Here is a 230,686-nt window from a genome sequence, read left to right as displayed (position 1 = left end):
TTCGATGCTGTCAGCGATCAGTATCTTATCGTCGATCTCTTCATGGAAAACATAGTAGACCTGTTGTGTTTTGCTGCTCCAGAAGAAATGATCGCCGCCTTCATCCTCTGCCAAAGGATACCAGTCAGCAGGAATATACCTGTTCATCGGTTCGGCACGATATATGTTGTCAACAAGCCATTCAAAACCGCCGTCTTCATCTTCCAGTGTGACCAGATCATAGACTTCATAGCCGTAATCATCTATTTCAAGATAACAGGTTCTCATTCCTGAACCATCTGTTCTGGAATAAAGATCCTTTAATATGTCAGGGAAAACTATTCCGTATTTCTGTTCGAGATAAGCTATCCGCGCTTCACTTTTCTCCCTGTTGTCTGTCTCTCTCTCCAGGAACCTGTACTTTGAAGCCCCTTCGGATTTTCCGGTTTCAAGGGACTTATTTACTGTATTTCCAAAATAGTAAAAATCATCATGCATTGCATACCAACTGGTCAGCACTTCATGGCGGATCCCCAGTTCGTCAGTGTATATCAGCTGCATCTGTCCTACATCGCCCTGGGCATTCCATGTGCGGTAGAGCCGGTGTTTATCTTCATATTCTGTCCAGACTTCCTGACCGTCGCCGAATTCTTCATAGAACCGATCATCTGTTACTGTTTCGGGTATTACTTTATAAAGCTGATCGAGGGGGATAGTTTTTAACACTGTTGCGTATATAATAGCAGAAAAATCATCCGAACACAGAACCTCTTCAAAACGGCAAAGTACAGCACAGGCCTTGCCGATATCGTCCGGACTTTCAGCACTTTCCCAACCGTTCAGGAACATTTGCCACGGCTCAAAGATCGTAGTGAATGTATCACCTATTTCCTCGTCAAAAGGTGCTGTGACCTTGAGTATACGCTTTTCTCCGACGACCGGGACCTGATTCGTGTGCAGCCATTGCCTTTTATCGAGCGGCAGAGACAATTCTTCCTTTGAGCATTCCATCCATGCCAGATGATATCCTATATTATGGATACCTGCACCTTCGATCAGATGACGTTTCTGATCATCATTCGTGATACGGCTTTTACAGCAAGAGCATAAAAAGTTCACAATATCATCTCCCCTTCAGTTATAGTATGGTTATAAGCTAATATTAAAGTTATGATCAGCTCCCTATTATTTCTTATAGATTTTGTCACAAATATACTTCACCGGTACTTCCTCGGTACACCAGACTTTATTTTCGGTAACTCCGAACCTGTATCCTTCCCTGTACATCTCAGATGCTGCTATTTTCAGCACTACAGGAGTCTTATGCCAACGCTCGGCAGACTGCCATGCCTTGCTTATATCAGCCTGCATATGTACAGCGTGTCGCTTCATCTTCTTTATTGCTTTGCTCTCCACAATGGCTTCAAGAGCCTTTGTAGTCGTTCCGTGATACAGGAACTCGGGAGGTTCGCAGTAATCAAGCTCAGGTTCGACCCATGGAACCGAGTGACCCTGACAGCACTTGATCTTTTCATGGTTTTCATCAAATCTGTAACGTCCCTTGTTGTCTTCGGCTACTATCCGTTCCAGCAGTTCACGATCAAGCTTATAATTGCTGTAACGGTCAACGCCCTCAATAAGCTGTTCTACTGATACCCAACCGTGTCCGTCCATATCAAGCTCTGCTTTCTCAGGATGATGACGAAGGAGCAAACACAGATATTTCGACAATTCGTTCATTTTCTCACCTCATTACTTGTTATTTCATTTATTCTAACCTTAGTATACCATAATAGTGCCTTAAAATCAATAGAGATCTCGTATTAAAGCTCACTCCCTGTGCGTAAACACAGGGAGTTCCGTCATTTTTAAACTTACTGCGGCATTCTGAGCTTATGCCTTTTATCTGGACGTAAAAGTGCAAAGCCATACCTATCCCTGATCTTTTCAAAGCGGTCTGTTATATATACCATAGCCTAATTGAAGTTCTCAAGCATGGTATCGAAATATCGGGGCATAAGATTGAACTTATGTACACTAAGCCTGCGACTACTTTCAATAAAGACCTCTTGGCAAAATATAAAAAGAACCGATTTACGGTTATGGAGGAAGTAAGGAATTTACAGCTGCATAAAAAATAAGCCTTATCGAACACGCGGTCCAATAAGACTCAGTCAGTTCACTATTAAATTATGGGAACAATTATCTTAGTTTCATATTTTTCGGGATTGCCTTTGAAAAGCAGACCAGGTCCCTTCTGATATACTAATCTGATAGGATACTCTACTTGCAATCCGTTTTTCCTGACATAGCCTGTAATAAAGGTGAATGCATTGCCAAGTTCCTCATATCTGCCTATATGCAGCACACATAAAGCACGCTGCGCTGGAAGCACTTTAAACTTGAACTTATCATCAGATTCAAATTCTTCAATGACAGGCACACAGCACTCGGTTTCTTTTACGTCAGAATAGTCAGCCGAAAAATACATACTGCAGAATGGCCCGGAAATGATCTTTTTAAACTTCATATAAAGCTCTTTCATATGATCTATACCTTCGTCATTATCACCGGTATATTTTATTGAGGCAACTTTTATCTCTTCAATATCCTCAAATTCAGCCTCATAATTCATACTATTCCTCCTTATTCATATCTGCTCAGGTCAGTCAGCGAGATCTTTGAGATTTTGATATTCGCAATGGCTCCTATGATAATAGCATACGCAGCACTGATGGCGCAGCTTATGCAGCAGGCTCTGAGATTAGGAATATGCTCATATGCGACAACATCATTTTCAATTATCATAACTATTTTCAGACCTAAGAGAATACCAACAGCAAGACCGATTATCAGGCCGATTATTATCAGAACAGTATTTCCGATATTAATAAAGGATTTTGTCTTTCTTAATGAATAGCCGTTGATTCGCATAACCGCCAATGTACTTGTTTTTTCATTGATATACATTATCATCAGGTTCATTACAACGATCAATGCCATTATAGCTGAAAGGCAGATCATGATTTGGATAACCGAATTGAGCGAATCAGCTATATTTTTAAATATACTTTTTCCGGATTCCTTGCCCGATAATGATATAAATCCTTCATTATCCTCTAAGGCAGCTTTTAAGGTATCCTTTTCAGTACCGTTCAGTTTTATAAAGTAGGCATTTTTATTGATGTCATCAGCAAATAACGATTTATATGTTTCAGGAGAAATAATCAGGAAGTGGCAGACATAATTCTCAGATATGCCTGTTATCTCAACTTCGATTTTATCACCATTTCTGTTTTTTACAGTTATTTTATCGCCAATATTCAATTTGTAAAAATCAGCAGTATTAGAACTGATGATCGCACCCTTGTAAATGTCGTTTTCACTCTGCTGTTTAATGTTCACAGCGAAGTATTCTTTCAGATCGTCAATATTTGCACACATGAGATCTGCGACAATGTTATTGCTTTTCTCCAATTCCACCTCGACCATCTTATCTGAAATGGAAAGATATTCAACATTGCCGACAGACTGCAGATTGTTTTCAAATACCGTGTGATCCGAATCTTCCTCGACCTGTAAAAACAGATCAAACTTCTGTATTTCATCAAACTGCTTATAATTTACATCTGAGATGGCATACTTCATCGTAAAGCCGATTATCAGCAGGGCTGTACAGCCCGAAACGCCGATAATAGTAGAAATAAAATGTCTTCTTTCATTGAGGAGATTTTTTATTACTGTTCTTTTGAAGAGGGATATTTTCTTCCAGATAAACAGCTTTTCAAAGAAGAACGTCTTTGCCTTATCAATTGATCTTTCCTTAAGGAGTTCAATTGCATTCTTCTTAATATACTTGTTGCAGGCGATTATTGTTGCCAATGTTGTGAGGAAATATGCCGCACCGACCACAATAGCGATCTGTTTGATATTATACGCCAGAACATAGTCCTTAAAATAATAGATCTGTACGTAGCCCTTCAGCGACAGCTTTTCAACAAAGAATATAGCCCATAGTATTCCCCATACGCAGCCCCAGAAGGTACATACCCATGAATATGAAAGATACTGTGACAATATTTCACTGTATTTGAAGCCCAATGCCTTTTGAGTACCTATGAGGTTTTTCTGCTTTGTTACCATTCGTCCTATAGAGGAATAGCAAACCATAAGTGCAACTACAATATACACAAAGGCAAAGCTGAATCCGAGCTTTCCAAGGCCTTCAGCGTTATTCTTGTACATGGCAAAGCTGACATTGTCGAATCTGTCCAGCACGCTCCATTCGCTGTTTGTCATGCCGTCAATATCGCTCTGATAATCTGCCAGCTCTCCGCGCTTCTCATCCGCTTCCTTTTCAGCTGACTCAAGCTCAGTCTTGTAGCCGTCAATTTCCTCCTGAGCCTTGACAATTTCGGAATCATATTTTGAATAATCTTCATTAGGAGCGACTTTTTTCAGCTCTTCCAGATCAGATTTCAAGCTCTCAAGCTCTTTTTCTGATTCTTCGATCTTTGAGCTGTTGCTCTTTATTTCTTCTTCAGCGTCGCTTATCTGCTTTTCCGCATCATCTATCTTCTGCTGATACTTGCCTTTTATATCAGAGTATCTCTCGTCACTTTCAGCCTTTGCCACAGAAGAGATGCTTTCGCCGATCTGATCGCTTTTCTTTTCATAATCATCGCTGAAGGAATCCAGCTTATCCAATGAATCGCTCCATAGCAATACACTCGGCCAGCCATTTTCATATTTTTCTGTATTGAAAGCACTCTCAGCTACGAGGAAGAAATTATGACAGTTTCCGTTTCCTTTCTCGCTCATTCCGCGCCTGCTATATACATAATTGCAGGAATATGCAGGATGGCATACCACTCCGACGACCTTGAATCTGGTATTGAGCAGATAGCTTTCTCCATCCTCTTCAGTACTGTCGATCTCCAGTTCATCGTCAAGCTTTATGCCGTCATCTTCTGCCATGACCTTCTCAATAGCAATTTCGTCGGGTGCTTCAGGCAGTCTGCCTTCAACGACTTTAGCTGTATCGACCTGCTTAGTAAATGCCTGAACAGTCACAAGTCTGTCCTGCTCCCCGAGCTTCAGAAATCCGGTCGTTTTATACAGTCCCTCAGCAGAATCAATATCAGGCAAACTCAGGAGCTTATCGATACTATCCTGAGTTATGCCATATTTATTCGAAACTTCAAAATGATGAAATGCCTGATCGGAAAAAACATTATTGCCTGTTTGTCTCATCGATCTCTCAGCAAAAAGGATTCCAAGATATGTAGCAATCCCCAGCGAGATGATAAGGATGATACAGCATACAGTTATCATCGATTTCTTCATACGGCGCCAAGTATCGATCATGTAGATTTTCTTCAATTTTTATTCAGTCCTTTCGTAAGTTAAAAACAAGATAGCTGAAAACATCATCTGTATGTTTTTACCAATGGAGTTCATCGGCACTGCAAGGAGATTCATTGTCAGTAACACTTACGATTTTTCCATCCTTCATTCTGATAACACTGTCTGCCATTTTTGCAATTTCTTCATTATGTGTTACCATTACGAGTGTAGCACCTTTTTTTACTATTTCTCTTATAACGCCTAAAACCTCCACACTTGTTGCATAGTCCAGTGCAGCAGTAGGCTCATCTGCAAGAATGATCTTAGGATTCTTTACCAGCGCACGTGCGATAGCAACTCTTTGTGCCTGACCGCCTGAAAGCTGTGAAGGATACTTTTTGGAAAGGTCATCAATACCCACCGATTTAAGCATATCCTTGGTATTTAAAGGTTCCTTGCAAATTCCTGCAATAAAATCCACATTCTCTTTAACAGTTAATTCGGGCATCAGGTTGTAGCTCTGAAAAATAAAACCGACCTTGTCTCTTCTGTATGCGGTCATTCCCTTTTCATTCAGCTCAGACTGGTCTTCGCCTTCAAAAACAAAAGTTCCTGATGTAGCACTGTCCAGACCGCCGATAATATTAAGCAAGGTGGTCTTGCCGCATCCGCTTTGTCCCAATATAACATGCATTACACCTTTATAAATTGTAAGATCCACGCCATTGAGCGCTTTGACCTTTACACTGCCGGAATCATATTCTTTTGTTATATCTTTCAAAGTTGCAAGGATCTCTTTTGAATCTGTTTTCTTATTCTCAATCACTTTCTCGCTCTTTTTGTTCTTTAGGCTCATAATTATCCTCCTTAAACCGGTGATCCTTTGATTATGGTTATTTTTTCTGAGATCTGAAATATGTCAAAAATACTCAGTGATTCTGCCACAAATTATTCTGCTATAATTGAAGATATGTTTTTCTCCTCTATTATCAATACGCCATCACAGTATACCAATCCATCAGAATTGATAAGCAAACCATTTTCTCTTTTCTCCACCATTTTAATATCAAGCTGATATTTTATAGTGTGACGGGCTTTTTTCACTTCACCCCTGAATTTGGTCTCTATCTGCAAACCTGTTTTCATTTTGGGTATAAGTCTTTTTTCTGAATTAAACAATCCGACATACATCTGGAAGAAGGTGAACATCTGAACAAGTCCATCCAGCATTATTGTACCGGGAAGTACAGGATCATTTTTGAAATGACATTTGAATGCCCAGAAATCAGGGTCTATTTCCTTCTCTGCGATCAGGTATCCAAGACCGAATCTTCCTCCGCTTTCGCTTATTTCCAGGATCCTGTCAGCGAATCTTACTTCGGGTTTTATATTCAGTGAGAAACGGATGCTATCCGCTTTATTGCCGAAGCACCTGATAAAATCTCCCTTGTAATAGTTCTCTAATTCGGATCTTGAAAAAGTAGTTTTTGAACAGATTTTAAAATATAAATTCTCCTGACCCTTAACCTGTATCAGCTTAGGTGCCTTGACGGAATTGATTATTCCAACGCTGTTATCAAGTATATCCTGAGTGAAGAATCCGCCTGTTTCCACCGCATCGATTATGAGCTCATCCTCAAGATAAACCTTATAATCCGAAACAGTGATAACATTATAACCATTCTTTATGACTTTCTTTATACAGAACTTTAATCTGATAGTATCACCTATGACAGGCCATTTATCAGACGGATATTTTGTAATGACATCAGTAATACGGAATTTTGTTTTTCCTGAATAAATATCATCCAGACCCATGTATCCCATAAGGAAAATGCCAACATGAGCAGCTTCGCTGAACACAACAGAAGATACACAGTAATCATTCATTTTTAAAATGCAATCATCTGTAATATCAAATTCAGCTTCAACATAGCTTCCCGCATTTAATTTGCCATATTCGGCATTGATGTCGGTTATTCTCGAAACAAACATAAACGGCGGAAGCGGCATTCTTGCTCTGACAGGATATTTGTCCTCATTCCTGTATTTTTCACCAAGAACATTTGACATAGAATTATCCGTCATTTCAAGTATCTGTGAATAATTATACAGACATTCCTTTTCTGCAGGAAATACCAGAGCATCCTCAGTTGCCACATTTCTGCTCTTATGGCCACGGATATTGCGGCTTTTATTCAGGTAATAATCATACAGAGCTTCGTTACGCTTTATCTGATTTTTCAGGAGCTTATTCCAGAAATCAGTTTTCCAGTCCGAATGACTTACAGCAGTATCTGCTGCTTCTTCGGGAACAAATGTGGAATAATCTCCCGAATACCATAAAATGAGCTTTTTACTGTCAAAACTGATCCTGTTTGCCCATAAATTAGCAGCTATTGACAGGATCGAGCTGTAGGGCGTGATCTTTTCATATGGTGAAAACACGTATACATCGCAGTCCTTCAGTGATTCCTTTGCCCATTTATTGCAAAATGCACTTGAGCCGAGATCTATAAATATTCTGTTTCCTTCTTCATAGGCTTTTCTGAATATCGTAGGAAGATCGACCTGCTTAATAAGGCATCCCGAATAGTTTTCCGCGAATTCCTCTATTGAGTATCCCAGCTTATGACCTACATAGGTTCCATAGACATCAAAATCGTTGGATCTTCTTATATGCATTCCAAGAGCGGAGATCTTATCCTTCATTCTTTCAAATTCAGGGTCAAGTATAGGTGTATGCGCATATACGGGGTCTTTGAATTCCATGCTGTAGCATTTCAATTCATTTATCAGTTTCTTGCATATCTGTTCTTCGCCGCAGATAACAATATCATTCGGACTGCCGATAATAATTATAAAAATCGGTGATCCTGCAGGAAGAGAATCTATATATTCCTTCACCTTTTCATAGGGACACAGAACATACCATTTCTGAAGATCGCTTATCTCTCTTTTAAAGTACGATCGGCTCAATTCAGGCTGATTTTCTATTATATCTTCTAATAATCCGATAACATTTATCATTATATCAGGAGAACTTTTTTCAAGCTCCAGCGGAGTATCATAGGATTCAACAGAATCCAGGACCAGAGGAATGGATATTTCGCCAAGGCTTCCTCCGATAATTGAATCCAGTTTAATTCCTATGTGCAGTAAAGCCTTGATGGTCAGGAAGATGGAAACGATCTCAAAATAGTACCTGTTTATTAAATCCACCCTGCTTTTACAAGTGATCCTGTTGTTCTTTATTTCGTTTTTCAGCATGGGAAACAGACTGAAAAATCTATAGAACGGAACTTTTGAAAACATTCCGCCGGGCGGATTTATAAAGCATATTTTTCCATCACTGCCGATAGGCGACGCAAAGAAGCAGCTTCCATATACTGTATTCCATTTAAATCCCGGCTTATTCCAGTTTTCTTTCTCTTTGAGAAAAAGCTCCAGTTCACTTTTCAGCTGCTCTCTGCTTTCGACTACAAACGAAACGATCTTATAAGCTGCGGATGAGTTCATGCTTTCCTTCATACACTCGACCGACAGTTCCTTAAGAGACCGCACGGAATCAATGATCCTGCTGCATCTGTTCACAAGGTCGCTCTCATTTCTGAAAAGTAAGGGCAGAAGATATATATCAGGCAGTTTAACACTTTCTGTTTTAGAGAGTATACGTCTTATCCGGACTTTCTCAAAAAAAAATGACCGTACATATTCTGTTGTATCATTATAGGATGTATCAATGAATACATTTCCGCCCCATGGATTGTCAAAGCTTAAAGCGTGCTTAACAGCGATACAGGCTTCAATGATGCCAAGCGCCTCTTTTACTGTTTCATTTGCAGCATACAGTTCTCCGATCCTTGAACGGCTCACAGATAAGCCTTCATCAGAGACCTCTATACAGGCATAGGCTTCATCGTGTTTATTCTCACGACCAACAACTATAACAGCTGCATCACCATACTGGTTTTCACCTTCGCCTGAAAAAACAATAGCCGTCTTGCCTTCTATCATTTTTAAAGCATCATTCAGAACGGAGAAATATCTCATTCCATCAATCTTATTGCCGACTGAAACCATGGGCAGACCCTCAGCACCAGCCTGCTTTATCGCTTCTGCGATCGGGTCATGCTGCTTACTGTTAGTTCTGGTTTTATAGATCTCTTTCTCAATAAGTATATCATAAAACTGGTTTTTGTCAATAATATGGAATGTTGATATACCAAATGATGTTACAAACAACATTAAAAATCTCCTCCTAATTCGTTCTCGTCATTAATGATCAGCTGGCAATCAGACTTATTCCATTTCTTGGCGAAAGCATCAACAAAAAACATTTTGCCTTCATCCAGTTCAATAAGATTCTTTCCTCGTCTTATCATTGCATTCTTCAGAACGTGATCGACCATTCCGCCATTCCACGGGCCCCAGTTCATTGACATGACCTTACAGGCCGGAAGGGTATTATTATAATAACGAGCCAGATGATTGAGATATTCATTTCCGCATGAATAGTCAGACTGTCCGAAGTTACCGAAGAAACCTGCTATGGAAGAATACAGGAGCATATACTTCAGCCGTGAAATATCAATTAATTCCAGCATATTTCTGATTCCGGAGTATTTGACTCCAAAGACCTTGTCAAAGCCCTTTTCCTCTTTTTTATTCAATAAACAATCATGAAGAACACCTGCACCATGAACGATACCTGTAACAGGTCCCATCCTTTTTTCAGATCGTTCTATTATCTTCTTAAGATCAGACTTTTCCGTAACATCACACTGATAATAATCCACCTGACATCCATATTTCTTCAGTGTCGAAACAGTTTTTCTCAGCTGTCTCTGCGAAACGATCGCACGGGAAGCTCTGTCCGCCTCAGAGGGAGTGATACGCTTTCCCTTAGCAGCAGATTCGGCAGCGATCTTTACAGCCATTTCTTCGTGATTGATCCCCGGATACGGATCAATGAATCCATCATCTATTTTATTCATTCCAAAAATAATGAATTTTGAATGGAATCGTTTGCCCAATTCCATTATGCACTCTGATGTAACACCTTCTCCGCCGCCTGCACACAGAAAGACATCATTCTCATCAGGAAGATTTTCATCATCTATACGTTTTTCATATCTTTCATTGAGCGCAAGTATCCTTCTCTGCTTATCCTCAGCATATCCTGTTTCCACAATATCGCCGTATTCGACCTCTTTCCAGATAAGGTCGAACAGGTCGCTGTAGCTGATCTCAGGATAGACATCTATATAATGAACAGACACCCTGTCTGCCCATTCTCTTTTGGCACTTTTACAGATACCGCTTACACTTCCTGTTACATATTCAGGAGCTGTTCCATCTATGCCAAATGTTCCGCCGAGCTTTGTGACAGCAACGAAAAACGGTACTACCTTCTTTTCAAACCATGTATTGGCAGTATGCTTCGCTGCAAAGAAGACTCTTTTTACAAAATCAAGTCCCTCATCTTCATTGCAGGAGCTATCGGCAATGCTGATAACTCCCGCAAATGATTTGTCGAAAAAGCGCTTCATTTCCTCATAGTCCTCTTCAGGACCTATGGTTACAGGGATATAGCCCTTAGCCCTGACAGCGCTGATAACCGCCTCGGAACGGTCTCCTACTATTATCACAGTTCCGTGAGACGGCATACTGAACATTCTGTTCTCACCGACAGGAGCCCTCCTGAGTTCAACTTCATATCTGTTGATACCCATGCTCTCCAGAGAATAGTCTTCAACAAAACGGTTCTTCAGGCGAGGCATTTCCACCAGCATTTTCTGCAGTTTTTCCTGTTGAGCTTTATATATCCTCGTCACTTCCTCACTGCAGCTTTTCCATTTTTCAATGCACTGTTCAAGAGAAGTTTCTTTTTTATAATTTTCAGTTTCAAACATTTTCAAAACATCACCATTATTCAAGTGTCATTGCTTTTGCAGCTTCCAGATCTGCCTCAGACCATACTTCGTGATCAGGATCATCCATTATTTCCTTGATTACTTCTGCAGAATCCTCAATTGAAGTTACCGCAGCAAGAACTGCCATGTCATCCTTACCGAAAATATTGCCCAGCTCTTCGTTGATGCTTGAGAAGAGCTCAAGACGCTTGATGGAATCGATTCCCAGATCGCTCTCCAATGTCATATCGCACTCGAGCATCTCCATGGGGTAACCTGTAATATCTGAGATAGTTTTCAGCACGAGGTCGGTTATCTTTTCAAGAGAAGCCCCCTCCTTCTTCTCCTGCTTTTTGCTCTCAGCCTTCTCTTCCACAGGCTTTTCAGCAGCCTTTACAGCTGCGGGCTTTTCTACAGCAGGAGCCTTTTCCTCCTCGATCCCTATCTCATCCTCAGTGTCATCAGAAGCATAAACAGCTTCCTCTGCATAATCTTCCTTTGCCGAAACCATGTCGTTGCTGCCGAGATACGACTTTAAAACATTAACACAGTTGTCCTGGAAACAATTGATATATTCAAATAATCCGTTTCTTAATCCCTCATCGCTCAGTCTGTCATTCTTAAGCAGTTCCTTCAGCTGCTCAAACTGATTATCCTGAGCCTTTAAGTAATCACTTACTACACTTGCGTTTAACTTCTGGATCTCATACATTGCATCATACTTATTCATATCAATAACCATCCTTTTTTCATCGTTATTTTCTTCTACTTTAATATTAATATTATTTGTTTCTTCCTTCTTTTCAAAAAGATAACTCATATCAATTTTTCTGTTCTTAGCAGCTTTCATTTTTTCAAGCACATCAGGCATGATAAACTGTATGGGAGACACACTATATGTATTCTTTCCTTTTTTTACAAGAAGCTCGGGATCCGGCTTAACAGCATATTTATCAGCTTTTATGTCAAAGCCCCATACAGCCAGTGCTGTAAGAACACTTTCCATCTGAAGAACTTCATTTTCTGCTGAATCGATATTCAAAACCAGAATGTCCTTTTTATCAGAGAGGCATTTTTCTACTAATCCCTTAAGTACAGCACCCGGGCCTATTTCAACAAAGACCCTTCCTCCGTTTTCGTAGGTATTCCTGACGTTCTCAACGAATCTGACGGGATTGAAGATCTGCATTGTCAGGTTTTCCTTTATTTCGGCATCGCCACTATACACATCACCGGTATAATTTGACATCACCTGTTTTCTGAGTCTTCCCGTTGTTATTTTATCAAGGACCTCAGAAAAATTCTTTCCTGCATTCTTTAAATATGTGCTGTGGAATGCACCTGCAACCTTTAACCGCTTAGCCTTGATATTCAGCGCTTCTGCTTTTTTCGCCACAATTCCCAGAGCGCTGTCCTCTCCGGAAATAATTATCTGGCTCGGGCCGTTAATATTGGCAATATAAGCATCAGCCACATTATCAATGAGCTTTTCAGCCTGTTCCTTGTTGCACATCAGAGCCATCATTCCTGTGCCGCTGCATTCACTCAGGCATTTCTCCATGCAGCGTCCTCTTGAATATGCAAGGCTGTGAAGTGTTTTTTCATCATAGGCTCCGCTCGCATATAAAGCAGGGAGCTCACCGAAACTATGTCCGAGGATATGTTCAGCATCAAACCCTCTTGCCTTCAATACATTATAGGCACCTGCTTCGACTGCTGCCAAAGCAGACTGAGCTGTCTGAGTTTTAACTATAAGAGAGTTGAAACACTCCTGTTCTTCAGGCAGGCAGGTTTTGGAATAAATAACATCCGAAACAGGCTTTTCGCCTTTGTCAAACAAAACGTTGTCCGCTAAGGTCATGCTGTTGCGCATTTCGGGATATGCGCATGTAAGTCCTGAAAACATTCCGCAGTACTGCGCGCCCTGTCCCGGGAACATTGCAACTGCGCACTTACTATCCAGAGGCTTGCGTGCAGAATAGAAAACGTTCTTGAATTCCCATGATTCGGAATTATTGTTCTTCAGCATTTTTTCGGCAAATTCCGCCTTACTTACCGCATCACTTACATCCGCTGCAGCAAAGCCTATTCTGAAGGAGTCCGCAGATATTTTTCTATAGGTGTATTTATCGAAATACAGCGCCTCTGCGTTCTGAGTTATCTCATCCCTGAAATCACTGATAAGCTGGATCAGTTCATTTTTGCCGGAGGCTTCAAGTATTATTCCCACAGGCATTTTTGTCTTTCTGTACGGAGCACTGTGATCTGCAGAGTACTCCTTGATCGTAACATTGAAATTCGTTCCGCCGAATCCGAAGGCATTTATTGTTGCATATCTTTCAGGTCTCTTTTTGTTGACTATCCAGGGCATGGGCTTCTGGCAGACATAGAATATCGAATCCTTCAGTCCGTCATTGACCTCTCTGCATCCCACCGACGGCAGGAACTGCTTGTGATATACAGCCAAGGATGCTCTTATGAGACTGGCAATACCTGCTGCAAGTCTCATATGTCCTGTCTGTCCCTTGCAGCCGCCCATGACTACGCTGCGTTCTCCTTTGGGAACATCCTTAAACAGCTCTGACATGGATGATACTTCGCACATATCACCCACAAGAGTTCCTGTTCCATGGGCTTCTATCATTCCGATCTGCTCAGCCTTTACCTCTGCCTTGTTCATTGAGCGGGTAACTGCAAGCATCTGGCCTTCCTTGCTGGGGGAGAAAATACTCTTCTCCTTGCCGTCACTTGAACTGCCGATGCCTTCGATCAGCGCATATATTCTATCGCCATCCCTCTCAGCCGTGGACAAGCGCTTCAGAACAACTGCACCTGCGCCGTCACCTAAAAGCATTCCGTCCGCATCGGAAGAAAAAGGACTTATCCTGTCGCTCTTGGAAAGGGCAGGGGTTTTACAGAATGATACAAATGTCGTATTGGAAAGGTCAAGCGAAATACCTCCCGCCAGCATTATATCACAGTCACCCATCATCAGCTCCTGACACGCGAACTTAACTGCGCCCAGACTGCTTGCACATGCAGCATCCACATTACAGGTAGTGCCCTTCAGGTTGAAGCGATTTGCTATTCTTCCCGCAACAACATTGGCAAGGTATCCGGGATTACTTGATTCATCCCACTCTATGATACCCTCCTTGTAGTTTTTGATAGCTGCCTCTATTATTTCTTCCGGGACATTCATATTCCTGAAAAATTCCGAAATAAGTCCCGCATTTACTCTCGCATTGAGCTGATACGAATTCTTACCTACAGATGCAGAAATAATTACACCTGCTCTGTTATTGTCAAACTTCCTGGCATTTTTTCCATATAATCCTGCGTCGATAAGAGCTTGTCTTGCCAGAATGAGTCCATAGAGCTGCTCCACGCAAATTGACTGCATTACCTTAGGAGGGATTCCGAATTCCATGGGATTAAACTCGACCGGATCAACTATACCGGCCATTTTGGAATACGTCTTATCAGGAGCTGACGGGTCAGAATCATAAAAATCCTTGATGCTCCAGAATTCCTCAGGAACCTCCCTTATAAAGCATTTTGCATTCAGCGAATTGTTCCAGAATTCCTCAGGTGTCTGTGAGCCCGGGAACAATGTACCCATTCCGACAATTGCTATTGGTTCATTCTTCATATAATTCTCCATTCATGTAATGAATTTATAATAAAACAAATACTAATAATAGATTCTGCGTATCAAACAGTATATCTGCAATCAAGCTTCATGCCGTTCATCTTCATAAAATTGATATTGAAGCAATAGGCGGCACCCTTCATTATAAAATCTGCAATATCGGCAACTTTTCTGTTTTCGACCTTTTCCAGCTTGGTTCCCTTTACGCAATTATTGAAAGCTCCCATGCTTTGTCCGCACCATATCTGCATATCCATCAAGCGGCTTTTATCGCCCGTGATAGCCCATCTTGAAGAATTACCAAGATACCATCTGAATATAAGCGCCATTTTCTGCTTTTCATTTTTTTCTGCTCTCACGACAACTGATGGATCTCTCTTTGCAAAGAACTCCTTGGTACTATTCCACACATCATCCACTGAGGAATGGAACATTCTCTTTTCGATGCTCTCGAGCTGTTTTTCGGGTATTTCCGAAATACTGTTATAGCTGCAATACATATTGTACAGCCTCTGTGCATTCATGGGATACATCGTTCCCTTTTTTATGACCTGAACACATGTGCCCATCTCAAACATATCTGCACACGGCGCCATGACAACATCCTGCATCTCTGTTTCTGACAGCATTTTTTTGACATAATCAGATGTGCCTGCTTCCAGACAGCTCTGATTTACCGAGCCTGTGACTACATATGCAGCTCCCATGGAAAATGCCGCCAATGCAGACTCAGGAGTGCTTATTCCGCCTCCTGCACCTATCCTTATTTTTGGGCTATAATGCTTTTCTTTCTGTATTCGCTTTGCCAGAGCTATAATATCAGGCAGCAGGGATACCAGCGGTCTGTTATCTGTATGTCCGCCCGAATCAGCTTCAACGGTAATATCATCAGCCATAGGGATGCTCTGTGAAAGGCTTGCCTGTTCTTCAGTTATCAGTCCGCTTCCCAGGAGTTCCTTTACGATCCTCACGGGCGGCGGGCTCATAAACTTCTGAGCGACTTCATTACGGGAGATCTTGGCGATTATGTGATTTTCACAGATAACACTATTGCCCTTGCCTTTTTTCAGACCTGCAAGTCTGTAATACACAAGTGCAGATGTCATCTCAATAAATGCAGACGCCTCTATGGCATGGATATTCTTTTTCAGGAACAGCTTAACGGTGTTCAATTCATGGTCAGACATTCCCGGCGAAGACAGGAAATTTACGAGATAGCCCTTGTCGACCTCCGCCTGTATTTTGTCGATCCAGCCTTCAACAACATCGAGGGATATTCCTCCTGTTCCCAAAGAACCCATAAAGCCTCTTTTTGCAAGTTCTATGACCATCTCGGGAGAAGAGATACCATTTGCCATCGCGCCGCCATAATAAGCATACTTTGTGCCGTAGGTCTCCATAAACGACTTATCACCGAGATCAGCTGCTTTCAGAGGCTCAAAACAGCACTTGAGTTCGGCATTGCTTTTTTCACTGTTGCCTGTGACTTCCGCATCCACAGATGCTTTTATCCCATCACCTGATTCTGTGATGTAAATCGTTTTTTCAGTTGATTCCATCACGTTTTGCAGCTGTAAAGGTTCGATATAACTATGCACTTTTAAATATTGCTTTCTCACTATCTATCACTGCCTTTCCACTCTTATTGTTTCTTAAAGACCATAGAAACATTATCTTCTCTTATAATATTGACATCATTCAAGAATACATTGACCTGAGCAAGAACAGCATACGGCACACCTTCACCATATATCTTTTTAATATCAATTCTGTATTTGATCCTTGATTCAGTGCATTTTACCTGACCTCTGAAGGCTACATCCACAGTCACGCCTGTCATTACCGTGGGCTTATTCTCGATGTTTGCATCATAGAAGCCGTAATATACCGACCAGAACGTAAACAACTGGTTTGCACCATTAAGCACCAATGTACCAGGCATAACAGGATCATTCTTGAAATGCGCCTTGAATACCCAATGTGACTCATCAACATCCTTGAAGCCCTCAATATATCCAAGTCCGAATTTTCCTCCGCTGGTGTTTATATCAGTCACTTCATCAAGCATCCAGACTTCCCTCTTAACTCCGCGCTGAGGCTGATAAGCTCCGAACGAATCATCATTGAAGCATTTCCTCATGTCACCCATAAGATAGTATTCAATATGCTCCTTATCGTAATGCTTGGCAGCTCTCTTTACGGGAACTTCATACCCTTTATCAGCCGTCAATACATTGACCTTGAGCCTTGGATTTATAATGCCCTTGTTGTTGCAGAGATCCTCTTCTGTAAAATAACCGCCTATAGCAATGGTCTCAAGTATTTTTTCATCACCGCAGTAGCAAGAATAAGTACAATTTGCAAAAACGGTGTCACCGCGTCGGGTAAACTTATCAATTGAATAGACCAGCCTGAGGGTCTCGCCTTTTTTCAATTCTCTTTCGCTTGCAAAGGTTATCTTACTGTCTACAACTCTGAATCTTAATGCCTTATCCTTGACAATATCCACTCCGATATATGAGCCGAGGAATATACCGACCTGTGAAGCCTCAGTATAGACCACATTGGAGATCGTATTGTCTCCCTGAAGGTATACGCAGTCATCATCAATATCATATTCCATCTCAAGTGAAGACGGGACTACCTTGCCATATTCCGCATTCAGCTTAGTGATCCTTGTTACAAACATATAAGGAGGCAGAGGCATTCTTGAACGCACACTGTGCTTATCAGTCTGAATATAGTTATCACCAAGGATCTTAGACATACTGCCGCCTGTCATTTCGATAAGCTGCTGTCTGTTCCATATGCAGGGCTTTTCTTTTTTTATTGTTTTGCCGCTGAAGATCTGAGCAAGCCTGTCGTCATTTTTTCTCAGCACTTCCATAAAAGCCTCATAGGGACCGACTAATTCGACCGCATATTTATTCTTTGACGGTTCGAAATAATCAACATCACTGATTATTCTCTTTTCAGGGCCGACCTTATGCTTATACTCCTGACAAGCTTCTCTTTCAGAGAATTTGAAAAGATTTGTGGGAATACTCTTTATGAATGACTTCTTATTTTCATTGCCGCTGCCTGTGCTGTTTGCCTTTTCGTTCAGAAGCTTTTCACGCTCAGCAGCTGTTTGAGTGGAATAATACTTGTCCATCGCCTTGAAAATATAATCCGCATATGCCTCGAGGCTGACAGAGTAACCCGAAAAATTTCTCACTCTTTCTATTGAATCAGTATCGCAGGCATCAATATCATCGAGCATACAATACTTCATGCTGTCTGATCCGTTTTCTTCTCTTTTGAGAACAATTACCGCCGCACCTTCGCCAATGCCGTATTTTTCAGCTTTAGGAAGGTCTCCGTTCATTTTCAGCGCGTACAGGAATTCAGTTTCAGCGATCAATTCAACGGTTCCTATTATGACATATTTGACCTTGCAGAACTTGAACAGCATTCTGGCTATGGAAAGAGAATACTTGAACGCCCTCTCCTGTTCTGTCAATACAAACGAAGGACCTTTGATCTTCCACAAATGCGAGATCCTGCTTCCTCTGATACTCGGAATAACTCCCGTAATGCTTTCGCCGCTCTCAAGAGTTTTTTCCTCATTTCTCATTTTTGAAAGGATAAGCTCCTGCTCCTCCGATGTCAGCGCAGTCGATTTACTCATACTTTCGAGGATCTGCTCTTTCATTTCCTCACACACATGGAAATTCAAAACAGAGAAGTCCTGACCTGTATTAATGATAACTGCGGTATTATCCCTGTCCTCAGCAGAGAGGTCTGCTTCCTTAAGTGCTGATTCCGAAGCATTAATGAGCAGCATATCTCTCTTGCAGAATGACATATCAAATCTAACGGGGAATTTATACTTCATAAAGTCAAAATCCACATTATGAATATATGCGCCCTTTGGGAAATCACTGATTCCAAGGACATCCTTTATCCTTTGATTTTCATCATCATTCTTATAGCGTTTACGGAAATCTCTGTTGGTAATGCTCTCGCCCTTTTTATAGAGCTTAAAGAGTTCTTCTTTGGTTTTTATTTCGCCAAGCTGCAGCGACATACCGATCACAGAGATATTGCACTCTTCATCATCAGGGATATGATCGTCCTTATCCTGAGCGCGGTATTCCTTTAAAACCAAATGAGCATTTATGCCGCCGAATCCGAAGGCATTTATGGCAGCTTTTTTCTCGCGCTTTTTCACAGGCCATTTGAGATTTTCTGTTACGACCTCATCGCATATAGGATGCTTAACGCGGACTGTTTTAGGTATGATCCCGTTTTTCATAGAAAGAATGACCTTAACGATCGAGCCCATTGCGGAGGCTGTCAGGAAATGTCCTGTGCTGCCTTTTAAAGTACCTATCAGCGGAGTCCTGCCCCTCTGGTGAAAATACTTTACAATTGAGTTGTACTCCTCAATATCTCCTGCAGCTGTTCCTGTGGAATGGCACTCAATATAGTCAATATCATCACTTACACCACCTGTGTACGCATCTGAGAAGCTGTTTATCTGTCCTGAACTGCAGGGAGAAAGAATGCTTTTTTCTCCTCCGTCATTCGACCATCCGATGCTGTCAATAACGGCTAATATATTATCATTCGCCTTTACTGCATCATTCAGTCTTTTAAGGACAACTGCTCCTGCACCTGAGCTGATCACAAGTCCCTGGCTCTCCTTATTAAGCGGATTACACTGCCCCTGCTCTGTATGTATTCCCAGAAGGTCAAAAATACTGCAAACATCAGTTTTAGACTCATTGACACAGTTCGAGCAGACTATCATCATGTCCTGTTTTCCCGATTCCAATGCCATACAGCCAAGCTTAATGGCATATAACGGTGTAGCACAAGCCGCACTCATTGAAACAGCGTCACAGCCCAGGCCAAACATCTCGGAAATAGTTTTGGCATTATCAGTATCAATATAACACTTATCAGCCTTGACTCTTTTATTGAAAAACTTGTTTTCAAATTTAAAGCACTGGTCCTTTAAAAAGAAATTGACATTTTCTTCGAGCTTGATCTTTATAACAGGGTCAAACATCGTCTCATATTCAGGAACGAACATTCCCAGAGTACCAAGGACCATGCCTGTTTTCCTGAGCATCTCCTTATTGTTCAGATAGCCGCTCTCTTTCAGTGCCTCCTGTACAACAAAGGCGCACCATTTATAGACCTCACCTTTTTCGTTTAACAGCTGCATATTCTCCGCAGAGAACTTGTCCTTAAAGAAGCCGTCTGCCTCACTTGACAGCAATCGTCCTCTTTCAATTATCCTGCCATCATATTCTTCGGTTGTTAAGAGGGATTCTCCGTTAATAAGCTTAGACCATAGTTTATCTTTTGAAGTATATCCCGGTAACAGACATTCCATACCGATTATTGCGATTTTTTCCATTAATAGCTCCTTAAAAATACATCTTGTCAAATACAACTATCTGGGATTGTGAATACTGCTGATCGTATAAAAATTGTTCCATAAATATTTCAACGCCTCTATCGACAGGAAGAATGGATATATTTCTGGCTTTGAATGCCTCCTTCAGCGAATCATTTATCATTCCGTGATCCCATGGTCCCCAGTTAATTGCTGAAACCACACATTTCGGGTGCTTTCTCTTTATCATAAATGCCATTTTGTTCATTATCTCATTAGCCAGAGCATAATTTGACTGTCCCTTATTTCCGAAGAAAGCAGCAACAGAGCTGAACATTATGAGGTATTTAAGATTGCTCAGATCTATATTTTTCAGGCATGAATCCAGACCGAAGATCTTGGTCTTAACTACTATATCAAAATCTCTTTCCGTCATATCGGAAATAAGCTTATCCGCCAATACACCTGCACCATGAATGAAGCCTGTGATCTTTCCGAACTTGCTCTCTGCATCGGAAATGATCCTGCCCACCTGCTCATCATTGTTAATGTCGCAGGAATAGTATAATACCGATGCCCCTGATGCTTTAAGCTCTCTCAGGGTTCTGCGGATAGTTGTCTGTGAATATATCCTGTTCACCATAACGGACAGCTCTGCAGGCTTCATCATTTTCTTCTCAACGCTCATTTTACTGATAAGCATATCCTGTATCTCACGCTTTGTATCTGCTTCTGCATAAGCATCTACATTATCCGAAAGCTCTGTTCTGCCGAGCAGCACAAACCTGCATTTATACTTCTTAGCCATTGATAAAATACACTTGGCGGTAATACCCTTACCTCCTCCTGTAACAAGGATCACATCATCCTTTTTCGGCTCACAGCTGCCATAAAATACAGTGTCATGTTCCTTTAAGCTTATATATCTTTTGGTTCCGTCGGAATCTATTCCCAACTCGGGATAGTTTTTCTGAGCAGCATTCAATTCTCCCATCAACAGGTCTGACATTTCGCTTTCACTGATCTCAGGATGAACATCAATTCCCTTAACAATGGTATCCTCATACCACTCATAGAACAGTGACTTTGAAAGGCCCATAAGTCCGCCTAAAGCAGTTTGCTGGCCTTTTCCGTCAAAGCCCAGTTTTCCGTCCATTCTTACCACATTGAAGAAGAATCTTCTCTGCCCTGCAGCCAGCTCATTACACGGCATCGTTCTGAAGAATTTTGCAAAGAAAAATACTGTTTTTACAATATCTATGCTTGCTCTCAGATCATTGTTTTTCCCCGCATCCGAGATGAACATAAAGCCTGTTATATCCATGCTCTTTTTACGACTGATCTCCTGGTATATTGATTCGATCCTTTCAATATCACAGGGTCTGACAGAACAGATACTGTCATCATCTCCCAATAATATCCTATATGGCTCAAAGCCGTTTTCTTTGAGTTTACGGCAGACATCCTCGCCCACCTTCGCACTCTCAACTAATACCAGGACCGCACCTTTTTTTATTTTCAGATCACTTTTCTCATATTCGGCAGCCTTTAATTCTACCTGAAGTCTTCTCATGTCAGAATTATGGAGCGGAACGATCTGAGATACGGTATTATCGTTCTTTTTTTGCTTATTCATCAACGAAATAAAAGCATCAGCCGAACTGTTTAATATTTCCTTCAGCTCTTTTATCATATCAGGCAGCTCGGGGTGCATATCGCCGCTGCTGACATAATCGACCAGCATATTAAACGCGTTGCTCTGCTGCTTGAGATAGTTCTTTACCCCTATGGAATTGATCTCAGTCTGTGAACGCAGCTTTTTGAGATCAACAGCTTTCTTAACAGGAACTGGCTTTTTTGCGGGTGCAGCCTTTATTGCTTTTTTCCTTTCAGGTGCTGCCGCCTTAGTGATTTTGACAGTGTCTCTATTGTTGTTTTCGACAGCTTCTGCGGCAGTTTTCACAGCAACTGAAGGAACTTCCTTTACAGCAGTTGTCTCCTCTGAGAGAGCTGTTTTTTTCTCGATTTTTGCATCATCATTGAAAGAGGGCTTCAATATTTCTTCAATGATCCTCTCTTTTCTCTCACTCCTGTAAATTCTCGGATTGATGTCTATTACGTGCTTTTTCACTGATTTGCGATCAAATCTGCTGACATCAGAATACAAGTCCTTATCCAGTGCTGCACCTGACATTCTCAGCTGAAGAACCGCATCTTCCAGAGCATAAAGATCATTCTTCGGCTCAGAATCAAACAATCTGATAATGTTTGCCTTTTCAGCCTTATCCGATACGGCAAAGCCGCTTCCGATCACTAAAACTGTATTGACCTTTTCATCAAGTGCCTTATCGATACACTTTTCGATTTTTCCGCCCTTAAGGATCTGCTTTTGCTTATGATACAAGCAATATTCATTCTTATCCGGATCATTCTTTTTCTTGGATTCCTTATAGCAAAAAGCTTCCTTTTCTATTCCGCATATGTACTTTGCATTTTTAAGATATGTATTCCTGCAAATTACAGTATCTGCTTTCAAGCCTCTGTTTTTCAGTATTTTATACACACCATTGAGCAGGGCTGAAGAAACCGTATCTGATAATTCCGCACCATCGCTGCAATTGCCAAACGGATACAGTAACTCTGATGCTTTACTTTCACCGCGGTGTGCACACGCATCATCCACCTTCTTCAATGAATTACGCAGCTCAGGGAAGTTCATTGAAATATCCTTCAGATTTCCGACCTTCGCCTTAATGCCTTCATCGATCAGAACAGCGATCTTTTTATTGCGCTTTCCGCTTTTTATGTAATAATAATCATTGATCTTTCTGAGTTTATTATTGAAATCCAGATCATCTATTATTTCAGAAACAGCTTCCAGCTTAGCAATTGCGTCTGATTTATCATAAGCCACAAAGCCTACACAAAGCTCATCAGACGGCATATCGGTCTTTCCGTATAACTGCTCAACTGAAGCTTTTGGATCGCTCAGAAGCTCATCACGCATATCATTTATCTTTTGTCTCAGTGCTTCCTTTGACTCTGCATTGATAACAACGCTTGCAGGAATACTGTTTATACGGTACTTTCCGCGCTTTTCGCTGTCCTTTCCATATTCTTCAAGTACAACATGATAATTTGTACCGCCGAAGCCAAAAGCACTTACTCCGACACAGCGTACAGGATTTTCTTTTGAGATGATCCAGGGACGTGACTCCTGCAGCACATTTATTATTGAGCCGTTCAATAATTCCGTGGGCTCATCTACATTGATCGTCGCAGGCATTACCTTGTGATGAAGCGCCAGCAGAACCTTTATCATGCTTGCAGCACCTGCTGCCAACCTCGTGTGACCTATCTGGCTCTTGACACTTCCGATACCAACCTTATGTGAAACGCCGTTCTTTTTTATGAACCTGTCCAAAGCCTCTATCTCATAATTGTCACCGACTCTCGTACCTGTTCCATGGGCTTCAAACAGGGTGACATCAGCCACATTGACACCTGCATTCTCGTATGCATTCTCCAGGGTTCTTATCTGACCTTCAACATTGGGAGAAAAGATACCCTTGGATTTACCGTCTCCGCCTGCTCCGACGCCTTTTATAACGCCATATATTCTGTCGCCGTCCTTTTCAGCTGTACTTAAACGCTTCAGGACCATCATTCCAACGCCGTCACCCAGCAACATTCCATCCGATTTTTTATCAAAGGGTCTGATATTTCCGCTTGGTGAAATTGCAGGTGTTTTACAGAAGGAAACAAATGAAAACTCGGAACAATCAAGATTCACTCCGCCTGTGAGCATAATATCACAGTTCCCCGACTGGAGTTCACTGACTGCACATTTTACAGCTGCCAAGCTGCTTGCACAGGCTGCATCAACTGAAAAATTCACACCATACAGGTCAAATCTGCTTGCTATTCTGCCTGCAACAACATTTGCAAGATAACCCGGATTAGACTGATCGGTCCATTCCAGCTCAGTGTCACTCATTTTTTTGATTATCAGATCAGCAAGCTTTTCAGATACACCGCTGTTCATCAGTATTCTTTTATACTTTGGCATCTGAAGCCTCGAATATAAGGAAAAAGCATTCTTTCCGATGCTCGAAGCAACAATAACACCTGCTCTTCTGTGATCAAAATCCTTTGCGTTTTCACCATAAAGCCCCGCATCCTGCAGTGCCTGCTTTGCCACAACAAGTGCAAATATCTGATCCACAGAAATTGACTCAAGATCTACAGGAGTAATTCCGAATTCAAGAGCATCAAATCCGATATTGCCTACGACTCCCGCAGTTTTACTATAAGATTTATCAGGAGCAGATTTATCAGGATCATAATAATCCTCTTTCAGCCAGTATTGGTCAGGCAATTCTCTTAATGAATTACGCGACGCAAGAATATTGCTCCAATACTCACACAAGTTCATTGAATCTGGGAAAATCGCACCCATTCCTACTACAGCAATTGGTTCCATACTTCTTTCAAATCCTCCTACGGTATATTATATAGTGTCTACTCAACAACCAACCATTTCGAAAAGGCACTTATTTTCAATATCAAAAACAAAAAATGACAGGATAAATTTGATAAAGCGCAAAAGCATCGCCGCAAGGCGGTCGATGTTCATTGCAATTATGCTGAGAACTATCGATGCTTTTGTTGTATCTTCTCTTTTCGTGAGCAGCAGACCAAGACCGAATTTGCGCTTTGCGAGACTAAACTTTCGCTCCACTTCTATTCGGTCGGTGTTATCCTGATAGTGCTTGAGGAGAGACTATATATCATTATCAAAACGTTGTACTGTTTATCTTCAAAGACTAATATTATTGAATATTAAATTGTTCCTTAAACCTCTCAAAAAACTAATAGACCCTATACACCTTCTATCCGAAATCGATACATCAAGATCATCGCCCTGAGAGCTTATGCCGAGTTCAGCAAACGAGCTTCAGCTCCAAACTCGCCAATACAGATAATCAGACACCTATTCAGGTGCCTGGATAACAAGTCTCTCCTTGCAGATGTTATGAATAGATCACGCTATGTGAACCACCGCACCAAAGTTTTTGTGCCAAGGTGATGTGCCTCGCCACTTTTTTATGGATAGGTACAACACTGAGCTTCCAATGGCCGGGTTTCAGACCCTGCAAGCATATTTCAATGTTTTTTCTCATTGAATAAATGCTTCACTTTTTACGCTTTTTTCTGCTCTGAAGCGGTTCCTTCGTATCATTATCAGGATTTTGTTCCATGATCTTACCGTCATCGATCACAAATACATGATCGTTTTCATTTATTAGCGATGTATCATGTGTTGCGATGATAACGATCTTATCCTTGGAGTTCTTCCTCAGAATATTAAATACATTTTTAGCATTTTCCTTATCAAGCGATGCAGTCGGTTCATCAGCAAAAATGACAGAGGGCTCCTTTACCAATGCCCTTGCTATTGCAACTCTCTGCTTTTCTCCGCCTGACAACTGATATATCTTCTTTTTGGCAAGATCCTGGATTTTCAGCTTTTTAAGCAGCTCCTCCGCCTTGCTTTTCAGATCCATATCTTTTCTTGCCATACATATATTTTCGGTTACATTCAGATAAGGGATCAGGAAAGAATGCTGAAAAATGAATCCAAAGTTTTCATATCTTATCTTCTCGGTTCCCGTTGTATCAGAGATCAATATATCATTAAACTTTATTACTCCGCTCGTAGCCTTTCTCAATCCCGAAAGCAGATACAGGAGCGAGCTTTTTCCCGATCCTGAAGGACCGATAAGTACATTCACCGCACCCGGCTTAAATGTGACATTAAGCTCGTTAAGGATGGTCAGATCGTTTCTTCCGTCTTTATATTTAAGAACGATTTCTTCAGCCGTTAATTCCATTAATTTCTCCTTTCGATAATACTAATAAGATCAGTCTTACATATTTTTCTGGTAGTAGGAATAAGTGTAAATAATACAGAACAGATCAAAGGTACAAACGAATATTTCAGAGCCACGATATTGAATATATTCATTGTCTGTCCGGTATTTCTGTAGACGTTGATGTATACAAGCCAGATGCCGAGAAGGGCTAATCCGTAACCTATTGCCCATCCGACAATCGAAATGATCAGTATTTCCTTTATGATAAGAGCAATTATGCTTTTCTTTTTATAGCCGATCGTATTGAGTATCGCAAACTCATCATATCTCGAAGCATACTGTGAAAATACCAATGCAGCTATCGCAATGGAAATAGAGATTGTCAACATGATGATACTTATAGCAAGTATCAGATTAAGATCACTGAAGCTATTATCAAGATCCTGATTTGCATCATCAATTGTATAGACCTTCCAATCATCAGCGGACAGTTCCTTAAGTCTGCTTCTCACGTCATTGTCTGCAAAAACTATGTATGTCCTTGGCTGCTTGAACTCCTCTTCAGCGGCTGTACTGTCCATATATCCGAGTCCAAAGACCGGCTTGCCTGAAAATGCGCCTGTGATCTTATAAGAATTCAGCTCATCACCCAGCTTAAGCTTCTTATTCTTAAGAATGTTTTCATGGACAATGATCTCGTTTTTGCCCTTTTCGGGTAATACGCCCTCAGTAAGCTGAACAGCGCACTTGTCCATTATAACTCCTATATCTGTTTTATCCTCAAAATTCATGATCATGCTGCTTGATGAGACTGTTATGAGCTTAAAGTCAAAAACAGACACTTTCATTGGAATACAATCCGATAATGCTGCCTTTTCGGATAATTCACTCTCAGCATCAGGCTTATCATCATTCAGCAGCCTGACCGCAGTAAAGTTCTCATAGGGATAGACCATCAGCGGCTTACAAGTATCCGAAATAGATAAAATGATGGTTGAGACAAACACAACACCAAGTACACATACTACTATCGCAAACAGCAAAAGAAGTCCTTTTCCTTTATTTTTTATATAGTATAAAAGTGGGTTAAGCATATTCTACTCCTAATCATATATTGAATTATAGGTTTATTGCAAACAAAACTGTAAGTTATTAATATCTTTCAAGCATGTTTTTTACAAATTCAACAAGATCTCCGACAGTTTCAGCATCTTTCGGAATGTCGATCTCGCTTTCTGCTTTAAACTCTTCTTCAAACTCATACGCAAGAGAAACAAGATCAAATGATGTTATTCCCAGATCATTTCCAAGTGTCATTGAAACATCGATGTCTTTTTCTTCAACATCCGTATATTCTGATATATGCCGTATTACAATTTGCTGAACATTTCTTGTTTTCTCATTCATTTTCTTCAATAAGCCTTCCTCTTTCAGTTACATAATTATATCGCAGTATTTTACCCACCTTATTGCGGATAAAGGGCTCCTTCACGCACCTTATCACTGCAATATTCTTATATTTCGGCTGTTCATTATTGATCTTCCTCTTTATATTTTCAACGGCTTCTTCCTGCTGCTTTCCGGACAGCTCCTCATAAAACCGTTCATTCATCACCACATCACATCCGAGCATTTCCGATTGGTGTGATGCATGGATATAAACCAGGGCTTCAATGACATATTCCGATTTTTCCGCTTCTTTTTCCAGCTCCTCAGGAACGACGTTATTTCCGCTTTCAAGCACAAGAACGTTCTTTTTTCTGCCTGATATGAACAGCTTTCCGTTCTCATCCAGATAACCTATATCTCCTGTATGATACCAGCCATCAGGAGAATTATAATTTGCAAGCTCAGTTTTGTTCCAGTAGCCTTTGAATACGCCCTGTCCCTTAACAAGTATCTCGTTATCCTCCGAGATCGACACAGTACAATACTCACTGTCAGGGATACCGACACTTCCGTCTATTTCCTGAGTCGGAAGTGAGCAGGATATTACAGGCGAACACTCAGTGATGCCATAGCCGTAATGAACATTTATGCCAATTGAATCATACCACTTAAGCACATCAACGGGACAAAATGCTCCGCCGCAAACAATGCTCTTCAGTTTAGCGCCCAATAATAAGACAGGATTTCCCTTTAAACCTCCGGCGATGAGCTTCCTGAAGCTCTTTAAGACCTCAGGCACAGCGATCAGTACTTTCGGCTGAAAGAGCCTGAAGCATTTAAGCAGCTCTGCTTCCTTGGAAGCAAAGCAATTAGCTACTCCGAAAGCAAGAGGTGTCAGGAATCCTGTTACAAGCTGAAACATATGAAACGCAGGAAGCACCGAAACGATATGATCTTCAGTTGAAAAATTATCCAGTCCTACTATTTTCATACTGTAAAAAATATTTGAGAGGATATTCTCATGTGAAAGAGCAACCGCCTTAGGATCGCCTTCTGTTCCTGATGTAAAAATGATGATCGCAGTACTGTCGGGGGTAATTTCTTTTTCCATGTCATTCTCTGCTGAATGCTCGTGCGCCGATCCGTTTAAGCATATTTTTTCTGCTGAATCGGCCAGAGCATTGTCATCGTTCAAATCGGACAGATAGTAATGAATATCCGCATTTACTATGCTTTTCCTTATAATATCATCCGATTGCTGTATATCTAATGAAACAACTATATTCTCTGAAAAAATGATTTGAAAGAAGGACAGCATGAAGGAATAGTCAAATTTGCCGCACAGCGCTATATTATTGCCTTTTCCTATAGTTGAAACGATCTCTGCAGCTCCTCTTACAACTTCGCCATAAAACTCGTTATAAGAGATCTGTCTTACTCCATCGTCCTCTTTGATCAAAGCGACCGGAGAATCGCCATACAGCTCAACAGCCTTTTTCAGAAAGCTTACAAGATTAATATAGTTGCAGTTTTTATACACATTTAATGCCATACGCTTCTCCTAATGCTTCGTATATTTCTTTTTCTTTTATATATATATCCTGGTATATTTCTATTAAGGAGGCGAATCCGTTCTCAAAATCCGTTTTATTTCTCGCAAGCTTTCCCATGAAAGCCAGCATTTCCTGCCATCTTTTTGCGGAAGCTGCCATCTCATTCCCCGCTGAGAGCAGAGCTTCGTTATCAGTCTTTCTGCCAAAGCTGTTCAGTGCATTTGCAAATTCAATACGATAGGCAGTCTTGCTTCCATTGAGCAGAGTATTTCGCAGCAGCAAAACCGATAACACAAGAAATTTCCTGTATTCTTCATTATTTTTCAGTTTCTCATAATAAACCTTCAGATCATCTGCGAAGCACTTCATTGCGCGGATTCCTGACATCACTTCAGACGAATCCATTGTTCCGATCACGCTGCTTTTACATTCGCCGCTCAGCATATTGGTAACTATTTTTTTGATGGATTCATTGATTATATCGTCAGTATTCTCATCACAAGCACCGTCAAAGCCTTCATCAACGTAACAGCATCTGTATTCCGGAGAATTGGGCAAACATATCGTATTGCGGTATTTGTTGAAACGATCCAACGGAAAATCAATAAGCAGATTTTCGGAATTTGTCGCCCATGACCAGAAAAGATGCACATTATCCTCATCATATCCGTACATCACAGGAATAGACAAAAACCTTATTTTTATGTGTTCATTCAAGGCTGCCTCATTATTTCTCAGAATTCTTTCATCAAGCTTGAAAATAATAGGCCTGTCATCATCAATGATCTCCTTTATGCGTCTCCAGCTTTCAGGGCTTTCATCCATTTTATCCGTGTGATATGGAATTTTAAGCGAATCAAATATTGAGTATTCTATATCGTCATCGGAAACTGTCACTAAAGGAAGACCATATATACCTTCATTTTTCAGATTTATCTTTGCATACTTGAAAGTAAAAGCACGGCCTAATAAGAATATTTCAAAAACATTCAGGTCATACTTATAATAATCAAGCAAAGCCTTCATAGAATTATATCTGCAATCAACCAGCACCGACTTACAATCTTTTACTTTCCAATCAAGTATCACAGCTAATCGTCCTTCTTTTTAAACATTTATTTGCAACATTTTTTATCAGTTTATAAATCCTCTTTATCAGGAAGATCACAAAAAGCATCAGAGTAAATCTGCTTACTATATATTTCAAAACAGAATAAATACTTATCGATTTAAAAATATCTGCGCCATTGTTTACAAGATGTCTTATATCACCATAAAAGCACACAAACGCATACTTAAGCGTTGACGCAAAAAAGAGACCGTAATATACTGCATAGCAGCATGAAAACAGAATAAAACAGCCAAAAATCAACTTCTTAGTTCCACCGAGACGGCTTACCTCCGATTGTTTTGCTGTTTTCTTAATTCTATACTTAATGTGGTCAGCAACGGCTTTACGCATATTTGTCACGCCCAGATAATCGCACACTACCCAATATCCGTCCAGTTTAAAAAAAGGGACCAGATTTGAAAAAAATGTTGCTGCTGATATAAGGAGCGCATATTTTATTATCAGGCTCTTAACAAATATATTGATAAAATTCAATACGGCGATTATCATTGCCTGAAAATACAGTCCGCCAAGATCAACCATTATTCGCTGCTGGCGCTTTAACTGCCACGCCGCAGTTACATCCGAAAAGAATACCGGCATAAAAAGATATACTGCCGCACCTATTCGTTTCGGCTCACCTCCATAGCGCATCAAAGCCGCGGAATGGCCCAGCTCATGAAAAACTCCTATACAAAAAGCTAAACATACACATAGAATCAGTCTATCCAAACGCAGAGAAAAAAGCAGTTTCCCCATGTTGACCGGAGGGTTGTTAACTAACAAGAAAACCACTGAGGCTACACCAAGTATAGCCATTATTATAAAGAAAACCAGATTATATGCATGTGACAGAAATCTTAGTTTTTTTATCATATTCGGACTGAGCAGAGTTATCCTGCCCCAGATATTTCTTTGTCCTAAATTTTTTGACATCTGCGGGATGTCCTCTGTTCCTTCGATCAAGCGGTTATCTTTAAGGAACAGTTCTATTTTTTCTACACCGGCTTCTGTAATTGAGCCATTATTACTCACGTTCAGCTCATCAACTATGGTCTCTCTGTTTTTACCCAGACCAAGCCCCTGAATCACCTCATATACATTGCTCGATACCTTCCACTGACGATCGTGGTAAACGATAAGGTATTCGTCATTGCTGACTCCGCTGAACTCACTTATCAAAACGTTTTCTTTAAGCTTATATACACTGTTATCCATTATAATTCCTTCTGATTCACAAAAACTGTACCGGCCAGACCGGTATCAGTGTCATGTCATCAAAGTTCAAATAAAACTCTTATCCATATAATATATTTTAATACTATTTATTGCAGTATACCCTTGTACTAAAATTGTTTTGGTTATTGTTTAGACTTCCTTCATCAATTGCACTTCAGACGATATAAATAAAACTGCTTTATAACAAACTACTTATTATTTTGGGTTTGATACGCTTATACTTGGTAATCAGAAGCTAAAGTTATTGCACTTGCAATTAGTGTCTAATTCCTCGCGTGTTTCAAGCTCCTCAATCAGAAGATCTATGTTATCAACGTCAAAATTCTGGTTTAATTCCTGCATCATTATCACCTCGATTGGCTTATTTGAAAAGTATAATAATCAGTAATAATTTGTCGTTATTATGTAATCTATGTTTCGTGAAGTTCTTATCGAAAAACAGAGCTTCTTTCATAAAAAACCTAAACATGAGAACTACAGCAGATCTGTTATCGATCGCTTATCTGCTGCGATTCAAATAGTGTTTAATATATTATTGCATAGGTTACATACAGCTTTATCATAATGCACTAAAGCATTATGCCTGATTAGTGTTATCATTAACTCCGCATCCACTCTGGCATCCGCACTTTAACTCTTCACGTGCTTCGAGTTCTTCGATAAGAAGATCCATGTTCTCTGCATCGTAATTCTTATTAAGCTCCTGCATTTTTTCACCCCCTTTTTTCATCAATACCGCAGAAATGCAATTGATGAAAAAAGCCTAAAACCGGTTAATAAAAATGGATATAACAAGCTTTATTTAAACTATACGCTCTTCTTTTCAGTCAACAAACTCGCTGCAAACATCAACTGCAACCTTGTTGAAGATCTCCTGAAATTCGTCGCATAATCCGGTGAAAATGCTTCCGTTGACGATATTTGCATGTGCGGCACATCCGCCGCCGCAGAAAAATGCATATGTACATCTGCTGCATTTTTCAATATTGCCTACGTTTCTCTCGGACCACCTTTTATAATTGTCGTTAAAAACAAATTCAGCATTTTCTGTATCAATAGTTCCTATGATCTTATGTTCTTCTCCTGCAGAATCCCAGCAAGCATAAATATTCTTAAATGGATCAACAACAAACATATTGAATCCCGCCCGGCAGTATACGTTGTTGATAGCCGCAAATGTATGCTCTTTGATCATATTTCTGATGGAATCCGATATAAGGAAATACTGGCTGTTCAGGTGCTTTCGGTCAAATTCAATATTATTCTCTGCACAGGCAGAAATAATCTCGCCCATCAGTTCCAGATCCGAATACTGATTTTCAAGGAGCTCATAACACTTGTGCGTAGCCTTGAAATAATAATTGAAATTACTGTAATTGATCCAGCCCTTTTCGCAGTAATACGCTATCAGCTTTTTTATTTCGGATACATTTTTCTTATTGACATTAGTTCTTAAAAAGATATTTATCCCGTTCTTTAATGCCAGTTCAACGTTCTCTGTTATCTTATCAAATGAGCCTTTTCCTCCTGCAAGGAATCTTCTCTGGTCATGTGCCTCACCAACACCGTCAAGTGTGATCTGGACAGAAGAGAAATTATTGTTTTTTATCAGCTCGATATAGTGCTCCAGATCATATCCGTTGGTAATGCACGATAAACGAATATCACGTTCTGCAGCTTTTTCACAGACGTATTCTACGATTTTGTAGTTGTTCTTCAAGAAAGGCTCTCCGCCAAAAAAACAGATATCATGAAGATTTCTGCCCTCAGCTTTAATTTTGTCGACATAGCGGAATACCGCGTCAACAATTTCGGGTGTCATGGTACTTCCGAGTACCTTGGCCCCCATATCCTGTATTTTCTTCTCAAAACAGTATTCACAGCGGAAATTACAATTATAAGTAGGTATAATTGTCAGGGAGAGATCATTATTCTTTTTTGTAGAAATAATATCAGAGATCTTTTTGAACTTTGTATGTTCCTCTTCCTGATCCAGGCATGTAATATAGCCTCTCTTTTTCAAGGAGACTAACACATTTTCATCAAATCTTTCTTCGATAATTGCACCATTATTTTCATCACGGCAAAAAATAATCGAATCATAGATCGCTTTATCAACAACATCAAACGATCCATACATTCCCTGAACAAGTAAAAATTTACCTTTTTTCATTGCCAGATAGATATTATAGCTGCTTAATCTGTACATAACACTTCATCACCTAACTTGTTAAAATTCATAATGCAATTAAATCCATATTTCTTAGTAATACTTATAAGCACGCATAAACAGCATTTACCATAAGAATATCTTCCGAAAAGGATATTCTTAAGCGCTGTTTTTCATGCATTGATATGGTAGCAGATCAATTTGTAAAACTATGATTGATTTGTATTATTCAGAATATAGACTAATTTGTTCCTTATTATTGCATGGAGTAAACTTAAATATAAAACTGTATGTTTTCAACTTCTGTTTAAAAGTTAAATAGTGTCTACTCAACAACCAACCATTTCGAAAAGGCACTTATTTTCAATATCAAAAACAAAAAATGACAGGATAAATTTGATAAAGCACAAAAGCATCGCCGCAAGGCGGTCAATGTTCATTGCAATTATGCTGAGAACTATCGATGCTTTTGTTGTATCTTCTCTTTTCGTGAGCAGCAGACCAAGACCGAATTTGCGCTTTGCGAGACTAAACTTTCGCTCCACTTCTATTCGGTCGGTGTTATCCTGATAGGGCTTGAGGAGAGACTATATATAAAACCAATAATTAGAATCTGTTTTAAGTGACGCAAAAAAATTCATATACAATAATACACTATTTTAATAAAAAAGTCAAGAGAATTATAGTAAACCCACCATATTATTTATATTACAACATATTTAGACTTGTATATATAGACAATTTATAAATCATTTATATAAAGCAATTTTCAGTTTGGGATACCATTTACAATCGGGTTGGGGGCAAACCACATTTAATCAATAAAAATCCCGAAACGGCTACGTTTCGGGGTTTATGTAAGTTCATCTCTAAAAAGATGGCACCCGAAAAACAGCTGTTTTTCGGACTTTGTCAAAACAATCATATCATTAAATAAATGCAACTGTTTTTTCGCTTTGTAGATTTAGTTCCATTTGTGAATGGCACATGGAACTTTTTGTTTTATTCAGAACAGATTAAGTATACCGTCAAGAAAGATATCTTCACGGACAGTAAGTGAATATGTATCATCTACTAGTCTCCTTATAGCTTTCTTTCTGCCCATAAAGCAGCTCATACTGTCTCGTTAATCGTTCTTTCGCCTGCTCACGCAGCTTCTCGGGACCGAGTATCTCTATAACAGGAACGAAGCTGAGCAGCATTATAAGCACTTCTGTCTCGTCCTGTTCATCGTACCAAAGCTCAACGGTATACTGACCTGTTTCAAGATCCCGTACAGTATGCTTCTCATAGGGAGCAAATTCCAGCATAAAACGCTCTACGCCGTTTCTCTCGTTGGTCACTCTTATGACAGCAGGCTCTTTTCACTTACGGCTGCTGAAATAATCGTCCATAGCCACAGTTGTACGGAATACGCGCCCCGTGTCGGTTATCTCATCTATTCTGCCAATATTGATAAGACCGCTGTTCTTTATTTTATCATTGCTGAGCCGATATACAAAACGAAAGGCAGCCCACATGGGCTGCTAATTAATCGTTTTATTCTAAATTACCTAAACGAAAATTTATATATTTCTACTTCAATATGCTCTGAATCTAAGATCAAATAATGCTCAAAATCAGCAAAAATATAGCGATTCAATATTGAAAAAAATAATCCAATATGATATACTATTTTAAAAGGGGGATATTGACGTGGTTTTATCTGATAATCCTATGATAATTTGTTAAAGATGTGGTAAACAATTTCAAATTGATAAGAATATTATCGAATGCAACTCGTTTTCTAATGGCGAATTTGGAATGGGAGTAAGCATTGAACATGATTTTATTTATGAATCAGAATGCATACGATGCGGTAATCAATTTGGCTTTACTATAAGAGGTTATGAATATCCGTTAGGTGCGATTGATTTTGATGATTGCAATGCTTGGGGATGTGATGTTAGGTATTCACTTTCAATAGATCCAGATTACTTTGATTTTGATATTCCTGAAGAATGTGAAGAGTGGATAGCTGATGACATTACGCGACTAATTGAACAAATAAGAATAAACCCTTCTACTATTTATAGAATCTCAGATAGACGATTTGAAGAATTAGTTGCTGAAGTGTTTTCCAGAAATGGATATATTGTTGAGTTAACTCCTCCTCAGAAAGATGGAGGAAAAGATGTCATTGCAACAAAAAATATTTCTGGCGTTCCAATTTGTTTATATATTGAGTGTAAGCACTATAATCCTGATCATTCAGTCGGTGTAAATATAGTAAGATCTGCAGCAGGTGTAAGGCAACATGATAGAGTTAATAAAGCAATTATTATTACCACATCGCGTTTCACAAGAGGTGCTCATAGATTTGCCGCAGAAGAGGAACACCTAATTCAACTGATGGATTTAGAAGATTTTCTTAATCTATTAAAATATACGTAAATCTACTTTATAAAAAAAGGAGAATAAGATGTCTTCGTTAGCAATATATAGAATCACTCCACCTAACGATTTTGCCGAATTTGAAAAAAACGTGTAAGGATTTCCTTCAAAAAAGTATTCTGCTGATACTCAACTTTGGGGTAGAAAAGGGCAATCACAAAACGGTGTTGACATACTAGTTCAATTACAAAACCACACATACATTTTTTGCGCAATGTAAGAATGTTAAAAGCGTATCTACATCAAAGTTGAATGATTGGATTGCCGATGCTGAAGAATGCACAATAAAAATGAATGAGTTTATAATTATGGTGGCAATTGAAAATGATGTTACATTACAAGAACATATTTGCAATATATCTTTAAAACGTATTGAACAAGGGAAATGGCCTGTTAAGATTTTGTTCTGGGATGATATTGTTCATTCAATCAAAAGCGATCAAACTATGCTGCGTTTGTATTATCCTGAATTATATCAGGGACACATAGAAGTACTAGCAGAAGCTTCTATGGATGCTTGTCAGAAATACCCTACAATAATTCAAAATGCACACGAATTACGAAAACTCTTTTTTACAGAAGCTGTAGCTCAAAGAATAGAGGAATTCCTTGAGTGCGATCCAACTTATGGAATACCACTTGATTTAACGAATAGTGCGAATGTCTGTGTTTATGCTATTCGAAAACTTTTTCAAAGATCACCTATGCTTATCGATTCCAATTCATATGCTCTTATTAACGCTTTTCTCAATAGTCTTAATAAATATCATACCGCAAATAAAGAAAGTGATATAAAAGAGGTTGAAAAACTTCGAAAAGAAGTTATTGAAAAGTATGAAGAAATAAAAGAGGAATCTTTAATATAGTAGTATTCTCCAAATAAAACTTTATTCCCATATGTTTTTGATAGTTAATAATAGGATACGATGAACGTTGATCAGCTATGGACAAGAAATAACTAATACATATCAAATACCGTAGCCATAAAGCTGCGGCATTTTTATACTTACTATTAGAATCTGATATTTCAATATCTTAAAAAATTCTTGTTTTTTATATTGACTATTTTCTTCGATCTATGTTATAATTACAATATATATTATGTTTTATATACGAACACTCATTCAAAATTCGTATAATTTTTTATTGAATCCAACCGAATAATGCGTTTTAATTCAAGTACGATGTATTTGATATAAATGTCAGTAAAATTAATGTATCATCACCAAATGTCAAAATATTAGTGATATCTCATTATGTTCAACGTAATTAGTTGAATATTATAATTGGCGTAATTTACAAAATCGCTGAAAGAATGATATCAATTTCTTCAGTTAGATATTCTGCTAGAAGATAATTATTCAGAAGCAAATGTTCGCAAGAAAATACATATACAGGATTCTATAGATGAAATAAATAATGCTTTGAAAGAAATGCATGAAACACGTAAAACAATTCATGATTTATCTGAGGAATATAGAATACTACTTGCAAAACGTGAAATGATGGAGAACCAAAACAATGATGATTCTGTTCGAGCAACACTAAAAGAAATGAAATCTCAATTTGTAGATTATCTATATCTTTTTGGTTATGGCAGTATAAATGATAAGGACAGAATAGATATTTCTCCGGTCACGCTTTTACCCAGTATAAATGATTTTGATATGAAATTCGGGTCTTCTGCAAGTGATAATGTCAGGATGATATGGGCGTTTACTCTTTCTATTTTAAAACAATCTCAAACGACTAATTACTGCTTGAATTTTGCAGTCTTTGATGAACCTAAACAGCAAAGCATCGTTAATAAAGACTTTTCCGAATTCATAGCACAGGCTTTTCAGACGTGCAATAGTACTAACTGCCAGATTATTCTCGGCGTTACTGCCAAAGACGAAACTGAGCAATCTGTTGTGGCTAATGCTAAAAAAAATGGTGCTCACATTATTAGTATAATCGGAAAAGCCTTTAAACCGTTAGTTTGATTATCTTCAGATGAATTAAAGTCATAACTCGAGCGTGTTAACCGTGGTTAACTACGAATTCTATAATACTAAAAAACACCTGCTGATACAGGGCGGTAAATAGAGAAATAAAAACACAATTGATGTATAATTGATGTATAAATCGCATTTTTGGCATATAATCAAAAAATATAACTGCTCGCAAGATGGTACATAATCGATCCTGTGAGCAGTTTTATATTACCGATATAAGGCTATATTTAGACAAAAATTAAAGGCACTATATTCTGCAATATAGTGCCAAAATTCTGTAAGTTCATCTCTAAAAAGATGACGCCAGAAAAGCAGCTATTTTTCGAGCTTTGTCAAAGCAATCATATCATAAAAATATATGTAACATTTTTTTCACTTTGTATATTCAGCTCCATGTGTGAATGGCACATGGAGCTTTTGTTTTATTCTGAAACGATCTGGCTTGCTGTCAATATTGATTTTTTAACGGACAATACAGCTGCGTTACATAGCCTTGATCTGAAACTTTGAGCCTTCGCTCTTTTTCAGTTTTTCAATACCACGAAGAATACTGTCAATTTGAGCCTGAATAGTCATAACCTGCCGTTCCTTTGAAACAGGTATCATATAGAGTACTTTGAATCCAGTAGATGCAAAATTGAATTCACATAAATCAATGATTGTTTCTTCGTCTCCCTGAGAGATAATACTGGATTCTTTGCTTAATTTGAGGAATAACAACTTCTTCTATGTTTTTAATCTTTTCCTCTCGTATTAGTTTCCATACATCCTCGATAGCCATTAAGAGAGTGTACCCATAGTATGTTATCATTCTTGCTGCGCGGGTAGATTCCTTAAATTCTCTTGTTTCAAGCTCTAATCCATCAGCACCCTTTTTTTCAATTTCACTCATAAGACGTTCGAGTTTATCTTTGTTCTTATTAAAGGCAGCAGGAACAATACACCAACTAAACAATCCCTTTGTCCATGATTTACTCAAATCAAAAATAATATCATCATATGCCTTCTCAGAAAGAATCTGATTATAGACGGCGAAGATGTCCTTAACCATTTTCTTGAATCTATTATCAACTACGCCCATATTGATGAAAGGAACTTTATCCCAAAAACCAGTTTCTGCCATTTTTTCGTATTTTGTAATAATAGATTCGCACTCTTCGCGCTTCAGAACAACTTTTATTTGCTGTCCTGCGATGAAACTGCCTTTAACAAAATCAGGAAGCATTTTCATAGTTTCATCTACAAGCAAATCCAAACCAAAGCTTGGAATTAATCCACCGCCACGAAAAGTCTTATCCTGAGCGAGTACTTCTATAACAGGAATGTCTGTTATTCCATTTTTGAAGTTAAGATTATTGATTTCGTTGACAAATTCATCATCTTCTTCGATACATTGAGTAATAACAATAATAAAAGGAACACCTATTGAATGAAGTTCTCTAACAAACTCCGCTTCCGTTGGTTGATATCTACTGCCTCCTTGATTTATGCAATACCAAATAGCATGAATATGATCAACTTGATCTTTAGATGCCTGTTCTTCAATGGTTTTTTTGATTTTTGTAATAGAAGCTTTAGTTTTTGATACACCACTGTTATCATTTCCTATTTCAAATCCTATAGAATCCCAAATCCTAACAGGAACATTTGGATTACGATATTCTTTGATTTCTTGAGTTACGGGTTTTCCTTTTCCTGTTGCTGCAAAATCCTTACCGAAAACTGCATTGATCAGCGTACTTTTACCTGCGCCAGTGATGCCAGCGATAATAATATTGGCTGTATCAAAAACATCATTAGTCTGAGTAATTTGATTTTCATTTGTACTCATAATATGTTACCTTCCTTTTCTTAGATTGAGTTGTTTTCTAATTCTTTCCGTCATTATTTTCTGATTACTAAGTTCGCTATATTTTGAATGTTTTACTGCATTTGAAAGTGCCTCAGCATATTGTTCTCCTGCAGCTTCAACATAGCCTCTTGCTACCGCTGAACTCAAAATTGGTACAACCATAAATGGTGTTGCTAATAAACCAACTATGATATGAGAGAAAATATTTGCAGCAAAATCTTCACTTGATGATAAACCATATAAGCCATGTAATTCCGCAACCATTTTTATACACAATCCATGTACAAAAGGAATGCATCCTCCCGGAAGCCATCCGATTTTCCCAGCTCTATCAACGTAGTCTTCAATACACGCTTTTGCCTTATCTTCATAATTCTTTATATACCATTCGCTTACTTCTAATTTTTGCTGTAAATCATTCAGCTTTGATTCAAGTACACGCACTTTCATTTTGTTGTATTCCGTTAATGAACGTCTAAGTAAGTCGTTTAAGCCATAAGCTGGAATGATTGTTCCGCCTCTTAATTGATAATCTTTTGCCAAGATGCGAGCCGTAACAACTTCGGGCATTTCTGTTTGAATGCTCTTTTCCAACTCTCCGATTTGATTATCAAGGCATTGTGTCATGACAATTACGAACGGAATTTCATACTCATACGATAACTTGCGTATCAAGTCAATCTCATAATCTTGAAAACGTGAACTTCTGTTGTTGATGCAAAACCATACAACATTTACATCAAATGTAGAAGATTGCATTTGTGATTTTCTCAAATGCTCTTCAATATCAATAAGAGTTGCTTGTGTAATCTTATCTGATAATTCAATTCCTACAGTATCATAAAGATTTAATGACCAAAAGTCGTTACCTAATCGGTAAGAGGTGGAATAGATTTGATTTTTTGTTGTTACTGCGGTTCCTTTTCCGGTTGGAGCAACTTCTTTTCTCATTATTGCATTAACTATAGTGCTTTTTCCATTACCGGATTGCCCCATAATAACTATGTTTGCATTCATAACATCACCACTAATCAAAATACAATTTTAATAGTTTGGTCTATAAGAGCTTCAAGCCCAAAAGCGGGAACAACGATCTCCTTCCTTATATAATCCTTTGCTAATACTGAAATTACAGGAATATCGCCTAATCCCTTGGCACTATTAGATTTGATTATTTCACTATCCAGTTTATCATCTTCTTCGACAGAATTTGTGAGAACAATTATCATAGGAACACCGAGCGAATGCAGTTTAATGAGTACATCATCCTCATACCTACTGGAGAGCGAATTGATGCAATACCATATAACACTTGGCTGATTACTTTTTATGATAGAGCCTATCTCAGAAACTATATTATCATTTTTTGCTGATTTAAGCTGAAGTCCGACTGTATCATAAATAACAATATTATCCGAATCATTGCTATATCTATCAGTTTTTGTGGTTACAGCCCGTCCACGCCCAGTTGCTGCGATATTCCATCCAAATATTGCATTGATAAGAGTACTTTTACCCGAACCAGTCATACCAGCAACAATAACACTTAATGGTTGTGATGTTTTAGTACTGTAATAAGAAGCAGGTGATAAAGGTGTTTCTTCAATAGGTGAAATTTCAATCAAATCAAAAGGTTCGTGAATGGCACCTTTTAAATCACTGAACATTTCGCCTACTACGCAGTTTGCATCAGGATTTAGATTAGCACAGTATAAAGCGGATTTGACAGCTTCGCCATTTTCTCTAACAATGCGCCTTTCTGAATCCCAAAGATAGAAATAGTTTTCCATTAAAGCACAAGTGTATGCAAGGAATCTACTTCTATTGGAAAAGCTTTGACAGAATAGCAAGATTCTTCCGACACTATCCTCTGGAAGTGCAAAGATCTCATCGGAATAAGTCTGAATATCAATTGTTTTTGAGAAATCAAATCCCATTTGTTCCATTGTCTCTTTAAGTTGAATCAGCTTTTTGGTATCTTTTGCTGTTCTGCTATCTATCAAAGACATGATATCGATAAGGCTAATTAATGGAGAATTAATATCAAACTTATTATTTCTTATCTCATTCAATAAAAAATAATAATTATCAACACTGATGATTTTTTCATTTAGTTTGTATGCAAGTTCATTTACCTCATCGACTACTACATCAAGGTCACGACGCACAACAGCAAGTGCTCTATAGAGATCATAAATGCACTCACTATGTTCGTTCATCATATTGTTCATTTTTATAAGTATTTGAACTGTATATTTAGTTAGCTGATCACGCTTAGCTTGCATTTCTTTGACAGTAGCTTTATTTTTTAGCGTCAGTCCGTACCAAATTCGCTCAAACCATCTCTGGTTTTTCATGTTTTCGTATGATGCTTCATTTCCTTCAATAATCGCTGTCATTCCTGCAACGATTTTACTGATTTCCTCATCAGAAGCATTCCTATAAGCGCTTACAAACTCATCAGCATTATTTTCAAGTTGCTTTGAAGTCAATACATCCATAGCTTTAAATCCCTTCTATGTAATTGTGTAAATCTTCAGTTTTTTTACCAAAAGCAATTTCACTTTGATTGATATAAGGGCGGAGCTTGTTTGAAATATCGTAATCAATACGTTTCCATTCAGATGTCGCACGCTCAAAAGCAAGCAGAAGCGGCTTATACTCATCTGAAAACTGTTTCTCGGCGTGTGCTTGCTTAACAAGCTCATAAAAGCCACCACCGAATATAAGCTTTTTAACTATATTAAGAATTGATGTGGCTATAATCGAACCAACAATAGCTCCTAATCCCGGAATAGGTATAAATATCTGTCCAGCAAATGCACCGACTGCACTTACAGCTGCTTCCGTAGCCACGCCAAGAATATTATACATGAAATCGTCTAATGTTATTTCATTACGATACAACTTAATAGCTTGCGTCGCTACACCTAATGTTGCGGAAACAATGGCGGCAGCGAGAGGCGCTGACATTTCGGCAACGTTAGTTAATGTATAAATTGCACCGCCAGAAACTCCACCTTTAATCGCTCCGATTCCTGTTTCCTTAAAAATCTGTTGCCAATCTTCCTTAGAGAGTTCTGACAGTTTTTTCTTTCTTCCTTTAAGTATGCCAATTAAAGTTGTTGTAAATGAGAGTACTGCTGATATAGCTGCTGCAATTCCTGCAGCTCGCAAACCTTCTTCGATGGAGGCTCTCGACATTCTCCAATATTCCTCTCTTTTCTGTCCGTCAACATCAATGATTTCTTGTTCTTTACCGTCAATTGTCTCGCCAGCATGGTTAAGCTGTACTTGATCATAATTAACTTGAGAAGGTGATATTAGTTCTGAAAAGCTTTTGCCTGTTTTTGCTTCAAGCTCATGAATTCTTGCTACAACATTTCTGGCAAGTCTACCACCTTCCGATGCAGGAAGGTTTGATAACTCTTTCGGTGATAGCTTCATCCAAACTTCAATCTGTTCGTAAAAATCTTTAGGTATACTGTATGTTCCTCCATTTTGTACGAAATCAGGATATTTTCCTAAATGTTCGAGCACAGCATCCATTGAAAGATTGCTTTGAACAAATTTTGATTGAACTGGCAAATTGTTTTTTAGATAATCTTCTGCTGCGGTTCTTCCTACCCCATCGAAAGAATAATTAGGATCTTCGCCTCTGATAAGTCTATCAGCATTGCCAAATCTTACATCGAATACTTCAGCTACTTCACCGTGTTTTGTTGCTGGTGATCCGAGAATATGATCTGGACTACCAAGGAACTCGCGTGCCAAATTAAGTTCGTTCATGGCGTTTTCAAAGTTAATATCCTGAATACGAATATTCTCTATATACTTTTCAATACGCATTTGATTAATGACATCCACTGCTCCGCCAATTCCTTGAACAGTGATATTATCAGTAGTATTAGACATAATGAACCTCCTTATTCTGATGTAACGTCTATCTAAGATTGCTTTTTCTCCTTTATTTGTTTTTGAGCAGTATCTATTTCATTATATTATATCACAATTTGTTCAAGATGTCAATATGCCACAAATTAATTCATAAACTTTTAGATACTTCGCATAGTATTATTTGATGTAATCTATACTTATGGTTTAAAGTTTATTCATATCTCAATTGCTCTTTAATGATAATTTGTATTGATGTGAAGAAAAAAGTGTATTCTCTATCGGAACAAAAAAGAAGGTCACGTAGGATTAAATATCCTTGTGACCTTCTTTTAATAATAGTCATCGGTATTTTGCAATGTCTTCAGATTGTATGCAATTGCTAAGCAAAGAACTTAAGAGACGGCATACAATAAGTGGCTATTTTTCGGACTTTGTCAAAACAATCATATCATAAAAATGTATGTAACGGTTTTCAATTTGTAAATCCTGCTCCATGTGTGAATTACACATGGAGCTTTTTTATTTTATCACTGTTTTTACTGAGCTGTTCAAAGGTAATTCCATATTTATATGCGATCTCGTGAGCATAGCTCTTTCCGTCTGGTTTTTTATAGCTTATCTTGAATGAGCGCTTTCCGTTGTTGTTTTCCATCACTACGCTGACTGCACCGTATCCAGAATCAGCTGCTTCGCTTATCTTATCAGCATTTTCAGCGAGTTCGTGCATGTGGGTATGTATCTGCCACAGGAGGCTCAAAAATCGTTAACAGCGGCTGTAGTTGCTCTCGGTGGTGTAGTTTCCCGAACTGCAACCAATGCCGTCAAAAACGGCTCACAAATCGCTGATAGTATTTCTATCACTTGGTTTTCTGGGAAACAAAAAAGGACTCGATTCCAGTTTTTTCACATTTCGTGAAAACCACTAAAACCGAGTCCGAAACTTTGTGTACTATTTTTTGCCGAAAAAATCGAGATTTGCCTGTATTTTGACCTATATTCACTCCAAAATTTTTCCTTGTGAGGGTTCAAATCCAGCCAGAGGCCTAAAATACCCCAATGTCATCCCTCATTTTTTCAAGAATTTTTTCGGAATTTGGATAGCAAAAAAGCCCGATATTTCGGGCTTTTTCCTGCATGTCATACTTTTAGTCATGCTAATATGGTTGCGGCGGCTGGATTTGAACCAACGACCTTCGGGTTATGAGCCCGACGAGCTACCTAGCTGCTCCACACCGCGATATATAGTGCAGTATCATCTGCGACTATATTAGTATACCACATTTGCAGTACGATGTCAACAGCAGAAAAGATATTTTTTTATTTTAACAATCCTTACAGTAGCCTTTCCATTTCGATACAGCTCCATAGCTCGCCGAATACTGGGAACTCCTCTGACGTTCCACACTCGGTGAAGCCTGCTGACCGATAGCAGTCCACAGCTGCGGTATTTTCGGAAAAAACGCCCAATGAAAGCCTTTTCGCATGAAGCACATTCTTCGCATAGTCTTTTGCCAGCTCCAGCATTTTCCTGCCAAGTCCCTGTCTGCGGCGGGAGCTGTCAACGATGACAAAGCCAAATCGAACCGCTGTTTTCCGGCTGTCAGCGAACCTCAGTATCAGGTGTCCCACTGGAATGCCGTTATCATCTTCGGCAGTCATGGGGAAGAAGTCACCATTTGCTGTGCAGGCACGATAATTCTCGATCAAATCAGCAGGAGCTATTGGGTATTTATCATACCTGTCGGCGCACCACATTCTGAACTCTCTTTCACTGCCGGTCCAACCAATGATATAATCCGCGTCGGTTTCTATGAACTCTCTGAGTACCATACATTCACCTCAAAGCCACTGTATAAACGCAGTCTTATCGCTGCTGTTATAGCCTGCATTCTCGTAAAAACGGAGAGTTCCTGCCTCTTTTGAGCCTGTCAGGAGCATCATCTTGTAGCAATTCTCCTTTACAGCGATGTCCCTTGCAAAGTCAAGGCAGGCGGAAGCAAGACCGCGGCGGCGATAGGGAGCGGAGGTGACCACATTCTCTATAAAAGCGTAGGGACGCTGTCCGCGGGTCAGGTTCGGTATGATGACGCAGACGCATGAAGCGGCGATAATTCCGTCCACATCGGCAACTATTATATGGTGGTCGGGGTCGCTGATTATTCTGTTCCATATTTTCATGAACCGCTGATCCTTTTCGGGAAACGGATTATCGTGAAGCTCCATATAAAGGGTCATGAGTCCGTCAAGGTCATTGTCCTCAAGCTCTCTGATGACAGCTTTTCCGCTGAGTTTCTTCATCATAAAAACATCTGCCCTTTCGTTTGAATTATATCTATCTGTGGGCATAAAGCCCATTTTTGTATAGAGCCGCATTGCTCTTTGGTAATCGGATACGGTATCCAGGAGCATCTGCGAAAAGCCGCTGTACTGCGCAAAGCTTATAGCAGTCTGTATAAGGCGGTACCCCAGCTTCTGACCGTGATACCTCTTATAAAGGTAAAGCCCCTTCAGCTCACACTGACTGTCATTAAGTCTTTTCACAGCCACGGTGCCGATGACTTCAACGCCGTCCATAAGGCACCAGAATCCCACAAAATTATTCTCAATATCTGCAAAAACAGCGTGTCTGCCCTGAGGCTCAAACGCCTTTCCCGACTCAGGGAACACTTTGCTGAAAAAGTCCATAACTCCGCTCAGCATACTGTCATTATATTTTATGATCCCGAAACCCATTGTTTACTCGTCTCCAAAATCTCTTTTTATTTTCGTCAGCTCATCTTCTCCTTTTTTGCGGAGCTTCTTCGCTAACCTGACATCTCCCATTATCTCTGCCGCAGCCGCAAGAGGAGCATAATCAACAGGAGCGAATTTACGGAACTTCTTTTTTATAAGGGGGCGGATCATCTCCCATATCTCAGCTCTTTCCTCTGCGCTGTCCCGTATGAGGCGGGCTCCGACTTTACTGCATGGTATTTCTTCGGAACTTAAAAGATTTATATGCTCCATAAAAACCTCCGCAGCCCTGTCGACTTCGCCCTTATCAGCCAGCATGAGGATATAGTGCTCCACAGCGCTGCAAAGATCCCACTCGTACTTGGGCGGCTCTGCAAGATAGGTCTCATATATGCCCGTAACAGCCTGTTCCCTGTCGCACATTCTTTTTGTAGCGTATTTGGCATAACTTTCAAGTTGTTTCAGTCCCTCAAGACCGAGGGGCTGCTCCTTGAAAATATCCACGAATTTGCAGGCGTAATCCTGTCTGCCCAGATCATCTGCCAGCCATATACAGTTCTCGAGAGTCAGCTCCTCAAGAGGCTTGAACCGCTTCATACTGTGATCCTTGTCATAGCCCAGCTCACAGTCAAAATTGGCATTCTTTGCCCTTTCAAAGAGAGCATCGTCCTCGGAACGCTGATATCTTCCGAGAAGACAGGTCAGCAGCTCCAGATTTACACCTACGCCCTGAAAGGACTCGTTCTCACGGGAAATGACCTCCGTCTCAAACAGTTCCCTGACAGCGTCTTCTATTTTCTCCGCCTGATAGCCCCCGTACATCAGCTCGTAGCACAGCCTTGTACGGTTGCTGTAATTCTTATCGGTGTCGCCGTATTCCTCGTCAGTCTCCTTACAGTAAAGATAATCCTCCTTGTCCCCCGAAAGGTATCTTTCAGCATCTTCCCGGCATTCGTTCATCATTTTGTGCAGTAATTCCTTGTAGTCCATTGCAGCTTCTCCAACAATCTTTCTGTGTTATTTTACTCTCTTTCCGCCGAAGGCGTGGATAGTCCTGGTGCCTGCCTTACAGCTTCCGCCCTGGAGGGTCCCACTTGGGATAAAGAGCTCGTCCCCTGCATGGAGGACTGTGGCTTCCCCGTTTATGGTGACGGTGTACTCCCCTTCCACGCAGATCATATACTCATCGTAGTCATGTACGTGCTCCTTTGACACCCTGTCGCAGGGATAGCTCCAGAAAGCCATCTGACTGCCGTCAGGAGCGGTATAGTAATATCCCTCAATATCGGGAGTATTCTGCTGCTCAGCGGGTATTCTGTTGGCAGCACGCTTCATAAAACCGGGAAATTCCTTCATAGTACCTCCTTGTCAGTCAAGCCTCAGCTCGCAGCCGCCCACGGGACGGACTGTCAGCACATAGCAGCAGCCTGCTCCGAATATACGCTCCATTTCCGTGGCGTAGTCAGTGGTGAGGTAATTCGGCACGAAAGCCTGTATAGTCCCTGCGAAGCCGCCGCCGTGGACTCTCACCGCTCCTGCCCCTCTGAGGAAGCGCTTGCTGAGCATAATTGCCAGAGTCACGGGCTGCACCTGCGGATCACCTGCTGAATAGAGATTTTGCAGCAGCTCAGCGGAGGAGGTGCCCGACTGCCCGACCAGCTCAAAGAAACGCTCTGTATCGCCGTCGGTGAGGGCTTCTGATTCCTGAGCTGCACGACTGTTCTCGGCGAAGAAGTGAGCAGCACGAAGCAGCGCCCTGTCGGTGCACTGCTGACGAAGAGCGGGAAGCTCCGCATAAAATCGCTCCTCATCGCATTCGCGGAGATACTCACCGCCCATAGCCTCAGCCACGGACTTCATTTCCGCTGCCACGGCGTCGTAATCCGCGGACAGGTCAGCGTGGCTGCCCCTTGTATCAGTGATGCAGACGGAATAGCCTGCCTTGTCAAAGTCGAAATGCAGCGAGGACATCTTCGGGGCGTCGGGCTCGGCAAAGTCGATGAATACCGCTCCTCCTTCGGCACAGACGGTCTGGTCCATGAGACCGCACGCCTTTCCGAAGTAGGCGTTCTCCGCGAACCTGCCTATCCTTGCAAGCTCCGCCGCAGATGCCTTTCCCTGGTTGTACTGCTCATTGATAATGGTCGCCGTCAGTATCTCGAAAGCTGCCGATGAGGAAAGTCCGCTGCCGCTGACTACCTCCGAGGTCATATAGGCGTCAAAACCGCCTATCTTCACGCCCATCTCCGCGAATTTTGCAGCTATGCCGCGGATAAGCGCCGCAGATGTCCCCTTCTCCGCAGCGTTGACCTCAAGGCTGCTCAGGTCTATCTCGTCCGCCATGTAGCCCTCTGAGCGGACGCGGACAACTCCCTCGTCGTGAAAGCTGACAACAGCGATAATGTCAAGGCTGACTGCCGCCGCCAGAACGCAGCCGTGCTGGTGGTCGGTGTGATTTCCGCCTATCTCTGTCCGCCCGGGAGCTGAGTAAACGTGTATCTCATCACACTCGGGGCACATCACCGAAAACTTCTCCGCAGCGCTGAGATAACGGGCTCTCGCCTTCAGCACCGCTCTTTCGGAGGCTCCGTAAAGCCTTCGGAACTGGTCATCAAATCTTCCGTCGGATATGCCGCTGATAAGCTCATGAATATTCATAGTCTCATCTCCTTTTAAGCTATCATTTAAGTATCCCCTGTCTGCACATAAGCAGATACCTTCGTATTATCGGTCTTGCTTCCTTCATTTTCACAGGCAGTCCGTGGCCTGTCGCCAGCCATTCGGGAGAGATCTCCAGTATCCTCTCCAGAGACCTTGCCATGGCGGTCAGAGATGTGGCATGAGGCGTAATGTCGGGCTTGCCCCACATTGCTGTAAAGGAATCTCCGCAGTAGAGCACGCCCTCTGACAGCACTCCCACAGAGCCGAGAGTGTGTCCCGGAAGAGGAACAGTCACGGCGTCGAAGCCCAGCTCCCTGAGAATATTTCTGTCGCCGCTGCCGATGAGTATATCCGGGGTATATGGGCGGGTGCTGAAAAGCTTCATCCTGCCGCAGACATTCTGCTGTATATTGCGGAGCCTGTAACGGCGCAGGGAAGCCTTCACGGGCTGTCTGCCGTAATGACCGATAAGCTCCCTGTCACGCTCGCCGAGAATGATCTCCGCGCCTGTTTCGCGGCGGAGCCTTTCCGCGCTGCCGTCGTGGTCGACGTGGGCATGAGTGAGGAAGATATAGCGTATATCAAGGTCAGCAATGTACTCCGAGAGCCTTTTGTATATAAAGGGCATTCCCGTATCTATGAGCATATCCCCGTCCCTGCCCCTGAGGACATAGCAGGTCATGGGACTGTTTGCCACAGAGGCGCAGAAGTAACGGATATTGCCGAATTGCATTGTACGTTCAGTAATTATTTTCATGGTCTGCCTCCTTTTTTACTTAATTATACACCCGAAAAGCCGCCTATTCTATAACTTTATGTAAACTTTGCCATGTAGAAAAAACAGGGCAGAAATAGTGCATTTTCACGAAAATCCCGTTTTTTTCATTTTGCACTTGACGGCGGCATACTTTTACTGTATAATTTAATTAACACATCACCATCAGCTTAAATTTAAGGAGATCATTATGGCGGATATTAAGATGATCGGCAGTGACCTGCCCTCTATCCCCTGGCAGGAAAAGCCTGCCGGCTGTACCGCTCCCGTGTGGAGATACAGCGAAAATCCCATAATCGGCAGAAATCCCCTGCCCGATGTTGCAAGGATATTCAACAGCGCAGTCATGCCCTATGAAGACGGCTTTATTGGAGTCTTCCGCGGCGAACAGCGCAACGGTATCCCGCACATCTACCTCGGCAGGAGCAAGGACGCGATCCACTGGGAGTTTGCCCCCGAGAAGATACCCTTCACCGACGAGACGGGCGAACCATTCATGCCCAGATACGCCTACGATCCCCGTCTTGTAAAGGTAGAGGACACATACTACATCATGTGGTGTCAGGACGCTTACGGTCCCACCATCGGCATCGCAGAGACAAAGGATTTCAGGACCTTCAGACGCCTTGAAAATCCCTATCTCCCCTACAACCGCAACGCTGTGCTCTTCCCCAGAAAGATAAACGGCAACTTCGTTATGCTGTCCCGTCCCTGTGACAACGGACACACAGCCTTTGGCGATATATTCATCTCCGAAAGCCCCGATATGGAGTTCTGGGGACGTCACCGCCATGTCATGGGGCGCTCCGAAAACTGGTGGGAGAACCTGAAAATCGGCGGAGGAGCCGCTCCCATCGAGACCGACAAGGGCTGGCTCATGTTCTACCACGGAGTAGTCAACACCTGCAACGGCTATGTTTACAGCATAGGTGCTGCCATACTTGACATAAACGAGCCCTCAAAGGTACTCCACCGCTGTGAGAACTATATCCTCACCCCCGAGGAGTGGTATGAGGAGCGGGGCTTTGTTCCCAATGTGTGCTTCCCCTGTGCAACTCTCACCGACGCCGCAACAGGACGCATCGCCATTTACTACGGCTGCGCGGACAGCTATGTGGGAGTAGCCTTCACTACCGCAGAGACCATATATGACTACATTCTCGCCCACGATAAACTCTGGGAGGGAGACGACACCATCGGCAGAAGATAACATCATTCCATCACTCATAACGAATATAGCAAAGCCCCGAAACGCAGCGTTTCGGGGCTTCTACTTTCCGCAGCCTTGTCAGCGGCGGTAGTTATTGTAATTATAGTTGTTGCGATAGCCGTAATTACCGGAATAGCCATAGTCGGCTCTCGCCTGCTTTTTGTCCTTATGACGGCAGATAAGCACCATTATCAGAGTCATTATCGCTCCAAGGACACCGGTGTCAAGGAACACGCACCTGAGAAATCTGAACCGCAGAACAGTCACCATAGCCTGATCTCCGCTTGTCTCAACTCTCTTTGCGGCTATAACGCCGATACCGTAATTCTTGTCAAGATCATTCTGCTCACCTGTGAACTCAGCCTTGCTCACAAGCTCCTTTGCAAACCTGTCAGACTTGCGCTCACCTTCCTTTGCCACCTTCATCTTAAGGTAAAGGCTGCTCTGTGAGTGGAACTTGTCACTGTTGTCATGGTAGATATAGGTCTTATCGCTGTTTATCACTTCTCCGCTCACCGGGAAGTCAAAAGCTGCGATCTCCTGACCGCCCTCGTGGAGCAGTGTTATCCTTGCAGGATATACCACGAAATCCTCGTCGACTGTATAGGAATCCAGCCTTAACAGTATATCGTCGCCTGTTTCGAGTATTTTCAGTATTTCCCCCGAGCCGTCGAGCTTTACCAGCTCTTTGATGTCAACAACTCCCACAGAGCTTTTGAAATGATCCAGTCCCTGGTCATTGTCCTCGAAGGCGACTGCGTAAATGCCCTCGGAAAGCCTGCTCAGACCGCTGTCGTTGAACATTATCACAGACTGATCCATCTGTATGTTCATGAAATAAAATGTGGAAGTGAAGCCGCTCTTGAGGTCAAGGCAGGTATTATCCAGCATTTCGCGCAGAAAAAGTCCCGAAAGGCCGTTGGTCTTGTTGGCCTCATCCGGCTCCTTTGGCTCGGGATGTATCATTCTGTTGACCTTTACCGAGTAGCCCGTCATCGCGTCCGTCATCCTATTCACAATGACCTTGTCCACAATCAGTGAACCGACCGCATTGACGACAAAGAATATGCCTGTCAGAAGCACAAACCAGATGATAGTTCTCTTCAGCAATTTCATAGGAAAAATCCCCCTTTCATGATGCCCCGACATCATTGACATGATTATATACCATTACGTAAAAAAAGTCAATACTTCTTACTTCAGCCCATTATCTTCGTCAATTTTACTAAGGGGTATTCCGTCAAATTGATGAAAACGGGAATTTTTTATTGTAATTGTGCACAAATATCGGCGTTGAAAATTGTCCGTTATGTGCTATCCTTGCGAATTTCACTGTGCTATTCTGCATTTTCGCAAAAAATACTTGCAGTTTTTTGTGAATTGTGATAAAATAGAGTGATACTGGAAAATGACAATAGATTTTTCAAGGATACTATTTAAAAGGAGAACAATATGGCAAAGATAAAAGCTGCCGTTATTTTCGGCGGCACAGCACGAGAGCATGACCTTTCCCTGGCGTCTGCCGCAGAGGTCATAAGCAGTATCCCGAGAGATAAATATGAGGTGATCTGCATCGGCATCACCCGTAAGGGACGCTGGCTCTATTTCCCCGGCGACGCCGAAAGCATTGCTGACGGCACCTGGGATCAGGATCCCGACTGCACCTCCGCATTCATCTCCCCCGACCCCCTCCACAGAGGTATCATCACCATCGAGAACGGTGAGACCTCGCTGAAAAAGATAGACGTGGTATTTCCCGTACTCATGGGAAAAAGAGGCGGCGACGGCACTATACAGGGGCTTCTGGACCTTTCCGGCATCCCCTATGTTGGCAGCGGAGTACTGGCTTCGGCTTCATGTATGGACAAGTCCCACACCCACATGGTAATGGACGATTACGATATTCTCACCGCTCCCTGGCGGCTCATAACCCAGCGTGAGATAAATCACCTGGACGAAAAATGCACCGCTATCGCTTCGGAGCTGGGCTTTCCGCTGGTGGTAAAGCCCGCAAACAGCGGCAGCAACGCAGGAGTGAGCTTTGCACACAACGGAGATGAACTCCTTGCAGCGGTAAAGCTGGCATTCTCCAGCGACAACAAGGTGGTCATCGAGAAGTATATCAGCGGACGCAAGCTTGAGGCAGCTGTCTTCGGCTATGATTCGCCGGTCTGCTCGGCTGTGGGCGAGATAAAAGACCCCGACGTCCCCTATGACCCCAATAACTTCAACGTAAGCACAGGCGACGACCTGACTATCCCCGCCGACCTTCCCAAGGACATCGAGAGAAGGGTCACGGAGACAGCGGTCACAGCCTTCAAGGCACTGGGCTGCAAGGGAATGGCAAGAGTTGACCTGTTCCTGACGGACAGCGGAGAGCTCCTGCTGAACAAGATAGGCACCATGCCCGGGCTCAGAAAGAACAGTGTTTTCCCCAGACTTATGGAGGAGCTGGGCTACTCACACGATGAGCTCGTAGACGGGCTCATGGAACAGGCTATGGACAACGCCGACAGGACTTACTGAGCCATAAACCACAGTATTACACCGGTAATCAGATACCGATAATCATTCCGTCGGGCAAGCCGAGGAAAAATGTGCGTAACAGCCGTGCGACATTGCTTCGCTCGTCACACTACTTCTCAGGGAAGGCGCTGCCTCCCCTCGCACACCCCTCTGCTCAAGGGAGAGCCTCCCTTGAGAATCCCGATGCTGCGGCTTCGCCGCTCTTTTATAAATTATTAAGGAGACTGCTTTGAAAAATAACGTTTTGATCTCACTGACGAGTATCCAGTGGCAGGAAGACGAAAAAAACGAAACTGAGCTGCTCACCAAAGCCAGAATGACCCACGAGAACGGCTGGGATATAATCTCCTATGAGGATACCTCCGCCACGGGCTTCGATGGCTCGGTGACCACCATCAAGGTGGACGACAACAAGAACGCTTCCATTACCCGCGAGGGAACGGCAAACTCCGTCCTCTCTCTGGAGATAGGACGCAAACACTTCTGCCAGTACGGAACTCCCTACGGCAACCTTCAGATCGGCGTATACACCCACGCTATCGATAACACCTTAGCCGAAAACGGAAGGCTCTACCTTAAATATACTCTTGATATAAATTCCTCGTATCTATCTGATAACGAGATAATAATGACAGTACAGGCTCAGAACTGAGTCAAAAAGAAAGGATAGATCAAATGTCAGACCTTATCAATTCTGCGTCGCTCCGTCTCCGTGAAGTTATCATGGACGCCCTCGGAGTGCTTGTGGCTGAGGAAAAGATCCCCTCTGAGCCACTCCCCCCATTCAATATCGAGATCCCCGCGGACAAGTCCCACGGTGATTTCGCCGCAAACACCGCTATGGTATGCGCAAAGGCTCTCAGGATGCCTCCCAGAAAGATCGCCGAGCTCATCTGCGAAAAGCTCAGCCTTGAGGGTACTATCTTCGAGAGAGCCGAGGTGGCAGGTCCCGGATTCCTCAACTTCTTCCTCAGCAGGAAATGGTTCTCCGACGTTGTGAAGAACGTTCTTGACGAAGGAGAAAACTACGGAAAGACCGACCTGGGTCAGGGCAAGAGAGTCCTTGTGGAGTTCGTTTCCGCAAACCCCACAGGTCCCATGCACATCGGCAACGCAAGAGGCGGCGCTATCGGAGACTGTCTCGCCAGCGTTCTCCAGTGGGCAGGCTATCATGCCGAGCGTGAGTTCTACGTCAACGACGCAGGAAATCAGATCGAAAAGTTCGGAAAGTCTCTGGAGCTCAGATACTTGCAGCTCTGCTCCCCCAAGGGACAGGAGCTCCTGGCTCAGTACAAGGACGACACCGAGAAGCTCTGCTCCGAGATCTTCGCAGGAAGCGGCGAGGGCGGAGAGTTCGAGATGCCCGAGGATGTTTACCTTGGCACCGACATCATCGAACACGCCAGGAACTTCTATGACATAAACGGAAAGGCTATGGAAAGCGTTTCCGGGGAGGAGCGCAGAAAGGCTCTGGTAGACTACGCACTTCCTATTAATATAGCAGGTCTTGAACGCGACCTGAAGAAGTACCGTATAGTTTACGATAACTGGTTCCGTGAGAGCACAGTCCACGAAAAGAACGAGACCAAGAAGGTCGTTGACAAGCTCATGGAGGCAGGCAAGGCTTACGAGCAGGACGGCGCCATCTGGTTCAGGGCTACGGAATACGGTCTGGACAAGGACTTCGTTCTCAGGAGAAGCAACGGTCTCTATACTTATATAGTACCCGACATCGCTTACCACTATGACAAGCTGGTGACACGTAACTTCGACAAGGCGATAAATGTTCTCGGCGCCGATCACCACGGCTACGTTCCAAGACTGAAGGCTGCTCTGACAGCCCTTGGCGTTGACGCCGACAAGCTTGACGTTGTCCTCATGCAGATGGTAATGCTGGTCCGCGACGGTGAAGTAGTAAAGCTCTCAAAGAGAAGCGGCAAGGCTATCACCCTTGTAACTCTCCTTGACGAGATACCGATAGATGCAGCCCGTTTCTTCTTCAATCTCCGTGAGGCAAACTCACAGTTCGAGTTCGACCTTGATCTGGCTATCGAGAAGTCCTCACAGAATCCCGTTTACTACGTTCAGTACGCCCACGCAAGAATTTGCAGCCTGCTGAGGAACCTCAGTGAGGAAGGCGTTGAGATACCCGAGACTGCCGACCTTGATCTCCTTGATAATCCCCGCGAGATCGAGCTTATCCGCCATCTGGCTTCTCTCCCCGGGGAGATAAATACAGCTGCAAAGAGCTACGATCCCTCAAAGATCACCAAGTATACCGTTGATCTGGCAACTCTGTTCCACCGCTTCTATGACGCCTGCAGCGTAAAGAACGCAGAGAATGAGCAGATCAGGGACGCTCGTATCCTCCTCTGTGTGGCAGTCCGCCAGACACTCAGGAATGCTCTGGAGATACTCAATATCGACAGACCCGAGAAGATGTAAGAAATTACATTTTCCACCGTAAAAATTACGGTTTGGTTACAGAAAAATCACCATCATTGGTGATTATATACAAAATTCAACATATATGTAAGTCATGTTTGTGAGCCTTCGGACGAAAGTTAACACTTTGTTAACAAATTACAGGCAAAAATGTGTTACAATTTGTAATATGTTGAGGAGCAATGTGCTCCCCGACTCTCTCTGAAGGTCCGCTCAAAATAAGATCTTATTAAGAGAAAGGATGTTAATCATGTCCAACAGATTATTTCAGGGTTTAGTTCATCAGATGCGCGACTCTATCGACGCTACTATCGGTGTAGTGGACGAGACCGCAACTATCATCGCCTGCAGCGACCTCACCCGCGTAGGTACCACTAATGAATTCGTTTCACTGGACCTCAGCGATTCCCACGACATCTTCATCCGCGACGGATTTACCTACAAGCCCTTCGGCTCAAGAGTAAAGCCCGATTACGCAGTTTTCGTGGAGGGCGTTGACGACGCTGCTGCAAAGTATGCAAGCATTCTCGCTATCGCACTTTCTAATATCAAGCAGTACTACGATGAGAAGTATGACAGAAACAACTTCATAAAGAATGTCATCCTCGATAACGTTCTCCCCGGAGACATCGTTATCAAGGCAAGAGAGCTCCACTTCAACGCTGAGATCAGCCGCGCTGTATTCCTTATCAGGATCATCTCCGCCAATGATATTTCAGCTTATGATGTTATCCAGAACCTCTTCCCCGACAAGAACAAGGACTTCGTCTTCAATATCACCGAGACTGATATCGTTCTCGTCAAGGAGCTCAAGAGCGCTGTTGACTCAAAGGATCTTGAGAAGCTGGCTCGTTCTATTGCTGACACTCTCAGCAGTGAGTTCTATACAAGAGTTAACGTTGGTATCGGTACTGCCGTTGTCGGCGTCAAGGATCTGGCTCGTTCCTTCAAGGAAGCTCAGATGGCTCTTGAGGTAGGCAAGGTATTCGATACAGACAAGGTTATCGTAAGCTATGACAACCTGGGTATCGCACGTCTTATCTATCACCTCCCCACAACTCTCTGCGAGACCTTCCTCCATGAGGTATTCAAGGTGGGCAGCATCGAGTCACTGGATCACGAGACTCTTTTCACTATCCAGAAATTCTTTGAAAATAACCTGAACGTATCAGAGACTTCCAGAAAGCTCTTCGTTCACAGAAATACACTCGTTTACAGACTGGAAAAAATCAAGAAGCTTACAGGTCTTGATCTCCGTGAGTTCGATCACGCTATCATATTCAAGATCGCCCTCATGGTAAAGAAGTACCTGTCTGCTAACCCTGTCAAGTTCTGATAAAGCCTTTTCACAGGCATTATATCGGACTTTGGGCGGATCATTTCCGCCCTTTACAGATTAAGGTAGGTGTGACCCATTGGTAGAACTTAAAAACGTATCCGTGACCTACTCAAGCGGTGTTGACGCCCTCAATAACGTCAGCCTCAAGATAAACGACGGCGATTTCGCCTTCGTGGTAGGTTCATCAGGTGCGGGAAAAAGTACTATGATCAAGCTTCTTCTGAAGGAAATAGACGCAACAAGCGGTGTTGTTACCGTAAACGGCTATAACCTCAACAAGCTTAAAAGAAGAAAGATCCCCGAATTCCGCCGTACACTCGGCTTCGTATTCCAGGATTTCAGACTTATCCCGTCGATGACAGTATATGAGAACATCGCTTTCGTTCTCAGAGTTATCGACGCCCCCATCAAATACATACGCAAGAGAGTTCCCTACGTTATAAGTCTGGTAGGACTCCATGCAAAAACAAACTCTTACCCCGATGAGCTCTCGGGCGGCGAAAAGCAGCGTGTTGCCATTGCAAGAGCGCTGGTAAACGACCCCCAGCTCATCATCGCAGACGAGCCTACGGGTAATATCGACCCCGAGCTCTCCTACGAGATCGTAGAGCTCCTCAAGGGCATAAACGATCAGGGTACTACTATACTCATGGTTACCCATGAGCACGATCTGGTCCGTCACTTCGGCGGACGTATCATCAACATCACCGAGGGCGAGATCGTCTTCGATGAGGTCATCACAGGTACGGGTGACGAGCTCCTTGCCGATATGGATTCCGAGATTCCCACAGAGGCAATGGCTGCTGCTATCAGCGATGCAGAGCGGGTAAACGAGCCTGCTGCTCAGGAGGAGCCCCAGCTCACCAACACCGAGGAGGCTATCGACCTCCCCATCGAGAATATGACCGCTGATGATATTATCTCCGCTATCGGAGGTATCCCCGACGGCAGCTCCTCCAACGAGCCCGAGCTCATGCAGAAGCTTGCCGACAACATCGATGTGGATATCGAAGAATCAAAACAGGTAAGCAAAGCGGAAACTCCCGAGGAGCTTCTCGCCGCACTCACAGAAAAGACTGAAGGAGGTGCGGAATGAAGCTGAGCGGTATCAAATACCTCGCCGATCAGGGCGTGGAAAATATATGGAAGAACAAGATGATGGCGTTCGCAACATTCTGCGTACTGCTCATATCCCTTCTCCTGGTCGGAATTGCAGGTCTGTTCTATATCAACCTCAATTCCATGATAAAGGGTCTGGGCAGCCAGAACGAGGTGGTCGTTCTTATGAACGTAGGCACCACCGAGGAGCAGAATTCCGCTGCGGAAGCCGCTATCAATGAGCTTCCCAACATCGACAAGGTCACCTTTATCTCCAAGGAGGACGCACTTTCAAGACAGAAGGCTAACCTCCCCAACGCTGAGAAGATCTTCGACGAGTATATCGGCTCGGACGCAAGCTTCATGCCCGACGGCTTCAGCGTTACAGTAAAGAACACAGACCTCATCACAGAGACTACCGAAAAGATAAGCGCTATCGCCAATGTTCAGAGCGCTTCCGCTTCTCCACAGGTAGCTGAGTTCCTGAGAGAGCTCAGAAGAGTCGTTTCTCTTATCGCAGGTGCTATCATCATCGCACTTGCCGTTGTTTCAATGATCATTATCTCCAATACCACAAAGGCAAGCGTTTTTGCCCGCCGTGAGGAGATACAGATAATGAAGTATGTAGGCGCTACAAACGCATTTATCCGTATGCCATTCTTCGTTGAGGGTATGGTGACCGGTCTCTTTGCAGGCGCAGGCGCATACTTTATAACCTGGGCTGTATATCGTGCGATATACAACATGATAACCGATCAGGGTATGCTCATGAACACCTTCGGCGTTAAGAGCATTATCCCGTTCTCTGACATCAGGCTTCCCCTGGCACTTGCTTATCTCGTGTTCGGCGCTCTTATCGGAGCTCTGGGAAGTGTGGTAAGCACAAGAAAGCATATCGATGTCTGATATGCAGCATACCAATCCGAAGATGTGAATTTTTTTATGAAAGGAGTGTGCATTCGGACAGCAATTCCCTTAGTCCGATACGCAGCTTAATTATGGAAAAGCTAAACAGATTCAAAAAGGTCATTTCATTCATCACCTGCTCTGCACTTTCATTTGCAGTAATAGCAGCCTATCCGTCCCTCTCAGACGGCAGGAACAACGCCTCGGCAAAGACTATCGCCGAGATCCAGGAAGAAAGAAAAGCCAACACAGCTAAGATCGAAGAATTACAGTCACAGATCAATTCACTTGAGGGCGATAAGGAAAACGAACAGGCTTATCAGTCAACTCTCTATGAGCAGATAGGCTATATCCAGGACAACATCGACCTCCTCAACAAGGAGCTCGAAAGCATCAATACAGATATTGAGACCGCTCAGGACAATATCGCAGACCTCGACCAGGCTATCGTAGATCAGCAGGAAGAGATCGACGAAAACGTTGAGCTGTTCAAGAAGCGCCTCTGCGCTATGTATGTAACAGGCAACGACAACCTTGCAACAGTAATGGTAGGTACCTCCAGCTTCTATGATATGCTTTCAAGAGTTGAGATGGTAAACCGTATAGCTTCCTACGATGAGGAGCTCATCAATGACATCCTCACAGAGATCGACAACATGGAGCAGTCCAAGAAGGATCTCGAAACAGAAAAGCTCACTCTCGAAATGAGACTTGAGGAGCAGAAAAAGCGTAAGGAAGAAAAGGACGCCGAGATGGCAAGTCTTAACGATAAGATGAGCCAGACTCAGGACGAGATCAACCGTATCGCTATGGAACAGCAGACACTTGAGCTGGATAAGGCTGAGCTCCAGAACTACATCTCTCAGCTGGACGCTGAGGAAGCTGAGATCCAGGCTGAGATCGCCCGTCAGGCTGCGGCTGCACAGGCTGCTTATGAGGCTGAACAGGCAAGACTTGCTCAGGAGAGAGCTGCCGCAGAAGCTGCTGCCGCTCAGCAGGCTGCACAGCAGGGCGATACATCATATACTCCCACATACACCGAGCCCGCTTATGTCCCCGCTCCTTCTGCTTCAGGCTTCTCATGGCCCGCCCCCGGATTCTGCTATATCTCCAGCGGCTACGGCTACAGATGGGGCACCACCCACAGAGGTATCGACGTGGGCGATGCAGGTATCATGGGCGGAGCTTGCTGTGCTGCAAAGGCAGGTACAGTTATCGCCGTAAACAACTCATGCACACACAATTATGCCAAGACCTCCAGCTGCGGCTGCGGCGGAGGCTATGGCAACTATGTTATAATCTCCCACGACGGTACATACTCGACTCTCTACGGTCATCTGTCATCGGCAGCTGTTTCCGTTGGTCAGTATGTAGAACAGGGACAGGTCATCGGCTACATCGGCTCAACAGGCTGGTCTACCGGCGCTCATCTCCACTTTGAGGTCCGCGTGAACGGTGTCGCAAATGACCCGCTGGGCTACGTTAGTCCGTAAAAATGCAACAATCAGATTCAGGGCAGTTCTTTGCAACTGCCCGAATTTTTGTCAGAAAGCGATGATAATATGAATAAGAAAATCAGCCTTGGCCTTGCGCTGAGCCTTATCGCTATCGCTTCTGCGGTCACCTTTATACTCACATCATTCTTCTCACTGCAGAGCTTCAACAAAAAGGTAGTTGACGTCAACGAAAAGAGCAAGAAGTATAATTCGCTTCAGAGCCTTGACTCCTACGTCCGCGAACACTACCTGGGCGATATAAATGAGGGCGACCTCAGCGACGGAATACTTAAAGGCTATATTTCGGGACTTGATGATAAGTACTCCAGATACCTGACAGAAGAGGAGTACCTGGCTGAACAGAGCGATGACGAGGGTCAGCTGGTGGGACTGGGTCTCACCCTTGAGGAGGACGAGAACGGATATATCCGCATAGCAAAGATAATGGAGGACTCCCCCGTTGAGGAGGCTGGTATCCGTGTCGGCGACGTCATCACACTCATCGACGGCGTGGACGTTCTCACCGCAGGATTTGACGAGTCTATCGAAGCCATGCGCGGCACAGAGGGCTCGGAAATAAATATCACCGTCCGCAGAGGCGGTATCGACAAGGACTATACCTTCACCCGCCGCTCTATCGAGATGATAACCGTAAGCGGCGAAATGGTCAACGAATTCGTCGGCTATATCAAGATCGACGGCTTCAAGAAGAATACTCCCCAGCAGTTCGTGGATACTCTTGAGAGGCTTACCTCCAACGGCGCAAAGGCACTCATCTTCGACGTCCGCGACAACGGCGGCGGTATCGTGGAGGCTCTCGGCGAATGTGTGGACCCTCTTCTCCCCGAAGGCGTTATCGCCACAGCGGAGTACAAGGACGGTCACAGCGAGACTCTGGTATATTCAGACGAGGCTGCTCTTGAGATACCCATGGTGGTTCTGATAAACGACAAGACCGCCAGCGCTGCGGAGCTCTTTGCGGCTTCTCTCCGTGATTTCGGCGGTGCTCAGCTGGTGGGAGAAAAGACCTACGGCAAGGGCGTTATGCAGGAGACCACAGAGTTCGACAACAACGGCGCGGTAGTTCTTACCGTTGCAAAGTACAAGACTGAGCGCTCGGAATGCTACGACGGCGTGGGAATTACTCCCGATATATCCGTTGAGAACACCGATGAGGCTTACGACGACCAGTACGCAGCAGCTGTTGACGCTGCTATGGCGGCTTTACAGTAAAATTAAGGGAGACAGCAAGTGCTGTCTCCCTTCCTTTTTTGCGGGCACTTCATGAGAGCCCTTGCCTTAAAACGCTGACAACTTATTTCTGATCTTTCAGGGTTGACTTTTTCCGCATGATATAGTATAATAATATGTAATGCTATTTAAGCTTCGGGGAACTTTGTGTTGATTCTCTCCCGAAATAAATCATATAAGGAGTGCATTGATATGGCTACAAAGAAGATGTCCAGAGAAAGCTACGACAAGCTCGTCGCTGAACTCGATGATCTCAAGATCAATAAACGTAAGGAAGTTGCCGAAAGACTGAAAGTTGCCCGTTCTTACGGAGACCTCTCCGAGAACGCTGAGTACGATGAGGCAAAAAATGAACAGGCTATCCTCGAAGCTCACATTCAGGAGCTCCAGTATACCATCGACAACGCTGAGATCGTTGATGACGATAGCATCTCTGTTGACGAGATCGGTATGAGCTCAAAGATCACTATCAAGCGTCTCGATACAGGCAAGCTGGAAACATTCACTATCGTTGGTACCAACCACGCAAACGTAAGAGAGGGTCTTATCTCAGACGAGTCTCCTATCGGCAAGGCTGCTATGAAGAAGAGAGTGGGCGATATTTTCATCGTTGAGGCTCCCGCAGGCGAGCTGAAGTTCGAGGTCGTTGAGATCTCCAAGTAATCGAAAGGATATAAATATGAGCGAAAATCAGGTCAATTCCCCTGTTCAGGCTGAAGAGGAGCCTGTTCAGGACATAAATATACTCAAGAAGGACAGACTCGACAAGCTGGCTGATCTCCGCGAGCTGGGTCACGATCCCTTCACTATCACAAAGTTCGACGTTACAGGCCACGCTGCTCAGTACAAGGCTGAGTACGAGGCAAAGGAAGCCGAGATAATCGCCGCTGTGGGCGATGATGAGGAGAAGAAGGCTGAAGAGCTTGAAAAGCTCAACGAGAATATCGTCCGCATTGCAGGACGTATCATGAGCTGGAGAGACATGGGCAAGGCTAACTTCATCGACGTCCGCGACAAGTCTGACCGTATACAGGTATATATTCGTTCCAACGATATAGGCGCAGACCTTTTCAAGGAGTTCAAGAAAAAGTGGGACATCGGTGACATCATCGGCGTTGAGGGCTATGTGTTCAGAACACGCAAGGGCGAGATCTCTATCCACGCAAAGAGCATCACCCTCCTCACAAAGTCCCTCCTGCCCCTCCCCGAGAAGTGGCACGGACTCAAGGACACAGATACAAGATACCGTCAGCGCTACCTTGATCTCATTATCAATCCCGAGGTCAAGGACACATTCATCAAGCGCTCAATGATAATCTCATCCATCAGACGCTACCTGGACGCTCAGGGCTTCATGGAAGTTGAGACTCCCATGCTGGTATCCAACGCAGGCGGCGCTGCTGCAAGACCCTTCGAGACACACTATAACGCTCTCGACGAGGACGTAAAGCTCCGTATCAGTCTGGAGCTCTACCTCAAGAGACTTATCGTCGGCGGCCTTGAAAGAGTTTACGAGATCGGAAGAGTTTTCCGTAACGAGGGCGTTGACACCCGTCATAACCCCGAGTTCACACTCATGGAGCTCTATCAGGCTTACACCGATTACTACGGCATGATGGATCTCACAGAGAATATGTTCCGCCACGTTGCTCAGGAAGTATGCGGTACTACCTGCGTTCCCTACGGCGAGTACATGATCGACCTTGGCAAGCCCTTCGAGAGACTTACCATGATCGACGCTGTAAAGAAGTATTCAGGCGTTGACTTCAGCGAGATAAAGACTCTCGAGGAAGCACGCAAGATAGCTGATGAAAAGGGCGTAGAGTACGAGAATCGCCACAAGCGCGGAGATATTCTCAACCTCTTCTTCGAGGCATTCGTTGAGGAGCACCTCATTCAGCCTACATTCATCATGGATCACCCCATCGAGATCTCTCCCCTTACCAAGAAGAAGCCCGATGCTCCCGACTATGTTGAGCGTTTCGAGCTGTTCATCACAGGCCGTGAGATGTGCAACGCTTACTCAGAGCTCAACGATCCTATCGACCAGCGTGAGCGTTTCAAGGCTCAGGAAGAAGCTCTCAGCCAGGGTGACGAGGAAGCTAACCGCACAGATGAGGACTTCCTTAACGCTCTGGAAATCGGTATGCCTCCTACGGGCGGTATCGGCTACGGTATCGACCGTCTGGTAATGCTGCTGACAAACAGCGCTTCTATCAGAGACGTACTCCTCTTCCCCACCCTCAAGAGCCTCCCTGCAAACGGCGGGCGCCAGGAAAAGGAAGACAAAACAGAGAAATAATAACAATACGGGCGGCTTATGCCGCCCGTTATCGTAAGGAATAAAATATGAAAGATAAAGAAAAAAACTCACCAAAGACAGCTCCCGAAGAAGATGACAGGCTAAAAATGGACAAAAGCGTTTTTCAGGTCAACAAGGACCTGAGAAAGCAGCGCGAGGCAGAGCTTGAGGCTCAGCAGCGCGAGGCAGAACGCCGCTATGCCGAAAAGGAAAAGCAGAAGCGCGAGGCTTACGAAAAGCAGCTCCAGGACGAAAAGATCGAACTCATGCGCCTGAAGCAGGGCATCGTTGAGGAGAGCGAGTCCACCATACATGAGGAAAAGGAAGAGGAAGTAAAGCTTTCATTCTGGAAAAAGATAGGCAACTTCTTCTACCACAACAAGTGGTGGCTGGGTCTGGGAGTGTTCTTCCTGGCGCTGGGCGGATACCTGGCATACGACCTGCTGTCAAAGCCCAATCCCGACATGGTAATACTCATGCTATGCGACAATGACTTCGTCGGCAACTCCGCCTATCTGGAGGAGTACTTCACCGGATTGGGTGAGGACTCAAACGGAAACGGCAAGGTCCTGGTCTCGGTGTACTACATTCCCTACAGCGATGACGAATACCAGAACTACATCAAGGGCGTCACCAACAAGCTGACCAACTTTCTCGGCAACGATGAGTCTGTGGTGGTCATCGGCAACAAGAAGACCTCGGAGGAGCTCCTTGAACCTGCTGAGTCCTTTGTGGATCTTTCGGAGCTCTATCCCGACGATCCCCATATAAAGGACAAGTACTTCTACTATCTCAAGGATACCGACTTTGCTGAAAAGATCGGCGTAAGCAAGGCTGATATCCCCGATGATATGTACCTTGCACTGCGCAGACCGAGAGGTCTTATCAATGCAAGCCAGGAGGATATGCAGGAGACCTACGATAAGGACTTCCCCACATTCGACAGGATAATACATGACCTTTCAAAGTAAAAAAGCGGAGCTTTATGCTCCGCTTTTCTATTCATAACAACTTGCCTATAATAAGCTTCTTTAAAGCTATCAGGTCGAAAACGTCCACATCGCCGTCATAATTCACATCTGCAAGGCGTCGGTCGGGCAACTCATTCTTATCTTTATTGATAAGCCATCTCTGCAGGAAGACAAGGTCGGATATGTTCAGTTCACCATCTCTGTTCACATCTCCTGCGACGCCTAAATCTGAATCAAGTCTGTACATTTCTGCCTGACGCTCACCGTTGTCAAAACTGATATGAGCGAACATATCTCCCTCAAGGCATATGTTTATCATATCCTCTCCGCTGTCATCGAGCAAGTACTCCACGTTGGTTACGCCGCTTCCGCCGATATAATCAGGGTATTTATGTATAATATCAAATTCTCTGATTATCTCTTGTGCCGTACCATAGCGGCTGATTATGTCGTTTGCCTCATCAAGGGTGATACGGGGCGCATCGGGGGCAAGCTCGCCGAGAAGTATCTTCTCCTGGCGGACAAACTGTCCCACCATTCTCTGACCTTTGCGCCTCAGCTCCTCAAGCTCGCTGTTCGCATCTGATGTTGTCACAGTAGTTACGACAGGCTCAGATGTAACTGGCAATGTTCCTGTGTATTCCTCAGTTGCTTCGGGAATATCCACGCTCTCATTCTCTGCTGCCCTTGCGCTGAATGTCATGGCTCCGAAGCCTGCAAGAAGTCCCGCACAGGCTGCCGCTGCAATAAATCCATTCATCTTTTTCATAGTAACACTCCTTTCGTATATATCGGAAACGTTTCCCTTTCACTATAACATACGGAAGGATTTGGCAGAGTGTTGCATTTTTCAGAAAATAAGATACTCTATCACCGAATTGGACATGAGGAAGCCCTTGGCGGTCAGCCATACTCTCTCGCCGTCGGTCTGTGCATAGCCATCCTTCACAAGGGGCGGCAGCTTCTTCATTATCTCCGCCCTGTGCTCTCCGGCGTCGGAAAGGCTAAGCCCCTCCCTCAGTCTCAGCCGCAGCATGGCGAACTCCTCAAAGCCGCAGGGAGCTTCGTCGGTGACAGTGACCTTCTGAAAGGGAGCGGCAATAAATCCGTCAATATCACGTTCAACGGCGAAGCGTTTCCCCTTATAGCAGGAATGGGCGGCAGGTCCTATGCCGAGATAGTCCAGACACTTCCAGTAGCGGCTGTTGTGGCGGCTCTCAAAGCCCTCCTTGGCGAAATTTGATACCTCATACTGTGCAAAGCCCCTCTCCTCCAGAAGCCGCACCATTTCCAGGTACAGCTCTGCGGTGGTCTCCTCATCGGGCAGCCGCCCTTTTATCTCCTCACAGTCAAAGGGAGTCCCCTCCTCAGTCTTGAGGATATAAGCGGAGATATGCTGCACGGGCAGGGCGGTCATGCGCTCTATGGAATAGCGCAGGCTCTCCGCAGTCTGGTCGGGCAGGGCTATCATCAGGTCGCATGAGATATTCCCGAAGCCTGCGGCGGCTGCGTCCAGCACAGCCTGCTCCGCTCTTTCGGCAGTGTGGACTCTCCCCAGCACGCGGAGCTCCTCGTCCCTCATGGACTGGACTCCCACGGACAGGCGGTTCACGCCGATACTGCGGAGCTCCGAAAGCTTCTGCGGCGTAAGGGTGCAGGGATTTGCCTCAATAGTTATTTCGGCAGCCCCGTCAAGTGCGAAGCTGCCGTTTATTTCGTTTATTATGCTTTCAAGCTGATCCGTTGTCAGCAGCGAGGGAGTACCTCCCCCGAAATATACCGTATCCACGGTCTGAGCCCTGTCGCTGTAATGGCGGATATTTCTCAGCACCGCCGCTGTGTAGTCCTCTGCCCTCTGTCTTGTCCAGCCCACGGAGTAAAAATCACAGTAGGCGCACTTCTTTCCGCAGAAGGGCACATGGATATAAAGTCCCAGCGTCATTTCTCTTTTTCGTAGGCGTCAATGCGGACAGTCTCCATCATTTTGAAGAAAAATCCGTTGACTATCCTGGGCACGATGAGCATATTCAGTATCAGCCCCAGAACTATAGGCACCTCATGGGTGTACCACCATTCACTGTCCTGTCCGTGGATAAAGACGATGACTATGCAGATAAAGGATATGGTGAAGTACAGTGCTGCGAAAGCAGTTGCGCCCTTTCCGTTGACGCAGCGCTTGCCGCACTTCGTGCATTTCTTTCCCTTGGACTTCATTGTTCCTGCCATTGCCTTGCTCAGCGGGTTGAAGGTCTTTTCGCCGCAGCAGGGGCAGTTGTATAAACTACTCATATTTATTCCTTTCCTTCCTCTGCACTGCCCTCAGCCTCAATGGGCTCAAGCACCTTTGCAAGCTTTGCCGCAGGTACTTCTCCCGCAAGCTTTGGTGTCAGGGGCAGCAGAGTTTTCTTCTTTGCCTTGCGTCTTGTGCGGAAAATACTGAGGAAGTCCTCGGGGTGGAGGACAATGAGAGTCACCAGCATTATTCCCAGAGCCGCAAGCAGCATCAGCTTATTGTCGTCACCTGCCACAAGTCCGAATATCAGCAGGACTATGGCGGTGACACAGAAGCTGGTACGCGATTTCTCGCGGAGCCTTATCCTTATGGCGCGGAGAAAGCGCCCTGCGCCTGTATTTTTACCTATGAAAAACTCGGTGATAACCGTTATGATACTCAGCACCAGAACTGCACAGAGCAGTCCGAGAATGATATAGTTTATCATAATTAGCCTCCCGTTCTCAGCTGTCAAGCTTCAGAACGCTCATGAACGCCTCCTGTGGAACCTCTACGGTACCCAGCTGGCGCATACGCTTCTTACCTTCCTTCTGCTTTTCGAGCAGCTTCTTCTTTCTGGTTATATCGCCGCCGTAGCACTTTGCAAGCACGTCCTTGCGCATTGCCTTTACTGTCTCGCGGGCGATTATCTTGCCGCCGATGGCAGCCTGTATGGGCACCTCAAAGAGCTGACGGGGAATGTTCTCTTTCAGCTTTTCGGCTATTTTACGGGCTCTGCCGTAGGCCTTATCCGTGTGGATGATAAAGCTGAGAGCGTCCACCACCTCGCCGTTGAGAAGTATATCCAGCTTCACAAGCTTGCTTGGTACATAGCCCAGCATCTCGTAATCAAAGGACGCATATCCCTTTGTACGGGACTTGAGCACGTCGAAGAAGTCATACACTATCTCGTTCAGCGGCAGCTCATAGTGGAGCTCAACACGGGTATCGTCAAGGTACTTCATGTCCTTGAACACGCCGCGCCTGTCCTGACACAGCTCCATGATATTGCCCACGTAGTCCGAGGGAGCAAGAATGCTCGCCTTTACCATGGGCTCCTCAGCCACCTGAATGAGGGCAGGATCGGGGTAGTTGGTGGGATTGTCGATATACTGCACCTCGCCGTTGGTCATGGTGACCTTGTAGATAACGGAGGGGGCTGTGGTTATGAGGTCAAGGTTGTACTCTCGCTCAAGGCGCTCCTGGATAATTTCCATGTGGAGAAGTCCCAGGAAGCCGCAGCGGAAGCCGAAGCCCAGTGCTATTGAGGTCTCGGGCTCGAAAGAGAGCGATGCGTCATTGAGCTGGAGCTTTTCCAGAGCGTCGCGGAGGTCGCCGTACTTTGCGCCGTCAGCAGGATAGATGCCCGAGAACACCATGGGGTTCACCTTGCGGTAGCCGGGAAGGGGCTCATCGCAGGGGAATTCGTCATTGGTGACGGTATCGCCCACCTGAGTGTCGCCTATGCTCTTGATGGAAGCGGCGATATAGCCTACCTCGCCTGCCTCAAGGCTGCCGTTGTTCACAAGGGTGGTGGCGTCCATGAAGCCTGCCTCAACAACGTTGAATACAGCTCCCGTAGCCATAAGGCGGATATTGTCCCCCACCTTCACTCTGCCCTCCTTGACGCGGACGTAGATGATAACGCCCTTGTAGGAGTCATAGTAGCTGTCGAAGATAAGCGCCTTCAGGGGCTTGTCGGAGTCGCCCTTGGGAGCGGGGATGTCCGTGACTATCTTTTCAAGCACCTCCTCGATGTTGGTGCCCATTTTTGCGGAGATACGGGGAGCGTCCATGGCAGGTATGCCGATGACGTTCTCAATCTCATTGCAGACTCTCTCCGGGTCGGCTGAGGGAAGGTCTATCTTGTTGACCACGGGGACTACCTCAAGGTCATGCTCAATGGCAAGATAGGTGTTGGCAAGGGTCTGCGCCTCGATGCCCTGTGAAGCGTCAACCACAAGGATAGCTCCCTCGCAGGCGGCAAGGGAACGTGACACCTCATAGTTGAAGTCAACGTGACCGGGGGTGTCGATGAGGTTGAAGATATAGTCCTCGCCGTCCTGAGCGGTGTACTTGAGACGTACCGCACGGGCTTTGATGGTGATACCGCGCTCACGCTCGATGTCCATATTGTCCAGGAGCTGATCCTCCATATCGCGGATAGCTACGGTCTCGGTCTTTTCGAGGATACGGTCGGCAAGTGTTGACTTGCCGTGATCTATATGCGCTATAATACAGAAATTTCTGATCTTGTCGTTAGCCAATGTTTTACCTCTTTTCAAACATATTTACTCAGTATAATTATATCAGAAACGCTAAGGTTTGTAAAGGGTTTTTACTTTATAAAAATGAAATTCCCCGTCTCTTTGACGGGGAAAGATATACATTACTGAGGTACAAGGTCATAAAGAAAATCCAGTTCTTCGGGATCAGCTATTTTGTATGTATTAAAGCCTCCGCTTAATCCTTCTCTCAAAGCAAAGTATTTTCTGTCAGCAGAAAATATGAATTCATAATTTCCGTTCATATGTGGTGTATTACCTCTTTCGACCCATTCTTTGTTATATGCCATGATGAGCCATATAAGGTTTTTTGCAGCCGACTGGTCATGAGGCAAACCACAGTCCCAGAGATAGTAAGTATAAGTGTGATCGACCTCCTCAAACTCATGGCTGGTAAAATAATCATAAAGCATTTGCTTGTGTTCATCTGTCAGCTCGCCATCAAGAGTGCTGTAAAGTGGGAACGAAGCAGGATTTTCTTTTTCCTCCTCAGTAAGGTCGTCATAGGTACGTCCGTTGTAATACCTGAAAGTGTTGAATTCATACTCCTCAAATATATCTTCCGGAAGCTTTTCAATTCGTATGACCGTTGGCTCGCCGTCTTCATCAGCCGTACTTACAGTCTCTGTCGTTGTAACTGTAGCAGTTGTTGTGGCTGCGGCAGTTGTAGTCTCGGTTTCTGTAGTCACTGTAGTCGCTGCCTCAGCAATTGTTGTTTCTGTTTCGCGGCTATTGTTGTTTTTATTCTCGGCACAGGCAGTAAGAACTGCCGCGCAGAACAGTGCGATAAATACCTTTTTCATGTTTACTCCTCTGATCAGTAAATAATTTCATTTAAACATTAACATATTTACTCAGTATAATTATATCAGAAACGCCGCAGTTTGTAAAGAGTTTTTTGCGGCAAAAACAGCCGCAGGCACAGATCTGAACAGGAAATCGTATGCCTGCGGCTGAAACGTTTATCTTATTTTACCGACGTTCATCAGTCCTTGGAAGGATCCAGTGTAGTCCTCTTCTTGAGGAGGAATTCCTGTATCTTCAGAGCGTCGTTTGCAGTAAGTCCCTCTGTGGACTTGTCAACGTCACCGTTTGTCTTGCCCTGAGCCTTCAGGTGCTTGGAGTCGGAGCCCTTTTCGCCGTACTTGTCGGGATTTGCAAGGCTCTGCATGATGAGGATAGCGTCTGCAAGCTCAACCTTGCCGTCGCAGTTTACATCGCCCCATACAGTTTCGTCAGTGCTGCCGCCCTTTATGTTCACCTTATAGGAGATGTCCACGCCGTAGCAGTAGGTGTACCTGTAATAGTTACCTACGCCGCCCTTGATATTTACAGTGTACTCGCCTGCGGGAAGGGTGCTGAACTTATCCTTTGCGTATTCCTTGCCGCTGCTGTCTTTAATGGTCACGATGCTGTCGCTGACATCGGCGTCAGTATACCTTCCGCCTCCTGAGCCTGCACCGCTCTGAGGAGTTCCGCCGAACAGAAGACCGCTGAGGTCAAGCTCCTCGCCCTGCTCATAAACTGTCTTTGTGGGGTATGAATCAACGCCCTTGAAGTCATAGCCAGGGTGGATAGTAGGACCTGGTGTAGTAGTAGTGGTAATTGTTGTATCGGCAGTTGTTGTAGTTGTAACAGAAGTAGTTGTGATACTTGTAGTCGTACCGCTTGTTGTTGTAGTTGTGGTAGTTGACGGTCTGGGAGTTGAAGCGCCGCCGTAGTACTCGGAGAGCGAGATACCGTTGCCTGCGCGTCCCAGCGGGATAGTATGGTCAAGGCTTACGAACTTGCCGTCCTTTGTCTGCCAGAGGGCAGGCTTGATGAACTCATACTTCACATCGTCCCACTTCTGGAAGTTATCGTAAACAAGTCCGCCTGTATCCGATGAGTTCTCATTGAAGCACCAGAATGTGTGGTGGATATGCTTGTCGATCATGTAGTCGCGGAGCTCCTGCATCCAGTGAACGTTCTCACCGGTCTTGTCGTGCTCCTCATCGACCCAGCCGCCCCATTCGCCCATGAGCAGGGGTGAGATGTTCTCCTCAACGAGGAATGCCCATGTATCCCTCCAGTAATCGTCCAGGAGAGTCTCTCTGCTGAAGGTCTTGGAAGGATCTTCAAGATAGAACCAGGTCTGCTTGTATACCTCGGGACCGTAGTCATGAGGTGAATAAACCAGCTGGCTCTGATGCTCGCCAAGGTCTACGGGATAATCCCTTACGCCGCGGAAATTAGCTCCCCACCATGCGCCGTAATAGGGCTGATACTCGGGATCGCCATAATGGCCGTAGTCAGTGGAGGGCGAATTCCAGTCAAAGCCCTTTTCGGTCTTGGGATAAACCTCGATACCCTCTACCATGATGAGCAGGTTCGGGTTCTGATCCAGGCAGGCTTTAGCGCCCTTCTCAGCAGCATAGCGCCAGTTATTCGCATCTTTGGAGCCGTCCCATTTTGCAAAAATGCCATCGTCCTTCTTGCCGTGAGGCTCGTTCTTCAGGTCGATAGCGATGATAGTGTCATCATCCTTGTAGTAATCCGAGAACCATGCCAGAGCGTCCAGCCAGTCCTTCTCACTGAAGTTTGTGTCATACCACAGAGCGTAGTTATGACCTGCGGCATTGGTAGTAGCGCAGTGAACGTCCATCATGATCTTGATACCGTTCTCGCGGCACCACTTGACTACCTGATTCCAGATGTCGAAGCTGTACATGGGAGTACCGCCCTCAACGCCCTCAACAGTCAGCTCGGGATTTTCGTACTCATTGAGCTTGATGATCGGGTCGGGCTTGCCTGCCTTCCACTGGAGAAGTATCTCCGTTGACATAGGTACACGGAGAAGATTGAAGCCGTGGTCTGCGATAAGGTCGAGGCAGTGGTGTACGTTTGCCGACCATGCGCCGTCAAAGATCTGGCTTCCTACGTTATAGCCGAACCAGTTGACACCTGTCATCCAGACCTCGTTGCCGTTCATGTCAACGATCTGTGCCTTATCGTTGACGTGGAGCCAGTCGTCATGATACTCGTCGGGAGCTGCGACTGCTTTTTCCTTTGGCAGCCTGTTCACAGAAGGAACAAGCAGCACCGCAGCAGCTGAAACAACAGCGGCTGCTCTTTTGAATAGATTTTTTGCCATATCAAGAAACCCCTCTCTTTTTGATATATGGTGTATAATAACATCATTATTATACATCTTTTTATATGCCTTGTCAACGGCGTTTGTCGATTTCAGCAATAAATGGGGACTTTTTTTGGCAGTGGAATAAAAAATATTTAGTGAAAAGTATTGATTATTTTCAGGATATGCTGTATAATAATTTTTATTGAGGGGACTGCCTTCGGGCAGTAATATTTATTAAGGAGGACTTTCCATGAAGATCAGAAAGATCACAGCTGCATTTTCAGCAGCAGCGCTGCTCACAGCAGCTCTACCCGTAACTGCGGAGGCAGTTGAAGACAAGACCTATGACAAAATCCTTTTCAATTCCTGGCAGGATGCATACCATGTGGTTCTCTCAGACTGCTACGGATCGGAGGAGTACAACTTTGCAGACAAGGATATCACTTCCGGCTCACGCTTTGAGCTGTACGACATTGACCACGATAACGTGCCCGAGCTTTTCATCTCGGACAGCGGCTACAAAATGGGCACCTGCACGGTATATTCATTCTATAACAACAAGCTTTCAGAGCCGGTCGTACTCGGCTCCTACGGCAACTCCTTCGCCGATCCCAATGCCTCATATCTGATACACAACCACCAGCACATGGGAGTTCATGAGATCACCTATTTCAAGCTTGAAAAAGGCGTTTTCACCAAGGAGATCTCATTTATGGACAATACCGCCAATGAGGGCATGGAAGGCGTGGAAATAGTTTACACGATCAACGGTGAGAATGTCTCCGAGACGAAATACGTTCAGGAAAAGGAAAAATACGATCACATGGAGCTCATCGCCCACGGCAGAAAGACTCAGCTGGACGCTCTGGACACAGAAAAGGACAATGTTATCTACTCTTATTTCTTCGATCATTACACAGCGCTCTGCCCGTCAACTACACAGAAAAATCTCAGCATCACTATCGCTGACTCCATAAATGATATTCCCGTTACCGAAATAGAACAGAACGGATTCAGGGACAGCGATAACTTAGTCTCTGTAACTATCGGAAAGAATGTCCGCGATGTAAAGAACAGCGCATTTGAAAACTGCGCGAACCTGAAAACAGTAAACTTCACAGGCAATCCGGGACGTATAGGTCCCAGAGCCTTTGCAGGCTGTACCTCTCTTGAGGCGTTCACAGGCATGGACAGCTCAAATATCTATAAAACATACAAGATCGTGGACGGCGTGATCTACCGTACGGATATGGGAGACCTTGTGGCATATCCCTCAGGCAAGAAGGACACCTTCTTTTCCGTTCCCAAGGGCATACAGGCAGTTGAGCCCAACGCCTTCACAGGCAATGCCTACATAAAGAATATCGAGTGCCCCGAATGGGTCAACACTATATGCGAGGGAGCATTCGCAGAGTGCCCTGCTCTTGCAGAAGTATCCATCTACAACGCCGAAGCAAATATAATTAACAAGAATACGGAATGCACCGTCTGCAACAGCTTCGATCCCGTGATCCCGCTGAACACCTACAGTGGCGCTATCCTGACATATATGGATTCCACTGCATTCAAATGGGCAGATGACAGGGGGCTCAACATCGTTCTCCTCACAGGCAAGCCAATTAAGCTCACAGGCGATGTATCCGATGACGGAAGGGTCGATGCAGTTGATGCTTCCCGTACACTTGCGGAATACGCTCTCACATCAACAAGTAAAGACCCCATGTTCACCTTTGCCCAGAGACGTGCAGGCGACATTGACAAAAACGGCACCGTTGACGCCGTTGATGCTTCAAAGATACTCGCCTACTATGCGTACACATCAACTACATCAGGCGAGCACGTCACCATTGAGGAATTATTCTCAATGGCACAGTAAATATTCAGCTTAGAAGCTCCTCCCTCATTTGAGTGAGGAGCTTTTTTTCGCGTCTTGACACCTGCACCTGCGTCATTCCCAGAGCCTTAGCGGTCTTTGTCTGAGTCATACCGCGGAAGTACCTAAGCTCCAGCAGAGCACGGTCGCCGTCGGGGAGCCGCGCCATTATCTGCCTCAGCGCCAGCAGGTCGGTTATGCTCTCGTCGGGAGACTCCGTGGGTATATCGGTCTGCCCCTCGTCATCGTCTCCTGCGGTGAGGGACACAGGGGGCTGACTGACGCACAGAGCCTCTGCCACGGCAGACTCGGTCTCCCCCGACAGCTCTGACAGCTCCGCGATGGTGGGCTCTCTCATCTCCCGCTGGCGGAAGTCCTCACAGATACGGCTCAGCCGCAGAGAAAGCTCCTTCAGGCTCCTGCTGACGCGGACCGCACCGCCGTCACGGAAAAGCCGCTTTATCTCACCAAGTATGACAGGTACCGCATAGGTGGAGAACTTCACTCCCCTGTCGCTGTCAAATGCCTTCACCGCCTTCAGCAGCCCTATACAGCCTGCGGAGTACAGGTCATCGTACTCGATGCCCCGCCCGCGGAAACGGTTTGCGCAGAGGTGGACAAGTCCCAGATTTTCCTCGGCAAGAGGCTTCTTTACCTCAGTCTCCATGGGCAGAGAGCCTCTTTCTCATGGTGACGGTGGTGCCCTTGCCGGGAGCGCTCCTGACGGTCAGCCTGTCCATGAAGGACTGCATGACCGAAAAGCCCAGTCCCGACCTCTCCTCCTCGGGGGCGGTGGTGAAAAGAGGCTCCATAGCCTGCTCTACGTCGGCAATGCCGCAGCCCTTGTCCCTGACCTTTATGTATATGACCCTGTCGGGCAGGAGCCGCACGGTAAGCTCGATATTTCCCTTTTTGTGCCTGTAGCCGTGGACTACCGCATTTGTCACTGCCTCCGAGACCGCCGTGCGTATATCGGACAGCTCCTCAACGGTGGGGTCTGCCTGTATCAGGAATGATGACACCACCGCCCTCGCCGCTCCCTCGTTTATCGAAAGGGAAGGCATGATGAATTTTATCTCGTTGAGTATTTCCATAGTCTTTCTCCTTTTATCTTATTCTGACGATACGCTCTATGCCTGCAAGCTTGAGCACACGGCGTATGTAAGGCTGGGGATTGCGTACCTCCAGCCTGCCGCCGCACTCCTTCATGAGCTTGCTCCTGCCCATTATGAGCCCTATGCCAGAGCTGTCCATGAAGGTGATTCCGCCGAAATCAATGGCAAGCTCCCTGGGCTGAGCGGTAACTATAAAGCGGTCCAGCTCCGTGCGGAGCTCCTTGGCGTTATGGTGGTCAATTTCACCGCTGAGCCTTGCAATTGCCGCTCCGTTCTCGGTTTTTATGTCTATTTTCATGGCCTTTCCTCCTTTTTGCTGCACATAGCAGCCTTCTCATGCCTTATGATACCACCAATGAGCTGCAAAAAATGTCGGAGACCGTCGGCGGCGGAAATTTTCAAAAGCCATTGAAAAATCAGCCGTCTGATGGTATAATAATAGTGTATGTCATCATACGGATATGGAAGACTTTCTTTTACATATCAAGGGGGAATTTTATGATACTTTACTTTTCCGCCACGGGCAACACCCGCTTCATAGCCACTGAGCTGGCAAAGAAGCTGGACGATGAGTGCATCGACCTGCTCAGCAGAATAAAAAAAGGCGACTTCTCGGAAATACGCTCCGAAAAGCCTTTTATCGTCTGTGCTCCCGTGTATATATGCGAGATGCCCCGCTTCCTCAGCAAGTACCTGAAAAAGGCACAGCTCACGGGAAGCCGCAGGGTCTACTTCATCTCCAACAGCGCAGGCTACAGCGGTATCACGGGATACCTGGCAAAGAAGCTCTTCCGCAGGAAGAAGATGGAGTTCATGGGCTATTCCGAGCTGGTTATGCCGAGAAATTACTATATCGGCCACTATCCCGTCCAGAGCGGCGAGGAGATACGCGAGCGCATACTCAACTCATACAGCAAGCTGGACGATATTGCCTCAACTATCAGAAACGGCGGAAAGCTGAAGGCGAGATACGTGTTCCTCTTTGAGAAGATAATCACGCTGCCCTTCAACCCCGTCTGGGCTAAGTACAAGATGCCCGCCAAGGACTTCTTCGCCAATGAGAAGTGCGTGGGCTGCGGCAAGTGCGAGAAGGTCTGTCCCCTGAACAATATCTCCATAACCGACAAAAAGCCCCTCTGGGGCGACAGCTGCACCCACTGCATGGCTTGTATCGGTAACTGCCCCACCGACGCCATAGAATACGGCGAGATAACAAAGGTCAAGGGCAAGTACAGCTTTGCCGACCACAGAGATGTGCTGAAGGATAAACGCTTCACCTCGGGAGCAAACTCCGGAAGCTCTCCCAAACACGACTACAGAAGGAGAAAAAATGGCTAAACAATTCTGGAAGGGCAGCACCCTTCTTGCCCCTGTGCCTGCGGCTCTTGTGACCTGCGGCACCATGGACTCACCAAACGTCCTCACCATCGGCTGGACAGGTATCGTCTGTACCCGTCCGCCCATGACGTATATATCTGTCCGCCCCGAGAGGTACTCCCACGACATCATAAAGGAGTCGGGAGAATTCGTCATAAACCTGACCACCTCCGCTATGTGCCGCGAGACCGACTTCTGCGGCGTAAAAAGCGGCAGGGACGTAAACAAGATAGAGGTCTGCGGCTTCCACACCGTACCTGCACAGAAGGTGGCGGCTCCCCTTATCGAGGAGTGTCCCGTCAGTCTTGAATGCAGGGTAACGGAATCAAAGCTTCTGGGCTCACACACAATGTTCCTTGCGGAGATAGTGGGAATAGATGCCGACGAGAAGTACCTCGACAGCAAGGGAAAGCTGAACCTCCAGCAGAGCGGACTCATGGCATTCGCCCACGGTGAATACTTCGCTGTCGGCAGGAAGCTGGGCGACTTCGGCTTCTCCGTCCGCAAGAAGAAAAAGCATCGCAAGCCCCCGAAAAACTCATGAGGAGATGTCCTCGATGAACTGCCTCAGCTCCTGCTCCGAGGAAAAATACAGCCCCTCGGCAAGCTGCTCCCTGTCCTGCTCGGAAAGCAGTGAGGGAAGCATATCCAGCAGCAGATAGGGCTTTTCATCGCCGTTTCTGAATACGGCTATCCTGCCTCCGCTCTCACGGACGAGAAAACGGGGCTCCCCCTCCTCTATGGCAGCCGCCGCCAGTCTCACCTCAGTCTTGTGTCTGCGGACAGCCTGCCCCAGTGTACACACGGTGATAAAGCCCGAGGCGGTCAGCGCCGCCACCAGTGTGAAATATATCTGTTTTGCGCTCCTGCGCGTCATAATACCACTCCTTTGCCGAAATATCCGTAAATAATATCCCCCGATTTTTCTATATTATACAAATTGCCGATTTTTTCGGAAAGGTCTTAACATTTTACCTCAAACGTGTTATAATATATAATGTATATTTATATACACAGATAAATAATATATAAATCTTTGAAAGGAGCTGCCGCCGCTGTATGGCGGTCATTCTGACAAAATGAAGGATAAAGAACTTACTCCCTCCGACGAAAAGGAGGTGCGCAGCAATCCTGCGCATAAGAAAAAGAAGAAAAAGCACAGCAAGGGCTTCATCATTTTCAAGAAGCTGATGACGGTGATCGCCACCACTCTGCTCTCGCTGCTGCTGGTCATCATCATCACGGGCACTATCGTAAGTACCGCGCTGACGGTCTACGTCCTCAACTTCATGGACGATTCCACCAGTATCACCCTTCAGCAGCTTGAATCGGGAAGCGATACCTACTTCTACAGTACCACAAAGAACGCCGCAGGCGAGGACGAGTACAAGGTTCTTCACGAGAACAAGAACAACTTCCAGCGACTTCCTGTCTCTATCGACAAGATACCCCAGCACGTCCGCAACGCCTTTGTTTATACCGAGGACGAGCGTTTCTACGTCCATGACGGTGTAGACTACAAGCGTACATTCTCCGCCTTCCTGAATATGTTCCTCCACTTCTATGATACGGAACAGGGCGGTTCGACCATCACACAGCAGCTCATCAAGAACCTGACGGGAGACAACGAGCGCTCCCCTCAGCGTAAGATACGAGAGATATTCTCCGCCATGCAGCTGGAAAAGTCCTACTCAAAGGACGAGATACTTGAGGAGTACCTCAACTACATCAGCTTCGGCGGCGCCACAAACGGAATACAGCTTGCTTCCATACGTTACTTCGGAAAGAACTCCGAGGAGCTGACTATCCCCGAGGCGGCAGTTCTGGCTGCTATCCCCAAGAGCCCTGAGGATTACGGCCCCTTTGCCTACTATCATCAGGACGACGACCTGACAAAGCCTCTGGTCATCGACGGACGCGCCAACAACAAGCCCCGTCAGGAATACGTTCTCTACAAGCTCTATGAAAACGGAGCTATCACCTATGACGAATACCAGGAGTATATCGTTACTCCCCTCATCTTCACAGACTCAGAGGAATACCTCAAGGAACACCCCGAGGCTGAGGCTCAGGAGATGGAAGACAAGCAGAAGGCTTACAGCTGGATACTCGACGCAGCCTACTTTGAGGCTCAGGAGATATTCAAGGAGAAGTTCAATATAACCGACGACGATGTGGCAAGAGCCAAGATCGACAACGGCGGCTATAAGATCTATCTCTCATACGATGAGAATATGCAGGAATATGTTGAGCAGAAATTCCTGGACATCAACAATATAGTCCCCGAATATACCGTTAGGCGCTACGCTGACCTCAAGCTTGCAAACGGAAGCTGGGGCCAGGACGGCGTCAATGAGGAGTATCTCCCCCACGTCGCCTTCGTTGCTCTGAACTATGACGGCGAGCTGCTCTGTGCAGTCGGCAACATCGGCGAAAAGACCCACTCACTGGTAACAAACTTCGCAGTTAAGGAACCCCGTCAGGTAGGTTCTACCATCAAGCCTATTTCTGGATACGCCTACGGTATCGAATCAGGCGACCTTACCTGGGGCTCAGACATCAAGGACCTGGCTGTCAAGACAGGCGATGACGGTCAGCCCTGGCCTAAGAACTACGGCGGTGCTGTGGGCGGCGGCGGAAATATAAAGACATACTACGCCCTCCAGCAGTCCTACAATACCTGCTCGGCTCAGCTGGTGGACAGATACTCGGTAGAAGAGGTATATAAGTTTGCCAAGGAAAAGCTGGGAGTAAAGCTTGCAGCAGCTGATAAGGACTACTCTCCTCTCAGCCTGGGAGCTCTCCACTACGGTATCACTGTTGAGAACCTTGTAAACGCTTACCTTCCCTATGGTAATAACGGTATCTACAATGAAGCTCACCTCATCACAAGAATAGAGGACAGCTCACAGCAGGTCATCTATCAGAACAACGGCAATCCCAGACAGGCAGTCTCCGACGAAACTGCATGGGTAATGAACCGTCTCCTCAAGAACGTTGTTGAAAACGGTACAGGTACCGCCGCAAGACTTGGCAACAAGGTAGTTTGCGGTAAGACAGGTACCACTCAGGACTGGCACGACGAAGCCTTCGTTGGTCTTACACGCGACTTTGCCAGCGGTATCACCATAGGCTATGATATAAGCGATGACAACCTCTACGTTCCTTCAGGTATATCGGCAAGCGTATGGCAGAACATCATCGGCGAATACGCAAATACCATGTACCCCGAGACAGGACGCGACTTCGAGCCCGTCAAGTCTGTCATCGAGATGCCCATGTGCCCTATTACGGGACGTATCGCTTCCCAGTACTGCGGCGGAACCATCACAGGCTACTGGAAGTCAGAGATAACAGATACCTACTCGCCTCCTTACTGTGACGGTTCACACGGCTATACTGCCCCTGCCGGCACAGGCGGAAGCTCAACAGGTACAGATACTGGCACAGGTACAGACACAGGTGCTGCCACAGGCGGCGGTGACGTAAGCGGCGGCGCAGGCGGTGCCACAGGCGGAGATGTCGGCGGCGGCGACGCAGGCGGCGGATACGTCGGAGGCGGCGATGTCAGCGGCGGCGGCGGTGACGCAGGCGGCGGATACGTCGGCGGCGGAGATGTCGGCGGCGGTGACGCAGGCGGTGCTGCCGGAGGCGGCGCAGGCGTACTCGAATACTGATAACAGGTGATAATTTGAACGATAAGATCAGACTTTGCTGTCCATGCCATTTCGGTCTGGAAAGCGTACTTAAATACGAGATACAAAAAATAGGCGGAACTGACCTGAAGGTCAGCGACGGAAAAATAAGCTTCACGGGCGACGAGAATATCCTCGCCCGTGCTAATCTCTGCCTTTCTACCGCAGAGAGAGTCCTCATCGAGCTCATAGAGTTCAAAGCAACTACCTTCGAGGAGCTTTTCCAGGGTGTGAAGGCTGTTGAGCTGGAGCGCTACATCGGTCCCGAGGACGCCTTCCCCGTAAAGGGCTATTCTCTGAATTCAGCCCTCCACAGCGTTCCCGACTGTCAGTCCATAGTGAAAAAGGCAGCCGTTGAAAGGCTCAAAGCCAAGTACGGGATAAGCTGGTTCGAGGAGACAGGTCCCACGGTGCAGATAAAGTTCAGCATTCTCAAGGACGTTGTTTCGCTATATCTTGACACCAGCGGCGTGGGACTCCACAAGCGCGGCTACAGGCGCAACTCCAATGCTGCTCCCATAAAGGAGACCCTTGCGGCAGGTATCATCGACCTTGCAAGAGTCCGCTCGGACTCAATAGTCTGCGACCCATTCTGCGGAAGCGGTACCCTCCTTATCGAGGCTGCACTGAAGGCACTGAAGATAGCTCCCGGTATCAACAGAAGATTTGCTGCCGAAAAGTGGAGCTGCTTTGACTCAAGGATCTGGCAGGAGGAGCGCAAACGCGCTATCGACAGCGTTGACAGGAGCGCAGAGTTCCACGGTATCGGCGCTGACATCGACGACGCGGCAGTTGCACTGACACTGGACAACGCCCACAAGGCAGGAATAAAGTCCAGACTGAAAATAGAACAGGCTGACATCACAAAATTCGTTCAGCCCGAAAATTCCATCGTTATCTGCAACCCTCCCTACGGCGAGAGACTCCTTGAGCTGAGAGAGGCTGAGGACATCTACCGCAAAATGGGCAGAGTCCTCGGAAAGGGCGGCAGCAGACAGAGCTACATCATCTCTCCCCACGAGGAGTTCGAGAAGTTCTTCGGCACAGAAGCCCACAAGCGCAGAAAGCTCTACAACGGCATGATAAAATGCCAGCTATATATGTACTTCTGACAAAAAAGCTCCGCCAAAAACGGAGCTTTTCCCATAGGTGATGATATGAGATATACATTGAAGCGAAGGCTTCTCCACATTTTCTTTCCCACGCGCTGTCCCGTCTGCGGAGAGCTCATAGGCGCTATGGACCGATTCTGCGCCGCCTGCACAGGCAAGCTCAGCTCCTACAAGGGCAGCTTTACCATCGATGGTGCCGCAGGCTTTACTGCCGCCTTTGACTATGACGACAGCGTGAAGCCTGCCGTATTTCTGCTGAAGGACGGCACCGACGGAAATGCCGCCTATGCTCTCGGCTCTGCCCTGGGAGAGCGGCTCCGCGCTGAGGGCACTGCAAATAACGCAGACATCATAGTTCCTGCTCCCATGTACCGCAGGGACGTTTTCCGCCGCAGCTTCAACCAGTCTCTTCTGATCGCCCGCGAAGTCGGCAGAGTCCTTGGTATCCCCGTTGAGGAGGGGGCTGTGAAAAAGATAAGGTCCACCAGAGCCCAGAAGGAGCTGGACAAGCTGAGCAGGTCGGTAAATCTTCGGGGAGCTTTCTCCGCCGACGCCCAAAAGGTAAGCGGGAAGAATATTCTCCTCATTGACGATATATGCACTACGGGCAGCACACTCCGCGAAATAACCGCCGAGCTGAATGCAAAGGGAGCTGCCTCCGTTCACTGTGCCTGCTGCTGTAAAACAAGAAAGCAAGCTCCATGAGCTAAATTTTGATTTGAGTTTAGAGTTGAGAGTTTAGAGTTGAAAGTTGTGGAGTCGCCTGCGGCGACAATATTTAAATATTGTGAGCGAAGCGAACACATTAACTCTCAACTCTCAACTTTCAACTTAGCGCATACGTGCTAAATTCTGATTTATCGAAGAAAACATAACCAAACACAATGCCCCTGAGTGCTTCCGTAACACTCAGGGGCAAAAACTATTCTTATTTCATGTGCTGTATGAACTCCTCAAGGTCATAAACGGGAGTCCCTGTGGAGTGATAGGCGTAGAAGGCAAGTATAGTCGAAGCGTCAACCGCGTCGATCTTGCTGTCGCGGTTGACGTCAGCTGCCTTGGTCTGCCTTGCATCCTTGAATGTAGAGCCCCGTCCCGAGCCCTTGGCTGCGTACTCCGCAAGAGTCTGTGAAGCATCCACGGAGTCGATACGCTTATCGTTGTTCACATCACCAAGCTTGTAGGGCGGATCCTCAAGTATGGTGATACTGCCCTTTGCAAGTCCCTTGGTGAAGATATACTCCGTCATGGCAGTTCCCTTATCGTCATACTCGAAATTGGTGAACAGCGGCTTGATGTCGCCGTATTTGGAAAGTCCCACCTCTATGTCGAACTGATCCCCCACCTTGCAGTCATCGGGCAGAGTGAAGCAAAGCTTCCACATCTCGCCGTCCTTGCCAGCGTTCTCGCTGCCTGCTGTAGTGAGAACGAGGAAATCCCCCGTATCGCCCATAGCCTGTCCTGTTGTGAGTCCCTCGATAGCGGCACCTCTCTCGGGCTCCAGAGCCTTCAGGCGATTATCGAAGTACACATAGATCAGGGTATCACTGTACAGTCCGTTGGCGCCGTCCACAGAGAGTATTATCTCCTGATCGGTTCCGTGAGAGTCCTCAAGATAGACCTGTGTGCTGCTCATTCTGAACACAGGCTTTCCCTGCTCTGCGAGTTTGGTGGTAGTAGTAGTCGTAGTGGTAGTTGTTGTCGAAGTTGTAGTAGTGGTAGTTTTGGAAGTGGTAGTTGTTGTAGTCGCTTTCTTTGCAGTCGTGGTAACAGGCTTTTGGGTGGTAGTCGCTGCCTTTGCGGTAGTGGTAGTCGCTGCCTTTACGGTAGTGGTAGTCGTTGTCACAGCTGCTGCGGTCGTGGTCGTGACCTTCACGGGAGCCTCGCCAAGAGAGTTGAACCTGTAGCCGTACTTCTCCGCGTAAAGCTCTGCCGTGGAACCGTCATAGCCTGCAATAACGCCGCTGTATGTTCCCGTTTTTCCGTCCGGACCGAGAGCATTGCAGATAGTCCTGCTGCTGTCGGCTATTTTACACTCGGCATTGTTGAACTGGATATAGGACAGCGAAGGACAACCGTCAAAGGCAAGTTCTCCTACAGACGTCACGGTCTCGGGAATATTTACCACAACTACCTGAGAGCCTGTAAAAGCCTTCTCGCCCACATCGGTGACATAAAGCCCCGATATTTTTGAAGGAATATCCACTGTGCCGTCTGCGGCAGAACCGTTGGCTGCCTCGATATGGTCGCTGTACTTGTAATATGTGATGTCTCCTGCAATAACAGTGGAATGCTCAGACGTCACCGCAGCAGATGCGGCAGGAAGAGCAGCTCCCGTTATCATGACGGCAGCTGCCGCCGAAATGAGCCTTTTAAGCTTCATAAATACCTCCGTGAAGTATGATTTTTTATCTATCCCCGATCCACACCCTCGCTCTGCAAGTCAATGCACGGTAATAACAGAATAAGCTGTAACGATACGTCTGTACGGTGTCTGAGCGTAACGATAATGGGGAGTCGAACCCCATGCCGCTCCCGGCATTGCCATACAAGATGCTTTCCTTTCGGAAAGGCTTTTTCTGCATTCGCCCTTGTGGAGCTACACCGATAAAGCTCAAAGAAGCTCTGTGGACCAGTTAAGTGACTGTATGGTGTTGTCAGTAATGCGTAGCTCCTTTGACATATCGTCGATCTGCTTCTGGAGCTTCTTTACGTCAACGGTGCTGAGTATCTTTATCTCGGTCATGCGGGCGCGTCTTGCGGTCTGACTGGCATTGGCGACAAGATCCTTGTATACCGAGATCTTCACCCTGAGGGCGTCCTTTCTTGCGATGAGCTCGGTGATGGTCCTTCCGTCGGAGACTGTTGCGCAGTTGGTGCGGTTTATGCGGTGCATGAGCTCCTCAAGGCGCTCAACGGAGCTGTCAAGCTCCCTGATAAGAGCCTTGGGATCCTCCGCAGGCTTCTCGTTTTCCTGAACTATGGCGTTGTTTACAAGTCTCGCCCTTAGCTGCTCGATATTGCGGTTGAGGTCAGCTCTTTCCTGTAATGCTTCTGCAAGCTTCATATGTATCCTCCTTACGAGCGTTTTGCTCTGTTGTCGTTGTAATCGTAAAACATTTCGTCCATGAGCTTATCGTACTCGCTGCTGTCGCCGAAAGCCGCCTTCAGAAGGGCTCCTGCGTTTTTGAAAGCAAGCCTGAAGTACAGCCAGTCACCCATATCATCATACTTCCGCGTGGAGTTGATAAGGTGATTCCGCCTGAGACAGCCATAGCGCTTCCCCTGCCTTTTGCCGTAGGCTCTCAGCGCCTTTGCTGTAGCGATGTCCTCGCCCGCCTTTTTCTCCGCAAAGCCGCCTATGGCGTCGAAGGTGCGCTTCTCAGCCCAGAATATGCCGCAGTACAGCCCCGTAAGCCCGAAGCCTGCCCGGCACATAAGGTCATTGAGCCGCAGGGCAAGGGAGTATCTCTCAAAACGCAGAGGCGCTCCGCCGCCGATATACCTGCCGCTGTTCAGCATTCCCAGCACCTCGCGGATAGTGCCCTCGGTCATGCGGTTGTCGCAGTCAATGGTCATGATGACCTTTCCCCTCGCCGCAGCAATACCTGCATTCCGCACAGTTGCGATGCAGCGGCTCTCGTCGGTGACTACGCGGGCGCCCCTTGCCTCTGCAAGCTCGGCAGTACGGTCGGTACACCTGTTGCAGACCACTATGACCTCAACTCCGCATTTCACCTGCGAAGCCGCCTGTTTTACGGACCCGATGCACCGCTCGACGTACTTCTCCTCGTTATGTGCAGGCACTATCACCGATACCTTTATCTCCTCTGCCACAAGCGCCCTCCTTCCCGAAGGTCATTTAAGTCCCTTAAATTATATCACTTTTCCACTCTGCGGTCAATAGAATCGGCTCCTTTATACTATTATAAAAGAAAATTTCAGTTTTTTCGCGAAAAATGCTTGACTTTTCGGTTTATGTATGTTATAATTTTAGTACCTCGTTGGGGGTTTATTTTTTTGTCCCCGTGCGAGGGAGGCAAACAACCTACCTTCGGTAACGAAGGAAGTACTAATTCAGGAGGTGCCGATATGAGAGTAAAGGTTACTTTAGCTTGCACAGAGTGCAAACAGCGCAACTATGTTTCCAAGAAGAACAAGAAGAACGACCCTGACAGAATTGAAATGATGAAGCATTGCAAGTTCTGCAGAAAGCATACTCTTCACAAGGAAACAAAGTAATCGGAAGGGGTATTTTTATGGCTAAGAATACATCTTCAAAAAAGGAGAAGTCCGAGAAGAAACAGGGCAACAAGATTGTCAAGTGGTTCAAGGACCTCAGAATCGAATTCAAGAAAGTGGTTTGGCCGACCAAGAAGACTGTCATCAACAACACATCCGTTGTTCTCGGCGTTATCGTCGCTTCAGCGGTCATGGTAGGTCTTTTCGATCAGGGCGCTCTTGCCCTTATGCGTCTCATTTACAACGCAGGCTAATTCTATAGGAGATCAGGAGGATCATTATGTCAGAAGCAGCAAAGTGGTATGTTATCCACACATATTCAGGCTATGAAAATAAGGTAGCTCAGAATATTGAAAAGGTTGTAGAAAACCGTAAGCTTCATGAACTTATCCAAGAGGTCAGAGTTCCTACCGAAATGGCAACAGAGATCACCGACGGCAAAACCAAAGAAGTAGAACGCAAGACCTATCCGGGCTACGTTCTCGTTAAGATGATCATGAACGACGATTCATGGTACGTAGTAAGAAATACCAGAGGCTGTACAGGCTTCGTCGGCCCCGCTTCAGAGCCTACTCCCCTTTCAGAAGAGGAAGTTCAGAAGCTCTTCGGCGTTGAGGTTTCTTCCGTTTCGGTAAACTTCAAGGTGGGCGACAGCGTCCGTATCTCAGGTACCGCTATGGACGGATTTATCGGTGTCGTTCAGAACATCAATCTCGACGATCGTTCAGTAGACCTTCTCGTCTCAATGTTCGGTCGTGAAACCCCCACTACATTGCCTATCAATCAGGTAATCAAGGTGGAGGATTAGTTCAGGTCAAAAGAAACCCGCAAGGTATGGGTTTCCGTGGGAGAGGTAAAATAATTCTTGCCTCGCCATTTACCACATTTATGGAGGTGCGAATACATGGCACAGAAAGTAGTTGGCTACATTAAGCTTCAGATCGCAGCAGGAAAGGCTACTCCTGCCCCCCCTGTTGGTCCTGCACTGGGTCAGCACGGCGTAAACATCATGGCATTCACAAAGGAATTCAACGAGAGGACCAAGAACGACATCGGAATGATCATTCCTGTTGTTATCACTGTTTATGCAGACCGTTCATTCTCGTTCATCACAAAGACTCCCCCTGCAGCAGTCCTCATCAAGAAGGCTTGCAACATCAACAGCGGTTCGGGAGTTCCCAATAAGACTAAGGTCGCTAACATCACAAAGGAACAGGTTCAGAAGATAGCTGAGACAAAGATGCCTGACCTCAATGCAGGTTCTCTTGAAGCAGCTATGAGCATGATCGCTGGTACAGCTCGCTCAATGGGCGTTGTAGTTGTTGACTAATCAATTTTTTGAATGATGAAGTGGGGAGCTATTCCCCGTTCGGAGTTCTATTGGTGGGAGGAAAATTCCGCTAATCGGGTAAGCTATAAGCTCCCGGTATTACCACTTAAATAGGAGGAAATATAATGAAACACGGCAAAAAATATGTTGACAGCGCAAAGGCTGTTGATTATGCAAAGCAGTACGAGTCCGCAGAGGCTCTTGACTTAGTATGCAAGAACGCAAAGGCTAAGTTTGATGAAACTATTGAGGCACACATCCGTCTCGGCGTTGACTCAAGACACGCTGACCAGCAGGTAAGAGGCGCTGTTGTACTTCCTAACGGTACAGGTAAGACTGTTCGTGTATGCGTATTCTGCAAGGAAGACAAGTATGAGGCAGCTCAGGCTGCAGGCGCTGAGTACGTTGGCGGTCAGGACCTCGTTGACAAGATCATGAAGGAAAACTGGATGGACTTCGACGTTGTTGTTGCTTCACCTGACATGATGGGTCTCGTTGGTCGTCTCGGTAAGGTCCTCGGTCCCCGCGGACTTATGCCTAACCCCAAGGCCGGTACAGTAACTCCCGATGTTGCTAAGGCTGTAACAGAGGCTAAGGCTGGTAAGATCGAGTATCGTCTCGACAAGACCAACATTATCCACTGCCCTATCGGTAAGGCTTCATTCGGTGCTGCTAAGCTTGAGGAGAACTTCAATACTCTTATGGAAGCAGTTGTTAAGGCTAAGCCTGCTGCTGCTAAGGGTACTTACCTCAAGAGCTGCACAGTTACTTCAACAATGGGCCCCGGAGTTCCCGTTGCTACAGCTAAGTACGGTGTCTGATCACTGAATAATAAAGCTAAAGGCTTCACAGAAATGTGAAGCCTTTTTGTTATTGTGGTTTGAAAAGTGCGCCTGTGCCGTTCTGGGCTATCTTTTTGAAAGCCTCCTTCATTACCGCCTGCTGCTCGGGGCGAAGCTTTGAGATTGCCTTGATTATGGCAGGGTAAGAGCTCAGCTTGGTCAGCTCCTTCAGTGTCTCCTTATCGGGAGCCTTCAGTATCTCGAACAGCGAGTCTGTAAAGATCTCTCTTTCGGTGTCGCTGAAGTCAGAGAGCATTCCCGAGATCGCCTTGTTTATAACGTCACCAGATTTTTTGAGCCTGTCCGCAGGCATGAACCTGTTGCGGCGCAGCTCCCAGTAATAAGCGTAGTGCTGCTTTATACCGTTGACCGATGTCTTTACTATCCTGGGGTCAGTACCGCTTCCCAGAAGCATTCCCACTATGGAAGCCTCTGGTATATAGCACCTTATCCTCGGCAGCATATGCTGATAGACCTCCGATTCCAGGATCTCGTCTCGAAATCCGGGGCCATCGTAAGAGTAGATGTTGGTTATCCTTCGCCTTACACACTCATCGCAGAAAAGTGAGCTGTATACCGCGGAATTGCCGCCCTTGGAGTGTCCGCCCAGCCGCACGGGATAGTCCCCGTCCGAAAAAGCCTCGTTGATATAGGCGATAGCGCGTTCCTGACCGGCAGTCTGCTGCATATAGCTGAGGTTAAAGTCCTCCTTCCAGCCAACCACAGTGCCGTCGGTACCGCGGAAAGCCGCGAAGCTGCTGCCGTCGTCAAGGCGATAGGTCAGGGCTGAGAATTGCATATCCTCGGTATGCTCGGTATCGCTTACATAGCCGCACAGAGCTGTCCCACGGAACCGTCTGGACTCCGCCAGCCTTCGGAAAAGCAGATTATCCTGCTCAAAGGTAAGTATTCTTTGCTTGATGTTAACTGTCTCGGGGTCGTATTTACGATAGGCTTCTGCGAAGGAAACACTTTCATTAAAGCTTTCGGGGACAACGCCGTCCAGAATTACATAGCAGAACTGGGACAGGATTAGGCCGTCCACCTCGTTGAAGGGGTCGGCTGAAAAGGGCACATCGCCCCGCCAGTCCATATAGTCAAGAATATTAGCCAGAATATCCCCTCCTTTTATAAAGCAAAGCGGCGCCGAAGCGCCGCTTTATTATTCATAATCAGTGATTATGCGTTAGGATTGAGTGTAGGTCTTGTGTGGAGGAGGAACTCCTGGATAAAGAGTGCATCGTTAGCAGTCAGACCTGCAGTTGCCTTATCAACGTCACCGTTGATCTTACCCTGATCCTTAAGGTGCTTGCTGTCGCTGCCCTGGAGACCATACTTGTCGGGGTTAGCGAGAGCCTGCATGATGAGGATAGCGTCAGCCAGCTCAACCTTGCCGTCGCAGTTTGTATCGCCCCAGAGTACATCTGTAACAGGTGCTGTTGTAGTTGTAGTTACAACCTGAGGTGTAGTTGTTGTGGTTGTAATAACAGAAGGAGTCTTTCCAAATTCAGGAGCCTCATCATCGAAGAATGACATAGCCCATGCGAAAGGAGCGTTCCAGTTGATAGTAACCTCGTTTACAGACCAAGCCTCGATGGAGTCAACGAAGCACTTCTGTGAAGCAACTTCACCGTGCTTATAGCCGAGACCGCCAACATAAGGATCCTGGAGGCCTGCGCCGCAACCACCTGACATAACTCCTGAAGGAGCCATCGGGAAGTCGTGGTCAAGCTCGTAAGACCAGTATCTGTGGTGAGGATTCTCAGAGTGATATGTACCGTAGCCGGTAACGAATGAGAAGCCAAGACCGTTACGTCCGAAGATGTAGTCGAGAGCTGAGATCATACCGTTAGCATACTTCATATCGTTGTTAGATACGTCGTAAGCATAACCCATTACGATAGCATTGTTGATTACGAATGAGTTTGAACCCCACTCATAACCCTCAACCTTGACACCAGGTCCGAGGTTGATCGGATCTTCAAACTCAGTTCCCTTGTAAGGAATACCCATACCGTTCTTAGAACTGTTCTCGAAGTCGATGTATGTATCAGCTGCTCTCTTGATGTTCTCCTCGATTGTTGCCTTATCAGCAGCAGTTGTCTTATCGCTGAGGAGGAGTGACAGAGTACCCAGACCGGCTGTACAACCCCAGTTGAATGAGCTGAATGAACCGTTGTTCTCACCGCCGCCGAGGCTGCAAGTGATGTCGAAAGCCTTATCGTGGCCGTCGCCCTCGTGGATGTTCTTATAATCCTTGAGGAAGTTGTAGTACTCGTCATCACCTGTTGTTGAGAAGAGCTCACAAGCTGCCCAGTAAGCATCGTCGTCTACGTATGTATCACCGTAGCCGCCGCCGCCGATAGCCTGATCGAGAGGAGCGAACTGAGGATCCGTCTCCCAAGCATCCTTGCCGTTGTCTACGCCGTGCCACTTTTTCTCCTTAGCCATTACAGCCTTCCATGAAGTCTCAGCCTTCTCGAGACACTCTGCAGCAAATGCGTCATCGTATCCCTTCCACAGACGTGCAGCCTGTGCAGCACAAGCGATCATATTGAATGTAGCAGCATACGTAGGAGGCTTAACTATACGAGTTGTGCCCCACTCGTCTGCGTAATCAACAGGTGTAGTAGCAAGACCTGTCCACTTGTGGTCGTGCATCTTGTGGTATACAAGGCCTACGCAGTCCTTCCAAGCTGAATCCTTAGAAGTAACGATCATGTTGAACATCCACTCGAGCTCAACTCTTGCTTCATCAAGAACGTCAGGTGAACCTGTACCGTCAAACTTGATATTACCTACGCTGTAGCTCTGAGGAATAGACATTGTCTTATCATCAGCCCACTTAGAGTCTGTACCCTGAGCCTTTGATCTCTCATACATATTCTGGAGAGTCCATACAGAGATACCGCCGTTAACAACGTACTTACCGTGGTCACCGGCATCGTACCAACCGCCTACGCAGTCGATCTGATAGTCCTTATCTCCGTCGAATTCCTGACCATAAGCTCTTACCCACTTAGACTGTACATAAGCCATATCTGAAGGTGCGTGACCGCCTGCATGTGCGAGCTTGGACTTCTTGTCCTTAGGATTGTAAGAAGTGATGTACTTCTCCTCGATAGCCATACCTGAACGGTTCTGATAGTAATAGTTCATAGCGTCCTTGAGGATGCCGTTATATGTATCACCATCACCGATCTTGAACTCGTGGCTGATATACTTCTTATAAGTCTCGTTTGTCTTCTTGTTGAGGTAAGTATTTGAAGTATCGTCTACTTCGATAGTATATGTGCCGGGCTCGTCAACTGATGAGAAGTCGAGGATCTGGCAGTAGTCGCCTGCATCCTTATCGAAGCCAATGGGAGTACCCTTGCCCTCGAATACAGTTGTGCCGCCCTTCTTAACTGAGAAGCTTACAGGAGAAGAGATCTCCTTGCTTGTAGCATAAGTAGCCTTCTTGTCAGCGCCCTTGAAGTAACCAACCTGGTTGATTCTTACGTCGCTTCTGGGAGTGATAACGCCCAGCTCGTTTGTAGGATCCCAGAGGCAGGGTGTCTCTTTTGCGCTCACGAATTTAGAACCACAAGTCTCGCAATCGAGAGTCATGTTATCGAACTTCAGAGTTGTTCCCTCAGGGAAACAATCCTTGGGCTGGTATGAACCGGCACCACCATAGTGGAATGCCCACTCAGCAACTTCCAGAGTCTTTGAAGCTGTGAAAGAGCTGTCGAAGCTGTTCTTACCGGATGAGATGGAAACGTTTGTCCAACCCTGATCCCACTTCTCAGCGTTGTTCTGCCATACACCGTTTACACCGTCAAGAGGTGCGATATGAGTGTGGAGCTCACCGGCCTCTGAAGCATCAACTTCCCAGTGGATTGTGTACTTATGACCTGACTCGATGTGGAGACTTCTGTGTCTGAACTGACAGTCCCATCTGGAGTCACCGCCGCGCTGCTTTCCGCCGGGGTTAACGATAGTACAGTTATATGTACCACCTGAGATATCGAACTTCTGCTCTGCGGGGTTTGTTACGCAAATATGCCAAGGAAGACCGATTCCTTCATCGAAGTCGTTCTGTCCAAGACAGTTACCTGCTGCTGCGCTCATAGGAATGAGAGCTGCAACACTTGAAGCAACCATTGAAGCTGCCATCAGGCTGCTTGTGACTGCTTTTGCAATTTTCTTGTGCATTTGAATACCCTCCCTGATTTTTTAAATATAAATTTATAACGCAATGCCAGTGCAAACATCGCGGTTATACCGTGTTTTTTGAGCGATGAGCTCGGTGTCCGAACAGAACCTGCACTAATCCTAACTCATCAATCATATTATATTATATCGCGAAAAAAAAGTAAATAGTTTTCTGGAAATTCGTTCATTTTCCTAATGGCAAGTAAGCATAATTGTGCAGATTGACAAAAAGCTAAAAAAAATAAGAGGAAACGAATTTCCTCTTATTTCTTATTTGTGAATTGATTATTACTTTTTAGGAAGTGAGCTTATTTTGTGAAGCAGATACTCCTGGATAGCCAGTGCATCATTGCTTGTAAGTCCCGCAACATCGGGGTCTACGTCGCCGTTCTTGCGGCCCTTTTCTGTGAGGTGCTTCTCATAAGTACCATTCAGACCGTACTTGTCGGGGTTAGCGATGGACTGCATTATGAGAACAGCATCTGCCAGCTCGACCTTGCTGTCGCAGTTAGTGTCTCCCCAAAGGATGTCATCAGTTGGGGCAGTAGTTGTGGTGGTAGTGGTGGTATCTGAGCTTGTTGTTGTGGTTGTTGTAGTAGTTGTTGAGGTCGTTGTGGTGGGATTACTCCCGGGAACTGTGTAGGGCTCGGGCTCAGTGCCGTCGGGCTCAACGCCCCATACGAGCTTGCCGTCAACATACATAGTGATATTCTTGTTCAGTGAGTCAGCCTTCTTGAGGTCTGTAGCCTTGCCGAGACCGCCCTTGTAGGACCAGTCATTGGTATAGTCCCACTTAACGCCCTTGCTGTCGGGGATAGAAACTCTGAACTGTACCTCGTCTCTGTGCTCGCTCTGACCTGTAGGCTGGATAGCTCTGCCGTCCTCGAACTTAACGAGAGCGTAGTAGGTATTGCCTGTGGGGTCTCCTTCATATTTATAAGGACCTGAAACTGTGCCGTAGCCCTGTTCGCCTGCGCTGTACTGCTGAGCCTTGCCCTCTACAGTAACATCGTCGATAGTGAGACCTGCGCTTACAAGCTCGGATATATCGAAGTAGTAGTGGTACTCAATATCTTTGGCAACTCTTGCAGGCCAAGCTGTATGGTTCATAGCCCATGCCTTGATCTCGCTGTAGCTGTCTGTATTTGCGTTTGCAATAGCTGCTACCTGCCACTCGTCCCATGTGGGAGTCTCTGTAGGCGGGAAGTCAGCTAAAGGTGATCCGCCGTGATCGTCGATCATAGCGCAGAGAGCTGCGGTATAACCTGCGTTGTAGTCGATAGCTACCTCGGTGTACTGGAAATCGGCTACCTTGTAGTTGCCGTAGTTGCCCTTGCTGTCAGGACCGCCGATGAGAGCGCCGTAGAGAGTATGAGCATACTCTGTCTGCCAGCCCTCGTTGCCGCCTGATGCCTGACCCAGCTCGTTCCAGTGGTCATCATGGATACCGGAAGTAGTTCTGTGGTGGATAGCCTTAGGCCACTCCTTGCCCATACCGAGAACATAGCTTATGCCCTCTTCGTTGTCGCCGAAGCAGTAATCCATCTGCTTTTCAGCCCATGTATTGTACTTTGACTCATATTCTGTGCCCTTGAGGATAGTGTCACACTCCAGCTTAGCCAGCCATGCAGTTGTTGTAGCATGACGGAGGCAGCCCCACTGGAACAGCCATGACAGTCCCTTGGGAGTGATGTTCTGGAATTTCTTCTCGCTGTCCTCGCCCATCCAGTACTTGATGTGGCGTGCGCAGTGGTCGATCCATTCCTGATCCTTTGTTATCTCAGCATAGAGGTAAGCAGCTGCCTGGGAAGTATCGTCCCAGCAGAGACCCCATGTGAACTTTCTTGATGTGGACTGCTCCTCCTTGGGGAAGTTGGGGATATAGTCCTTCTCTACCTTTTCAAGGTAGGACTTGTCGCCTGTAGCCTTGTAGAGCCACAGTGCAGCGAACATACAGTCATCGATCCACGACTCGGTCTTGTACATTCCGTTCATTCCGCCGATGTCCTTGCATGATCTGCTCTTGTCAGCGCCCTCAAAGAGGTCCTTTGCGTGCTTGAGATACTGATTTGCCTTTTCGGGATCGGTATCCTTGAATACGATATATCCCTCTGCCAGTGCAGCAGCCGAAAGACCTGCAACAGAAGCGTTGTCTATAACGTCATAGGGACGCTCCCAGTCGCCGTTGTTGAGGTGGTGCTTGCGGAGGTAGACCTCAGCGCTGCACCAGATGTTATGGTCTGTAGAGCCGCCTGTAAAGTCTCCGATAGTACCTACTACCTTACCGTCGCCCTGATCGCAGTTCATAACGTAATCAAGACCCCACTGGAGGTTGTTGCGGTAAAGCTCGCCCAGACCCGCCTTGTCGACAGCGTCCTTGTACTGGATATAGCCCCATGCCATCATGGAAGCCGAATAAGCGTTTGTAAGGCAGAACTTGAAGTGGTCGCCTGCGTCGAACCAGCCGCCGGGTACCTTGTCGGTCTCCTTGCCGTTCTCGTCCACCATTGAATCGGCACGCCATGTAACGTTGTTCCACTCGGGAAGTACGCCTGACTGCTGTACCTCATAGAAGAACATTGACTTCTGGAGTGCCTCTGCATAGTTGTACTTTGATTCTGCTGCTGAAACGTTACCCGTTGTGCCTGCGGGCATATATGCCAGCACGCCTGCCGACATAGCCAGAGCAGAAACTGCTGCTGTGAGCTTTTTTAAGATCATTTTTAATACCCCTCTCGTATTAAATATTTTTTCAGATACAGCCCTATGCCGTACCTATACACTTTAAATATACAATAAAACCTATGATTTGTCAAGTGAAAAACTGCATTTTTCACAAAAGGCTCTGCTGCACCGCAGCGGTACGGCACCGTCCTCCCGCTCCTCTATTGACTTTTAGTCGGTAAAAGTATATAATAATAATGTATACGCTCACGCAGGAAAGGACAGAATATCCTCGGAGGTGTATACCATGTCAGAACATACGGAAAAAGCTGTAAGCTCCGCAGAGGAGGCTGCCGACGAGGCAGAGATGATAAGGGAGACAGGTCAGTCTGTCTCACGGAACTCAAAGCATCTCATCCACTGCCTGACCGTCATCGGTCAGATAGAAGGACACTACGTCCTATCGGAGCAGAACAAGACCACCAAATACGAACACATTATCCCTGCCCTTGTGGCTATAGAGCAGGACAGGAGCGTTGAGGGGCTTCTCATTATCCTCAACACCGTGGGCGGCGACGTTGAAGCAGGTCTCGCCATTGCGGAGCTCATCGCAGGCATGAAGACTCCCACGGTGTCGCTGGTGGTGGGCGGAGGTCACTCCATAGGCGTCCCCCTTGCCGTCAGCGCAAAACGCTCATTTATAGTCCCCACGGCGTCAATGACTATCCACCCCGTCAGAATGAACGGCACAGTCCTGGGAGTCCCCCAGACCCTCTCCTACTTTGAGAAGATGCAGGACAGGATAGCCGGCTTCATCACACGCCACAGCCGTATCTCCGGTGAGGAGCTGAGAAGGCTCACCATGAACACGGAAGAGCTGGTGCTGGACGTGGGAACGGTGCTGGAGGGAGAAAGAGCCGTGGAGCTGGGGCTCATCGACAGTCTCGGAAGCCTCGGCGATGCAATGGACAGCCTTTACGGCATGATAGAGAATACAGAGAAAAGATATGCGGACTGACCGCAGCTGTGACCGCAAAGGGCGGCACAGTACATACACGGAACAAAATGGAGGCAGAAATGGCAGAAGCAAAGAAAAAAACGGGGAGCTCAAAGGCAAAAAAGCCCGAAACGCCCCGCAGAGAACCAGTAAAAAGCAGCGCTAAGAGCGCTCCGCAGAACGAGAGCAATCAGTTCTGGTCAATTCTTCTTTTCGCACTCGGCATACTCACGGCACTTATGGTGCTCATAAAGGGAAACAAGGGCTGGCTGGCGCTCCACAATCTTGTGCTGGGAGTTTTCGGCGTAGCAGCCTTCCTTATCCCCGTGATACTCATATATACCGCCGTAAAGCTGGGCACCGAGCAGAGCCGCAAGGACATCAGCGGCAGGACGGTCTGGTGCATAGCCATGATATTCCTGGCAAGCGCAGCCTACCAGATATTCGTGGTGGGACGCATTCCCGGCGGCACCTTCGCAGGACACTTCAAGATACTCTACGAGGAGGGCGCAAAGCTGAAAAGCGGCGGCGTGGCAAGCCTTGTCATAGCAGGTCCCCTGCTGAAATTCCTTGGCAGGACAGGCTCTATGATAATCGCCCTGGTGTTCTTTTTCGTCTTCGGTATGCTCCTTTCGGGACGGGGACTTGTGGACTTCTTAAAGCTCCTGGCAACTCCCTTCACCTTCATCGGCAGATGTGTCAACGGCATACAGAATATGCTTGTGGGCGGCGAATTCGTTGACGCCTTCGAGGACGACGACCTGGACGATGACAAGGAGAAAAAGGACTTCGACGCCGACCTTGAGGCTATCAGCATGACAAATCCCAGAAGATCCTCGCGGAGACCTTCTGAGAAGGCGGAGCAGCAGAAAAAGGCGGTGGAGGCTCTCCCTGACGGCTTCTTCATGGATATTCCCCTTCCCACCGACCACCTTATAGTACACGACAGCAGTGAGCCTACTCCCGAGGAGAAGGCAATAGATATAGACATTTACGAGCATGAGCCCCAGCCTGTACGCAACGCTCCCAAGCCTGAGCCCGTCATTATAGACGCCGAGGCGGAGACCGCTCCCGAGCCCGCAGACGAGGGACTTGAGCAGCTCATAAGCAAGGCTGCCGACGGCAAGCCCGATACTCCCGAAGAGGAGCTCCCCGTAGAGGAGGAAGAGCCCGAGGAGGTCAAGCCTATTTACATACTCCCCCCTATCGACATACTCACACGCCCCGAGGTGCGCTCAAACCGTGCGGAGGCTGTTGAGGAGATGCGCGAAAAGGCTGAGGTCATAAAGAACACCCTCTCCAGCTTCGGCGTTGAGGTCAAGATAAAGGACATCTTCCGCGGTCCCTCCATAACCCGTTATGAGATACAGCCGGGCCCCGGAATAAAGGTCTCGAAGATAAAGGGCCTTGAGGACGATATAGCCCTCAGCCTTGCGGCACAGGGCGTCCGTATCGAGGCTCCCGTCCCCGGCAAGGCAGCGGTGGGTATCGAGATACCCAACTCCACCAAGGACACGGTAACTCTCCGCGAGATAATCGCCTCTCCCGAGTTCAAGGAGTCAAAGAGCAAGCTGACCTTTGCAGTGGGCAAGGACATCACGGGCAACATTATCCTGGGCGACATCTCAAAGATGCCCCATGTCATCATCGCAGGTACTACGGGTTCGGGTAAGTCTGTCTGCACCCGTTCCATCATCATGAGCATACTCTACAACGCAACTCCCGACGAGGTAAAGCTCATACTCATCGACCCGAAAATAGTTGAATTCAAGATATTTGAGGACATTCCCCACCTGCTCATTCCCATAGTCACCGACTGTAAGCGCGCCGCAGGTGCCCTGAGCTGGGCGGTGAATGAAATGATGCGCAGATACAACATCTTCGCCGATGCAGGTGCCAACGACCTGAAGTCCTACAACGAGCTGGCAGAGGTGGACGGCGACCGTGACCCCATGCCTCAGGTAGTCATATTCATCGACGAGCTGGCTGATATGATGCTGGTTGCAGGCAAGGAGGTCGAGGACTACATCTGCCGTCTTGCACAGATGGGACGTGCCGCAGGTATGCACCTTGTAGTCGCTACACAGCGTCCTACCACGGACGTTATCACAGGTCTTATCAAAGCCAATATCCCCAGCCGTATCGCCCTTTCGGTAAAGTCCCAGATAGACTCCCGTACCATCATAGATATGGCAGGTGCGGACAAGCTCCTGGGCAACGGCGATATGCTGTATATGCCTATCGGTGCAGGCAAGCCCGTCCGTGTACAGGGCTGCTTCTCACCCAATGAGGACATTGCCGAGACGGTCCGCTACATAAAGGCGCAGGCAGAAGTCGCCTACGATCCCGAGATAACAGGTGCAGTTGACAGTTATTCCACTCAGTCAGGCGGAGACTCCGGCGGAAGCGACAGCGGCTCCCACTCCGGCGGAAACAGCGACGAGGATATAGTTGAGGCAGCCATAAAGGTAGCCGTGGAGGCAGGACAGCTTTCCACATCAATGCTCCAGAGAAAGCTGAAGCTGGGCTACGCAAGGGCTGCAAGAATAATGGACGAGCTGGAGGAGCGCGGAGTCATCGGCGCCAGCGAGGGTGCAAAGCCAAGAAAGGTTCTCATGTCGAAAATGCAGTACGACGAGTGGCGCCTGCGCAGAATGGACGAATAAGGCTCGTCCTTCACACAAGGAGAATACAGGAATGATAGAACATATCACAGATGCAGATACAAAAAGAGCAGTTGCAAGAAAGGTGCTGGAGGCTCTTCACGACTGGTTCGAGGTGGACGAGAGCCGCGAGAAGTACATCGCGGAAAGCGCAGGACAGACCTTCATCGCAGCCAAGGAAAACAATGAATATGTGGGCTTCCTCTGTCTCAAGGAGACAGGCAGGGAGACCGTGGAGCTGGCGGTAATGGGCGTCCTCAGGAACTTCCACCGCAGCGGTATCGGCAGGCAGCTTTTTGAAGAGGCAAAGAAAACAGCAAAAGCTCAGGGCTATGAGTTCATGCAGGTAAAGACCGTGAAAATGGGCGTGTATGAGGACTACGACAGGACCAACCGCTTCTACCTTGCCTGCGGCTTCAGGGAGCTTGAGGTCATAAACGAGATATGGGGCGACGATAACCCCTGCCAGATCTATGTGATGTCTCTGGCGTAAAGATCAGTTTTTCAGGGAGTGATATGATGTACGAAGGATTCCTTCCTACCACAAGAAAGGAAATGGACGAGCTGGGCATAGAGCAGTTCGATTTCATATACATTACGGGTGACGCCTACGTTGACCACCCCAGCTTCGGTGCGGCTATCGTTACCCGTCTTATCGAGAGCATGGGCTTCACCATAGGTATCATCTCCCAGCCCGACTGGCATACGGACAGGGACTTCCGCCGCTTCGGCGCACCAAAATACGCCTTTCTCGTCACCGCAGGCAATATCGACTCAATGGTGGCACATTACACCGCCGCCAAGAGAAAGCGCTCCGATGACGCATATACCGCAGGCGGTGTTGCAGGCAAGCGCCCCGACCGTGCGGTCATTGTCTACTGTCAGAAGCTACGCGAATACTTCGGCGACGTCCCCATAGCCATCGGCGGTCTGGAGGCTTCTCTCCGCCGCTTTGCACACTACGACTACTGGGACGATGCAGTCCGCCCCTCGGTGCTGGTGGACAGCGGCGCAGATCTGCTCATGTACGGCATGGGCGAGCACCAGATACAGGAGCTCTGCACCCGTATGGCAAAGGGAGAGAGCATTCACGATATGCACGATATCCGCGGCACCTGCTATCTTACAGAGCCCGTGAATACGCCTATTGGCGCGGCACAGTGCCCCTCATTCGAGCAGGTCAGGGACAGCAAGCCCGAGTACGCAAAGGCGGTAAAGATACAGTATGACTGGCAGGACGAGGTCTACGGAAAGACCATAATACAGCGCCACGGCAAGATGATGCTGGTGCAGCTGCCTCCTGCATACAGCCTTACCACAGAGGAGCTTGACCACATCTACTCCCTGCCCTACATGAGGGCTATCCACCCCTCTTATGAAGCTCTGGGGGGAGTCCCCGGAATAGAGGAGGTACGCTTCTCCATCACACACAACCGCGGCTGCTTCGGCTACTGCAACTTCTGCTCCATCGCCCTCCATCAGGGCAGACGCGTCACCGTCAGGAGCGAGGAGTCGGTACTGAAGGAAGCGGAGCGTATAACAAAAATGCCTGATTTCAAGGGCTACATACACGATGTAGGCGGTCCAACGGCGGACTTCCGCCGCCCCTCCTGCGACAAGCAGCTCACCAAGGGACTGTGCATGGGCAAGAAGTGCCTTGCTCCCACCCCCTGTCCCGCCCTTAAAGTAGACCACAGCGAATACCTTGCCATGCTCCGCAAGATACGCAAGGTCAAGGGCGTGAAAAAGGTCTTTATCCGCTCGGGAATACGTTACGACTACCTCATTGAGGACAAGGACGACGAGTTCATGAAGGAGCTGATAATGCACCATGTCAGCGGTCAGCTGAAAGTCGCTCCCGAGCACTGCTCGGCGGTGGTGCTGGACAAAATGGGCAAGCCCCACATCGAAGCCTACAAGCGCTTTCAGAAGCGATTTTACGAGATAACCAAGGGCATGGGCAAGGAGCAGTACCTCGTTCCCTACCTTATGTCCTCCCACCCGGGAAGCACTCTCAACGAGGCTATCGACCTGGCACTTTTCCTCAGGGACAACAAGATACGCCCCGAACAGGTGCAGGACTTCTACCCCACCCCGGGAACTATCTCCACGGCTATGTTCTACACGGAGCTTGACCCCTACACCATGGAGAAGGTCTACGTTCCGAAAACTCCCAAGGAAAAGGCTATGCAGCGAGCTCTGCTGCAATACTTCCGCCCTCAGAACAGGGAGATAGTGCTGGAGGCTCTCAAAACCGCAGGCAGGCGCGACCTCATAGGTTCGTCGCCGAAGTGTCTTGTGGCAGATGACTCCCGCGGAAAGAGCAATACTCCCCGAAAAGGCGGTGACAGGTCGTGGCAGGACACTTCAAGGACACGGAGAGCTTCGTCAAAGCCGCAGGAGAGAAATACAAGCTCTCAGCGCAGCAGAGGCAATACCTCAGGGAACTGGCAGAAGAGCGGCAAAAAGAGCGGTCAGAGCGGAAAAAGAAAGCACTGAAGACCATAGGGCTGCTCATAACAGCGGCTGTCCTGCTCATATTCTTAGGATACAGGCATTTCCGCAAGCCCGTCCACACCTTTCCCGCCGAGGACAGGCTGGTAATGCATTTCATAGACGCAGGTCAGGGGGACTGCACCTTCATCGCCGCCAACGGTGTCACCATGCTGGTGGACTGCGGCGAGGACGAGGTCTCCGACGACGTTATAACATATCTCACGGGACTTGGCGTGGGACGGCTGGACTATCTCATAGCCACTCATCCCCATTCCGACCACATGGGCGGTATGTACCGCATCATCGACACCTTCGACATCGGCGAGGTCATAGTGCCCCACGTCCCCGATGAGCAGATACCTGCGGCGCTTTTCTTTGAGCGCTTCCTCGACAGCTGCGAGAGCAGCGGCGTAACAGTCACGGAAGCGGAAACAGGCAGGATCATATCCATAGGCAGCGCAAGCGGCGAGATAGTCGCTCCCGACGGCAGCTTCCACGAAAACGTCAATGACTACTCCGTCAGCCTGTTCATCACTCACGGCGGGAACACTTTCCTGCTGACAGGAGACGCAGAAGCGGAGTCCGAGGCAGCAATGATAAACAGCGGCAGACTGGGAAAGACCTCTCTCTACAAGGCAGGTCACCACGGCAGCGCCTACTCCTCAACGGAGGAGCTGCTCAGCGTGATAAGGCCGCAGGTCGCGGTTATCTCCTGCGGAAGGGACAATCCCTACGGTCACCCTGCAAAGAGCACACTGAAACGTCTGAAGAAGTACACCTCACAGATATACCGCACCGACCTTAACGGCTCCATAGTTGTCTCGTCGGACGGCAGCAAGCTGACAGTCTCGGCAGAAAGGGGCACTTGATATGACAGTTGTGGACAGATTTGAGGGCGGATACGCCGTGCTTGAGACAGAAAACGGCACCGTCACCGTGCTGCGCAGTGCCCTCCCCGAGGGAGTCCGCGAGGGAGATGTGCTGACCGAAAGGGACGGACGCTTCACAGTTGATACAAGTACCACCGCTCAGCGGCGAAGCAGCCACGCAAGACGGCTCCGCAGGCTGACGGGCAAGGATAAAAGAGGAAAACAATGACCGATACTATTATAATAGGGGGCGGAGCAGCAGGCTGCTTTGCCGCCGTAAATGCAGCGCGCTTCGGCAAGACCGTGCTGCTCTTTGAGAAAAACGAAAAGCTTGGCAGAAAGCTGCGCATAACGGGCAAGGGACGGTGCAACGTCACCAACAACAGTCCCACGGACGAGCATATGAAGAATATCCCCGTCAATCCCCGTTTCATGTACAGCTCTTTCGCAGGCTTCGACGCGGAATGTACCATGAACTTCTTCGAGGAGCTGGGGGTGCCCCTGAAAACAGAGCGGGGCAACAGGGTGTTCCCTGTCAGCGACAATGCCAACGACATCGCCGACGCCCTTGCACATGAAATGAAGAAGCTGGGCGTAAAGGTCATCAACAAAAGGGTGACAAAGATACTCACCGAGGACGGCGCTGTATGCGGCGTAAAGGCAGGGGGCGAGGAATACCGCTCATCTGCAGTGCTCATCGCCTGCGGCGGAAAGTCCTACCCTGCAACGGGCTCCACAGGCGACGGCTACTCCCTTGCGGAGGCTCTGGGACACACGGTGACGGAGCTTAAACCCTCGCTGGTGCCCCTCACCTCTCCCGACAAGTTCTGCGCGGAGATGATGGGACTCTCCCTTCGCAATGTGACCGTAAAGCTCATGGAGGGCGAAAAGTGCATATACAGCGAAATGGGCGAGATGCTGTTCACTCATTTCGGCGTCTCGGGACCACTTGTGCTCAGCGCAAGCTCCCATATACGAAATATGGCGCCCAACAGGTACAGGCTCCTCATCGACCTGAAACCCGCACTGACCCCCGAGCAGCTTGACGCAAGGATACAGCGTGATTTCGCGGAGAACCTCAACAGAGACTTCCAGAACGGTATCCGCAAGCTCCTGCCTGCAAAGCTGATACCCGTGGCGGTAAGGCTGTCGGGGATAGCTCCCGGGCAGAAGATAAACGGCATTACCAAGGAACAGAGACACAGCTTCGGTGAGCTGATAAAGTCCTTCCCCGTAAGGATCTCGGGCTTCAGACCTATCGACGAGGCTATTATCACCAGCGGCGGTATCTCCACCAGGGAGATAGACCCGAAAACTATGGAGTCAAAGCTGGTACGCGGTCTCTACTTCGCAGGCGAGGTCATCGACGTGGACGCATATACAGGCGGATTCAATCTACAGATAGCATTCTCAACTGCCTACACAGCGGCAGTGAATATGTAATATTAATTATAGCAAAGGAAATGGTAAATCACATGGGGTGTTTAGGTAATCTTTTATGGCTTATTTTCGGCGGATTTCTCAGCGGACTGAGCTGGCTGTTATTCGGACTTCTCTGGTGTATCACCATCGTGGGTATCCCCGTAGGAGTGCAGTGCTTCAAAATGGCAAAGCTCTCATTCTGTCCCTTCGGCAAGGAGGTAATATACTGCGGCGGTCCCGTAAGTCTGCTGGTGAATATACTCTGGCTCATATTCGGCGGAATCGAAATGGCAATGGAATTCGCCGTTTTCGGAGTGCTGCTCTGTATCTCAATTGTAGGTATCCCCTTCGGATTGCAGATGTTCAAGCTGGCAAAGCTGGCGCTCATGCCCTTCGGCGCAGAAGTGCACAAACATAAAGCGGCGCAATGAAAAAGGAACTTTCGCGGATAGTATTCCGCTATGTATTTGAGTTCACAGCCGCAGGCTTTGCAGGCTGGCTCTATGAGGTGGCGACGGTGTGGGTAATGTATCATTACTTTGAGAACCGCGGTATGCTCCACCTCCCCATCGTGCCCATATACGCAGTGGGAGCCTTTATACTCCTCGCCCTGCTGAGAAAAAAGCGGAACCCCGTGTTCATCTTCTTTTTTGCCATGGCGGTGACCACTGTATTCGAGATAGGTGCCTCCTATCTGCTGGAATTCATCTTCCATGAGGAGTTCTGGACCTATGAGAACTGGTACTTCTCCATACTCGACAGGTCAAGTCTTATATCCAGTGCCATATTCGGCATACTTGCCGTGGGGTACTTCTATCTGCTCCACCCTCTTTCGGGAAAGCTCAGCGAGAAGCTCCCAAAGGGAGTATGCGCAGCCGCCGCAGCGATAATGTCTGCGGTGATACTGGGAGATATGGCAATATCCTTCTCCCAGCACCTTAAAAACTGACAATAAGGGCTTCTGCCCATGATAAAGGAGTCATCTGTATGAAAACTATCAACATCGCTATCGACGGACCTGCCGGCGCAGGCAAGAGCACCATCGCAAAGATGGTATCAAAGGAGCTTGGCTACATCTATGTGGACACAGGCGCACTCTACCGCACTATCGCTCTCTACATCACCGAGAACGATATTGCTGACGAGGACATCGAGGCTTCACTCGGAAAGGCTCAGGTGTCGCTGAAGTTCATCGACGGCGCACAGAGAGTGTTCCTGGGAGACAGGGACGTTTCCGACCTTATCCGCACTCCCGAGATCTCCATGGCTGCTTCAAGGACATCGGCTATACCTGCGGTAAGAGCCTATCTCTTCGAGACTCAGCAGAAAATAGCCCGCGAAAACAATATCATCATGGACGGCAGAGACATCGGCACCGTTGTTCTCCCCAACGCAGATGTGAAGATATACCTGACAGCCTCCGCTGAGGAGCGCGCTAACCGCCGCTTCAAGGAGCTGTCCGAAAAGCCTGACTGCCCCACATATCAGGAGATACTGGACGACATCATCAAGCGAGACTATCAGGATATGCACCGCGAGATAGCTCCCCTGAAGCAGGCTGAGGACGCTGTCCTTGTGGACACCACAGAGCTGAACTTAGAGGAGTCCGCAGCTGCTATCATAAAGATAATAAACGAGAAGACAGGCTGACAGGGCAGTTTTCCTGATCAAAAACAATTACTGAGGTGAGACAGATATGTATTATGTTATAAAGGCACTGGTTAGGCTCTACTTCCGCATAATGTACAAGCTGCGCTATGAGGGCAGGGAGAATATCCCCAAGGATACCACTGTCATCTACGCCTGCAACCACCGCTCATATGCCGACCCTCCACTTCTGGGAACAGGTGCAAGAGGAAAATATGCCTTCATGGCAAAGGAGGAGCTCTTCAAAAACAAGCTCTTCGCATGGCTCATCCGCTCTCTGGGAGCCTTCCCCGTTGCCCGCGGCAAGGGCGATACAAGTGTCATCGACACCGCCGTTGAAAGGCTGCAAAACGGCAGGAGCCTTATGATTTTCCCCGAGGGTACACGCTCAAAGGACGGAAAGGTGGGCAAAAAGGGACACACAGGTGCAGCCCTTATCGCTGCCCGCTCCGGCAAGCCCATTATCCCCGTAGGTATATGCTACGGCGAAAAGCTGAAGTTCCGCACTCCCCTCACCGTCAAGTACGGCGTGCCCATTGACCCTGCGGAATACTGCGAGATATGCGACGCTCCCAATCCCCGTCAGCTTGTAAAGCTGAAAAACCGATATATGGCGGACATAAAGCTGCTGGTAGAGGGCGAGCCCGAGCCTGCGCTTACCGATAATGCAAAGGAGGCGGAAGCTGATGAGTAAAGTCACCGTTGCCAAGTCAGCAGGCTTCTGCTTCGGCGTTGACCGCGCCGTGAAGATGGTCTACGGCGAGCTTGAAAAGAATACCAACGTCGCCACACTGGGTCCTATCATACATAACCAGGACGTCGTCAACGATATGCAGGCAAAGGGCGCCAGGATAGTGAACTCAGTTGAGGAGCTCCGCCCCGATGAGACCGTGGTCATCCGCTCCCATGGCGTGGGACGTGAAATCTACCGTCAGATAGAAGCCAAGGGTAACAAAATGCTGGACGCCACCTGCCCCTTCGTCTCACGTATACATAAGATAGTGGCAGAAAAGACTGCTGAGGGCTATTTTATCCTCATCGCAGGAGACCGCGACCACCCCGAGGTACAGGGTATCGTTGGTCATTGTGACGAAAATTACCTTGTTTTTAAGGATAACTTTGAGCTAAAAGCCTTTTTTGAAAAAAATTATAAAAATTTGCGAAAAAAGCTTGCAATTGTGGCGCAAACGACGTATAATATAGTAGTATGGGGTGAGTGTTTAAACGTGATCCCGAAGGACGATCCCGATATCGTTATTTATGATACTATATGCAACGCTACCGACGCGCGTCAGTCAGACGCAGCCGAGCTCGCCAAGAACTCGGACATCATGCTCGTTGTCGGAGGCAGACACAGCTCTAACACCGTCAAGCTATATGAGGTGTGCAGCCGTTTCTGTAAAACGTATCATATCGAGAATTCGGACGAGCTTCGGACCTTAAAGCTCCCGATTGCCAATAAGATCGGCATAACTGCCGGGGCATCGACCCCCGCCTATATAATCAAGGAGGTACAAACCAAAATGGCAGAAAATGAAATTCTTGCAGCTAATCAGGATGAGGAGATCGATTTTGCTCAGGCTCTCGATGAATCATTCAAAAAAATACATACAGGAGAGAAAGTTAAAGGCACAGTTATCGCCGTAAACAATACAGAAGTTATCGTAGACCTCGGTACTAAGCACACAGGCTACGTTGCTCTTGACGACCTTACAGACGATCCTTCAAAGAAGCCTTCAGACATCGTAAGCGTTGGCGATGAGATCGATCTTGTTGTTATCAAGGTAAACGATGCAGAGGGTACAGCTGCTCTCTCTAAGAGAAAGGTCGACGAGCAGGCTGGTTACGAGAAGATCGTAAAGGCTCAGCAGGAAGGCACAGTTCTCGAGGGCGTTGTTCAGAGCGTTGTTAACAAGGGCGTTACTCTCACTGTTATGGGCGTAAGAGTATTTATCCCCGCTTCACTCACAGGTCTCCCCAGAGGCGCAGAGCTTGACCAGCTTCTCAAGAAGAAGGTAGAGTTCATCGTTATCGAGGTTTCCGAGGGCGGCAGAAAGAGAGCAGTAGGCTCAATCAAGGCTGTTCAGAACGCTAAGAAGGAAGAAGCTAAGGCAAGATTCTGGGAGACAGCTGAGGTAGGCAAGACCTACACAGGCAAGGTTAAGTCTCTCACAAGCTTCGGTGCATTCGTTGATCTCGGCGGCATCGACGGCATGGTACATATCTCAGAGCTCTCATGGAAGAGGATCAAGCACCCCAGCGAGGTCGTTAATGTTGGCGATACTCTTGAGGTTTACATCAAGGACCTCGACAAGGAAGCAAACAGAATTTCTCTCGGCTTCAAGAAGGCTGAGGACAATCCCTGGGAGATCTTCAAGGCTAATTACAAGGTTGGCGATGTAGTTAAGGCTACTATCGTTTCTATCACAAGCTTCGGTGCATTCGCACAGATCATCGACGGCGTTGACGGTCTTATCCACATCTCACAGATCGCTGACCAGAAGGTAGAGAATGTCAAGGACGTTCTTTCCGTTGGCGACGAGGTCGACGTTAAGATCATCGACATTGATCCCGAGTCCAAGAGGATCAGCATCTCAATGCGTGCTCTTCTTGAGGACGCTGATGAGGAAGAGGCTCCCGCTGAGGAGGAAACTCCCGCAGAGGACGCTGAATAATCAGTAAACACACAGGGCTGCACAGTTGTGCAGCCCTTGTTTTATGTATTATACACATGAAAAAAGCTGCTCATTTCTGAGCAGCTTTTTACTTACAATGAATATATTTTGTGGAGCAGATACTCCTGTATCATAAGTGCGTCATTGGAGGTAAGGCCCTCGATAGACTTGTCCACGTCGCCGTTCCGCTTGCCTTCTTCGGTAAGGCACTTCTCATAGCTTCCGCCTATGCCGTACTTGTCGGGATTTGCAATGGACTGCATTATGAGCACTGCATCTGCCAGCTCAACCTTGCCGTCGCAGTTGGTATCGCCTGCAAGCACTGTCTGTACAGGAGCAGTGGTAGTAGTTGTCGTTGTTGTCGTGGTAGTCGTCGTTGTCGTAGTTGTCGTAGTTGTTGTAACTGCGGGAGTCTCTGCCACGAATGCCGTGTAGTTCATGCAGGCACCGCTCATGCCGTTGGTGCCGAGAGTGAGAGCCTCACCTGCCTTGATCTCCTTTGCGTAAACATCAAAGGGTCTGATCTCCTCACTGTCGTTGATCTCCACAACATCGCCTGTTCTTGTGAAGCTTCCCAGCCATGAGGGAGGTGTGGTCACTCTGCGGTCAAGCGCCACATAGACCGTTATGTCTTTTGCAGCTGTTATTACTGCCAGATCGGAGTCTGTGTTCTTGGAGTTGCAGGCTGTGATGATGTGCTCTCCGCCGCTTATTGCAGCAGGAACAGAAGCGATAACGTGTTCGCGGTCGCCGAATGCCTTGTCGCCAACGCCGAAGCTCTCAGCGATAGACCACTGTGCGCCGTAGCTTGCGTCCTTTATGTCAAGACGAGCGATAAGTGTGCTCTTCATGGGCTGGTCGATGACAACGGGCTCACCGCCCTGTGATACTGAGCCTGCATTGTAAGCCTTGTTCTGCATACGTCCTGCGTAAGCCATTACCTCAGCCTTTGCAGCGTCTGCGGACTGAACATTGTAGCTTCCGTAGATCTTTGAAGAGTCGGTATCGAAGTTGTCATAGCCGTCTCCGCCTGATTTCAGGTTATTTATATAAGCCTTGTCATTGCGGGAGTTCACTATCTGGTATGCAAGACCGCTGCCCATATCACAGCCGTCGAACTTATCACCGTAGGATTTGATAGTTCCCGAATAAGCATCGCTGCCCATATTTACAGCGTCAAGCGGCAGGTAGGTATTCTGATAGTAATTAGCCTCTGAGAACACCTTTGAATTATAGGAGGCGCCTATTCCGTACTGCTTGTTGTTGTAGAAGTAGTTGTTGTAGCTGTGGATATGTGCGTTTCTCGCACGGGGATTACGGGACTCGGTATTGTTGAACCAGTTGTGGTGGTAGGTTATCCAGTCCTGCATATGGCTTGTGCCGCCGCCTACAAGAGAGGTCTTGTGACAGTCCTGGAACACGTTGTAGGAAACTGTAACATACTCTGTCCACTTTATATCCAGTGAGCCGTCACCGTCAGCCTTGTCGGCATCAACAGTGCCGTTGCCTGCGTAGGCGTTGTAGCCCTTCTCGATGGTGTTGTTGTGTATCCACATATGCAGGGACTTGTTATCTGAGCTTCCCGACATGGACACGCCGTCATCGGGGTACTTGCCCAGCCACAGGTTGCGGACCTCGCAGCCCTTGCTGCGCTTCATCTCGAAGCCCCACTGATTGAGGTTCGCATCGTAGCCGATACCCTCGATAGTTACGTTCTCTGCGTTCTGGAGATAGAGCATAGATGAACCGTCGTTCTGCTTGCCGTCGTTAGCCTTGGCACCCGAGGGAACGTCAATGTCGCCGATGATGCGGAATACCACGTTCTTGGGCTTGCCGCTGTAGAAGATATTGTAAAGACCCGTCTGACCGCCGTAGGTTATGGAGTCCTTATTGGAGTTGGTAACATAGATGACTGTTGCTCCCGACCTGAGAGTACCGTCGCTGTTGTAAGCGCCCACGCCGTCGGAGGTGTTCCAGTGAGCATAGCCGCTGCGGTCGAATGCCATTGTCTTGACCGTGCAGGAGGCTGAGCCGTTGGAGCCTGTCAGGCTGATATTGTACTCGGTATTACCCTTGAGTCCGGGAATATCGACTCTTGTACCGCGTATGAGCTGAGAGTCAACTGCGGTATAGTCGGAGCTGCCTGCCTGAGCGTAGCTCACCTTGACATTGCTGCCCAGCTTTGAGCTGTCGAACTCCACGAAGGCTTCCTCGAACCAGCCGCCGCAGAGCTTTATAGCTCCGTCCACATTGCCGGAGGGCTGCTGACCGCTGCTGCCGGAGCCGTCAAGGAATGTGGGAGTCCAGTTGTTGAGGTAGTTCTTGATATTGATGTTTGCAGCGTCGCTGTCAGAGACGGTATGTCCCTTGCGCTGCGAGAGGTCCACCTTCTGACCGTTTGTGAGCCTTGTGCCGTTCTCCTTGAAGCCGTCAACGGTCTCGGGCTGAACGCCGCTCATTGAGTACCAGCCTGCCGGGGTTATCATATTGCCGTTCTGGAGAGTAGTATTCACGAACAGCACCTTTGCGCTCTGAGCCCAGGGACGTCCCAGATAGCCTGCAACTACCGTGAGGTCAGGGTTTGCAGTTACCTTGCAGTCCTTGAAAAGATAGCCTGTGTAGGGGCTGCCCTGCTCTCTTGCGGCAGTGATGTAGCCGCCTACCGAGCCGCTGCTGTAGCCCTTCCAGCGGAGCTCGCAGTTATCGAAAACAGCATTGCTTCCGCCGAAGATATAGTCGGTCTGACCCTCGATGAGACAGTTCTTATAGTACTGGGGAGAGCCGCCTGTGTAGAGAGTATCCTGGCTTGACAGGAACTTGCAGTTCAGGAACTCCGCATAGCCTGTGTCCACGGAGAGAGCTGCCGCACGCTCCGTATAAGCCTTTGACTTTACGTCAACGCCGTTGTATCGCTGGACCTTGAGGGTCTCATTGGTACACTCAACGCCGTCTGCCAGCTCCTCCTGAGTGATGTAGCGGTTGAAGGAATTCTCAAAGACGATGTTCTCGGCTTTGAAATATGTAGCCTTCGGCCAGAGCTGTACGGTAGCGCCCCAGCGGTAGTTGGAAACGTTCTTGCCGCTCTTTGAGGCTGCAAGATTGCCGTCGTAATAGCCCTTGGAGTTGGCGCTGTAGTACTTATAGCCGATACCATAGTACCAGGTGAGCACAACGTCGCCCTTTGAGGGCTCGTCATTTACGAATGAGACATAGGGTGTCTGGACGATGACCTGCTGACGGTAGGTACCGGGAGCAATGTGAATGGTCACGCGGTTCTGCTCCGATGAGGGGCTGAGGGTCGCAGCCTTGTCAACAGCCGCCTGAACTGTTGAGAAGTTGTTGCTCTTGCCCGGATAGCCTACATAGAGGTCTGTTCCCGCAGCCGCAGCTCTCAGTGTCGGGAACACCGAAAGTGCCGCAAAAAAGACCGCAAGGGCAGAGACAAGAGCCAGAAGCTGCAAGGTAATCTTTTCTGTTCTGGTTTTCATGTTTTTACTCCTTTTTAATTCGCCGCAGTCCGCTGCCTAAGGCGGAACTGCCTGAAAATAGCGGTGTAACGCCTGGGCTCCCCACAGGGAAAGAGAAGCCGCGGAATATACACCTATACATCATAATTATATCATGCTTTTCCGTATTTGTAAATATAAACCTGTTTTTGCGGTAATATTTGTGGATTTGTACAATGGCAGTTCCTTCCCTTTAGCTATATTTCAGAAATACGCTCATCATTTAATCCACGGCTTAAAATAGCGGAATAAAAAAGATTTTGAGGCAGTTATTGACAATGTTCACCAAAATGGTATAATTATAATGGAATAGTATTTCTGTAATAACAACTATGGAGGAGAATCTTATGAAATTTGACAGCACAGAACAGTGGAAAAGCAAGGTCAAGCGCGTAATCATCTCACAGGAGGAGATACGTGCCCGTCTTAAAGAAGCAGGAGCCTATATCGACTCGATCTACGACGGCTCGCCCATACTGCTGGTGAGCATTCTCAAGGGCGCATTCGTCTTCATGGCAGACCTGTGCCGCGAGGTGACAGTCCCCTGCGAGATAGAGTTTATGGCGGCAAAGAGCTATTTTGAGGGGACTCAGTCATCGGGGCACGTTGAGATAACCATGGACCTCAAGCACGACATCAGCGACTATCACGTCATCATCGTGGAGGACATAATCGACACGGGACGAACCCTCAACGAGATACTCAAGATACTGAGAGTCAGAGAGCCGCGCTCCCTGAGAGTCATCACCCTCCTGGACAAGCCCGACCGCCGCGTGGTGGAGCTGAATGCGGACCTTTCCCTGTTCACCATACCCGATTACTTTGTTATCGGCTACGGTCTGGACTACGGCGAATTCTACAGAAATCTCCCATATATAGCTGAATTCGAGGAATGAGGTGCAGAAATGTTTGAGAAGATATTCAAACTCAAGGAACGCAATACCAATGTAAAAACCGAAATAGCCGCCGGTCTCACCACCTTCATGACCATGGCTTATATTCTGGCAGTAAACCCCAATGTGCTCTCCACAACAGGCATGGACCCCACTGCGGTGCTCCTTGCTACCTGTATAGCCTCATTTATAGGCACAGCCTGTATGGCTTTTATGGCAAACCTTCCCTTCGCCCTCTCCGCAGGAATGGGACTCAACGCCTACATGGCGTACACGGTCTGCGGAAACCTGGGCTATTCATGGCAGGTGGCTCTGCTGGCGGTATTCATCGAGGGTATCGTTTTCATAATCCTGTCGCTGACAAAGGTCAGGGAAGCCATTTTTGACGCTATACCACTCTCCCTGAAACGAGCGGTGTCCGTTGGTATCGGTCTGTTCATTGCCTTTATCGGACTCCAGAATGCAGGACTTGCCGTTGACTCGGCTACTCTTGTACAGCTCACCAACTTCCGCGAGAATATCCACACCACGGGTATATGTGCTATCCTGGCAGTTGTTGGACTGCTTATAATGGCTATCCTCTACATCAAAAAGATAAAGGGCTCTATCCTCATCGGTATCTTTGCCACATGGATACTGGGCATAATCTGCGAGCTGACGGGCATATACGTTCCCGACCCCGACGCAGGCGTGTTCACACTTATCCCCTCCTTCCGCATGACCGACTTCACAAAGCTGGGCGATACCTTCGGACAGTGCTTCAATGTGGACTTCGACTCGGTGGGAATATTCAACTTCATCGTGGTCATATTCTCATTCCTCTTCGTTGACCTCTTCGACACTCTCGGAACCCTCATAGGCGTAAGCACCAAGGCTGGACTTCTCGACAAGGAAGGCAAGCTCCCCGCTATCAGACCCGCCCTTATGGCAGACGCAGTAGCTACTACAGCAGGCGCTGTTCTGGGAACCTCAACTACTACTACTTTCGTTGAGTCCTCAGCAGGAGCTGCCGCCGGCGGAAGAACAGGTCTCACAGCTCTTACCACCGCAGTTCTCTTCCTTCTCTCTATGCTGCTGGCACCTATCTTCATCGCTATCCCCGCATTCGCAACCGCACCTGCACTGATACTGGTAGGATTCCTTATGTTCAGCACAGTTTCCGAGATAAAGGTGGACGAGAAGAACTACACCTCAGCTATCCCTGCATATCTCTGTGTTATAGCAATGCCCCTGTTCTACAGCATATCGGAGGGTATCTCCATCGGAGTCATCTCCTATGTAGTCATTAACCTGGTATGCGGCAAGCGCAAGGAGATAAATCCCATAATGTACATTCTGGCTGTATTGTTCATACTGAAATATATCTTCCTGTAAGGAAAAAGTATCACATAAAAATGCCCCGAAGCATTTCAAAGTGCTTCGGGGCTGAATTTATATGTGTAGGGGACGCCTCCCAACAGGAGCCGCGACCCTCTGTCCTTCGGACATCTCCCTGTACTACAGGAAGTCGCCCTCGGCGTCCCGAAAATTTGGCGTTGTAGGGGCGAACAGCTATGGGCTAACGGCTTAAAATCAATGCCGCCCATTTTCTTAGCGACATTTCACGCTATATCTGCGAGTGTTGTCAACGCTTAAACCCATTTTTGAACTCCTTTTTCACGATGAGAAGCTCCTCTTTTTCCACACAGCGGCGTCCCTCAAAGCCCAGTCTGACGATATAGGGCATAAAATCGATAAGGCGAAGGAAGTCATCCAACCCGAAGCTGTTATCGTAGTAGTGGAGGATAGTACTGAGCGCTGTGCCGTGGGTGCCGAGGATAATGCTCTCACCCTCGTGGCTGTCCAGAACATCATTTACCGCGGCGATATTTCTGTCCATAACGGACTGAAGGCACTCGCCATCGCTCTCGGAAAAGCTCAGGTCAGCCCAGCGTCTGCGGAACATATCCATATTATTGCTGTCCTTGCCGTTCATTCTCTCGCGCAGCCTTTCATCGGTGTCGATAGTGAGCCCGTGGTCCTCCGCAGCCTGCTTTATGGTGTCATAGCTGCGCTTGTATGGGCTTGAAATGGCGTAGTCAAGGTGAATGTCCTTCATGGTGCGGACTACCTCCGCAGTGTCGCGAAGTCCCTCCTCCGTAAGGGGACGGACCACCGTATCTGCGCAGGAATACTGAGGCTGTGCGTGGCGCACAAAGTATATATTTGTCATTAAAGTCTCTCCCTGAAGTCAGAATAGCCGAAGCGGCGGAGCTCTTCAAAGCTGCCGTCCTTTTTCAGCAGCAGTATATGGGGCAGGGGCATACCGTTGAAGGTGTTGTTCTTCACCATGGAGTATATCGCCATGTCGCCGAAGACCAGCCTGTCGCCGATATGGAGCTCCTCATCGAAGGAATACTCCCCTATTACGTCGCCTGCGAGACAGGTCTGGGAGCCGAGGCGGTAGCTGAACTGCTTCACGCCGCTCTCTCCCGAGCCTACAAGGGGCGGACAGTAGGGCATTTCCAGTACATCGGGCATATGGCAGGCAGCAGAGGTGTCAAGGATAGCGATGGGCATATCGTTTTTGATAATGTCCAGCACCTCGGTGACCAGCCAGCCTGCATTGAGGGCTATAGCCTCGCCGGGCTCCAGAAAGACCTCCAGCCCGTACTTCTCCTGCATACGGCGGATACACTTCTCCAGTCTCGGTATATCGTAGTCGGCACGGGTGATATGATGACCGCCGCCGAAGTTTATCCACTCCATTTTCGGGAGTATGTCCCCGAACCTCTCCTCGATGGCGTCGAGAGTGGTCTCAAGGTCATCGGAGTTCTGCTCGCAGAGAGTGTGGAAATGCAGACCCGTAACGCCCTCAAGGTCGTCCTCGCGGAAGTTCTCCCGTGTGATACCCAGCCTTGATTTTGGCGAGCAGGGGTCGTATATCTCGTGTCCCTCCTGAGTGGAGCACTGAGGATTTATGCGGAGACCTATCTTCTTCCCTGCCGAAAGTACGCGGTCACGGTACCTGTCCAGCTGAGTGAAGGAGTTGAAGATGATATGGCCGCAGTACGAGATTATCTCGTCTATCTCGCTCTCGCGGTAGGCAGCGGAAAAAACGTGATTTTCCTTGCCCATCTCCTCATAGCCCAGCCTTGCCTCATAGAGACCGCTGCAAGCTGTTCCCGAAAGGTACTCCCCAATGAGGGGATAGAGGTGATAGCAGGAAAAAGCCTTCTGAGCAAGGAGTATCTTTGCGCCTGTGCGCTGCGACACTCCGCGGAGTATCTCCAGATTACGGATAAGCGCCGACTCATCCACTATGTAGCAGGGAGTCGGCACTTTTTTAACATCAAACATTTTACTTTACGTCTGCAAGGAAGTCGTTCATTGTGATCTGAACTCTGGGTGAACCGTCCTCGGCAGGATCTATCATCTCCACCTTCTCCATGACAATGGGAGAATCGGGTGCGGATACCTCGTTGTCTCCACCCATTGAGCGGGGAACCTTGAGGAAGTCATCAACGACCTCCATACCCTCTGTTACCTTGCCGAATGCAGCATAGTTGCCGTCAAGGAAGGTGCAGTCGTCTGTGTAGCAGATGAAGAACTGGCTGGACGCACTGTCGGGGTCCATGCTTCTTGCCATGGAGATAACTCCGCGGGTATGTGAGAGGGGGTTCTCAACGCCGTTGCTGGAGAATTCGCCCTTTATGGTCTTGTCGCTGCCGCCCATGCCTGTGCCCTCGGGGTCGCCGCCCTGAGCCATGAAGTCATCAACAACACGGTGGAAGGTAAGTCCGTCATAGAAGCCGCTCTTTACCAGATTCTCGAAGTTCTCGCAGGTAATGGGAGCTGCCTTTGTGTCCAGTTCGATAATGATAGTATTGCCGGACGCACTGCCTGCTGCCTTGGTCGCCTCAGTCTTGTCCGAGCCGTTTGTTGCAGCGTCCTTGCCGCAGCCCACCAGCATGAGCATTGTTGTTGCAGCAGCTACAGCCGCTGTCTTCTTTAAAGCCTCGAAAAAATTCATATTTATTCCTCCTGATTTCTATTCAGTGCCGGCGAATGCCAGCCTTCTGACTATTTTAAGCCCTGTAAGTGAAAATCCTATGACAGCTCCGAAAAAATTCAGTATAAAATCATCAATGTCGCAGCTTCCCCGCATGGTGAGAAACTGCAAAAGCTCCACAGCTATGATGACCGCTGCCGCAGTAATGGTGAAATTACGGAATCTGCGCTGCTTTTTCCATATAGCAGGGAAAAATATCCCCGCAGGCAGGAAAACCGCCAGATTGCCCCAGATATTCACCAGGGAGATGTCCCCGTAGACCGAATCATCGCGGCGGTAATATCCTGCGAACTCCGCAATGGTCCTGAAGGGGACAAAATTGGTATTATACCGGAAATACTCTCTGTATGTGAGATGATCCCACATACTTATCCTCATGAAAAAGAGCAGATAGAGAGCGGCGATGACGTAGACTCCGAAAAGTATATATATCGCCGCTCTGCCTATACGATCTATGCTTTTTCCCATCAGTCAACGAGAGTGGGATTGAAGTCCTCCTCCCAGGGAAGTCCCCACTTGTTGAGAGCCTCCATGAAGGGATCGGGATCGAACTCCTCGATGTTGTAGACGCCTGCCTTCTTCCAGGTTCCTGTCATTATCATCATAGCGCCGATCATAGCGGGAACGCCTGTGGTATAGGAGATAGCCTGTGAGCCGACCTCCTTGTAGCACTCCTGATGATCGCAGATGTTGTAGAGGTAGTAGTTCTTGTCCTTGCCGTCCTTCTTGCCGCGGAAGATACAGCCGATGTTGGTCTTGCCCACTGTTCTCGGACCCAGTGAAGCAGGATCGGGAAGAACTGCCTTCAGGAACTGGAGTGGAACTATCTCCCTGCCCTCATACATGATAGGCTCGATAGATGTCATGCCCACGTCCTCAAGGCACTTGAGGTGTGTGAGATAGCTCTGACCGAAGGTCATGAAGAAGCGGATACGCTTGATACCCTTGATGTTAAGCGCAAGTGACTCAAGCTCCTCATGGTGGAGGAGGTACATATCCTTCTCGCCTACGCCCTTGAAGTTGTAAACGCGCTTGATCTCCATGGGCTCTGTCTCTACCCACTTGCCGTCCTCGATGTAGCTTCCCTTAGCGGATACCTCGCGGATATTGATCTCGGGGTTGAAGTTGGTAGCGAAGGGATAACCGTGGTCGCCGCCGTTGCAGTCCAGAATGTCAATATAGTTTATCTCGTCGAACTCATGCTTCATGGCATAAGCGGAGAAAACGCCTGTAACACCGGGGTCAAAGCCGCTTCCCAGGAGGGCTGTTATGCCTGCCTTCTCGAACCTCTCGCGGTAAGCCCACTGCCACTTGTACTCAAACTTTGCAGTGTCAAGGGGCTCATAGTTTGCAGTGTCAACATAGTGTGTCTTTGTAGCCAGACAAGCGTCCATGATAGTCAGATCCTGGTAAGGGAGCGCCAGATTGAGCACTACGTCGGGCTTATAGCTGTTGATAAGAGCAACGAGCTCGTCAACATTGTCAGCGTTGACCTGAGCGGTCTCGATGACTGTCTTTGTAGTAGGCTGGAGCTTCTCCTTCAGCGCGTCGCACTTTGACTTTGTGCGGCTTGCGATCATTATGCCCTCAAACACCTCGCTGTTCTGACAGCACTTGTGGATAGCAACGGAAGCAACTCCTCCGCAGCCGATGATCATACATTTTCCCATTTTTTATTCCTCCGTATCTTTAATATATTATTGTCCTTTTTTATATGACAGATAGAATCCCATCATTATCAATGCGCTTGAAGCAATAAAGCACACAATGGTTATGACCTTGTGTATGGTCTCCCTGGGGAACCATATTCTATCGGGCTTGTCGGGGTCTATGAATAGCGTGACCTGCTGTCCTTCGCTCAGTTTTATAAACCAGGAGCTGAAATTGCTTTTTACTCTGTAGTCCACGCCTTCATACCTGTATGTGAAGACGGGATAATAAGTGCGCCCTGAGTCAGAGTCGTTATTGGGTATCAGCTCTGCAACCGTCGCCTCTACCTCTTCGCTGCACTTCAGTCTCTTTATTATCATACCAAGAAGATACAGCACTCCAATTACAACAAATGCACCCATTATGATAACAGCAACCATCAGATTCACAGCTTTTCGCCCCCTTATCTGTTAAGCTATATATTCAAAGGCTCATTCCCCCGTGCCCTGCCGTTTATCTCAGCATAAGTTTCATAGGCGTATAGGAAGAAGACGCCTTCTCAAAGCCCAGCTTCTTATAGAGCAGGTAGCCGTCCTTGGTGGCTTTAAGCTCGATGTAGTCAAGCTCCATGGTCTTTGCGTCCGCGATAAGGAGCTCCATGAGAGCAGTGGCGATACCCTGTCTGCGCTTGCTCGCCTCGGTATAGACGTTGAGCACCGTTCCCACACGTCCGTTGGGAAAGTTGGGATTTGGCGGCATCTCCCTCACTGTCAGGAAGGCTGAGCCTATTATCTTTCCCTCGTCCTCAGCCAGGTATGCGAAGAAGTCGCAGTTAAGGTGGTCGGCGTAGTATCTTGGAAGCCTTGCATTTATCCTTGCTGCCTCAGCGTCAGTCATAAAGGGAAAATCCTCGCGGAGGTACTTCATTCGTATTTCCGCAAGTCCCGAAACATTCTGTGCTCTGAAAATATTCATATATATCAACCTCTGTAGTCGTCATTGGAGTCGTAATCCTCCTGCGGAGAAGAAGTATAAACTGTTTCTGTTTTTTTGTTTTTGCTGATGCGTATCAGAACGATAACGATAATGATCACCACCAGCAGCATGATCACAGGGAATATCATCACCATAAGGAATACTCCCGTAATGCTCCTGCTCGCCTTATTGAATACAGTTTTTGAATTGAAGGCAGGGTCTGTCATTCTTCCGGGGAAGTGCGAGGAGATCCTTATCTCCACCTTCTGTCCCTCATCGTATTTCTTATCCGCTGAGCTTACTCCCGCAGGAACGCGATAGGTATTTCCGTTGAATTCATACTCATACACGGGAGTATAGAACGTGGTGCCGTCCTCATCGTGGCGGACCATATTCTCGGTTATCACCGCAGTGATAACTGTATCATAGTTGTTGTCATCAACATTCATGGAGTCGTCAGCCAGCTTTTTCACAGTAAGAAACGGTATAGCGGCAAAAGCAACGATACCGAATATGATAATTACTCCGACAATTATCAGAGCTGTCAGAACGCTTTTTTGCTTTCTGTTTCCATTTTCCATAAATATCATCTCTTTCCTTCGAACCTTAACTGCCTCGGCGCCTGATGTATATTCAGCCGCCTGCTATGGTAGCAAGGAGCAGCACTGTCATTATCACAGTCCTGATGACATACTTTTTGCAGTCTCTTCCGATCTCCCGGCGGTCAGCCTCTGTAATCGTCGTTGGGATCTCTTTCCTCCATAGAGTACAGATCCACGCCGTAGTTGTCCACATAGGTATTCTTTTTGCGTCGGTAAGCTCTCTTTATTATGAGCACCAGCGCAATGATGGCTATGACAGGCATGAACAGTATCGCGATGGCAACTGCCAGAATGATCTTATTCCTCTTTTTAGCTTTTTCTATGTATTGGGTCTCACAGAATTGATTTGGGTATTCCGACTTGATAAGAATATCCACCTTATCGCCAACGCTTCGATAGGGCTTAGCATAGTTCTCCATGAAGGGCTCCCTGTATGTGATGCCGTTGTATTCATACTCATAGGTGATAGAATACTCGGTGGTATGGATCTTGCCATTGTGCTTTTCCACGCTTACCTCCTGAACATCGACTACCACCGCCTTGCCGGGCGTATCGAAGGCGTCAATCTCGCCCAGGATCTCCGTCTTGTAGCTGGCGACCACCTGAAAAGCAGGTCCCATAAAGGGGAAGCAGCAACAAAGCCCCATAGCTGCAAGGACAACAACGATCACTATGATGACTGTCTTTTTATTATCGCTTTTGACGGGAGTGAGGCCGTCATCGTAGCCCCCTCCGTAATCGTTATAGTTATTCATGACAGTGCAAGGAGCATTTCTCTGATGATCTTGCAGGCAACGGCGGTGGAAACTCCGCTCTGATCGTAAACAGGGCTCAGTTCATTGACGTCGCAGCCCACGATGTTCAGCCTGCTGCACACAAGTGTAACAGCCTTCCTCAGTTCATCGAATGTAACTCCTCCTGCCTCGGGAGTGCCAGTTCCGGGGAAAACCGAAGGATCCAGAACGTCCAGGTCCAGAGTGAAGTACACATTCTTTCCCTTCAGCCTCTCAACAACGTCCTCCAGACCGTCGAAGCTGAACTTGTGCATTTCGGTATGGCTGTCGGCAAAGATGAATTCCTCGCGGTCGCCGCTTCTGATACCGAACTGGAAGATATGACCGTCCCCCACCAGCTCATGGCAGCGCCTGAGCACGCAGGCATGGGACAGCTTCTGACCGAGATAGTCATCGCGGAGGTCTGCGTGAGCATCGAAGTGTACGATATAAAGGTCATCGTACTTTTCCTTCACAGCCCTGACTGAGCCGAGGGTGACCAGGTGCTCGCCGCCGATCATGAAGGGCAGCTTGCCGTCAGCCAGTATCTGAGCGGAACGTGCGGTTATATCTCCAACAGCTCCGTCTGTGTTTCCGAATGGCAGCTCCGGGTCTCCGCTGTCGAAGAAGCTGTAGTCTGTCATATCCTTATCCTGATAGGGACTGTAGGTCTCTATTCCGAAGCTCTCGTTCCTGATGGCAGAGGGTGCGAACCTTGTGCCGGGACGGAAGCTTGTGGTACCGTCAAAGCCTGCTCCGAAGAGGACTATTTTTGCATCCTCATACTCACTGTCGCAGGCGATGAATGTCTGTATATTCTTATTCAACATCTCTAAGAAGCTCCTCTACATAGCACGGCAGAGCAAAAGCGCCCGTATGGAGCCTGGGGTTGTAGTATCTGGTCTTGATGCCCTGCATACTCCATTTTGTGCCGTTGTAATCGTTGGTGGGGTGATATTTCTTTGAGGCAAAGCCGAAGAGCCAGTGTCCCGACGGATAGGTGGGGATATGAGCCTGATAGACCTTGCTTATGGGGAAGCTCTCCACTATACGCTTGTGGGAGCGCTGCATGGCTGCGGCATCCTCGTCATAGAAGGGGCTTTCATGCTGATTTACCATGATACCATCGTCGCGGAGCGCCTTGAAGCAGCTTCCGTAGAACTCCTTGGTAAACAGTCCCTCTCCGGGACCGAAGGGGTCCGTAGAGTCAACGATGATAACGTCATACTGGTCGTTGCAGCGGCGTATGAACTTCACGCCGTCCTCGTAGAACACATGGACTCTCGGATCGTCAAATCGGCAGGCAGTAGTGGGCAGGTACTTCTTGCAGACCTCCACCACCAGCTCGTCTATCTCCACCAGGTCAATGCTCTCCACAGAGGGATAGCGGGTGAGCTCGCGGACAACTCCGCCGTCACCTGCGCCGATGACCAGTATATTCTTTGGATTTGGGTGTACTGCCATAGGGACATGAGTTATCATCTCGTGATAGATGAACTCGTCCTTTTCGGTGAGCATCATATAGCCGTCCAGGGTGAGGAAGCGTCCGAATTCCTTGGAATCGAAAACGTCGATACGCTGGAATTCACTGTTTCCGCTGTAAAGCTGATGATCGACCTTTATGGAAAATTTAACATTGGGAGTATGTCTCTCCGTGAACCATAATTCCATACTATACCTCCGTTCAGTGACAGACCTGTTTTCTGCGCGGGTCTGTGGGATAAGAGTTGACAGTTCAGAGCTGAAAGCTGCAATGTACAGCCTTCAGCTCTCTACTTTCAATTCTCAGTCTGAATTTCACTTTCTGTCAGCGGGAGGACCACCTGCGGGAGGACCGCCTGCGGCAGGATCAACACCTGCGGCCTTGAATGAAAGCTTCATGTAGATAGGTGTTACGATAAGTATGATGATGAAAGCAACGATGAGGCTGATGATGAGCGACTTCAGGAACATTACCATGAAGGGCGGGAGATCTGCATGACCGTGGCTCATTTTCATTGCCATCTTGCGTGCGAGAACTATCATAGCCAGTGTGATGATGGGTGTGTAGATAAGGTCAGAGATAAGAGCTGAAACAAGTTTTGCGGGAACACTGCGCTCCTTGAGCCCCATAGCCTTTACAGCGCCTCTCTCCAGCTTCGGCATAGGTACCAGGAAGCCGATGATAAGGCTTATCACCGTACTTACGGCAAAGCTTACGAGAAATGCGGGGAGCTTGAATCCGTCTTCTGAGCCGAGGTTTCCCACCAGCGATAAAAAGAAGCTGAGTGTTACGCCCATAAGCAGGCTCATAGTGATTCCGATTTTCTTCATGTTCATGTTTTTACCCTTCCTTAAAGAAAAATTATATTATATAAAACGTCCTCCGCCTTAGCGGTATGCGTTTCATATCATCAGTAGTCAAGGACGTTGAGTCTTTCGATATTTATGTCCTCGGTGCCTGTCATCTGGCAGCCCTTTTCCTTGGCATATTTTATGTATTCTATTATCTCGTCGGTGATGAGCTCTCCGGGAGCCAGTATGGGTATACCGGGTGGATAGCACATTACGAACTCGCTGCACACCAGCCCTGCGGTCTCCTCAAGAGGGAGTGAGCGCTTCTGGGCGTAGAATGCCTTTCTGGGAGTCTCAGCCACCACGGGGCTTATGTACTCCTGTGTCAGCATATCCGAACCGCTCTTGCCGAAACGGCGCTTTATCTCCGAGAGGGCACTGATAAGGCGCTCAATGTCGCGCTTTCGGTCTCCCACTGAGATGTAGGCGAGAACGTTGCCGATGTCGCCGAATTCTATCTGTATATCGTACTCGTCGCGGAGGAGGTCATAGACCTCGATACCTGCGAGTCCGATAGGCAGCGTATAGATACTGAGCTTTGAGACGTCGAAATCGAAGATGCTGTCGCCGTTTACCAGCTCCCGCGAATAGGCGTAATAGCCGCCTATATCGTTTATCTCCGAGCGTGCGTACTCAGCCATCTCCACAGTCTGTGCGAATATCTCCCTGCCGCCGAGAGCAAGACGCTTTCTTGAGATGTCCAGACTTGACAGCAGCAGATATGAGGCGCTGGTGGTCTGGGTCAGGTTGATGACCTGTCTCATATAGTCGGCATTGATGTTTTTGCCTAGAAGCAGGAATGAGCTCTGTGTAAGGCTTCCTCCCGATTTGTGCATACTTACCGAGGCGCAGTCCGCACCTGCCGCCATGGCAGTTACGGGAAAGTTCTCGCCGAAGTAGAAATGAGTGCCGTGAGCCTCGTCCACAAGCACCAGCATACCATGGGCATGAGCCAGCTCCGTAATCCTTTTCAGATCCGAGCATATACCGTAGTATGTGGGATTGTTCACCATAATAGCCTTGGCGTCGGGGTTATCAAGGATAGCCTGCTCCACCTGGGCTACCGACATACCGAGAGCGATGCCCAGCTTGCGGTTCACGTCGGGATTGACGTAAACGGGGACAGCTCCCGTGAGTATGAGCGCATTTATAGCGCTTCTGTGTACATTTCGGGGCATGATGATCTTGTCGCCCTCCTTGCAGGCGTACATTATCATGCTCTGCACCGCAGAGGTGGTGCCGCCCACCATAAAGAAGGCATTTGCCGCGCCGAAAGCCTCGGCAGCCAGCTCCTCCGCGTCCTTGATGACGGATACGGGGTGACAGAGGTTGTCCAGGGGCTTCATGGAGTTTACATCAACGTTCATGCAGTCCTCGCCCAGGAACTCGGTGAGCTCCATATTTCCTCTGCCCCTCTTATGTCCGGGGACGTCGAAGGGAACGACTCTCATGCGGCGGAATTTCCTCAGTGCCTCATAAATAGGCGCATTGGTCTGAGAAAGGTCAGCCATTTCCGAACACGTTCCTTCCGCTGAAAATTTCTATCATCTCCCGCTGGAGCGCATTGGTTATCTCAAGTCTGCGTCTCGGCGGAAGCTCATTCACATCTGTGTTGAACAGATAATTCTGTAAGTCAAGCTCCTTTATGAGCATTTTTGTATGGAACATATTAGCCTGATACACGTTTATATCCACGGCGTCGTACTTGTCCAGTATCTTTGCATCGATATAGTTCTGTATAGAGGTTATATCGTGGTCGATGAAGAGCTTTTCACCGTCCAGATTTCTCGTAAAGCCTCTTACCCTGTAGTCCATGGTGATGATGTCGGAATCGAAGCTTCCGATGAGATAGTCCAGAGCTGTCAGCGGAGTTATCTTGCCGCAGGTAGCAACGTCTATATCCACACGGAAGGTGGCGATACTGGTATCGGGGTGGAACTCGGGGTAGGTATGCACCGTGACATGGCTCTTGTCAAGGTGAGCCACGGTCTCGCTTCCTCCTGCGGGGACCATAGTGTCGTCCGCGATAAGGAAGGTAGCGGAAGCGCCCTGAGGGTCATAGTCCTGGCGGGACATACTCAGCACCTGAGCGCCTATCATCTCAGTAACATGGGTCATTATGTCGGTTATACGCTCAGAGTTGTACTGCTCGTCTACATAGGCGATATACTCCTGCTGCGAGCGGGCAGTCTTGGCATAACAGACATCATAGATATTGAAGCTCAGCGACTTCGTAAGGTTATTGAATCCGTAAAGTTTAAGCTTATTCTCCATAAAACCACACCTTCAAACAAAAATGCACACAAAGACCTTATCAGCCGTTGTGTGCATGAAATATCTATGCTGTCAGCGCAGAGACTTCACAAATGGTTTCAGAGTCTATACAAGCAAGTACTACCTTTTACTACTCTTATTGACCTTTCACAAGCTGATGAGAACTTATAAAAACTTTATCGACGCTGGGTCGAATCAATAAGGCAACAGAAGTTGCCAGCCGAATTATCGGCGGTCGGCATTTGACCCGGCTGTCCGTATGGCCTCGACTCCTGAGGGAGTGGTCAATAGTCTTGCTCTGAAACCGAAGCTTCTTTTGCAATTCAGTTTATTTTATCATATTTCGCCTTTTTTGTCAATACTCAGACACATATTAATTTATATATAGTATCTCAGTTTTCCCTGAGCTTTTTCCTTCTCACCTTGTCCCTGTACATGACCTCGTCGGCGATATTTATATACTTATCCAGCTCCGAGTCCTTGTCGGGGACGCCGAGGAAATAGCCGAGACTGAGCCCCACCTCGTACTTTCTGCCCGATGAGGCATTATACCTGTCGAAGTAGCTCCTTACAGCCTCCATGTGCTCGCTGATATGCTCATCGGAGTAGTCTCCGCAGCCCACGATGGCATACTCGTCGCCGCCTATACGGGCGCAGACCTCGTTGAGCCGGCAGCTGGTCTGGAGAGCGTTTGCGGCAACGGTGATAGCGTTGTCCCCTTCCATATGACCAAAGTTATCGTTTATCATTTTAAGCTGGTCAAGGTCAGCCATCATGACAAAGAGAGTCTTCCCCTCGTCCCTTGCTTTCCGGAATATGCCCTCCGAGAGCCTGTTGAAGCCCTTTCTGTTGTAGATACCCGTCAGGGTGTCACGGATAGAGCTCATGAATATGCGCTGATTTATGCTGGTGAGCTTGGTGCGGACGCGGAGGAACTCAAGAGATATGCTGATATTTCTGTTCCACCTTGCGAAAACGCTGCTCACAGCCTTTCTCACGTCATTGAACCTGAACACGGAGTAACCGAAGCAGCGGTCCATGAAGTGCAGGGGCAGCAGGAAGTACATAGAGGGCTCGCTGCAATACTCGTCTATGAAATCGGGAAGAATATCCTCGGAAGGGAATTCGCGGTTCACAAAATCCACGCCGTTCCTGGTGTATACGAACTTATTCTCCATGACGGGAGCATAGCCCTCGCGGATATATTCGCTGTCCTCTTCCTCCACGTTGTCCCAGTTCTTGCACAGGCACAGCAGATAGTTCTCAAGACCATTGATGGTATAGGCAAAACCGTTGAGCTTTCTGAGGAGCCCCTCAAGGTTCTTTTCCTCCATAAGTCTCTCAAGCATGGCGCTCCTGCAATAGTAGCTGTTGAAGCGCTCGGTAAGGTTGCTGTGCTCCTCGCGGGTGGCAAGAGCGTAGTTCACGTTGCTTCCGCAGCCGCAGCTCTTTGCGAAGACAAGGTGCCCCCTTTTCAGGGTGTCCACGGGCTCCGTGTCCTCACCTGTTATCATCTTGTGGAGCCGGCAGACGGCTCTTGCACCAAGTCTCTCATTCTCGGGGAAGACCGTGGTCAGCGAGGGTATCTGCATAGTAGCTTCGCCTGTGGCGTCATAGCCCGCTATCTTCAGCTCCTCGGGTACCTTTATGCCGCCCTTTATGACCGAGTCGCACAGGTGTCTCGCCATAACGTCATTGGCGCAGACCACTGCGTCGGGAAGGGCATCCCTGTTTTCAATGAAGCGCTTTGCCAGTCTCTGCGAGGCGATCTTCCAGAAGTCTCCGTAGACTATGTCACCCTCATGGACCTCAAGACCGTGGCTCTCCATTGAACGTCTGTAGCTCGCGGCTCTTGATATAGCAGGAGTACTGTCCTCGGGACCCGTCAGGCACATGATATGCCTGCACCCATGCTTTTCGATGAGGTGGTCGGTCATTTCCGCCATCAGTTCCCTATCCTCCGAATAAAGGCACTCACAGAAATCCAGGTCATAGTCCACCGCGATAATGGGTATGCCCCAGCGGGTGAAGACCTTCTCGAACTTTTCCACAAGGTTCTGGCTGGCGTTGTTGCCTGCCATAAGGATAACGCCGTCGATGACGTCCTTTCTGATGAGGGTGAATATATTCTCCTCGCCCTGCTGTATAAGGCTGCCGCTTTCCGTGTTGAAAGCCATAAGGAAGGTCACGGCGTCATATCCGAGGGCTTTGCACTGCTCGGATATACCCACGAAAATGCGGTTCATGTATTCGTTGAAAACGTCCGCAGCAACTACTGCGATAGTCTTTCTTTTTTTCACAGTGCAGTTCCCCCTTCCTGCTGTTATATTATGTCTTTAACTTAAAGTATCGGCTTATTTCAGCTCTGCAACCGTAACGCCGTCCTCGCCCTCGCCGAAAAGTCCCAGACGGAAGCTCTTGACGGAGGGGTGGGATTTAAGCCGCTTGTGCACAGCCTGTCTCAGCAGCCCCGTGCCCTTGCCGTGGATTATGGTAACGGTGGATATATTTGACATGACAGCCTGGTCGATGAAGGCGTCCAGCTGATACACGCCGTCGTCGCAGGCACAGCCGCGTATATCCAGCTCCATTTTGCCTCTCCGCTCGGCTTTTACGCCTATCTTGTTCATTTTGCGGTTTGGTCTCAGGGGCTTGCTGCCCACAGTGACCTTCTGGGGCTCCTCAAGACGGAGCCTTGATATATTCATCTTGGTCTTCATGACGCCCATCTGGACGAAAACGAAGTCGCTTCCGTCGGGGTCTCCCGAGATTATGCCCTTGCGCTGGAGGTCCACAACATAGACCGTATCGCCGCGTCTGAGCTTTCTCGGCAGGACGTAGCCCTCATTGGGGTCACGCTTCTCAACGGGATTGGCAGTGTCATACATCTTGTTGAAGCTCTGCTTGGTCTTTGACTTCATTCCCGAAACATTGGCGCTGAAATCCTTCTTGTCCTTCTCCTTGCGGAGCTTTTCAAGCTCGTCGATGAGCTCGTTGGACTCAGCCTTTGTCTGCTCGATTATAGTCATAGCGCGGAGCCTTGCCTTTTCAAGCTCGTCTGCCTTTGCAGCCTCTATCTCCTCCCGCTCCCTGCGGATAGCCTCCTCGTGGGCAGCGGTCTCGGCTCTCAGGCGGGAGATCTCCTCCTTCTGCCTTTCAAGCTCTATACGGCTGGCTTCCAGCTTGCCGATGACCTCCTCAAGACGGGAATTTGCCTCGCTGACTCTTGACTTTGCGTCGCTGATTATATCCGAGGGCATACCGAGGCTCTCGGAGATAGCGAAAGCGTTGGACTTTCCGGGTGAGCCCACAATGAGCCTGTATGTAGGTCTGAGAGTCTCGATGTCGAACTCGCAGGAAGCGTTCTCAACACCGCTGCTGTCGATGGCAAAGACCTTCAGCTCCTGATAGTGAGTGGTCACCATTATCTTTGCGCCGTTTTCCATAAGGCGTCGGATTATAGATATAGCCAGTGCAGCGCCCTCTACGGGGTCTGTACCCGAGCCCAGCTCGTCCAGAAGCACCAGTGATTTCTCATCGGCTGTGCCCAGTATCTCTATTACCTTGTTGGTGTGAGAGGAGAATGTGGACAGGTTCTGCTCAATACTCTGGCTGTCGCCTATATCGGCGAGGATATGGTCGTAAACGGAAATGCTGCTGCCGTCGGCACAGGGTATGAGCAGACCACACATGGTCATGGCTGCAAGGAGTCCCGCAGTTTTCAGTGAAACGGTCTTACCGCCCGTATTGGGTCCCGTTATAATGAGCGCCTGATAGTCCTCACCGAGACTTATGTCCACGGGCACCGCCTTGCTCTTACTGATAAGGGGGTGACGGGCTTTTTTCAGGTGCATTTTTCCGTCGTCGGTTATTTCGGGAAGGGAGCAGTTCAGCTTTGCGGCAAGATTTGACTTGGCAAAGTACAGATTGAGCTCCGTGCAGACCTTGTAGTTCTCGGTAAGTATCTCCGCATAGTCACCACAGTCGCGGCAGAGCTGGCGGATAATGCGTTCTATCTCCTCCTGCTCCTTGCCCTCCAGGATACGTATATCGTTATTCGCCTCAACAATAGCCATAGGCTCGATGAAGATAGTCTGACCCGTGGCGGAGGTATCGTGAACGAGACCGCTGACCTGTCCGCGGTACTCGGATTTTACGGGGAGAACGAAGCGTCCGTCACGGATAGTGACATTGCTCTCCTGCAAATACTGCTGAGTGGTCTTGTTTTTTATCATCTTGTCCAGAGTTTCGCGGAGCTGCATACCTGCGCGGTTTATCTTGCGGCGTATAGCGGCAAGCTCGGGACTTGCAGCGTCTGCTATCTCATTGTCGGAGATGATGGAGCGTTCCAGTTTTTCCAGCAGCCAGTCATTGGGCTGGAGCCTTGAGAAAAGGTAGCTCAGTTCCGTCTCCACGTTCTCGCAGTGGGAGTACCAGTCCGCCAGCGCCTTTATCTGGCGCAGCATAGCGGCGATGTCCATGAGGTCGCGGAGAGATATTACAGCCCCCGAAGCAGCTCTTGCGGCAACGGTGCTGATGTCCTTGAAATTGCTGAAAGGCGGAGTTCCGAACTGTACCGAAAGGGAAAATGCCTGGGAGGTCTTGAGACACTCATAGCGCACTCTTTCAAGGTCGTTGTCGGGACGGATCTCCAGAGCCATGCGTCTTGTCTCCTCATTGGAGGTAAGCTCCGCCAGCATATCGAGGATCTTATCCAGTTCAAGTGTTTTCAGATATTTATCCATAGTTATCCTTTACTGTTATAAATCAAAATTTAGCGCAAGCGCTAATAGTGATTAGTGCATAGTGGTTAGTGATTAGTTAATGTGTTCGCTGCGCTCACATTATTTAAATAACGTCGCCGAAGGCGACACCACAACTATTCACTATTCACTAATCACTATTCACTCAAATCATAATTTTGCTCCGCAAAATTATGATTTATATGATAGATTTATAGAAGTCCAGCGTACCGAAGTTCCTCTCCATGTGAGTGAGGAGATAGGACTCCGCAAGGGCAGAGAGCCGCTGCTGAGTGCCGTCGGATACGCGGAAATTGAAAAGCCTGCCGAAGTCTGCCAGCACGATATGGCGGACAGCGCTGAGCACAGGCAGTTTTATTTTCATATAGTCATCTGTGCTGCTGCCGTCGAAGCAGTCCGCACAGTAGAAGCCGCCGTCGGAGATACAGAAGAAAAGCTCCTGAGGCTCAAAAACTCCGCAGCTCCTGCAGGCGACAATATCGGGCATATAGCCTATCTCGGACATAAGTCTCAGCTCGAACACCGCCTTCAGGAAGCTCTCGCTCCTCTCACCTTTTTCCAGGTAGTAAAGGCAGTTCAGCATGAGCCGCATAATATCCTTATTCTGCGCCTCGGGCTTTATGCAGAAGCGCATGACCTCGGCGAAATACGAGGCGAGGGATATTTTGCTGAGGGACTCTCTCAGTCCGTAAAAAATATGTATCGGCTCTGCACTATTGAGGTAAAGATACTTTCCTCTCTTGTCTATGCAGAACCGAGAATAAGCCAGAAGCTGAGCGGAGCTTCCCGATTTTCCGTTTATTTTCTTTGCGCCTTTTACGGAAACCTCGAGAACCCCGTTCTCTCCTGTGAGTATATCGATGAATTTGTCCTGTTCTCCCACAGAACGCTCTTTAAGGACTATGCCTTCAACAGTTGTCATGGTTATCATCCTTGCAGTCCGAGTAGCGCAGATAATCCTCTACGCTTCCTGTTTCGGTGAATATATCCCAGAGAATATCCTCTTCCATAAAGCCTCCGTGAAACTGATGTTGTGGAGTTTCCCCCACAGCTATTATCTGCGGAAAGACCTGTGATATATGCGGTAATTATTTCTCGGAGAGTCCGAAGCTCCTGATGAGGTTTTCCCTGTTTCTCCAGTCCTCCTTGACCTTTACCCAGCACTTGAGGTTCACCTTTATCTGGAAGAAGTCCTCCAACTCTATCCTTGCGGCGGTGGAAGCCTTCTTGAGCATAGCTCCGCCCTTGCCGATGATGATACCCTTGTGAGACTCCTTTTCGCAGTAGATGACAGCGGAAATGTCAAGTATGTCCTTGTCCTCTCTCTCGCTCATCTGCTCAACGCCTACGGCGATACCGTGGGGCACCTCCTCGCTGAGGAGCATGAGGAGCTTTTCGCGTATCATCTCAGCCGCCAGCACCTTCTCGGGCTGGTCGGTTATCATATCGTCGGGGAAGAAGTGAACGGACTCCTCCGACAAGGCGATTATTTCATCTATAACTATGTCGACTCCGCTGTTCTCCGTAACGCTTACGGGGACTACCGCCTGAAACTTTATCTTTGATGTCAGGTCGGCGATAACGGGAGCCAGCTCGTCCTTGTTTTTCAGCAGGTCTATCTTGTTGAGCACAAGTATAACGGGCATTTTTGAGGTATTCATGGACTTCAGGAGATCCAGCTCCTGCTGGTTTATCTTCTTGGTACAGTCCATAACGAATACCACCGCGTCGATGTCGCTGACGGACTCCTTAACGGTGTTGAGCATATGCTCGCTGAGCTTGTTCACAGGCTTGTGAAGACCCGGTGTATCGAAGAATACCAGCTGAACATCGTCTATATTGCGGATACCCGTGATACGGGTACGTGTAGTCTGGGGCTTATTGCTGACGGAGGCTATCTTCTCTCCCACGATGGCGTTGAGGAGTGAGGATTTTCCCGCATTGGTGCGTCCTGCGATAGTGACGAAAGCAGTTCTTGACATCAGTTGTTTTCTCCGTTAACGATAAATGTAGCGTCTCTTGAGATGCCCAGCTTCTCCAGGACAGACTCCTCCTTCTCGCGCATTATGCGCTGGTCGAGCTGTGATGTCTCGTGGTCATAGCCCAGGAGATGGAGCATTGAATGAACGGTGAGGAAGCCCACCTCTCTCTCCAGTGAGTGGCCGAAGTTCTGAGCCTGCTTTACAGCTGTTTCGAGAGAGATGACAACATCTCCCAGCTGAACAGCTCCTGTCTCGGGATTTATCTCAACGGTGCCGTCCTCGCTTGTAAGCGGGAATGAAAGCACATCGGTAACAGCGTCCTTATTTCTGTATATCTTATTAAGGTTCTTTATCTCGTTATTGCTTACGAATGAAACGCTAACCTCGGCGTCCTTGCCGAAATTCTCAGTGGTGAGAACAGCCTGACAGCATCTTCTGATGAGCAGTCTAATGCCCACGGGCACCTTCACCTCTGTCTGATTATTCTTGACGTAAACCTTTAACTTAGCCATGATTATTCTTTCTCCCTTCATTATATTTTTCATAAGCCTTGATTATATCCTGAACGAGCCTGTGTCTTACCACGTCTTTCTCGGTGAACCTGTGTATCTCGATGTCGTCGATACCCCTGAGCACCTTTATCGCCTCTACCAGACCCGACTTTCTGCTGTCGGGGAGGTCTATCTGGGTAATATCTCCCGTGATGACCATTCTGCTCTCATTTCCGAGACGTGTCAGGAACATTTTTATCTGCTCGGAAGTAGTATTCTGAGCCTCGTCGAGGATAATGAACGCCTCGTCGAGGGTGCGTCCGCGCATATAAGCCAGCGGAGCAACCTCGATAATGCCCTTTTCCATGTACCGTGCGAAGCTCTCTGCACCGAACATGTCGAACAAAGCGTCATAGAGCGGACGCAGGTAGGGGTCCACCTTATCCTGGAGGTCACCGGGCAGGAAGCCCAGCTTCTCGCCCGCTTCGACGGCAGGACGGGTCAGGATTATCTTCTTTATCTTATGTTCGCGGAAAGCCTTGACAGCCATGGCAACAGCGAGGTAGGTCTTACCCGTACCCGCAGGGCCGATGCCGAGGACGATGGTATTATTCTTTATAGCGTCGGTATAGCGCTTCTGACCCACGGTACGGGGACGGAGTATCTTTCCGCTTGCAGTGACGCATATGCCGTCGCCGCCCAGCTCCTGAAGCTGCTCCTCAACTCCCTCAGCCACCATGGAGGTGACATACCTCACGGTCTGTTCGTTGACGGAGCTTCCGTTCTTTGCCATGTTCATGATAGCGCGGAGGGCTTTTTCGGCGCCCTCTGTATCGCCTTCGCCTATTATCTTAACGCCGCCGTCACGGCTGACGACTGTGACGTTGAAGTCCTTCTGTATTCTGCTTATATTGCCGTCCAGCTGACCGAAAAGAGCAGAGAGCTGCTCGGGGCTGTCGGCAGGCAGGAATTTTTCTGACATTAAATATATTCTCCAATCTGCTGTTCGGGGAAAGCGCCTGCTGCTGCAAGAGCCGAGTTGGAGTACCTGTGGTCTGCGGAGACCTCCCTGAGCACCCTGACGTTATCGGGGAAATCTATCTTCTGCTCGGGGGAGCCCAGTTCCAGCTCCATAATAGCCAGCTTGTCCGAGAAAGGATAGGTATCCAGTTCAAATAGCTGGTCGTGGTAATCGAAGCAATAGCGCACCTTTTCAACAGGCGGTCCCTCTCTGCGGTCAGTGCTGACCAGCTCGCGGTACCTTTCGCCGCTTATCTCATACTCGTTCTCCTCGCGGGTGACGGGTGTGAGAAAGACCTTTTCCGTATAGGTGTACTTCACCCTGCCGTTCTCGTCCACGGACCTTACTCTGCGCTGCTTGCCGTCCGCGCTGTTGAGATAGGTCTGGACGATACCGATCCTGCGCTTCACGTCAAGGGCGGAAACATCGGGAAATTCCACCAGGAATTTGCGTTCGATCTCATAATTTTTGCTCATAAACACTCTCCAAAAGACCTTATGTCTTTTCCGAAATCACAATGAAATCTTTCAACATTACCATTATACAACTTTTTTTGAATAATGTCAACAAAATTTTCAGATTATTCTGTCTAAATTGCTAAGTTTTATCTTTCTGTCACATTTTTATCATTTTCCCTCCGAAAGATCCCTCAGCATGACGTTGAAGGGATCAAAAAAACCGTTCTCCCGAACAGGCGAAGGAGCCTCAACGGGAATGCCGCTGTTGCCGTCAGGAAGCGGTATTTCCACAGTAAGGCAGTTGTCGCCGAGGACTGCCCGGGCGCCTGCTCTCTCGGCGAGACCATCGCAGACCTGACGGGGGTAACCGCTGAAAATATCAGGCTGACCAAAGTCATCAAAGTCCACAAATGTCCCTGAGGCGGAAATTTTTATCTCAATATTTTTGGCGTTTTCTCCACATTCCACAGTGAACTCCCTGTTTTCCGACTCAGAGCCCAGGATATGCCTTCTCACAAAGCTGAGCAGCAGGAACCTGAGAGTGTCGCGGTCTGTGCGGACATATGAGATGCAAAGCTCTCCCGTTCTCACGGTGCATCTGCCCCCCGACGCAGCCTGACAGCTCTCGGCAAAGCTGCGGAGGAAGGTATCTGTCCTGAGGGTAGTGAGCTCCTGCTCCTCGTGCACGGGAGCAGTCAGCGCACGGCTCAGCTCGGCATTGCGCATGAGCTCGCAGCAGGCAGTCATGATACCGCCGATGAGCTCCCGCTCATTCTTTCCGCCGCGCTTTTCGGCAAGCTCGCTAAGGAGCTCGCAGGAAGCGTATATGCCCGAGACCGACTTTCTCACAAGATAATCGTTACAATTTATATAGTCCCCGGCAAAGGGGCTCTCAAAAAAGCCTTTCAGCTCATCGTTCTTGTCCATAACGGCTCCTTTCCGCTTTGCAAAAAAATCATACAGATATATTATACTACAAAAAAACAGGAAATGAAATAGCCTGAGGGCGGGTATTAAAAAAGAAAATAGCAACAAAATCATTTTTATCCCCACACCGTCATTTGTACAATATGCACTTTTCAAGAAATTTCTGTTATTTTTTTATCGAACCACTTGAAAAAATTTCCGAGTTGGAGTATAATAAAAATATAAAAATTTTAGGAGGTATATCCAATGTCAGTTAAAGTTGCTATTAATGGTTTCGGCCGTATCGGTCGTCTTGCATTCAGACAGATGTTTGATGCTGAGGGTTATGAGGTAGTTGCTATCAACGACCTTACAAAGCCTTCAATGCTCGCTCAGCTCCTCAAGTATGATACAGCTCAGGGCGGCTACTGCGGAAAGATCGGTGAGAACCTTCACACAGTTTCAGCTGATGATGAGGCTGGTACAATCACTGTTGACGGCAAGACACTTACAATCTATGCAAAGGCTAACGCTGCAGAGCTTCCTTGGGGCGAGATCGGCGTTGACGTAGTTCTCGAGTGCACAGGTTTCTACTGCTCAAAGGAAAAGTCACAGGCTCATATCGATGCAGGTGCTAAGAAGGTTGTTATCTCTGCTCCCGCAGGCAACGATCTTCCTACAATCGTTTACAGCGTAAACGAGAAGACTCTCACAAAGGATGACAAGATCATCTCTGCTGCTTCATGCACAACAAACTGCCTCGCTCCTATGGCTAAGGCTCTTAACGATTATGCTCCTATCCAGAGCGGTATCATGAGCACTATCCACGCTTACACAGGTGATCAGATGATCCTTGACGGTCCTCACAGAAAGGGCGACTTCAGAAGAGCAAGAGCAGGTGCTGCTAACATCGTTCCTAACAGCACAGGTGCTGCAAAGGCTATCGGCCTTGTTATCCCTGAGCTCAACGGCAAGCTCATCGGTTCTGCTCAGAGAGTTCCTGTTCCTACAGGTTCTACAACAATCCTCACAGCTGTTGTTAAGGGCAGCAACGTAACTAAGGAAGGCATCAACGCTGCTATGAAGGCTGCTGCTTCCGAGTCATTCGGTTACAACGAGGATCAGATCGTTTCTTCTGACGTTATCGGCATGAGATTCGGTTCACTCTTCGATGCTACACAGACAATGGTAGCTGAGATCGGCGACGGCCTCTACGAGGTACAGGTTGTTTCATGGTACGACAACGAGAATTCTTACACATCACAGATGGTAAGAACAATCAAGTACTTTGCAGAGCTCGGCTAATAGCTGAAACTAATGCAATATCAAAGGGCACTCTTTATGAGTGCCCTTTTTAATTCATAATGAGTTATTAGTGATCAGTAGGGGGCGGCGTTTCGCCGCCCCCTGTTACGCCCCCGGCATTTCTTTTACCAAAGAGCATAAAAAGGCGGTCCGATATGGACCGCTTTGGTTTTATTCTTCCTCTTCGTATTCTTCCTCTTCGTCATCATAGCCGTAATACTCAAGCTCAACGCCCCAGATAGCACCGTCAACATAGCCCTCTGACGCAGTATTGCCGTCAAAGCGGATAGTAACACCTGCGCATTTCTCGCCGTCCTCGTCAAGAAGACTATAATAATAAGAAGGAGCGTCTTCAAGATCAGAAGACCTGATGCTGTCAGGCTCTCCATAGGCTGCTTTGACGTCCTCGGGAGTGGATTTTCCTATAACAATGCCCTTAGGCAGCTTTATCTCGTCCTCATTCAGACCGTAATAGCAGGTAAGTCTGCTGATATCCACAGATTTGAGTGTCTTCATCCAGTCGAAGTCCAGCTCTGCAAGCTGTTCCTCTTTTTCTTCGCGGCTGTAATAAGGTGAAAAACAGATGTAGGAACAATTTTTCAGATTTTCCCCGAGTTCACCAAGCTGCTCGCTATGCCAGGGATCTATGTTACATCCGCCCCTCGCGAAATATCCTTCGCCGTCATCATCCCTGTTCCAGCCTGTGACATAGAGCTCTGCAAGTGTGCAGGGGAACTTTACCACAGTGCCTCCGCAGGACATGGTGAAGTGCTTTATATCGTCGCTGAGCTTGAAATTCACATATCCCGGATCATCAATGGGATCGTATTCAGTGGTCTCCTCCTCGGTAACAGCTTCTGTAGTGGGGGCAGTTGTCTCTATTGTATAGGATTCTGCCTTTAACTCTGTTGTTGCCTCGGTAGCTTCCGTGGGCTCTGTAACGATAACGTACCTGTTTTTCTTATCCTCATTTTCTTTGCCGCAGCCTGTCATAGCTGACGCGGTAAGGCATACAGCCGATACGAATGCGGCAATACCTGTGATCTTTCTCATTTGTAATTTCTCCTTTTAAAAATACTGCGAGTATTATTGTAGAAGCATTATGTGTTTATTCTGTGATGATTTTGTGATAAAACGCAGCAAGTGCATATAGTTCGCGTTTCTTGCTATTTCCGAGCATTTGTGTTATAATATATTGTATAAATCTGCACACGTTACGCTGCATTCAAAAGGAGCTTGCTATGAAACTTCTCGCTATCGACGGCAACAGCATTCTCAACCGTGCCTTCTACGGCATAAAGCTGCTGACCAATAAAAAGGGACAATTCACCAATGCCATTTTCGGCTTCATGAACATATACCTCCGCAATATCGGCGACATAAAGCCCGACGCCGTGGCTGTCGCCTTCGACCTGCGCACACCTACCTTCCGCCACAAGGCTGTGTCCTACTACAAGGCAAACCGCAAGGGTATGCCCCCCGAGCTGGCGGAGCAGCTCCCCAGAGTAAAGGAGCTCCTGGGACTTATGGGCGTAAAGGTGATCGAATGTGAGGGCTATGAGGCTGACGATATACTGGGTACCCTCTCAAAACTCTGCTCCGACAGCGGAAACGAATGCTATGTGCTGACGGGAGACCGCGACAGCCTTCAGCTCATTGACGATAAGGTCACAGTTGTCCTTGCGACTAACAAGGAGAACATTTACTACACTCCCGACCGCTTCATGGAGGACTACGGCTTCGAGCCCATAAAGCTCATTGACCTGAAAGCCCTCATGGGCGACAGCTCCGACAATATCCCCGGCGTTGCAGGCATAGGCGAAAAGACCGCCTCCACCCTCATAAAGGAATACGGCTCCGTGGAGAACCTCTACAAAAACTACGAGAATTCAGGGCTCACCAAGGGCGTGAAGGCAAAGCTTGCCGCAGGTGCAGACTCCGCAAAGGAGAGCAAATGGCTGGCGACCATAGTCCGCGACGCTCCAATAGATACCGACCTTGAGGGCTATAAATTGGGCACTCCCGACACGGCGGCAGTAAGCCTCATGCTCAGCGAGCTGGAGATGTTCAAGCTGCTGGACAAGCTGGGTATCAGCGCCACCGAGGGCACCAATGCCGCTCCTGCGGCAAAGGAAGAGGAGGCTCCCGTTATAAATGCGGAGCTTGCCGACCTGACTGCCGATGTTATCGCAAAGCTCACCGACTGCGAGTATCTTTTCCGCGACGGAAGCCTGTCTGTCCGCAGCGGCGACTGCGTTTACAATACAGACGACGAAAAGCTGATATTGCAGTTCCTTGCTTCGGACTGCACCAAGGCTACAGATGACGCCAAGGCGCACTACCGCTGGGCAATGGCTCACGGCGGCGAGCTGAAAAATCTCCGCAGCGATGCGGCGATATGCGGCTATCTGCTGAATACATCGGCTTCCGATTACGCTGTGGACAAGCTCTGCGCCGAGTACGGCGTCCACTATTACAGTGAAAACTTCGACCTTGCGGAGCTCCTTTCCCTCCGCGGTCTTATCAGAAAGCTCCGTGCGGAGATCGAATCCGAGGGCATGACTGAGCTCCTTGAGAAGGTGGAGCTGCCTCTTACGGAGGTCCTTGCCTCCATGGAGGACAGCGGCGTTCTCATTGACCGCAAGGGCGTCGAGGACTTCGGCACCTACCTCTCGGAGATGATAGAGGAGACCCAGCAGATGATCTATGATGATGCAGGCCATGAGTTCAATATCTCCTCCCCCAAGCAGCTTGGAACGGTGCTCTTTGAGGAAATGGGACTTCCCGCCAAAAAGAAGACCAAGAGCGGATACTCCACAAACGCCGAGGTGCTGGAGGAGCTGAGAAGCTATGCTCCCATCGTGGACAACGTGCTGAAATACCGCCAGTACACCAAGCTCAACTCCACCTACGTCGTGGGACTTCTTGACAAGATAGCTCCCGACGGACGCATACACACCTGGTTCCGCCAGACCGAGACCAGAACGGGACGTATCAGCTCCACAGAGCCAAATATGCAGAATATCCCCGTCCGCACAGAGCTGGGCGCACAGATGAGAAAGTTTTTCACCGCCGCTGAGGGTAAAACTCTCATCGACGCCGACTACAGCCAGATCGAGCTGAGAGTAATGGCACATCTCTGCGGCGACGAAAATATGATAGAAGCATTCAACTCGGGCGAGGACATACACACCTCCACGGCGGCGCAGGTATTCGATATGCCCCTGTTTATGGTGACTCCCGAGATGAGAAGCGCTGCAAAGGCGGTAAACTTCGGTATCATCTACGGTATCGGCGCCTTCTCCCTCGCCAAGGATATCGGCACCTCGGTTGCCAAGGCGAAGAAGTACATCGCGGACTACCTCGCCAAGTACCCCAAGGTTAACGAGTTCATGGAGACCACCGTGGACAACGCCTTCAAGGAGGGCTATGTCACCACCATGTTCGGAAGAAAGCGCCGTATCCCGGAGCTCTCCTCCTCAAATAAGATGTTACAGGCGGCAGGCAAGCGTATCGCAATGAACACCCCCGTTCAGGGAACTGCTGCCGACCTTATAAAGATAGCCATGATAAACGTGTACAACCGTCTGAAAGCCGAAAAGCTGGACGCAAGGCTCATACTCCAGGTACACGATGAGCTCATCATCGAGTCGGACCTCTCCTGTGCAGACCGCTGTGCGGAGCTCCTCAAAGAGGAGATGCAGGGCGTTTACGATATGAGAGTCCCCCTTGCGGTGGACGTCCACACAGGGCACTCATGGTATGATGCAAAGGGCTGATGACATGGAGATAATAAGACTGACCGCAGATTCCCCGTCGGAATTATTTGATGCCATGGCTGCTCTGGACATATCCTGCTTCGGCACTGAGGGTTGGTCTGCAAACGCCTTCCTTTCTCAGGCTTGCCACCCGACAGGTGTGGTACTTGCCGCTTTCTGCGGCGAAGACTTTGCAGGACTGTTCGCAGGATTTACCGCCTCGGATACAGGTGAAGTCCTCACTATCGCCACTGTTCCCGAATACCGCGGAAAGGGCGTAGCAAGGGCGCTTCTGACCGAGTTCCTGCGGCTTGTTCCCGAGGGAACGGAGACTATCGCCCTTGAGGTAAGGCAATCCAACACCGCCGCCATAGGGCTTTACAGCAGCTTCGGCTTTGAGAAGGCAGGAGTGCGCAGGCGGTTCTACCGCGACCCCGTTGAGGACGCAGACATCATGGTGCTCAATTGCAAGGGCTGATACTTTTATCAGTCCGTCAGCAAAACAATTGCCGTTATCTGCTGTCGGACGGACGCCCTCCCGTGAGATGACAATGTCATTGCCTTCGGGAGCCCGAGGGCGGGCTCCCCTACAAACCGCCATTCAGCTAAATAAAAATGAAAGAAGATATGATATGCTTATACTTGGAATAGAAAGCTCCTGCGACGAGACCGCCGCAAGCGTGGTAAAGGACCGGAGGACTATCCTCTCATCGGTGGTGTCCACTCAGATAGAGGAGCATAAGAAGTACGGCGGAGTTGTCCCCGAGATAGCCTCACGCCGCCACTGCGAGAATATCCTCGGCGTTGTCCGTCAGGCACTGGACGAAGCGCAGGTGAAGCTCAGCGACCTTGACGGTATCGCTGTCACCTACGCTCCCGGACTTATCGGTGCTCTCCTGGTGGGAGTAAGCTTTGCAAAGGCGCTGGCAATGTCCTCGGGCAAGCCCCTTATCCCCGTCCACCACATCGCAGGACACATCGCCACCAACTACCTCACCTTCCCCGACCTGGAACCGCCCTATCTCTGCCTTGTGGCAAGCGGCGGTCACAGCCACATCATCGAGGTGCTGAGCTATACAAAATTCCGCGTTGTGGGAAGAACTCACGATGACGCCGCAGGCGAATGCTTTGACAAGTGCGCCCGTGCTATGGGCTTCCCCTATCCCGGCGGAGTACATATCGACAATGCCGCTAAAACAGGCGACAGGAACGCCTTTAAGCTCCCCCACCCTGCTGTGGCGGGAAGCGAATTCGACTTCAGCTTTTCGGGACTCAAGACCAACGTAATAAACCTGCTCCACAACGCCGGGCAGAAGGGCACCGAGATAAACCACAATGACCTTGCGGCAAGTCTCCAGAGCACCATCGCCGAGATACTCACCGACAAGACTATCCGTGCGGCAGAGGCTCTGGGCTACAAGAAAGTCGCTCTGGCAGGCGGAGTTTCCGCAAATACGGGAGTCCGCGCCGCTCTCTCGGAAGCCTGCGCAAAGCACGGCTATGAGTTCTATATGCCCGAGAAGAAGCTCTGCGGCGACAACGGCGCAATGATAGCCTGTCAGGGAAGCTACAACCTGCTGGCAGGGATAACTGCCGACGAGAGCCTTAACGCTGTCGCTACACTTTCAATGGAAGACATATGACCCCAGCATATACACACTCAGGAAAGGAGCTATAAAATGTACAATAAATGGAAAAACACCGCCTATATCCTTCACGCTCTCACGGAAAAATACAGCGAAAAAAAGCAGACTCCCCTGACCGAGATACATCAGGAGATACTGCTCCGCTCCATGAAACTCCTTGAGGGAGCTGCTCCCGAGGCGGCTGAGCTCATTCAGCCCATGGTGAAGATAATGCTGCCCTATACTGTGCTCCCCGACGACAAGGACGACCGCGAAAACGGCGCAGGCAGGCATTATTACTGCGCCTGCAACACCGACGGCAGACCCTTCTCACCTGTAGGCGGCTATTATCGCAACGGCAAGGACCTGTTTGCACGAAGCGCCCGCACCATGTTTGAGGAGGACTACACCATGGCTCTCACCATGTACCACGCAGGCTTCACGGGGCAGAGCGCTGTCTACCTGGGCAGAGCCGTACACATGATGTCGGATATGTGCTGTCTCCCTCATACTGTCAAATGGACATATTTTTCCAAAAAGCGCAGTCTCCACATCTGCTATGAGGAGCTTGCCCATGTTATGTATCCCGAATTCGTCCCAGAGCAGACCATAGGCTATGAGCATCTCCGCCGCTTTGCAATGCGAAGCAGTTTCACCACGGCGCTGAATACCAACGCCGAGAAGATAGCCCGCGAGATACCCGAACTGATAGCCTCTCCCGAGACTGAGATAAAAAAGCGCCTCTATGACACCGAGCAGGCAGTCGCGGCTCTGCTCTACCGTTTTTACCGCGATACCAAGGTAACTCCCCTCCGCGGACACTACGCCGCAGACGGCATGGTCTGCCACCCCTTTACGGATATGCCTGCCCTTGACATAAGGATAACCGAGAGGGGCATAACCTTTGAGCTGGCAGGTCTGGCGGTGAACTCCCGTCTGGGAAGCGTTTTCCGTGCCGCACACAGACGGGGCGGAAAGTTCTCACTGACACCCGTTGGCTGCAACAGCGGACTTGTCCTCTCACGAAACAGCCGCAAGCTGGTGCCCTTTGATCCCAGAGACGAAAAGCAGCTCTACGGTATAATATGAAAAAAGCTCCCGATAACGGGAGCTTTCTTCGTGTATAGATATTATTTATTCAGGAGCCTGTTCTGGATCTCAAGAGCGTCGTTGACCGTAACGCCCTGACCTGTCTCGCATACATCGGCGTTAAATCTGCCTATTGATGAGATCTGGTACTTGTCGGGGTTAGCCATGTTCTGCATGATGAATATAGCATCTGCAAGGTCAACATCGCCGTCGCAGTTGGCATCGCCGCTGCGCTCTACGCTGGTCTGGCTGAGAACTGAGATATTGCTGGTGTATGAGTATCTGACATTTTCGGTCTCGACCTTTCTCTCGGCTGCAAGGCTGTCGATATACTTCTGGTACTCCTCATCGGAGAAGCCGTTGAAGTCAGAGCAGTGTCTGATCACGAATATCTGAGCGATGGACATATCATAGACATCGCCGCTCTCGCCGTTGAGGTCAAAGTCGCAGTTGGTCTCGATATGCTCTCTTACCTTGGGAGAAAGTACGCTGTCCTCCTCTGAGATACGGTAGATCTGTTCGTAGATGTAGATGTCGGAGTCGTAATAATCGTAAACGTTTATCTCACCGTCAAGGTTGATGTCCAGGTCGGGAGCAAGTCCTGCCTTTTCAAGTCTCTCAAAATCGGCGCAGGCTTTCTCGAACTTTTTATTGCTGAAATCCTTTCCGCCCTCGCTCATAGCCTTGAACTCCTGATAGAGCTCGTTCTTGGAAGAGCCGCTTCTGAGTCCCTCAAAGAATTCGGGAGTACTGTACTCGGGAAGGAGCTTGTTGAACTTGAAGAAATATTCGATAGTGTAGTCATGAAGCTTATTACCTGCGTCATGAATGCCTACAAGCTGAGCGTCATTGACAGCTGCACAGCGCTCGCCTATCTCAGCGGGAACGTCCTTTCTCAGGTATACATTATTATATGTGCACATATCGTTGAGGTCGCTTATATCGAAAACGCCGTCAGCATTTACGTCCAGGTCGATGGTCTTTCTGTCGCACTTTTCGGCAAAGAACTTATAGCCTCTTCCGAGACGCTGGAGCCTGTTGAAAAGTCTCTCTGTGAACATATAGTCGGCATCGTTGAAGAGCTTTTCGTCCCAGGCGATCCTGTCGGAATTGTCGCCTCTCTTGACGTCGTTGTACTGACCCTCAAGATCGGAATCGTAGTTGCTCATGAAGAGTTCCTTCGTGAAGAAGAATTCCTCCATAGGGCTCATCTCGTGATCGAGGTAACGCTGTCTCTGCTCGGCATCATCGGGGAGTCCTATCTCATTGGGATAGAAGCATACAGGCTCATCCATTGTCTTCCTGAGCTCGCCTACATATGCGCCGTAGTCGGTGATACGCTCCTCAGCAGTATAGAGATCGTCATAGATGTTGTGATACTCATCGGGGCAGTTATTGCGGTAGTAGAGCGGATCGAAGTATTCAGCCTTAACATCGGAATACATGATGAAGTAGTCCATAAGAAGGTCGATGTCGTTGAACTCGATATAGGCATCGAAATTGTAATCCGCATTGAGCTTGCATCTCTCCCTCATCTCCTTTGAAGCGCCTCTGTTGGCAGCTGCGCGGTAGAGGGCATATACGTCGAATACATTGAATTCTCCGTCATTATTGAGGTCAAGATTATACTTTCCGTCAGCCATTCTGAGCAGAGAGTTATATTCTATGCTGTTTTCAGCATAGATAGCGGCGTCCATTGAGGGAGTCCTCTGTATTCCCTCAGAGGCATATACGTTTCCCGAAACAGCTGATGAAGCCATTAATATTGCAGATGTGAATGCAGCTAATTTTTTCATTTCAAAACTCCTTTCGTAGGAAACTGCGGAGGTAGTTGTGACAGCGGGCTGTGTTGCAGCAGTGACCGCAGTGGTCCTGCCCGCAGGCGCCGTGGTTATCTTTCCTGCCGCCGCAGAAGTAACAGCGTTGGTAATGTTATCAGCTGCTGTGATGGAGGCAGCCGGAGTATTGCCGGCACTCTCTGAGACTGCCGCAGAAGATGCGGTCTTGTCTGCGGAAGTGACCGCCGTTGTAACAGCGGTCTCCCCGCCTGTCACGGAAGTGGTGACAGTCTCATTTTTATCCGCAGATGTTGTCTCCTGAATAACGGAAGTATCACGATAGTCGCCATGTCTGTCGGTCCTTAGTCCGCTTCCCATAGCAGCCCACGCGCATATTACCGCCACAGCAGCTGCCGCAGCAAAGAACAGAATGATACCGCGTCTGCGTTTTTTATCCGCAGTGCCGTCCTGTTCACTGATAAGTCCTGCCATTTTGTCCCTGAAGCCGTCGGAGAAATCGTACTCTGGGATATCCTGACCGGTCAGTTCTTCATAAGACTCTGTAAGCGCTTTTTCCAGTGCCTCATTAAGCATATCCTTATTCATACGTCTTCCCCTCCATTCTCAAGAATTTTACCAAGCTCCGTTTTAGCGCGCTGTATACGTTTGTATGCATTGTCTGCCGAGATATTCAGTATCCCGGTGATCTCCTTTACCGAATAGCCGTAAACAAATCTGAGCGTCAGAATATCGCGGTATTCGTCTTTAAGCTGAGCGATGGCACTCTGAACGGAGTCGAAGGAATAGCTGTCAGTGCAGAAGGTCCCTGTTTCCTCATCGGGAGCCTCGACAGCCACTACCCTTTTGTTAGCTCTGTACTTATCCAGTGCTGCGTTTCTGACAATTATAACGAGCAGGGAGGTCATTTTTGGACACTCCATGCGAGAAATTTCAGGAAAAATTTTTGAAGCCCTGAAAAAAGCCTCTGATACGCAGTCTTCGGCGTCTGCAAAATTGTTGAGTATCTTCATTGCCGTATACATCATCAGGTTTCTGTTCTTCAGATACATTTCTTCAAATGTTATTCCGCCATTGCTGTTTTTAGCTGCCGACACTGCCCCATCTCCCTTCATATAAGATCCCATTTTATATTTATAACGAAGCTGCCCCCTGTTATTGGACAGCATAATTGTGAATATTTTGTAAACAATGCCCCTGTCTGTGAAAAGGCACAAAAAAACGCAGACGGAAAAGGTCTGCTCATACAGCAGTTTTACACGCAGTATCAGGGAGCTCTTTTGAAGAAGTGCTTCCCGTAATTCCATTTCCGAGGCTCTGTTTTGTTTTTATATGGAGAGGACGCTTGATAATGTCCGCCATTTTATTATGTTTAAGGCGTCCTCTTCATAGAAAAACCAGCCAAAAGTCTTTGGAAAAGGGGTTCGGGGGAAGAACCTTTCCTCAGAAAGGTTTTCCCCCGATAGTTACGTATAAACTTCTATATCAGCACCACTGTAATATCAGAGCTCCTGCATTTCGTGAGTGTTGTTCTTGTGCATATCTTCCATTTTCTGTGCGTAGGGGTCCTTGATATTGCGCTGTGCTCTGTCCATGTCGTACTCCTTGAGACGGGGCTCGAAATTCGGAAAGCCGTCCTGCTGCTCAAGCCATCTGTACTTCTTTATGTTCAGGAAGTTACCCACGGCGAAATACGTGAATACGGCGACCTCAACAACTCCCAGAACAGAGATACCGTCAGAAAAGAACATGACGCCGACCTCAGCTATAACGAGAACTCCCGCGGCAATGGCAAGTGCGGAATCCCTTTTGCGCACGCTCAGTAAGCCCAGTGCGGAGCCTGCAAGTCCGAGAACGGCAATGATGATAGAGAGCAGATCTCCCGAAATAGCTAAAAAGAGATAAAATCCTGCAACAGCGATATTTACTGCAAAAACTATGAATATCCAGGTCTCTGTTTTTTTGACCTTTTTCATTGCAGTCCTGTTCTGTTTGTATTCTTCTTCAAAATCCACGGTATTTCCCTCCCAGAGACATTATTCTGAAACAATGATAGCATATCTCCCCCCAAAAGTCAATACGCCATGAGGGAACCGTGAGTTATGACTCCGGGGGCTTTTTTCAAAAAAACTGTTGACTATTTCGCCATTTTAGTTTATTATATATTTGTATGACTTTTTTCAGAAATCGTTATCGGCTCTGAAACTGACAGAACGGAGCCTTAGGAGTTGTTTCCGTAAATGGATAGATTAAAACGCAGGATAATATGCGCAGTTACAGGAGTGGCTTTCATGACAGCGGCGGCGGTCGGAGCCTTCTTTTTCTCCACCGCAAAGGTCAACAGGACTAAGTACCCTGTTTTCGGTGTTGACGTCTCCAACTATCAGGGAGATATTGACTGGAAGGAGCTTGAGAGCCAGAATGTTTCCTTTGCCTTTATAAAGGCTACCGAGGGAAGCGGCCACACAGACGAGTCCGTCCGCCGCAACCTGGACAGAGCCAAGGATACGGGCATAAGGGTGTCGGCTTACCACTTCTTCAGCTTCGACAGCGCAGGCGAGACCCAGGCGGATAACTTCATTGCCGCCGTGGGCAGGGACGAGATAGATATGCCTCCCGTTATTGACATTGAATACTACGCCGACAAGCGCTCAAACAAGCCCTCTCTTGAGGAGACCGAAGCTATACTCAAGCCCCTCCTTGAACGGCTGGAGGCTTACTACGGCGTAAAGCCCATAATTTACAGCACCCTCCCCGTCTATTGCAGATATGTCAGAAAGGACTTCTCCGACTATCCCCTGTGGATAAGGAGCGTCAGCTGTGAGCCCGACCTGCTGGACTGGACCTTCTGGCAGTACAGCGACAAGGGTACTCTTACAGGCTATAACGGCGAAGAGGAGCACATCGACCTCAACGTGTACAACGGCTCTGAGGAGGACTTCGACAGGCAGTTCGCCAAGGTATCAAGCAAGGCTGAGTTGCCCGACACAGCAAAACAGCAAGGAAAGGATTAAAAGTGAGACCATTCTATTTAAAAGCACCCGTCAAGGACTATATATGGGGCGGAACAAGACTCAGGACTCTTTTCGGCAAGGAGGGCGGTGAACGCCTGGCTGAGAGCTGGGAGCTGAGCTGCCACCCTGACGGTGAATGTTATATCAGCGGCGGAGAATTCGACGGCATGAAGCTCAGCGACTTCGTAAAGGAGCACCCGGAGGCTGTCGGCTACGGCTTTAAAAGCGGAGACAGCTTCCCCGTGCTGGTGAAGCTCATCGACGCCAAGAACGACCTGTCAGTGCAGGTCCACCCCGACGATGAATACGCCCATAAATACGAAAACGACAACGGCAAGACCGAGATGTGGTACGTAATTGACGCCGCTCCCGACTCAGAGCTCATCTACGGCTTCAATGAGGAGCTCAGCAAGGAGGACTTCCGCAAAGCCATTGAGGACAATACCCTCATGGAGAAGCTCCGCCGGGTTCCCGTTAAGCAGGGTGACGTTTTCTTCATCGAGCCGGGCACTCTCCACGCCATCGGCAAGGGCATACTCATTGCCGAGATACAGCAGAGCTCCAACGTCACCTACCGCGTCTATGACTACGGCAGGCTTGGGGCTGACGGAAAGCCCCGTCCACTGCACATTGAAAAGGCTCTTGAGGTCACAAATACCAAGCCCCTTGACCCGGAAAGACCCGTTTATGGTCTTGAGCTGGACGGCGTTGTGACTCAGCTTCTGGCGGACTGCAAATACTTTAACGTAAACCGCCACAGGCTCATCAAGGAGCTGGAGCTTTACGCGGATAAGAACTCTTTCGCCCATGTTCTCATGATAGGCGGAAGCGGCGGTGAGCTTGTCGCCGATAACTACAGGCTGGAACTTACTATGGGCTCAAGCGTTTTCGTTCCCGCAGGAACAGGCGCATTTGCTATAAAAGGAAATTGTGATGTCATCGTCACGACTATCCAATAAGGAGGATATAAAATGAAATATTACGTAGGAATCGACCTCGGAGGAACCAACATCGTTGCAGGTGTTGTTGACGAGGAATACAACATCATCGCAAAGGCAAGCACAAAGACAAACTGCCCCAGACCCGAAAAGGAAATTGCCGACGATATGGCAAGAATGGCAATAGAGGCTGTCAAGAACGCAAAGCTCACCATGGATCAGATAGAGTGGATCGGCGTGGGTACTCCCGGTATTGCAAACAGTGAGGCAGGTATCATCGAGTACTCAAACAACCTGGGCTTCAAGAACACTCCTATGGTGAAGTACATACAGGAGACCATCGACAAGCCCGTTTTCATTGAGAATGACGCCAATGCAGCTGCTTACGGCGAGTTCGTGGCAGGTGCTGCAAAGGGCGCAAAGAACGCTGTATGTATCACTCTCGGCACAGGCGTAGGCGGCGGTATCATCATCGACGGCAGGATCTACTCAGGCTCAAACTTCGCAGGCGCTGAGATCGGTCACACTGTTATCGAAGTTGACGGCGCACAGTGCTCCTGCGGCAGAAAGGGCTGCTTCGAGGCTTATTCCTCAGCAACAGGTCTTATCCGCATGACAAAGGAAGCTATCGCAGAGCACCCCGACTGCATCATGGCTCAGTCCGAGAAGGAAAAGGGCAAGGTTACTGCACGCACCTCATTTGACTGCATGAGAGCAGGCGACAAGTACGCAAAGGCTGTTGTTGACAAGTACATCAAGTACCTTGCAGCAGGTATCACCAATACCATCAACATCTTCCAGCCCGATATACTCTGTATCGGCGGCGGCGTCTGCAACGAGGGCGATCCCCTCCTCCTGCCTATGAAGGAGCTTGTTGCCAAGGAAGTCTACACACGCAACTCAGAGAAGAACACCGAGATCGTTATTGCCAAGCTGGGCAACGACGCAGGTATCATCGGCGCAGCATTCCTCGGACGCGCTAATCAGTAATTAGTGAGTAGCGAGTAGTTATTAGCTATTAGTGCATAGTGCTTAGTGGGGCGCCTTTTTGGCGCCCTTGCTGATTATTACAGAAAGCTGCCCGTCCCTGCATGGGGGACTAACTTTCTCCCTTCGTTCAACGATTTAATGTGATAAAGCGCACTGACTGCATTCAAGAGGCACGGGAAGAAAGAGATATACATTGTCTCTGTTACGGAAGTGGCTATGCATAAAAAGAGGCGCCCCTGAGGACGCCCCTTACATTCATATTATCGTCGCGGACGGCGAAACGCCGCCCCTACAAGCTGACAGCTCGGAACTAAGCACTAACCACTAAAACCTTATTTCGCCATATTGCGGTACTGGTTGGGTGTCACGCCGACTGTGGCAAGGAACTGGCGCAGGAAGTACTTGCTGTCCACATAGCCGCACTGCTCCGCTATCTCCGCCATACTCAGCGGTGTTACCGTCAGGCAGTAGGTAGCCTTTGCCATTCGCGCATTTATGCAGTCCTTATGTATGCTTACCCCGAAGCACTTCTTGTACACTTCGCGGAGATGACCTGCGCTGTAGGGATAGAGCTTCTGGAGCTTCTCCGACTCAAAGCTGTCCTGGGGGTTGCTGTAGATATAGCTTCTGATATGGAGCATATCATCGTAGTGGGGACGCATACGCATCTCCATCTTCTCACGCTGGCGCTCCGCAAGAATATCCGTACACATTCCCGTAAGCTTGGTGTAGGACTTCTCACTGCACTTCACAGCCGCGCAGACAAATGAGTCTATGCCGTACTGGTCGGTGTACACGGTGTGCTGGAGCATTATGGACTCAAGCCTGCTCTCAAGGAGAGCGGGGTCCGTATCGCCCTGTATTATGCAGGCGAAGGTATTGTCATTCACTCTGCCGCATACATCGCTGCTTCCGCAGAACTGTGTAACAGCCTCGGCGGCGTCCATTATGGCGGGGATCTTGCCGCTGAGCTCATAGAAGCCTGCGTTGGAGATACCTATCCTCATCATCACAAGGCAGTTCTCCTGATTTTCGATGTCGATGGAGTGATATGCCTTTCTCATGCCCGTTTCGTTGTACATTCCCGTGAGAGTATCGCGAAGGTCGGAAAGGTTCTGGCACTGGGTGAGATACTGTATATCGTTCTTCATGCGCAGGAACTCAAGACCGTTGGAGACGGATTTCAGCCAGTTGCGGTAGATGTCATCATAGGTGTCTGGGTCATGGTACTTCAGCACCAGATGACCGAAGAGCCTGTCGTTGAAGAACAGCGGATTGAAATAGTACACCGCAGGTTCAAAGTTCTTGGCAAGCAGTGCTGAGAAGTTATACTTCTGCATATCGAAGGGAGTTCTGTCCTCCCAGCTCACCATACTCTGACATGAGAGAATATCCGTAAGCTCAGCGTCACTGTCGTACCAGTTCTTGTAAAGGCAGAGGTAGAAGCTCTGAATGCCTCTTACCTGCCAGTGGAAGGTGCCGCATATATCCACGAATTCGTTGAGGGTCCTGCACTCCGTCAGCTTCTGGTCGAGGGGATTGAACAGGTTCCAGTTATCGTACTCTTTCTTTACTCTGGCGCGTTTCAGCTCCTGTGTATAGAGCTTGCGGTCCATTCCGCAGGAGCAGCTTGTGCCGCATATCATCTCGCCTCTCGGAGGTGAGAACAGGAACTCGCGCTTTTTAAGGCGGCTGTAGACCATATTTGCGGCGTCCTCGCCTATTGCCTCGCGGTTTCTCTTATAAGTAGTAAGCAAAGGCTGGTGCATGAAGCGGTCGCCCACGAACTCATAGCCCACAACGGTAACGTCATCGGGCACCCTTATGCCCAGCTCATCGAATTTGTCGATAAGACCGTAAGCCATATAGTCGTTGGCGCAGACTACTGCCTGAGGCAGCTTCAGCTCGCCCTTGTGATAGCGCTCGGCAAGCTCCTCGCCTGAGTTCATCCAGAAGTTTCCGAAGTGAACACGCTTCTCATCGAACTCTATGCCGTGCTTCTCCAGCGATTTGCGGTAGCCGCTGACACGGAGATTAGACGCCTCTATGAAGTCATAGCCCGTGATAATGTCTATCTCGGTAAATCCGTGTTTTTCCACAAGATGGTCTGTAATGTCCTCAATGTCGTTCTCATCGCTGGTATTGATGAATGTACAGTGCGGAAGGTCCATTTCGGGGAGATAGGTCCCCACAACAACGATAGGGATATTCTTTTTTGAGAGATGATCGGCGATCATCTTTCTGAGCTCCTCATTGACAAATGATTCCGAGATAACTATAAGCCCGTCAAGCTCGTCGGAGAGGATAAGGTCGTATATCCTGTTTTCACAGAAAAGCTCCTTCTCCTTGACATTAGGGTTGTAGTTGTTGGAAAAAATAATGGTGTCTATGCCTACGCACTGATCAAATCTTGCAATTCCCTTTATGATCTGGCGCTGTTCGATGCTGTTTGCTTCTGCTGCAACAACGCCGAAGATCATTCTCTTTTTCTTGATCAAGTTTTCCACCCCTGTAATAATGCTGCGGCTGACCCGGGACTCTGTTTTCTGCCAAGCCCGTTCTGCATTTTTCCCCCGGTCAACCTATACCCAATAGAAATCAACTTCATTATACATTATTTATTCAAAATTGTCAATGAACTTTTCTGCGTTTTTTCCACCAAAACCGCATTTTTGACAGTTTAATATTTTTATACCGTTATAACGTACAATCAGCGACTGTTTGCTTTGTTTAATTTGCTGATTTTTTGTGCTTTGTGCAGCAATCAGAGCTCTCTCAGACACTTATGTTATGAATTCGAATTCAAAGGAGGGATTCGCATGAACGACTACTCAGCAGACGTCAGGCTCGCCCGAGACGGGAATACCGAGGCCTTTGCAAGACTTTACTCAACTGTATATGAGGATCTCTATCATATAGCGCTGTACAGTCTGCGGTCTCCCGATGACGCTGCGGACACTGTCAGCGACACCGTACTGGACGCGTTCTGCTCAATAAAAAAGCTCAGGGACCCCAATAAGTTTCGGAGCTGGATAATGACAATACTGGCTGCAAAAATAAAAAGGAAGCAGCTGACCTATTATGCTCCTGCCGAGGAGCTGGACAGCGGCTCTCCCCTTGCGGACGGCTTCGACTTTGAATCCGTTGAGCTGAGGGAGGCTGTGGGAAGGCTTGACGATGAATCAAGACTCATGCTTTCCATGTCGGTCCTGGGCGGCTACACCAGTGACGAGATCTCATCGGTCTGCGGTATCAAGGCAGGCACCGTAAGATCAAAGCTGGCAAGGATCAAGGAGAGGCTCAGGCTTGAGCTCACTCCCGAATTATGAAAGCGAAAGGAGAATGTTTATGAACAATGATGATAAGCTCAGAGAGCAGCTGAAGTCAGAGCCCGTTCCCGACAGGCTCAGTCCCGAGAATATAAAGAAAATGCTGGACGAACAGGCTCCAAAGAAAAAGAGAAGCGGTATCTCCGTTGCAGGAAGGATAACCGCAGCAGCGGCTGCCTGCGCCGTTATAGGCGGAACTGCCGCATACACCATGAACAACGGAAAGATAAATAGAAAGAGTGCTGACTCTCTCATCAAGGAGGGAAGCGCTGTTACCACACCCGAGGGCACTACTGCAGCTCCCGAGCAGGAGCTGAAAAAGCTGGAAAGCTACATGAGCGGCGCCAAGGACTATGAGCAGGTATACACCATGTTCAAGGACGCCGCCGACAGAGCCGAAAAGGAACGCAAACTCCAAGAAAAGAGAAACCGCTACAAGAATGATGTGGTCTATGAAGCTGAGGTGGAAGAAGAGGCTGACTTTGCACCCAACGACAAAGCGAGCTTCACCGCAGACACCGTAACAGGCGCCATCGAAAGCGGATTGGATTCCCCTCTTGCTCCTGCAACCAACTCTGACATCACTCCCGATGTTGAGCCGTATATCGAGCCTGATACCGAGCCGGCAACTGAGCCTGCGACTGAACCTGATACAGCCCCCGATACTGAGCCCGCCACCGAGCCCGATACTGAGCCTGATACAGAACCAGCCACAGAGCCCGATGAGGAGACTCCCGAGCACTCCGACACCTACCATCAGGAGCAGAACGTCCTTGAGGCTGACATCGTAAAGACCGACGGCAAGCACATTTATTATATATGCTCTCCCGATGACGAGGAATATATAAACCACCCCACACTGAGAGTTGCCGATGTTAAAAACGGCGAGTTCACAGGAAACTATTCCGTTGACATCAGGAATGACATAGCTCCCGATGCAGATCCCTATCAGATAAGCATTTCGGATATGTATGTCTATAACGATATGATAGTTGTCATCGGAACCAACAACGACTCTGCATATCTCAATTCCAATTTTGCAACAAGAAAAGCTCAGCGCAGCGGTTCTACCTTCGCGGCATTCTACACCACAGGTGACGAGCCTCAGCTCATAGACGTATACTCTCAGGACGGCTATTACAGTGACGTCAGGATCTCTCCCGACGGCTATATGCTCCTTATCACCAATTACTCCACCTGCAGCTTCAATGAGCTGACGGATAAGAACGAGCCCATCAATTATGTTCCCTGCTGCGGCATGAGCGATGATTGTGAAATTCTTCCTCCCGAGGATATACTCCTTCCCGAGGGGGGCTTCGGCACAAGCGACTGGCTGTCATACTCTGTTGTAGGCAGCATAGACCTTAACGAGAGCGGCGCTCCCTCGGTACACGACACAAAGACACTGGCAGGCTATTCGGGCAGCATCTACTGCTCAGCAGACAACCTCTATACCGCAGCGGGACGCTGGAACGTAAGCAACGTCACCGACATCACCCGTATCTCTGTAAGCGGCGGAGACATTGTCCCCATGGCAAGCGGCGTTATCAACGGCACAGTCAAGGACCAGTTCTCCATGAGCGAGTATGACGGCTACTTCCGCGTGGCTGCTACCTACACCGAGACAGAGAAAGTCTTCCACAGATATGATGAGGACATCAATGACGGCTTCTTCACAAGCATATTCAAGGGCATAGTCAGCGACGAGGAAGACGGCTATTACAGCTATGACGTGAAGGGCACCGACACCAGAGTATACGTCCTGGATATGGACCTTAACCCGGTGGGCAGCGTTGAGGGGCTGGGCGAGGGCGAGCAGCTCAAGTCCGCAAGTTTCAGCGGAAATATGGCTTATGTAGTCACATTCCGCCAGACTGACCCCCTCTACGCAGTTGACCTCAGTGAACCCACGGCTCCTGTTGTACTGGACGAGTTCAAGATAAACGGCTTCAGCACCTATATGCAGAGCTGGGGCGAGGGACTCCTCTTCGGCTTCGGTCAGGACGCCAATGACTCAGGCAGGATAACAGGCGTAAGAATGACCATGTTCGACAACTCCGACCCCAACGACCTGAAGGCGGCTGACGTCTATACATGGAACAACATCTACGATGATGAATACTACTTTGGCACCGACTTCGCATCAACAGCCGTATGGGACAGAAAGGCTCTCCTGATAGCTCCCGAAAAGAACCTCATAGGCGTGCCCATAAATATCCTGAATTACAGCGATGACTGGTATGACAGGGAAGAGATCACAAAATATGAGTTCTTCAGCTTTGAGGACGGCAGCTTCGTACACAAGGGCGAGATCTCCGAAACATTCAGCGATGTTGCCAACACAGGTTTCTTTGATTACAACAGAGCCCTCTATATAGGCGACTACGTTTACGTCCTCTCTGACAATAAATTCGTGGCAGCCGACATGGAGACCCTGGAGATAACCGACGAGCTCACATTTGAAACTCTGCCGTACGACCCGGAATATTAAGCAGCTTTGCTCCGACACATGATATAGTCTGATATAAAAACAAGCCATAGCGCTTCCTGCAGATAAAGCGGAAGTGCTATGGCTTTTAATTATGTATTTCTCATTGAAAGGCTTTGAAGATCTCCGCAAAAAGCGCGAAGCAAAGCGGTATAACGAACATGAGACACGGGAATACGAATATTGCCGCAAGTCCCAGTATAAGATAGACCTTTCCGCTCTTTGGGTGACCTCCTCCGAGACTGATAGCTCCGAAGATCACACCGAATATGGGTATCAGGATAGATACAACCACCAGCGCCGCATTGACCTGATCGGGACCGTTCATGGTGAACTGCCCGGGACCTCCGACAGGACGCCTTGTATAGGCGTTGTTCCCGGTTTCAAGGAATGAATCACAGTAAGGGCACTTTACATCATTTTCGTATACAGATGCTCCACAGTGAGGACAAGTCATTGAACATAACTCCTTTCATCGGTTCGCGGCGGCTAAAAATCCCACCAGCACAAAGAATAAAGTCAGAATCACCCAGGCTCCGATGGAGATGCCTGCTGCCAGCAGATAGGCTTTTCCCGCACGCTTCTCGCCGTTTCCGAGACATACCGAGCCGTAGATGACACCTACCAGCGGTACTAATACCGAAAGTATCACCAGCATCACCTCGGGAGCCTCGTTGGTCGGGTCATAGGGCTGCCAGCCCGAACGATAGGGCGGCTGATTTATATTCGGCGGAGGGTAATTCCTCTGAGGAGGCGGAGGAGGAGGATAATTGCCTCCCGGCGGGGGATAGTTTCCCTGTGAGGGCGGATACTGCCTGTATCGCCTCATGTATACAGGATCGGGAGTTCCGCAGAAGGGACAGGTGGGCATCATTCCGCTGAGTTCTGAACCGCAGGTCTCGCATTTCATATTCATTCCCCCTTATCTTACAAAGATATAAGCTGTATAGCCTGCATAGACTGCAAGCATGAGAGCTCCGTGCCAGCGGAGCATTTTCTTTTTCGGCATACACAGCAGCAGTACCATTACGCTCATGGCGATGAGGACTGCCGTGTCTATGGAGTTCTGCATGGTAAACGCCATAGGTGAAATAGTGGCTGCTATACCAAGCACGAACAGTATATTGAATATGTTGGAGCCCACAACGTTGCCCAGCGCCATGTCCACCTCGCCCTTTCTTGCCGCGACCACTGAGGTCACAAGCTCGGGGAGACTGGTTCCCAGGGCGACTATGGTCATGCCGATGATGTTGTCGGAAACACCGAAGGAACGAGCTATATCCGAAGCCCCGTCAACTACCATCTTTCCGCCCACAGCTATGGCAGCTCCGCCGCCAACTATGCACAGAAGGCATTTCCACACGGGCATCATCTTGTATTCATCTTCCTCCGGGACCTCACCCGCAGCACGGGCTTTTTTGGCTGAGCTTATCATCATATAGAGGAAAACCGCAAACAGTGCAAGGAGTATCACTCCGCCCCAGCGCTGAACAACTCCCGTAAATGCGCCGAGAGCCAGAAGCGCACCAGCTGCCAGCACGGAAAAAGGTATGTCCTTTTTCAGGGTGTCCTTGCCCACAGCCATGGGGCACAGCACCGCACAGACTCCGCAGACCACCATGAGGTTGAATATGTTGGAGCCCACGGCGTTGCTTATGGCAAGGTCGTTCTTGCCCAGCAGCGAGGCACTGACGCTGACCGAGGTCTCGGGCAGGCTTGTACCCATTGCAACTATGGTCATTCCGATTATGAGTGAGGGCACCTTCAGCCGCTTTGCAACAGCCGAGCTTCCGTCAACAAAGAAGTCGGCACCCTTGATGAGCAGGATAAATCCCACTATCAGCAATAAATATTTTACCATTATCCTTTCGATCCGTCCTTTACATTCAAGTTCTTATGAACCTGTAACAAGTTCTCTTGTCTTAATCACTTATATTATTATATCACATTTCCCTCGGTTTTGCAATACCCTCTGACAGTCTTACCAAAAAATTAACATATATTTGACAAATCAGCGCATTTTCTCCTAAAAATGATATTTGACGTAAAAATATCAATTTTTGCCTTGAATTACCTCTCTATTTGTGCTATAATTCGATTTAGTGCGTTTTTACCTATTTAATAGGGAAGCAAATATTGCGGCACTGCCGCACTTTTTCGGAGGTATATATGACAGCAGCACAGATCTTTGCCATCGCTATCTTCGTCGGGATGTTCATCATGATAGTCCTGGACAAGATTGAAAGGCACTATGTCACCCTCGGCAGCGGTCTACTGACCCTGGTCGTGGTATTCGGTATTTGTATGCGCAGCGGAAGCGCTGTTATGGACACCCTCGCCCTCAAGGGCTTTATTACCAAGGACTTCTGGTATCAGGTCACCGAGAGTGAAAGCAAGGGCATCAACTGGGCGACTATCATCTTCATCGCAGGCATGATGGTCATGGTGGAAGGCATGGCTAAGGCAGGCTTCTTCCGCTGGCTCTGTATGAAGATAGCCTACCTTGTAAAGTGCAAAACAGTACCAATATTCATTACATTCATGGTAATGTCCGCGGTGCTCTCCATGTTCATCGACAGTATCACCGTTATCATGTTCCTGGCGGCTGTGACTATTGAGCTGGCTTCACTGCTGAAGTTCAATCCCGTCCCCATGATACTCTCGGAGATCTTCTGCGCTAACCTCGGCGGCTCAGCCACCATGTGCGGAGACCCCCCAAACATCATCATCGGTACATCGCTGGGCTTCTCATTCTTCGATTTCCTTACAAATACAGGACTCTGTGCCGCTGTCTCACTTATAGTATCCGTAGTGTTCCTCTACTTCGCCTTCCGCAAGGAGATCGCAGGCGGCAAGGGCGAGCCCGTGGATATGAGCAAGTTCCCCAAGCCCTCTGAGGCTATCACCAACAAGAAGGACTTTATCATCAGCAGCGTCATCTTCGCTCTGGCAGTCCTCCTTCTCATCACCCACGCTACAACTCACCTCACCGTTGCTACCATAGGTCTCTTTATTGCAGCCATTACCCTTATCGCCTTCGGCAAGCACGCTCTTGAGCTCATCAAGAAGGTGGACTACAAGACCCTGCTGTTCTTCGTGGGGCTCTTCATCGTGGTAAGCGGTCTTGAGGAGACAGGCATACTCAAGCTCATCGCAAACTTCATCGGCGACATCAGCGGCGGCAACGTAATGCTCATGATCGCTATCATCCTCTGGGTATCCGCTGTTGCAAGCGCATTCGTGGACAATATCCCCTTCGCTGCTACAATGGTTCCTATCATTCAGAGCCTTGCCGAGACCTCCGGCGTTCCCATCTCAACTCTGGCATGGGCACTGGCTATGGGTACAGACATCGGCGGAAGCGCTACTCCCATCGGAGCCTCCGCAAACGTTGTAGGCACATCAGTTGCACAGAAGAACGGCTATCCTATCGGCTGGGGCAGATACTGCAAGAAGATCGCTCCCGCAACAGTCATCGTTCTGGCTATATCCACCGTTTACCTCTTCGTAAGGTACCTTTGATATACGATAAAACGTTGATTTTTTAGGAAAAAGGTGGTATAATGTATCTCAGATATATATACCGCAGAAGGAGGATCACTTATGCCACAGGTTATCATTTCAGTAGGACGTGAATTCGGAAGCGGCGGAAAGGCTATTGCTGAGCAGCTGGCAAAGCGCTTCAATATCCCGATCTATGACCGCCACCTCATTACAGAGATCGCTGACAAAACAGGTCTCACTCCCGAGGAGATAGAAAAGTATAACGAAAAGCCCAAGAACCACCTGCTCTCACGCAGAGTAAACGGCTACAGCAACTCCATCGAGGACAATATCGCCGAGATGCAGTTTAATTTCCTGAGAGAAAAGGCTTCAAGCGGTGAGTCCTTCGTTGTAGTGGGACGCTGCTCGGAGACAAAGCTCCGCGATTTCAAGTGTCTGGTGTCACTGTTCGTTCTTGGTGATATGAGTGAGAAGATCAAGCGCGTCATGAACGTGTACGACCTTTCAGAGGACAAGGCAAAGGCGTTCATCGACAAGAAGGACCGCAAGAGAAAGCGCTATCACAACTATCACTGCGAGGGACACTGGGGCGACTCAAGGCTCTATGACCTCAGCATCAACAGCTCCCGTCTGGGACTTGATAAGACAGTTGACCTGCTTGAGGAGTACATAAAGGCAAGAATGGGCGAATAAGCTCACAGTCCAAAACATAAGCCATAGTATTTCCGATAAGAAGTCGGAGGTACTATGGCTTTTTTGTAAATCATAATTTAGCGCGTATGCGCTAAGTTGATAGTTGAAAGTTGAGAGTTGAGAGTTATTGTGTTCGCTTCGCTCACAATATTTAAATATTGTCGCCGCAGGCGACTCCACAACTTTCAACTCTAAACTCTCAACTCTAAACTTAAATCATAATTTTGCTCCGCAAAATTATGATTTTACACAGCAATGAAAACGCCCCGAAGCTTATTCGCCTCGGGGCTGATTCTATTTATTTTGCACTGGGTGTGAGAGAAGCTCTCTTATGAAGGAGATATTCCTGAATGAACAGGGCGTCATTGGAGGTAAGTCCCTCGGTAGCTGTGTCAACATCGCCCACTCTCTTGCCCTCGCCGGTCAGATGGTGCTTGTCTGTACCCTCGACACCGTACTTATCAGGATTTGCAAGAGCCTGCATGATGAGGATAGCGTCTGCCAGCTCAACTGTACCGTCCCCGTTGGTGTCGCCCCATAAGCTTTCAAGTGCGCCGCCCATAAGGAAGTTCACCTTGCAGTCGCCTATCTTGTAGGGCTGGTCAACGCTGGACTCTGCTGCTGCATTCCATGTATTGGACCACCATACCTGGACCTCGCAGTTCTTTATGGTTTCGGGCATTTCCTTGAGATCGACCACAACCTTGAGGTTGCCGTCAGCATCTGCATTGCCCTTCCACTCAATATTCTGCCAGTCATCGGCAGTTGTGCCGAAGCCTACTCCGCCGCCGATGGAAGCGCCTGCTGCGCCAGTGATATTGATCTCAAGCTCCTTGCCAACAGCATTCTCAGGCATTTCGGGAACAGTAACGTTCTTCTTCTGTATCTCGAACTTGTATGCAGTTGTGGTGGTGGTAGCGTTGGGGTCTGTGGTAGTCGTAGTTGTGGTAGTTGTCTTTGCGGGATCGGGAGGTGTAACGCCCTCACGATTGTAGAGGTTTGCGGGAAGCTCATCAAGAGTTACGCAGTAATCGCTCTGATACATAGCGATAGTGTCTTCCTTTGTGTTGAAGGTGGGATTTGAAAGGAAGTTGGTGGTGTCGCTTCCGCCGTCATACCATGTACAGAAGTACAGCCATGCTGCGCCCTCCTCCTGCATCTTGTCGGGAGTTGAAAAGCAGTCGTTCTCGGCAAGTGAGATCATCTTTGCGCTGTCATACTTTTCCATAAGTCCGTAGAATGTGGAGGCGAAGGGACTGTCATTGTGATAGTATCTTGCGCTTCCTGTGGACCAGTCTGTGCAGCTGTACTTATCATAGCCGATGATGTCAACATAGGCATCTCCGGGGTACCAGTTCTTGGAGGTATCGAAGTTATAGCTGTTCCACTCCCAGATAAGGTTGTGGCAGTTAAGGTCATTGGTAAGGGTCTCATAGGTGTATATCCAGAGCTTCTTGTAAGCTGCGGAGCCTTCCCTGCCCCACCAGAACCATGAGCCTGTCTCACCGCCGCCGCCTTCTGCCTCATGGAGAGGTCTCCAGATCACGGGAACGCCCTCTGCCTCAAGCTTGTTGAACTCTGCTGCGAGAGTTTTCAGAGCTGCAAGATAGTACTCATTTTCCTTTGTACCGGGAGTTGCAGCCTTGGAGGGCGAAAAATCTGTGTCCTTAGCGGTATATGTGGTATTTGACCAGTCGATGCGCGAGCCGATCTTAAAGTTTTCAAAATCCTTGGGCACATTCAGGTGGAAGGAAGCGGTAGCGATACCGTTCTTGTTCTTTACCCAGTCGAGGACTCTCTTTGTGGAGCCGTCATCGCTGCCGAATGCGGGGCAGCAGAAGTTTCCGTAGTCAAAGCCTCTGATAGCGGGGTAATGACCTGTGGTATCCTTGAGGTACTCAAACTCGGTCTCAAGACCGTGAGGACCGCCGCTGTAGATCTCCTGCTGACCCGAGATTATCTGCTTGCCGTAGACCTCAGCCAGATAAGCCATAAGGCTCTGGGTCTCAACGGTAGCAAGCTGGTCGCAGGGAGCGGTCTGCTTTGCCTCTATCTTTGCAGCTGCCATAGACTCTACTGTAAGGTAGTCGAACTGTGACCAGCCCCATGATTTCTCAATGGTCACGGTGTTGTCGCCTGCCTTCAGCATGATAGCGGGAACAGCTATCGCGGTGTACTCGGTTCCCTGAGGGATACCGATAGCGCCCTGTGAAGTGCCGTTTACGCTCAGGTTCTGCTGCTTGTCGCTTCCGATACCGAATGCGTAGAATGTGAGCTTATAGGAGCCTGCTGTCTCAACATTGACTGTCAGCTCGATGGTGCCGCTTTCAGTCATTTTCAGTACAGAGCCGCCGCTGGCAGATGCGTCCTTCTCAACGGTAACATCGCCTGTTATCTTGGCGTCCTCGAACTCGAACTTCAGCGGTTCGTCCGCTGCGGTAACTGTAGCTGCACTGTATACGGCGCCGTTAAGTGCCATAGCTGCCGACATGAGTGCTGCTCCTGCCTTCCTCAGTAAATTGTTTCTCATGTTAATATCCTCCATTAAACAAAAATATCTGTACTTTAATTATAGCTCTTAGTTTAGCTAAAATCAATAAGTGTTACAAAAAGTTTATATTTCTGCACAAAAATTCGTATGCACGCACAATCTCAGCAGCTTCTCATTTGGCAAATAGCTCAAAAACAGCTTAAATTCGCTTAAATCATTATTTGAATAAACTCTGAACTTTGTGTACAATGTATTGACATATTTGCTAAAAAGGTATATAATTTCAATAGAGTTTCGTTTACTTTGTTCATGGAGCGTGAAAAAATGACCGAATACCTGACTAACTATATGAAACGGGTCCAGGAAAGGCTGGAAAAGTGTACAGACTCAGAGGAGCTTGACAGCATAATGGCTGAGCATATGGACAAGATAGCCTTCATGCAGCACGAAAGGATAGTTCATTTCCTTGTGACCATGCTGTTCGCACTTATCCTTACCGTGTTCATCGCTGTACTGGTCTTTACCGCAAATGTCCCTGTTCTCATACTCGTTACCATGATACTGGTGCTGCTGATGTTCTACATCAAGCACTACTACTTTCTCGAAAATACCGTGCAGAAAATGTACCGCGTATACGATGAGATACTTGCAAAACAGAAAACACTGAAGGAGTCCGATAAATGACTAAAAAAGAGATAGCGGCACTTGCGGTCAGCGAGCTTGAGAAGCTCTACCCCGATGCTGTCTGTACCCTCGATTATGAAAAGCCCTATGAGCTGCTGTTCGCCACAAGGCTGGCGGCGCAGTGCACCGACGCGAGAGTGAATATAGTCACAAAGACTCTCTTCAAAAAATACCCCAGCCTTGAGGCATTCGCGGAGGCTGACCTTGCAGAGCTTGAGCAGGACGTGAAGCCCTGCGGATTTTACCGCAACAAAGCCAAGAGCCTCAAGGAAATGGCAGGTCAGCTCATCAACGACTTCGGCGGAGTTGTCCCCGATAACATGGAGGACCTCCTCTCACTTTCGGGTGTGGGCAGAAAGACCGCCAACCTTATATTGGGCGACGTCTACGGCAAGCCTGCCATGGTCACCGACACCCACTGTATCCGTATCACGGGCAGGCTGGGGCTTACCAAAAACAAGGAGCCCGGCAAGGTGGAAAAGGACCTTGTGAAGCTTATCCCCCCCGAGGTCTCCTCGGATTTCTGCCACAGAACAGTGGAATTCGGCAGGGATATATGCGCGGCAAGAAAGCCGAAGTGCGGGGAATGTCCCCTGAATTACTTCTGCAAATACTATCAGTCAGCTCAGAAATAAAATAGTTCTTGTTTCCCGTCACTGCGGCGGGAGTATGAAAGGATCGATATAAATGGTTTTTAACTTCAAGCTCAGCACTCCCGCTGAGGGACTTGTAGATATTACAAGGGAGGTCAGTGAAGCCGTCAAGGAAAGCGGCGTTCTGGAGGGCGTATGTATCATATTCTGCCCCCACACCACTGCGGCTATCACTATAAACGAGAACGCAGACCCCGATGTACAGACCGACTTCATCAAGGGCATGAATAAGTTTTTCCCCGACCTCCAGAGCTTCAGACACGCCGAGGGCAATTCCGATGCCCACATAAAATCCTCTGCCGTAGGTGCCAGCGAGACCGTCATCATCACAGGGGGCAAGCTCCTTCTGGGCACATGGCAGGACATCTACTTCTGCGAATTTGACGGCCCCAGAACAAGAAAATTCTACGTTAAGGTCATAGGAGACAGATAATATGGATAATATCGAAAAGCTGGCGGAAATAGTCAGAAATTCTCACAGTATAGTATTCTTCGGCGGCGCAGGAGTCTCCACGGAAAGCGGTATCCCAGATTTCCGCAGCGTTGACGGTCTCTACAGTCAGCAGTGGGACTATCCCCCCGAGACTATCCTCAGCCACACCTTCTTCATGGAGAAGACCGAGGAGTTCTACCGCTTTTACAGGGCGAAAATGCTCTGTCTGGACGCAAAGCCCAATGCCGCTCACTTAAAGCTGGCTCAGCTTGAGGCAGAGGGCAAGCTCACCGCCGTAGTGACCCAGAATATAGACGGTCTCCACCAGGCGGCAGGCAGTAAAAAGGTCTATGAGCTCCACGGAAGCGTACTCCGCAACTACTGCACCAAGTGCGGAAAGTTCCACGATGTGCAGTATATCGTGAACTCTCAGGGCGTGCCAAAATGTGAGTGCGGCGGCATCGTCAAGCCCGATGTGGTGCTCTATGAGGAGGCTCTCGACGACAGCACCGTAAGCGGAGCTGTCAACGCCATCGCCTCTGCCGATACCCTTATCATCGGCGGAACATCACTCAACGTCTACCCCGCAGCAGGTCTTATCCGCTATTTCAAGGGAAAAGACCTTGTCATCATAAATATGGCGCCTACTCCCATGGACAGGAATGCCGACCTTCTCATCTGCGACAGAATAGGAGAAGTCTTTTCACGGATCTAGGAGGCTATGCCATGAAACGACTGACATCAGCCGCTTTATCAACCCTCTTACTGGCTGGCTGCGGTGCGGGCGCAAAAGCTCCCCAGACCACGCAGCCTCCAACCAAACAAAGCTTTACGGAGATCGTAAATTCAGATACACCCTCTGATACTGCCGAAAAGAGCAGTATCATCTATCGCGAAAGGCTGTACAGCGCAGATTCCTACACCAAGTCAGACCTTATCATACAGTCCGACGGAAAGGTCTGGTGCGGCTTCTATATGCACAACGAAGGCACCATCGACCAAAACGGTGACCTGTGGACCTCAGATAATGAATGCCTCACGGACTACAAGCTGGACGATGACCGCTGGCTGGAGGCTCAGCTTTCGGAAACTTCCGATGACGACTTCATGCTGTTTGGCGACACCTTCGATCTGGCTCAGCTGGAGGACGATGACCTGTCACTGCTGACGGAGTCGGTCTCCCAATGTGAGCCGCTGAGCACATACAAGGAGACGGAGCTCTCTCCCGAGGGAGGGACTGATGACGGCGAGGTCAACACCGTTGATCTCATCATCGGCGGAAAGATCTGCCGGGTCTACATGAGCGCCGACGCATACACAAGCCACACTCAGGACCCCCACGGCTGTGCCGCCGTTGTGCTGGTACACAGCTCGGACTACTATGAGCGCTGGCGGGAGCTGTGCAGCCAATACCTTGTCCATTACGTTTCATGACGTGATAATATGTAGCGAAAAAGCCCGCGGCTGTCTATGGCAGCTCACGGGCTTTACGTTTTGTCTTATATAAACGCATACATTGCGCGGTTTCATCGGAGCGTGGGACGTCGAGTGACTCCCTACGGTGTAGGGAGATGTCAGCCAAGCTGACAGAGGGTACGTGCAGCTGTTAGCTGCGCCGTCCCCTACAAATTACTGCTTATTCTCAAGGGACTTCTTGAAGTCGATGAACTCCTCATAGGTTCCCTGTCTGTCAAGGCAGCCTGTGGGAAGTATCTCGATTATGCGGTTGGCAGTGGTCTGCATTATCTCGTGGTCGTGAGAAGCCAGCAGAACTACGCCCTTGAAGTTGATAAGGCTGTTGTTGACTGCGGTAATGCTCTCAAGGTCAAGGTGGTTTGTAGGACGGTCAAGCACCAGAACGTTTGAGCCGAAAAGCATCATGCGCGAGAACATACATCTCACCTTTTCGCCTCCCGAAAGCACGTTTACAGGCTTGTACACGTCGTCCCCCGAGAACAGCATACGTCCCAGGAATCCGCGGAGATAGGTCTCGGTCTCGTCCTTTACGGAATACTGTCTTATCCAGTCAAGTATGGACAGCTCGCAGCCGTTGAAATAGTCGGAATTGTCAACAGGCATATACGATGTAGTCACGGAAACGCCCCATTTGAAGCTTCCCGAGTCTGGCTGCTCCTCCTCCATAAGTATCTTGAACAGCATGGTGATAGCCTGCTCGCTCTCGCCCACAAAGGCTACCTTGTCATTCCTGCCCAGGGTGAAGCTTACGTTGTCGAGGAGCTTTACTCCGTCAACGGTCTTGGTGAGTCCCTCCACCTGGAGAATATCCTTGCCCAGGTCTCTGTCCATGTCGAAGCCGATGAACGGGTATCTTCTGCTTGATGCAGGAAGCTCCTCAACGGTCAGCTTCTCGATGAGCTTACGGCGTGATGTTGCCTGATTGGACTTGGATTTATTTGCCGAGAACCTTGCGATGAAGTCCTTCAGCTCCTTTATCTTCTCCTCGTTCTTCTTGTTCTGCTGCTTTATCATGCGCTGAATGAGCTGGCTGGACTCGTACCAGAACTCATAGTTGCCCACATACATCTTGATCTTGTTGTAGTCTATATCAACGATGTGGGTGCAGACGTTGTTGAGGAAGTGACGGTCATGGGATACAACGATGACTGTACCGAAGTACTCCGAGAGGAACTCCTCCAGCCAGCGTACTGCGTCTATGTCAAGGTGGTTGGTAGGCTCGTCAAGAAGGATTATATCGGGGTTGCCGAAAAGTGCCTGTGCCAGCAGCACCTTTACCTTCTCGTTACCCGAAAGTGTGGACATCTGGGAATAGAGTATATCCTCGGAAAGTCCCAGTCCCTGTATGAGCTTTGAGGCGTCGGACTCTGCCTCCCAGCCGTTGAGCTCGGCAAATTCACCCTCCAGCTCGGAAGCCTTGACGCCGTCCTCCTCGGAGAAATCCTCCTTGGCATAAAGGGCGTCCTTCTCCTGCATTATCTGGTAAAGGCGGGCGTTGCCCATGATCACGGTATCCAGGACAGTGTACTCGTCATAAGCGAAGTGGTCCTGCTTGAGGACGCTGAGACGCTCCTCCTTGGGCATTACTACCTCGCCGGAGGCAGGCTCAAGGTCTCCGCAGAGTACGCGGAGAAATGTGGACTTTCCTGCGCCGTTTGCGCCGATGACACCGTAGCAGTTGCCGTTGGTGAATTTAAGGTTTACGTTTTTGAAAAGCGTCGAGCCGCCGAACTGGACGCTGACATTGCTGACTGTTATCATAGTACCTCCGTAAGTTCTGATAAGACAGAAATAAAGCCCTCCCGCTCGGAGAGGGCTTTAGTGCTTTATCTTTGATTAATACATACCGCCTGCGGGCATTGCGGGTGCTGCGGGAGCATCCTCCTTGATGTCTGCTACAAGGCTCTCTGTGGTGAGTACCATAGATGCAACGGAAGCTGCGTTCTGGAGTGCGCTTCTTGTTACCTTTGTAGGATCAACTATACCTGCGGGGATCATATCTGTGTATACCTCGTTGTATGCGTCGAAGCCGTAGCCTACCTTGCGTGAACGAACGATCTTGTCAACGATAACGCTGCCCTCAAGACCTGCGTTCTCAGCAATCTGACGAACAGGAGCCTCAAGTGCCTTGAGGATTATCTTTGCGCCTGTCTTTTCATCGCCCTCAAGTGTGGGGATGAGCTTGTTTACTGCGGGCATAGCGTTTACGAATGCTGTACCGCCGCCTGCTACGATACCCTCTTCAACAGCTGCCTTTGTAGCTGCAAGAGCGTCCTCGATACGGAGCTTCTTCTCCTTCATCTCGATCTCAGTAGCTGCGCCGACCTTGATAACTGCAACACCGCCTGCAAGCTTTGCAAGTCTCTCCTGGAGCTTCTCGCGGTCGAAGTCAGATGTTGTGGTCTCGATAGCTGCACGGATCTGGTGTACTCTTGACTGGATAGCCTTCTTGTCGCCTGCGCCGTCAACGATGATGGTGTTCTCCTTCTGGATAACAACCTGCTTAGCCTGACCGAGCTGGTCGATAGTGGTCTCAGAAAGCTCAAGACCCAGCTCAGAAGAAATTACCTCGCCGCCTGTAAGAACTGCGATATCCTTGAGCATCTCCTTGCGTCTGTCGCCGAAGCCGGGAGCCTTTACTGCTGCAACCTTGAATGTGCCGCGGAGGTTGTTGAGAATGATAGTTGTAAGAGCCTCGCCCTCAACGTCCTCAGCAATGATGACCAGCTTCTTGCCCATCTTCACGATCTGCTCGAGAAGGGGAAGGATCTCCTGGATAGATGAGATCTTCTTATCTGTGATAAGAACGTAAGCGTCATCGTAAACAGCTTCCATCTTGTCTGTATCTGTAACCATGTAGGGCGAGATGTAGCCTCTGTCGAACTGCATACCCTCTACTACCTCGCTGTAGGTCTCGGCAGTCTTGCTCTCCTCGATAGTGATAACGCCGTCAGCAGTTACCTTCTCCATAGCCTCTGCAATGAGCTTGCCCACGTTCTCATCAGCTGATGAAACTGTACCTACTCTTGCGATGTCCTCGCTGCCCTGAACAGCCTTTGAGTTGTCAACGATAGCCTTTACAGCAGCGTCAACAGCCTTTGCGATACCCTTCTTGAGTACCATGGGGTTAGCGCCTGCTGCGATGTTCTTCATACCCTCGCGGACGATGGTCTGTGCGAGAAGTGTAGCAGTTGTTGTACCGTCACCTGCTGCATCGTTGGTCTTTGTAGCAACTTCCTTGACCAGCTGAGCGCCCATGTTCTCGAAAGCGTCCTCAAGCTCGATGTCCTTGGCGATAGTAACACCGTCGTTTGTGATGAGGGGAGCGCCGAACTTCTTGTCAAGAACAACGTTCCTGCCCTTGGGTCCCATTGTTATCCTAACTGTATCAGCAAGCTTGTCGATACCTGCCTGAAGTGACTTTCTTGCGTCTTCGCCGTACTTTATATCCTTAGCCATGATAAATTACTCCTTTACTTCAATTCATAATTCATAATTCATAATGCATAATTAATTGCGTCTGCTTATCAGCAGCCATATTCTGATCATCGGCTTCAGCCGATACTGCCATTATGAATTATGCATTCATAATTATGCATTATTTTACTGTTGCGAGGATGTCTTCCATCTTTACGATGATGTATTCCTCTCCCTCAAGCTTTACATTCGTTCCCGAATACTTGGAGATGAGCACCTTGTCGCCCTTCTTTACCTCCATTTTTATGTCAGAAGTTCCGGGGCCTACTTCAACGACCTCAGCTACCTCAGGCTTTTCCTTTGCCGATCCTGAAAGAATGATACCGCTCTTGGTAGTCTCCTCAGCCTCGACCATTTTTACTACAACTCTGTCCTGTAAAGGTTTGATAGTCATGATATATACCTCCTGATAAATTAATATGCACATTTGTGTTTAGCACTCCTTCTCTCTGAGTGCTAATTATATTTTACCACCTTTTTACAATAAATCAAGCCTTTTCAGCAAGCTTTCACAATTTTTGGCACTGTGTACAAATCTAAAGCTATTTGGTGCAAATTTCTGTGCCGTAAGTCTCTTTTTTGCCGCTGACTTCCAGCATAAGCACTACCACCATTATCATCAGCATAACCGAGGGGACGGGACTTTCCGAGCGTGTTCCCTCTGTCCTGATGCTGCTCACCGCCGTGGTCTCCCCTTCCATGAACAGGGGCAGCAGTCCGCGGCAGATGATATAGCTCAGCACCGTCGCTGCTCCTCTCATTATTATAAATGGCACCAGCGACAGCTTTCCGCGGGTCACCGCAGCAAGCTGCAACAGTACACAGACGCCTCCAAATGAGGTAAGTCCGGTTATCAGGGGCAGCAGCAGCCAATCGCCGCGGGGAAATCCTGCCACATTGGTCACATCTAAAAACGCGGCGATCGGCGCCTCGGCGGTCATACCGCCGAGGTAGTGGAGCTTCCGCGGAAGCTCCACCACTGCTGCCCCGGCCGCCCCGATGAAAAGTGAATTGACCACAGAAAAGAACACTATCATTACGCATATCTCTGCCATAGCCCTGCCGCTGCCAATAACGCAGTCAGTGAGCATTTGCGGAGATACACGAAAGCGTCGCGGAACCTCCGCAGCGGGAGCTGTCCTGCGCAATACAGGTGCCATAAGAAGCGCAAGCACCGCATTTGCGGACATCGTTGATGCCAGTATCAGCAGTCCTGCCCGACGGGAGCCGTAAAGCTGTCCCGATATGCAGCCGAATATGAATGCGGGACCTGCTCCGAAGCACAGTCCCGACAGCAGCTCTGCCCGACGCTTTGTAATGTGTCCCGAAAGGTACTCGCTGCACAGCATTTTCACTCCCACCGGGTAGCCTGCAACCATGCCGAAGATGAATATGGGCAGCTCCCGCCCCTCCATGCCGAAAATGGCTCTGCCAAGCCGACCTGCCCACCTCGGCACAGCCGAGGTAAGTCCGCTGCTGATGATCAGGGCTGAGGCAGTCATCATGGCAAACAGCGATGGTATGACGGTATCAAGGCACCGCCTCACGCTGTCTCTGACCGCCGCGTAAGTGCACTCATTTTCAGTAAGACAGAGCAGGAAAAATACCGCCGCTGCCATAAGTCCCACCGCTTTTGCCGCCCGTTTCTTCATAATCATCACCCCATAAATCATATTATTGGAAGTGAAAAAATATACAGGAGTGACGCTTATGTTTGAATGGCTGTCAGAGCTTGCCCGCGAGAAGCTGTACCTGAGCACAGGTATACACATTTCGGAAAACAAGGAGCTCATCATCGACAACTGCCGAAGAATAGAGGAATACGACCAGGTGTACATGAGGATAGTCGCGGGCGGTCTCACCGTGGATATAAGGGGAAATGACCTGAGAGCCTACGATTTCAGCACAGGCGGACTGGTCATCCGCGGCTGCATTGAACAGATAAGTCTTACAGAAAGGAGGAACCGACGTGAAGCTGAGGAGAAGAATGAGGATAAACGTCAGAGGGAAGAAACTTTATAAATTCATCAATATGCTCCATGACAGCGGTATCGGCTGTCGGCGGCAGTTCTGCAAGGGGGAGATGTTCTGCGGAGACATTTTCCGCCGGGACCTGAAAGCGGTCACTGCTATTGCCGAGGACTGCGGCGCGGAGCTGAAAGCTGCGGAATACGAAAGCTTCGGTGCAAAAATCTTCCTCTACCGCAAGCGCTTCGGGCTTTTCATCGGAGCCGTCGGAGCAGCAGCAGCACTGTTCTGGTCTTCTCAGTCCGTTGCGGTCATCGATATACAGGGCAACTCTGCCGTCAGCGACGAGGTCATACTCGCCGCCCTTGAAGAGCTGGACGTCCGTGAGGGTGCCTTTCTCCCCTGCACAGACCTGCGCTCCTGCGAGAAGGAGCTTCCCTTCCTTGTGGATGGTATCGCCTGGGCAGGTATACGGCAGAAGGGCAACAGAATAGAGATACAGATAAGGGAAGCCGAGCCCAAGCCCCCGGTTCTCCGCACCAGGATACCCGCCAATATCTTCTCAAGCCGCGATGCCGAGATAACCGATGTCTGCATACGAAGCGGTCAGCTGCTCCGCGTTGTGGGAGACTATGTCCCCAAGGGCACTCTCCTGGTCAGCGCCATCTGGGAGGCATATAACGGTCACATCTCGGTCTATCACGCCATGGGCGAGGTACGGGGGAAGTACACCGAGACCGTCAGCTTCTCGGGAGCCTTCAGTTCAGAGGAGCCTGCCCCCACGGGAGAGACCTCTCAGGAGCGTTATCTGAAGCTGTTCGGACTTAAAATACCCCTGTTTTTCGGCAGGTCTGACTATGAGAGCTCCACAAGCGAGGTCACGGAAAAACCGCTGGTGCTATTCGGAAGGGAGCTCCCCATCAGCACGGAGCTCCGCACCGTCAGCGAGACCGCTCCCACGGTCAGGGAGTATACCGAAGAAGAGCTCCGTGAAAAGCTTATGGAGCGTGTTTTCCTATATGAGAAGAACTTCCTCTCAGAGGACACGGAGATACTCAGCCGTGACATAAAGACCTCCCGCAATGACGATACCATGACCCTTGCGGTCACATACGAGCTGGAGGGGATAATCTCAGAGGAGAGAGAGCTATTCGTAAAATAGCCATGTAAACTTTTTATGAACTATATATGCAGTATATTGACAACAGGGATAACAGGGTGTAAAATATGATTAATGAGTATATTTGATATATACAATATTCACATCGCAAAGGAGGTCTCGTTATGAAAAAAAGAGAGCCCAAGCCCACCGATGTTATCCCCGAAAAGATACATAAAAGGCTTCACCTGATATATTTTATCCTCAAATGCGTGATCGCCGCCACTGTCTTTCTGTTATTCTGGGGTACCATTGTGTTCACGTTTGAAAAGATAAGGGGCTACGATATTCCAAAATCAGCCACCGAGGACTCCCCTTTCCTTTTCCACCAGTACTGCGGCACCTTCTTCGTGGAGTTCGACCGTGACAACGCCTTTGCCTCCGACGCAGATTATTCTGCCTATCTGGACAGGATAAACACCCCTGCGGAGCAGACTGCGGCACAGAAGGCACTGAGCTATCTGGGCATGGCGCCTTCCATTGTGCTTATCGGCTGTCTGATACTGGCTCTGCGCAGCGGCGACAAAAAACGCATTTTCTGCGGAAGAGCGTGGCGTTATTTCCTTTTCGGCGGCATATTGTACGCTGTCGGGAACCTGTACATCTATTTCAAAGTCAATTTTCTCAGTAAAACCTCGGCTTTTGACGGCATGATCGGCGTTTTCACTGAGCGGCGGCATTATTTCCAGATATACGATGTTCTCGCACTGCCGTTCCTGATGATATGCGGAGCCTTTGTGCTGATAATGTACGAAAGGGTCCGCGAAAAGAAGGACTCCTCCAGTATTTCCAAGACGCTGAAAGCCCTGTCGGCAGTTATAACTGCCGCAGCCGCAGGCTTTATCCTGTGGAGACTGGGTGTCCGCACCTATGAGCTTATCCGCGTTGTGAAAGGCGATGAATACAGCGTGTGGCTGCCCTTTAGTATCATGGAGGATCCTTTAAGGTATATGTGCAGGCTGCCCTTTGAGGACGCAGTCTCCCCCCGGGCATACAGAAATGTGGTGCTGTTCCGCTATCTCCGCGACCTGCCTGTGTTCGCCATAACAGGCACGGCGGTATGGCAGTTCGTAAAACTTCTGCTCAACACCGCAAAGGGAGAGTTCAACACAAAGTGCAACAGAAAGCTTCTCCGCAATGCCATGCTGCTGCTCATCGGAGCTTCACTTATCCTCAACATCGCAGGTCTCTTTGAAATAGGACTTTTCAACAGAAGCTTCAACGGTATCTTCGGCAACACCACCTACACCATGGCACTGCGCGCAAAGACAGAGCCCGCCTTGTTCGCAATGCTGCTCTGGTTCTTCGGCACATACCTTCAGGCTATCCCCGAGGAAGAGGAACAGCTTGTCAGTGCATAGCGCTTAGCAGGGACGTCACCTGACGTCCCTGCTTTTTTGCAACCTAACCCCCTCAAAGGTGCGAATATTGCTGAATGATTTCTCAACAGTCCGCAGGATTATATATAATCCGACAAAATTTTCCTCCGCGCCGAAAACCTCTTGAAAACCGCTATTTTTAGTAGTATAATAGTAAACGTTGCGTTTATTTACAAGAGAAATCATGAGAAAAAGAGGTTAGTGAAATGGCTGAAAAAGCATTAAAACCAACTGAGGAAAAGCTGAAACCAAAGCTTTTCTCGGTAATGAAGACCTACACCAAAGAGCAGTTCATCAAGGACATCATTGCAGGTATCATCGTGGCTATCATCGCACTGCCCCTATCGATCGCGCTGGCACTTGCGTCGGGAGTAGGTCCCGAGCAGGGTCTGTACACCGCTATAATCGCAGGCTTCATTGTTTCATTCCTGGGCGGAAGCCGTGTGCAGATAGCAGGTCCTACGGCTGCCTTCGCCACAACTGTTGCAGGCATAGTCGCCGCAGAGGGCATGGACGGTCTGGCTATCTCCGCTATTATGGCTGGTATCATACTCATCATCATGGGTCTGTGCCGCTTCGGAACTCTCATCAAGTATATCCCCGGCACTATAACCACAGGATTTACCTTCGGTATCGCCGTGACTATCCTCCTGGGACAGATAAAGGACTTCCTGGGGCTTACCTTCAAAAACAAGCCCATCGAGACCATCGACAAGGTCAAGGAGATAGTAAACTGCATCGGCACCATCAACTGGCAGGCGCTGGTTGTGGGTCTCGTGTCACTGGCAATTCTTATTTTCTGGCCGAAAAAGCTGGAGAAGATACCTGCCTCACTTATCGCTGTAATTGTCGGCTCACTGCTGGTAAAGTTCAGCGGACTTGAGGTAAACACCATTGATTCTCTCTACGATATATCAAATTCTCTCCCACACCCCACAGTTCCCGATGTTACCTTTGCAAGGGTAAGGGCACTTCTCCCCAACGCCTTCACTATCGCCGTGCTGGCAGCCGTTGAGTCTCTGCTCTCCTGCGTTGTTGCCGACGGTATGATAGGCTCAAAGCACCGCTCAAATATGGAGCTTGTGGCACAGGGCGCTGCAAACATCGGCTCCGCATTCTTCGGCGGTATCCCTGCTACGGGAGCTATCGCCCGTACTGCCGCTAACGTTAAGAACGGCGGCCGTACACCTGTTGCAGGCATGGTACACTCCGTAGTCGTACTGGCTACACTGGTGGCGCTGATGAAGTACGCTGGCTATATCCCCATGCCTACCATTGCGGCTATACTCTTTGTGGTAGCCTATAATATGAGCGGCTGGAGAAACATCAGAAACACAGTAAAGACCGCTCCCAAGAGCGATATTGCCGTTCTCTTCGTAACACTGGTGCTGACTGTTGTATTCGACCTGGTAGTAGCTATCGGTGTGGGAATGGTAATGGCTGCACTCCTCTTCATGAAGCGTATGGCTGATGTTACCGAGGCTCACGCCTGGGTGGACGTGGACGACGAGGACACCGACCCCGACAATATCCTCCTCAAGAAGATACCCCAGAATACCCGTGTATTCGAGATAAACGGTCCTATGTTCTTCGCTGCGTCGGATAAGTACAAATACGTCCTCAGCGACAAGAACATCGATGTGCTCTGCATAAGAATGAGAAACGTTCCCGCTATCGACGCTACGGGAGTTGAAGCCCTCATGCGCATCGTAAAGCGCTGCGACAGAAACAATGTCAAGGTGGTATTCTCCCACGTCAACGAGCAGCCCATGAAGGCAATGACAAAGGCAGGCTTCGTGGACAAGATAGGCAAGGAGAACTTCTGTGACCATATCGACACTGCCCTCCTCAGAGCTGAGGCTATCGAAAAGGAAATAGCTGCAAAGAGAGCATAAAACCGGATATATCAAAGAAAACAGCGGTTTTTGAACCGCTGTTTTTGTATTCTTCACATTTTCCACTTAATCTGCAAAAAATGAGTTGATATTGTAGAATTTGTATGATATAATAGAGTCAGAGAATGGTCCTCAGTGTTCTGTTCTCGAGGGAGCGATGCTCTCCTGAAGCCTGCAAAGGCTTAAATAAATCATCCTCATTGTCCGATACCGGAGTTTCAGTGTTCTTCGGTGTCGGGATTTTTTTATTTCAAATAAAAAAGGTCAGCTTCGGGAATGCTCCCATGCTGACCTTTATGTTTTAATCCTCTGCCTTGCCTGCCTTCAGACGGGTAAGATAGTCCTTTGTCTCGGCAGCTACGACTCCCGAAAGGCATATGAGTGCTATGACATTTGGCAGCGCCATGAGTCCGTTAAAGATGTCTGCTAAGTTCCATACAGCCTCTACCGTCAGATAGGGACCGATGAATACTGCCAGTATGTACAGCCATCTGTATGCGATGGTCACCTTTTTCTTTGAGCCTGTCAGATATGAAAGGCAGCGCTCGGAATAGTAGTTCCAGCCGAGAATGGTGGTAAAGGCGAATACCGCAAGACAAGCCATGAGTATGAAGGAGGACACCCTCTCAGGGAAAGGGAGTCCGTAATTGAAGGCGTCTGTGGTAATTGCAACACCCTCAAGCCCCTTTTCGTGGCTGCCCGCCATTACTATGGAAAGTCCGGTCATTGTACAGACAAGGATAGTGTCGATGAATGTGCCTGTCATGGTGACAAGTCCCTGACGTGCAGGCTCGTTGGTCTTTGCAGCTGCCGCAGCTATAGGCGCTGAGCCCAGACCTGCCTCGTTGGAGAATATTCCCCTTGCAACGCCGTTCCTCATGGAGAGCATTATCACCGAGCCAACTGCTCCGCCTGCTATGGGACGAAGTCCAAAGGCGCCCTTGACTATCTCAGCGATCGCTGTGGGTATCTCGGAAACGTGGCAGAAAATGATGATAAGACAGCATGAAACGTAGGCAACTATCATCGCAGGAACGATTATCTCGGAGATCCTGGCGATACGCTTGATGCCGCCGATAACGATGAGCGCCACCAGCAGGGTTATGATCGCGCCTGCTATGATGGTGGTCCAGGTCTGCTCCATGCCGAATATGGTCACGGTATGCGCGGACTTGGGGTCAAAGAAGTTATTGGCAGCTGATGTGATACCGTTTATCTGGGTAATGGTGCCGATACCCATGAGTCCCGCACACAGACCGAATACTGCAAATGCCTTGCCCAGCCATTTCCAGCCCTTGCCCAGACCGTTCTCTATGAAGTAGAAGGGACCGCCCAGTATATCGCCGTTTTCGTCCTTGACGCGGTACTTTACGGCAAGAAGTCCCTCAGCGTATTTGGTAGCCATGCCGAAGAAGGCTGCCACCTCCATCCAGAAAAGAGCTCCTGCTCCTCCTGCGGCAACTGCCGTAGCAACACCCACGATATTGCCCGTGCCGACGGTAGCGGAAAGGGCGGTACACAGCGCGGAGAAGCTTGAGACCTCGCCGCTGCCCGATTCCTCGTTCTTCACCATGTACTTCAGTGCCTTGCCCAGCTTTCTGACCTGGAGGAAGCCCAGCCTGACCGTGAGCAGTATTCCGCAGGCGATTATCAGCACTATAAGCGGTATGCCCCAGACATAGCTGTCTATTTCACTAATGATGTCATTGAATTTATCCATACGCAGCTCCTTGGTTGTTAATTTTTTCTCAATCTTTAAAATTATATCATATATGTTCTGAAAAAGCAAGGGGCGCGGAGAAAATTTCCGTTCAAAGCCGATGAAAAACGCCCCGCAGCTGCGGGGCGTTTCGATTCTTACTTTACTGTTGTGATGTCGCTGCCGAACCACTTCTCGGAGATCTCTCCAAGCTTGCCGTCAGCCTTCATCTCGCTGAGCTGCTTCTGAACCTCGTCGCGGAGCGCCTGATCGTTCTTTCTGAAGCCGATAGCGTACTCCTCAGCCTCAAGGTTTCCGTCAAGGATAACGTAGTCCTTGTCGTGTGAGGTGATGAGGTAGTTTGCAACTACTGAATCAAGGAATACTGCGTCAGAGAAGCCAAGCTCCATCTGGTTGAGTGCAGTTACGTTGTCCTCAAGAGGTGACTCTGTAATGTCTGCGTAGAGATCGGCTGCCTCAAGTATCTCCTGTGCGGTGGAGCCTGTCTGTACGCCGATGGTCTTGCCTGCCAGGTCGTCCATGGACTTGATCTCGCTGTCAGCAGGAACAACGAAGATCATCTCGTTCTTCATGTAGGGTTCTGAGAGGTTCATAGCCTCTGCTCTTGCAGGGTTGATGGACATACCGTTCCAGATACAGTCGATCTTGCCAACGTTCAGGTCCTCTTCCTTGGTATCCCAGTTGATGGGAGTCTTTACAAGCTCAACGCCCATTCTGTCACAGACCTCCTGTGCAACGTCGATGTCAAAGCCGACTATCTCGTTGCTCTCATCTGTAAAGCCCATGGGAGGGAAGCTTGCGTCCAGACCAAGTACCAGCTTCTTGTCGTCCAGTACCTTCTGGAGGGACTGATCCTCGGCAGCAGCGTCGGCGCTTTCAGTATCAGCAGCAGCTGTTGTATCAGCCTCCTGTGCAGCAGTTGTGGTCTCTGTCTCGGACTTCTTTGGCTCTGATGCCTTGTTGGGGTCTGAGCAGCCTGTAAATGCGCCCATCATTGATACGGCAGCAATACCTGCCAGAATGCTTGTGAAAATATTCTTTTTCATTGGTGTGTTCCTCACTTTCGTATTGTTACATAGATGCTGACTATATCATAGCACATTTACGCGGCGGTGTAAAGTCCGCGGCGGCAGATTTCGTAACTTCATCTAAATAATCTAAGTTAAGTCGGCGTAATTTGGCGCGTATGCGCTAAGTTTAGAGTTGAAAGTTGAGAGTTAATGTGTTCGCTTCGCTCACAATATTCAAATATCGTCGCCGCAGGCGACTACACAACTTTCAACTTTAAACTCTCAACTCAAATCAGAATGCCCCCGGGCGTTTTGAAGCGCTCAGGGGCATTGCTGTATTACAAAGGAATATATATCTTATCTTACTTCTGTTCTCTTACAATTGCCCTGCTTCCGATGAAGGTCAGCAGGAAGTATCCGCCGTAAATTAGTACCACAACTCCTGCGGTAAAGAGCATGGACTTGAATATTCCGCCGCTTACCAGCATTGAAAGCATGAACTTTGCCAGTCTCATACCGAAGTAGGAATGGAGGCAGGCAAGCAGCAGAGGCAGCGTGAAGAATATTGCCGACTGTGCGAATACGGATCTGGTTATCTCATTTTCCTCTACGCCCAGCTTTCTCAGCATTGTGTATCTGGAAGCGCTGTCCGAGCTCTCCGAGAGCTCCTTCAGTGCGAGGATAGCTCCGCAGGAAACAAGGAATACAAAGCCGATGTAAAGTCCGAGAAATGTAACAAGTGCGCCAAGGTCGACAGCACTGTTGGCTGCCTCAATCTTTGTATCCATATAGATTCTCGTACCTGATGATTGACTGTCACCAACTATATTTTTCTGTGCTTTTTCCCAATTTTCCCTTGCGGTCTTTTCTGCTTCGGCAAGCTCCTTCTTGTCATTGGCAGAATAATTGCCGACAACTATATTCACGCCTGCACCGCTCTCTTCAACAGCACCGTCGGGAACGATGAATACTCCTCCGTTTATGGGCTGCATTGACGGGCGTACATAGCTGTAAATAGTTTTCTGAGAATGAGGAACCAGCTCATTGCCAAAAACGTTTATCACAGGATTATCCTCAAGAAGCATCTCGTATATCGAAACAAATCCCGAAAATGTGGCACATATAGCATACTCATCGTCGTTCAGCTCCAGTGCCTTACCGCCGTAGAGCTTCATAAGTGCATTATAATCACTGAGCCTGATCATTTCAAGGCGGTAGTCATCCATCTGACCGATGGATCCATATTCATCTGTCAGTTTATCAGTTTTATCCCCGATATATCCCAGCACAGTGAATCCGGGATCGGTATAGATATGGAAATTGTGGTATTCACCGAGATCATCTTCAATGCTGAGCCCCTGATCGCTGTAATTCTTTTCTATATCTGTATACATAGGCTGATCGTCATTATCCTGTTTTTCCATTTCGCCGTAGAAATCCACGGGAAAGAACTCCTCAACCTGCTCGTTCATGTTGTTTCTGATAACGAAAGCAGAGGAAAGTGTGCAGATAGTAACGAAAAGCATGAGACAGATAACTGTCATGGAAGCAACTGTGGTGTTGACCTTGCTGCTTATCTGGCGGAAGGTAAAGCTGTTGAGTCCGCGGTGATACAGTCCCTTTACGGACATGATGACTCTCAGGAGCATTCCTGCCACGGACCAGAAAATGAAGAAGGTGGAGACTGCACCCATAATGATGGCTGCAAGTATCTTCTTGGGACCGAGATCCATCTGGTTCCAGCCCACCATGTAGTAGGCATAGCCCAGAACCGCAGCTGAGATAAGGAACACGATCACGCAGAGCCAGGGATTCTTCATGGTTATCTTCTCGGAGCGTCTGCCCGACTGCATAAGAGTGATGAGCCTGCACTTTCCGATGACGATACCGCTTCTGATGATGACTACCGCGTACATGATGCCGAAGTAGATTATGGTCTTTGCGATAGCTGAGCCCGAAATGGTAAACTTAAAGCTTGTCATATCGGCTTCAAAGAGGTTTGCAACTACTGCGCTCATGACCTGTGAAAGTCCCACGCCGATGAGGAGTCCCACAAAAAGTGAGCCTATACCGATCATGACTGTCTCACAGAGGAGAAGGGCGGAGATCTTCCATTTGCTCATGCCCAGCATCATATACAGGGCGAACTCCTTGTTCCTCCGCTTCATCAGGAAACGGCTGGCGTAGACTATGAGGAGTCCCAGTACAACGGCTACGAAGACGCTTACTGCGGATATTGCCTGCACCAGGAACTTGATGAACTCCCTGTGATCCTCGGAGACATTGAGGAAAGCGGTCTGAGTCTCGATGGCGTTGAATACATAGAAAACCGCAACTCCAACAACGAGGGTGAAGAAATACACGGCGTAGTCCTTCAGGCTCTTGCGGATATTGCTAAATGAGATCTTAAAGAGCATCGCTTACGTCACCTCCGAGCAGAGTAACAACGTCGATTATCTTGTCAAAGAACTGCTTGCGGCTGTCGCCTCCGCGGTTTATCTCGTTGAACACCTTTCCGTCCTTGATGAAAAGCACGCGGGAAGCGTAGCTTGCCGTGAAGGAGTCATGAGTTACCATGATGATAGTTGCATCGTGCTCATGGTTGAGGTAGCCGAAGCGCTCAAGGAGCATCTTTGCCGACTTTGAGTCGAGAGCTCCCGTAGGCTCATCTGCGAGGACAAGCTTGGGGTTTGTAACGATAGCTCTTGCGGAAGCAACTCTCTGCTTCTGACCGCCCGACATCTGATAGGGGTATTTATTCAGCACCTCTGTGATTCCCAGCTGCTCAGCAACGCTCTTTACCAGCTTGTCGATGTCCTTTGCGGAGCGCTTCTGAATGGAGAGCGCAAGGGCGATGTTCTCGTAAGCTGTCAGTGTGTCCATAAGGTTGAAGTCCTGGAAGATGAAGCCCAGCTTCTCGCGGCGGAACCTGTTCAGCGCCTTGCCTTTGAGCTTTGTGATGTCGGTGTCCTCAAGAAAGATGTGACCTGCGGTAACGCGGTCGATAGTTGAGATACAGTTCAGCAGTGTGGTCTTGCCGCTTCCCGAAGCTCCCATTATAGCCGTGAACTCTCCCTTGTCAACGGTGAAGGATATGTCATCGACAGCCTTGGTGAGACTTGACTTGTTTCCGTAATATTTCTCGACGTTCTGTAATTTAAGTAATGCCATTTCTGTATCTCCTTATTCTGCATTAATTGTTCTCTTTTTTCTTCCCATGTACCATGCGCACAGGTAATAAACTGCCAATGTGCTCCAGAAGATGGCGTCTACCACATCATTGCGGGGGGCGCCTGCGGTCTTGGGTCTGAATATCTCATATAACTCAACGCCGCTGAGGGGCACTATGCAGACACTGCTGACAATAAAAAGAACTCTGATGATTTTTGAAGCAAGATTTTTCATAAGATCATTTCCTTTCGGTATTTATCTTCGGGAACTCTTTTTCCCTTTCCATGATCTTATTATACACCCGCAAACATTTCAGGTCGCGCGTTCAATATTACGCAACATTACAATTTTGTAAGGTTGCGTCAGTAATTAGTAGGGACGCCCATCGGGCGTCCGCTATATGATCATATCATCTTGTAGAACTGATTTTTTGCAAAGGCTATGGTGAACTCGGTGTACTCGCCCTTTACCGATGAGGCGGTTATGCTGTGCCCCAGCCTTTCACAGAGGCTCCTGACGATATATAGTCCCATACCCGTGGATTTGGCGTAGGAGCGTCCGTTCTCGCCTGTGAAGCTCTTGTCGAATATCCTCGGCAGGTCTGCCTCGGGTATGCCTGTGCCGTTGTCGCGGAAGCGAAGGAGCACTCTGTCGGGGAGCTCCTCGGCGGATATACGTATGACAGGCTCCCTGCCCTCAACGGTGTATTTGAGGCTGTTTGCCATGAGCTGTCCCAACATGAACTCCAGCCACTTGCCGTCGGTCATTACCGACAAGTCAAGCCCCTCGGTCTCGATTGAAGCTCCGCAGAGCTGTGCGGATTCGCGGTTTTTCAGCGCCACATTCGCCACGGTGCGCCTTAGGGGAGTCTCTTTTATAATGTAGTCCTTCTCCGCATTCTCGGAACGGGCATAGTAGAGCACCTGATCTGTATAGCCGTCAATTCGTCGGAGCTGCTCCTGGAACTTCTCACCCAGCTCTCCGCTGTGATTATGTGCCATGAGCTGAAGGCTCGCCACGGGCAGCTTTATCTCGTGTACCCACATCTCTATGAACTCGCGGAAATCATCGGCAGTGCGCTTGTAGTCCGCCACGTTCTCGCACATGGACTTGTTTGCCTCACAGAGTGCGTCGAACATTATCTGTCCGTCCAGAAAGGAGGGCTTTTTCAGCATTTCGTGGATAAGGTATTTCTTGTCAAGACCGTCCAGCTTGCCCTGCATATCGTCGTAAAAGCGCTTCTTCCGCAGAAATCCCGCTGTCTCCTCGGCTATGAGGAACAGCCCGAAGATAACGCAAAGCGTCGCGGTAAGCTGACCGCTGACCCTGAAGGCGGTGAGAAAAAGCAGCATAAGTCCCAGTGAGACTGCGGCAATGAGGAAGAACCACATCCTGTCTTTAATATAGTCCCAAAGCTTCATCTAAGTATGTACCCCTGCTTCTTTCTGGTCTCGATGGCGTCCTCACAGCCCAGCTCCGCCAGCTTTGAGCGGAGTCGGCTTATGTTGACGGTGAGAGCGTTGTCGTTTACGAATTCGTCATTGTCCCAGAGAGCCGTCATCAGCTCGTCGCGGGTGACGATGGAGCCCTTTCTGTCCAGCATGAAGCGGAAGATTATCATCTCGTTCTTGGTAAGTGTCATTTCGCGGCTGCCGTCGGAGAGGCTTCCCTTGGCGTCGTTGACCTGCAAGCCGTTGTAGGTCTGCACAGAGGCGGCAGCGGCAGAGCGCTTCAGCACGGCGGAGATCCTCAGAAGGAGTATGGTGGGGTTGTAGGGCTTGGTGATGTAGTCATCGGCGCCGTAGCTCATGGACAGCACCTCGTCGGTCTCGGAGGTCCTGCTGGTGACCATGATGACGGGAGTATCGGTCTCTTTTCGTATCTCCTTCAGCAGCTGTTCGCCGTTAAGATCCGGTATGTTTATGTCCATAAGAATAAGGTCAGCCTTTGCAGCAAGGACCTCCGCGCGGGAGTTGGCAAAGTCCGTAAGGCACTCCGCCTCATAGCCCGAATTCCGCAGGAGCTCCGCAAGCTCCTCCCTTATGGATCTGTCGTCCTCTACTATATATATCTTGCTCATATTGCACCTCGTGAGTATTATTCTGAAACTCCCATAATTATAGCATAATTGCTTCAAAAAGGCAAGGCACGCGGAGAAAAAGCTGCCTTGCACAAGAGCTCTGCCGCGAAACAGCCGGCGGGGGCTCGCCACTTATAGCATAATTGCTTCAAAAAGGCAAGATACGCGGAAAAAAAGCTGCCCTGCATAAGAACTCTGCCGCGAAACAGGGGGCGGCGGCTCGCCGCTAACTACAAACCGCAAATGCTTGACTTTTTCTGCCGCTTTGTTATATAATATATAATGACTAAGGGTCATTATTATTATCATCACACTTGGAACGAGGAAACTATCATGAAAAAGATACAGGTATATTCGGGAATAGGGGCTCTCCCATCGGGGCTCGCCTCAGATAACATCACAGAGGGCTGCATGGTACTGGAGGGCGGCGCCTTCCGCGGCGTTTACACCTCGGGTGTCCTTGACGCTCTCATGGAGGAGGATATAAATATGCGCTGCACCGTGGGCGTCTCCGCAGGCGCTCTCAACGGCGTCAACTACGTCACGGGACAGATAGGACGCTCGGGCAGGATAAACCTCCGCTACCGCCATGACAGCCGCTATGTGGGCGCAAAGGCTATCCGCCGCAACAAGGGCATTATAGGTTTTGATTTCGTCTTCGGCGATATGGACAGAGTTCCGCCCCTTGACAAGAAGCGCTTCATGGACAGGTCAAGGCAGTTCTACATAGTTGTCACAAATCTGAAAACAGGCAGGACCGAGTTCCTTGAGAAAAATTCGGGAATACCGCCTCTCCGCGCAGTCCGTGCCTCGGCTTCCATGCCCTTTGTCTCAAAGCCCGTCATCATTAACGGAACTCCCTATCTGGACGGCGGATGCAGCTGCAAGATACCCTATCAGTTCGCCATAGACAAGGGCTTCGACAAGATAATCGTCATAAAGACAAGATACGCGGAGTTCAGAAAGCCCGTCAGCACAAGGCAGCTCCGGGCGGAGAATATCGTCTACCGCAATTACCCCGAGTTTGCAAAGGCTCTCATCAACAGCAACGCCGACTACAACAGACAGTGCGACGAGCTGGAGAAGCTGGCTGATGAGGGAAGGATATTCCTCATAACTCCTTCGGAGGCTATTGATATAAGCCGCCTTGAGGGCGATATGGAAAAGCTGGGTCACCTCTACCACATGGGCTATAAGGATGCTAAAGCAAATCTCACCGCCCTGAGAGAATACCTCAGCAGGTAAAAAAAGCGTACCACAACAAAAAACCGCAGTTTAAAAACTGCGGTTTTCTTTTTACTGTGCAGACGCTAATGCTGCGGCGGCTTTTCTCTCCTTCTTCTTGAGACCCTTCTTGGTCTTTCTGAAGCAGAAGCCGATGATAAGCTCCGCTGCGCCTATTGCGATAAGCATTACCGAGAAGGGCAGCAGCAGGCTCTCTGTCAGGTAGAAGCACACATTGTGTGTGAAGGTAAAGCCGATAGCCGAGCCAACGATAACGATAAGTCCCGTCAGGAACACGATGAGTCCCACAAGGGTGAATATAGTTCCGTAGAAGCCTGTGACAAATCTTGCCCGTCTTCTTACGATAGCTGCTATCCAGATAAGGAACAGCAGGAAGAGTGCTCCGAGGATACCTATGGTGATGAAGGAAGTAGCGTAGCTTACCTTGTTTACGTCAAAATGCAGCTTTCTGCTCCACTCCTTTACGCTCATGGTGTCAGAGAACTTGTCCTTTTCCAGGTTTTTCTGGAGGAGGTCGTAGTTCTCCTCTGTGAGCTCATAGTCGAACTCCTTTACGGCAGCGTCCTTGTTGCCTCTGATAAAGTCGTTAACGAAGTCCTCAGCAGTTATTGACGGGTCGCCGTCCTCGCCGTCAATTATGTAGTCAAGATAGCCCTCTGCGACTTCGCCTGCATACTCACGGAAATCGGCAGCCAGCATAAATCTCTTGAAGCCTGCTTCATCGGCAGCTCCCTTTGTTGCTGTTCTGAAGCCCAGAGAATCATAGAGAGTCTTTGACATCTCCTTGCCGTCGAACTGAGCTGTGAGAGTCGTATCGGCGTCCAGCTTCTCGGCTCTGCGTCTGATGATACTGCCGTTTGCTCCCACCTTTACCGCGGTGAGGAAGCTGAGGAGCAGCAGGAATATTATAGTAAAGATAGTCACCAGTGAAGCGCCGAATACCCGTCCGCCGCCTACCTTTGCCTTAGCCTTTGGCTTAGACTCGGTCTGTGCAGGCATAGGTGCAGGTGCTGACTGAGGCATAGGCTGGGACTGGGGCATGGGAGCGGGCTGTACGGGAGCCTGCTGCTGTGCGGAATACACAGGCGGAGGAGGAAAGCTGCCGTTCTGAGGTCTGTTTTCCTTTCCCGCAAGCTGATTGGCGTGTACATTATAGGAGCTGTAGGGCTCGTTCTGTATGGGTATCTTCATGGTGTCGCTGTTGTCGTTGAGATCATCGGGAGCACCGTTCACAGGCGGCTCGGGAGCCTTCTCCTGCTTTGGGAAGCTTGCGGGCTTGTCAAAGACATTCTCCGCAGGCGGTATTGGTTCAGCCTCGGGTATCACCACCGTATCAGCGGTACTGAGTATCTCGGTGGGCTCGTCCTCAAGAAGCTGAGCCTGCTCCTGCGTAAGGCTGAGAGCCTCCTCGTTATCGGCGATGACTTCTTCAAGATGGGGCAGTATAGAGGTGGGCTCGTCGTCGATATGAACGCTGTGAGCTTCCTCATCTTTCAGCGAAGCGCCGCACTCGGTGCAGAACTGTGCGTCATCGGGCAGTTCGCTTCCGCATTTATAGCATTTCATGAAATCCCTCCTGTAGTAGTATTGGGGCTTATGCTGTAATAATTATAATTCATACGGTAAAATATGTCAAGTAAAAAAATTATGACATTAGATTACATATCGGTGTTATTTTCCGATTTAGCGCAGCTGCTGTCATGAAGCCGCGAAAAAGCCCGCATAAGCGGGCTTTTTGTGTGATTTTATTTGGTTTGTAAGCTTGTACTGTGCAGAGGCTTATTCCTCTCCCTGAACAATGGCTTCCGCCTGCTCATCTACGGTATCATAGATATTCCAGTCAACTCCCCAGGGCTCCCAGGGATTTATCCCATCTTCCGGGAGCACAGAATCAGGATCGTTAAAGGAATCCCACGTATTCCATGGATCCCAGGGATACATTGCTTCAAAATCCTCTTCTGTGAGTTCGGAATCAGGATCAATCAAGGGATTAAAGGGGTTCCAGGGATTTTCAGGATCCCAGGGATCCCAATTTTCAAGTTCCCCGCTCAGCTCGCCGGTTTCGGGATCAATTTTCAATCCCCATGGATAAACAGGCCATTCTAACGATTCTTCATCCCACATATCGGGATCAATGCTGAAATAATCAGTAACATCTGTGATAAGTGAGGAGATGAAATCCTCAAGCTCCTGGTCAGTCTCGTCGGTCTCCACAGCTGCATAATATGACAGCACCAGTGAAGCGTCCATGGCATTTATGCTGCCGTCCTTGTTGACATCACAGATACTCATTATCGCCTCTGTGAACTCTGCTTCTCCCACAGATACATCTGCATACAGACTGAGTATGTTCGAGGCGTCTACTGCGTTTATCTTTCCGTCGCCTGTAGGGTCGCCCAGCTTAGCACCGTCTGTCTCTGAAGCAGCAGCTGCCGTGAAAGCGGTCATGGTTGTCAGGAAAGCACCCGCCAAAACCCCTGTTAATATTCTCTTTATGTTCATAATGACTATGCCTCCTTAAACGTCCATAGAATTTTTATGTAACTTCATTATATAATAAAAAAGCGCCGATGTCAACGGAAAATGGATTTAATTCACAGAATTACGTTAATTGCGTCACCTTTTGTTATGCATTTGCAAGATAATCGGCAAAGCTCTGAGTTGCTTTGGTCGTTGAGGTATAAGCGTAATATGAAAGCACAACGGAAGCGTCATAAGCGTTTACAGCGCCGTTTTTGTCAACGTCACCTGCGAGAAGCTCATCTGCGGTAGGCTTGTCGTCGGTGGTTGAGTATCTTGCGTAATCAGAGAGTATTATAGAAGCGTCCAAAGCATTTATTGCACCGTCAGCATTGGGATCGCCGGGAGATACTGCCTTTTCTGCGTCAAGGGCAGCAAAGATGAAGCCTGCTTTTTTTGCGGTGCTTTCATTTGCCTCTTTTTCGAGGGTAGAGCCCTTATAGCCGTAGCAGGTGCAGGAAAAGCTGTCATCACTTAAAGGATAGCCGTTTTCGTCTGTTCTTGTTCCGCCGAATACAAAATCAAGACGGGAAGAGATCTCACAGTCAGGGTTGAGTATGGTGAGTTTCTCTATGTCATAGCACTCAAAGAATGCCCAGCTGTCTATCTTTGTGATATTTTCCGGGATAGTCAGCTCCTTGAATTTATTGTTTTTAAAGCTGCGTAGGGGTATCTCTTTAACGCCCTTTGGGAAATCAATGGATTCAAGAGCACAGTCGCTGAAGCAGCTGTCGGAAAGAACTTCAAGGCTCTCGGGGAGCTTTACTTCCTTTAGCGAGGTACAGCCGTCAAAAGCAGATCTGCCTATACCGGTAACTCCCGAGGGAATATCTACTTTTTTCAGGGACTTGCAGCCGTGAAATGCAAATTCGGGGATAGACCTGATATTGGCAGGGAGTTTTATGCTTGTAAGATTGATACAGCCGTCGCACATATTTTCACCAAGCTCGTCGATAGTGTCAGGGAGAGTGATAGAGGTTATATTATCAGAGTAAAATGCGCCGTCGAATATTTTGGTAACGGGCAGACCATTGATCTCTGACGGTATCACCACGTCACCCTTTTTATCGCCGCAGTAATTTACAACAGCATAGTCCGAAAACAGATCAAATTGCATATCATCGTAATACACGGTATCCTCGGCTTCCGTCCAGGCGTAATAGACCGCGTTTGCCGTTGCCGGAGCAAGGCTGAATGAAAGAAAGGCTGCGGTAATGAATGCTGATATTTTTGAATACTTCATAAAAAGGAACTCCTTTGCTGTATGATTATAAATTATATCATTCGCAGAGAGGTATGTCAAATAATATTCGTGCTTTTAGTCGTTCTGCACTAATAAAAAGGCGGATTTCCGCTTTTTCGCTAACTTGCATTTTTATTGCTTATGTGATATAATAGAAATAACCGTTTCTTTCATTCGGAAACGGAATCTTTACACTCAGATTGGAGCGATTTTTATGTCAAAAAGACCCTTTTACATCACTACGCCTATCTATTACCCATCGGGCAATCCCCACATAGGCCACTGCTATACAACAGTTGCCTGCGATTCTATCGCCCGTTATAAGCGAATGCAGGGCTATGACGTAATGTTCCTCACAGGCACAGACGAGCACGGTCTGAAAATAGAGCAGAAGGCTGCCGAGCAGGGCGTGACTCCCAAGGAGTACGTTGACGTCATCGTTGACAGGTTCAAGAGCCTGTGGAAATATATGAACATCTCCTACGACAGATATATCAGAACTACCGATGACTACCATGTGGAAGCCGTTCAGAAGATATTCAAGGCTCTCTATGACAAGGGCTATATCTACAAGGGCGAATACTCCGGCAAGTACTGCACTCCCTGTGAGAGCTTCTGGACTGATTCTCAGCTGGACGAGAACGGCTGCTGTCCCGAATGTCACAGACCCGTAAAATACGCCAAGGAGGAGGCTTATTTCTTCAAGATGTCTCCCTTTGCAGAGCGCATTGAGAAGCTTCTCCTTGAGACAGATTATCTCCGTCCCAAGACAAGAGCTGTTGAGCTTGTAAACAACTTCATCAAGCCCGGTCTGGAGGACCTCTGCGTTTCAAGAACTACTTTCAAGTGGGGCGTACCTGTTACATTCGACGAAAAGCACGTTGTATACGTGTGGATAGACGCTCTTTCAAACTATATCACAGCTCTCGGCTATGAGAACTCCGCACACAATGACTTTGAGAAGTACTGGCCTGCAGATGTTCACATGGTAGCAAAGGACATCATGCGTTTCCACGCTATCATCTGGCCTGCAATGCTCATGGCACTTGACCTGCCCCTGCCCAAGCACCTTGCTGTTCACGGCTATATCACCATGCAGAGCAAGGGCGGCGAGAGCGTCAAGATGTCGAAATCCCTCGGCAATGTTGTTGACCCGTTCGTACTGGGCGAGCGTTACGGCTGTGACTCCATAAGATACCATATCCTCCGTGAGATGGCTCTGGGAGCAGACAGCTTATTCTCAAACGAGATAATGATAAACCGTATAAACTCCGACCTTGCAAACGGCTTCGGAAACCTTGTTTCACGTACAGTTGCAATGGTGGACAAGTACTTCGGCGGCACTATCCCCTCAGAGCGTGAGGGCGATGCCCTTGACGAGGAGTTCAAGGCTGTTGTCACAGGTCTCCTCCCTGAGGTGGACAAGTACATCGACGAGACAAAGCTGAAGCAGGCTCTTGAGGAAATATTCAAGGTGGTTGACCGCGCTAACAAGTACATCGACGAGACCGAGCCCTGGAAGCTTGGCAAGGACGAGACAAAGAAGGCTCGTCTGGCATCGGTGCTCTATAATCTTCTTGAAGCTATCCGCGTAACATCTGCGCTCCTTGCACCATTCATGCCCACTGTTATGCCTAAGGTATGGGAGCAGATAGGCGCTTCCGCAGCCGATGTGGAGTACGAGAAGCTGGGCGTATTCGGTGTTCTTCCCGAGAACGTTACCGTTCACAAGGGCGAGATACTCTTCCCCAGAATAGACGTTGACAAGGAGATCGAGGAGCTCAACGCAATTCTTGCAAAGAACATGGCTGAGGCTCAGGCAAAGCTCTCCTCAGAGGAAAAGGGAGAGGCAGCTGCCGAGCCTGAGAAGATAGAGCTGAAGCCCGAGATAACCATTGACGACTTCGCCAAGGTAGAGATAAGAGTTGCCAAGGTAACTGCCTGCGAAAAGGTAAAGAAGTCCGACAAGCTCCTGTGCTTACAGCTTGACGACGGCATGGGCGGACGTCAGGTGGTATCGGGAATCGCACAGTATTACGCTCCCGAGGACCTCATCGGCAGGAAGATACAGCTCATCGCTAACCTCAAGCCCGTAAAGCTCAGGGGTGTTGACAGCAACGGAATGATATGCGCCGCAGATACTCCCGACGGAGTAAAGGTGATCTTCGTTGATGACAGCATTCCCGTAGGTTCAAAGATAAGATAACAAGAAAATATGAAACGCCTCCGCAGGACCGACCGTAGTCCTGCGGAGGCGTTTATTATATCAAGCCGCCGACGTCAGCGGCATGACAGCGGTATAAGGGCTGCCGTGGGTGATATTACTCACCGTCGGCTTCTGAGGTTTCTGAGTTTTCTGCGTTATCTGTTTTTTCTTCCATTCCTGCTTTTTCTTTTTCAGCCGCGCTTTTTTTCAGTTCCTTCAGATGTGCGATGAGCTTTTCACTGCCCTTTGATCTGAAGCACAGATCATAAGAGTTAATGACCATTACTCCGTCAGTCGTAATATAGATCTGTCCCGTCATCATGTCCTTGAATACAGGATAGGTTGTGCTTGCATAACTTACACCTGATGTGTCAACGGTCCACTCAACATCCTTAAGCAGCTGTTTCAGTTCCTTCTCACCATTTTCAAAGGTATAATACTGTAACATAGTTTCCTGACCCGATGGTTTCAGCATAAAGAACTTATCACTGCTGTCTTCGGAGAGTATAAGGTCGATGAGATAATCTGCCAGCTCGTCATCATCCTTGAATTCTGCACACTCCTTTTCAACTATCGCTCTGACAGCTTCATAGTCCTCTTTTTCAATGCGGTAAAATTTCGCTTCAGCGTGAGAAGAAATCTCTAATATGCAGTTTCCGTCAGGCCACAGATGCAGACAACTGTCACCGATCTGTATGATAATCCCATCATAGGTTAAATATCCCATCCGGTTTGAATTGTTCATCTTTTTCCATTCAACACCCTCAAGAGCCGCAAACAGCTCTTCCTTTTCATCTTCGGAAAGGATAGCGCCCCTGGACAGAGAGCCATAAACTGCACCGCCCATACGTTCCATACTATGTGCTGTCACCATCCATGGCTCTTCCTCATTGTATTCTATGGGACAAGGACACTGAACACCCTTATCGACAAAGCTCTTCATATTCTCATATTCAACTGCTGCAAAGCTGTAATATGACACAGTGCCGTCAACATCAACGGAAGCTTTTCCGTTGTCGCCTATTATAATTTCGTATTTTCTGCCCTCAGACTCAATATCGAGAGTCATGGTGTCGCTGCTGTCCTTCAGCTCGTCTGTATCCCTGGGGTTCCACTGTACATAGTTCATGTATGCCGCCAGAGAGATAGCTTCACTGACTGTAAGAGGACCGTCATAGTTCTCTATATGGAGCTGTGCATCTTTGAGCTCGGCTTTTATGCCGAACTTATCCAGCGTTGCCAGACCTTCACTGCCGAATATTATGTCTCTCATCTTTGCGAAGGTATCATCAGAGACCTTGTAGTACTCCCTGTATATATCGTCCTGAATAAATGAGACCTCGATTATTCCGTTATCATAGAAATCGGCGTAGTAATAATCATTGCTGAAGCAGATAGCCTCTCGCGTGAATATATCGGAAAAAGCCACGGTATCCAGCTTTTCAAATTTCGTTATGGAAAACAATGAAACAAGCTCCTCGCCCATTTCCTCTGTGGCAACCACCGGAGGAACATGACTCATATATTGACCGAAACTATAATCAAAGACCATTCCGTGAAGGTCTGCCGAACCAAAGGGAAAGGCAAAGGTCTTTTTATCGTAATAGATGCTGTCCTCGTTGGAGGGCGTACCGAGAAAGGACTCTCTGTTATGATAGAGCAGTCCGCCTCCTCCGCCGCCTATGAGCAGCACAGCTGCCGCAGCTATGGCAAGCCCCTTGTGTCTCCTTTCGGGAACGACGTCAACGTGAGTTACCTCATCTGTATATTCATCTGCCTCTGCTAATTCCCCTGACAGCTTTTTTTCCATCTCCTCGCAGAACGAACTGCCCAGCCGCAGCTCATTCAGAGCGTCTTTATAATCTTTTCCCGACATATTCCATCCTCCCTTTCAAGCTCCGTCCTGAGCTTTTCGCGTCCCCTTCTCATAAGCGAGCCCACCGTGTTCTCGTTCTTTTCCAGTATATCGGCTATCTCCTTTATACTGTATCCCTCATAGTAATGAAGAAATATGACCTCGGCATACTTCTTCGGAAGCGCAGCTATCTCCTCGCGGAGCTCCCTGCCCTCGGTGCCTGTCTCACAGATAGCCTCAGAGTGCTCAAGCTCGTCCAGTGAACAGGTCCTGCTGAAGCGGAAGCTCCTGCGCAGGTTCTTGCACTTGTTGATAGTCACCCTGAGGAGCCAGGCTTTAAGGTGTTCGTCGTCGTTGAATGAGCGTGGTTTTGTATGTAATGAAAGGAACACATCCTGGACTATGTCCTCTGCCTCGGCATAGCTGCCGCTTATGGCAAAGGCTGCACGCAGGACAGTGTTTCCGTATTTTCTGAAAGCGTATAATGCAGTACTGTCATTATTCATTGCTGTGAACCCCCTTTCACTAATAACACAACTGAGGTAATGGTAATTGTGCGCAGAGAAAAAATTTTTTTGAAAAAAGTCAGAGCCGCCGGCAAAAAACACTCCGACGGCTCAGTTTTTATATAAGTTTTTCTGCGAGCCTTGCGGCACAGCGTACACAGTCATCGCAGCTGCACAGCATTTTCCCCGCCTTTATGCCCTTGAGCTCTCCGCAGTCCGTACTGCCGCAGGCTGCTCTGAAGCTGCTGTGAAGAGCCTTGGCGTCAGCCGGCACGGATCTGCCGCCGGATCTTTTCAGTCCCAGTATCATCTGAGCAGCACAGAGGGCACCGCAGGTGGCGTCAAAGGCGCCCATTCCGCAGCCGAATGCCGCTCCCACAGCTCTCAGGGCATTCTCGTCTCCTCCCAGCTCATCCGCAAAGGCAAGGAGCACCGCCTGACAGCAATTGCTGCCGCTGTGCTTTATCTCTACCGCTCTCTCGGCTCTGTCCATAGCACACCTCAGTGCCCGCCGCAGCTGTGGCTGCCGCAGGAATGGTCCCCGCCGTGACCGTGGTGGTCACAGGTGGCATTGGTTATCTGTAAAAGGCTTCCGCTGATAAGCATTTTTACAGCAGCGTCGGCACTGCCTGTATTGCCTGCATAGAGCTTTATGCCTGCCTCAGCCATAGCCATCTGTGCTCCGCCGCCTATGCCGCCGCATATGAGCACATCTGCACCCGCATTCTTCAGAAAGCCTGCAAGGGCACCGTGACCTGAGCCGTTTGTGTCAACTACCTGACTGGAGACTATCTCTCCGTTTTCAATATCGTAAAGCGCAAACTGTGCGCAGTGTCCGAAATGCTGGAATATCTGTCCGTTTTCATATGTTACCGCTACTCTCATGGTATTACGTCCTTTCTTTTTTGCGTCCGCCGATATTATCGGCATATTTGCATAAAGTATACCACTGTTCGGGTTATATGTCAAGCCTTTCGGGCATATACTGCGGCTAACTGTGTTTGACTTCACCGCCGCCCTGTGATATACTTATTTCAAAGGAGGCGCAAGCCATGACAAAAATAGACCTTATAACGGGCATTCTCGGTTCTGGAAAGACTACCTTCCTTATGAAGTACGCCCGTCACTTCATTGACAGCGGTGAGAAAATAGCCATTCTGGAAAATGATTTCGGCGCTGTCAACATAGATATGATGATATTGCAGGAGCTCAGATGCGACAGCTGCCAGCTGGAAATGATAGCGGGAGGCTGCGACGCAGACTGCCACAGGCGCCGCTTCAAGACCCAGCTCATATCCCTTGGTATGCAGCACATCGACCGCGTTATCGTTGAGCCCTCGGGCATTTTCGATATGGACGAATTCTTCGATATACTCCACGACTCACCGCTTGACAGGTGGTTTGAGATAGGGAGCGTCCTCACCGTGGTGGACGCGGAAATGGAGGAGCAGCTCTCGCCCCAGATGGAGTACCTGCTGGGCTCGGAGGCTGCCTGCTGCGGAAAGCTGGTGCTGAGCAAGCTGAGCCGCATTGAGAACGAAACGCCCGAACAGGTCTCTCAGCGGATACTCGCCCATGTGAACCGCTCCCTTGAGGATATACGCTGCGACCGCAGATTTACGGAGCGCGACCTCATCGTCAGAGACTGGGACAGCTTCACCGGCGAGGACTACCGTATGTTAAGCTGTGCAGGCTACCGCGGCTCAAGCTATGTGAAGAAATTCAGTCCCGAGGACATAGAGAGCTCGGTTCACTATTTCATGCACATCGCCATACCCAGGGACAGCATTGCCGGACTTATCGGCAGCATCTTCGCCGATGATAGCTGCGGGGAAATATTCCGCATAAAGGGCTCTCTGCCCATAGAGGGGGGCTGGCTGAAGATAAACGCCACCCGCGAAAAGACCGAGACCGCTCCCGTAGCGGAGGGGCAGCCCGTGCTCATAGTCATCGGCGACAGGGTCTCCCGTCAGAGGATAGACGAGTACCTTACAGCCCTTAATACGGACCCTGAATATGTTTCGATATAAAATGAAAAATTACCGGGTGAAGACCTGTTTTGCGGCAGCTCTTCACCCGGTATTTTTATAGTCCTGCCTTCTCCTGACGCCATGAAAAAACGGAAAGGACCGCGTCCTGCTAAAGAACACAGCCCTTTCCACTTTACAAGGATATATAGTAAGTCCGGATGTTCGGACATTACTGCCCTGAGATGATGAGTTTTCTCATCGCTGTCATATCGAAGACGTCTACTGCGCCGTCTTCACACAGGTCTCCTGCCTGCCAGTCTATAAGGTCATTTTTGCCCAGGAGGAAGCCCTGGAGCATTACCAGGTCGGCAACATTGAACTGCTTATCCGCGTTCACATCGCCTCTCAGCTTTGCAGTCACGGGGGCGGTATCGTCAGCCTCTTCTTTGCCGGAGTATGCGACGGAAGGCTCTGCGGCTTCTTTATATGAGAAGTTCATATAGTCCACAGCTCCCTTGAAATAGGCTTCTCCGCCCTTTCCGATGAAGCAGTCGTCCTGCTCCGACGCGCTGAGCACATCAGCGGGAGTAAGTGAGAGCTCCTTGCTGTCTGCCTGTACGCCGTTGATGATGAGAGAGCCCTTTCCGTTGACCATACGGACTGTGACCTTGCTCCACTCGCCCTTAGCAAGTGCTGAGGGAGCGGTGAGCTTCTCGGTCTTTGTGCCGTCGGTGAGCACCAGCTCTGCCCTGCCCTCGCTGTTTGAGGGAGTAAAGCTCATGTATGCCTTATCGTCTCCGAAGCGGAAGATGTCCTGCACGGAATTTCCGCCCTTCCAGAGAGCTCCGAAGCTTATCTGGAGGTCTCTGCCCCTGACTGCCGAATCGTCAAGCACCACATAATCGTCCTCGCCGTCAAAGCTGAGAACTCCCTTTGCGGAGGTTCTTTCGGACTGCCACTGTGCACCGCATAAGAGGGCGTCCGTGGTCGCGTATTTATCCTTAGCCCAGACCTTTGACTCGTCTTTGAATTCATAAGCTGCGGTGTAGCCGTCCTCGGTCCTGTGACCGCCGTTATCGTCCAGCCAGCCGAAGTTGACGCCGCTGTTCTTTGACTGGTCATTGCAGAAATCGCCGTCAAGAATGGCTGTGCCCGAGTAGGAAGCCTTTCCGTAGACATAAGCCATGCCCTTGGCAACGGCGTTGTCGCCTATGGACACAGAGTCGGCAAGATACGCCTTCTGGAGCACCTTTGCATTGCCCGAGACCTTGCAGGAATTGAACACAACGGCGCTGTCGCCTATAACAGCATTGCCGCTGAGAGTAACTGTTCCCGATTTCCAGCCGTCATCGTAGACCCAGCCTCCGCCGTCAACTATGGCGTGACCGCATACAACTACGTTATCCGAGGCTGTCACCTGATTTGCAACTATTGCGTGGTCCTCAACGCGGACGTTGCCCTTGAGAACTGCGCTTCCCAGCACCATTGCGTCGGGGCCCACATATACGGAGCTGTCCACCCTGGCGGAATCTGCCACCCAGCCCCCGCCGTTGGGGTGAACGTGTCCCTTTCCCTTTTGATACCTTGTGGCGTAGTCTATATCCGCGCCGTTCACAGTAACCTCATAGGGGTATCTCCTGCGCTCGTCACCGTTTTTATATGTGGAAACGTCGTCCTTGTGGAAGGCGTTGCACTTGTAGAGGGTCTTTGGCATTGCCGTTACCGTAAGGTAAGCGGAAGCCGCTCCCTGTGCGGAAGCTGTCATGGACTCGCCGTCTCCGAAGAGGTCGGAGTAGGTCTCTTTGCCGTTTCCGTCAACAGTTACGATACAAGCCTTCCAGCCTGCATTGCCGTCATCTGAGAGTCCGCGGAAGCTGACGGATATATCGCCCCCTGTCAGCTTCAGAGGGATAATATTTATGCCTGCCTGCATAGGCGCCTCTTCCTCGGGAACGCGGTAAACTCCGCCGCCCTGCCCGTCGGGAAGAGTATAGACCAGATTTCTGTAGAAGGGCTGTGAGTTCAGCTTATCATTGAACTCCTTCTGATAGGCTTCCTTTGCGCCGAAATCAAAGGTAGCCATGCGCTTTGCGTAGTGTCCGAAGACTGTCTGTGCGTCGGTGCCGAAAAGCCTGGTAATGGTATCGAAGGGGTACTCACCGGGCTTTGCTTCGGAAATAATGCGCTTTACGCTGTTCATGCCCAGTCCCGGAAGGTTATCGGGATTGTATGAGATATACACCAGGAAGGGCCACACCTCATAGTAGTTCCTTCCGTGAGGGAGCGTAAGGCTCAGATTGCGGATATAGGGCTCGAACCAGCAGGTCTTCACATCGCCTGTGTAGTAATCGCTGGCAAGGTACATCTCGCGGAACCAGTTTGCCAGGGGCTCCCACCAGGCGCCTGTTATATCCTGTCCCTCCCATGCCTTCTGGTGCATGGTGACAACGTGACCGAATTCGTGTGCTATGGTCAGGTCGTCAAGCATAGCCTCGGGACTGATTATCTCGATGCCGTAGCCGTCCTCGGCGCTCATGAAAGCCCAGCCGTCTGGGTACTGGTCAAGTCCCGTATAGGTCAGGTACACATTGGTCTTGTACTTCTGTGTACTCCTGCCGTTGACGTCGACATTCATGTTCTCCATGCCGAGAAATTCTCCGTAGCATTTCCAGAGCTTCTCGTAATCCTCCAGATTACGCTTGAGAAAGGCATCGTTCACCTTTCCCGTGGTGTCATTATTGCCGTAGAAAATTACAAAGTGTTCTGATTCAACGTAATTCGCAGTCTTACAGTAGCCCCATTTGTCGCGGATAAGGTATTCCTCCGCGGCAGTTACGGGCGCAGGCATTGCCTGTGCTACGGACAGTGCCAGAAAGGTGCCCGCAAGAGCGGCTGAAAGCCTTTTTTTCATTGTACATTCCTCCGTTTCAGATCGTCCCCAAATCCCCGTCGGAAGTATCACGTTAGTTCATCTATATCATTATACTATCATTTTGAGCTGAAATCAATGATTTATTGTACCAAAAATCTGTCCTATCGTGTGTATAAAACAGATAAATACCGCCATGGGAATTTTATATATTTTTCCCGATGAGACCCCGCTTTCGCGGAAGCTCCTGCGTAATACTATATTGATATGAACGTCAAAAATGTGTTCCTGTTGCTCAACAAGCCACACTACAGGTGCAAAGGAGAGCCTCACCTGCTCTCCGTGAGACTCTATAAGGCTATTTCAAGCCTTATCTATTGCTTATTCTAAAATAATATGCTATAATAAAAAAAAGTCTGATCGCAGAAAAAAATACAGATCACCGAGACTAACTATTTCTCATACGGAACACTGATACCATCAGAGCCCTCATCGGACACGATGTAAAAAGATACAATAACCGATGGGCGCCAAATTATCAGGAGGAAAACATGAAAAATAACTTTAAACTCAGAACAGCTGCGGGGCTGGTCTGTCTCGGTCTGATTATGCAGACCTCTGCCTACCTCCCTGCCGCAGCAGAAGCAAAAAGCGGAGTGACCCTAAACGAGGTCTGCTCCAAGAACACCAAGTACGACACAGGCAGCGGACAGTTCCTTGACTGGGTAGAGCTCTACAACGGCGGCAAGGACACCGCAGACCTGTCAGGCTGGGGCCTTTCCGACAAGGAAGGAAAGCCCTATCTCTATGTGATACCCGAGGGTACAAAGCTGGCAGCAGGCGAAAGACTTCTCGTACTCTGCGACAGCGACGCCGCTCTCACCGACAGCAGGATAGCTCCCTTCGGACTTTCCGCGTCCGGCGAGACACTGTTCCTCACCGACCCTCAGGGCAATACCGCAGATACTCTCACATTCGGCGCTCTCGCCACAGATACCTCATACGGACAGTACCCCGACGGCAGCGGCGAGTTCTATAATCTCACCTGCTCGCCGGATCAGGCAAATACTGCTCCCGAGGGCAGCAATTCGGTGCATCAGCCCGTATTCTCCAAGGACAGCGGCTTCTATGACAGCAGCTTCACCCTTTCTCTCTCCGCAGACGAGGGCTGCACGGTCTACTACACTACCGACGGCAGCGATCCCACGGCGGAGTCAGAAAAATACACCGCTCCCATCACTATCGACGATATGTCCGATACCGAAAACCGCCTCAGTGCAAGAAGGGATATAGTCCCCGGCAACGCAGAGGCTCCCGGAAGCAATGTGGACAAGGCTGCGGTCATCCGCGCCGTATCCGTTGACAGTGAGGGCAATGTCAGCAAGCCCGTCACCAGGACCTACTTCATAGGCAAGACCAATTCGGGTTATTATCCAAAAATGAAGGTGGTGTCCCTCGTCACCGATCCCGATAACCTCTTTGACTATGACAAGGGCATTTACTGCCTGGGCAAGGTCTACGGCGGCGCAAAGCAGGAAGGACAGCCGGGAGCGGAGGACAAGCCAAAGGAGGGCGATAAGCCTGAGGAGCACGCAGGTCCCGAGGAGCACGGCGGTCCCGAAGGCAGAGTGGAACCCAAGAGAGCGCCCAATGTGTGGGAGATAGAAGCCAATTACTCACAGCGCGGCAAGGAGTGGGAGCGTCCCGCTCACTTCACCCTGTTCGAGGACGGAGAAATGGTCCTTGAGGAAAACGTTGGAATACGCATAAAGGGCAACTATTCCAGATGTCTACCCCAGAAGAGCTTCAACGTCTATACCCGTCAGGAGTACGGCGCTTCCGAGTTTGACCACGATTTCTTCTCGGGCACTTCGGTAAAGGCGAAGAACGGCAAGGCTGTCAAGAAGTATGACGGTCTCGTTCTCAGAAACGGCGGTAATGACAATACCTTTGCATTCTTCCGCGACAGTATAAATCAGTCACTTGTGGCTGACAGAGCCTTCGCACGTCAGGCAACTACCGAGTGCGTGGTATTCATCGACGGCGAATTCTGGGGCATATACCAGATGATGGAGAGGATAAGCACATCTTACCTCAGTGAGCACTACGGCGTCAAGAAAAGCGACATCGCTATGATAAAGAACGGCGAGCTGGAGGACGGCTCCGAGGCAGATCAGCAGGACTGGAGCCAGCTCTGCAAGGGCGCTGCCGAGGGAAGCATCTCCTATGAGGAGTTCTGCAATAAGGTAGATATACAGGGCTTCATGGACTACTTCGCAGCTCAGATATACTGGGCGAATGCGGACTGGCCCCAGCGCAACTACGCTGCATGGCGCGCAGATACCATCGACGAGACCAATCCCTATGCTGACGGAAAATGGAGAATGATACTCTTTGATACAGAATCGGGACAGGGACTCTACGGCTCCGCAGACAAGTCTGTCAGCGCTGACTGCTACAACAGGCTCAGCGGCACCAACAACGAGCTGGCAAAGCTCTTTATCAGCCTTATGAAAAACGATGACTTCCGCCTTGGCTTCTCAAGGACTATGATGGACCTTGGCAACTATAACTTCACTCCCGACAGGACAAAGGAAGTCATAAACGGCTATAAGAACAACTACAGAGAGCAGGTCCTGGATACCTTTGCGCGTTTCCAATCCAACAGCCTTTCAGGCTCCAACGGTGAGAGACGCTTTGACGGCGAGATCTCTACTGTCACAAATTTCTACGCCAACCGCTTCTCCTATGCGGAGCGCACTACAAGGTCGGCTATGAAGCTTTCTTCCGAGCCCCGCACTCTCACTGTCACCAACAGTGCCGACTGCGGCGGTATCAGGCTCAATACCCTTGATCTGGGCAATACATCTGAGTGGAGCGGCAAGTATCACTCCGATTACGATGTTGAGCTCAAAGCTGTTCCCCTTGAGGGCAAGACCTTCTCACACTGGGAGATAAACGGCGCAGAGATAACCGCGGGCGACAAAAACTCCGCGGAGATAAGCATCAAACTCAGCTCCAATGCCACTGTCAAGGCAGTCTACGAGGGCGAAGCCGCTGAAAAGGTCATCGGCGATGTGAACGCCGACGGACAGTTCAACGTCAGCGACCTGGTAACTCTCCAGAAGTGGCTCCTTGCAGACAGCAAGACAGAGCTTGCAAGTCCCGAAAGCGCAGATATGGCACAGGACGGCGCTATCGACGTCTTTGACCTTATCGCCATGAGAAAGGCTCTCCTTTCTGATCTGAACAAATAAAACAGCAAAGCCGCTGCTTTAAAGGCGACGCTCGTACAGAAGGTTTACGGGTGATATTGAGGGAAGCTCTTTGAGAGAAGTGCTTCCCTTTATTCTTTTTCTGAGGACTCTGTTTCGTTTTTATCAGGACAGGGCGCTTGATAATATATGCCTTTTTATTATATTTAAGGCGCCCTGTCCTGATAAAAACCAGCCAAAAGTCTTTGGAAAAGGGGGTATGGGGGAAAGAACCTTTCCTCTGCATGGTGTTCTTAACGCAGTTAATTATGTATTATCTCCGAGGAGGTCATCCTCGGAGCTTTTTATTATGCAAACTTAGTCATGCCAAGCTCGTTCATCTCTCCGTCAAGTCTGAATGCTTTATCAGGCTGAAAAGCGAAGTAGATGACGATATGATTACCGCAGGTCCTTGAACGTTTTACAGCCTTTTCGTGGACTTCGATTCGCTCTATGAAAGCTCTCAGAAGCTCTGGTGTGACCTTTGAAATTGTTACATACCTCGTAGCCTTGCTGATGAAGTCACGGATACACTTTTCACGCACTTTCATTTCATCAAGCTGTGAGTTGAGGGCGTTGAGCTTTGCTTTCAGCTCAGTCTGCTCATTTTCAAAACTTGCAGATAGGAGTTCATAACGCTCATCTGTGATCTTTCCGTTTGACCTGTCCATATAGAGAAGCCGTATAGCGTTGTCGATCTGTTTGATCTTGGACTCATATTCGTTTCTAAGACCCTCGGATTCTCTCAAATTCTTAGCAGCTTCTGCTTTGCCATTCCTCATTGCATCGCTGTAAAACTCGTCCGAATGCTCTCTTGCGTATTTCGTCACCTTTTTCATTGCTCTTAAAACTATCTCGTCGAGCACACTTTCACGAATGTAATGTGAAGTGCAGTCGCTTTTGCGGCTTTCATAGTGTCCGCAGCGGTAGCTATCGTATCCGTGAGCTTTATCTCGATTACGATATAGCCTTGAACCACATTCTGCACAGTAAAGGTAACCTGCATACTTATCCAGCTCGCCGCGCTTGTCTGCACGCTTGCGTCCTTCAAAGTGCTTCTGTACAAGATCAAACGTCGTTCTGTCGATGATCGCTTCGTGCGTATTGAGAAATATCTTCATATTCTCAGGCGAGTTTTTGATACGCTTTTTCAGCTTGTTGGACTTTGAATAGGTCTTGAAGTTTACCGTATCTCCGCAGTATATCTGATTGGATAGCATTTTGCGGATAGTGTTGTTCGCCCATGCGTAAGGCTTGTCGAGCTTGAGGTCTCTTGAACGGCTGCCGTTTTTTCTGTAGTTGTAAACGCCCGGCGACAACACTTGTTCCTGCTCAATAATTCCGCAGATTCGCTTTATGCCTATTCCACTTGCGTACATTTCAAAGATTCGCTTGACGACAGGTGCTGTCTCAGGATCTGGTATTATCTGCTTTGGATTGCTTGGATCTCTCATATAACCGTATGCTATCCAGGCTGCAAGACGTTCTCCGCGTTCGCCCTTTGCTCTGAGTACAGCCCTTATCTTGTTTGAACAGTCGCGGGCGTACATATCATTGAACAGATTCTTGATACCGGACATTTCATTTATACCATTGGCACTGTCCACGTTATCGGTGATAGCAATGAAGCGAACATCATATGCAGGGAACAACAGTTCCATGAGTCTGTCCGTCTCCAAGTGATCTCTGCCGAGACGGCTTTGGTCTTTCACAATTACAGTTCCCACAAGCCCGTTCTGCACATCATCGAGCATATGGACGTACTCTGGACGAGTATTATCGGTGCCGCTGTAACCATCGTCGATGTAATACTGACAATTACGGAAGCCGTTCTTGTCTGCGTAATCCTTTAGTATAAGTCTTTGATTTTCAATTGACAGCGACTCGCCTGCACGCAAGTCTTCCTGACTGAGGCGGCAGTACAGCGCTGTTATCTGATTCGTGTTTGATTCTGTTTTCATATATCCTCCTGTTCCGAAGCGGCTGCTTCCGGAATCAAACCGAATAGGATACACCAACAGTATACTCCTACTCGGCTTGAAAGTCCAGACTTTTTTCAGCTTATCCTTTCACCATTTATCAAGTGCTTGATCTTATCCTCAACGGTTTCGCTCGGCTTTTCAGGAGGTTTGAAAACAAGCGTCACGTCAAAGGTTTGTCCGTTTACGGTCATCTTCTTGTCAACGCAAAGAGCTTTTTCATTCGTTTCAGATTTCATATGAACTCCTTTCACGTCACACTTTTTCAAACATATTATTCAATTTATAAAAGTTCTTTGACTCCGGTCACACCTCCCTAATCATAGGCGATAATTGTATTTTTTCTTTTTCTGACCCCAAGATTTTTCTCGTTTTCTTATTTTGACCTCAATTTGCAAATACTGTAAGTTCCGATTTTTCGGCGGGCACTGCCCGTCCGATGTGGAATGGCGGGTGCAAATGACGCCAGCCTTTTTCCTGCAAACTCAAAAGGGGCACGGGTTCTCCCGCTTTCAGCGGCAGGCGGAATGCCGTCTGCGATGCTTGCCTTCCCAGAAGGGAAGACTTTTTGTCACTGCTGCCACTTTTTTTCTCTGCCAATAGTATTTGTGTGATACCCTCACACTCGCTCCACGTTGCGCGACAACCGCATTCAACGGGAGCAGTGGGGTAACTATACTATTTTGGTTTTGAAGGCGGCAAAAAGGGTGCCCCTTTCGCCTGTTTCGTAGGCACAGCATCCGAACCGTTGCTGTACTGCTCGGTAACGCTGCTTTTCCTGTCAGGCAAGCTGTTCTATCAGGGGCTTTCTGCGCGTGTTTCGGATATTCGCTCCTTACACGTTTCCTGTCATAGTTATTATTGCAAAGAAAAGAAGGCGCTTGTTTTATTATAACTATCAAGTAATATATAACCTTCTTCTTTGCTATATAATATATATTCTCTTGTTTACTTAATATATAAGCCTATGACATCATGACACAGCCCCTATGACAATTAACTTTTGAATTGAAGTGCAAGCTCTGCGTCGCGGAGCTTGTCCTCGTCCATGTCATAGTTCAGAAATGCGACCTCATAAGAGTTCTCGACCTGACGACCGTTGTCAGCGTAATTGTTGTGGATACGAATGATGTCCTTCTGTGCAAGAGTTTTCAGTGCGCGTTCAACATTGCTCACCGACATTGCAGTGTCTCTTGCGATACCTGTGCGGCTAATGGTCGAGGTTTTCTTTTCGCTGTCGTAGTAACAGAGTAAAACCATCACCACCTTGAACTCGGCAGGCGTAGTGATGTTGAGATACTCCAGCGGAGAATTAACGCCGTTTGAGTACGCTGTGCAGTTGATATTGTTTTTCATTTACATCTTCCTTTCAAATTGACAAAAGCTTTTGAACGAATGATGTCAAGAGTTGTCCGGACGTCTTAACTGTGTTCAGTATACACCAGACCTTGACAGAAGTCAATAGATGTTGTATAATAACTCTATCAGTTTCGATTTATTATCTATTATTTGTAAACTTTTTGTGAACATTCAAATTTGAAGACGGAATATAGACGCTTTATATTTAATAAGTCCGAACGACTTCAACGACGACTGCGAACACAAATTCTGAAAGGAGAAGCTATGTTTGAGATAGAAGCGCACTACCACGACCGCAAGATTTATTTATCAGACGGAAGAGAGTACCCGCTCGGAGAAATACTTTTGCGCTATTTTTCAGCGAATATAAAGGATCTGGAAGATGTTTACGACGTTTGTAAACGCGCGAAATCACAGCTGAACATCAGTTCTGAGTATCAACCTTATGCGATCGGTGAGCGAGCACAAAAGGTTGAAGACGCTTATGAGCGTATCTTTGATATCGCAAAGAAGCTGCCCCCGTATGACAAGCAACACTTCCGCAGAGGTGTTCTGCAAAACCTGTTTGCATATTATGATGACCTGTTTGTGAATTATTATAGAGCACAAAAACACAATGAAGACGATGACGATTATTATTTCGTAGACAGGTCAGAAGGAATAGATGACGGATATATCAGCGAAAATCTCAACGAACTGAAACGACTTCCCGACTATCATCTTGATGATGAGAAAGCGTTGAATGATTCTGAGAAAAAGCAGTATGCGATAGAATTCATTGCACATATCAGAAGGATAGCTGATGAGTTTGAAACATTTGTTGCAGACCTGCTGAGAGTAAAAAATGTTTTTATGCCATTTGCAGACGAACTCTGTGACCGCAACAACTATCCTTCAACCGAAAAGGTTATCGAAGTATTTCAGAAGTTTACCGCAACACATAATCTCAGCAACTCATATCTAAATCTGGAGTCCAGCGGAAGTATGTGCATGGGACATACAGTAATTGAAACGAAAAAAGGTCCCATACTCTGTGAGACTTACCGTTTCACATCGCTGGGAGCCTTTCTGTATTTTGAGTTGTTCAAGTGCATCGAGGAGAAGTTCATGCCTGTCAAGTGCCGCAACTGCGGTCGGTGGTTCATCATGAAGCACACCACCTTCTCCCACTACTGCAAGCGACTTATAAGCAGTAACCCTCCAAAGTCCTGCCGTGACATATCCATGCGGCACACTTTCAAGGACAAACTCAAGAATGATCCTGTGTGGGAGATATACAACCGCGCCTACAAGCAGCACTACGCTCGCTTCATGAAAAAGAAAATGAGCAAGTCCCAGTTCGCTGAGTGGGGCGACTACGCTATTGAGCTGCGAACTAAAGCTTCTGACGGCAAGTTGGAGCTTGAGGAGTATCAGAGGTTGATTAAAATTTAGCATTGCCTATAAATTGCTCCCTATCTTAGTACTATTGATATTGCTTAATTAGCCGCCTGATGCTACAATATGAGCCGCTGCCTCACCTTGTCCTACAGGGCGACAATCTGATGCCAGATTATCTCTCAGCTTTTTAGAATGCTCTGAACAAGTATTATGCACCAGAACAGCTTCATTGCCGACGAAGTAGGTGTTGAAGTCAGCGACCTCAAGGTTATACTCCTTTATTGGCTCTGCAAGTCTTTCAAGCTCTGAATCCGTAACGAAAGCTTCCAATTAACCCAAGCGTAATAGACATCTGTATGCATATACCAATGAACAAATTCCTTTATACTTACTAAGTTCTCCGTGCTATTTATTGGTATTCCTACTTTAAAAAGAATTGATCGCGCAAGTGCTGCTTTCATGCTGGTTCTTGCAACAATATGATGTAAATTTCGTTTATTACTTTTCTTGTCATTTTGTAATTTTTCAATCTTATTTGAAATATATGAATGTATAGGTGAAAACAAATAAGACACTTCATATTCTCCAACCAGAACACTTTCTAAAACATCATTTACAATAATTTCTGAATAAAGCTTTGAAACATTAGTAGCTACAATCAAGGCTATCTTATTTAATCCTTCTATTGTAGCTCCCGTTAGAACTGCTTTTGGGAAATAATACTCCATATTCCCGAATGTAGAGATTTTTAGTTTTTTATACACATTAATCGCATAATAATCAATGGCATATAATGCTCCTGCTATTACAGCGACTCCTGCTACTGTTACTAACTGTTGAGCTAAAGTCGAGTAACCACTCGGGTCCACATATGTCACAGGATTTGCATTCGCATACAAATATTTGTGAAGTGATGTCGGGTCAAATATGCTTCCCTGATAGGTATCCATAGTGGTGAATGTACCCGTTGACGGGTTCATATAACGAGCGCGGAGATAATAAAGTCCTGTTGCGCTGTCAAGCTTTTCGCCGCATAATTATACTATTCCACAGAACATATTAATTGTCAAGAATAATCCCATCGGTCGAAACCGATGGGAAATATTTATAAAGTTGAAATTTTTATGTTTGTTTTCAATTCAACTGCTTTATTTAGAGCACATCTTAAAACTGTTATCAAGTCTTCACCATCACTTGTTACAAAGTAATTTGACAAATCAGTTATTTCTGAACTAATATTGTTACCCCAAGGCGGTTGTTTTGATATGTCATCTATATCCCAAACAACCTTATCCACTGTCAATTTCTCTAATTCATTTCTTATTGTATTTAACTCTTCAATAGCAGTAGTCAAATTACTATTCAAAATTTCACCTTCATATAATTCATTCATTATTGTTGGAAATACACTTCCCCATTCACCTTTTTCCAAGTTATATGCAACAGTTGAAAAAAAAGCGTATAGAAAATCTGCTGTACCCACCTGATACCAATAAAAATTCACTGTAAAACCGACTGCCATTTTCCACCTCTTAATTAGTTTTAAAGTATACAGTAATACCATTATTCGTTCTAAGCATTATATCATCATATAAACCTTGAATCTCGGCATTACTTACTTGTTGACCTCTTATATCAATTTGAACAGACTGATGTGTTCCTTTTGGAAACATTGAAAGTCTTTGATAGTATTGTTTTTCAATGTTACTTGCAAGTCGTGTCCTACCCGCTTGTGTTTTTATATCATAATTCTTAATATCAATACTTGAGCTATTTTTATAAAAATCAGGTCGAACGCTGCCTTTGGTTCCATATGGAACTTTCTTGCCATTCAGAAAAGAAACCTGTTCATCGTATTCAGGGAAGTCATTACGTGCGTCTATTTCAGACTGTCTCCACGATGGGCGCTGATTCTTAGCTGTATTAGTATTCTCAGGCGTAGGAACAGTAACAGTCTCAGCGGTATTCTTCGCTGAGGAGATTTCCGCTGCACTGTCAAAGCACCTTTCAGCTGCCACAAAACCACCTGTGGCAAAAATGATATCTAATATCACCAGGTCATAGTCATGGTTTTCAAGATCATTTTGTGATTGTGCAAGACTAATTGAGCCAAATAAGAAACTTGTCCCGCCTAAAGCAGTTTGAATAATTGCTGAATTTAAGCTTGAAGCAAGTATACTACAGCCTCCAAAAAATGAACCGACTAAAAAGCCTTCGACGAAACTCATGGTGATCACATAAGCAAAATCGACCTTGGTTCCGTATTTGTTTGCTGCTCTTATCTCTCGGATCAAATTAAGTCCAACATTAATTATTCCGGCAGATATTCCGTAAAACAGCATATCTCCTATTGCATTAGCACAAACTACATCTGTTAAACCAAAATATCCACTCGGGTCCACATATGTCACAGGATTTGCATTCGCATACAAATACTTATGCAGGGATACGGGGTCAAATATGCTTCCCTGATAGGTATCCATCGTTGTGAATGTACTCGTTGACGGATCCATGTACCTCGCGCGGAGATAATAAAGTCCTGTTGCGCTGTCAAGCTGCTCGCTGCATATTTATATTATGCCATGGGCAGGGGCATTTGTCAAGAAAAAAGCGGACTCGGGGAGTCCGCTATAAGTGTTTCAAAATGTAAAATCATACTCAGGTGGTTCGTTAACACCAATTGTTATAAATCGTTTTATTCCTTGTAGCTGTGTAGCTTCATTACCAATGTACCAGCCCCTTACACATTTACAACACTTTTTTAATACTTTATTCATAGCTTTCATAAGCTCTTTTGAAGTATCATTTTCATCCATCATAGCAAATTGACCGTGTATCAAGCATTCTTCATCAGGACTAAATCCACTTGGAGAAAAGAATATGCACGTCCTATTATCAATTATATTATTATTCACTTCTATGGGAATATCAGATTTTAAGATAATATAATTCTCACTGCAATGATTATTTGAATGCAGTTGCCCCAGATGAGGCAATTCCTCTATCGAATAATAAACATTTATAGAATTACTCATTTCATTAATAGCTACTATTCTTATTTCAAAGGAGACCAATTCACAAAACATGTTAAATATAGCAATCATATCATTTTTTGTTGCAAAAAAAAGTATTCTCTTTCTCATGGTATCAATCCCTTTGCTCTAAGAATATTTATTAGTTCTGTTTCAGACGCACCTTTAGGTATTAAAATGATATTAGGTTCACCGGGAGTCTTCATATTAATGCTGTTAGCAGCATTGATTTCTCGTGTAGTTGGCGTTCCATTTGCATATGTATCAACTGTATTAATTCTATATGTTACTCCGCCCTTCTGAGCAGTTATATCGACATAGTTGCTTCCCTTTCTTGCACCGTTTGGACCAGGAAGATACTCCTCTGGAAGGTAAGTACCTCCACCAGTTATTTTATACCCATTATTTATTAGTGTATCTGCAACCTGTTTATTAAGAGTACGAGTAGATTGATTCCCCAATCTTCCTCCAATCTTTGTTTGCGGAACAGCTTTTTCGGCATAAAGGCTAAGACCTTTATAGAACTGGTAGCAAAAAAACGATGATACGCCTATTCTGTATAACCCCTGGCAGAAATGTCCTTCACAGAAGGACCGAACTGCCCCAGCATATCCTCCAATCACACCTAATCCACTTAACGTCAATGCCAACTTTCCAGTTAGAAATGAAAAACCAAAACCACTTAGAAATCCTATAGCAAACGCCTTTGCCAGTTCGACAGGATCATTTACTCCTGCTGTTAACTGATCAACTAAATTAATAGTACCTCCAAGTAATCCGAATTTAATGCCTTTGGGAGCAGTTTTTAGTTTGTTAAGCAGTTTTTTTAAAACCTTTATAGCATAAGAAGAGTTTTCAGCTGATACTTTATCGATTTCCGCGCTTCCAGCCATTCCTTCTTCTAAATCCTGAGGTGTTGCCATATATCCACTCGGATCCACATATGTCACAGGGTTTGCATTCGCATACAAATACTTATGCAGGGATACGGGGTCAAATATGCTTCCCTGATAGGTATCCATAGTGGTGAATGTACCCGTTGACGGGTTCATATAACGAGCGCGGAGATGTACTTATATTATGCCACGGAAAGGGGCATTTGTCAAGAAAAAAGCGGACTCGGAGAGTCCGCTGGAAAATTATTCTGTTTTGCTTTCATACATAGCATAAAATTCTTCAAAAAAACTAAAAAACATATTGGCAGCTTCATCACTATCATTAGCATACCTATCAATTGTTTCAAACCAAAATTCAAATTTCAACGGTTCATCATTAAGCTTTTTCCTTACAAATTTTGGAAATTCAGAACTAAAAAACTTATCAAATCCATCTTCTTGTCCTACCGTTCTTTTGGCATATTCATATCCTTCTATAAAAAAACCTATATCGAACAGTGAACTCATTTTTCTGGCACCGAAATATGCACCCGGGCGACCTTTAACGTTTGAAACAAAATCGTTTAAATTCATATATTATTTCTCCTTTTTATGTTTACCATTTAACGAACGCGTTTCCACCCAAATCATTGATCCATTCACTGAAAAGCATCCCCTCTGTTGTAAGATTATCATAAACCACACCTTCAACTTCAACCCCATAATGGAAACCATTATTTCCAATAATACCACCATATTTATCAGAATAGATGTTTTTTAAAAAAGGATCTCTTGGTTCAACTTTTATCACTTTATAATCTATGCCTTCTTTTTTTAATTCTTTAGTAAAGGCATCTTTAAACTCATCACATTTTCCCCAATTTTTAAATCTATTTGAAACATTATCCACAGCTTCTTTGACTTTATTCCAAAAATCGGGATCATTTGGAGGTAGACTTCCTGATGAACCACCGCTGCCGCTTGCATTTTTTACAGCATCATTAACAGGTTCCGAGAAATTCTGAGCCTGTAAAATATATTCCTGTATTTTAAGAGACATGCTGTGTACTGAAAGCTCTCCGTTTGCAACCCTTGAAACAAGGTCTGCAAATTCCGGGCTGTCAACAACGAGGAGTGCTATACTTGATGATGCCACTATTACCGCAGGAAGCGCGGCTCTAAACTGCCAGTAATAGTTAAGTGCAAAGGATACTGCCGGCTTAAAGATTTCTTCTATTCCGCCATCTAAAGCCATAGCTGTCAATTCTTCATTTAAATCAGCTGAATTATACCCACTCGGGTCGACATAAGTCACAGGGTTTGCATTCGCATACAAATACTTATGCAGGGATACGGGGTCAAATATGCTTCCCTGATAGGTATCCATAGTGGTGAATGTACCCGTTGACGGGTTCATATAGCGAGCGCGGAGATAATAAAGCCCCGTTGCGCTGTCAAGCTGCTCGCCGCATATTTATATTATGCCATGGGCAGGGGCATTTGTCAAGAAAAAAGCGGACTCGGGAGAGTCCGCTTTATAAGATATCTCGCATCTTAATTTTTTAAATATTATTCAACCTCATTCAAAAATAAAGAAATCATCTGCAATTGTTCCGTCAGTATTAAAACAAGCATCATAATATCCTATATAGCTTTTTTTTGTATCATACATTTGAATTTGAATAACTATGTATTCTAATTTTTCTCCGCTAATAGTTACATCATTAAATATTTTATATGATATTGAATGTAGAACAGCATTTATAGAATTTTCATCAATCAATCCATATTCTTTAGCTTCATCAGGAGATTCTAACAGACATTTTTTATAGCAACTCCAGAATAAATCAAAAGAAGTATTGATTAAATTATTGTCAGATATTATTTTTGTTAGCTGATCTTTAAGATTCATTTACATTTCTCCTTAATGAATTCCTTTAGCAAATATTTCAAAAATAATATTTCCAACGGAATCTAAGTTTCCAAAAATACGCCAATCACCAAATTTACGCAATACTTTTATTTCATAATAATACTTTGTCCCTCCAACCTCAACACCATTTGGTATATATTTTATGCCTTGTTCATTTTCAGGTCCAACAATTCCTTTTTTCATTGCCCTTATAAATTTATCAACACCTTCTTTTCCAAATCTATTACGTACTTTATTATAAACGTCATGCTTTATCCATTTATTCCTTTGTTGCGAATTTGTTTTTTCTTCACCTTTTGCATTATGTTCTTGCTTTTCATTAGACTTAGAACTATCACCATTCTTATTCTTCTTATTTTTGTTATTTTTCGGATCAGGCGAAGCAGCACCAGTACCTGATGTTATCTCAGAACTTACTTCGTCATTTGCATCCGCAGATGTCAAAATACCACTTGCGATATGCGTGACAAATACATCATCTATTTGGAAGATATACTTTGGTACAAAATAACTATTAGCAGCAAATGAACTTCTGATGTTTTTATACACGTTCATTGCCCATGTACTATTGGAAGCAATTGCTGCCGCAATAAACGTTGCTCCAAGTACTGCCACCTGTGTACCTGTTAAAGTTGCATATCCGCTCGGATCACTATTCATCACAGGATTTGCATTCGCATACAAATATTTGTGAAGTGATGTCGGGTCAAATATGCTTCCCTGATAGGTGTCCATGGTGGTGAATGTACCCGTTGACGGGTTCATATACCTCGCGCGGAGATAATAAAGTCCTGTTGCGCTGTCAAGCTGCTCGCCGCAGTAGAGATAGCTGTTTTCGGTGGTGCCTGTCTTATCAAGAAGCTCGCCCCATGCGTCGTAGTTGTAGGTGTCTGTAACTGCTCCCGTTTCATCGGAAAGTCCTCTTACAGAACCGTGTCCGTCATAGAGATATGTGGATACTGCGCCGTTTCTCTCCTGCGAGATAAGGTCTGCACCTATGGTATACCAGCACTTCTCATTGCCGTCTGCATCAAGCTCTGCAAGGACCTGCGTAAGACTTCCGCTTACATCATTCAGATAGTAGGTATAGTCATTCTCAGACTTCTTTACCGTTCTGTTTCCGGCATAGTCATACTCATATTCCTCTACGGAAACGCTGTTGCCCTCCTGAACTGTTGCACGGATCATATTGTTCTCTGCATTGTATGCATACAGAACAGACTTTGAATCAGATGTTACCGAAATAAGATTTCCTGCGTCATCATACTGATATGAAGTGCCGTTTTCGGAAGTGAGCTGGTTGAGCGCATTGTAGGTATATGTGGTCTCTGCGCTGTTTCTGATCTTTGTGATACGGTTGCTTACGCTGTCGTATGCGTAGGTGTATTCGTCAGTCTCGACGCCTGCTGTTATCTTTTCGCCTGTCAGGCGGTAAAGCTTGTCGTAGGTGTACTCGACTGTCCTGTCAGTTTCCTCAGCCTTGAGCCGCTCACCTGCAGCACCGAGGGTATACTCATATTGTGCCACAAGTCCGCCCTGTTTGTCAAGTGCTTTTTCACAGATAAGTCGGTTGAGCTCGTCATAATTGTAGGTTACTACAATTCCATTGGCATATTTTACTGTTGACCTGTTGCCATTTTCATCATACTCGTAAAGAGTTGCATAACCGTTCCTGTCTACGACCCTGACAAGCCTGTCAAGCTTATCGTATTCATATGAGGTGGAGCCCAGTGCAGTGTTTATGCTTGAAAGTCTGCCTGCACCGTCATAGTTATACGATACATAGTTTCCGTCGGGATATTCCACCTTGCTGAGGCCGTCCATTTCATCGTAGGTGTAGCGTGTTGTGCCGCTTCCGTCTGTTACTGCTGCAAGCTTTCCGTCAGCGGTATAAGTGAATGAAACTGTTCCGTCAGCGGTCTCCTTTGAGATAAGTCTGTCATACTCATCGTATGAATAAGTTGTGAGTTTTCCGCCGAAGTCGGTAGATGTAAGGATATTACCGCATATATCATAGGTTGCCTCTGCTGTCTTGCCGAGAGCATTTGTGGTCCTGATGACTCTTCCGAGTTCATCGTAGGTGTAGCTTGTTGAATGATCATTTGCATCTGTTACCCTGATAAGATTGCCGACCTCATCATAGGTGTAGCTCGTGGTATTGCCGAGAGCATCTGTTACACCTGTAAGACGGTCTGCACCGTCGTATGTATAGGCGGTGGTATAGCCGTGCTGATCTGTTCTGGACGTCACGCGGCCTCTTGCATCATATGATGTCAATACTGTCGAATGATCGGGAAATTCTGTAGATATCCTGTTACCATTGTCATCATAAGTATAGATATATGTATTTCCCTTTGCATCAGTCATGCTCTCAAGCTGTGAATGACTGTTATAAGTAAATTCTGTACGATTATTAAGTGCATCAACTATAGCAGTGTTTCTTCCTATCCTGTCATACTCATACTTTGTCTCGCCGCCGCTGGCGCTGACAGTTGATATCAGTTCATAATTCTTATTGTAGGTATATGTTACAGCCGCACCGTTCGGATAGGTCTTGGAAAGAAGATTTCCGACATTATCATACTCCATTGTAACAGTTCTTCCAAGCCTGTCAGTTGCAGTCAGGTTGTTTCCCTCCTTATCATATGTGAATGATTCAGAGGTTCCGTCAGCATAAATGATCTCTGTAAGATTTCCAAGATTATCATACTCATATGATGTCCGTCTTCCCTTTTCATCTGTAGCAAGAGCCACCTTGCCCATGCTGTTGTATTCGGTGGAAGTGATGTTTCCGCTGCTGTCGATTATCTGTACAAGGTTGTTGTTTTCATCATACACATAATGCTCGGTCACTGTTTTTTGAGCACCATCTGAAGTATACTTCAGAGTTTTTGAAATACAGTTGCCGCTGCTGTCATATTCAAACTCAGCTGTATGATTTGCACCGTCTGTTACTGTTTTTGCATTGCCGTTGCTGTCATAGCTTATGATCATATAGGTGCCGATCTCATCTGTAACAGATGTAAGTTCACCCTTGCTGTCGTAAGAATAGCTGATGACATTTCCAATCGCATCTTCTGTTGAGGTAGTGTTGCCCTTATCATCATAATTGACCTTTATGATATCTATGCCCATTGCATTTATTGATGTTACAGCTCCTCTGGTATCATACTCGTTTGTTACAGTATTTCCTTCGGCATCTGTTAACTGGCAAAGATTGCCTGTTTTATCATAGACATAGCTTGTCACATTGCCCATTGCGTCGGTTTTTGATTTCAGATATCCGTTAATATCATAAGTGTTTTTTACAGTGTTGCCCATTGGGTCTGTCTGCGAAAGGATATTACCGTTCTTGTCATAAACATATCTGGTAACTCCACCGTTTCTGTCGGTGACAGTTTCCTCTCGTCCTTCAATATCATGATCGTAGATGATAACATTGTTATTAGCATCTATAGTTTTGATAAGCCTTCCGTTATCATCGTAGATGTTTCTCGAAACGACCACATTATCAGAATTGATAACAGCTGTAAGATAATGATCATCATACTCGAATGAAGTTACATTTCCTGAAATGTCTGTTGCCTTTACAAGATCGCCATTTTTGTCATACTCATAAGAAACTGTCTTTTCATCAGATGACCTTACGCTTGTTATGCGTCCGGCACTGTCACGCTCGATAGTCAGTGCGCTGTTTGAACCGCTTATGCCGTTCTCATCAAATGTTACGCTGTTACCATAATTATCGGTGATGGAGCGAACTCCGTTAGTTTTATTGATCTCATATTTTACTCCGTCAGCAGCGGTAATTATCCAGTCGGAAGGATCAAATTCCACAGCCTTGTCTTCGTTATAGATCATATTGTCCTGACAGGTCCAGTAGCCGTCTGCGTCAGGTGTGGTAAGCTTTGATGTTGCTCCGCCTAAAGCTTCGAATACAGGAGTAATATGCTTTCCGAATCCGTCCTTTCTTATCTCGGCTGTCATTCGGAACTTTTCTGTTCTTCCATTATCCCAGTTAACGGTTATGATATGCTCTCTCAGAGCCTGAACTCCCTGATCGCCTGTCATGCCGGTCTTCTGCCAGCCAATATACAGCGGACCATTGGTATTGATGGTTATATTCTTTGCAGACTGATCCCAGCCATATCCGAAATCTCCGCTAATATTTCTGTCACGGCTGTCATAGGTTCGGATAAGCGAGAGTGGGATACCGCTTGTGCGGACATTCATATCCTCAAAACTCAGTGAGAAGTTGCCTATCTTCATCTGACCTTCTACAGAAACAAAGGTCTCCGCCTTTACTACTCTGTCATCGGAACCATACACCCTCAATCTGAGTTTGTATATTCCGTTTCTTAGCATAGTTGTATCGAATTCGCCAAGAGAATGGACGTTTACCTTTGAGGAGCTTTCCTTGATAATAGTATAGGCACCGCCTTCTGCCGGCTGATAATCAAGTATGTATTTACTAAATTCAGTACCGCCTGCACTTCCTATCACAAATGTAGGACACGAAACCTTATCATTCTCAACAGGAGATATGATCTGAGCTGTAAGCTCATCCGGATCAATATCATCACCTCCGCCGACCGATATGGAGCTTCCTCCTGAGCCGCCGTTCTCAACGACATAGAAGCTGAGTATATAGGTGCGAAGATTATCAAAGTTGTCCCAAACCCTTATTACCAGAGTATGCGGATCCATGTCAAGCTTACCGAGAAATACCTGCCCGTTTTCATCAACGGGTATCTCATTTCCGTCAAAAACGGTCATTATTCTTTTTATACCCGAGATATCCTCAGCAGATATAGTTACGATAACATCATCATCGTCCTGTATACCGTTTTCCTTGTTAAGCGAAACATTTACTGTTGGCTTATCCTTTTCGTATACCAATACGGTATTCGGAACAGTCAGCAGTTCTCCATCGGTCGTTTTGGCTGTGAGAACAAATTCGTTTTCAAACAGCTTGTCACCGTGGAAAATATAAGTGAGATCATCTGACAGAGTTATTTTCTTACCGTTAAGTGTTACATTGATAGTTGTTTTATCAATATCATCTGATGCCGCAACTTTATATACGGCACTGTCGCCATACTTTACGAGACCGTCGATGACAGCACAGAGCTTTTCATCTGTATCCTGCTCTTTTTCAGAAACAACTATCATCCTGCTTGTGGTCGAAGTCAGACCTCTTGCATCCTCAGCTGTAAATGTAAATATATACTCTCCTGTCCTCAGATCGTTAAGCTCAAACTCATTATTATTGACAGAAAGAGGTCTATCGTTTACTGTTGCAGTAACAGTGACTATCTCAGTCTGCCCCTGCACAGTCAAAAGTCCCCTCAGGGAGTCTCCCTCTTTATATCCATCCTTGTCAAATGCGATGGCAATTGAAGGTGCGAGTTCAGGATTGATGTTTACTGTGAAGATAACTCCATCATTGTTTCCTGCCTCATCATATGCTCTCGCAATGATCACATAGGTCCTGAGTTCGGCATTTTTTATAGTGTATGTGTTGTTCTCGGAAAGAGTGACATCTTTGCCGTCGATCGAAACCTCTGTCTTAACAACACCGATGTTGTCTGTAGCCTCCACAGTAAAGCTGATATCATCATTTTCAAAGTAAGTATCCTTATCGGGGATTATTTTCACAACAGGATCGATCGTATCAGGCTCTATCGCCGTGATCGTCAGTGCTGCATCGCGAGGATTTCCCGAAGGATCGGTAGCTAAAGCCTTTACATCATAGGTACCTGCCGATTCGGGGGTGAATACGAAGGTACCATCCTCAGAAAGAGGCACCTCTTTTCCGTTGATGGTAAGGACTATCGAAACCTGACCGCTGTTATCGGTCGCAGTAACTTTAATAAGATCATCCGAGCCGACATATACTACTTTTTTCTCGATCTCCAGAACAACAGCAGGTGACATAATATCCTTTGCTATAAACTTTTCTGAAGCGGTACCCTTATTTCCTGCCTCATCATAGGCATTGGCTGTAACGATGTACTCGCCCCATTTCAGATCACTGACCGTGTATTTTCCGCTGCTGTCGGGCTGTATCTCTATTCCATTTAGGAGTACGGTCAGCTGCTCAACTCCGATATTATCCGCTGCTGATACAGTAATTACCGCAGTATCACCTTCGATATATTTTTCCTTGTCAAAGCTTATGGAAACAACGGGCTTTTCATTATCTGCTTCAACAACTCTTATCTTTGCGGAGACATTGAGCTTTTTACCGTTTACGGTGATACCTTCAGCTGCAAGAACATATTCCTTTTCAGCAGATGTATCTATCGGTAAGATACCGTCATCAGGAACAGTAACAGGTTCACCGTTCAGAGTATAGCTGAGTTCACTTATCTTCTCGGCACCTGCTACAGATACAATGAAGTATGCCTGTTCGTCAACAGCCGCCTCATCAACAGAAGGCATAATATTTACGGCTGCTGCCTCACCGTCAACTGTGATACTTAAAGTTTTTACATCCGATCTTCCCGACCAGTCATATGCTCTTACAACGATCTCATATACGCCGTCATCGTCAGGCATTGTAAGCGTAAAGCTGCCGTCATCCGCAGGATCAGCTGCACAGCTGTCATTGAATATAACAGAATACCACGCTATATCTGCGCCGTTGAGTTCGGTTATTTTGCCGTTTACCCTTTCGCCTCTGTCTGCAAACTGCGGAAGTGAAACACTTATCTCGGGAGCAGCCTGCTGATCGGGATCAATGTCCTCAAAGCTGTCTGCAGGCTCACACACTATAGTTTTTGCACACTGTACTGTGTTTTCACCGTCGCTGACAATACAGTTTATTTCATAACTTCCGTTAACAGAACAGATAACTGACGCAAATACTCCGGTATTATTAGTGAAGCTTACATTTTCATCATCACAGCTCCATGTAACTGTTATGTCAGAAGCCATGCAGTCGTCTGACACAGAAGCTCTCAATCTCATAGGCGAATTGACTGTTGTCCTTTCCTTTGAAATGATATCAGCTTCTGGCTCGCTGTTTATCATTTCCTCATGAGCCGCCTCGGAAGAAGCAATAGTGATATCATAGAGCTCTGGAGAATTTCCGTCAGATGAAACAGTCATATCCACGCTGAGCTTTGCATAACGTCCGCTGATACCGCTGAAGGGCTGGTCATTCATGACCTTTACAGGCTCGGAGAAATTCTTTCCGTCTTCACTGGCAGAAACGTAGACCGTGATATTTCCGTCGCCGTATCTTTTGCCGTTCCAGCTGATATTGTTCCAGTCTGCATTTACACGCTTACTGTCAAAAACAGCAGTCCAGTTTCCGCTTTCCTTATATCTGCTTACGGGAACAGACACATCATCGGCGTATACAACATTGGCTTTCCCGTTACGGTCATAGTATACACAGAGAGTATCTCCGAGAATATCCGCAGATCCGTCTGTATCGGAAGATACCGTAACAGGGATACTTATCTCCTTCTTGTCATCCTGTGACAGTCTGCCAACATTCCATTCCAGTGAAACACTGCCGTCTTCGTTTTCCATTACTGAAGACGGAACGGGCTTGATTGCTGAGATGTCAACAGAAGCTGCGTCCCTTACTGTAGTTCTGAATACGGTTTTCTTATATGCAGTATCAAATACCTCTGAGGCAAACGAAGACATTATCTTGATCATATCATCGTCATTGGCAGTATTTTTGAAGACACCATTACTGTTAACAGCAAGTTTCTGCATGAAAGGTGTGCTGCTGCCTGTGTTCAGAGTAAATATCCTGATATTTCTCTGATCTGCCTGTGCTGCAAGATTCAGTGCCATTTCCTCATCGCTGCATTCGCCGTCTGACAGCAGGATGATGTATTTCTTGTGAGCATCATCGCTCTGATCCTCAAATATGTCAAGAGCACTATCCAGCCCAAGACAATTACTTGTTCCGTCGGAGGCCGAAAAGCTGTCAACAGAGCTGACAAGCAGTTCCTTATCAGATGTCAGTGTCTGTAAAACAGCCGAACTATCCGAGCCGGAGACTATGGCACAGCGGTCATCTGACTTCATTCCTGTGATAATCTTCTTGCAGGAAGCCTTGAACTTCTCCATTCGTTCTCCCTGCATTTTACCTGAATTGCCGATGACCATAACAATGTCAACAGGCTCGGAATCTGCAGAAGCTTCGCCGTAAGTGCTGAGACTGTATTTAACTTTTACAGTATCTCCGATGCCTGAAACAAATTTCTTATCAGCGGAATAGGTCACCTTTACACCGTTTCCGTTTTCGGTAATGCCATATTCCTTATCCTCAGCGGCAGAAACCTCTCCGTCATTTGCATCAAGTGTTAACTGGTCCGAAACAGAAATGCCAAGTCCGCTGAACTCTCCTTCACAGAAATCATCGTTAGTTGTATATGTCTTGACAACACGCCTTGGTTCAAGCAGATCAAAATTATCTCCGTTGACAGTAAGTTTGCTTCCACTGTAGGCAATGCTGTCAGCCCATATAAATCCGTTAAGAACCGTTTCATATGAGCTTATTGAGACCTTACCGTGAGGAGCATATATTCCTCCGTTCAGATCGATATTCGTACCCTTGATTATGACGTTTCCGTTCCTTGAGTAAAGGAAAACTCTTCCGTCGGTCTCAAATGTATCTACATTATATGTGATATCACCGTCGGCGATTATGTAGCAGTCACCTTCAAAAGAAGTTCCGCTGATAACAATATCCCCCGAAGCCTTTACAGATTTGTCGATGATATTTTTATCTTCGAGATAGGCAGTACTCTCCGCGAAATAGTCATAGGGCTGTGCACTGGTATGCAGAAGCTTATCATAGTCAATAATGCTGACAGGTTCCACATTTTCATTTTTCTCTTCAACATACATATCCCAACCGTATATTCTGACCTCTCCTACAGCATCTGCGCGGCCGTTCAGAGAAAAATTCGAGCCGCTGCACTGAAGCGTTGAGCCTGTATAAACATTACCGTTAATGCTGCTTCCACTAACGTAAAGTCCTAGATCAACGGTATCGCTTGCAGAGTACAGCGCATAATGCTTCATCTTGTTTTCAACAGTGATAGGAGACTCCTCTTCCTCCCACTCGCAGATAAAGCCGCAGTTTTCATTAGAGTAATCGCCATATCCACTTGTTTCTTCATATGTGTTATTCCATGTTCCTATATTTCCGAACGCTTTATACATATGTACATAGTTTTCATCAGTACTGTTTGGTTCACCAATGTCCCAATTGGAATAAACATAATCCTCACCTGTTACCCAGTTCCAGTCGTTGGCATAAGAATCTCTTGAAAGGCCGATAAAATATGTTTTTTTAGTACCGTGAGGAAATAACTCACTGATAATGAACTGCTGTTCTTCTTCCGATGTAATAGTTACCAGATGACCTCCAAGGTCTTCACAATACTTCTCGGCGCCTGACCAGCTCTTTGATATGTCAATGAGCTGATATCTGTGTCCGTTCAGGCTAAACTCTTCCTGTACTATTGTTTCGTTATCATCCTCCGCAAAAGTGTCTAAAGGGAGCACATTGCAGAAATTGGCAAGGATCGCAAGGCTCAGAGAAACGCTAAGTATCCTCCTGCCTGCTTTTCTTTTTGAATTCATTTTTCCACTCCTTGTAAAGAAAATGCTGTGATCGTTATAACATAGATGCCGAAAAAAACGCGGGATACCAAACTGATTCGGAGATTTATACCGTAAAACAGCAGGCACACTCCGCACTTTCAGCTTTAATAATGTCACTTACTCCAATTGAAAAAGGCATGTGAAAGCTTATATAACACATATTTAATATTCAATTGAAGTTTTTTGATACATCGATTTTATACTGTATTTATTAAGATAGTATACTGATCCTTCCTTTCATAATTATGGTTTGGTTTTCTGTAGATTGTATCCCACTCCTTTAAGATAAAATAAAAAACAATACCTTGAAAACGAAAGAGCGAAACGAGCAGCAAAAATAATAGTGAGAAAAAGGTGATGATATTACTGTGAATGAATAGAGGTATTGTTTATATCCTGCAAATGCAGCGGGTATATTATAACATATCGTATAGTCACAAATCAACGCATTAGCGTGAAATGACATTTTTTTGCGTGAAATGCTTCTATTATTCATAAATTCTTAATTAAGTAGATTGAGATAACTCATTACTAAATAATAAAAGTCGATACCTTTATATTAGTATCGACTTTTATCCTATTCGGTTTGCTTTTAACCTTCTGCGTTAAGAATATCTTACATCAGAAAGGTTTTTCCCCCATAATTACGCGTAAACTTCTATATAAGCACCGCCCTGGTGTCGGGGTTTTTCTGACGATTAGCATTTTATACAAATTCCTGTCCTGCATATTGTTACAGTTAACGATTATTGTTGCCAAACAGTTAATAATCAACTCTGTGCTTGCCGTTTGCCGCGATATAGTGATAAAATATTCATATCAGAGCCATTTCCGGCTCATTATAATGACATAAGGAGAGTTCATAATGAAAGCAAGAATATTGTCGATAGCATTATCAGCGCTTATCTCAGCAGCCTGCCTCAGTCCCGCAGCTGACAGCCTTTCTGCGGAAGCTGTATCAAGGTGGGCGGTCGAAGGCGGATATACAGAGTACAGCGATCATAATGACGGCGAATACGGACTGGATTACTACATTTACCCCGACCACGCAGTTTTGGTACAGGCGACCTGGGACTGGTCAGGTATCATCATACCCGAGACTGTCAACGGCGTCCCCGTAACTGCCATAGCCGATGAGGCTTTTATGGGTCAGACATCTTCGTACATAGAGATACCCTCAACAGTTACCGACCTTGGAAACTCCCTCAGCGCACTGGCAACGACTCTTACTCTGGAGGTAGATCCCGGAAACAAGAGCTATATCAACACCGGCGACGCGGTCTATACCTCCGATATGAAGGAGCTCATAAGGTGCTCATCATTCTATGAGGGAAAGGAATTCACGATCCCCGATACCGTTGAAAAAATAGACTCTAAAGCCTTTTACGGCATAGAGAGCATAGAGAAGATAAATATCCCCGCCTCTGTCATTGAGATAGGAGACTCCGCATTCAGCGGCTGTAAAAATCTTCAGAGCATCGAGGTAGACGGTGACAACAAGTACTACAGCAGTGGGGACGGCGTTCTGTTCAATAAGTGCATGGATATTCTTTATCTGTACCCCTGCGCTGACCCGGACACCTCCTATACTATCCCCGACAGTGTAAAAGAGATATACGACGAAGCATTTTCCTTCTGCGACAACCTTGAAACAGTAAGCTTCGGAAGCTCTGTGGAGGTCATAGGATACTCCGCTTTTTCTGCCTGTGACAAGCTCAATAACATAGTGCTTCCCGACAGCCTTGAAGAGATAAAGGATTTCGCTTTTTTAAACTGTCCGAGCCTTTCGCAGATAGCTTTTTCGGGCAGCATAGAAAAAATGGGAAGAGAAGCTATGCGCAATACTCCATGGCTCGATGAACAGCCTGACGGTATCATCTACGCGGGAAGCGTACTCTACAGAGTAAAGGGAAAGCTGCCTGAGAACTCCGCGGTAAAGGTAAAGGAGGGCACCCTCAGCATATGTAACAGTGCCTTCTGCACCGAAAGCGACGAAAACGGTGCTGGCACAGGGGATAAGAACCTGGTGTCTGTGACCCTGCCCAATGGCATAAGGAATATAGGCTCATACGCTTTCTGCGGATGCAGTAATCTTAAAGAGATAAACCTCCCCGACAGTATCAGGTATCTGGGCTACAGCACCTTTGAAGGCTGTTCTTCACTTGAAAATGTGCATATCCCGACGCTGCTTGACTTTATCAATGATTCAGTGTTCGCCTCATGCAGTTCCCTTAAAGAGGTAGTTATCCCCAAAAATATAGATTTTGTCCACGGAGGCGCCTTCGCCAACTGTACATCTCTCAAGTCTCTTACCGTAGAGGGAGAATACTGCTATCTTGACGATCCCTTCGGTATGCAGGAAAACCACAGCGATAGCGGCAACACAGATTTCAGCGGAACTATTTACGGTCCCGGTCAATCGGCTGTTGAAGGATTTGCAGCCAAGCATGGCTATAATTTCGCAGTCCTTGACAGTACAGGCAACACTCCGGTCAAGACCGCTTCAGACGGTATCTGGAGCTGGGACGAGTACAGCGACCATGCTGAGATATGCGGTTATCAGGACGATTCCGAGGTGCTCGATATTCCCGCTGAATTAAACGGTCTGCCTGTTACAGCCATTTCCCTTTCGTTCTGTATGGAGTCTCCCGGACATATTACAGGTCTGAAGATCCCCGCAGGACTTACTGACATCGGCAATCTGCCTTTCTATCTGGAGCGGCTCAAAGACGCAGAGATAGACGAGAACAACAAGAGCTTCGTCCTGGAAAACGGTGCTCTCTATACTGCCGATAAGTCCGTTCTCATCAAGTGTCTGACCGATAAGGTAAAGGGAGAGTTCATAGTGCCTGCCCCTGTGAATATCATATCGAACCACGCCTTTGCAAACTGCACGGAGCTCACTGCGATCGGACTTAACGCATCAGTAACCGACTTCCCCAACGATTTGACGAACTGCTCCTCTCTTGAAGCTGTCAATGTATCAAAAAGGAACGAAAGATATGTCAGCAGGGACGGTGTGCTCTTTAATAATTTTGGAAACGAACTTGTCATCTATCCACGCAACCGCGAGGGAAACAGCTATTCAGTCCCCAACGGTACCGAGGAGATCCGCGATATGGCATTCTATGACTGTGATAAGCTTGAGAACATTGAGCTTCCCGAAACTCTGGATACCATATCATATAATGCCTTCAGGAACTGCGATAAGCTCGATAATATCGTTATCCCCGCAAAGGTAAGTACAATAGATGACCGCGCATTCAAAAACTGCAAGAGCCTTGAGAACATCACTTTCTCAGATAATATCACCTACTTCGGCACAGATGTAATGACAGGCACTCCATGGCTTGAAGCACAGCCCGACGGTCCTGTTTACTGCGGCTCGGCTCTTTATACAATAAAGGGCGATACAGCAGAGGTCACCGTAAAGGACGGCACAAAGTGCATAGCCGATCACTGCTTCGTTTCAGCTGAAACAGACGAGAATGATGTCACCTACATAGATATAAACAAAACGCTTAAAACCGTTTCTCTCCCCGACAGTATACAGAGATTTGGCTATATGACATTCGAAAACTGCGAAGCTCTCACAACTGTAAATATCCCGAAAAATCTTAAAAAGTCAGCTTACTGCACCTTCTCGGGCTGCAGCTCCCTCAAGAACATCATATTGTCAGATGCTGACCGCGAAATAGGCGACCACGAGTATGAATACTGCGATTCACTGACAGATGTTGTCATTCCCGAAAACATAAGCTCCATCGGCTCATATGCTTTTGCAGGCTGTGCTTCTCTCAGCTCTGTTACTATCAAAAACCCCGACTGTGAGATCTGCCTTTCCCCCGCTACTATCAGCAACTACGCACAGTACGGCGGCAACGATGAAGAAAAAGCCTCATTCAGCGGGACCATATACGGCTATGACGGCTCCACTGCCGAAAAATACGCCAAGGAATACGGATATAAATTCAGCTCTCTCGGCAAGACCCTGCCTAAGGGAGACGTCAACGATGACGGCCGTATAAACGCCGTTGACGCTTCCTCAGTTCTGTACTACTACGCTATGACTTCAACAAGCCGTGACGGCGGATTTACCGATGTCCAGAAGCTGGCAGCTGAAGTGAACCGCGACGGCACCATAAATGCGGTGGACGCTTCCTGTATCCTCGCATACTACGCCTACACCTCAACTACAGAGTTTGAACTCTTGTCCCTGGATAGCTTCATCAGCCGGATGAACTGACCTGTAATAAATAAAAAACCTTCCTGAACACTTAGTTTCAGGAAGGTTTTTTTATATCAGCTCTCTATTCTCTTATTCCGGATTTCCGAGAGCTTATTACAAGGTGCATATCATGATCACGCTGTATGCAAACAGTATCACAGCGAGATCAAAACATATATGAAACAGAGCATCTGTTATGCAATGCTTAATAGGGTCACACAAATTTGGGATAGACTCGATCAAAACTTGCTTACGATGATCTCCGCAACCTCATCAGCACGTGATTTGTGGAAATAATGATCTGCATTATCAATAAGATGCATGGTTATGGTCTCTCTGAACCTCTTTTGCCATTCTTTTCTTACAGCTTCAGCATTTGGCGTATATGGATCTGCCTCACTGACAATAATTGAACCTGCATTATTTATTGGCTCAGTATATTTAGTACAATCCTCTCCGTACTTTTCAACATCAGATCTGAATTTCCTTAAGAAATCCGTTATTTCTTCATCAGTCAATTCACCAAACTGCGCACCTGCTTTTACCAGCATCATTTTTAAAACCTTGTCACTCATTGCATTATAGGGATTAATTGTTTTTCCAAATATTTTCTTGACCTTACCAGGAGCGGTTGCAGCAATTATAACATGCTTGACTTTACTGATATTCGGCAGATTAGCACACGTTTTTACAAGCATACCTGCGCCTGCACAGTGGCTGTAGAAAACAGTATTCTCAGATTCATCAACTATCCTGCTGATCTCATTCATGATATCTGCAAGCTGCTCTTCTTCACAGTTACAGGATCTGAGAGCATATACACTTATTTCATCATTACGCTTGGTGACCTCAGCTGTCAACTGTATAAATGACGCTTCATCTCCTCCTCCGAACGGGAAGCAGATAAGTGAGTTTTTCTTCTTTTTGTCGGAAATAAGTGTAAGATAGTTAACCTCACTGCTGTTATCGGATTTGCTCTCAAGCTTAACCGCTATTTTTTCAGCTGTTTTTTCACTTATTATATCTCCGACCGCAACATCATATTTCAATGCCTTGAGCTTTGATGTTATTCTTACTGCCTTGATTGAATCTCCTCCGAGCTCAAAGAAGTTATCCTTGACTCCGACCTTTTCAATGTTAAGTATTTCGCTGAATATCCTGCATATATTCTCTTCCGTTTCATTGGAAGGTGCAACATATTCCCTTATTGTCCTTGTTTCAATTTCAGGCAGTGCTCTTTTATTGAGTTTTCCGTTCCCGGTTACAGGGATCGTTTCGATCTGCTGCATATAGGAAGGGATCATGTATTCAGGCATAACATCGTTAAGACTGTCTCTAACTTCTGATACGCTTTTCTCGGTATCGCTCGTATAATAAGCGTAAATTGCCTTATTGCCTGTACTGTCTTCCTTTGCTATTACCGCACAGTCCTTAATACCGGGGATTTCTCTGATCCTTGATTCGATCTCTCCAAGCTCGATCCTGAAACCTCTTATCTTGACCTGCTCATCTATTCTTCCAAGATAATCGATATTACCGTCAGGAAGCCATCTTGCAAGATCGCCTGTTCTGTACATTTTTCCATATCCAAACGGATTATCCACAAACTTCTCATTTGTAAGCTCAGGTCTGTTCATATAACCGGCTGCAAGTCCGACACCTGTAATACAGAGTTCTCCCGGGATACCTATACCACAGAGCTTGTTTTTATCAAGAATATACAGCTTGGTATTGTAAATTGGCTTTCCTATCGGAACAGTATAAATATCATCACTGGTGCAATCATAATATGTAACATCAATGCTTGCCTCAGTAGGACCGTAAAGGTTTATAAGCTGCATTCCAAGATTATTACTCATAGAAATTGCATAGAACTGTTCAACATACTTATTCTTCAATGCCTCACCGCTTGAGAAAACATTTCTCAGGCTGTGAAGCTTGCCGATCATTCCATCAAAATCGAGTAAATATTCCTCAAACATTGCAAGCATTGACGGCACAAAATGCATTGTTGTGACCTTGTATGCCTCTATCGCATTACAGATCTGCTCAGGATCCTTTTCTCCGCCCGGATTTAATAATGCAACTCTGGCACCTGTCAAGCTCCACCAGATTATCTCCCAGACCGAAACATCAAATGTAAATGTTGTCTTCTGAAGAATGGTATCCCCTTGTGTGACAGGATATCTGCTGTTCATCCAGAAAATTCTGTTGATCAGACCTGTATGTCTGTTTGGAACGCCTTTGGGCTTTCCTGTTGTGCCTGATGTATAGATACAATAGATAAAGTCTTCAGGTTTATTAACAAGAACCGGATCCGCCTCTGATCCGACCCATGCGATTTCACTTGATAGGTCTATAACAGGTATTTGCTGATCGATAACTATTTTTTTATCTGTGTACTTAAGGAATGCCTTTGGCTTACAATCCTCAAGAATATATCTTATTCTCTCCTCAGGGTAAGAAGGATCTATGGGAACATAGGCTGCGCCTGACTTTATGATACCGTATATACCGCATATCATCTCTGTACTTCTTTCAGCTGCTATAGCTATGAAATCTCCGGGAGTTACTCCGAAATTTCTCAGCTTATTGGCGATTATATTGGCTCTTGCATTCAGCTGTGAATAGGTCAGAATTTGATTATTGAATATAACAGCTATACTGTCAGGAGTTCTTCTTACCTGTTCTTCAAACAATTCCACAATTGTTTTATTACTTGGGTAAATAGTATCTGTTGCATTAAAATCATCAAGGATAAGTGCCTTTTCTTTGTCTGTAACAGTTTCGATCTCACTGACCAGCTTATGCGGCTCAGCTGCTATCTCACGGCATACCTTTTCAATTCTTTCCTTAAGGATTTCAATCTCATCTTCGGAGTAAACATTAGGATCGTACATGATCTTGAACACAAGTTGACCATCAGACTCCATTGCACTTATAGTAACATCAAAGCTTGTCTGCTCACGGGCAAATCCTGAGCTTATACTATCATCATTCCCGGAATGACCTTCCTGATTATTATTCAGACCTGATAAGAAGTTCTCAAAAACAAATAAAACCTTGATGAGATCAGAACCCTGAGCTGTCATACTCTGAATATCTGACAGGGAGCAATAATCATAGTTCGTACTTTCTATCTCCTGCTTATGCTGCCTTTTGATCAGTTCCTCAAATGTCAGGCCGTCTTCCGCAGTGACCCTGACGGGAATAGTATTTATAAACAGGCCAACCATGTTTTCTATGCCTACTACAGGGGCATTTCTGCCTGAAACTACCTTTCCGAATACTACATCCTTGCTGCCGCTGTATGACTGAAGAAGAATTCCTACTACTGTTTCAGCTACTATGTTTACAGTACTTTCTGTTCTGTTTGCAAGCTTAGCAATTGCATCGGTAGTACCGGTATCTAATCTCAGATAGGATTCGATCATATGCTCGCTGCACGGTTCCGGATTCTGAGTTGATTTGATCGCGCAAACGCTGTCATAACCTTCAAGCAAGCCCTTCCAGTATTCCTTCGCATCTTCCTTATTCTTTGAATTGAGCCATTTTATATATTCACTGTAGGAGCCTTCGCTGTTTTCCTCTTCCTTTACCTTGTTCACCATCTCATCATACGTTTCTCCGTTGCAAAGCATAAGATAATATGAAAAAAACTTCTGAAAAATCGTGGATACGCACCATCCATCAATGATAATATGATGCATTGTAAATAAGATCCTGTTCTTATTCTCACCTAAGCGGATATGCTTTACTCTAAGAAGTGTATCTTCTTTCAGATCAAATCCTCTCTTCAGATCCTTTGATAAGTAATCAGCAAATAATTCCTCCTGCTGCTGATTACCAAGATCTGACCAATCCTGGTAATCATATTCCAATGTTCTTTCTTTTAAAACGACCTGACAATTTTGTTTTACGTTTTCGTATAAGAAGAATGTACGCAAAACAGAATATCTTAACGAAACAAGATCAAGAGTCTGCTTTACAAGATTGACATCAAGATCAAACTTTGTATCAAAAGAATTCTGAATAACATACTGTCCTGTTTCCTTTGACATAAGATTAAAAAACAACATACCTTCCTGCAAAGGGGTAAGTGTACATATATCCTTGATTTTATTATTTACAACTGCCATTTTAATACCTCCGGATAATTAGTCCAATAAAGAATTGATAAATGAGATATCTTCATCATCAAAGAAGTCTGCTGTCATATCGGATGATGTTGCCTCATTTTTAGTATTATTTGAAATGTAACAAGCAATTTCATTTACACATTCAGTGAATTCACGGGCAAGTTTATCAATAAAATTCTTTCCGAAGCATTTATCATTGCTCATTATAGAAAATGCTAATGCTCCATCTGTAATACTGCCATTCATAACGATCTTATCAGGCAGCTTGTTTTCTGCCGATACATCAGCACCTGTGCTGTATCCTCCGAAAAAGCTTGTCTTGCTGCCGCTGAAGTCGCCAAGATAGTTGAAGCAGATGTCAGGAACTTCTTCATGTTCAGTGAAGCCGTATCCCATTCCATTACTCGGAACACTTCTTAATGAATCCTTTGCTGAAATGATCGATGAATCATTATCATTTCCAACATCAACACTTACTGCATATATGTTGGTAAACCAGCCAACTGTTCGGTCTGTCAGAACAGATTCGTGAAGTTCTTCTCTGCCATGACCTTCAAGCTTTATCGCCAGTTTCTTTTGTCCGGTTATTCTTCCGACCGCTCTTGCAAGTGCTGCTATCAGGACTTCGTCGATCTTTGCTCCATACGCATTGCTGCTCTTTGTCAGGAGATGTTCGGTGGTTTCCTTACTAAATTCTGCTACTGCAAATCCTGTGCTTTCCTCTTCATGATTTCCGGCGATCTTTCCTTCGGATATTTCAGCATTGACCTTTTTCCAGTAGTCTTTATCCGCGTCTCCAAGCTTCGATCCGTATTCCTTCAGTTTCTTGCTCCACTCAATGAACGATACAGTTTTTTCAGGTAAGCTTACCTGTTCACCTGCCTTTATCTGACCTGCCGCTGTGTCAAAATCTTCTGCAAGTATTCTCCATGATACACCATCAACTGCAAGGTGGTGAATACAGAACATCATCTGCTTTGTTTCTCCAAGTTCATACACTGCTATCTTTACAAGCGGTCCGTTCTCAAGATCGATACTTCCCTGTATTTCTGTGCATTTGTTATGTACTGCAAGTTGCTTATCTGATTCGTTACTGAAATCAAATTCATAAAAATCAAAGAGTCTGCTTTCTGCTATGGGCAGTATCTCAAGTACATTATTTCTGTAAACCGCTCTCAGTATATCATGATGCTTTACAAGCTCTTCGATCGCCTGCTTTATGACAGCATTTTCTATTCCGTCCACAGG

181 protein-coding genes, 1 tRNA gene and 6 pseudogenes (1 of these 188 cut by a window edge) are annotated in these 230,686 nt (G+C 47.4%); 67 read left to right on the top strand and 121 right to left on the bottom strand.

Annotation, left to right across the window (positions count from 1 at the left end):
- From T488_RS0111390 to T488_RS20135, 23 genes and pseudogenes are all read right to left on the bottom strand, one after another.
- A protein-coding gene (locus T488_RS0111390) for a leucine-rich repeat protein (RefSeq protein ID WP_196243312.1) crosses the window boundary here: on the bottom strand, window positions 1-705 show its start. 939 nt of this gene lie to the left of the window's left edge; 705 of the gene's 1,644 nt are visible here — the first part of the coding sequence; it begins with the start codon at window positions 703-705; the stop codon falls past the left edge of the window.
- A gap of 459 nt (window positions 706-1,164) precedes the next feature.
- Window positions 1,165-1,719, bottom strand: a complete 555-nt coding sequence (locus T488_RS0111385) for an RNA 2'-phosphotransferase (RefSeq protein WP_028520910.1) — start codon at window positions 1,717-1,719, stop codon at window positions 1,165-1,167.
- 445 nt (window positions 1,720-2,164) lie between these two features.
- The gene (locus tag T488_RS0111380) at window positions 2,165-2,614 is read right to left on the bottom strand and encodes a GyrI-like domain-containing protein (RefSeq protein ID WP_028520909.1); all 450 of its coding nucleotides are present in this window, start codon (window positions 2,612-2,614) and stop codon (window positions 2,165-2,167) included.
- Window positions 2,615-2,625: 11 nt separating this feature from the next.
- Window positions 2,626-5,325 (bottom strand): FtsX-like permease family protein, encoded by a 2,700-nt coding sequence (locus T488_RS0111375; protein WP_196243311.1) that lies wholly within the window; start codon window positions 5,323-5,325, stop codon window positions 2,626-2,628.
- 97 nt (window positions 5,326-5,422) lie between these two features.
- The gene (locus tag T488_RS0111370) at window positions 5,423-6,181 is read right to left on the bottom strand and encodes an ABC transporter ATP-binding protein (RefSeq protein ID WP_082320506.1); all 759 of its coding nucleotides are present in this window, start codon (window positions 6,179-6,181) and stop codon (window positions 5,423-5,425) included.
- A gap of 92 nt (window positions 6,182-6,273) precedes the next feature.
- On the bottom strand, window positions 6,274-9,573 hold the full coding sequence (locus tag T488_RS0111365; protein ID WP_028520906.1) for a hypothetical protein: 3,300 nt from the start codon (window positions 9,571-9,573) through the stop codon (window positions 6,274-6,276).
- The gene (locus T488_RS0111360) at window positions 9,573-11,120 is read right to left on the bottom strand and encodes an SDR family NAD(P)-dependent oxidoreductase (protein WP_196243310.1); all 1,548 of its coding nucleotides are present in this window, start codon (window positions 11,118-11,120) and stop codon (window positions 9,573-9,575) included. The genes T488_RS0111365 and T488_RS0111360 overlap by 1 nt, the downstream gene beginning before the upstream one ends.
- Before the next feature lie 136 nt (window positions 11,121-11,256).
- A complete protein-coding gene (locus T488_RS0111355; RefSeq protein WP_028520904.1) occupies window positions 11,257-14,892 on the bottom strand; it encodes a type I polyketide synthase in 3,636 nt (1,211 codons plus the stop codon).
- A gap of 62 nt (window positions 14,893-14,954) precedes the next feature.
- Window positions 14,955-16,451 (bottom strand): PfaD family polyunsaturated fatty acid/polyketide biosynthesis protein, encoded by a 1,497-nt coding sequence (locus T488_RS17745; protein WP_051536431.1) that lies wholly within the window; start codon window positions 16,449-16,451, stop codon window positions 14,955-14,957.
- A gap of 83 nt (window positions 16,452-16,534) precedes the next feature.
- Complete coding sequence (locus T488_RS0111345; RefSeq protein ID WP_082320504.1) at window positions 16,535-20,302, bottom strand: beta-ketoacyl synthase N-terminal-like domain-containing protein; 3,768 nt, start codon at window positions 20,300-20,302, stop codon at window positions 16,535-16,537.
- 10 nt (window positions 20,303-20,312) lie between these two features.
- Window positions 20,313-24,764: an SDR family NAD(P)-dependent oxidoreductase gene (locus tag T488_RS18860; RefSeq protein WP_082320503.1), complete on the bottom strand. Its 4,452-nt coding sequence runs from the start codon at window positions 24,762-24,764 to the stop codon at window positions 20,313-20,315.
- A 42-nt stretch (window positions 24,765-24,806) separates the two neighbouring features.
- Window positions 24,807-25,055, bottom strand: a pseudogene (locus T488_RS20150) (hypothetical protein); the annotation flags it as partial.
- A 421-nt stretch (window positions 25,056-25,476) separates the two neighbouring features.
- Window positions 25,477-26,175 (bottom strand): ABC transporter ATP-binding protein, encoded by a 699-nt coding sequence (locus T488_RS17735; protein WP_037297981.1) that lies wholly within the window; start codon window positions 26,173-26,175, stop codon window positions 25,477-25,479.
- Complete coding sequence (locus T488_RS0111325) at window positions 26,175-27,251, bottom strand: FtsX-like permease family protein (protein ID WP_028520901.1); 1,077 nt, start codon at window positions 27,249-27,251, stop codon at window positions 26,175-26,177. Before T488_RS0111325 ends, T488_RS17735 begins: the two co-directional genes overlap by 1 nt.
- Before the next feature lie 58 nt (window positions 27,252-27,309).
- Complete coding sequence (locus T488_RS0111320) at window positions 27,310-27,564, bottom strand: acyl carrier protein (RefSeq protein ID WP_196243309.1); 255 nt, start codon at window positions 27,562-27,564, stop codon at window positions 27,310-27,312.
- Entirely contained in the window at window positions 27,557-29,098 is a 1,542-nt protein-coding gene (locus tag T488_RS0111315; protein ID WP_028520899.1) for an AMP-binding protein, read from the bottom strand. Before T488_RS0111315 ends, T488_RS0111320 begins: the two co-directional genes overlap by 8 nt.
- Window positions 29,079-30,188, bottom strand: coding sequence for a BtrH N-terminal domain-containing protein (locus T488_RS0111310; protein WP_155267204.1), 1,110 nt, complete (start codon window positions 30,186-30,188; stop codon window positions 29,079-29,081). The genes T488_RS0111315 and T488_RS0111310 overlap by 20 nt, the downstream gene beginning before the upstream one ends.
- Window positions 30,178-31,428 (bottom strand): hypothetical protein, encoded by a 1,251-nt coding sequence (locus tag T488_RS0111305; RefSeq protein ID WP_028520897.1) that lies wholly within the window; start codon window positions 31,426-31,428, stop codon window positions 30,178-30,180. The genes T488_RS0111310 and T488_RS0111305 overlap by 11 nt, the downstream gene beginning before the upstream one ends.
- 598 nt (window positions 31,429-32,026) lie before the next feature.
- The gene (locus T488_RS19870) at window positions 32,027-32,182 is read right to left on the bottom strand and encodes a hypothetical protein (RefSeq protein WP_196243308.1); all 156 of its coding nucleotides are present in this window, start codon (window positions 32,180-32,182) and stop codon (window positions 32,027-32,029) included.
- 90 nt (window positions 32,183-32,272) lie between these two features.
- On the bottom strand, window positions 32,273-33,658 hold the full coding sequence (locus T488_RS0111290) for a radical SAM/SPASM domain-containing protein (protein ID WP_028520896.1): 1,386 nt from the start codon (window positions 33,656-33,658) through the stop codon (window positions 32,273-32,275).
- A gap of 290 nt (window positions 33,659-33,948) precedes the next feature.
- Window positions 33,949-34,191: pseudogene (locus T488_RS20145) on the bottom strand (hypothetical protein); the annotation flags it as partial.
- Between the two features lie 495 nt (window positions 34,192-34,686).
- Complete coding sequence (locus T488_RS20140) at window positions 34,687-34,962, bottom strand: WYL domain-containing protein (RefSeq protein ID WP_028520894.1); 276 nt, start codon at window positions 34,960-34,962, stop codon at window positions 34,687-34,689.
- A 21-nt stretch (window positions 34,963-34,983) separates the two neighbouring features.
- On the bottom strand, window positions 34,984-35,139 hold the full coding sequence (locus T488_RS20135; protein WP_242838336.1) for a hypothetical protein: 156 nt from the start codon (window positions 35,137-35,139) through the stop codon (window positions 34,984-34,986).
- A gap of 283 nt (window positions 35,140-35,422) precedes the next feature.
- Between T488_RS20135 and T488_RS18855 the strand changes: the two genes are divergently transcribed.
- The 3 genes from T488_RS18855 (at window position 35,423) to T488_RS0111260 (ending at window position 38,037) form a co-directional block, all read left to right on the top strand.
- Window positions 35,423-36,052, top strand: a complete 630-nt coding sequence (locus T488_RS18855) for a restriction endonuclease (protein ID WP_051536429.1) — start codon at window positions 35,423-35,425, stop codon at window positions 36,050-36,052.
- A gap of 290 nt (window positions 36,053-36,342) precedes the next feature.
- Window positions 36,343-36,918 (top strand): hypothetical protein, encoded by a 576-nt coding sequence (locus T488_RS0111265; protein ID WP_196243307.1) that lies wholly within the window; start codon window positions 36,343-36,345, stop codon window positions 36,916-36,918.
- Window positions 36,919-37,476: 558 nt separating this feature from the next.
- Window positions 37,477-38,037, top strand: a complete 561-nt coding sequence (locus T488_RS0111260; protein WP_155267203.1) for a hypothetical protein — start codon at window positions 37,477-37,479, stop codon at window positions 38,035-38,037.
- A 664-nt stretch (window positions 38,038-38,701) separates the two neighbouring features.
- On the opposite strand, the gene T488_RS0111250 is transcribed toward T488_RS0111260, so the two are convergent.
- The 13 genes and pseudogenes from T488_RS0111250 to T488_RS0111195 form a co-directional block, all read right to left on the bottom strand.
- Window positions 38,702-39,880 carry a GTPase gene (locus T488_RS0111250; protein WP_028520891.1) on the bottom strand — a complete coding sequence of 393 codons (1,179 nt, stop codon included), beginning with the start codon at window positions 39,878-39,880 and terminating at the stop codon, window positions 38,702-38,704.
- 6 nt (window positions 39,881-39,886) lie between these two features.
- Window positions 39,887-40,918 carry a GTPase domain-containing protein gene (locus tag T488_RS0111245; protein ID WP_028520890.1) on the bottom strand — a complete coding sequence of 344 codons (1,032 nt, stop codon included), beginning with the start codon at window positions 40,916-40,918 and terminating at the stop codon, window positions 39,887-39,889.
- A 14-nt stretch (window positions 40,919-40,932) separates the two neighbouring features.
- The gene (locus tag T488_RS0111240; protein ID WP_028520889.1) at window positions 40,933-42,402 is read right to left on the bottom strand and encodes a GTPase; all 1,470 of its coding nucleotides are present in this window, start codon (window positions 42,400-42,402) and stop codon (window positions 40,933-40,935) included.
- 4 nt (window positions 42,403-42,406) lie between these two features.
- Window positions 42,407-43,816 carry an MgtC/SapB family protein gene (locus tag T488_RS0111235; RefSeq protein ID WP_028520888.1) on the bottom strand — a complete coding sequence of 470 codons (1,410 nt, stop codon included), beginning with the start codon at window positions 43,814-43,816 and terminating at the stop codon, window positions 42,407-42,409.
- A 484-nt stretch (window positions 43,817-44,300) separates the two neighbouring features.
- A complete protein-coding gene (locus T488_RS0111230; RefSeq protein ID WP_028520887.1) occupies window positions 44,301-44,525 on the bottom strand; it encodes a hypothetical protein in 225 nt (74 codons plus the stop codon).
- Window positions 44,526-44,958: 433 nt separating this feature from the next.
- A tRNA-Met gene (locus T488_RS0111225) sits at window positions 44,959-45,035 on the bottom strand.
- Window positions 45,036-45,130: 95 nt separating this feature from the next.
- Complete coding sequence (locus T488_RS0111220) at window positions 45,131-45,628, bottom strand: GNAT family N-acetyltransferase (protein ID WP_028520886.1); 498 nt, start codon at window positions 45,626-45,628, stop codon at window positions 45,131-45,133.
- 9 nt (window positions 45,629-45,637) lie between these two features.
- Entirely contained in the window at window positions 45,638-46,096 is a 459-nt protein-coding gene (locus T488_RS20130; RefSeq protein ID WP_037298105.1) for a GNAT family N-acetyltransferase, read from the bottom strand.
- 3 nt (window positions 46,097-46,099) lie between these two features.
- Window positions 46,100-46,483: pseudogene (locus T488_RS20125) on the bottom strand (GNAT family N-acetyltransferase); the annotation flags it as partial.
- Between the two features lie 51 nt (window positions 46,484-46,534).
- Window positions 46,535-47,521 (bottom strand): hypothetical protein, encoded by a 987-nt coding sequence (locus T488_RS0111210; protein WP_028520884.1) that lies wholly within the window; start codon window positions 47,519-47,521, stop codon window positions 46,535-46,537.
- A 27-nt stretch (window positions 47,522-47,548) separates the two neighbouring features.
- Entirely contained in the window at window positions 47,549-47,887 is a 339-nt protein-coding gene (locus T488_RS0111205) for a cupin domain-containing protein (RefSeq protein WP_028520883.1), read from the bottom strand.
- A gap of 12 nt (window positions 47,888-47,899) precedes the next feature.
- Window positions 47,900-49,189, bottom strand: coding sequence for a galactokinase (locus tag T488_RS0111200; RefSeq protein ID WP_028520882.1), 1,290 nt, complete (start codon window positions 49,187-49,189; stop codon window positions 47,900-47,902).
- Window positions 49,190-49,211: 22 nt separating this feature from the next.
- Window positions 49,212-49,949 (bottom strand): MBL fold metallo-hydrolase, encoded by a 738-nt coding sequence (locus T488_RS0111195; RefSeq protein WP_028520881.1) that lies wholly within the window; start codon window positions 49,947-49,949, stop codon window positions 49,212-49,214.
- A 208-nt stretch (window positions 49,950-50,157) separates the two neighbouring features.
- Here T488_RS0111195 and T488_RS0111190 point away from each other — a divergent pair, with 208 nt between their 5' ends.
- Window positions 50,158-51,177 (top strand): glycoside hydrolase family 130 protein, encoded by a 1,020-nt coding sequence (locus T488_RS0111190; RefSeq protein ID WP_028520880.1) that lies wholly within the window; start codon window positions 50,158-50,160, stop codon window positions 51,175-51,177.
- Between the two features lie 78 nt (window positions 51,178-51,255).
- Here the strand turns inward: T488_RS0111190 and T488_RS0111185 are convergent, their stop codons facing one another.
- A complete protein-coding gene (locus tag T488_RS0111185; RefSeq protein WP_028520879.1) occupies window positions 51,256-52,293 on the bottom strand; it encodes a hypothetical protein in 1,038 nt (345 codons plus the stop codon).
- 336 nt (window positions 52,294-52,629) lie between these two features.
- Between T488_RS0111185 and T488_RS0111180 the strand changes: the two genes are divergently transcribed.
- The 11 genes and pseudogenes from T488_RS0111180 to T488_RS0111130 all read left to right on the top strand — a co-directional run bounded on the left by T488_RS0111180 (window position 52,630) and on the right by T488_RS0111130 (window position 65,511).
- The gene (locus T488_RS0111180; RefSeq protein ID WP_028520878.1) at window positions 52,630-53,703 is read left to right on the top strand and encodes a D-alanine--D-alanine ligase family protein; all 1,074 of its coding nucleotides are present in this window, start codon (window positions 52,630-52,632) and stop codon (window positions 53,701-53,703) included.
- 229 nt (window positions 53,704-53,932) lie between these two features.
- Complete coding sequence (locus T488_RS0111175) at window positions 53,933-54,355, top strand: DUF1934 domain-containing protein (protein ID WP_028520877.1); 423 nt, start codon at window positions 53,933-53,935, stop codon at window positions 54,353-54,355.
- A 23-nt stretch (window positions 54,356-54,378) separates the two neighbouring features.
- Window positions 54,379-56,148 (top strand): arginine--tRNA ligase, encoded by a 1,770-nt coding sequence (gene argS, locus T488_RS0111170; protein WP_028520876.1) that lies wholly within the window; start codon window positions 54,379-54,381, stop codon window positions 56,146-56,148.
- 250 nt (window positions 56,149-56,398) lie between these two features.
- Window positions 56,399-57,484: a helix-turn-helix domain-containing protein gene (locus tag T488_RS0111165; protein WP_019680782.1), complete on the top strand. Its 1,086-nt coding sequence runs from the start codon at window positions 56,399-56,401 to the stop codon at window positions 57,482-57,484.
- Between the two features lie 79 nt (window positions 57,485-57,563).
- A pseudogene (ftsE, locus tag T488_RS0111160) lies at window positions 57,564-58,244 on the top strand (cell division ATP-binding protein FtsE); the annotation flags it as partial.
- 335 nt (window positions 58,245-58,579) lie between these two features.
- Window positions 58,580-59,491 (top strand): permease-like cell division protein FtsX, encoded by a 912-nt coding sequence (gene ftsX, locus T488_RS0111155; protein WP_028520874.1) that lies wholly within the window; start codon window positions 58,580-58,582, stop codon window positions 59,489-59,491.
- 92 nt (window positions 59,492-59,583) lie between these two features.
- Window positions 59,584-60,984, top strand: coding sequence for a murein hydrolase activator EnvC family protein (locus T488_RS0111150; protein ID WP_028520873.1), 1,401 nt, complete (start codon window positions 59,584-59,586; stop codon window positions 60,982-60,984).
- A 69-nt stretch (window positions 60,985-61,053) separates the two neighbouring features.
- A complete protein-coding gene (locus T488_RS0111145) occupies window positions 61,054-62,220 on the top strand; it encodes a S41 family peptidase (protein WP_028520872.1) in 1,167 nt (388 codons plus the stop codon).
- 210 nt (window positions 62,221-62,430) lie between these two features.
- Window positions 62,431-62,901, top strand: a complete 471-nt coding sequence (gene greA, locus T488_RS0111140) for a transcription elongation factor GreA (protein WP_028520871.1) — start codon at window positions 62,431-62,433, stop codon at window positions 62,899-62,901.
- Window positions 62,902-62,917: 16 nt separating this feature from the next.
- Complete coding sequence (gene lysS, locus T488_RS0111135; RefSeq protein ID WP_028520870.1) at window positions 62,918-64,540, top strand: lysine--tRNA ligase; 1,623 nt, start codon at window positions 62,918-62,920, stop codon at window positions 64,538-64,540.
- A gap of 47 nt (window positions 64,541-64,587) precedes the next feature.
- Complete coding sequence (locus T488_RS0111130; RefSeq protein WP_028520869.1) at window positions 64,588-65,511, top strand: hypothetical protein; 924 nt, start codon at window positions 64,588-64,590, stop codon at window positions 65,509-65,511.
- Window positions 65,512-65,542: 31 nt separating this feature from the next.
- On the opposite strand, the gene T488_RS0111125 is transcribed toward T488_RS0111130, so the two are convergent.
- From T488_RS0111125 to T488_RS17720, 7 genes are all read right to left on the bottom strand, one after another.
- Window positions 65,543-66,280, bottom strand: a complete 738-nt coding sequence (locus T488_RS0111125; protein WP_028520868.1) for a dockerin type I repeat-containing protein — start codon at window positions 66,278-66,280, stop codon at window positions 65,543-65,545.
- Between the two features lie 81 nt (window positions 66,281-66,361).
- Complete coding sequence (gene hemW / locus T488_RS0111120) at window positions 66,362-67,453, bottom strand: radical SAM family heme chaperone HemW (RefSeq protein WP_028520867.1); 1,092 nt, start codon at window positions 67,451-67,453, stop codon at window positions 66,362-66,364.
- The gene (locus T488_RS0111115; RefSeq protein ID WP_028520866.1) at window positions 67,450-67,800 is read right to left on the bottom strand and encodes a hypothetical protein; all 351 of its coding nucleotides are present in this window, start codon (window positions 67,798-67,800) and stop codon (window positions 67,450-67,452) included. Before T488_RS0111115 ends, hemW begins: the two co-directional genes overlap by 4 nt.
- Window positions 67,801-67,802: 2 nt before the next feature.
- Complete coding sequence (locus T488_RS0111110) at window positions 67,803-68,231, bottom strand: hypothetical protein (protein ID WP_028520865.1); 429 nt, start codon at window positions 68,229-68,231, stop codon at window positions 67,803-67,805.
- A gap of 16 nt (window positions 68,232-68,247) precedes the next feature.
- Window positions 68,248-70,050: a translation elongation factor 4 gene (lepA, locus tag T488_RS0111105; RefSeq protein WP_028520864.1), complete on the bottom strand. Its 1,803-nt coding sequence runs from the start codon at window positions 70,048-70,050 to the stop codon at window positions 68,248-68,250.
- A 122-nt stretch (window positions 70,051-70,172) separates the two neighbouring features.
- The gene (locus T488_RS0111100; protein ID WP_028520863.1) at window positions 70,173-70,871 is read right to left on the bottom strand and encodes a hypothetical protein; all 699 of its coding nucleotides are present in this window, start codon (window positions 70,869-70,871) and stop codon (window positions 70,173-70,175) included.
- 182 nt (window positions 70,872-71,053) lie between these two features.
- Window positions 71,054-73,201: a cellulase family glycosylhydrolase gene (locus T488_RS17720; protein ID WP_037297980.1), complete on the bottom strand. Its 2,148-nt coding sequence runs from the start codon at window positions 73,199-73,201 to the stop codon at window positions 71,054-71,056.
- 235 nt (window positions 73,202-73,436) lie between these two features.
- On the opposite strand from T488_RS17720, the gene T488_RS0111090 reads away from it, so the two are divergent.
- The gene (locus T488_RS0111090; protein ID WP_028520862.1) at window positions 73,437-75,062 is read left to right on the top strand and encodes a leucine-rich repeat protein; all 1,626 of its coding nucleotides are present in this window, start codon (window positions 73,437-73,439) and stop codon (window positions 75,060-75,062) included.
- Window positions 75,063-75,066: 4 nt separating this feature from the next.
- Here the strand turns inward: T488_RS0111090 and T488_RS0111085 are convergent, their stop codons facing one another.
- Genes T488_RS0111085 through T488_RS0111075 form a run of 3 tightly spaced genes read right to left on the bottom strand, consistent with a single transcriptional unit; the run spans window position 75,067 to window position 76,472 of the window.
- Entirely contained in the window at window positions 75,067-75,726 is a 660-nt protein-coding gene (locus T488_RS0111085) for a sigma-70 family RNA polymerase sigma factor (RefSeq protein WP_028520861.1), read from the bottom strand.
- Window positions 75,716-76,153: an anti-sigma F factor gene (gene spoIIAB, locus T488_RS0111080; protein ID WP_028520860.1), complete on the bottom strand. Its 438-nt coding sequence runs from the start codon at window positions 76,151-76,153 to the stop codon at window positions 75,716-75,718. The genes T488_RS0111085 and spoIIAB overlap by 11 nt, the downstream gene beginning before the upstream one ends.
- A 13-nt stretch (window positions 76,154-76,166) precedes the next feature.
- Window positions 76,167-76,472 carry an STAS domain-containing protein gene (locus T488_RS0111075; protein WP_028520859.1) on the bottom strand — a complete coding sequence of 102 codons (306 nt, stop codon included), beginning with the start codon at window positions 76,470-76,472 and terminating at the stop codon, window positions 76,167-76,169.
- Window positions 76,473-76,672: 200 nt separating this feature from the next.
- On the opposite strand from T488_RS0111075, the gene T488_RS0111070 reads away from it, so the two are divergent.
- Both T488_RS0111070 and T488_RS0111065 read left to right on the top strand, forming a co-directional pair.
- Window positions 76,673-77,512 carry an EFR1 family ferrodoxin gene (locus T488_RS0111070; RefSeq protein WP_028520858.1) on the top strand — a complete coding sequence of 280 codons (840 nt, stop codon included), beginning with the start codon at window positions 76,673-76,675 and terminating at the stop codon, window positions 77,510-77,512.
- Window positions 77,505-78,095: a flavin reductase family protein gene (locus T488_RS0111065; RefSeq protein WP_028520857.1), complete on the top strand. Its 591-nt coding sequence runs from the start codon at window positions 77,505-77,507 to the stop codon at window positions 78,093-78,095. Before T488_RS0111070 ends, T488_RS0111065 begins: the two co-directional genes overlap by 8 nt.
- Here the strand turns inward: T488_RS0111065 and T488_RS0111060 are convergent.
- Window positions 78,090-78,428: a hypothetical protein gene (locus T488_RS0111060; protein WP_028520856.1), complete on the bottom strand. Its 339-nt coding sequence runs from the start codon at window positions 78,426-78,428 to the stop codon at window positions 78,090-78,092. The genes T488_RS0111065 and T488_RS0111060 overlap by 6 nt on opposite strands.
- A 202-nt stretch (window positions 78,429-78,630) precedes the next feature.
- Between T488_RS0111060 and T488_RS18850 the strand changes: the two genes are divergently transcribed.
- From T488_RS18850 to T488_RS0111045, 3 genes are read left to right on the top strand one after another with little or no spacing between them, the layout of a single operon-like run.
- A complete protein-coding gene (locus T488_RS18850; protein ID WP_028520855.1) occupies window positions 78,631-81,228 on the top strand; it encodes a transglycosylase domain-containing protein in 2,598 nt (865 codons plus the stop codon).
- Window positions 81,229-81,242: 14 nt separating this feature from the next.
- On the top strand, window positions 81,243-82,358 hold the full coding sequence (locus T488_RS0111050; RefSeq protein WP_196243305.1) for a THUMP domain-containing class I SAM-dependent RNA methyltransferase: 1,116 nt from the start codon (window positions 81,243-81,245) through the stop codon (window positions 82,356-82,358).
- 45 nt (window positions 82,359-82,403) lie between these two features.
- Window positions 82,404-83,063, top strand: coding sequence for a ComF family protein (locus T488_RS0111045; RefSeq protein WP_028520853.1), 660 nt, complete (start codon window positions 82,404-82,406; stop codon window positions 83,061-83,063).
- A 223-nt stretch (window positions 83,064-83,286) separates the two neighbouring features.
- On the opposite strand, the gene T488_RS19615 is transcribed toward T488_RS0111045, so the two are convergent.
- The 3 genes from T488_RS19615 to T488_RS0111030 form a co-directional block, all read right to left on the bottom strand.
- Window positions 83,287-84,741, bottom strand: coding sequence for a dockerin type I domain-containing protein (locus T488_RS19615; protein ID WP_028520852.1), 1,455 nt, complete (start codon window positions 84,739-84,741; stop codon window positions 83,287-83,289).
- A 231-nt stretch (window positions 84,742-84,972) separates the two neighbouring features.
- Window positions 84,973-85,425 (bottom strand): DIP1984 family protein, encoded by a 453-nt coding sequence (locus tag T488_RS0111035; RefSeq protein ID WP_028520851.1) that lies wholly within the window; start codon window positions 85,423-85,425, stop codon window positions 84,973-84,975.
- 11 nt (window positions 85,426-85,436) lie between these two features.
- The gene (locus T488_RS0111030) at window positions 85,437-86,195 is read right to left on the bottom strand and encodes a glycosyltransferase (protein WP_028520850.1); all 759 of its coding nucleotides are present in this window, start codon (window positions 86,193-86,195) and stop codon (window positions 85,437-85,439) included.
- A 255-nt stretch (window positions 86,196-86,450) separates the two neighbouring features.
- On the opposite strand from T488_RS0111030, the gene rpmG reads away from it, so the two are divergent.
- The 5 genes from rpmG (at window position 86,451) to rplA (ending at window position 88,751) form a co-directional block, all read left to right on the top strand.
- A complete protein-coding gene (rpmG, locus tag T488_RS0111025) occupies window positions 86,451-86,600 on the top strand; it encodes a 50S ribosomal protein L33 (RefSeq protein ID WP_009984160.1) in 150 nt (49 codons plus the stop codon).
- A gap of 17 nt (window positions 86,601-86,617) precedes the next feature.
- Window positions 86,618-86,854: a preprotein translocase subunit SecE gene (gene secE / locus T488_RS0111020; protein ID WP_028520849.1), complete on the top strand. Its 237-nt coding sequence runs from the start codon at window positions 86,618-86,620 to the stop codon at window positions 86,852-86,854.
- A 26-nt stretch (window positions 86,855-86,880) separates the two neighbouring features.
- On the top strand, window positions 86,881-87,408 hold the full coding sequence (nusG, locus tag T488_RS0111015) for a transcription termination/antitermination protein NusG (RefSeq protein ID WP_028520848.1): 528 nt from the start codon (window positions 86,881-86,883) through the stop codon (window positions 87,406-87,408).
- A gap of 96 nt (window positions 87,409-87,504) precedes the next feature.
- Window positions 87,505-87,930: a 50S ribosomal protein L11 gene (gene rplK, locus T488_RS0111010; RefSeq protein ID WP_019680811.1), complete on the top strand. Its 426-nt coding sequence runs from the start codon at window positions 87,505-87,507 to the stop codon at window positions 87,928-87,930.
- Window positions 87,931-88,055: 125 nt separating this feature from the next.
- Window positions 88,056-88,751, top strand: a complete 696-nt coding sequence (gene rplA, locus T488_RS0111005) for a 50S ribosomal protein L1 (protein ID WP_028520847.1) — start codon at window positions 88,056-88,058, stop codon at window positions 88,749-88,751.
- 49 nt (window positions 88,752-88,800) lie between these two features.
- On the opposite strand, the gene T488_RS17705 is transcribed toward rplA, so the two are convergent.
- From T488_RS17705 to T488_RS0110990, 3 genes are all read right to left on the bottom strand, one after another.
- The gene (locus T488_RS17705; RefSeq protein ID WP_051536428.1) at window positions 88,801-89,865 is read right to left on the bottom strand and encodes an Mbeg1-like protein; all 1,065 of its coding nucleotides are present in this window, start codon (window positions 89,863-89,865) and stop codon (window positions 88,801-88,803) included.
- An 86-nt stretch (window positions 89,866-89,951) separates the two neighbouring features.
- Complete coding sequence (locus tag T488_RS17700; RefSeq protein ID WP_051536427.1) at window positions 89,952-92,969, bottom strand: glycoside hydrolase family 9 protein; 3,018 nt, start codon at window positions 92,967-92,969, stop codon at window positions 89,952-89,954.
- A 288-nt stretch (window positions 92,970-93,257) separates the two neighbouring features.
- The gene (locus T488_RS0110990; protein ID WP_028520846.1) at window positions 93,258-95,690 is read right to left on the bottom strand and encodes a glycoside hydrolase family 9 protein; all 2,433 of its coding nucleotides are present in this window, start codon (window positions 95,688-95,690) and stop codon (window positions 93,258-93,260) included.
- Between the two features lie 250 nt (window positions 95,691-95,940).
- On the opposite strand from T488_RS0110990, the gene T488_RS0110985 reads away from it, so the two are divergent.
- The 12 genes from T488_RS0110985 to T488_RS0110930 all read left to right on the top strand — a co-directional run bounded on the left by T488_RS0110985 (window position 95,941) and on the right by T488_RS0110930 (window position 108,402).
- Window positions 95,941-96,651 carry a ClpP family protease gene (locus T488_RS0110985; RefSeq protein ID WP_028520845.1) on the top strand — a complete coding sequence of 237 codons (711 nt, stop codon included), beginning with the start codon at window positions 95,941-95,943 and terminating at the stop codon, window positions 96,649-96,651.
- Between the two features lie 59 nt (window positions 96,652-96,710).
- Window positions 96,711-99,296, top strand: coding sequence for an FtsK/SpoIIIE family DNA translocase (locus tag T488_RS0110980; RefSeq protein WP_037297978.1), 2,586 nt, complete (start codon window positions 96,711-96,713; stop codon window positions 99,294-99,296).
- A 31-nt stretch (window positions 99,297-99,327) separates the two neighbouring features.
- Window positions 99,328-99,786: a GNAT family N-acetyltransferase gene (locus tag T488_RS0110975; RefSeq protein ID WP_028520843.1), complete on the top strand. Its 459-nt coding sequence runs from the start codon at window positions 99,328-99,330 to the stop codon at window positions 99,784-99,786.
- A 26-nt stretch (window positions 99,787-99,812) separates the two neighbouring features.
- Window positions 99,813-101,792 (top strand): YgiQ family radical SAM protein, encoded by a 1,980-nt coding sequence (locus T488_RS17695; RefSeq protein WP_082320502.1) that lies wholly within the window; start codon window positions 99,813-99,815, stop codon window positions 101,790-101,792.
- A 104-nt stretch (window positions 101,793-101,896) separates the two neighbouring features.
- Window positions 101,897-102,658, top strand: a complete 762-nt coding sequence (locus T488_RS20120) for a ComEC/Rec2 family competence protein (RefSeq protein WP_051536426.1) — start codon at window positions 101,897-101,899, stop codon at window positions 102,656-102,658.
- 1 nt (window position 102,659) lies between these two features.
- Window positions 102,660-102,887 (top strand): DUF3006 domain-containing protein, encoded by a 228-nt coding sequence (locus T488_RS0110960; RefSeq protein WP_028520841.1) that lies wholly within the window; start codon window positions 102,660-102,662, stop codon window positions 102,885-102,887.
- Window positions 102,884-104,101 (top strand): NAD(P)/FAD-dependent oxidoreductase, encoded by a 1,218-nt coding sequence (locus tag T488_RS0110955; protein WP_028520840.1) that lies wholly within the window; start codon window positions 102,884-102,886, stop codon window positions 104,099-104,101. Before T488_RS0110960 ends, T488_RS0110955 begins: the two co-directional genes overlap by 4 nt.
- Window positions 104,102-104,133: 32 nt before the next feature.
- Window positions 104,134-104,511 carry a YccF domain-containing protein gene (locus T488_RS0110950; RefSeq protein ID WP_028520839.1) on the top strand — a complete coding sequence of 126 codons (378 nt, stop codon included), beginning with the start codon at window positions 104,134-104,136 and terminating at the stop codon, window positions 104,509-104,511.
- Window positions 104,508-105,029, top strand: coding sequence for a putative ABC transporter permease (locus T488_RS0110945; protein ID WP_028520838.1), 522 nt, complete (start codon window positions 104,508-104,510; stop codon window positions 105,027-105,029). The genes T488_RS0110950 and T488_RS0110945 overlap by 4 nt, the downstream gene beginning before the upstream one ends.
- A 38-nt stretch (window positions 105,030-105,067) precedes the next feature.
- Entirely contained in the window at window positions 105,068-105,730 is a 663-nt protein-coding gene (gene cmk, locus T488_RS0110940) for a (d)CMP kinase (RefSeq protein ID WP_028520837.1), read from the top strand.
- Window positions 105,731-105,776: 46 nt separating this feature from the next.
- Window positions 105,777-106,421, top strand: coding sequence for a lysophospholipid acyltransferase family protein (locus tag T488_RS0110935; protein ID WP_028520836.1), 645 nt, complete (start codon window positions 105,777-105,779; stop codon window positions 106,419-106,421).
- Window positions 106,414-108,402, top strand: a complete 1,989-nt coding sequence (locus T488_RS0110930; RefSeq protein ID WP_028520835.1) for a bifunctional 4-hydroxy-3-methylbut-2-enyl diphosphate reductase/30S ribosomal protein S1 — start codon at window positions 106,414-106,416, stop codon at window positions 108,400-108,402. Before T488_RS0110935 ends, T488_RS0110930 begins: the two co-directional genes overlap by 8 nt.
- A gap of 92 nt (window positions 108,403-108,494) precedes the next feature.
- On the opposite strand, the gene T488_RS0110925 is transcribed toward T488_RS0110930, so the two are convergent.
- A complete protein-coding gene (locus T488_RS0110925) occupies window positions 108,495-111,890 on the bottom strand; it encodes a pectinesterase family protein (protein ID WP_028520834.1) in 3,396 nt (1,131 codons plus the stop codon).
- A 365-nt stretch (window positions 111,891-112,255) separates the two neighbouring features.
- Here T488_RS0110925 and hpt point away from each other — a divergent pair, with 365 nt between their 5' ends.
- Both hpt and T488_RS0110915 read left to right on the top strand, forming a co-directional pair.
- Window positions 112,256-112,804: a hypoxanthine phosphoribosyltransferase gene (hpt, locus tag T488_RS0110920; RefSeq protein ID WP_028520833.1), complete on the top strand. Its 549-nt coding sequence runs from the start codon at window positions 112,256-112,258 to the stop codon at window positions 112,802-112,804.
- Window positions 112,805-112,813: 9 nt separating this feature from the next.
- Entirely contained in the window at window positions 112,814-114,175 is a 1,362-nt protein-coding gene (locus T488_RS0110915; protein WP_028520832.1) for an NCS2 family permease, read from the top strand.
- 250 nt (window positions 114,176-114,425) lie between these two features.
- On the opposite strand, the gene T488_RS0110910 is transcribed toward T488_RS0110915, so the two are convergent.
- The 22 genes from T488_RS0110910 to T488_RS0110800 all read right to left on the bottom strand — a co-directional run bounded on the left by T488_RS0110910 (window position 114,426) and on the right by T488_RS0110800 (window position 135,102).
- Window positions 114,426-115,013, bottom strand: coding sequence for a histidine phosphatase family protein (locus tag T488_RS0110910; protein ID WP_028520831.1), 588 nt, complete (start codon window positions 115,011-115,013; stop codon window positions 114,426-114,428).
- Window positions 115,013-116,140 carry a carboxynorspermidine decarboxylase gene (gene nspC, locus T488_RS0110905; RefSeq protein WP_028520830.1) on the bottom strand — a complete coding sequence of 376 codons (1,128 nt, stop codon included), beginning with the start codon at window positions 116,138-116,140 and terminating at the stop codon, window positions 115,013-115,015. Before nspC ends, T488_RS0110910 begins: the two co-directional genes overlap by 1 nt.
- 1 nt (window position 116,141) lies before the next feature.
- Window positions 116,142-116,813 (bottom strand): peptidylprolyl isomerase, encoded by a 672-nt coding sequence (locus T488_RS0110900; RefSeq protein WP_037297974.1) that lies wholly within the window; start codon window positions 116,811-116,813, stop codon window positions 116,142-116,144.
- 18 nt (window positions 116,814-116,831) lie between these two features.
- Window positions 116,832-117,320 (bottom strand): VanZ family protein, encoded by a 489-nt coding sequence (locus tag T488_RS0110895; protein WP_028520828.1) that lies wholly within the window; start codon window positions 117,318-117,320, stop codon window positions 116,832-116,834.
- A complete protein-coding gene (locus T488_RS0110890; RefSeq protein WP_028520827.1) occupies window positions 117,320-118,522 on the bottom strand; it encodes a saccharopine dehydrogenase family protein in 1,203 nt (400 codons plus the stop codon). The genes T488_RS0110895 and T488_RS0110890 overlap by 1 nt, the downstream gene beginning before the upstream one ends.
- Before the next feature lie 27 nt (window positions 118,523-118,549).
- Window positions 118,550-118,942, bottom strand: coding sequence for a DUF3592 domain-containing protein (locus T488_RS0110885; RefSeq protein WP_242838345.1), 393 nt, complete (start codon window positions 118,940-118,942; stop codon window positions 118,550-118,552).
- A gap of 73 nt (window positions 118,943-119,015) precedes the next feature.
- Window positions 119,016-119,477, bottom strand: coding sequence for a GNAT family N-acetyltransferase (locus T488_RS18840; protein WP_155267201.1), 462 nt, complete (start codon window positions 119,475-119,477; stop codon window positions 119,016-119,018).
- Window positions 119,478-119,482: 5 nt separating this feature from the next.
- Window positions 119,483-120,058 (bottom strand): DUF3592 domain-containing protein, encoded by a 576-nt coding sequence (locus tag T488_RS0110875; RefSeq protein WP_028520825.1) that lies wholly within the window; start codon window positions 120,056-120,058, stop codon window positions 119,483-119,485.
- Between the two features lie 143 nt (window positions 120,059-120,201).
- Window positions 120,202-120,834, bottom strand: coding sequence for a hypothetical protein (locus T488_RS0110870; RefSeq protein ID WP_028520824.1), 633 nt, complete (start codon window positions 120,832-120,834; stop codon window positions 120,202-120,204).
- Window positions 120,831-121,682, bottom strand: coding sequence for an agmatinase (gene speB / locus T488_RS0110865; RefSeq protein WP_028520823.1), 852 nt, complete (start codon window positions 121,680-121,682; stop codon window positions 120,831-120,833). The genes T488_RS0110870 and speB overlap by 4 nt, the downstream gene beginning before the upstream one ends.
- Entirely contained in the window at window positions 121,672-122,523 is an 852-nt protein-coding gene (speE, locus tag T488_RS0110860) for a polyamine aminopropyltransferase (protein ID WP_028520822.1), read from the bottom strand. Before speE ends, speB begins: the two co-directional genes overlap by 11 nt.
- A 126-nt stretch (window positions 122,524-122,649) precedes the next feature.
- A complete protein-coding gene (locus T488_RS17685; RefSeq protein ID WP_196243304.1) occupies window positions 122,650-123,171 on the bottom strand; it encodes a hypothetical protein in 522 nt (173 codons plus the stop codon).
- 74 nt (window positions 123,172-123,245) lie between these two features.
- Window positions 123,246-124,697: an aminotransferase class I/II-fold pyridoxal phosphate-dependent enzyme gene (locus T488_RS0110850; RefSeq protein WP_028520821.1), complete on the bottom strand. Its 1,452-nt coding sequence runs from the start codon at window positions 124,695-124,697 to the stop codon at window positions 123,246-123,248.
- Complete coding sequence (gene speD / locus T488_RS0110845) at window positions 124,690-125,460, bottom strand: adenosylmethionine decarboxylase (RefSeq protein ID WP_028520820.1); 771 nt, start codon at window positions 125,458-125,460, stop codon at window positions 124,690-124,692. The genes T488_RS0110850 and speD overlap by 8 nt, the downstream gene beginning before the upstream one ends.
- Window positions 125,461-125,852: 392 nt before the next feature.
- Entirely contained in the window at window positions 125,853-127,760 is a 1,908-nt protein-coding gene (locus T488_RS0110840) for a diguanylate cyclase (protein WP_028520819.1), read from the bottom strand.
- A 54-nt stretch (window positions 127,761-127,814) separates the two neighbouring features.
- Entirely contained in the window at window positions 127,815-130,205 is a 2,391-nt protein-coding gene (locus tag T488_RS0110835; RefSeq protein WP_028520818.1) for an endonuclease MutS2, read from the bottom strand.
- Between the two features lie 196 nt (window positions 130,206-130,401).
- A complete protein-coding gene (gene recO, locus T488_RS0110830; protein ID WP_028520817.1) occupies window positions 130,402-131,145 on the bottom strand; it encodes a DNA repair protein RecO in 744 nt (247 codons plus the stop codon).
- Window positions 131,146-131,311: 166 nt separating this feature from the next.
- Window positions 131,312-132,205, bottom strand: coding sequence for a GTPase Era (gene era, locus T488_RS0110820; RefSeq protein ID WP_028520816.1), 894 nt, complete (start codon window positions 132,203-132,205; stop codon window positions 131,312-131,314).
- Window positions 132,205-132,717: an rRNA maturation RNase YbeY gene (gene ybeY, locus T488_RS0110815; RefSeq protein WP_026053048.1), complete on the bottom strand. Its 513-nt coding sequence runs from the start codon at window positions 132,715-132,717 to the stop codon at window positions 132,205-132,207. Before ybeY ends, era begins: the two co-directional genes overlap by 1 nt.
- Window positions 132,710-133,678, bottom strand: a complete 969-nt coding sequence (locus T488_RS0110810; RefSeq protein WP_028520815.1) for a PhoH family protein — start codon at window positions 133,676-133,678, stop codon at window positions 132,710-132,712. The genes ybeY and T488_RS0110810 overlap by 8 nt, the downstream gene beginning before the upstream one ends.
- Entirely contained in the window at window positions 133,678-134,193 is a 516-nt protein-coding gene (locus tag T488_RS0110805; protein WP_028520814.1) for a CYTH domain-containing protein, read from the bottom strand. Before T488_RS0110805 ends, T488_RS0110810 begins: the two co-directional genes overlap by 1 nt.
- A 150-nt stretch (window positions 134,194-134,343) precedes the next feature.
- Window positions 134,344-135,102 carry a hypothetical protein gene (locus tag T488_RS0110800; RefSeq protein ID WP_028520813.1) on the bottom strand — a complete coding sequence of 253 codons (759 nt, stop codon included), beginning with the start codon at window positions 135,100-135,102 and terminating at the stop codon, window positions 134,344-134,346.
- A 246-nt stretch (window positions 135,103-135,348) separates the two neighbouring features.
- Between T488_RS0110800 and gap the strand changes: the two genes are divergently transcribed.
- On the top strand, window positions 135,349-136,386 hold the full coding sequence (gene gap, locus T488_RS0110795; RefSeq protein WP_028520812.1) for a type I glyceraldehyde-3-phosphate dehydrogenase: 1,038 nt from the start codon (window positions 135,349-135,351) through the stop codon (window positions 136,384-136,386).
- A 171-nt stretch (window positions 136,387-136,557) separates the two neighbouring features.
- On the opposite strand, the gene T488_RS0110790 is transcribed toward gap, so the two are convergent.
- Complete coding sequence (locus T488_RS0110790) at window positions 136,558-137,439, bottom strand: hypothetical protein (RefSeq protein ID WP_028520811.1); 882 nt, start codon at window positions 137,437-137,439, stop codon at window positions 136,558-136,560.
- A 188-nt stretch (window positions 137,440-137,627) separates the two neighbouring features.
- Here T488_RS0110790 and polA point away from each other — a divergent pair, with 188 nt between their 5' ends.
- The 4 genes from polA (at window position 137,628) to T488_RS0110770 (ending at window position 142,858) form a co-directional block, all read left to right on the top strand.
- Window positions 137,628-140,165: a DNA polymerase I gene (gene polA, locus T488_RS0110785; RefSeq protein WP_028520810.1), complete on the top strand. Its 2,538-nt coding sequence runs from the start codon at window positions 137,628-137,630 to the stop codon at window positions 140,163-140,165.
- 4 nt (window positions 140,166-140,169) lie between these two features.
- Window positions 140,170-140,622 carry a ribosomal protein S18-alanine N-acetyltransferase gene (rimI, locus tag T488_RS0110780; RefSeq protein ID WP_028520809.1) on the top strand — a complete coding sequence of 151 codons (453 nt, stop codon included), beginning with the start codon at window positions 140,170-140,172 and terminating at the stop codon, window positions 140,620-140,622.
- Window positions 140,623-140,776: 154 nt separating this feature from the next.
- Entirely contained in the window at window positions 140,777-141,787 is a 1,011-nt protein-coding gene (tsaD, locus tag T488_RS0110775) for a tRNA (adenosine(37)-N6)-threonylcarbamoyltransferase complex transferase subunit TsaD (RefSeq protein WP_028520808.1), read from the top strand.
- A 36-nt stretch (window positions 141,788-141,823) separates the two neighbouring features.
- The gene (locus T488_RS0110770; RefSeq protein ID WP_028520807.1) at window positions 141,824-142,858 is read left to right on the top strand and encodes a hypothetical protein; all 1,035 of its coding nucleotides are present in this window, start codon (window positions 141,824-141,826) and stop codon (window positions 142,856-142,858) included.
- A gap of 41 nt (window positions 142,859-142,899) precedes the next feature.
- On the opposite strand, the gene T488_RS0110765 is transcribed toward T488_RS0110770, so the two are convergent.
- The 3 genes from T488_RS0110765 to T488_RS0110755 all read right to left on the bottom strand — a co-directional run bounded on the left by T488_RS0110765 (window position 142,900) and on the right by T488_RS0110755 (window position 146,669).
- Window positions 142,900-145,242 carry a hypothetical protein gene (locus T488_RS0110765; protein WP_028520806.1) on the bottom strand — a complete coding sequence of 781 codons (2,343 nt, stop codon included), beginning with the start codon at window positions 145,240-145,242 and terminating at the stop codon, window positions 142,900-142,902.
- Window positions 145,239-145,769: an RNA polymerase sigma factor gene (locus tag T488_RS18835; protein ID WP_196243303.1), complete on the bottom strand. Its 531-nt coding sequence runs from the start codon at window positions 145,767-145,769 to the stop codon at window positions 145,239-145,241. Before T488_RS18835 ends, T488_RS0110765 begins: the two co-directional genes overlap by 4 nt.
- 387 nt (window positions 145,770-146,156) lie before the next feature.
- Window positions 146,157-146,669 (bottom strand): hypothetical protein, encoded by a 513-nt coding sequence (locus T488_RS0110755; protein ID WP_028520805.1) that lies wholly within the window; start codon window positions 146,667-146,669, stop codon window positions 146,157-146,159.
- A 225-nt stretch (window positions 146,670-146,894) separates the two neighbouring features.
- Between T488_RS0110755 and T488_RS0110750 the strand changes: the two genes are divergently transcribed.
- The 3 genes from T488_RS0110750 to T488_RS0110740 are packed head-to-tail and all read left to right on the top strand — an operon-like array spanning window position 146,895 to window position 149,596.
- On the top strand, window positions 146,895-147,668 hold the full coding sequence (locus tag T488_RS0110750) for a GH25 family lysozyme (RefSeq protein WP_028520804.1): 774 nt from the start codon (window positions 146,895-146,897) through the stop codon (window positions 147,666-147,668).
- A gap of 2 nt (window positions 147,669-147,670) precedes the next feature.
- Window positions 147,671-148,627, top strand: coding sequence for a type I phosphomannose isomerase catalytic subunit (locus T488_RS0110745; RefSeq protein WP_028520803.1), 957 nt, complete (start codon window positions 147,671-147,673; stop codon window positions 148,625-148,627).
- Between the two features lie 12 nt (window positions 148,628-148,639).
- Entirely contained in the window at window positions 148,640-149,596 is a 957-nt protein-coding gene (locus T488_RS0110740) for an ROK family protein (protein ID WP_028520802.1), read from the top strand.
- A gap of 332 nt (window positions 149,597-149,928) precedes the next feature.
- On the opposite strand, the gene T488_RS0110735 is transcribed toward T488_RS0110740, so the two are convergent.
- On the bottom strand, window positions 149,929-152,103 hold the full coding sequence (locus T488_RS0110735) for a substrate-binding domain-containing protein (protein ID WP_242838335.1): 2,175 nt from the start codon (window positions 152,101-152,103) through the stop codon (window positions 149,929-149,931).
- A gap of 312 nt (window positions 152,104-152,415) precedes the next feature.
- Between T488_RS0110735 and T488_RS0110730 the strand changes: the two genes are divergently transcribed.
- Both T488_RS0110730 and T488_RS0110725 read left to right on the top strand, forming a co-directional pair.
- Complete coding sequence (locus T488_RS0110730) at window positions 152,416-152,925, top strand: RNA polymerase sigma factor (RefSeq protein ID WP_028520800.1); 510 nt, start codon at window positions 152,416-152,418, stop codon at window positions 152,923-152,925.
- 19 nt (window positions 152,926-152,944) lie between these two features.
- Entirely contained in the window at window positions 152,945-155,416 is a 2,472-nt protein-coding gene (locus T488_RS0110725) for a beta-propeller domain-containing protein (RefSeq protein ID WP_028520799.1), read from the top strand.
- A 100-nt stretch (window positions 155,417-155,516) separates the two neighbouring features.
- Here T488_RS0110725 and T488_RS17675 read toward each other — a convergent pair whose 3' ends face one another.
- The 3 genes from T488_RS17675 to T488_RS0110710 are packed head-to-tail and all read right to left on the bottom strand — an operon-like array spanning window position 155,517 to window position 157,274.
- Window positions 155,517-155,870, bottom strand: coding sequence for a hypothetical protein (locus tag T488_RS17675; RefSeq protein WP_037297964.1), 354 nt, complete (start codon window positions 155,868-155,870; stop codon window positions 155,517-155,519).
- 15 nt (window positions 155,871-155,885) lie between these two features.
- Entirely contained in the window at window positions 155,886-156,323 is a 438-nt protein-coding gene (locus T488_RS0110715; RefSeq protein ID WP_028520798.1) for a hypothetical protein, read from the bottom strand.
- 12 nt (window positions 156,324-156,335) lie between these two features.
- On the bottom strand, window positions 156,336-157,274 hold the full coding sequence (locus T488_RS0110710) for a calcium/sodium antiporter (protein WP_037297961.1): 939 nt from the start codon (window positions 157,272-157,274) through the stop codon (window positions 156,336-156,338).
- A 308-nt stretch (window positions 157,275-157,582) separates the two neighbouring features.
- Here T488_RS0110710 and T488_RS0110705 point away from each other — a divergent pair, with 308 nt between their 5' ends.
- The gene (locus T488_RS0110705; RefSeq protein ID WP_028520796.1) at window positions 157,583-158,935 is read left to right on the top strand and encodes an SLC13 family permease; all 1,353 of its coding nucleotides are present in this window, start codon (window positions 157,583-157,585) and stop codon (window positions 158,933-158,935) included.
- A gap of 81 nt (window positions 158,936-159,016) precedes the next feature.
- Window positions 159,017-159,610, top strand: a complete 594-nt coding sequence (locus tag T488_RS0110700; protein WP_028520795.1) for an AAA family ATPase — start codon at window positions 159,017-159,019, stop codon at window positions 159,608-159,610.
- A gap of 298 nt (window positions 159,611-159,908) precedes the next feature.
- Here the strand turns inward: T488_RS0110700 and T488_RS0110695 are convergent, their stop codons facing one another.
- On the bottom strand, window positions 159,909-162,140 hold the full coding sequence (locus T488_RS0110695; protein ID WP_028520794.1) for a glycosyl hydrolase: 2,232 nt from the start codon (window positions 162,138-162,140) through the stop codon (window positions 159,909-159,911).
- Between the two features lie 285 nt (window positions 162,141-162,425).
- Between T488_RS0110695 and T488_RS0110690 the strand changes: the two genes are divergently transcribed.
- The 5 genes from T488_RS0110690 to T488_RS0110670 are packed head-to-tail and all read left to right on the top strand — an operon-like array spanning window position 162,426 to window position 165,305.
- Window positions 162,426-162,785: a hypothetical protein gene (locus T488_RS0110690; protein ID WP_028520793.1), complete on the top strand. Its 360-nt coding sequence runs from the start codon at window positions 162,426-162,428 to the stop codon at window positions 162,783-162,785.
- Complete coding sequence (gene nth, locus T488_RS0110685; protein ID WP_028520792.1) at window positions 162,782-163,420, top strand: endonuclease III; 639 nt, start codon at window positions 162,782-162,784, stop codon at window positions 163,418-163,420. Before T488_RS0110690 ends, nth begins: the two co-directional genes overlap by 4 nt.
- A 52-nt stretch (window positions 163,421-163,472) precedes the next feature.
- A complete protein-coding gene (locus tag T488_RS0110680; protein WP_028520791.1) occupies window positions 163,473-163,871 on the top strand; it encodes a secondary thiamine-phosphate synthase enzyme YjbQ in 399 nt (132 codons plus the stop codon).
- Window position 163,872: 1 nt separating this feature from the next.
- The gene (locus T488_RS0110675) at window positions 163,873-164,586 is read left to right on the top strand and encodes an NAD-dependent protein deacylase (protein WP_028520790.1); all 714 of its coding nucleotides are present in this window, start codon (window positions 163,873-163,875) and stop codon (window positions 164,584-164,586) included.
- Window positions 164,587-164,597: 11 nt separating this feature from the next.
- Window positions 164,598-165,305: a hypothetical protein gene (locus T488_RS0110670; protein ID WP_028520789.1), complete on the top strand. Its 708-nt coding sequence runs from the start codon at window positions 164,598-164,600 to the stop codon at window positions 165,303-165,305.
- A gap of 195 nt (window positions 165,306-165,500) precedes the next feature.
- On the opposite strand, the gene T488_RS0110665 is transcribed toward T488_RS0110670, so the two are convergent.
- From T488_RS0110665 to T488_RS0110650, 4 genes are all read right to left on the bottom strand, one after another.
- Window positions 165,501-167,108, bottom strand: coding sequence for an ABC-F family ATP-binding cassette domain-containing protein (locus tag T488_RS0110665; RefSeq protein WP_028520788.1), 1,608 nt, complete (start codon window positions 167,106-167,108; stop codon window positions 165,501-165,503).
- Between the two features lie 75 nt (window positions 167,109-167,183).
- The gene (gene groL, locus T488_RS0110660) at window positions 167,184-168,806 is read right to left on the bottom strand and encodes a chaperonin GroEL (protein WP_028520787.1); all 1,623 of its coding nucleotides are present in this window, start codon (window positions 168,804-168,806) and stop codon (window positions 167,184-167,186) included.
- A 139-nt stretch (window positions 168,807-168,945) separates the two neighbouring features.
- Window positions 168,946-169,218 carry a co-chaperone GroES gene (locus T488_RS0110655; RefSeq protein WP_028520786.1) on the bottom strand — a complete coding sequence of 91 codons (273 nt, stop codon included), beginning with the start codon at window positions 169,216-169,218 and terminating at the stop codon, window positions 168,946-168,948.
- A 148-nt stretch (window positions 169,219-169,366) separates the two neighbouring features.
- Window positions 169,367-170,476, bottom strand: coding sequence for a hypothetical protein (locus T488_RS0110650; protein ID WP_028520785.1), 1,110 nt, complete (start codon window positions 170,474-170,476; stop codon window positions 169,367-169,369).
- A 58-nt stretch (window positions 170,477-170,534) separates the two neighbouring features.
- Between T488_RS0110650 and T488_RS0110645 the strand changes: the two genes are divergently transcribed.
- From T488_RS0110645 to T488_RS0110630, 4 genes are all read left to right on the top strand, one after another.
- Window positions 170,535-170,846, top strand: coding sequence for a YabP/YqfC family sporulation protein (locus T488_RS0110645; RefSeq protein WP_028520784.1), 312 nt, complete (start codon window positions 170,535-170,537; stop codon window positions 170,844-170,846).
- Window positions 170,794-171,954 (top strand): sporulation protein YqfD, encoded by a 1,161-nt coding sequence (locus T488_RS0110640; RefSeq protein ID WP_155267200.1) that lies wholly within the window; start codon window positions 170,794-170,796, stop codon window positions 171,952-171,954. Before T488_RS0110645 ends, T488_RS0110640 begins: the two co-directional genes overlap by 53 nt.
- Before the next feature lie 122 nt (window positions 171,955-172,076).
- Entirely contained in the window at window positions 172,077-173,312 is a 1,236-nt protein-coding gene (locus tag T488_RS0110635; protein ID WP_028520782.1) for a hypothetical protein, read from the top strand.
- Between the two features lie 224 nt (window positions 173,313-173,536).
- Window positions 173,537-175,225, top strand: coding sequence for a SulP family inorganic anion transporter (locus T488_RS0110630; RefSeq protein WP_028520781.1), 1,689 nt, complete (start codon window positions 173,537-173,539; stop codon window positions 175,223-175,225).
- A 301-nt stretch (window positions 175,226-175,526) separates the two neighbouring features.
- On the opposite strand, the gene T488_RS0110625 is transcribed toward T488_RS0110630, so the two are convergent.
- The 7 genes from T488_RS0110625 to T488_RS0110595 form a co-directional block, all read right to left on the bottom strand.
- Window positions 175,527-176,945 carry an alanine/glycine:cation symporter family protein gene (locus tag T488_RS0110625; RefSeq protein WP_028520780.1) on the bottom strand — a complete coding sequence of 473 codons (1,419 nt, stop codon included), beginning with the start codon at window positions 176,943-176,945 and terminating at the stop codon, window positions 175,527-175,529.
- A gap of 137 nt (window positions 176,946-177,082) precedes the next feature.
- On the bottom strand, window positions 177,083-177,991 hold the full coding sequence (locus tag T488_RS0110620; RefSeq protein ID WP_028520779.1) for an amino acid ABC transporter substrate-binding protein: 909 nt from the start codon (window positions 177,989-177,991) through the stop codon (window positions 177,083-177,085).
- Window positions 177,992-178,317: 326 nt separating this feature from the next.
- On the bottom strand, window positions 178,318-180,372 hold the full coding sequence (locus T488_RS0110615) for an FtsX-like permease family protein (RefSeq protein WP_028520778.1): 2,055 nt from the start codon (window positions 180,370-180,372) through the stop codon (window positions 178,318-178,320).
- Window positions 180,362-181,126 (bottom strand): ABC transporter ATP-binding protein, encoded by a 765-nt coding sequence (locus T488_RS0110610; RefSeq protein WP_028520777.1) that lies wholly within the window; start codon window positions 181,124-181,126, stop codon window positions 180,362-180,364. Before T488_RS0110610 ends, T488_RS0110615 begins: the two co-directional genes overlap by 11 nt.
- Window positions 181,127-181,138: 12 nt before the next feature.
- Window positions 181,139-181,360 carry a hypothetical protein gene (locus T488_RS0110605; protein WP_028520776.1) on the bottom strand — a complete coding sequence of 74 codons (222 nt, stop codon included), beginning with the start codon at window positions 181,358-181,360 and terminating at the stop codon, window positions 181,139-181,141.
- 170 nt (window positions 181,361-181,530) lie between these two features.
- Entirely contained in the window at window positions 181,531-182,547 is a 1,017-nt protein-coding gene (locus tag T488_RS0110600) for a sensor histidine kinase (protein ID WP_028520775.1), read from the bottom strand.
- Window positions 182,544-183,206, bottom strand: coding sequence for a response regulator transcription factor (locus T488_RS0110595; RefSeq protein ID WP_028520774.1), 663 nt, complete (start codon window positions 183,204-183,206; stop codon window positions 182,544-182,546). Before T488_RS0110595 ends, T488_RS0110600 begins: the two co-directional genes overlap by 4 nt.
- A 333-nt stretch (window positions 183,207-183,539) precedes the next feature.
- On the opposite strand from T488_RS0110595, the gene T488_RS0110590 reads away from it, so the two are divergent.
- The gene (locus T488_RS0110590; RefSeq protein ID WP_028520773.1) at window positions 183,540-184,451 is read left to right on the top strand and encodes a patatin-like phospholipase family protein; all 912 of its coding nucleotides are present in this window, start codon (window positions 183,540-183,542) and stop codon (window positions 184,449-184,451) included.
- Between the two features lie 51 nt (window positions 184,452-184,502).
- On the opposite strand, the gene T488_RS0110585 is transcribed toward T488_RS0110590, so the two are convergent.
- The 3 genes from T488_RS0110585 to T488_RS0110575 form a co-directional block, all read right to left on the bottom strand.
- A complete protein-coding gene (locus T488_RS0110585; protein WP_028520772.1) occupies window positions 184,503-186,017 on the bottom strand; it encodes a zinc-ribbon domain-containing protein in 1,515 nt (504 codons plus the stop codon).
- 213 nt (window positions 186,018-186,230) lie between these two features.
- Window positions 186,231-186,953 (bottom strand): dockerin type I domain-containing protein, encoded by a 723-nt coding sequence (locus T488_RS18830; protein WP_028520771.1) that lies wholly within the window; start codon window positions 186,951-186,953, stop codon window positions 186,231-186,233.
- Between the two features lie 124 nt (window positions 186,954-187,077).
- Window positions 187,078-188,214 (bottom strand): leucine-rich repeat protein, encoded by a 1,137-nt coding sequence (locus tag T488_RS0110575; RefSeq protein WP_028520770.1) that lies wholly within the window; start codon window positions 188,212-188,214, stop codon window positions 187,078-187,080.
- Between the two features lie 214 nt (window positions 188,215-188,428).
- Here T488_RS0110575 and metG point away from each other — a divergent pair, with 214 nt between their 5' ends.
- Complete coding sequence (gene metG, locus T488_RS0110570; protein ID WP_028520769.1) at window positions 188,429-190,420, top strand: methionine--tRNA ligase; 1,992 nt, start codon at window positions 188,429-188,431, stop codon at window positions 190,418-190,420.
- Between the two features lie 115 nt (window positions 190,421-190,535).
- On the opposite strand, the gene T488_RS0110565 is transcribed toward metG, so the two are convergent.
- The 4 genes from T488_RS0110565 to T488_RS0110550 form a co-directional block, all read right to left on the bottom strand.
- Window positions 190,536-192,296 carry a hypothetical protein gene (locus T488_RS0110565; RefSeq protein WP_028520768.1) on the bottom strand — a complete coding sequence of 587 codons (1,761 nt, stop codon included), beginning with the start codon at window positions 192,294-192,296 and terminating at the stop codon, window positions 190,536-190,538.
- Window positions 192,266-192,781, bottom strand: a complete 516-nt coding sequence (locus T488_RS17665) for an RNA polymerase sigma factor (RefSeq protein ID WP_037297952.1) — start codon at window positions 192,779-192,781, stop codon at window positions 192,266-192,268. Before T488_RS17665 ends, T488_RS0110565 begins: the two co-directional genes overlap by 31 nt.
- A 118-nt stretch (window positions 192,782-192,899) precedes the next feature.
- Window positions 192,900-193,274, bottom strand: a complete 375-nt coding sequence (locus T488_RS0110555; RefSeq protein ID WP_028520767.1) for a C-GCAxxG-C-C family protein — start codon at window positions 193,272-193,274, stop codon at window positions 192,900-192,902.
- Window positions 193,275-193,282: 8 nt separating this feature from the next.
- Window positions 193,283-193,666: a NifB/NifX family molybdenum-iron cluster-binding protein gene (locus tag T488_RS0110550; protein WP_028520766.1), complete on the bottom strand. Its 384-nt coding sequence runs from the start codon at window positions 193,664-193,666 to the stop codon at window positions 193,283-193,285.
- Between the two features lie 167 nt (window positions 193,667-193,833).
- Between T488_RS0110550 and T488_RS0110545 the strand changes: the two genes are divergently transcribed.
- Entirely contained in the window at window positions 193,834-194,811 is a 978-nt protein-coding gene (locus tag T488_RS0110545; protein ID WP_028520765.1) for a GTP-binding protein, read from the top strand.
- A 169-nt stretch (window positions 194,812-194,980) separates the two neighbouring features.
- Here T488_RS0110545 and T488_RS0110540 read toward each other — a convergent pair whose 3' ends face one another.
- On the bottom strand, window positions 194,981-197,662 hold the full coding sequence (locus tag T488_RS0110540; protein WP_028520764.1) for a DUF6055 domain-containing protein: 2,682 nt from the start codon (window positions 197,660-197,662) through the stop codon (window positions 194,981-194,983).
- A 509-nt stretch (window positions 197,663-198,171) separates the two neighbouring features.
- On the opposite strand from T488_RS0110540, the gene T488_RS17660 reads away from it, so the two are divergent.
- On the top strand, window positions 198,172-200,877 hold the full coding sequence (locus T488_RS17660) for a CotH kinase family protein (RefSeq protein WP_037297948.1): 2,706 nt from the start codon (window positions 198,172-198,174) through the stop codon (window positions 200,875-200,877).
- Window positions 200,878-201,182: 305 nt separating this feature from the next.
- On the opposite strand, the gene T488_RS17655 is transcribed toward T488_RS17660, so the two are convergent.
- The 3 genes from T488_RS17655 to T488_RS0110520 form a co-directional block, all read right to left on the bottom strand.
- Window positions 201,183-202,835: a recombinase family protein gene (locus tag T488_RS17655; RefSeq protein ID WP_037297945.1), complete on the bottom strand. Its 1,653-nt coding sequence runs from the start codon at window positions 202,833-202,835 to the stop codon at window positions 201,183-201,185.
- A gap of 95 nt (window positions 202,836-202,930) precedes the next feature.
- Entirely contained in the window at window positions 202,931-203,092 is a 162-nt protein-coding gene (locus tag T488_RS19610) for a hypothetical protein (protein ID WP_155267198.1), read from the bottom strand.
- Between the two features lie 757 nt (window positions 203,093-203,849).
- On the bottom strand, window positions 203,850-204,209 hold the full coding sequence (locus T488_RS0110520; protein WP_028520763.1) for a hypothetical protein: 360 nt from the start codon (window positions 204,207-204,209) through the stop codon (window positions 203,850-203,852).
- 267 nt (window positions 204,210-204,476) lie between these two features.
- Here T488_RS0110520 and T488_RS0110515 point away from each other — a divergent pair, with 267 nt between their 5' ends.
- The gene (locus T488_RS0110515) at window positions 204,477-205,646 is read left to right on the top strand and encodes a DUF6076 domain-containing protein (RefSeq protein ID WP_028520762.1); all 1,170 of its coding nucleotides are present in this window, start codon (window positions 204,477-204,479) and stop codon (window positions 205,644-205,646) included.
- A gap of 48 nt (window positions 205,647-205,694) precedes the next feature.
- Here the strand turns inward: T488_RS0110515 and T488_RS20350 are convergent, their stop codons facing one another.
- From T488_RS20350 to T488_RS0110465, 11 genes and pseudogenes are all read right to left on the bottom strand, one after another.
- On the bottom strand, window positions 205,695-205,922 hold the full coding sequence (locus T488_RS20350) for a polymorphic toxin-type HINT domain-containing protein (RefSeq protein WP_082320501.1): 228 nt from the start codon (window positions 205,920-205,922) through the stop codon (window positions 205,695-205,697).
- Entirely contained in the window at window positions 205,871-206,461 is a 591-nt protein-coding gene (locus tag T488_RS20255; RefSeq protein WP_347496316.1) for an AHH domain-containing protein, read from the bottom strand. Before T488_RS20255 ends, T488_RS20350 begins: the two co-directional genes overlap by 52 nt.
- Window positions 206,459-206,611: pseudogene (locus tag T488_RS20250) on the bottom strand (RHS repeat-associated core domain-containing protein); the annotation flags it as partial. The gene T488_RS20255 and the pseudogene T488_RS20250, both read right to left, overlap by 3 nt.
- Window positions 206,612-206,697: 86 nt before the next feature.
- A complete protein-coding gene (locus T488_RS0110505) occupies window positions 206,698-207,114 on the bottom strand; it encodes an immunity 70 family protein (RefSeq protein ID WP_028520761.1) in 417 nt (138 codons plus the stop codon).
- A 10-nt stretch (window positions 207,115-207,124) separates the two neighbouring features.
- Complete coding sequence (locus T488_RS0110500) at window positions 207,125-208,162, bottom strand: RHS repeat-associated core domain-containing protein (RefSeq protein WP_082320500.1); 1,038 nt, start codon at window positions 208,160-208,162, stop codon at window positions 207,125-207,127.
- A 69-nt stretch (window positions 208,163-208,231) separates the two neighbouring features.
- Window positions 208,232-208,735, bottom strand: a complete 504-nt coding sequence (locus T488_RS0110495; protein ID WP_028520759.1) for a hypothetical protein — start codon at window positions 208,733-208,735, stop codon at window positions 208,232-208,234.
- A pseudogene (locus T488_RS0110490) lies at window positions 208,732-209,682 on the bottom strand (hypothetical protein); the annotation flags it as partial. The gene T488_RS0110495 and the pseudogene T488_RS0110490, both read right to left, overlap by 4 nt.
- A gap of 81 nt (window positions 209,683-209,763) precedes the next feature.
- Entirely contained in the window at window positions 209,764-210,093 is a 330-nt protein-coding gene (locus T488_RS0110485) for a hypothetical protein (protein WP_028520757.1), read from the bottom strand.
- Window positions 210,094-210,115: 22 nt separating this feature from the next.
- Complete coding sequence (locus T488_RS19995) at window positions 210,116-210,973, bottom strand: RHS repeat-associated core domain-containing protein (protein ID WP_278245094.1); 858 nt, start codon at window positions 210,971-210,973, stop codon at window positions 210,116-210,118.
- Between the two features lie 105 nt (window positions 210,974-211,078).
- Window positions 211,079-211,411: a hypothetical protein gene (locus tag T488_RS0110470; protein ID WP_028520756.1), complete on the bottom strand. Its 333-nt coding sequence runs from the start codon at window positions 211,409-211,411 to the stop codon at window positions 211,079-211,081.
- A 12-nt stretch (window positions 211,412-211,423) separates the two neighbouring features.
- Window positions 211,424-221,050, bottom strand: a complete 9,627-nt coding sequence (locus tag T488_RS0110465) for an RHS repeat-associated core domain-containing protein (RefSeq protein WP_028520755.1) — start codon at window positions 221,048-221,050, stop codon at window positions 211,424-211,426.
- 886 nt (window positions 221,051-221,936) lie between these two features.
- On the opposite strand from T488_RS0110465, the gene T488_RS0110460 reads away from it, so the two are divergent.
- Complete coding sequence (locus T488_RS0110460; RefSeq protein ID WP_028520754.1) at window positions 221,937-225,317, top strand: leucine-rich repeat protein; 3,381 nt, start codon at window positions 221,937-221,939, stop codon at window positions 225,315-225,317.
- Between the two features lie 221 nt (window positions 225,318-225,538).
- On the opposite strand, the gene T488_RS0110455 is transcribed toward T488_RS0110460, so the two are convergent.
- Both T488_RS0110455 and T488_RS0110450 read right to left on the bottom strand, forming a co-directional pair.
- Window positions 225,539-229,438 (bottom strand): non-ribosomal peptide synthetase, encoded by a 3,900-nt coding sequence (locus T488_RS0110455; RefSeq protein WP_028520753.1) that lies wholly within the window; start codon window positions 229,436-229,438, stop codon window positions 225,539-225,541.
- A gap of 18 nt (window positions 229,439-229,456) precedes the next feature.
- Window positions 229,457-230,686: condensation domain-containing protein (locus T488_RS0110450; RefSeq protein WP_028520752.1), on the bottom strand; the 1,230-nt coding region annotated here is incomplete at its 5' end.

Source organism: Ruminococcus flavefaciens ND2009 (assembly GCF_000621785.1).
GTDB classification, from domain to species: Bacteria; Bacillota; Clostridia; order Oscillospirales; family Ruminococcaceae; genus Ruminococcus; species Ruminococcus flavefaciens_C.
The sequence above is the reverse complement of the archived record's forward strand: the minus strand, read 5'-3'. Positions and strand labels throughout refer to the sequence as shown.

What these genes read in the sequence shown, in the direction of transcription:
- T488_RS0110975 (WP_028520843.1), top strand. Translation starts at nt 99,328, where the DNA reads ATGATAGAACATATCACAGATGCAGATACAAAAAGAGCAGTTGCAAGA.
- T488_RS17695 (WP_082320502.1), top strand. Translation starts at nt 99,813, where the DNA reads ATGTACGAAGGATTCCTTCCTACCACAAGAAAGGAAATGGACGAGCTG.
- spoIIAB (WP_028520860.1), bottom strand. Translation starts at nt 76,153, where the DNA reads ATGGAAATACTCAACGAGATAAAATTCATCATGCCTTCCCTTTCGATA.
- cmk (WP_028520837.1), top strand. Translation starts at nt 105,068, where the DNA reads ATGAAAACTATCAACATCGCTATCGACGGACCTGCCGGCGCAGGCAAG.
- T488_RS0110595 (WP_028520774.1), bottom strand. Translation starts at nt 183,206, where the DNA reads ATGAGCAAGATATATATAGTAGAGGACGACAGATCCATAAGGGAGGAG.
- T488_RS18835 (WP_196243303.1), bottom strand. Translation starts at nt 145,769, where the DNA reads ATGAAGGGAGATGGGGCAGTGTCGGCAGCTAAAAACAGCAATGGCGGA.
- T488_RS0110985 (WP_028520845.1), top strand. Translation starts at nt 95,941, where the DNA reads ATGTCAGAACATACGGAAAAAGCTGTAAGCTCCGCAGAGGAGGCTGCC.
- speB (WP_028520823.1), bottom strand. Translation starts at nt 121,682, where the DNA reads ATGTTGAATAAGAATATACAGACATTCATCGCCTGCGACAGTGAGTAT.
- T488_RS0110555 (WP_028520767.1), bottom strand. Translation starts at nt 193,274, where the DNA reads ATGGACAGAGCCGAGAGAGCGGTAGAGATAAAGCACAGCGGCAGCAAT.
- T488_RS0110645 (WP_028520784.1), top strand. Translation starts at nt 170,535, where the DNA reads ATGTTTGAATGGCTGTCAGAGCTTGCCCGCGAGAAGCTGTACCTGAGC.
- T488_RS18830 (WP_028520771.1), bottom strand. Translation starts at nt 186,953, where the DNA reads ATGAACATAAAGAGAATATTAACAGGGGTTTTGGCGGGTGCTTTCCTG.
- T488_RS0110520 (WP_028520763.1), bottom strand. Translation starts at nt 204,209, where the DNA reads ATGAAAAACAATATCAACTGCACAGCGTACTCAAACGGCGTTAATTCT.
- T488_RS18855 (WP_051536429.1), top strand. Translation starts at nt 35,423, where the DNA reads ATGGGAGTAAGCATTGAACATGATTTTATTTATGAATCAGAATGCATA.
- T488_RS0110945 (WP_028520838.1), top strand. Translation starts at nt 104,508, where the DNA reads ATGAAAAAGGAACTTTCGCGGATAGTATTCCGCTATGTATTTGAGTTC.
- T488_RS17665 (WP_037297952.1), bottom strand. Translation starts at nt 192,781, where the DNA reads ATGAATAATGACAGTACTGCATTATACGCTTTCAGAAAATACGGAAAC.
- rimI (WP_028520809.1), top strand. Translation starts at nt 140,170, where the DNA reads ATGGAGATAATAAGACTGACCGCAGATTCCCCGTCGGAATTATTTGAT.
- T488_RS0111110 (WP_028520865.1), bottom strand. Translation starts at nt 68,231, where the DNA reads ATGATAAACTATATCATTCTCGGACTGCTCTGTGCAGTTCTGGTGCTG.
- T488_RS0111125 (WP_028520868.1), bottom strand. Translation starts at nt 66,280, where the DNA reads ATGAAAAAGATGAATGGATTTATTGCAGCGGCAGCCTGTGCGGGACTT.
- T488_RS0110805 (WP_028520814.1), bottom strand. Translation starts at nt 134,193, where the DNA reads ATGAGCAAAAATTATGAGATCGAACGCAAATTCCTGGTGGAATTTCCC.
- argS (WP_028520876.1), top strand. Translation starts at nt 54,379, where the DNA reads ATGTCAGACCTTATCAATTCTGCGTCGCTCCGTCTCCGTGAAGTTATC.
- rplA (WP_028520847.1), top strand. Translation starts at nt 88,056, where the DNA reads ATGAAACACGGCAAAAAATATGTTGACAGCGCAAAGGCTGTTGATTAT.
- T488_RS0110575 (WP_028520770.1), bottom strand. Translation starts at nt 188,214, where the DNA reads ATGAAGTATTCAAAAATATCAGCATTCATTACCGCAGCCTTTCTTTCA.
- T488_RS0111205 (WP_028520883.1), bottom strand. Translation starts at nt 47,887, where the DNA reads ATGAAGGAATTTCCCGGTTTTATGAAGCGTGCTGCCAACAGAATACCC.
- T488_RS0110680 (WP_028520791.1), top strand. Translation starts at nt 163,473, where the DNA reads ATGGTTTTTAACTTCAAGCTCAGCACTCCCGCTGAGGGACTTGTAGAT.
- T488_RS17735 (WP_037297981.1), bottom strand. Translation starts at nt 26,175, where the DNA reads ATGGAATTAACGGCTGAAGAAATCGTTCTTAAATATAAAGACGGAAGA.
- T488_RS0111265 (WP_196243307.1), top strand. Translation starts at nt 36,343, where the DNA reads ATGAATGAGTTTATAATTATGGTGGCAATTGAAAATGATGTTACATTA.
- rpmG (WP_009984160.1), top strand. Translation starts at nt 86,451, where the DNA reads ATGAGAGTAAAGGTTACTTTAGCTTGCACAGAGTGCAAACAGCGCAAC.
- T488_RS0110990 (WP_028520846.1), bottom strand. Translation starts at nt 95,690, where the DNA reads ATGATCTTAAAAAAGCTCACAGCAGCAGTTTCTGCTCTGGCTATGTCG.
- T488_RS0110635 (WP_028520782.1), top strand. Translation starts at nt 172,077, where the DNA reads ATGAAAAAAAGAGAGCCCAAGCCCACCGATGTTATCCCCGAAAAGATA.
- speD (WP_028520820.1), bottom strand. Translation starts at nt 125,460, where the DNA reads ATGGAGAATAAGCTTAAACTTTACGGATTCAATAACCTTACGAAGTCG.
- T488_RS0110545 (WP_028520765.1), top strand. Translation starts at nt 193,834, where the DNA reads ATGACAAAAATAGACCTTATAACGGGCATTCTCGGTTCTGGAAAGACT.
- T488_RS0110770 (WP_028520807.1), top strand. Translation starts at nt 141,824, where the DNA reads ATGTACAATAAATGGAAAAACACCGCCTATATCCTTCACGCTCTCACG.
- T488_RS0110710 (WP_037297961.1), bottom strand. Translation starts at nt 157,274, where the DNA reads ATGGTAAAATATTTATTGCTGATAGTGGGATTTATCCTGCTCATCAAG.
- rplK (WP_019680811.1), top strand. Translation starts at nt 87,505, where the DNA reads ATGGCACAGAAAGTAGTTGGCTACATTAAGCTTCAGATCGCAGCAGGA.
- lysS (WP_028520870.1), top strand. Translation starts at nt 62,918, where the DNA reads ATGAGCGAAAATCAGGTCAATTCCCCTGTTCAGGCTGAAGAGGAGCCT.
- T488_RS0111380 (WP_028520909.1), bottom strand. Translation starts at nt 2,614, where the DNA reads ATGAATTATGAGGCTGAATTTGAGGATATTGAAGAGATAAAAGTTGCC.
- T488_RS0110590 (WP_028520773.1), top strand. Translation starts at nt 183,540, where the DNA reads ATGAAAAAGATACAGGTATATTCGGGAATAGGGGCTCTCCCATCGGGG.
- T488_RS0111250 (WP_028520891.1), bottom strand. Translation starts at nt 39,880, where the DNA reads ATGAGTACAAATGAAAATCAAATTACTCAGACTAATGATGTTTTTGAT.
- T488_RS0110725 (WP_028520799.1), top strand. Translation starts at nt 152,945, where the DNA reads ATGAACAATGATGATAAGCTCAGAGAGCAGCTGAAGTCAGAGCCCGTT.
- T488_RS0111210 (WP_028520884.1), bottom strand. Translation starts at nt 47,521, where the DNA reads ATGGACTACAAGGAATTACTGCACAAAATGATGAACGAATGCCGGGAA.
- T488_RS0110715 (WP_028520798.1), bottom strand. Translation starts at nt 156,323, where the DNA reads ATGAAATGCGAGACCTGCGGTTCAGAACTCAGCGGAATGATGCCCACC.
- greA (WP_028520871.1), top strand. Translation starts at nt 62,431, where the DNA reads ATGGCTACAAAGAAGATGTCCAGAGAAAGCTACGACAAGCTCGTCGCT.
- T488_RS0111220 (WP_028520886.1), bottom strand. Translation starts at nt 45,628, where the DNA reads ATGGTACTCAGAGAGTTCATAGAAACCGACGCGGATTATATCATTGGT.
- gap (WP_028520812.1), top strand. Translation starts at nt 135,349, where the DNA reads ATGTCAGTTAAAGTTGCTATTAATGGTTTCGGCCGTATCGGTCGTCTT.
- hpt (WP_028520833.1), top strand. Translation starts at nt 112,256, where the DNA reads ATGAAATTTGACAGCACAGAACAGTGGAAAAGCAAGGTCAAGCGCGTA.
- tsaD (WP_028520808.1), top strand. Translation starts at nt 140,777, where the DNA reads ATGCTTATACTTGGAATAGAAAGCTCCTGCGACGAGACCGCCGCAAGC.
- T488_RS0111100 (WP_028520863.1), bottom strand. Translation starts at nt 70,871, where the DNA reads ATGAAAAAGGTATTTATCGCACTGTTCTGCGCGGCAGTTCTTACTGCC.
- T488_RS0111305 (WP_028520897.1), bottom strand. Translation starts at nt 31,428, where the DNA reads ATGGATAACAGTGTATATAAGCTTAAAGAAAACGTTTTGATAAGTGAG.
- T488_RS0110835 (WP_028520818.1), bottom strand. Translation starts at nt 130,205, where the DNA reads ATGGATAAATATCTGAAAACACTTGAACTGGATAAGATCCTCGATATG.
- hemW (WP_028520867.1), bottom strand. Translation starts at nt 67,453, where the DNA reads ATGACGCTGGGACTTTATATCCATGTGCCCTTCTGCGGAAAGAAGTGC.
- T488_RS0110700 (WP_028520795.1), top strand. Translation starts at nt 159,017, where the DNA reads ATGCCACAGGTTATCATTTCAGTAGGACGTGAATTCGGAAGCGGCGGA.
- T488_RS18850 (WP_028520855.1), top strand. Translation starts at nt 78,631, where the DNA reads ATGAAGGATAAAGAACTTACTCCCTCCGACGAAAAGGAGGTGCGCAGC.
- T488_RS20135 (WP_242838336.1), bottom strand. Translation starts at nt 35,139, where the DNA reads ATGTGGGCTGCCTTTCGTTTTGTATATCGGCTCAGCAATGATAAAATA.
- T488_RS0111035 (WP_028520851.1), bottom strand. Translation starts at nt 85,425, where the DNA reads ATGAAGCTTGCAGAAGCATTACAGGAAAGAGCTGACCTCAACCGCAAT.
- nth (WP_028520792.1), top strand. Translation starts at nt 162,782, where the DNA reads ATGACTAAAAAAGAGATAGCGGCACTTGCGGTCAGCGAGCTTGAGAAG.
- T488_RS0110930 (WP_028520835.1), top strand. Translation starts at nt 106,414, where the DNA reads ATGAGTAAAGTCACCGTTGCCAAGTCAGCAGGCTTCTGCTTCGGCGTT.
- T488_RS0111045 (WP_028520853.1), top strand. Translation starts at nt 82,404, where the DNA reads ATGAGATATACATTGAAGCGAAGGCTTCTCCACATTTTCTTTCCCACG.
- polA (WP_028520810.1), top strand. Translation starts at nt 137,628, where the DNA reads ATGAAACTTCTCGCTATCGACGGCAACAGCATTCTCAACCGTGCCTTC.
- T488_RS0110875 (WP_028520825.1), bottom strand. Translation starts at nt 120,058, where the DNA reads ATGGAAAATGGAAACAGAAAGCAAAAAAGCGTTCTGACAGCTCTGATA.
- T488_RS0110665 (WP_028520788.1), bottom strand. Translation starts at nt 167,108, where the DNA reads ATGATAACAGTCAGCAATGTCAGCGTCCAGTTCGGCGGCTCGACGCTT.
- metG (WP_028520769.1), top strand. Translation starts at nt 188,429, where the DNA reads ATGTCAAAAAGACCCTTTTACATCACTACGCCTATCTATTACCCATCG.
- T488_RS0110460 (WP_028520754.1), top strand. Translation starts at nt 221,937, where the DNA reads ATGAAAGCAAGAATATTGTCGATAGCATTATCAGCGCTTATCTCAGCA.
- T488_RS0110935 (WP_028520836.1), top strand. Translation starts at nt 105,777, where the DNA reads ATGTATTATGTTATAAAGGCACTGGTTAGGCTCTACTTCCGCATAATG.
- T488_RS0111315 (WP_028520899.1), bottom strand. Translation starts at nt 29,098, where the DNA reads ATGGCATTAAATGTGTATAAAAACTGCAACTATATTAATCTTGTAAGC.
- secE (WP_028520849.1), top strand. Translation starts at nt 86,618, where the DNA reads ATGGCTAAGAATACATCTTCAAAAAAGGAGAAGTCCGAGAAGAAACAG.
- T488_RS0111065 (WP_028520857.1), top strand. Translation starts at nt 77,505, where the DNA reads ATGGCTAAACAATTCTGGAAGGGCAGCACCCTTCTTGCCCCTGTGCCT.
- T488_RS0110495 (WP_028520759.1), bottom strand. Translation starts at nt 208,735, where the DNA reads ATGAGAAAGAGAATACTTTTTTTTGCAACAAAAAATGATATGATTGCT.
- T488_RS17700 (WP_051536427.1), bottom strand. Translation starts at nt 92,969, where the DNA reads ATGCACAAGAAAATTGCAAAAGCAGTCACAAGCAGCCTGATGGCAGCT.
- T488_RS0110565 (WP_028520768.1), bottom strand. Translation starts at nt 192,296, where the DNA reads ATGTCGGGAAAAGATTATAAAGACGCTCTGAATGAGCTGCGGCTGGGC.
- T488_RS0111345 (WP_082320504.1), bottom strand. Translation starts at nt 20,302, where the DNA reads ATGGAAAAAATCGCAATAATCGGTATGGAATGTCTGTTACCGGGATAT.
- T488_RS0111185 (WP_028520879.1), bottom strand. Translation starts at nt 52,293, where the DNA reads ATGAAATTGCTGAAGAGAACTATCATCTGGTTTGTGCTTCTGACAGGC.
- T488_RS0110980 (WP_037297978.1), top strand. Translation starts at nt 96,711, where the DNA reads ATGGCAGAAGCAAAGAAAAAAACGGGGAGCTCAAAGGCAAAAAAGCCC.
- T488_RS0110610 (WP_028520777.1), bottom strand. Translation starts at nt 181,126, where the DNA reads ATGGCATTACTTAAATTACAGAACGTCGAGAAATATTACGGAAACAAG.
- T488_RS0111355 (WP_028520904.1), bottom strand. Translation starts at nt 14,892, where the DNA reads ATGAAGAATGAACCAATAGCAATTGTCGGAATGGGTACATTGTTCCCG.
- T488_RS0111070 (WP_028520858.1), top strand. Translation starts at nt 76,673, where the DNA reads ATGATACTTTACTTTTCCGCCACGGGCAACACCCGCTTCATAGCCACT.
- speE (WP_028520822.1), bottom strand. Translation starts at nt 122,523, where the DNA reads ATGGAATTATGGTTCACGGAGAGACATACTCCCAATGTTAAATTTTCC.
- T488_RS17675 (WP_037297964.1), bottom strand. Translation starts at nt 155,870, where the DNA reads ATGACTTGTCCTCACTGTGGAGCATCTGTATACGAAAATGATGTAAAG.
- T488_RS0110675 (WP_028520790.1), top strand. Translation starts at nt 163,873, where the DNA reads ATGGATAATATCGAAAAGCTGGCGGAAATAGTCAGAAATTCTCACAGT.
- T488_RS0110955 (WP_028520840.1), top strand. Translation starts at nt 102,884, where the DNA reads ATGACCGATACTATTATAATAGGGGGCGGAGCAGCAGGCTGCTTTGCC.
- T488_RS0110925 (WP_028520834.1), bottom strand. Translation starts at nt 111,890, where the DNA reads ATGAAAACCAGAACAGAAAAGATTACCTTGCAGCTTCTGGCTCTTGTC.
- T488_RS0111240 (WP_028520889.1), bottom strand. Translation starts at nt 42,402, where the DNA reads ATGGATGTATTGACTTCAAAGCAACTTGAAAATAATGCTGATGAGTTT.
- T488_RS0111360 (WP_196243310.1), bottom strand. Translation starts at nt 11,120, where the DNA reads ATGCTGGTGGAAATGCCTCGCCTGAAGAACCGTTTTGTTGAAGACTAT.
- T488_RS0110895 (WP_028520828.1), bottom strand. Translation starts at nt 117,320, where the DNA reads ATGGGAAAAAGCATAGATCGTATAGGCAGAGCGGCGATATATATACTT.
- T488_RS0110790 (WP_028520811.1), bottom strand. Translation starts at nt 137,439, where the DNA reads ATGAGAAAGATCACAGGTATTGCCGCATTCGTATCGGCTGTATGCCTT.
- T488_RS17655 (WP_037297945.1), bottom strand. Translation starts at nt 202,835, where the DNA reads ATGAAAACAGAATCAAACACGAATCAGATAACAGCGCTGTACTGCCGC.
- T488_RS0110620 (WP_028520779.1), bottom strand. Translation starts at nt 177,991, where the DNA reads ATGAAAAAGAATATTTTCACAAGCATTCTGGCAGGTATTGCTGCCGTA.
- T488_RS0110750 (WP_028520804.1), top strand. Translation starts at nt 146,895, where the DNA reads ATGGATAGATTAAAACGCAGGATAATATGCGCAGTTACAGGAGTGGCT.
- T488_RS0111290 (WP_028520896.1), bottom strand. Translation starts at nt 33,658, where the DNA reads ATGTACAGATTAAGCAGCTATAATATCTATCTGGCAATGAAAAAAGGT.
- T488_RS0111145 (WP_028520872.1), top strand. Translation starts at nt 61,054, where the DNA reads ATGAATAAGAAAATCAGCCTTGGCCTTGCGCTGAGCCTTATCGCTATC.
- T488_RS0111375 (WP_196243311.1), bottom strand. Translation starts at nt 5,325, where the DNA reads ATGAAGAAATCGATGATAACTGTATGCTGTATCATCCTTATCATCTCG.
- T488_RS0111325 (WP_028520901.1), bottom strand. Translation starts at nt 27,251, where the DNA reads ATGCTTAACCCACTTTTATACTATATAAAAAATAAAGGAAAAGGACTT.
- T488_RS0110705 (WP_028520796.1), top strand. Translation starts at nt 157,583, where the DNA reads ATGACAGCAGCACAGATCTTTGCCATCGCTATCTTCGTCGGGATGTTC.
- T488_RS19615 (WP_028520852.1), bottom strand. Translation starts at nt 84,741, where the DNA reads ATGAAGCTTAAAAGGCTCATTTCGGCGGCAGCTGCCGTCATGATAACG.
- T488_RS0111230 (WP_028520887.1), bottom strand. Translation starts at nt 44,525, where the DNA reads ATGCACGAACTCGCTGAAAATGCTGATAAGATAAGCGAAGCAGCTGAT.
- T488_RS0110455 (WP_028520753.1), bottom strand. Translation starts at nt 229,438, where the DNA reads ATGGCAGTTGTAAATAATAAAATCAAGGATATATGTACACTTACCCCT.
- T488_RS0110900 (WP_037297974.1), bottom strand. Translation starts at nt 116,813, where the DNA reads ATGAATTTTTTCGAGGCTTTAAAGAAGACAGCGGCTGTAGCTGCTGCA.
- T488_RS0111245 (WP_028520890.1), bottom strand. Translation starts at nt 40,918, where the DNA reads ATGAATGCAAACATAGTTATTATGGGGCAATCCGGTAATGGAAAAAGC.
- T488_RS17685 (WP_196243304.1), bottom strand. Translation starts at nt 123,171, where the DNA reads ATGAACATGAAGAAAATCGGAATCACTATGAGCCTGCTTATGGGCGTA.
- T488_RS0110600 (WP_028520775.1), bottom strand. Translation starts at nt 182,547, where the DNA reads ATGAAGCTTTGGGACTATATTAAAGACAGGATGTGGTTCTTCCTCATT.
- nspC (WP_028520830.1), bottom strand. Translation starts at nt 116,140, where the DNA reads ATGTTTGATGTTAAAAAAGTGCCGACTCCCTGCTACATAGTGGATGAG.
- T488_RS0110890 (WP_028520827.1), bottom strand. Translation starts at nt 118,522, where the DNA reads ATGGGAAAATGTATGATCATCGGCTGCGGAGGAGTTGCTTCCGTTGCT.
- T488_RS17705 (WP_051536428.1), bottom strand. Translation starts at nt 89,865, where the DNA reads ATGGACTGGCGGGGCGATGTGCCCTTTTCAGCCGACCCCTTCAACGAG.
- T488_RS0110885 (WP_242838345.1), bottom strand. Translation starts at nt 118,942, where the DNA reads ATGGTTGCTGTTATCATAATGGGTGCATTTGTTGTAATTGGAGTGCTG.
- groL (WP_028520787.1), bottom strand. Translation starts at nt 168,806, where the DNA reads ATGGCTAAGGATATAAAGTACGGCGAAGACGCAAGAAAGTCACTTCAG.
- T488_RS0111130 (WP_028520869.1), top strand. Translation starts at nt 64,588, where the DNA reads ATGAAAGATAAAGAAAAAAACTCACCAAAGACAGCTCCCGAAGAAGAT.
- recO (WP_028520817.1), bottom strand. Translation starts at nt 131,145, where the DNA reads ATGACAACTGTTGAAGGCATAGTCCTTAAAGAGCGTTCTGTGGGAGAA.
- T488_RS0110515 (WP_028520762.1), top strand. Translation starts at nt 204,477, where the DNA reads ATGTTTGAGATAGAAGCGCACTACCACGACCGCAAGATTTATTTATCA.
- T488_RS0110870 (WP_028520824.1), bottom strand. Translation starts at nt 120,834, where the DNA reads ATGAATAACTATAACGATTACGGAGGGGGCTACGATGACGGCCTCACT.
- T488_RS0110690 (WP_028520793.1), top strand. Translation starts at nt 162,426, where the DNA reads ATGACCGAATACCTGACTAACTATATGAAACGGGTCCAGGAAAGGCTG.
- T488_RS0110810 (WP_028520815.1), bottom strand. Translation starts at nt 133,678, where the DNA reads ATGTCAGAAAAATTCCTGCCTGCCGACAGCCCCGAGCAGCTCTCTGCT.
- T488_RS0110615 (WP_028520778.1), bottom strand. Translation starts at nt 180,372, where the DNA reads ATGCTCTTTAAGATCTCATTTAGCAATATCCGCAAGAGCCTGAAGGAC.
- T488_RS0111115 (WP_028520866.1), bottom strand. Translation starts at nt 67,800, where the DNA reads ATGAGTAGTTTATACAACTGCCCCTGCTGCGGCGAAAAGACCTTCAAC.
- T488_RS17745 (WP_051536431.1), bottom strand. Translation starts at nt 16,451, where the DNA reads ATGGAATCAACTGAAAAAACGATTTACATCACAGAATCAGGTGATGGG.
- T488_RS0110850 (WP_028520821.1), bottom strand. Translation starts at nt 124,697, where the DNA reads ATGGCTGACCTTTCTCAGACCAATGCGCCTATTTATGAGGCACTGAGG.
- T488_RS20130 (WP_037298105.1), bottom strand. Translation starts at nt 46,096, where the DNA reads ATGAAGAAACTCAGCGGAAAAGCTGTCATCAGAGAGCTTGAGGACAAT.
- T488_RS0111195 (WP_028520881.1), bottom strand. Translation starts at nt 49,949, where the DNA reads ATGAAAATAATTACTGAACGTACAATGCAATTCGGCAATATCCGTTAC.
- ybeY (WP_026053048.1), bottom strand. Translation starts at nt 132,717, where the DNA reads ATGGCTAAGTTAAAGGTTTACGTCAAGAATAATCAGACAGAGGTGAAG.
- era (WP_028520816.1), bottom strand. Translation starts at nt 132,205, where the DNA reads ATGTCAAGAACTGCTTTCGTCACTATCGCAGGACGCACCAATGCGGGA.
- T488_RS0110910 (WP_028520831.1), bottom strand. Translation starts at nt 115,013, where the DNA reads ATGACAAATATATACTTTGTGCGCCACGCACAGCCTCAGTATTCCTGC.
- T488_RS19610 (WP_155267198.1), bottom strand. Translation starts at nt 203,092, where the DNA reads ATGAAATCTGAAACGAATGAAAAAGCTCTTTGCGTTGACAAGAAGATG.
- T488_RS0111060 (WP_028520856.1), bottom strand. Translation starts at nt 78,428, where the DNA reads ATGACGCGCAGGAGCGCAAAACAGATATATTTCACACTGGTGGCGGCG.
- T488_RS0111165 (WP_019680782.1), top strand. Translation starts at nt 56,399, where the DNA reads ATGTCCAACAGATTATTTCAGGGTTTAGTTCATCAGATGCGCGACTCT.
- T488_RS0110655 (WP_028520786.1), bottom strand. Translation starts at nt 169,218, where the DNA reads ATGACTATCAAACCTTTACAGGACAGAGTTGTAGTAAAAATGGTCGAG.
- T488_RS0110695 (WP_028520794.1), bottom strand. Translation starts at nt 162,140, where the DNA reads ATGAGAAACAATTTACTGAGGAAGGCAGGAGCAGCACTCATGTCGGCA.
- T488_RS0110740 (WP_028520802.1), top strand. Translation starts at nt 148,640, where the DNA reads ATGAAATATTACGTAGGAATCGACCTCGGAGGAACCAACATCGTTGCA.
- T488_RS0111370 (WP_082320506.1), bottom strand. Translation starts at nt 6,181, where the DNA reads ATGAGCCTAAAGAACAAAAAGAGCGAGAAAGTGATTGAGAATAAGAAA.
- T488_RS0110625 (WP_028520780.1), bottom strand. Translation starts at nt 176,945, where the DNA reads ATGGATAAATTCAATGACATCATTAGTGAAATAGACAGCTATGTCTGG.
- ftsX (WP_028520874.1), top strand. Translation starts at nt 58,580, where the DNA reads ATGAAGCTGAGCGGTATCAAATACCTCGCCGATCAGGGCGTGGAAAAT.
- T488_RS0110950 (WP_028520839.1), top strand. Translation starts at nt 104,134, where the DNA reads ATGGGGTGTTTAGGTAATCTTTTATGGCTTATTTTCGGCGGATTTCTC.
- T488_RS0110585 (WP_028520772.1), bottom strand. Translation starts at nt 186,017, where the DNA reads ATGAAATGCTATAAATGCGGAAGCGAACTGCCCGATGACGCACAGTTC.
- T488_RS0111190 (WP_028520880.1), top strand. Translation starts at nt 50,158, where the DNA reads ATGGCGGATATTAAGATGATCGGCAGTGACCTGCCCTCTATCCCCTGG.
- T488_RS0111150 (WP_028520873.1), top strand. Translation starts at nt 59,584, where the DNA reads ATGGAAAAGCTAAACAGATTCAAAAAGGTCATTTCATTCATCACCTGC.
- T488_RS0110670 (WP_028520789.1), top strand. Translation starts at nt 164,598, where the DNA reads ATGAAACGACTGACATCAGCCGCTTTATCAACCCTCTTACTGGCTGGC.
- T488_RS0111085 (WP_028520861.1), bottom strand. Translation starts at nt 75,726, where the DNA reads ATGGAGACTGAGGTAAAGAAGCCTCTTGCCGAGGAAAATCTGGGACTT.
- T488_RS0110960 (WP_028520841.1), top strand. Translation starts at nt 102,660, where the DNA reads ATGACAGTTGTGGACAGATTTGAGGGCGGATACGCCGTGCTTGAGACA.
- T488_RS0111200 (WP_028520882.1), bottom strand. Translation starts at nt 49,189, where the DNA reads ATGAATATTCATGAGCTTATCAGCGGCATATCCGACGGAAGATTTGAT.
- T488_RS0110730 (WP_028520800.1), top strand. Translation starts at nt 152,416, where the DNA reads ATGAACGACTACTCAGCAGACGTCAGGCTCGCCCGAGACGGGAATACC.
- T488_RS0111385 (WP_028520910.1), bottom strand. Translation starts at nt 1,719, where the DNA reads ATGAACGAATTGTCGAAATATCTGTGTTTGCTCCTTCGTCATCATCCT.
- T488_RS0111090 (WP_028520862.1), top strand. Translation starts at nt 73,437, where the DNA reads ATGAAGATCAGAAAGATCACAGCTGCATTTTCAGCAGCAGCGCTGCTC.
- T488_RS0111365 (WP_028520906.1), bottom strand. Translation starts at nt 9,573, where the DNA reads ATGTTGTTTGTAACATCATTTGGTATATCAACATTCCATATTATTGAC.
- T488_RS0111075 (WP_028520859.1), bottom strand. Translation starts at nt 76,472, where the DNA reads ATGAAAATAGACATAAAAACCGAGAACGGAGCGGCAATTGCAAGGCTC.
- T488_RS17660 (WP_037297948.1), top strand. Translation starts at nt 198,172, where the DNA reads ATGAAAAATAACTTTAAACTCAGAACAGCTGCGGGGCTGGTCTGTCTC.
- T488_RS0110505 (WP_028520761.1), bottom strand. Translation starts at nt 207,114, where the DNA reads ATGGCAGTCGGTTTTACAGTGAATTTTTATTGGTATCAGGTGGGTACA.
- T488_RS0110470 (WP_028520756.1), bottom strand. Translation starts at nt 211,411, where the DNA reads ATGAATCTTAAAGATCAGCTAACAAAAATAATATCTGACAATAATTTA.
- T488_RS0110540 (WP_028520764.1), bottom strand. Translation starts at nt 197,662, where the DNA reads ATGAAAAAAAGGCTTTCAGCCGCTCTTGCGGGCACCTTTCTGGCACTG.
- T488_RS0110630 (WP_028520781.1), top strand. Translation starts at nt 173,537, where the DNA reads ATGGCTGAAAAAGCATTAAAACCAACTGAGGAAAAGCTGAAACCAAAG.
- T488_RS20120 (WP_051536426.1), top strand. Translation starts at nt 101,897, where the DNA reads ATGCATTTCATAGACGCAGGTCAGGGGGACTGCACCTTCATCGCCGCC.
- T488_RS0111180 (WP_028520878.1), top strand. Translation starts at nt 52,630, where the DNA reads ATGGCAAAGATAAAAGCTGCCGTTATTTTCGGCGGCACAGCACGAGAG.
- nusG (WP_028520848.1), top strand. Translation starts at nt 86,881, where the DNA reads ATGTCAGAAGCAGCAAAGTGGTATGTTATCCACACATATTCAGGCTAT.
- T488_RS17720 (WP_037297980.1), bottom strand. Translation starts at nt 73,201, where the DNA reads ATGGCAAAAAATCTATTCAAAAGAGCAGCCGCTGTTGTTTCAGCTGCT.
- T488_RS0110550 (WP_028520766.1), bottom strand. Translation starts at nt 193,666, where the DNA reads ATGAGAGTAGCGGTAACATATGAAAACGGACAGATATTCCAGCATTTC.
- T488_RS0110800 (WP_028520813.1), bottom strand. Translation starts at nt 135,102, where the DNA reads ATGGACAAGAACGATGAGCTGAAAGGCTTTTTTGAGAGCCCCTTTGCC.
- T488_RS0110485 (WP_028520757.1), bottom strand. Translation starts at nt 210,093, where the DNA reads ATGAATTTAAACGATTTTGTTTCAAACGTTAAAGGTCGCCCGGGTGCA.
- T488_RS18840 (WP_155267201.1), bottom strand. Translation starts at nt 119,477, where the DNA reads ATGAATATTTTCAGAGCACAGAATGTTTCGGGACTTGCGGAAATACGA.
- T488_RS0110650 (WP_028520785.1), bottom strand. Translation starts at nt 170,476, where the DNA reads ATGAAGAAACGGGCGGCAAAAGCGGTGGGACTTATGGCAGCGGCGGTA.
- T488_RS0110605 (WP_028520776.1), bottom strand. Translation starts at nt 181,360, where the DNA reads ATGAAAAATCTTGCTTCAAAAATCATCAGAGTTCTTTTTATTGTCAGC.
- T488_RS0110915 (WP_028520832.1), top strand. Translation starts at nt 112,814, where the DNA reads ATGTTTGAGAAGATATTCAAACTCAAGGAACGCAATACCAATGTAAAA.
- T488_RS18860 (WP_082320503.1), bottom strand. Translation starts at nt 24,764, where the DNA reads ATGGAACCAATTGCTGTAGTAGGAATGGGTGCGATTTTCCCAGATTCA.
- T488_RS0110765 (WP_028520806.1), bottom strand. Translation starts at nt 145,242, where the DNA reads ATGAATAAGGATATGCTTAATGAGGCACTGGAAAAAGCGCTTACAGAG.
- T488_RS0111235 (WP_028520888.1), bottom strand. Translation starts at nt 43,816, where the DNA reads ATGTCTAATACTACTGATAATATCACTGTTCAAGGAATTGGCGGAGCA.
- T488_RS0110465 (WP_028520755.1), bottom strand. Translation starts at nt 221,050, where the DNA reads ATGAATTCAAAAAGAAAAGCAGGCAGGAGGATACTTAGCGTTTCTCTG.
- T488_RS0111320 (WP_196243309.1), bottom strand. Translation starts at nt 27,564, where the DNA reads ATGAATGAGAAAACAAGAAATGTTCAGCAAATTGTAATACGGCATATA.